The sequence below is a fragment of the Xenorhabdus sp. TH1 genome (assembly GCF_037260955.1).
In the GTDB taxonomy this organism is placed as follows: Bacteria; Pseudomonadota; Gammaproteobacteria; order Enterobacterales; family Enterobacteriaceae; genus Xenorhabdus; species Xenorhabdus griffiniae.
In genome coordinates, this window is the sequence record NZ_CP147734.1 from 443,700 (window position 1) to 674,385 (window position 230,686).

Annotated in this window: 189 protein-coding genes, 6 tRNA genes, 3 rRNA genes, 1 other RNA gene, 8 pseudogenes and 2 riboswitches (2 of these 209 only partly in view); of the genes and pseudogenes, 127 read left to right on the forward strand and 80 right to left on the reverse strand. The window is 43.8% G+C overall.

The window, feature by feature from the left end; all coding sequences use genetic code 11:
• The 3 genes from degS to zapG all read right to left on the reverse strand — a co-directional run.
• Positions 1–842 carry the 5' portion of an outer membrane-stress sensor serine endopeptidase DegS gene (gene degS, locus WDV74_RS01910; protein ID WP_338884243.1) on the reverse strand. The gene continues 220 nt to the left of window position 1, outside the view, so the window shows 842 of its 1,062 coding nt (coding positions 1–842); the start codon lies at positions 840–842; the stop codon falls past the left edge of the window.
• A 90-nt stretch (positions 843–932) separates the two neighbouring features.
• Positions 933–2,309: a Do family serine endopeptidase gene (locus tag WDV74_RS01915; protein WP_338884244.1), complete on the reverse strand. Its 1,377-nt coding sequence runs from the start codon at positions 2,307–2,309 to the stop codon at positions 933–935.
• A gap of 300 nt (positions 2,310–2,609) precedes the next feature.
• On the reverse strand, positions 2,610–3,008 hold the full coding sequence (zapG, locus tag WDV74_RS01920; RefSeq protein WP_338884245.1) for a Z-ring associated protein ZapG: 399 nt from the start codon (positions 3,006–3,008) through the stop codon (positions 2,610–2,612).
• Positions 3,009–3,549: 541 nt separating this feature from the next.
• Between zapG and zapE the strand changes: the two genes are divergently transcribed.
• From zapE to sspB, 5 genes are all read left to right on the forward strand, one after another.
• Positions 3,550–4,677: a cell division protein ZapE gene (zapE, locus tag WDV74_RS01925; RefSeq protein ID WP_338884246.1), complete on the forward strand. Its 1,128-nt coding sequence runs from the start codon at positions 3,550–3,552 to the stop codon at positions 4,675–4,677.
• A 237-nt stretch (positions 4,678–4,914) separates the two neighbouring features.
• Positions 4,915–5,343 (forward strand): 50S ribosomal protein L13, encoded by a 429-nt coding sequence (gene rplM, locus WDV74_RS01930; protein ID WP_011148147.1) that lies wholly within the window; start codon positions 4,915–4,917, stop codon positions 5,341–5,343.
• A gap of 15 nt (positions 5,344–5,358) precedes the next feature.
• Positions 5,359–5,751 carry a 30S ribosomal protein S9 gene (gene rpsI / locus WDV74_RS01935; protein WP_045959780.1) on the forward strand — a complete coding sequence of 131 codons (393 nt, stop codon included), beginning with the start codon at positions 5,359–5,361 and terminating at the stop codon, positions 5,749–5,751.
• A 428-nt stretch (positions 5,752–6,179) separates the two neighbouring features.
• Positions 6,180–6,821, forward strand: coding sequence for a stringent starvation protein SspA (gene sspA / locus WDV74_RS01940; RefSeq protein ID WP_338884247.1), 642 nt, complete (start codon positions 6,180–6,182; stop codon positions 6,819–6,821).
• 3 nt (positions 6,822–6,824) lie between these two features.
• The gene (sspB, locus tag WDV74_RS01945; protein ID WP_338884248.1) at positions 6,825–7,322 is read left to right on the forward strand and encodes a ClpXP protease specificity-enhancing factor; all 498 of its coding nucleotides are present in this window, start codon (positions 6,825–6,827) and stop codon (positions 7,320–7,322) included.
• Between the two features lie 131 nt (positions 7,323–7,453).
• Here sspB and WDV74_RS01950 read toward each other — a convergent pair whose 3' ends face one another.
• The 3 genes from WDV74_RS01950 to gltB all read right to left on the reverse strand — a co-directional run bounded on the left by WDV74_RS01950 (position 7,454) and on the right by gltB (position 14,160).
• Positions 7,454–7,960, reverse strand: coding sequence for a hypothetical protein (locus WDV74_RS01950; protein WP_338884249.1), 507 nt, complete (start codon positions 7,958–7,960; stop codon positions 7,454–7,456).
• A gap of 313 nt (positions 7,961–8,273) precedes the next feature.
• Complete coding sequence (locus WDV74_RS01955; protein ID WP_338884250.1) at positions 8,274–9,692, reverse strand: glutamate synthase small subunit; 1,419 nt, start codon at positions 9,690–9,692, stop codon at positions 8,274–8,276.
• 10 nt (positions 9,693–9,702) lie between these two features.
• Positions 9,703–14,160 (reverse strand): glutamate synthase large subunit, encoded by a 4,458-nt coding sequence (gene gltB, locus WDV74_RS01960; RefSeq protein ID WP_338884251.1) that lies wholly within the window; start codon positions 14,158–14,160, stop codon positions 9,703–9,705.
• Between the two features lie 665 nt (positions 14,161–14,825).
• On the opposite strand from gltB, the gene arcB reads away from it, so the two are divergent.
• The 3 genes from arcB (at position 14,826) to mtgA (ending at position 18,812) form a co-directional block, all read left to right on the forward strand.
• The gene (gene arcB, locus WDV74_RS01965) at positions 14,826–17,165 is read left to right on the forward strand and encodes an aerobic respiration two-component sensor histidine kinase ArcB (protein WP_338884252.1); all 2,340 of its coding nucleotides are present in this window, start codon (positions 14,826–14,828) and stop codon (positions 17,163–17,165) included.
• Between the two features lie 236 nt (positions 17,166–17,401).
• The gene (elbB, locus tag WDV74_RS01970) at positions 17,402–18,055 is read left to right on the forward strand and encodes an isoprenoid biosynthesis glyoxalase ElbB (RefSeq protein ID WP_338884254.1); all 654 of its coding nucleotides are present in this window, start codon (positions 17,402–17,404) and stop codon (positions 18,053–18,055) included.
• 4 nt (positions 18,056–18,059) lie between these two features.
• Positions 18,060–18,812, forward strand: coding sequence for a monofunctional biosynthetic peptidoglycan transglycosylase (gene mtgA, locus WDV74_RS01975; RefSeq protein WP_338884255.1), 753 nt, complete (start codon positions 18,060–18,062; stop codon positions 18,810–18,812).
• Between the two features lie 21 nt (positions 18,813–18,833).
• Here mtgA and dolP read toward each other — a convergent pair whose 3' ends face one another.
• The 4 genes from dolP to WDV74_RS01995 are packed head-to-tail and all read right to left on the reverse strand — an operon-like array spanning position 18,834 to position 22,271.
• Positions 18,834–19,409 (reverse strand): division/outer membrane stress-associated lipid-binding lipoprotein, encoded by a 576-nt coding sequence (gene dolP, locus WDV74_RS01980; protein ID WP_338884256.1) that lies wholly within the window; start codon positions 19,407–19,409, stop codon positions 18,834–18,836.
• An 11-nt stretch (positions 19,410–19,420) separates the two neighbouring features.
• Positions 19,421–20,011 carry a DnaA initiator-associating protein DiaA gene (diaA, locus tag WDV74_RS01985; RefSeq protein ID WP_338884257.1) on the reverse strand — a complete coding sequence of 197 codons (591 nt, stop codon included), beginning with the start codon at positions 20,009–20,011 and terminating at the stop codon, positions 19,421–19,423.
• Between the two features lie 47 nt (positions 20,012–20,058).
• Positions 20,059–20,442 (reverse strand): YraN family protein, encoded by a 384-nt coding sequence (locus WDV74_RS01990; RefSeq protein ID WP_338884258.1) that lies wholly within the window; start codon positions 20,440–20,442, stop codon positions 20,059–20,061.
• Positions 20,443–20,477: 35 nt separating this feature from the next.
• The gene (locus tag WDV74_RS01995) at positions 20,478–22,271 is read right to left on the reverse strand and encodes a penicillin-binding protein activator (RefSeq protein ID WP_338884259.1); all 1,794 of its coding nucleotides are present in this window, start codon (positions 22,269–22,271) and stop codon (positions 20,478–20,480) included.
• Positions 22,272–22,334: 63 nt separating this feature from the next.
• On the opposite strand from WDV74_RS01995, the gene rsmI reads away from it, so the two are divergent.
• Complete coding sequence (gene rsmI / locus WDV74_RS02000) at positions 22,335–23,225, forward strand: 16S rRNA (cytidine(1402)-2'-O)-methyltransferase (protein ID WP_338884261.1); 891 nt, start codon at positions 22,335–22,337, stop codon at positions 23,223–23,225.
• Positions 23,226–23,267: 42 nt separating this feature from the next.
• An RNA gene (rnpB, locus tag WDV74_RS02005) (RNase P RNA component class A) lies at positions 23,268–23,640 on the forward strand.
• A gap of 57 nt (positions 23,641–23,697) precedes the next feature.
• Here rnpB and WDV74_RS02010 read toward each other — a convergent pair.
• Positions 23,698–24,399 carry a pirin family protein gene (locus WDV74_RS02010; protein ID WP_338884262.1) on the reverse strand — a complete coding sequence of 234 codons (702 nt, stop codon included), beginning with the start codon at positions 24,397–24,399 and terminating at the stop codon, positions 23,698–23,700.
• 112 nt (positions 24,400–24,511) lie between these two features.
• On the opposite strand from WDV74_RS02010, the gene WDV74_RS02015 reads away from it, so the two are divergent.
• Entirely contained in the window at positions 24,512–25,408 is an 897-nt protein-coding gene (locus WDV74_RS02015; protein WP_338884263.1) for a LysR family transcriptional regulator, read from the forward strand.
• A gap of 89 nt (positions 25,409–25,497) precedes the next feature.
• On the opposite strand, the gene WDV74_RS02020 is transcribed toward WDV74_RS02015, so the two are convergent.
• The 5 genes from WDV74_RS02020 to WDV74_RS02040 form a co-directional block, all read right to left on the reverse strand.
• The gene (locus WDV74_RS02020) at positions 25,498–25,893 is read right to left on the reverse strand and encodes a DoxX family protein (RefSeq protein ID WP_338884265.1); all 396 of its coding nucleotides are present in this window, start codon (positions 25,891–25,893) and stop codon (positions 25,498–25,500) included.
• Between the two features lie 191 nt (positions 25,894–26,084).
• A complete protein-coding gene (locus WDV74_RS02025; RefSeq protein WP_338884266.1) occupies positions 26,085–26,378 on the reverse strand; it encodes a YqjK-like family protein in 294 nt (97 codons plus the stop codon).
• Complete coding sequence (locus WDV74_RS02030) at positions 26,371–26,772, reverse strand: phage holin family protein (RefSeq protein WP_338884268.1); 402 nt, start codon at positions 26,770–26,772, stop codon at positions 26,371–26,373. The genes WDV74_RS02025 and WDV74_RS02030 overlap by 8 nt, the downstream gene beginning before the upstream one ends.
• Position 26,773: 1 nt before the next feature.
• Complete coding sequence (locus tag WDV74_RS02035) at positions 26,774–27,079, reverse strand: YqjD family protein (protein ID WP_338884270.1); 306 nt, start codon at positions 27,077–27,079, stop codon at positions 26,774–26,776.
• A 181-nt stretch (positions 27,080–27,260) separates the two neighbouring features.
• Positions 27,261–27,929 (reverse strand): DedA family protein, encoded by a 669-nt coding sequence (locus WDV74_RS02040; protein WP_338884272.1) that lies wholly within the window; start codon positions 27,927–27,929, stop codon positions 27,261–27,263.
• Positions 27,930–28,565: 636 nt separating this feature from the next.
• Here WDV74_RS02040 and sstT point away from each other — a divergent pair.
• Positions 28,566–29,804 carry a serine/threonine transporter SstT gene (gene sstT / locus WDV74_RS02045; protein WP_338884274.1) on the forward strand — a complete coding sequence of 413 codons (1,239 nt, stop codon included), beginning with the start codon at positions 28,566–28,568 and terminating at the stop codon, positions 29,802–29,804.
• Positions 29,805–29,887: 83 nt separating this feature from the next.
• On the opposite strand, the gene WDV74_RS02050 is transcribed toward sstT, so the two are convergent.
• Both WDV74_RS02050 and tnpA (WDV74_RS02055) read right to left on the reverse strand, forming a co-directional pair.
• A complete protein-coding gene (locus WDV74_RS02050) occupies positions 29,888–31,909 on the reverse strand; it encodes an NADPH-dependent 2,4-dienoyl-CoA reductase (protein WP_338884276.1) in 2,022 nt (673 codons plus the stop codon).
• A gap of 232 nt (positions 31,910–32,141) precedes the next feature.
• Complete coding sequence (gene tnpA / locus WDV74_RS02055; RefSeq protein WP_338805343.1) at positions 32,142–32,558, reverse strand: IS200/IS605 family transposase; 417 nt, start codon at positions 32,556–32,558, stop codon at positions 32,142–32,144.
• A gap of 22 nt (positions 32,559–32,580) precedes the next feature.
• Between tnpA (WDV74_RS02055) and WDV74_RS02060 the strand changes: the two genes are divergently transcribed.
• Positions 32,581–33,789, forward strand: a complete 1,209-nt coding sequence (locus tag WDV74_RS02060; protein WP_338882992.1) for a transposase — start codon at positions 32,581–32,583, stop codon at positions 33,787–33,789.
• A 157-nt stretch (positions 33,790–33,946) separates the two neighbouring features.
• Positions 33,947–34,543: a GNAT family protein gene (locus WDV74_RS02065; protein WP_338884277.1), complete on the forward strand. Its 597-nt coding sequence runs from the start codon at positions 33,947–33,949 to the stop codon at positions 34,541–34,543.
• A gap of 28 nt (positions 34,544–34,571) precedes the next feature.
• Here the strand turns inward: WDV74_RS02065 and WDV74_RS02070 are convergent, their stop codons facing one another.
• From WDV74_RS02070 to WDV74_RS02080, 3 genes are all read right to left on the reverse strand, one after another.
• Positions 34,572–35,510, reverse strand: a complete 939-nt coding sequence (locus tag WDV74_RS02070; RefSeq protein ID WP_338884279.1) for a VirK/YbjX family protein — start codon at positions 35,508–35,510, stop codon at positions 34,572–34,574.
• Positions 35,511–35,887: 377 nt separating this feature from the next.
• Positions 35,888–36,322, reverse strand: coding sequence for an acetyltransferase (locus WDV74_RS02075; RefSeq protein ID WP_338884281.1), 435 nt, complete (start codon positions 36,320–36,322; stop codon positions 35,888–35,890).
• Between the two features lie 246 nt (positions 36,323–36,568).
• Positions 36,569–37,219 (reverse strand): TetR/AcrR family transcriptional regulator, encoded by a 651-nt coding sequence (locus WDV74_RS02080; protein ID WP_338884282.1) that lies wholly within the window; start codon positions 37,217–37,219, stop codon positions 36,569–36,571.
• Positions 37,220–37,381: 162 nt separating this feature from the next.
• Between WDV74_RS02080 and WDV74_RS02085 the strand changes: the two genes are divergently transcribed.
• On the forward strand, positions 37,382–37,540 hold the full coding sequence (locus WDV74_RS02085) for a hypothetical protein (protein WP_338884283.1): 159 nt from the start codon (positions 37,382–37,384) through the stop codon (positions 37,538–37,540).
• 63 nt (positions 37,541–37,603) lie between these two features.
• The gene (locus tag WDV74_RS02090; RefSeq protein ID WP_338884285.1) at positions 37,604–37,858 is read left to right on the forward strand and encodes a hypothetical protein; all 255 of its coding nucleotides are present in this window, start codon (positions 37,604–37,606) and stop codon (positions 37,856–37,858) included.
• Positions 37,859–38,127: 269 nt separating this feature from the next.
• Here the strand turns inward: WDV74_RS02090 and WDV74_RS02095 are convergent, their stop codons facing one another.
• A complete protein-coding gene (locus WDV74_RS02095) occupies positions 38,128–39,297 on the reverse strand; it encodes an MFS transporter (RefSeq protein ID WP_338884286.1) in 1,170 nt (389 codons plus the stop codon).
• A gap of 925 nt (positions 39,298–40,222) precedes the next feature.
• On the opposite strand from WDV74_RS02095, the pseudogene WDV74_RS02100 reads away from it, so the two are divergent.
• Positions 40,223–40,500, forward strand: a pseudogene (locus WDV74_RS02100) (helix-turn-helix domain-containing protein).
• A gap of 219 nt (positions 40,501–40,719) precedes the next feature.
• Here WDV74_RS02100 and WDV74_RS02105 read toward each other — a convergent pair.
• Positions 40,720–40,795 (reverse strand) — tRNA-Ile (locus WDV74_RS02105).
• Positions 40,796–41,079: 284 nt separating this feature from the next.
• Between WDV74_RS02105 and WDV74_RS02110 the strand changes: the two genes are divergently transcribed.
• On the forward strand, positions 41,080–41,859 hold the full coding sequence (locus WDV74_RS02110) for a GNAT family N-acetyltransferase (protein ID WP_338884288.1): 780 nt from the start codon (positions 41,080–41,082) through the stop codon (positions 41,857–41,859).
• A 55-nt stretch (positions 41,860–41,914) separates the two neighbouring features.
• Here WDV74_RS02110 and rpoD read toward each other — a convergent pair whose 3' ends face one another.
• The 3 genes from rpoD to rpsU form a co-directional block, all read right to left on the reverse strand.
• On the reverse strand, positions 41,915–43,765 hold the full coding sequence (gene rpoD / locus WDV74_RS02115) for an RNA polymerase sigma factor RpoD (RefSeq protein WP_338884289.1): 1,851 nt from the start codon (positions 43,763–43,765) through the stop codon (positions 41,915–41,917).
• A gap of 336 nt (positions 43,766–44,101) precedes the next feature.
• Positions 44,102–45,850 (reverse strand): DNA primase, encoded by a 1,749-nt coding sequence (gene dnaG / locus WDV74_RS02120; RefSeq protein WP_338884290.1) that lies wholly within the window; start codon positions 45,848–45,850, stop codon positions 44,102–44,104.
• Positions 45,851–45,965: 115 nt separating this feature from the next.
• On the reverse strand, positions 45,966–46,181 hold the full coding sequence (gene rpsU, locus WDV74_RS02125; RefSeq protein ID WP_001144069.1) for a 30S ribosomal protein S21: 216 nt from the start codon (positions 46,179–46,181) through the stop codon (positions 45,966–45,968).
• 405 nt (positions 46,182–46,586) lie between these two features.
• On the opposite strand from rpsU, the gene tsaD reads away from it, so the two are divergent.
• Positions 46,587–47,624, forward strand: a complete 1,038-nt coding sequence (tsaD, locus tag WDV74_RS02130; RefSeq protein ID WP_338884291.1) for a tRNA (adenosine(37)-N6)-threonylcarbamoyltransferase complex transferase subunit TsaD — start codon at positions 46,587–46,589, stop codon at positions 47,622–47,624.
• A gap of 227 nt (positions 47,625–47,851) precedes the next feature.
• Here the strand turns inward: tsaD and WDV74_RS02135 are convergent, their stop codons facing one another.
• From WDV74_RS02135 to plsY, 3 genes are all read right to left on the reverse strand, one after another.
• Positions 47,852–48,394, reverse strand: coding sequence for a DUF5384 family protein (locus WDV74_RS02135; protein WP_338884292.1), 543 nt, complete (start codon positions 48,392–48,394; stop codon positions 47,852–47,854).
• A 14-nt stretch (positions 48,395–48,408) separates the two neighbouring features.
• On the reverse strand, positions 48,409–48,924 hold the full coding sequence (locus tag WDV74_RS02140; protein ID WP_338884293.1) for a hypothetical protein: 516 nt from the start codon (positions 48,922–48,924) through the stop codon (positions 48,409–48,411).
• 448 nt (positions 48,925–49,372) lie between these two features.
• Positions 49,373–50,032, reverse strand: coding sequence for a glycerol-3-phosphate 1-O-acyltransferase PlsY (plsY, locus tag WDV74_RS02145; RefSeq protein WP_338884295.1), 660 nt, complete (start codon positions 50,030–50,032; stop codon positions 49,373–49,375).
• 109 nt (positions 50,033–50,141) lie between these two features.
• Between plsY and folB the strand changes: the two genes are divergently transcribed.
• Positions 50,142–50,495: a bifunctional dihydroneopterin aldolase/7,8-dihydroneopterin epimerase gene (folB, locus tag WDV74_RS02150; RefSeq protein WP_338885511.1), complete on the forward strand. Its 354-nt coding sequence runs from the start codon at positions 50,142–50,144 to the stop codon at positions 50,493–50,495.
• Between the two features lie 41 nt (positions 50,496–50,536).
• Here folB and WDV74_RS02155 read toward each other — a convergent pair whose 3' ends face one another.
• Together WDV74_RS02155 and WDV74_RS02160 are read right to left on the reverse strand one after the other, a co-directional pair.
• A complete protein-coding gene (locus WDV74_RS02155; RefSeq protein ID WP_338884296.1) occupies positions 50,537–51,712 on the reverse strand; it encodes a multifunctional CCA addition/repair protein in 1,176 nt (391 codons plus the stop codon).
• Between the two features lie 15 nt (positions 51,713–51,727).
• Positions 51,728–52,348, reverse strand: a complete 621-nt coding sequence (locus WDV74_RS02160; protein ID WP_338884297.1) for a TIGR04211 family SH3 domain-containing protein — start codon at positions 52,346–52,348, stop codon at positions 51,728–51,730.
• Between the two features lie 282 nt (positions 52,349–52,630).
• Here WDV74_RS02160 and WDV74_RS02165 point away from each other — a divergent pair, with 282 nt between their 5' ends.
• The 3 genes from WDV74_RS02165 to hldE all read left to right on the forward strand — a co-directional run bounded on the left by WDV74_RS02165 (position 52,631) and on the right by hldE (position 58,049).
• Entirely contained in the window at positions 52,631–53,602 is a 972-nt protein-coding gene (locus tag WDV74_RS02165; RefSeq protein ID WP_338884298.1) for a CYTH domain-containing protein, read from the forward strand.
• Between the two features lie 43 nt (positions 53,603–53,645).
• Complete coding sequence (gene glnE, locus WDV74_RS02170) at positions 53,646–56,498, forward strand: bifunctional [glutamate--ammonia ligase]-adenylyl-L-tyrosine phosphorylase/[glutamate--ammonia-ligase] adenylyltransferase (protein WP_338884300.1); 2,853 nt, start codon at positions 53,646–53,648, stop codon at positions 56,496–56,498.
• A gap of 126 nt (positions 56,499–56,624) precedes the next feature.
• The gene (gene hldE, locus WDV74_RS02175; protein WP_338884302.1) at positions 56,625–58,049 is read left to right on the forward strand and encodes a bifunctional D-glycero-beta-D-manno-heptose-7-phosphate kinase/D-glycero-beta-D-manno-heptose 1-phosphate adenylyltransferase HldE; all 1,425 of its coding nucleotides are present in this window, start codon (positions 56,625–56,627) and stop codon (positions 58,047–58,049) included.
• 87 nt (positions 58,050–58,136) lie between these two features.
• On the opposite strand, the gene WDV74_RS02180 is transcribed toward hldE, so the two are convergent.
• Entirely contained in the window at positions 58,137–58,412 is a 276-nt protein-coding gene (locus WDV74_RS02180; protein WP_338884303.1) for an accessory factor UbiK family protein, read from the reverse strand.
• A gap of 156 nt (positions 58,413–58,568) precedes the next feature.
• Positions 58,569–58,753, forward strand: a riboswitch (FMN riboswitch).
• A 118-nt stretch (positions 58,754–58,871) separates the two neighbouring features.
• Between WDV74_RS02180 and ribB the strand changes: the two genes are divergently transcribed.
• On the forward strand, positions 58,872–59,525 hold the full coding sequence (ribB, locus tag WDV74_RS02185; RefSeq protein WP_338884305.1) for a 3,4-dihydroxy-2-butanone-4-phosphate synthase: 654 nt from the start codon (positions 58,872–58,874) through the stop codon (positions 59,523–59,525).
• Positions 59,526–59,840: 315 nt separating this feature from the next.
• On the forward strand, positions 59,841–60,617 hold the full coding sequence (ygiD, locus tag WDV74_RS02190) for a 4,5-DOPA dioxygenase extradiol (RefSeq protein ID WP_338884306.1): 777 nt from the start codon (positions 59,841–59,843) through the stop codon (positions 60,615–60,617).
• A gap of 5 nt (positions 60,618–60,622) precedes the next feature.
• Here the strand turns inward: ygiD and WDV74_RS02195 are convergent, their stop codons facing one another.
• From WDV74_RS02195 to tolC, 3 genes are all read right to left on the reverse strand, one after another.
• The gene (locus WDV74_RS02195) at positions 60,623–61,783 is read right to left on the reverse strand and encodes a glutathionylspermidine synthase family protein (RefSeq protein WP_338884308.1); all 1,161 of its coding nucleotides are present in this window, start codon (positions 61,781–61,783) and stop codon (positions 60,623–60,625) included.
• 6 nt (positions 61,784–61,789) lie between these two features.
• Positions 61,790–62,464, reverse strand: a complete 675-nt coding sequence (locus tag WDV74_RS02200) for a DUF1190 family protein (protein ID WP_338885512.1) — start codon at positions 62,462–62,464, stop codon at positions 61,790–61,792.
• Between the two features lie 186 nt (positions 62,465–62,650).
• Complete coding sequence (gene tolC / locus WDV74_RS02205) at positions 62,651–64,021, reverse strand: outer membrane channel protein TolC (protein ID WP_338884309.1); 1,371 nt, start codon at positions 64,019–64,021, stop codon at positions 62,651–62,653.
• Between the two features lie 218 nt (positions 64,022–64,239).
• Here tolC and nudF point away from each other — a divergent pair, with 218 nt between their 5' ends.
• The 8 genes from nudF (at position 64,240) to folA (ending at position 73,978) form a co-directional block, all read left to right on the forward strand.
• Positions 64,240–64,881, forward strand: a complete 642-nt coding sequence (gene nudF, locus WDV74_RS02210) for an ADP-ribose diphosphatase (RefSeq protein ID WP_338884310.1) — start codon at positions 64,240–64,242, stop codon at positions 64,879–64,881.
• Positions 64,882–64,978: 97 nt separating this feature from the next.
• On the forward strand, positions 64,979–65,821 hold the full coding sequence (gene cpdA, locus WDV74_RS02215; RefSeq protein ID WP_338884312.1) for a 3',5'-cyclic-AMP phosphodiesterase: 843 nt from the start codon (positions 64,979–64,981) through the stop codon (positions 65,819–65,821).
• The gene (yqiA, locus tag WDV74_RS02220; protein ID WP_338884314.1) at positions 65,821–66,429 is read left to right on the forward strand and encodes an esterase YqiA; all 609 of its coding nucleotides are present in this window, start codon (positions 65,821–65,823) and stop codon (positions 66,427–66,429) included. Before cpdA ends, yqiA begins: the two co-directional genes overlap by 1 nt.
• A gap of 73 nt (positions 66,430–66,502) precedes the next feature.
• Positions 66,503–68,398, forward strand: coding sequence for a DNA topoisomerase IV subunit B (gene parE / locus WDV74_RS02225; protein WP_338884315.1), 1,896 nt, complete (start codon positions 66,503–66,505; stop codon positions 68,396–68,398).
• Between the two features lie 52 nt (positions 68,399–68,450).
• On the forward strand, positions 68,451–70,706 hold the full coding sequence (gene parC / locus WDV74_RS02230; protein ID WP_338884316.1) for a DNA topoisomerase IV subunit A: 2,256 nt from the start codon (positions 68,451–68,453) through the stop codon (positions 70,704–70,706).
• Positions 70,707–70,789: 83 nt separating this feature from the next.
• Positions 70,790–71,527: a 1-acylglycerol-3-phosphate O-acyltransferase gene (locus WDV74_RS02235; protein WP_338884317.1), complete on the forward strand. Its 738-nt coding sequence runs from the start codon at positions 70,790–70,792 to the stop codon at positions 71,525–71,527.
• Positions 71,528–71,824: 297 nt separating this feature from the next.
• The gene (gene ftsP, locus WDV74_RS02240) at positions 71,825–73,246 is read left to right on the forward strand and encodes a cell division protein FtsP (protein ID WP_338884319.1); all 1,422 of its coding nucleotides are present in this window, start codon (positions 71,825–71,827) and stop codon (positions 73,244–73,246) included.
• Positions 73,247–73,492: 246 nt separating this feature from the next.
• Positions 73,493–73,978, forward strand: coding sequence for a type 3 dihydrofolate reductase (gene folA / locus WDV74_RS02245; protein ID WP_338884320.1), 486 nt, complete (start codon positions 73,493–73,495; stop codon positions 73,976–73,978).
• 67 nt (positions 73,979–74,045) lie between these two features.
• On the opposite strand, the gene apaH is transcribed toward folA, so the two are convergent.
• The 6 genes from apaH to lptD form a co-directional block, all read right to left on the reverse strand.
• The gene (gene apaH / locus WDV74_RS02250) at positions 74,046–74,864 is read right to left on the reverse strand and encodes a bis(5'-nucleosyl)-tetraphosphatase (symmetrical) ApaH (RefSeq protein WP_338884321.1); all 819 of its coding nucleotides are present in this window, start codon (positions 74,862–74,864) and stop codon (positions 74,046–74,048) included.
• A 2-nt stretch (positions 74,865–74,866) separates the two neighbouring features.
• Positions 74,867–75,244, reverse strand: a complete 378-nt coding sequence (apaG, locus tag WDV74_RS02255; protein ID WP_338884323.1) for a Co2+/Mg2+ efflux protein ApaG — start codon at positions 75,242–75,244, stop codon at positions 74,867–74,869.
• 36 nt (positions 75,245–75,280) lie between these two features.
• Entirely contained in the window at positions 75,281–76,096 is an 816-nt protein-coding gene (gene rsmA / locus WDV74_RS02260) for a 16S rRNA (adenine(1518)-N(6)/adenine(1519)-N(6))-dimethyltransferase RsmA (RefSeq protein WP_338884324.1), read from the reverse strand.
• Positions 76,089–77,081, reverse strand: a complete 993-nt coding sequence (pdxA, locus tag WDV74_RS02265) for a 4-hydroxythreonine-4-phosphate dehydrogenase PdxA (RefSeq protein WP_338884325.1) — start codon at positions 77,079–77,081, stop codon at positions 76,089–76,091. The genes rsmA and pdxA overlap by 8 nt, the downstream gene beginning before the upstream one ends.
• Positions 77,071–78,372: a peptidylprolyl isomerase SurA gene (gene surA, locus WDV74_RS02270; RefSeq protein WP_338884327.1), complete on the reverse strand. Its 1,302-nt coding sequence runs from the start codon at positions 78,370–78,372 to the stop codon at positions 77,071–77,073. The genes pdxA and surA overlap by 11 nt, the downstream gene beginning before the upstream one ends.
• 64 nt (positions 78,373–78,436) lie before the next feature.
• Positions 78,437–80,797, reverse strand: a complete 2,361-nt coding sequence (gene lptD, locus WDV74_RS02275; protein WP_338884329.1) for an LPS assembly protein LptD — start codon at positions 80,795–80,797, stop codon at positions 78,437–78,439.
• A 179-nt stretch (positions 80,798–80,976) separates the two neighbouring features.
• On the opposite strand from lptD, the gene djlA reads away from it, so the two are divergent.
• On the forward strand, positions 80,977–81,786 hold the full coding sequence (djlA, locus tag WDV74_RS02280; RefSeq protein ID WP_338884330.1) for a co-chaperone DjlA: 810 nt from the start codon (positions 80,977–80,979) through the stop codon (positions 81,784–81,786).
• 6 nt (positions 81,787–81,792) lie between these two features.
• Here the strand turns inward: djlA and rluA are convergent, their stop codons facing one another.
• From rluA to WDV74_RS02295, 3 genes and pseudogenes are all read right to left on the reverse strand, one after another.
• Positions 81,793–82,446 (reverse strand): bifunctional tRNA pseudouridine(32) synthase/23S rRNA pseudouridine(746) synthase RluA, encoded by a 654-nt coding sequence (gene rluA / locus WDV74_RS02285; protein ID WP_338884332.1) that lies wholly within the window; start codon positions 82,444–82,446, stop codon positions 81,793–81,795.
• Between the two features lie 93 nt (positions 82,447–82,539).
• The gene (gene rapA, locus WDV74_RS02290; RefSeq protein WP_338884333.1) at positions 82,540–85,449 is read right to left on the reverse strand and encodes an RNA polymerase-associated protein RapA; all 2,910 of its coding nucleotides are present in this window, start codon (positions 85,447–85,449) and stop codon (positions 82,540–82,542) included.
• 217 nt (positions 85,450–85,666) lie between these two features.
• Positions 85,667–85,813 (reverse strand): annotated as a pseudogene (locus WDV74_RS02295) (DNA polymerase II); the annotation flags it as partial.
• A 162-nt stretch (positions 85,814–85,975) separates the two neighbouring features.
• Between WDV74_RS02295 and WDV74_RS02300 the strand changes: the two are divergent.
• Positions 85,976–86,413, forward strand: a pseudogene (locus tag WDV74_RS02300) (transposase); the annotation flags it as partial.
• A gap of 20 nt (positions 86,414–86,433) precedes the next feature.
• Here WDV74_RS02300 and WDV74_RS02305 read toward each other — a convergent pair.
• Entirely contained in the window at positions 86,434–87,300 is an 867-nt protein-coding gene (locus tag WDV74_RS02305; protein ID WP_338884335.1) for a helix-turn-helix transcriptional regulator, read from the reverse strand.
• Between the two features lie 154 nt (positions 87,301–87,454).
• Here WDV74_RS02305 and hemA point away from each other — a divergent pair, with 154 nt between their 5' ends.
• From hemA to WDV74_RS02340, 7 genes are all read left to right on the forward strand, one after another.
• Complete coding sequence (gene hemA / locus WDV74_RS02310) at positions 87,455–88,687, forward strand: 5-aminolevulinate synthase (RefSeq protein ID WP_338884337.1); 1,233 nt, start codon at positions 87,455–87,457, stop codon at positions 88,685–88,687.
• Between the two features lies 1 nt (position 88,688).
• Positions 88,689–89,186, forward strand: coding sequence for a GNAT family N-acetyltransferase (locus tag WDV74_RS02315; protein WP_338884339.1), 498 nt, complete (start codon positions 88,689–88,691; stop codon positions 89,184–89,186).
• Position 89,187: 1 nt separating this feature from the next.
• Entirely contained in the window at positions 89,188–90,267 is a 1,080-nt protein-coding gene (locus WDV74_RS02320; RefSeq protein ID WP_338884341.1) for a Gfo/Idh/MocA family oxidoreductase, read from the forward strand.
• A 24-nt stretch (positions 90,268–90,291) separates the two neighbouring features.
• Complete coding sequence (asnB, locus tag WDV74_RS02325) at positions 90,292–92,145, forward strand: asparagine synthase (glutamine-hydrolyzing) (protein ID WP_338884343.1); 1,854 nt, start codon at positions 90,292–90,294, stop codon at positions 92,143–92,145.
• Positions 92,146–92,217: 72 nt separating this feature from the next.
• Positions 92,218–93,390, forward strand: a complete 1,173-nt coding sequence (locus tag WDV74_RS02330; RefSeq protein WP_338884345.1) for an MFS transporter — start codon at positions 92,218–92,220, stop codon at positions 93,388–93,390.
• A gap of 228 nt (positions 93,391–93,618) precedes the next feature.
• Positions 93,619–94,379 (forward strand): IS5 family transposase gene (locus WDV74_RS02335; RefSeq protein ID WP_338884347.1). Its coding sequence is split into 2 segments (ribosomal slippage): positions 93,619–93,760 and positions 93,760–94,379, totalling 762 coding nucleotides; the frame shifts between segments, so codons are not numbered across the junction.
• A gap of 445 nt (positions 94,380–94,824) precedes the next feature.
• The gene (locus WDV74_RS02340) at positions 94,825–96,528 is read left to right on the forward strand and encodes a hypothetical protein (RefSeq protein WP_338884349.1); all 1,704 of its coding nucleotides are present in this window, start codon (positions 94,825–94,827) and stop codon (positions 96,526–96,528) included.
• A 148-nt stretch (positions 96,529–96,676) separates the two neighbouring features.
• Here WDV74_RS02340 and tnpA (WDV74_RS02345) read toward each other — a convergent pair whose 3' ends face one another.
• Positions 96,677–97,093 carry an IS200/IS605 family transposase gene (gene tnpA, locus WDV74_RS02345; protein WP_338885513.1) on the reverse strand — a complete coding sequence of 139 codons (417 nt, stop codon included), beginning with the start codon at positions 97,091–97,093 and terminating at the stop codon, positions 96,677–96,679.
• Between the two features lie 22 nt (positions 97,094–97,115).
• Here tnpA (WDV74_RS02345) and WDV74_RS02350 point away from each other — a divergent pair, with 22 nt between their 5' ends.
• The 3 genes from WDV74_RS02350 to WDV74_RS02360 all read left to right on the forward strand — a co-directional run bounded on the left by WDV74_RS02350 (position 97,116) and on the right by WDV74_RS02360 (position 99,705).
• Complete coding sequence (locus WDV74_RS02350; RefSeq protein ID WP_338884351.1) at positions 97,116–98,324, forward strand: transposase; 1,209 nt, start codon at positions 97,116–97,118, stop codon at positions 98,322–98,324.
• Positions 98,325–98,389: 65 nt separating this feature from the next.
• Entirely contained in the window at positions 98,390–99,424 is a 1,035-nt protein-coding gene (locus tag WDV74_RS02355; protein WP_338885514.1) for a DUF637 domain-containing protein, read from the forward strand.
• The gene (locus tag WDV74_RS02360) at positions 99,421–99,705 is read left to right on the forward strand and encodes an Imm53 family immunity protein (protein WP_338884353.1); all 285 of its coding nucleotides are present in this window, start codon (positions 99,421–99,423) and stop codon (positions 99,703–99,705) included. Before WDV74_RS02355 ends, WDV74_RS02360 begins: the two co-directional genes overlap by 4 nt.
• A gap of 56 nt (positions 99,706–99,761) precedes the next feature.
• Here WDV74_RS02360 and WDV74_RS02365 read toward each other — a convergent pair whose 3' ends face one another.
• Positions 99,762–99,959, reverse strand: coding sequence for a hypothetical protein (locus WDV74_RS02365; RefSeq protein ID WP_036774117.1), 198 nt, complete (start codon positions 99,957–99,959; stop codon positions 99,762–99,764).
• A gap of 123 nt (positions 99,960–100,082) precedes the next feature.
• Between WDV74_RS02365 and WDV74_RS02370 the strand changes: the two genes are divergently transcribed.
• The gene (locus WDV74_RS02370; RefSeq protein WP_338884357.1) at positions 100,083–100,319 is read left to right on the forward strand and encodes a hypothetical protein; all 237 of its coding nucleotides are present in this window, start codon (positions 100,083–100,085) and stop codon (positions 100,317–100,319) included.
• 299 nt (positions 100,320–100,618) lie between these two features.
• The gene (locus WDV74_RS02375) at positions 100,619–101,056 is read left to right on the forward strand and encodes a hypothetical protein (RefSeq protein ID WP_338884359.1); all 438 of its coding nucleotides are present in this window, start codon (positions 100,619–100,621) and stop codon (positions 101,054–101,056) included.
• 186 nt (positions 101,057–101,242) lie between these two features.
• On the opposite strand, the gene thiQ is transcribed toward WDV74_RS02375, so the two are convergent.
• Genes thiQ through thiB form a run of 3 tightly spaced genes read right to left on the reverse strand, consistent with a single transcriptional unit; the run spans position 101,243 to position 104,497 of the window.
• Positions 101,243–101,938 (reverse strand): thiamine ABC transporter ATP-binding protein ThiQ, encoded by a 696-nt coding sequence (gene thiQ / locus WDV74_RS02380; RefSeq protein WP_338884361.1) that lies wholly within the window; start codon positions 101,936–101,938, stop codon positions 101,243–101,245.
• On the reverse strand, positions 101,931–103,535 hold the full coding sequence (thiP, locus tag WDV74_RS02385) for a thiamine/thiamine pyrophosphate ABC transporter permease ThiP (RefSeq protein WP_338884363.1): 1,605 nt from the start codon (positions 103,533–103,535) through the stop codon (positions 101,931–101,933). The genes thiQ and thiP overlap by 8 nt, the downstream gene beginning before the upstream one ends.
• The gene (gene thiB / locus WDV74_RS02390; protein WP_338885515.1) at positions 103,511–104,497 is read right to left on the reverse strand and encodes a thiamine ABC transporter substrate binding subunit; all 987 of its coding nucleotides are present in this window, start codon (positions 104,495–104,497) and stop codon (positions 103,511–103,513) included. Before thiB ends, thiP begins: the two co-directional genes overlap by 25 nt.
• Before the next feature lie 225 nt (positions 104,498–104,722).
• A riboswitch (TPP riboswitch) is annotated at positions 104,723–104,827 on the reverse strand.
• A gap of 116 nt (positions 104,828–104,943) precedes the next feature.
• On the opposite strand from thiB, the gene rppH reads away from it, so the two are divergent.
• From rppH to WDV74_RS02450, 12 genes and pseudogenes are all read left to right on the forward strand, one after another.
• The gene (gene rppH, locus WDV74_RS02395) at positions 104,944–105,474 is read left to right on the forward strand and encodes an RNA pyrophosphohydrolase (RefSeq protein ID WP_189761004.1); all 531 of its coding nucleotides are present in this window, start codon (positions 104,944–104,946) and stop codon (positions 105,472–105,474) included.
• 9 nt (positions 105,475–105,483) lie between these two features.
• A complete protein-coding gene (gene ptsP / locus WDV74_RS02400; protein ID WP_338884365.1) occupies positions 105,484–107,730 on the forward strand; it encodes a phosphoenolpyruvate--protein phosphotransferase in 2,247 nt (748 codons plus the stop codon).
• A 29-nt stretch (positions 107,731–107,759) separates the two neighbouring features.
• Positions 107,760–107,882, forward strand: a pseudogene (locus WDV74_RS02405) (DUF1778 domain-containing protein); the annotation flags it as partial.
• 165 nt (positions 107,883–108,047) lie between these two features.
• Complete coding sequence (lgt, locus tag WDV74_RS02410; protein WP_338884367.1) at positions 108,048–108,938, forward strand: prolipoprotein diacylglyceryl transferase; 891 nt, start codon at positions 108,048–108,050, stop codon at positions 108,936–108,938.
• Positions 108,935–109,729, forward strand: coding sequence for a thymidylate synthase (thyA, locus tag WDV74_RS02415; protein ID WP_338884369.1), 795 nt, complete (start codon positions 108,935–108,937; stop codon positions 109,727–109,729). Before lgt ends, thyA begins: the two co-directional genes overlap by 4 nt.
• Before the next feature lie 169 nt (positions 109,730–109,898).
• Complete coding sequence (locus tag WDV74_RS02420) at positions 109,899–110,771, forward strand: hypothetical protein (protein ID WP_338884371.1); 873 nt, start codon at positions 109,899–109,901, stop codon at positions 110,769–110,771.
• Positions 110,772–110,777: 6 nt separating this feature from the next.
• Positions 110,778–111,419, forward strand: a complete 642-nt coding sequence (locus tag WDV74_RS02425; RefSeq protein WP_338884374.1) for a LysE family translocator — start codon at positions 110,778–110,780, stop codon at positions 111,417–111,419.
• A 112-nt stretch (positions 111,420–111,531) separates the two neighbouring features.
• Complete coding sequence (locus WDV74_RS02430) at positions 111,532–113,211, forward strand: TauD/TfdA family dioxygenase (protein WP_338884376.1); 1,680 nt, start codon at positions 111,532–111,534, stop codon at positions 113,209–113,211.
• A gap of 391 nt (positions 113,212–113,602) precedes the next feature.
• Complete coding sequence (locus WDV74_RS02435) at positions 113,603–114,118, forward strand: prepilin peptidase-dependent protein (protein WP_338884378.1); 516 nt, start codon at positions 113,603–113,605, stop codon at positions 114,116–114,118.
• Entirely contained in the window at positions 114,105–114,716 is a 612-nt protein-coding gene (locus WDV74_RS02440) for a prepilin peptidase-dependent protein (RefSeq protein WP_338884380.1), read from the forward strand. Before WDV74_RS02435 ends, WDV74_RS02440 begins: the two co-directional genes overlap by 14 nt.
• A gap of 88 nt (positions 114,717–114,804) precedes the next feature.
• The gene (locus WDV74_RS02445) at positions 114,805–115,182 is read left to right on the forward strand and encodes a YgdB family protein (protein WP_338885516.1); all 378 of its coding nucleotides are present in this window, start codon (positions 114,805–114,807) and stop codon (positions 115,180–115,182) included.
• Positions 115,179–115,553: a prepilin-type N-terminal cleavage/methylation domain-containing protein gene (locus tag WDV74_RS02450; RefSeq protein ID WP_338884382.1), complete on the forward strand. Its 375-nt coding sequence runs from the start codon at positions 115,179–115,181 to the stop codon at positions 115,551–115,553. Before WDV74_RS02445 ends, WDV74_RS02450 begins: the two co-directional genes overlap by 4 nt.
• Positions 115,554–116,046: 493 nt before the next feature.
• Here the strand turns inward: WDV74_RS02450 and WDV74_RS02455 are convergent, their stop codons facing one another.
• Positions 116,047–116,925 (reverse strand): LysR family transcriptional regulator, encoded by an 879-nt coding sequence (locus WDV74_RS02455; protein ID WP_338884384.1) that lies wholly within the window; start codon positions 116,923–116,925, stop codon positions 116,047–116,049.
• Between the two features lie 209 nt (positions 116,926–117,134).
• Here WDV74_RS02455 and WDV74_RS02460 point away from each other — a divergent pair, with 209 nt between their 5' ends.
• The 10 genes and pseudogenes from WDV74_RS02460 (at position 117,135) to recD (ending at position 133,952) form a co-directional block, all read left to right on the forward strand.
• Positions 117,135–117,497 (forward strand): hypothetical protein, encoded by a 363-nt coding sequence (locus tag WDV74_RS02460; protein ID WP_338884386.1) that lies wholly within the window; start codon positions 117,135–117,137, stop codon positions 117,495–117,497.
• An 82-nt stretch (positions 117,498–117,579) separates the two neighbouring features.
• Positions 117,580–118,620, forward strand: coding sequence for an IS630 family transposase (locus WDV74_RS02465; protein WP_338883023.1), 1,041 nt, complete (start codon positions 117,580–117,582; stop codon positions 118,618–118,620).
• A gap of 461 nt (positions 118,621–119,081) precedes the next feature.
• A complete protein-coding gene (locus WDV74_RS02470) occupies positions 119,082–120,257 on the forward strand; it encodes an MFS transporter (protein ID WP_338884388.1) in 1,176 nt (391 codons plus the stop codon).
• A 382-nt stretch (positions 120,258–120,639) separates the two neighbouring features.
• Positions 120,640–120,993: an alcohol dehydrogenase catalytic domain-containing protein gene (locus tag WDV74_RS02475; protein WP_338884390.1), complete on the forward strand. Its 354-nt coding sequence runs from the start codon at positions 120,640–120,642 to the stop codon at positions 120,991–120,993.
• Between the two features lie 36 nt (positions 120,994–121,029).
• Positions 121,030–121,320: a hypothetical protein gene (locus WDV74_RS02480; RefSeq protein WP_338884392.1), complete on the forward strand. Its 291-nt coding sequence runs from the start codon at positions 121,030–121,032 to the stop codon at positions 121,318–121,320.
• A 36-nt stretch (positions 121,321–121,356) separates the two neighbouring features.
• A pseudogene (locus tag WDV74_RS02485) lies at positions 121,357–121,898 on the forward strand (IS5 family transposase); the annotation flags it as partial.
• A gap of 166 nt (positions 121,899–122,064) precedes the next feature.
• A complete protein-coding gene (gene recC / locus WDV74_RS02490; protein WP_338884394.1) occupies positions 122,065–125,487 on the forward strand; it encodes an exodeoxyribonuclease V subunit gamma in 3,423 nt (1,140 codons plus the stop codon).
• 19 nt (positions 125,488–125,506) lie between these two features.
• A complete protein-coding gene (gene ptrA, locus WDV74_RS02495; RefSeq protein WP_338884396.1) occupies positions 125,507–128,392 on the forward strand; it encodes a pitrilysin in 2,886 nt (961 codons plus the stop codon).
• Positions 128,389–132,039, forward strand: coding sequence for an exodeoxyribonuclease V subunit beta (gene recB, locus WDV74_RS02500; protein WP_338884398.1), 3,651 nt, complete (start codon positions 128,389–128,391; stop codon positions 132,037–132,039). Before ptrA ends, recB begins: the two co-directional genes overlap by 4 nt.
• A gap of 5 nt (positions 132,040–132,044) precedes the next feature.
• A complete protein-coding gene (gene recD, locus WDV74_RS02505; protein ID WP_338885517.1) occupies positions 132,045–133,952 on the forward strand; it encodes an exodeoxyribonuclease V subunit alpha in 1,908 nt (635 codons plus the stop codon).
• Between the two features lie 38 nt (positions 133,953–133,990).
• On the opposite strand, the gene argA is transcribed toward recD, so the two are convergent.
• A complete protein-coding gene (gene argA, locus WDV74_RS02510; protein ID WP_338884400.1) occupies positions 133,991–135,325 on the reverse strand; it encodes an amino-acid N-acetyltransferase in 1,335 nt (444 codons plus the stop codon).
• A 239-nt stretch (positions 135,326–135,564) separates the two neighbouring features.
• On the opposite strand from argA, the gene amiC reads away from it, so the two are divergent.
• Positions 135,565–136,812: an N-acetylmuramoyl-L-alanine amidase AmiC gene (amiC, locus tag WDV74_RS02515; protein WP_338803819.1), complete on the forward strand. Its 1,248-nt coding sequence runs from the start codon at positions 135,565–135,567 to the stop codon at positions 136,810–136,812.
• Between the two features lie 257 nt (positions 136,813–137,069).
• Here the strand turns inward: amiC and WDV74_RS02520 are convergent.
• The 3 genes from WDV74_RS02520 to WDV74_RS02530 all read right to left on the reverse strand — a co-directional run bounded on the left by WDV74_RS02520 (position 137,070) and on the right by WDV74_RS02530 (position 137,500).
• Positions 137,070–137,146, reverse strand: a tRNA-Met gene (locus tag WDV74_RS02520).
• A 68-nt stretch (positions 137,147–137,214) separates the two neighbouring features.
• Positions 137,215–137,291: transfer RNA gene (locus WDV74_RS02525), tRNA-Met, on the reverse strand.
• A gap of 132 nt (positions 137,292–137,423) precedes the next feature.
• Positions 137,424–137,500, reverse strand: a tRNA-Met gene (locus WDV74_RS02530).
• 473 nt (positions 137,501–137,973) lie between these two features.
• Here WDV74_RS02530 and mltA point away from each other — a divergent pair.
• Together mltA and tcdA are read left to right on the forward strand one after the other, a co-directional pair.
• Entirely contained in the window at positions 137,974–139,071 is a 1,098-nt protein-coding gene (gene mltA, locus WDV74_RS02535; protein WP_338884403.1) for a murein transglycosylase A, read from the forward strand.
• A gap of 74 nt (positions 139,072–139,145) precedes the next feature.
• Positions 139,146–139,958: a tRNA cyclic N6-threonylcarbamoyladenosine(37) synthase TcdA gene (gene tcdA, locus WDV74_RS02540; protein ID WP_338884405.1), complete on the forward strand. Its 813-nt coding sequence runs from the start codon at positions 139,146–139,148 to the stop codon at positions 139,956–139,958.
• A gap of 6 nt (positions 139,959–139,964) precedes the next feature.
• Here the strand turns inward: tcdA and csdE are convergent, their stop codons facing one another.
• Positions 139,965–140,423: a cysteine desulfurase sulfur acceptor subunit CsdE gene (csdE, locus tag WDV74_RS02545; RefSeq protein WP_338884407.1), complete on the reverse strand. Its 459-nt coding sequence runs from the start codon at positions 140,421–140,423 to the stop codon at positions 139,965–139,967.
• Positions 140,424–141,257: 834 nt separating this feature from the next.
• Here csdE and WDV74_RS02550 point away from each other — a divergent pair.
• On the forward strand, positions 141,258–141,704 hold the full coding sequence (locus WDV74_RS02550; RefSeq protein ID WP_273571709.1) for a VapA/VapB family virulence-associated protein: 447 nt from the start codon (positions 141,258–141,260) through the stop codon (positions 141,702–141,704).
• A gap of 142 nt (positions 141,705–141,846) precedes the next feature.
• Here WDV74_RS02550 and WDV74_RS02555 read toward each other — a convergent pair whose 3' ends face one another.
• Both WDV74_RS02555 and csdA read right to left on the reverse strand, forming a co-directional pair.
• A complete protein-coding gene (locus tag WDV74_RS02555) occupies positions 141,847–142,887 on the reverse strand; it encodes an IS630 family transposase (protein ID WP_338883023.1) in 1,041 nt (346 codons plus the stop codon).
• Positions 142,888–143,169: 282 nt separating this feature from the next.
• Positions 143,170–144,378 carry a cysteine desulfurase CsdA gene (gene csdA / locus WDV74_RS02560; RefSeq protein WP_338884409.1) on the reverse strand — a complete coding sequence of 403 codons (1,209 nt, stop codon included), beginning with the start codon at positions 144,376–144,378 and terminating at the stop codon, positions 143,170–143,172.
• Between the two features lie 421 nt (positions 144,379–144,799).
• Here csdA and WDV74_RS02565 point away from each other — a divergent pair, with 421 nt between their 5' ends.
• The 8 genes from WDV74_RS02565 (at position 144,800) to WDV74_RS02600 (ending at position 154,215) form a co-directional block, all read left to right on the forward strand.
• Positions 144,800–145,723: a transcriptional regulator GcvA gene (locus WDV74_RS02565; RefSeq protein ID WP_338803814.1), complete on the forward strand. Its 924-nt coding sequence runs from the start codon at positions 144,800–144,802 to the stop codon at positions 145,721–145,723.
• Between the two features lie 29 nt (positions 145,724–145,752).
• Positions 145,753–146,148, forward strand: a complete 396-nt coding sequence (locus tag WDV74_RS02570) for a DUF423 domain-containing protein (protein ID WP_338884411.1) — start codon at positions 145,753–145,755, stop codon at positions 146,146–146,148.
• Complete coding sequence (rlmM, locus tag WDV74_RS02575) at positions 146,141–147,238, forward strand: 23S rRNA (cytidine(2498)-2'-O)-methyltransferase RlmM (protein ID WP_338884413.1); 1,098 nt, start codon at positions 146,141–146,143, stop codon at positions 147,236–147,238. The genes WDV74_RS02570 and rlmM overlap by 8 nt, the downstream gene beginning before the upstream one ends.
• A 463-nt stretch (positions 147,239–147,701) precedes the next feature.
• Positions 147,702–149,135, forward strand: a complete 1,434-nt coding sequence (locus WDV74_RS02580) for a serralysin family metalloprotease (protein WP_338884415.1) — start codon at positions 147,702–147,704, stop codon at positions 149,133–149,135.
• A 156-nt stretch (positions 149,136–149,291) separates the two neighbouring features.
• Positions 149,292–149,612 carry an AprI/Inh family metalloprotease inhibitor gene (locus WDV74_RS02585; protein WP_338884417.1) on the forward strand — a complete coding sequence of 107 codons (321 nt, stop codon included), beginning with the start codon at positions 149,292–149,294 and terminating at the stop codon, positions 149,610–149,612.
• A gap of 37 nt (positions 149,613–149,649) precedes the next feature.
• Positions 149,650–151,404, forward strand: a complete 1,755-nt coding sequence (locus WDV74_RS02590) for a type I secretion system permease/ATPase (protein WP_338884419.1) — start codon at positions 149,650–149,652, stop codon at positions 151,402–151,404.
• A 51-nt stretch (positions 151,405–151,455) separates the two neighbouring features.
• A complete protein-coding gene (locus WDV74_RS02595; RefSeq protein ID WP_338884421.1) occupies positions 151,456–152,793 on the forward strand; it encodes an HlyD family type I secretion periplasmic adaptor subunit in 1,338 nt (445 codons plus the stop codon).
• Positions 152,794–152,886: 93 nt separating this feature from the next.
• Positions 152,887–154,215: a TolC family outer membrane protein gene (locus tag WDV74_RS02600; RefSeq protein ID WP_338885518.1), complete on the forward strand. Its 1,329-nt coding sequence runs from the start codon at positions 152,887–152,889 to the stop codon at positions 154,213–154,215.
• A gap of 198 nt (positions 154,216–154,413) precedes the next feature.
• Here the strand turns inward: WDV74_RS02600 and WDV74_RS02605 are convergent, their stop codons facing one another.
• From WDV74_RS02605 to WDV74_RS02625, 5 genes are all read right to left on the reverse strand, one after another.
• Positions 154,414–154,707 (reverse strand): hypothetical protein, encoded by a 294-nt coding sequence (locus WDV74_RS02605; RefSeq protein ID WP_338884423.1) that lies wholly within the window; start codon positions 154,705–154,707, stop codon positions 154,414–154,416.
• A gap of 400 nt (positions 154,708–155,107) precedes the next feature.
• Positions 155,108–155,866 carry a flap endonuclease Xni gene (xni, locus tag WDV74_RS02610; RefSeq protein WP_338884425.1) on the reverse strand — a complete coding sequence of 253 codons (759 nt, stop codon included), beginning with the start codon at positions 155,864–155,866 and terminating at the stop codon, positions 155,108–155,110.
• A gap of 21 nt (positions 155,867–155,887) precedes the next feature.
• A complete protein-coding gene (gene ppnN, locus WDV74_RS02615) occupies positions 155,888–157,255 on the reverse strand; it encodes a nucleotide 5'-monophosphate nucleosidase PpnN (protein ID WP_338884427.1) in 1,368 nt (455 codons plus the stop codon).
• 113 nt (positions 157,256–157,368) lie between these two features.
• Positions 157,369–158,214: an NADPH-dependent 7-cyano-7-deazaguanine reductase QueF gene (gene queF, locus WDV74_RS02620; protein WP_338884430.1), complete on the reverse strand. Its 846-nt coding sequence runs from the start codon at positions 158,212–158,214 to the stop codon at positions 157,369–157,371.
• A 242-nt stretch (positions 158,215–158,456) separates the two neighbouring features.
• On the reverse strand, positions 158,457–160,148 hold the full coding sequence (locus tag WDV74_RS02625) for a cholesterol oxidase substrate-binding domain-containing protein (RefSeq protein WP_338884432.1): 1,692 nt from the start codon (positions 160,146–160,148) through the stop codon (positions 158,457–158,459).
• Positions 160,149–160,486: 338 nt separating this feature from the next.
• Between WDV74_RS02625 and syd the strand changes: the two genes are divergently transcribed.
• The 4 genes from syd to WDV74_RS02645 all read left to right on the forward strand — a co-directional run bounded on the left by syd (position 160,487) and on the right by WDV74_RS02645 (position 163,189).
• Entirely contained in the window at positions 160,487–161,038 is a 552-nt protein-coding gene (gene syd / locus WDV74_RS02630; RefSeq protein ID WP_338884434.1) for a SecY-interacting protein, read from the forward strand.
• Between the two features lie 588 nt (positions 161,039–161,626).
• Positions 161,627–161,953, forward strand: a complete 327-nt coding sequence (locus WDV74_RS02635) for a YqcC family protein (RefSeq protein ID WP_338884436.1) — start codon at positions 161,627–161,629, stop codon at positions 161,951–161,953.
• Position 161,954: 1 nt separating this feature from the next.
• Positions 161,955–162,707 carry a tRNA pseudouridine(65) synthase TruC gene (truC, locus tag WDV74_RS02640; protein ID WP_338884438.1) on the forward strand — a complete coding sequence of 251 codons (753 nt, stop codon included), beginning with the start codon at positions 161,955–161,957 and terminating at the stop codon, positions 162,705–162,707.
• A gap of 35 nt (positions 162,708–162,742) precedes the next feature.
• Positions 162,743–163,189 carry a flavodoxin gene (locus WDV74_RS02645; RefSeq protein WP_338884440.1) on the forward strand — a complete coding sequence of 149 codons (447 nt, stop codon included), beginning with the start codon at positions 162,743–162,745 and terminating at the stop codon, positions 163,187–163,189.
• 84 nt (positions 163,190–163,273) lie between these two features.
• Here WDV74_RS02645 and WDV74_RS02650 read toward each other — a convergent pair whose 3' ends face one another.
• A complete protein-coding gene (locus tag WDV74_RS02650; protein WP_047769036.1) occupies positions 163,274–163,660 on the reverse strand; it encodes a DUF3461 family protein in 387 nt (128 codons plus the stop codon).
• A 361-nt stretch (positions 163,661–164,021) separates the two neighbouring features.
• Here WDV74_RS02650 and WDV74_RS02655 point away from each other — a divergent pair, with 361 nt between their 5' ends.
• The gene (locus WDV74_RS02655; RefSeq protein ID WP_338884442.1) at positions 164,022–164,657 is read left to right on the forward strand and encodes a hypothetical protein; all 636 of its coding nucleotides are present in this window, start codon (positions 164,022–164,024) and stop codon (positions 164,655–164,657) included.
• 145 nt (positions 164,658–164,802) lie between these two features.
• Here the strand turns inward: WDV74_RS02655 and dapD are convergent, their stop codons facing one another.
• Positions 164,803–165,627, reverse strand: a complete 825-nt coding sequence (dapD, locus tag WDV74_RS02660; RefSeq protein WP_338884444.1) for a 2,3,4,5-tetrahydropyridine-2,6-dicarboxylate N-succinyltransferase — start codon at positions 165,625–165,627, stop codon at positions 164,803–164,805.
• A 37-nt stretch (positions 165,628–165,664) separates the two neighbouring features.
• The gene (gene glnD, locus WDV74_RS02665; RefSeq protein ID WP_338884446.1) at positions 165,665–168,319 is read right to left on the reverse strand and encodes a bifunctional uridylyltransferase/uridylyl-removing protein GlnD; all 2,655 of its coding nucleotides are present in this window, start codon (positions 168,317–168,319) and stop codon (positions 165,665–165,667) included.
• A gap of 493 nt (positions 168,320–168,812) precedes the next feature.
• Here glnD and WDV74_RS02670 point away from each other — a divergent pair, with 493 nt between their 5' ends.
• The 7 genes and pseudogenes from WDV74_RS02670 to WDV74_RS02700 all read left to right on the forward strand — a co-directional run bounded on the left by WDV74_RS02670 (position 168,813) and on the right by WDV74_RS02700 (position 177,691).
• A complete protein-coding gene (locus WDV74_RS02670; protein WP_338884448.1) occupies positions 168,813–170,510 on the forward strand; it encodes a ShlB/FhaC/HecB family hemolysin secretion/activation protein in 1,698 nt (565 codons plus the stop codon).
• Between the two features lie 30 nt (positions 170,511–170,540).
• Positions 170,541–175,613, forward strand: a complete 5,073-nt coding sequence (locus tag WDV74_RS02675; protein WP_338884450.1) for a DUF637 domain-containing protein — start codon at positions 170,541–170,543, stop codon at positions 175,611–175,613.
• Between the two features lie 6 nt (positions 175,614–175,619).
• A complete protein-coding gene (locus WDV74_RS02680) occupies positions 175,620–176,051 on the forward strand; it encodes a hypothetical protein (protein ID WP_338884452.1) in 432 nt (143 codons plus the stop codon).
• 217 nt (positions 176,052–176,268) lie between these two features.
• Positions 176,269–176,382, forward strand: a pseudogene (locus tag WDV74_RS02685) (recombinase family protein); the annotation flags it as partial.
• A gap of 42 nt (positions 176,383–176,424) precedes the next feature.
• The gene (locus WDV74_RS02690) at positions 176,425–176,808 is read left to right on the forward strand and encodes a hypothetical protein (RefSeq protein WP_338885519.1); all 384 of its coding nucleotides are present in this window, start codon (positions 176,425–176,427) and stop codon (positions 176,806–176,808) included.
• A complete protein-coding gene (locus WDV74_RS02695) occupies positions 176,805–177,317 on the forward strand; it encodes a contact-dependent growth inhibition system immunity protein (RefSeq protein ID WP_338884454.1) in 513 nt (170 codons plus the stop codon). Before WDV74_RS02690 ends, WDV74_RS02695 begins: the two co-directional genes overlap by 4 nt.
• Before the next feature lie 152 nt (positions 177,318–177,469).
• On the forward strand, positions 177,470–177,691 hold the full coding sequence (locus tag WDV74_RS02700; protein ID WP_338884456.1) for a hypothetical protein: 222 nt from the start codon (positions 177,470–177,472) through the stop codon (positions 177,689–177,691).
• Between the two features lie 13 nt (positions 177,692–177,704).
• Here WDV74_RS02700 and WDV74_RS02705 read toward each other — a convergent pair.
• Positions 177,705–177,881: pseudogene (locus WDV74_RS02705) on the reverse strand (IS5/IS1182 family transposase); the annotation flags it as partial.
• A gap of 77 nt (positions 177,882–177,958) precedes the next feature.
• On the reverse strand, positions 177,959–178,756 hold the full coding sequence (gene map, locus WDV74_RS02710) for a type I methionyl aminopeptidase (protein WP_189759668.1): 798 nt from the start codon (positions 178,754–178,756) through the stop codon (positions 177,959–177,961).
• Positions 178,757–179,157: 401 nt separating this feature from the next.
• Between map and rpsB the strand changes: the two genes are divergently transcribed.
• The 19 genes from rpsB to tilS all read left to right on the forward strand — a co-directional run bounded on the left by rpsB (position 179,158) and on the right by tilS (position 201,349).
• A complete protein-coding gene (gene rpsB / locus WDV74_RS02715; RefSeq protein ID WP_189759669.1) occupies positions 179,158–179,883 on the forward strand; it encodes a 30S ribosomal protein S2 in 726 nt (241 codons plus the stop codon).
• Between the two features lie 168 nt (positions 179,884–180,051).
• Positions 180,052–180,909: a translation elongation factor Ts gene (gene tsf, locus WDV74_RS02720; protein ID WP_189759670.1), complete on the forward strand. Its 858-nt coding sequence runs from the start codon at positions 180,052–180,054 to the stop codon at positions 180,907–180,909.
• 143 nt (positions 180,910–181,052) lie between these two features.
• Entirely contained in the window at positions 181,053–181,781 is a 729-nt protein-coding gene (gene pyrH, locus WDV74_RS02725; protein WP_338884458.1) for a UMP kinase, read from the forward strand.
• Positions 181,782–181,952: 171 nt separating this feature from the next.
• Positions 181,953–182,510: a ribosome recycling factor gene (frr, locus tag WDV74_RS02730; RefSeq protein WP_189759672.1), complete on the forward strand. Its 558-nt coding sequence runs from the start codon at positions 181,953–181,955 to the stop codon at positions 182,508–182,510.
• 184 nt (positions 182,511–182,694) lie between these two features.
• The gene (ispC, locus tag WDV74_RS02735; protein ID WP_338884460.1) at positions 182,695–183,891 is read left to right on the forward strand and encodes a 1-deoxy-D-xylulose-5-phosphate reductoisomerase; all 1,197 of its coding nucleotides are present in this window, start codon (positions 182,695–182,697) and stop codon (positions 183,889–183,891) included.
• 335 nt (positions 183,892–184,226) lie between these two features.
• Entirely contained in the window at positions 184,227–184,919 is a 693-nt protein-coding gene (gene uppS / locus WDV74_RS02740) for a polyprenyl diphosphate synthase (protein WP_338885520.1), read from the forward strand.
• A 9-nt stretch (positions 184,920–184,928) separates the two neighbouring features.
• On the forward strand, positions 184,929–185,792 hold the full coding sequence (gene cdsA / locus WDV74_RS02745; protein WP_338884462.1) for a phosphatidate cytidylyltransferase: 864 nt from the start codon (positions 184,929–184,931) through the stop codon (positions 185,790–185,792).
• Positions 185,793–185,801: 9 nt separating this feature from the next.
• The gene (rseP, locus tag WDV74_RS02750) at positions 185,802–187,154 is read left to right on the forward strand and encodes a sigma E protease regulator RseP (RefSeq protein ID WP_338884464.1); all 1,353 of its coding nucleotides are present in this window, start codon (positions 185,802–185,804) and stop codon (positions 187,152–187,154) included.
• Between the two features lie 34 nt (positions 187,155–187,188).
• Entirely contained in the window at positions 187,189–189,567 is a 2,379-nt protein-coding gene (gene bamA / locus WDV74_RS02755; RefSeq protein WP_338884466.1) for an outer membrane protein assembly factor BamA, read from the forward strand.
• Between the two features lie 73 nt (positions 189,568–189,640).
• The gene (gene skp, locus WDV74_RS02760) at positions 189,641–190,138 is read left to right on the forward strand and encodes a molecular chaperone Skp (RefSeq protein ID WP_273558570.1); all 498 of its coding nucleotides are present in this window, start codon (positions 189,641–189,643) and stop codon (positions 190,136–190,138) included.
• Positions 190,139–190,142: 4 nt separating this feature from the next.
• Positions 190,143–191,171, forward strand: a complete 1,029-nt coding sequence (gene lpxD / locus WDV74_RS02765) for a UDP-3-O-(3-hydroxymyristoyl)glucosamine N-acyltransferase (protein WP_338884468.1) — start codon at positions 190,143–190,145, stop codon at positions 191,169–191,171.
• A 162-nt stretch (positions 191,172–191,333) separates the two neighbouring features.
• A complete protein-coding gene (gene fabZ / locus WDV74_RS02770) occupies positions 191,334–191,786 on the forward strand; it encodes a 3-hydroxyacyl-ACP dehydratase FabZ (protein WP_273558566.1) in 453 nt (150 codons plus the stop codon).
• Between the two features lie 3 nt (positions 191,787–191,789).
• Positions 191,790–192,587 carry an acyl-ACP--UDP-N-acetylglucosamine O-acyltransferase gene (gene lpxA / locus WDV74_RS02775; RefSeq protein ID WP_189759679.1) on the forward strand — a complete coding sequence of 266 codons (798 nt, stop codon included), beginning with the start codon at positions 191,790–191,792 and terminating at the stop codon, positions 192,585–192,587.
• Between the two features lie 7 nt (positions 192,588–192,594).
• Positions 192,595–193,779: a lipid-A-disaccharide synthase gene (lpxB, locus tag WDV74_RS02780; RefSeq protein ID WP_338884470.1), complete on the forward strand. Its 1,185-nt coding sequence runs from the start codon at positions 192,595–192,597 to the stop codon at positions 193,777–193,779.
• Positions 193,776–194,369: a ribonuclease HII gene (gene rnhB / locus WDV74_RS02785; protein WP_273558680.1), complete on the forward strand. Its 594-nt coding sequence runs from the start codon at positions 193,776–193,778 to the stop codon at positions 194,367–194,369. The genes lpxB and rnhB overlap by 4 nt, the downstream gene beginning before the upstream one ends.
• 14 nt (positions 194,370–194,383) lie before the next feature.
• Complete coding sequence (dnaE, locus tag WDV74_RS02790) at positions 194,384–197,866, forward strand: DNA polymerase III subunit alpha (RefSeq protein ID WP_338884471.1); 3,483 nt, start codon at positions 194,384–194,386, stop codon at positions 197,864–197,866.
• A gap of 12 nt (positions 197,867–197,878) precedes the next feature.
• On the forward strand, positions 197,879–198,838 hold the full coding sequence (accA, locus tag WDV74_RS02795; protein ID WP_273558560.1) for an acetyl-CoA carboxylase carboxyl transferase subunit alpha: 960 nt from the start codon (positions 197,879–197,881) through the stop codon (positions 198,836–198,838).
• 215 nt (positions 198,839–199,053) lie between these two features.
• Complete coding sequence (locus WDV74_RS02800) at positions 199,054–199,971, forward strand: DMT family transporter (RefSeq protein ID WP_338884472.1); 918 nt, start codon at positions 199,054–199,056, stop codon at positions 199,969–199,971.
• A gap of 31 nt (positions 199,972–200,002) precedes the next feature.
• A complete protein-coding gene (gene tilS, locus WDV74_RS02805; RefSeq protein WP_338884473.1) occupies positions 200,003–201,349 on the forward strand; it encodes a tRNA lysidine(34) synthetase TilS in 1,347 nt (448 codons plus the stop codon).
• A gap of 129 nt (positions 201,350–201,478) precedes the next feature.
• Here the strand turns inward: tilS and rof are convergent, their stop codons facing one another.
• Together rof and tnpA (WDV74_RS02815) are read right to left on the reverse strand one after the other, a co-directional pair.
• The gene (rof, locus tag WDV74_RS02810; protein WP_193851781.1) at positions 201,479–201,742 is read right to left on the reverse strand and encodes a Rho-binding antiterminator; all 264 of its coding nucleotides are present in this window, start codon (positions 201,740–201,742) and stop codon (positions 201,479–201,481) included.
• Between the two features lie 263 nt (positions 201,743–202,005).
• Entirely contained in the window at positions 202,006–202,422 is a 417-nt protein-coding gene (gene tnpA / locus WDV74_RS02815) for an IS200/IS605 family transposase (protein WP_338885521.1), read from the reverse strand.
• A gap of 22 nt (positions 202,423–202,444) precedes the next feature.
• Here tnpA (WDV74_RS02815) and WDV74_RS02820 point away from each other — a divergent pair, with 22 nt between their 5' ends.
• Together WDV74_RS02820 and nlpE are read left to right on the forward strand one after the other, a co-directional pair.
• Positions 202,445–203,653: a transposase gene (locus tag WDV74_RS02820; RefSeq protein WP_338883137.1), complete on the forward strand. Its 1,209-nt coding sequence runs from the start codon at positions 202,445–202,447 to the stop codon at positions 203,651–203,653.
• Positions 203,654–203,760: 107 nt separating this feature from the next.
• Positions 203,761–204,444: an envelope stress response activation lipoprotein NlpE gene (nlpE, locus tag WDV74_RS02825; RefSeq protein WP_338884474.1), complete on the forward strand. Its 684-nt coding sequence runs from the start codon at positions 203,761–203,763 to the stop codon at positions 204,442–204,444.
• 81 nt (positions 204,445–204,525) lie between these two features.
• Here nlpE and proS read toward each other — a convergent pair whose 3' ends face one another.
• The 6 genes from proS to metN form a co-directional block, all read right to left on the reverse strand.
• Positions 204,526–206,247: a proline--tRNA ligase gene (gene proS, locus WDV74_RS02830; RefSeq protein ID WP_338884476.1), complete on the reverse strand. Its 1,722-nt coding sequence runs from the start codon at positions 206,245–206,247 to the stop codon at positions 204,526–204,528.
• A gap of 77 nt (positions 206,248–206,324) precedes the next feature.
• The gene (gene tsaA, locus WDV74_RS02835) at positions 206,325–207,032 is read right to left on the reverse strand and encodes a tRNA (N6-threonylcarbamoyladenosine(37)-N6)-methyltransferase TrmO (protein WP_338884477.1); all 708 of its coding nucleotides are present in this window, start codon (positions 207,030–207,032) and stop codon (positions 206,325–206,327) included.
• 22 nt (positions 207,033–207,054) lie between these two features.
• Positions 207,055–207,450 (reverse strand): Rcs stress response system protein RcsF, encoded by a 396-nt coding sequence (rcsF, locus tag WDV74_RS02840; protein WP_338884478.1) that lies wholly within the window; start codon positions 207,448–207,450, stop codon positions 207,055–207,057.
• A gap of 88 nt (positions 207,451–207,538) precedes the next feature.
• Positions 207,539–208,354, reverse strand: coding sequence for a MetQ/NlpA family lipoprotein (locus tag WDV74_RS02845; protein ID WP_273558546.1), 816 nt, complete (start codon positions 208,352–208,354; stop codon positions 207,539–207,541).
• Positions 208,355–208,520: 166 nt separating this feature from the next.
• Positions 208,521–209,174: a methionine ABC transporter permease MetI gene (locus WDV74_RS02850; protein WP_273558544.1), complete on the reverse strand. Its 654-nt coding sequence runs from the start codon at positions 209,172–209,174 to the stop codon at positions 208,521–208,523.
• A complete protein-coding gene (gene metN, locus WDV74_RS02855) occupies positions 209,167–210,198 on the reverse strand; it encodes a methionine ABC transporter ATP-binding protein MetN (protein WP_338884479.1) in 1,032 nt (343 codons plus the stop codon). The genes WDV74_RS02850 and metN overlap by 8 nt, the downstream gene beginning before the upstream one ends.
• Before the next feature lie 181 nt (positions 210,199–210,379).
• On the opposite strand from metN, the gene gmhB reads away from it, so the two are divergent.
• The 10 genes from gmhB (at position 210,380) to aceK (ending at position 222,913) form a co-directional block, all read left to right on the forward strand.
• Complete coding sequence (gene gmhB / locus WDV74_RS02860) at positions 210,380–210,946, forward strand: D-glycero-beta-D-manno-heptose 1,7-bisphosphate 7-phosphatase (protein ID WP_189759693.1); 567 nt, start codon at positions 210,380–210,382, stop codon at positions 210,944–210,946.
• A 366-nt stretch (positions 210,947–211,312) separates the two neighbouring features.
• Positions 211,313–212,854: ribosomal RNA gene (locus WDV74_RS02865) — 16S ribosomal RNA — on the forward strand.
• Positions 212,855–212,920: 66 nt separating this feature from the next.
• A tRNA-Ile gene (locus WDV74_RS02870) sits at positions 212,921–212,997 on the forward strand.
• A gap of 20 nt (positions 212,998–213,017) precedes the next feature.
• Positions 213,018–213,093: transfer RNA gene (locus WDV74_RS02875), tRNA-Ala, on the forward strand.
• Positions 213,094–213,264: 171 nt separating this feature from the next.
• Positions 213,265–216,176, forward strand: a 23S ribosomal RNA gene (locus WDV74_RS02880).
• A gap of 89 nt (positions 216,177–216,265) precedes the next feature.
• Positions 216,266–216,381, forward strand: a 5S ribosomal RNA gene (rrf, locus tag WDV74_RS02885).
• Together the 16S, 23S and 5S rRNA genes with 2 tRNA genes alongside form the textbook arrangement of a ribosomal RNA operon.
• A 442-nt stretch (positions 216,382–216,823) precedes the next feature.
• Positions 216,824–217,753: a homoserine O-succinyltransferase gene (gene metA / locus WDV74_RS02890; RefSeq protein ID WP_338884480.1), complete on the forward strand. Its 930-nt coding sequence runs from the start codon at positions 216,824–216,826 to the stop codon at positions 217,751–217,753.
• Positions 217,754–218,060: 307 nt separating this feature from the next.
• Positions 218,061–219,659, forward strand: coding sequence for a malate synthase A (gene aceB, locus WDV74_RS02895; protein WP_338885522.1), 1,599 nt, complete (start codon positions 218,061–218,063; stop codon positions 219,657–219,659).
• Positions 219,660–219,716: 57 nt separating this feature from the next.
• Positions 219,717–221,024, forward strand: coding sequence for an isocitrate lyase (aceA, locus tag WDV74_RS02900; RefSeq protein ID WP_338884482.1), 1,308 nt, complete (start codon positions 219,717–219,719; stop codon positions 221,022–221,024).
• Positions 221,025–221,110: 86 nt separating this feature from the next.
• The gene (gene aceK, locus WDV74_RS02905) at positions 221,111–222,913 is read left to right on the forward strand and encodes a bifunctional isocitrate dehydrogenase kinase/phosphatase (protein WP_338884483.1); all 1,803 of its coding nucleotides are present in this window, start codon (positions 221,111–221,113) and stop codon (positions 222,911–222,913) included.
• Here the strand turns inward: aceK and WDV74_RS02910 are convergent.
• From WDV74_RS02910 to lysC, 3 genes and pseudogenes are all read right to left on the reverse strand, one after another.
• Positions 222,820–223,239 (reverse strand): annotated as a pseudogene (locus WDV74_RS02910) (hypothetical protein). The gene aceK and the pseudogene WDV74_RS02910 sit on opposite strands and share 94 nt — an antisense overlap.
• A gap of 196 nt (positions 223,240–223,435) precedes the next feature.
• Complete coding sequence (iclR, locus tag WDV74_RS02915) at positions 223,436–224,266, reverse strand: glyoxylate bypass operon transcriptional repressor IclR (protein WP_338884485.1); 831 nt, start codon at positions 224,264–224,266, stop codon at positions 223,436–223,438.
• A 196-nt stretch (positions 224,267–224,462) separates the two neighbouring features.
• Positions 224,463–225,836, reverse strand: coding sequence for a lysine-sensitive aspartokinase 3 (lysC, locus tag WDV74_RS02920; protein WP_338884486.1), 1,374 nt, complete (start codon positions 225,834–225,836; stop codon positions 224,463–224,465).
• A 276-nt stretch (positions 225,837–226,112) separates the two neighbouring features.
• On the opposite strand from lysC, the gene pgi reads away from it, so the two are divergent.
• The 3 genes from pgi (at position 226,113) to ubiA (ending at position 229,430) form a co-directional block, all read left to right on the forward strand.
• Entirely contained in the window at positions 226,113–227,759 is a 1,647-nt protein-coding gene (gene pgi / locus WDV74_RS02925; RefSeq protein ID WP_338884488.1) for a glucose-6-phosphate isomerase, read from the forward strand.
• A gap of 262 nt (positions 227,760–228,021) precedes the next feature.
• On the forward strand, positions 228,022–228,528 hold the full coding sequence (gene ubiC, locus WDV74_RS02930; protein ID WP_338884490.1) for a chorismate lyase: 507 nt from the start codon (positions 228,022–228,024) through the stop codon (positions 228,526–228,528).
• 47 nt (positions 228,529–228,575) lie between these two features.
• Entirely contained in the window at positions 228,576–229,430 is an 855-nt protein-coding gene (gene ubiA, locus WDV74_RS02935) for a 4-hydroxybenzoate octaprenyltransferase (protein ID WP_338884492.1), read from the forward strand.
• A gap of 64 nt (positions 229,431–229,494) precedes the next feature.
• On the opposite strand, the gene plsB is transcribed toward ubiA, so the two are convergent.
• Positions 229,495–230,686 carry the 3' end of a glycerol-3-phosphate 1-O-acyltransferase PlsB gene (gene plsB / locus WDV74_RS02940; protein WP_338884494.1) on the reverse strand. It continues 1,277 nt past the right edge of the window, so the window shows 1,192 of its 2,469 coding nt (coding positions 1,278–2,469); the start codon falls outside the window, past its right edge; the stop codon is at positions 229,495–229,497.

A 230,686-nucleotide genomic window follows, 5' to 3' on the forward strand; every position in this document is an offset into this window, starting at 1 on the left:
AACCCCTGAATTTGATTGATATGACTGCCTGATGAGCGAATATAGGGTAATTCTCTGGCGGTGATGCCTATATATCCCCTGATAACCCGGCCATCGCGGATCAATTTCTGCATAATGGTTGTAGCCAGTTTTGTTGGAATGGCAAATCCCAACCCTTCCGGTGTTGAACCAAACTCAGACTTATCGAATGTCAACGTATTGATACCCACTAATTCTCCCAGCGTATTGACCAAAGCACCACCAGAGTTGCCTTGGTTAATTGATGCATCTGTTTGCAGGAAATTCTGACGACGCGTTGGACTGAGACCGACACGTCCGGTTGCACTGACAATGCCTTGTGTAATGGTTTGTCCCAAATTGTACGGATTGCCGATAGCTAATACGATATCGCCTACGTGGGCCACACGTTTAGGATTAATTGGGATCACAGGCAGGTTTGTGGCGTTGATTTTTAAAACGGCCAGATCGGTTGGACCATCTGAGCCGACGAGCAGGGCTTCATAAAAGTGTCCATCTTGTAAAGCGACAATAATGGAAGCTGCCTTATTGATAACATGCCGATTTGTGAGAATGTAGCCCTGTTCACTCATAATCACGCCGGAACCCAAGGGAAGGAGCTCCCGACTTTCATGGGAAAAACTGCCCATGCTGCTGCTGTAAATATTGACTACCGCAGGCGCAGCCCGACGGACTGCTTTGCTGAAACTGGATATTGTATCGTTGCTGTTGTTATCGCTCAGGAAATTTTTTAAGCCGCTGGGACGCAGGGACGGTATAGCGACCAGCAAAATAGCGGCAATCAATAAGCCTATGAGTATAGAGCGCAATAACTTGATCAGCATGACATTATTCAGCGTAGTAATTGATTGAAAGAAGAATAGCATAGAAGTGGACAGACGCAGCAATCATACTGCGTCTGTGGTGGATATAGATTAATTACGCAGTAAGAGATAAACATTATCGTCACCACGTAAGACGTTCAATGCGATAATGGCTGGCTTCTCTTCAGTGATTTTACGTAATTCGCTGATATTTCGTACACGTACATTGTTGGCACCAACAATTAAGTCATCCTTCTGCAAGCCTGATATTGCAGCAGGTGAGTTCGGCGTAATCGAATCCACTTTGATGCCTTGGGTGTTTTTGATGGCGGCATTACTCAGGGTTGCGCCTTGCAGGGCAATACTCAAGTTTTCTGCTTTCGTTGGCTCTCCATCACTGTCATCCAGTGTAACGGTGACTTCAAGTGGCTTCCCTTTGCGTAGCAGACCAATTGTGACTTCTTTACCTGGAACTGTTGTACCAACCTTCGCGCGTAGCTCAGCAAAGCTATTAATTTTCTTGCCATCAAAGGAGATTAGGACATCCCCTGGTTTGATACCTGCTTTAGCCGCCGCCGATTTAGGCAGAACTTCGCTGACAAATGTCCCTTGCTGTGCTTCAACATTGAGTGCTTTGGCGATGTCTGCTGTCATCTCGGTTCCTTTTATACCGAGTATGCCGCGTTTGACTTCACCGTGGGAAATAAGCTGAGCGGAAAGGACCTTAGCCATATTACTTGGGATAGCAAAACCGATACCGACGTTACCCCCGCTTGGTGCGAGGATAGCAGTGTTAATACCGATCAGTTCCCCTTTCAGATTAATCAATGCACCACCAGAGTTACCACGGTTAATCGGGGCATCGGTTTGGATAAAGTTTTCCAAACCTTCCAGATTCAGGCCGCTACGGCCAAGAGCGGAAATGATCCCAGATGTGACGGTTTGCCCCAAGCCAAATGGGTTACCGATGGCAATGGCATAATCTCCGACACGCAGTTGGTCGGAGTCGGCGAACTTGATGGCAGTCAGATTTTTGGCATCTTTCAATTGTAAAAGAGCGATGTCGGTTTGTGGATCACGTCCAAGGAGTTTTGCTGAGTATTCACGGCCATCATTTAATTGAACGCGTATTTTATTTGCGTTATTAATGACATGGCTATTGGTCAATACATAACCTTTATTGGCATCAATAATTACCCCTGAACCTAACCCCGTGAATGGACGTTTTCTTGGTTCTTGCGGGGGAAATGCTGGCCCGAAGAAGAACTGGAAATCGTCAGGTAATTGGAGTTGTTGGCTTTGTACTTCTGTACCTGAAACATGAACAGTGACAACAGAAGGCAGAACTTTTTCCAGCATGGGAGCGAGACTGGGTAATTCTTGAGCGGATACAGCAGGTAGAGCTGCATTACTTACCATTGGAACTGAAGCTAAAGATAATCCGATACTAATAGCGAGTGCGCTGAGTAATGTATTTTTTCTTTTCATGAATACGTTCTCTTAATACCTAAGCTAGAAAAGGAAATTGTGCTTAATAGACCTGTCCTGTCAAGGCGTTGATGCCTTAGAAATCACTTATTCCTGGGAGTTATATAGGCCTTAAGCATCATTGTTTCAATGCTGTTATGACTCTCAATTATTCAGCAAAGTTCACTAATAAAGTCGTTTCAATGCGTTTCTTTACAGGTATTTACGTGAATAAAAAATAAAAAACAAACATTTTTCCATTGAATGGCGGGGACGAAAGAGAGCCGTGGTAGCGATTATTACCACGGCAAAGTGCATTAATTACTTATCTTGAATTGGACGGAATAGGCCAGATGCACCCTCAGAATAATCCCGTGGTGGCGTGTCAGCAGTTACTTTGTTTTTCTCAGTTTCGGAGCCGCTTAGACGATAATTGAAAGGATTATCCTGCACAGGCATATTGGGCATCAGTTCATTGGAACTTTTCGCCATGTGTTGATACAACTGGCGGTAATCGTGTGCCATATTGTCAAGTAATTCAGCACTACGGGCGAAATGGCTGACCAGCTCTTTGCGGTACTCTTCCAATTCCGCCCGATTTTTCTCCAATTCAGCTTGTAGGGTATTTTGTTGGCGTAGCTTTGCGCTGCCAAAACGGACAGCCAGCGCGCCCCCGATAAAACCGATGATTAATCCGATCAGGGCATATTCCCAAGTCATGGCAACTCCTTTAGTAACATCGTTATTCCGCAAGATTGTTTCTGCAATGTTCTAGAGCTTTATCCCATTAGGCCGTTTTGTTTGCAAGGATATACAACTATTAGGATAGGCTCTTGGTTCATAATGACCACTATAACCGTTAATTTAGTCAGAGTGGAATATTGATTATTAATTAATTCACGTATCTGTAATCTAATAGATTAATTTTATACAGATTTCCCAAAGCAGGTAGGCAAAATCATATCCCTCAATTCACAGTAGTGGGCATTGGTATATACCAATCTCACTTCAAGATGAATGTAATTTCTCCCCGCGAAGCGGGGAGAAATCAGGTTTCATATCGTGTTGTAAATTGCAGCTTGAAGTTTAATGCGTATAGTTCTTATTGGTAAATTATTATACCAATCTAACTTCAAGATGCGTGTGGTTTCTCCCCGCGATGCGGGGGAAATCAGGTTTCATATCATGTTGTAAATTGCAACTTGAGGTTTAATGCGTATATACGTATTGAGAATAAAAAACGTTAAGGATTGTTATTTTCATGTCACCGATTACACCTTCATCTCTCTATCAATCAGCCTTGTCTGAGGGGCAGTATCAACCTGACGAAGTACAGCGCAAGGCGGTTGAACGCCTTGATCTTATTCATCGCGACCTTATCAATGCTCAACTACGCCATAATCCAAAAGCAAGTGGACTGAAAGGTATATTGGGCAAGTTATTTGGTCGGCAAACGTCTGTGCTATTCCGTCCCGTTCAGGGGCTTTATATGTGGGGCGGGGTCGGGCGTGGCAAAACGTGGCTGATGGATATGTTTTACCAAAGTTTACCCACTGAGCGAAAACTGCGTCTCCATTTCCACCGTTTTATGTTACGGGTACATGAAGAGTTAACAACATTACAAGGCCATGAAGATCCTTTGGAGATAATTGCTGATGGTTTCAAGGCACAGACGGATATACTCTGTTTTGATGAATTTTTTGTATCCGATATTACGGATGCCATGCTCCTTGGCACCTTGCTGGAGGCTTTATTTGCCCGAGGAATTGCCTTGGTAGCGACATCCAATATCCCGCCTGATGAGTTATACCGAAATGGATTGCAGCGCGCACGATTTCTACCCGCCATTGAACTGATCAAAAAATATTGTGACGTGATGAATGTTGATGCCGGTATCGACTATCGCCTACGGACATTAACACAGGCTCATCTCTATCTGACGCCGTTGTCAGAAGAGAATCGACAGGAGATGCGTCATATGTTTCAGCGTTTGGCTGGACGAGAAGGAGAGCTGAATCCTATATTGGAGATCAATCATCGTAATATGCCTGCCATCGGTAGTGTTGATGGGGTATTGGCAATCCATTTCAAAACATTGTGTGAAGATCCGCGCAGTCAACTGGACTATATTGCTTTGTCAAAACTTTATCATTCGGTTTTGTTGCACGATATGCCGATCATGACGGCATTAAATGAAAATGCCGCCCGACGTTTCATTGCCTTGGTGGATGAATTCTATGAGCGCCAGGTAAAACTTATCATTAATGCCGACGCGCCAATGGAACAGATTTATCAGGGTGAGTTGTTGGCGTTTGAATATCAACGTTGCCTGTCTCGCTTGCAGGAAATGCAAAGTGAGGAATACCTAAAACTTCCACATTTACCCTGATTCTTTTATCCTTTGGGATAATTATTGAATTTGGGGTCGATTTTTTATGATGAGTTCTCTATAATCTTGCGACCCCACGTTACAGCAGGATTTTTTATTTCCCAAAAAACTTGCATTAGTGCCGGCATAGGCTATTCGAAGGGGTAGGTTTGCTGGACATGAGTCGTGTGAACCTCAAAAACAGTTTCTGAACATCGAGTGTTCACCAACGTGTAACTTATAATTGGGTAAGCTTTAATGAAAACTTTTACAGCTAAACCAGAAACCGTAAAACGCGACTGGTATGTTGTTGACGCAGATGGCAAAACTTTGGGCCGTCTTGCAACTGAAGTAGCTCGTCGCCTGCGCGGCAAGCACAAAGCGGAATACACTCCGCACGTTGATACTGGTGATTACATCATTATTGTTAACGCAGAAAAAGTTGCTGTAACCGGCAACAAACGTTCTGACAAAATTTATTATCACCACACTGGCCACATCGGTGGTATCAAGCAAGCGACCTTTGAAGAGATGATTGCCCGCCGTCCTGAGCGTGTCATTGAAATCGCGGTTAAAGGCATGCTGCCAAAAGGGCCACTGGGTCGTGCAATGTACCGTAAACTGAAAGTTTACGCGGGCAGCGAGCACAACCACGCGGCACAGCAACCACAAGTTCTGGACATTTAATCGGGATTATAGGCAATGGCTGAAAATCAATACTACGGCACTGGTCGCCGCAAAAGCTCTTCCGCTCGTGTCTTCATTAAGCCAGGTAGCGGTAACATCGTAATCAACCAACGCAGCCTCGAAGTTTACTTCGGTCGTGAAACTGCACGCATGGTTGTTCGTCAACCACTTGAGCTGGTTGATATGCTGAACAAACTGGATCTGTACATCACCGTTAAAGGTGGTGGTATTTCTGGTCAGGCAGGCGCAATCCGTCACGGTATCACCCGTGCACTGATGGCTTATGACGAGACTCTGCGTTCTGAACTTCGCAAAGCTGGCTTCGTGACTCGCGATGCTCGTGAAGTTGAACGTAAAAAAGTGGGTCTGCGCAAAGCACGTCGTCGTCCACAGTTCTCCAAACGTTAATTTATTGCCGCAACTGTGGCAGTGGGTTAAAGTTAAAAACCCGCCATTTTTATGGCGGGTTTTTTATTCCTTCAGATTTTTCACTCTTCGATAATTCTCTATTTTTGGCAAAAAAATAGCATTTTTGGGAAATTAATTCCCAGACTCTAATATTTCATCATTAATTCTCAATGTACTTCCCCACAAAATGTGCAAAATCTGGTAGACTATTAACAATTTTTTGCCTTATCCATGAGTTTGCCCGATTTGGCAGAGGTAAAATATATCCCAAGATATTTTCTTGTTACAGCCAATAAAGCAGTTGCCAGAAGATAAAGAGGGATAACCTCGGATAATAAGTGCGAAACAGGATGAGAATATGAGCGAGAATAGCCGCTGTTCATTGAAGGGCTGTTCGTTCCTTTTTTTAGATAAACTTGGAGGTTTTCATGGCTGTCGCTGCCAACAAACGTTCGGTAATGACTCTGTTTTCCGGCCCGACCGACATTTTTAGCCATCAAGTGAGAATTGTATTGGCGGAAAAAGGGGTCAGCGTAGAGATTGAACACGTTGAATCGGGTAATTTGCCACAGGATTTGATTGATTTAAATCCTTACCAATCTGTTCCTACTCTCGTTGATCGTGAGCTGACCCTGTATGATTCTCGCATCATTATGGAATATCTGGATGAGCGTTTCCCGCATCCACCACTCATGCCTGTGTATCCTGTCGCACGAGGCTCTAGCCGTCTGATGATGCATAGAATTGAAAAAGATTGGTATTCCCTGATGTACAAAATTCAGGAAGGAAGTGTGCAGGAAGCGAATGCTGCACGTAAGCAACTTGCTGAAGAATTGCTGGCAATTGGGCCAATTTTCAGAGAAATGCCTTTCTTTATGAGTGAAGAGTTCAGCTTGGTGGATTGTTATTTATCTCCGCTGTTGTGGCGCTTGCCTGTCTTGGGGGTTGAGCTGTCAGGATCAGGTGCCAAAGATCTTCAAATCTATATGCAACGTGTGTTTGAACGTGACGCATTCTTGGCTTCATTGACGGAAGCAGAACGTGAAATGCGCTTACAAACACGGAGTTAATGTATGGAGATGACTCAAATGTCTCCACGCCGCCCTTATTTATTGCGGGCACATTATGAATGGCTGTTGGATAATGACATGACCCCGCATATTGTTGTAGATGTTAACTTTTATGGTGTTAACGTCCCGATGGAATATGCACAAAATGGGCAAATTATCTTGAATATCTCACCGAGAGCGGTTGGCAATCTGCAATTGACGAATGATGAAGTTAGATTTAATGCACGATTTGGTGGTGCTGCTCGTCAAGTGACTGTTCCAATGGAGGCTGTGATTGCGGTTTATGCCCGTGAAAATGGTGCGGGAATGATGTTTGAGCCAGAATTCGCCTATAATGCGGATAATACTGAATCAGAAGAAACGGATATGCCAGTAGCGGATAATCTGGTGCATATCCATAATAGTAAGCATGATAGAAAAGCTTCTCATGATGATGATTCGCCAGATGATGAACCTCCTCAACCGCCAAAAGGCCGTCCAACTTTGCGCGTCGTAAAATAATTATCCAATGCTCATCCCTGATAGATTTCAAGTTGCAATCAGCAAAGCCGCGACTTGGAAAGTGAAGGAGATCATGAGAGATGGAAATAAAGGAGACATTGTTCTCCTTTATTATTTTTAGAATGTTAGTGCTACATGTAATTGAGCGATTTCTCAAATTGCCATATACAATTTTCGATATTGTATTGGTTTTCTCCCCTACTAGATTTCTCCGCAGCTCTTAGGCTATCTATCATTTTCTTGACGAATGATCTCTGTTGGCTGCTTCCTCTGATCGTTGGAGGCATGTTGCAGATATTAGTGAATGAGAGGGTACGATGTGCGTTTGTCAGTGATAATACTTCCACAGGATTTTCAATTAAAGCAACTGATAAGGCATTAATGATTTGCCGGGAAAATTCTGGATGGATATTAGGTGATAGCTTAAAAGCAACTTGCAACCATTGTTTATCACCAGTCGTAATATTTTGGATAATTTTGTCCTGTTTATTTTCTGCGTTTATCTCTGCTACAACAGAATTTATCCCTCTTTCTTGCACTTGCTGCATAATTCCGGCAGGTGCAGAAAACCTGGCAAGAGAGGGTGAACTTGCTAAGGATATAAAAGAGAAGCAGAGTATCTGGGTGAGTAAGCGCATACATTTCTACCTGTTATTATCACTTTAATGATCTTTTATTTCATTTCCATTTAATTAATGACTCTAATGAATTTTTTTTGGTAAAAAGCCAACCTCATTGCCGTATTAAGGTATTGCATGATTGTTGCACTGCTATAACGAGCAGGGGATTAAATCGATATATTTGACTTTAGAATATAAGAATAGTCGCATAAATCCCAAAATTACAAGTAATCTGGTAGTAAAAGAAAATAAAAAAATGAGGGCATTTTTATTGTGAGGGAATTTCTCCGATTAAAAAATCGGAGAAATTATTAGAAAAAAGAATGGAATATTAGACTTTAAGATAGTCGAGGATACCGAAAGCGGCTTTTCGGCCTTCATCAATAGCGGTCACTACCAGGTCAGAACCTCGTACAGCGTCCCCGCCTGCAAATATTTTAGGATGACTGGTTTGGAAAGGTAGGTCACTGGATGCAGGCGCGATAATGCGGCCTTTTTGATCGAGTTTGACTTGATGTTCATCCAGCCAGTTCATAGCATGAGGCTTGAAACCAAATGCCATGATCACTGCATCGGCTTCTATCAAAAACTCAGAGCCTTGAATAATCTCAGCCTGACGACGGCCTTTTTCATCCTGGGCACTTAGTTGTGTTTTCACCACCTTGACACCACAAATCCGTCCTGCACCATTCACCTCAATGCCAATGGGTTGCAGGTTAAAACGAAATTCTGCACCTTCTTCTTTCGCATTTTTTACTTCACGACGGGAGCCAGGCATATTTTCCTCATCTCGCCGATAGGCGCAGATAACATGGGTCGCACCCTGGCGAATCGAAGTACGGACGCAGTCCATTGCTGTATCACCGCCGCCCAGCACCAGAACACGTTTACCCTTCATATCAACATAAGGCTGCTCAGGTAGAGATGAGTAACCCATCAAATGACGGGTATTAGCAATTAAAAAGGGTAAGGCGTCATAGACCCCGTCAGCATTTTCGTTCTCCAGTCCACCGCGGATGGATTGATAGGTACCCACCCCAAGAAATACGGCATCAAATTCTTTGGTGAGTTCAGACAGAGTGATATCTTGGCCTATTTCTGTGTTGAGACGGAATTCAATCCCCATCTCGGAAAATATTTTACGGCGGCGAATAATTACCTCTTTTTCCAGTTTAAAGGCGGGAATGCCAAATGTGAGCAAACCACCAATTTCAGGATGGCGATCATAAACCACCACTTGTACGCCATTACGTGTCAGGACATCTGCACAAGCTAATCCTGCTGGCCCAGCCCCAACCACGGCAACACGTTTACCTGTTGGGATGACATGCGACATATCCGGTTTCCAACCCATCGCGATAGCTGTGTCATTGATATAGCGTTCAATGTTGCCGATAGTGACAGCACCGAAGTCATCATTCAGGGTACAAGCGCCTTCACACAGGCGATCTTGTGGACAGACCCGACCACAGACTTCTGGCAAGCTGTTGGTCTGGTGTGATAATTCCGCTGCTTCGATGATGCGTCCTTCATTGGCAAGCTTCAGCCAATTTGGAATGTAGTTATGTACGGGACATTTCCATTCACAATATGGATTACCACAAGAGAGGCAGCGATCTGCTTGTGCCTGTGCCTGAATTTCAGAAAAGGGTTCATAAATCTCAACAAATTCTATTTTTCTGATTTTCAATAATTTCTTAGGTGGATCGACACGTTGTAAGTCGATAAATTGATAAACATTCTGACTCATTCTTAACTCCTTACTGTGCCTGAACTCGCAATTCGGCAGAAGAACGGCTACGGTGTCCCAACAACGCACTGACATCACTGGATTTAGGTTTAACCAAAGCAAACTTATTGACCCATTGAGACCAATTTTCCAATAGGCTTTCACCGTGTTGAGAGTTTGTCAGACGGACATGTTCGGTGATTAATCCCCGCAGATGTTCTTTATGAATGGCAAGGGTATCCATTGAGAGAACTTCTACCAGTTCTGGATTGACGCGTTTGCGGAAGTCATCAAATTCATCAAGGACGTAAGCAAATCCACCTGTCATACCTGCACCAAAATTTACGCCCGTGCTACCCAGGACACAGACGATCCCGCCAGTCATATATTCACAGCCATTGTCACCGATCCCCTCAATAACGGTGATGGCACCTGAATTACGTACTGCGAAGCGTTCACCGGCGCGTCCGGCAGCAAAAAGTTTCCCACCTGTTGCCCCATAAAGGCAGGTATTGCCGATAATAGTGGCTTCGTGACTTTTAAATGCGGAGCCGGCAGGAGGAAGGATGGTAATACAGCCGCCAGCCATACCCTTGCCAACATAATCATTGGCATCACCGATTAACGTCAGCTCGACACCGGCAGCATTCCAGACGCCAAAACTTTGCCCGGCTGTTCCATTGAAATGTAGCTTGATCGGATCGGCAGCGCGCCCTTGATCGCCATACCGAGCGGCAATCTCACCGGAGAGAGCGGCACCAACAGAGCGGTCGGTATTTTGGATATCAAAATAGAACGTCTTGCTTTGTGCGTTTTCTACATAAGGCATAGCCTGGGCGACGATCAATTTATTCAGCGTACCTTGGTCAAAAGGTGGATTCCCTTCTGTGCAATGCTGCGCTTTGCCGGTATGAGGTTCCACCGTTTCCAGCAATGGTTCGAGATTGAGCTTGCTTTGCTTGGCAGAAATTCCCTCAAGTATTTCCAGTAAATCTGTGCGTCCAATCAAATCGGTCAGTCTTTTCACCCCTAATTGCGCCATCAATTCACGCGTTTCTTGCGCAATAAAATGGAAATAGTGAATGACTCTTTCTGGCAAGCCGTGATAATGCGATTTGCGTAATTTTTCATCTTGTGTAGCGACACCCGTCGCACAGTTATTTAAGTGACAGATGCGCAAATACTTACAGCCAAGAGCAACCATTGGGCCAGTGCCGAAACCGAAACTTTCTGCGCCTAAAATCGCCGCTTTGATGATATCCATTCCTGTTTTTAACCCCCCATCAACTTGAAGGCGGATTTTATGGCGTAATCCATTGGCGACCAGCGCTTGTTGGGTTTCCACCAGCCCCAATTCCCACGGGCAACCCGCGTATTTGACCGAAGAGAGTGGGCTGGCACCTGTTCCGCCGTCATAACCGGCGATGGTGATCAGGTCGGCATAGGCCTTGGCGACACCGGTGGCAATGGTTCCTACACCAGGCTCTGAAACCAGTTTGACGGAGATCAGCGCTTGAGGATTCACCTGCTTAAGATCGAAAATCAATTGAGCCAGATCTTCGATTGAATAAATGTCGTGATGTGGAGGCGGAGAAATCAGGGTAACGCCCGGAACGGAGTAGCGCAATTTGGCAATATAAGGCGTGACCTTATCTCCTGGCAGTTGACCCCCTTCCCCGGGTTTTGCTCCTTGGGCGACTTTTATCTGGATCACATCGGCACTGGTTAAGTACGCGGGTGTAACGCCAAATCGACCGGAAGCAACTTGCTTGATGCGGGAAACTTTCTTGGTACGATAACGGGCGGGATCTTCGCCACCTTCGCCAGAGTTGGAAAAGCCGCCTAACGTATTCATTGCTTCTGCCAGCGCTTCATGGGCCTCTGGGCTGAGTGCACCAATTGACATGGCTGCGGTATCAAAACGTTTGAACAGTGCTTCTGCAGGTTCAACCTCTTCAATGCTGATAGGTTCATCTTTAGGCGCAAGGGCGAGCAGATCCCGCAAAGTGGTGATGGGGCGCCCATTGACCAGTTCGGAATATTTCAGGTAATCACTGTAGTTGCCACTGTGAACGGCAGTCTGCAATGTTTTGACAACATCGGGGTTATAAGCGTGATACTCCCCATTATGGACATATTTCAGCAGCCCCCCTTGATCGATAGGGTGGCGATGCAACCATGCCCGTTTGGCAAGATTACGCAGATCTTGTTCAAAATCGCTGAAATCCGCTCCCCCAATCCGGCTGACAACACCATTGAAGCAGATCGCTGTTACATCCTGGTGCAAACCAACGGCTTCGAACAACTTAGAGCAGCGATAAGAGGAAATGGTGGAGATGCCCATTTTGGACATAATCTTATACAGCCCTTTATTGATGCCATTGCGATAATTAAGCATCACGCGGGCATATGGCGCATTGATTGTGCCATCATCCACCATTTTGCCCAGTGATTCATAGGCCAGATAAGGGTAAACAGCGGTAGCGCCAAAACCCATCAATACCGCAAAATGATGCGGATCACGCGCACTGGCGGTTTCTACAATCAAGTTGGTATCACAGCGCAGGTTTTTCTCAACCAGGCAGTGTTGGATAGCACCGACAGCCATTGGTGCGGGGATGGGAATTCTTTCTGGTGCAATATTGCGATCGGATAGCACCAACAATACAGCACCATTGCGGGCGAGTCCCTCGGCTCTTTTACATAAAGTTAAGACCGCTTGTTTTAGGGAGATTTCCTGTGGATTGAAGGTCAAATCCAATGTATCAGCGCGATAATAGGGTTCCTGCCGTGTTGTTAGTTGTACGAAATCAGAATAGAGCAGGACGGGCGATTGAAAGCACAACCGATGAGCCTGCCCTTCCGCTTCACAAAAGACATTCATTTCTCGCCCGATGCGGGTAGCCAGAGACATCACATGGGCTTCACGTAATGGATCGATGGGAGGATTGGTCACCTGGGCAAATTGCTGGCGAAAATAGTCATAGATAATGCGCGGGCGGCTGGAAAGCACGGCAAACGGTGTATCATCGCCCATTGAACCCGTTGCTTCTTGGGCATTTTCACCGAGGGTACGGATAACTTGATCCAACTCCTCATTACTGTAGGCAAACTGCTTGTGATAAGTTGCCAACAGGCGGTCATCTAACCCGCGCTGTCCGACCTGTGTTTCTGGCAACTCTTCAAACGGAATCAAAGGCTTGACGTTCTTTTCTAGCCATTCTTTATAAGGGTGGCGGCTTTTTAGATCATTGTCAGTTTCCGCTGAGTGAAGAATACGCCCTTCATAGGTATCGATAACCATTAGCTCGCCTGGCCCGACACGGCCTTTCTCGACGACTTCATCGGGTTGGTAATCCCAAATACCCACTTCAGAAGCGCAGGTAATCAGCTTATCTTTGGTAATCACATAACGGGCAGGGCGTAAGCCATTGCGATCCAAATTACAGGCGGCATAACGTCCATCGGAAATCACAATGCCGGCTGGTCCATCCCAAGGTTCCATGTGCATGGAGTTAAAATCGAAGAATGCACGCAGATCATCATCCATATCAGGGTTATTCTGCCATGCCGGTGGAACGAGCAACCGCATTGCGCGGATTAAATCCATACCGCCATTGAGAAACAGTTCCAGCATGTTGTCCAGTGAACTGGAATCGGAGCCGGTTTCATTAACAAAAGGAGCCGCAGTATGTAAATCTGGGATCAGAGGCGTGCGGAATTTATAGGCCCTGGCTTTAGCCCATTCACGGTTTCCCGTAATGGTATTGATTTCTCCATTGTGAGCCAGATAGCGAAAGGGTTGTGCCAGCGGCCAACGGGGAATGGTATTGGTTGAAAAGCGCTGATGGAATAAACAGATGGCAGATTCCATGCGCAGGTCAGCCAAATCGGGATAGAAACGCGGTAAATCCGCAGCCATGCACAATCCTTTATAAATCGTGACCAAATTGGACAGGCTGCAAATATAAAAGTCATTATCGGTAATACGTTTTTCTATACGGCGTCGGGAAACGAACAGGCGGCGTTCCAGATCTTGCGCTCGCCATCCGGCGGGTGCGTTGATAAAAACTTGCTCAATACGAGGAAGGCTTGATAAGGCAATATCACCTAAGATATCGCGATTGATAGGAACTTTCCGCCAACCCACAATGGATAGGGTTTCGTGTTGTAATTCCTGTTCGATAATATCACGACATAATTGGGCAATTTTGGCATCCTGGCTTAGAAACAACATGCCGACTGCATAATTTTTAGCGAGCCGCCATGATTGTTCACTGGCGATCATTTGAAAGAAACGGTCAGGTTTTTGCATTAACAAACCACAGCCATCACCCGTTTTTCCATCTGCCAGAATTGCACCCCTGTGTTGCATCCGAGCCAGTGCGTGTATGGCCGTGCGCACCACCTTGTGGCTTGGCTCTCCTTCAATATGTGCGATTAATCCAAAGCCACAGTTATCTTTTTCCTGCAATTTGTCATACAACATTGTAAAGCTCCCCAAGTTCTGTCCGGCTCTCACATTACTCGCGAGAGGGTATCGATATATATTTTTCTACAGACGTCTAATTTGCGCCCTCGGTAAAACGCCACTTGTTTTATTGGAATTAACAAGCGGTGAATCAAAATGTTGTTCTGTTATCTATCACTGCATAAATATGAGCCAGAGGAGCCTCTGGCAGGTGATTTTCGGTGAATTCCCAACTTAACGGTAAAAACAGAGTTGGTCAAATCGTGTTAAATCACGTTTTTTGTTGATATTTTTTATCTATTTTGTTGATTTTTATGAGTAAAGTGCGGATTTTTGTATTTTGTGACGAAGATCATTCCTCTTAAATGATGTGAGTTATATCACTAAAATCACCGCATTATCTATTTTGGATATGCTTTTAAATACATTTATTTTGGTGTATTTCTCTGACTTTTTTAGATAGTTAAGATTTATATTGTGTATTTTTTAAATTGTAAGAGAAAGTGATTGGTTTCTTTTTAATCAAAAAGAGAGTGATAAGATTTTAATGCATAATTATTCTAATTATTTTCATTTTTATTCCATGTGGGGGTTTTGGATAATATCCAGTAAGGAAGTTGGTTTTTTTTACGTTATGATTCAATCTAGTAACCTTACTGGAAAAGATTTTACTGGGAGTTGTTATGAAGCTGATTCGAGGGCTTGCCCAATATTATGTAGATTTGATGATGAAGCTGGGGTTGGTGCGTTTTTCTATATTACTTGCATCAGCTTTAGTGGTTCTTGCGATGGCGATGCAGATGGCAGTGACATTTGTCCTGCATGGAGAAGTACAGGGTATTGATTTAATTCGCTCTATTTTTTTTGGTTTGTTAATTACCCCCTGGGCGGTTTATTTTCTCTCCATCGTAGTAGAACAACTCGAAGAATCCCGCCAGCGTTTATCAAGTCTGGTCGCAAAACTTGAAGAAATGCGTCAGCGTGATGCGAAATTAAACTTACAACTCAAAGCGAACATCGACCAATTAAACCAAGAGATCAGCGACAGGGAGAAGGCGGAAAAAGCCCATTTGGTTTTATTGGATAAACTCAAATTGGAAATGGAACAGCGTGAAAAAACCCAGATTGAGCTTGAGCAGCAATCGGTACTATTGCGTTCATTTCTGGATGCCTCCCCGGATCTGGTTTATTACCGCAATGAAGATAATGAATTTTCCGGTTGTAATCGAGCGATGGAATTACTAACGGGCAAAAGCGAAAAACAACTCATCGGCCTGACGCCGACAGATGTTTACGATAAAGAAATTGCCAGCAAGGTGATGGAAACCGATGAAAAAGTATTTCGCCACAATGTATCCCTGACCTATGAGCAATGGTTAGTTTACCCCGATGGACGCAAAGCCTGTTTTGAACTCAGGAAAGTGCCTTTTTATGATCGTGTTGGTAAGCGACATGGGTTAATGGGATTTGGGCGCGATATAACGGAGCGTAAACGCTATCAGGACGCATTAGAGAACGCCAGCAGGGATAAGACGACTTTTATCTCTACGATTAGCCATGAGCTTCGTACGCCTTTAAATGGCATTGTGGGCTTGAGTCGCATCCTGATGGATACCGACTTAACACCGGAGCAATGTAAGTACCTGGAAACAATTCATGTCAGCGCCATTACTTTGGGTAATATTTTCAATGATATTATCGAGTTAGATAAAATGGAACGCCGAAAAATTCAGCTTGATAACCAACAGATTGATTTCACTGGTTTCATGACAGATTTAGAGAACATTTCAGGTTTATTGGCGCAACCAAAGGGGATTAAATTTGTTTTGGAGCCAGAGTTGCCACTACCAGCAAAAGTGCTGACTGATGGAACCCGTTTGCGGCAAATTTTGTGGAATCTGATTAGTAATGCCGTGAAATTTACGCCTGAAGGGGAAATTAAAGTTCGCATCTGGCGTGAAGAAGAAGAGGAACGCCTATTCTTTGAGGTGACAGATTCCGGCATTGGTATTCCTTCGGACGAACTGGAAAAAATCTTCGCCATGTATTACCAAGTCAGGGACAGCGCTGGTGGGCGGCCTGCAACCGGCACGGGGATTGGTCTTGCTGTTTCGAAGCGCCTTGCCCAAAGTATGGGAGGGGACATTGTGGTAAAAAGTATGCCAGGCAAAGGTTCTTGCTTTACTTTGTCTGTTGTTGCGCCAGCCATTGATGAATGCCCGGAAGGGAAGGCTGAACAAGATACTATGCCATTACCGGCTCTTAACATCTTACTGGTAGAAGATATTGAATTGAACGTCATTGTAGCCCGTTCTGTTCTGGAGAAATTGGGGAACAGTGTGGATGTTGCTATGAATGGTCATGATGCACTAGCAATGTTTGATCCTGATGAATATGACTTGGTGTTACTGGATATCCAATTACCGGACATGACGGGGCTGGATATCGCCCGTCAATTGCACCAGCGTTACTCCTCCCAATCCTTGCCGCCTTTGATCGCGCTGACAGCTAATGTATTAAAGGATAAAAAAGAATACCTGGATGCAGGTATGGATGATGTGCTCAATAAACCGTTGTCTGTCAAGGCGTTGATTGCTGTGATAGAAAAATATTGGGGTCAGTCTGAATCTGACAACACCTTAGTTGAAGTTGATCGTGTGAATCTGGATGAAGAACGACTGGATACGGAGATGCTTAACCAATATATCGAATTGGTTGGGCCAAAAATGATCACTGACAACCTGGTTATTTTTGAAACCATGATGCCAAATTATCTTGCTTTGCTGGACTCCAATATGACCGCCAGAGATCAAAAAGGCATTACAGAAGAGGCACATAAAATCAAAGGTGCGGCGGGTTCAGTCGGATTACGCCATTTGCAGCAATTGGCTCAGCAGATCCAGTCACCGGATTTACCTGCGTGGTGGGATAATGTTCAGGAATGGGTGGATGAGTTAAAGGTGGAATGGAAGCGAGATATAGAAATATTAAGAAATTGGTTATCAAGCGTTACAAAAAAATAACCCCAACCTAAGTTGGGGTGCGCTAATACTGCGCCAACACCAGGGAAACTTGTTTACCCGCTTATCTAAGGTTTATTTTCGATGCGAGTAATTAAAGAATTCTTTCACACAGAATACAAGTACCAACATAGCAAAGATAAGATTTTTTGTTACAAGATTCATTAAAATCTGTGATGAAGATTGGTGTTTAACCCTCTAAGGGGTTAAGCATTAATCTACTACAAATGGAGAGGAATATGAAATCTGTTGCCGTTATATTAAGTGGATGTGGAGTGTACGATGGAAGTGAAATTCACGAATCAGTTCTTACTATGCTCTCTTTAAGCCGTCTTGGTGCTGAAGTGTCTTTTTTTTCGCCAGATGAGATGCAACATCATGTTATTAATCATCTTAACGGGGAGGAGAAACAAGAAGGCCGCCATATAATGGAAGAGTCCGCCCGCATAACACGGGGAAATATACAGCCTTTATCCAAAGTTAATATTGATGAGTTGAATGCATTAATTATTCCTGGTGGTTTTGGTGCAGCCAAGAATTTATGTAATTTCGCCTTCGAAGGGTCAGATTGCAAAATAAATAAAGAATTATTAAGAATAGTGCAAAATATGCACCGGCAAGGTAAACCGATGGGGTTCATGTGCATTGCCCCTGTTATGGTACCTAAAATATTAGGCAAACCGATAAAAGTCACCATTGGCAATGATCCAGAAACTGCGGCTCAAATAGAGAGGATGGGAGGGGTACATGTTGAGTGCTCAGTTGATGACATTGTCATTGATTTTGAAAATAAAATTGTAACAACGCCAGCTTATATGCTGGCTGAATCTTTGGCGCAAGCAGAAAAAGGAATTGATAAATTGGTTAGGAAAATATTGGAAATGATTGAGTAATCAGATGAAGGATCCTTTTTCAATATTGTGGCGCTGGCTGAAAAGAATTGTCGTGTCGATCACGGTTTTATGGTTTATTGCTGTAATTGCCTTTTCCTTTTTACCAGTGCCGTTTTCTATGATGATGATAGAGAGACAAATTGTTGCTTTAATATCAATTAATTTATCTTATGTTTCTCATTCTTCATGGGTGGATCAGAATCAAATTTCACCTTATATGACGTTAGCCGTGATTGCAGCGGAAGATCAAAAATTCCCAAAACATTGGGGATTTGATTTTGATGCTATCGAAATTGCTATGGCATATAACAAAAAAAATCAGAAGAGAATTCGAGGAGCGTCGACAATTTCCCAGCAAACAGCCAAAAATTTATTTTTATGGGAAGGGCGTAGTTGGGTAAGAAAGGGATTAGAAGCGGGGATGACTGCCGTATTGGAATTACTTTGGTCAAAGAAACGTATTTTAACGGTCTATCTCAATATTGCTGAATTTGGCAATGGCATTTTTGGTGTCGAGGAAGCGGCTCAACATTACTTTGGCAAGCCTGCCTGCAGATTGACAGCGACTGAATCTGCATTGCTTGCTGCTGTATTACCAAATCCTCATCGTTATAAAGTGAATGCACCTTCCAAATACGTATTGCAACGCCAGCAATGGATTTTGCGGCAAATGCAGTTAATGGGAGGAGTGAATTACCTAAAGCAAAATAAGTTGGGGTGGGAGTTGAATACCGGCTGTGAGGCTAGGCGGCATTGATTAATGCCGCCTTGATGGTTCTCAATTGAGGTAGGTAAATGCTGTTGTTACACGTTTTACGCCGCTAGTTTCGCTGGCGATTTTCGCAGCAGCAGTCCCCTCTTGTTGCGTAACGATGCCAAACAAAAAGACTTCACCATCCTCTGTCACTACTTTGATGCTGGATGATTTCACCGTATCACTGGTTAAAATTTGGGAGCGCACTTTGGTCGTCAACCAGGTATCAGTGGAGGCCGTCGCCAATGTTACGGGATTGGCTTGACGGATCTCGTTATATACCACGTTGGTGCCTTCAACCTTTGCCGCAATCTGTTTTGCCCGTTCAGCCAGGGCCATATTGGGGCTTTGTCCGGTTAAAAGAACCTTGCCTTGATACACAGTCACGGATACACGGGCTTGTGCCTTAATTTGTGGATCCTTGCTGATAGCATTGCTGACACGGGCTTCCAGCGTGGTATCGTCAACTTGTTGCCCAATGGTTCGTGGATCTGAGCCGGCTTTTGTGGCAATTGCAGCGGAACCTACGACGGCGGCACCAATACATCCTTGTAATAGCATTGCACAGAAACAGGCCAGTAATAGAGAAAATAGCCGCATGAGTTGGCTCCTTATTCATCCTGATGAGGGAATAACGTGTTGTCGATTAAGTCGCACAGACAGTTGATTGTCAACATATGAACTTCTTGGATCCTGATGCTGTGATGTGAGGGGATACGTATTTCAACATCCTGGGGACCCAGTAAGCCCGCCACTTCACCGCCATCGTAACCCGTCAGGGCAACGATGGTCATATCACGTGTGACAGCCGCTTCTACCGCTTTGATAATATCCCGACTGTTTCCATGTGTAGAAATAGCAAGCAGGACGTCTCCTGCTTGTCCCAGCGCCCTGACTTGTTTGGCGTAAATTTCGTCAGGCTGTTTACTGTTGGCGATAGCGGTGATCACCACATTATCAGTATTCAACGACAGGGCTGGCAGGCTTGGTCGATCCGTTTCAAAACGATTGATCATGCTGGCAGTAAAACGCTGTGCCGTTGCGGCTGATCCACCGTTACCACAGCAAAGAATTTTGTTGCCACTCAGCAGTGATTGAACCATCATCATCGCAGCGCGTGATATTGCGTCGGGTAATGCTTCTGCTGCTGCGATCTGAGTTTGAATACTTTCTGTAAAACAGACTTTAATTCTATCCAGCACGTTATGACCTATGTATATTGGAATTATTTAGCGAGAAAATTGAGAATCTATTGAAATAGGCTCTCATTCAGGGTAAAGGCATTTTTCAGCCATTCAAATTTCTGTCCTGTTATTGCACAAACATCGAAGCGGCATGATGCCGTTTCCAGACATTCATTGCGTTGGGACAGCCAGACAGCAGCCGTATACAAGAGCTTTCTGCGCTTACTTTGGGTAATTGTAGCAATGGCGCCACCATATTGTGCATTTCGGCGGAAACGAACTTCAACGAATATCCATGTATGCCTGTCACGCATGATGAGGTCGATTTCCCCGCCGCGAATTTTTACATTCTCAGCAACAAAGACAAGCCCTTGTTTTTGTAAAAACAGTTTAGCCTGATGTTCATAATGGCGCCCCAGCGCGTAGTGATTATTTGTTGGTTTTTTCATCCTGAAATGACCACGATACCTTTAATCACAGAAAATTATTCAATTCCGGGATGATCTCCCTGATCAGTGCTATCGGTGTTTTCTATGTTATGGGTATTTTCTGCATTATCGATACCTTCCGTGCTATTGGTATTTTCGGTGGTGTTGGTATTTTCAAGGATTATGCGACCATTATTGAATTGCATCCAAGGTAACTGACGCAAAATAGTGCAGTTATCCATCACGGAAAGTTCCCCTGAAGCACCACTCAGATGAAATCCCACCTCTTGCTGCATTTGCGTAAATTGGTTAGCCAGTGACCATGCATCAATGCCCATTGCATAAAGGCGCATCAGGGAATAATCATTGGTGAATTTCTTGGCTGCTTGCTGCATTAACGGCACATTTATACCTGTCAGCAGTGGGATGTCACTAAACTGCATGCCATCCATTTCCAGGCGGAAGTCAGGGCCTGAACCGGCTTTATTACTACGTGAGCTGGCATAAAGTGCTGGTTTTTTACGGGAGCTGATTGCCATATCGAGCATGGGCTTGATCATTGTCAGTTCGTTTGCTGTCGCAACGATATAAACGGCATCGACAGGATCTGTGGCCTGATTAGTGGAAATAACCGGCGTACCCGACAAACGAATGCCAATTCCACGGTTCATGGATTGCTTCATTTCTGCCGGCGTACCAAAAGATTGTTGTAATACCGTCTGACCTCCCAGTTTTTGCCACTCTTGTGCAAAGGCTTGTGCAACTCGCGTGCCTAAGTCAGTACGAGGTATCAACACCAAAGGGCTGCGCTTTTGCTGTTGCCAGATATGCATGGCGGCATTTTTCGCCTCATCTTCAGGAGAGAGTGAGAAATAACAAATATTCGGCCGTTTTTGTGGCATATCGAGTTCATTGAGCGCCAGAATATTCAGTGGCGTTTCAATTTGAGCTAATTGTTCCACATTGGGCTTCAGTAATGGCCCAACCACCAGAGTGACACCATCTTTTTTAGCCTGTTCCAGCAGTTCGGTAAGAGGCTGGCTGTTGGTATCATAGATTTTTACGGTCTGATCATTGGTAGGTATATCATTAATCGCCCCCATTTCTGATTCAATTGTGGTGGTATCAGCATTCCCTGAATTTGCCGTGTTGGCATTTTCAAGGTTGGTAGAAGGTTCTTCGGCGTTAATAATACCATTTGGATCGGTAGCATTTGTTGGCAATGGTGATTCTGGCAACGATGGCTTTGGCAAGCCTTTTTGAGCATCAAGGAAACCCTGACGGATGGCGTCACCAAATATTGTGGCCTGGCCGCTCAAAGGCAGAAATAACCCAATTGTGGCATGGCTGTTTTCAGTTTCTTGCAACATGTGTTGCAGGGGTGTGGGTAAACTGTGTGCAGCTGGGTTGTTTGGATAACGGATTTGCCAATCGTGAATAGCAAGCCGCAGTTTATCAGGATCCTGTTTGTTGGTCTGATAAGTACTGAGTAAATCAAGCCAGCCCTGCAATGTATACTCATTGGCATTAATGACCAATTCACTCATTTGCTGTGGGGAAAGTTGCGTCAATAATTGCCAGGTCTCATCAAGATTTTTCTGGCGGGCAGCTTCATCTGTTGCGTAAGATCCCAATGCAATGTAAGCACGGATAACGTCTAAAGATGGTTGATTGTGTGCTGCGTCAATAATGGCCTGGTAGCGATTAATCTCTGCGCTGATCTTATCTTGAGGCTTAGAAGTTGGTTGCCCTTGCCGTTCGGGCATGGTACATCCTGCAATAATCATAGTTGACAGCAATACTGTATAAATTAATCCAGTTTTTAAACGCACAAAAATTGAGGGAAGCATACTGTATCCAGCGATGTTTTTTTCAAAGATGCTCAATTTTAAATCGGTCATTCGGATGAAACAATGAATCAAACCAATCGAGCAGTGGTTACGACATCCACGCTATATGTTGTGCCAACCCCTATTGGAAATCTGGGGGATATTACTCAGCGTGCACTTGAAGTTCTTAAACATGTCGATCTGATTGCAGCCGAAGATACGCGACACACTGGCTTGTTGCTTCAACATTTTGCCATTAATGCGCGCATGTTCGCACTTCACGATCATAATGAACAGCAAAAAGCAGATCAATTGCTTACGAAACTCGAGCAAGGCGCGAGCATCGCATTGGTATCTGATGCGGGTACGCCGTTGATTAACGATCCGGGTTATCACCTGGTTCGCCGTTGTCGTGAAGCTGGTATCAATGTGGTTCCACTACCTGGTCCTTGTGCGGCTATTACAGCACTGTCTGCTGCTGGCTTGCCTTCAGATCGTTTTTGTTATGAAGGCTTCTTGCCGGCTAAAAGTAAGGGACGCCAAGATACTCTGCGTGAATTAGCGCAAGAGCCGCGTACGCTGATTTTCTACGAATCGACACATCGTTTGTTGGACAGTTTAGAAGATATTGTGAAAGTGTGGGGGGCCGATCGCTATATCGTGTTGGCACGAGAATTAACCAAAACGTGGGAATCGATTCAAGGAATGCCCGCAGGTGAGCTTCTGGCATGGGTCAAGGAAGATGAAACTCGTCGCCGCGGAGAAATGGTTCTAATTGTGGAAGGGTATCAGAAGCCCGCCGAGGATAGCCTACCACAGGAAGCCTTGCGGACACTGGCATTGTTGCAAAAAGAGCTGCCATTGAAAAAGGCGGCGGCATTGACGGCAGAGATCCACGGTGTGAAGAAAAATGCCTTGTATCGTTATTCGCTCGATCAAAACACGGCCTTGGGACAAATTGAAGAAGACGCGTGAAAACCCTATACATTGGGTATTAAACCTCTTATAATCCGCGCCGGAGTTGACCAGACAGTCGCTGCTTTACCGCTCTTTCGGGAGAAGTAAAGGGGAGGAAAGTCCGGGCTCCACAGGGCAGGGTGCCAGATAACGTCTGGGAGGCGAAAGCCTACGACTAGTGCAACAGAGAGCAAACCGCCGATGGCCCAGCTTTGTTTGGGATCAGGTAAGGGTGAAAGGGTGCGGTAAGAGCGCACCGCGCGACTGGCAACAGTTCGTGGCACGGTAAACTCCACCCGGAGCAAGACCAAATAGGGGTTCGCATGGTACGGCCCGTACCGAACCCGGGTAGGTTGCTTGAGCCAGTGCGCAAGTGCTGGCCTAGATGAATGGCTGTCCAAGACAGAACCCGGCTTATCGGTCAACTTCACAGATTTTGCCCTATAAAGCATCTGCTTTATAGGGCTTTTTCTTTATAAATAAGAAATGATCAGTCAGCCAAATCAATCAGCAGGCCGCGAAATGGCGTCTCCGCTTGTAACAGCACTTCCTGCTCTTCCTGAATAAAGACACCATCCCCACAGTTAATCTTTACCTCCCTGCTTTGGTTGCCATGAGTGATTGCATTGCCACTGATAGATTGCAGGTAAGCATGTTTGCCGCGTAAAGACAAAATTTGGCTGTCATGGGGCTTAAGCACGAGATAGCTTATCCATACTTGTTGGCGCAGATGCATACTGTGATTTTCCGACGTAGGAGAGGCCAGTAAGGTAAGCGGTTGGTTTGGCAGAGTGATATGCTGTAATGGCCGTGCTTCTTGCTGAGGACAGGCATTGAGCCAGAGTTGTAGCCGTGTCAATGGGCGCGTGTCACTGGTATTGTGCTCACTGTAACGGATCCCTCGACGCGCAGAAAATAGCAGACAATCTCCCTGGCGTGCATGAAAGTTATTGCCTTCACTGTCTCGATATTGGGCTTCTCCTTGCAGGATAATATTCAGGACATCAACATGTGGGTAAGATTTGGGTTGGAACTCGGCTTTCGGTGCCAAAACTTCCTGATTAAGAACGCGCAACGTCCTATAGTTCAAAAATTTTGGGTCAAAATAGTGACCAAATGAAAAAGTATAGCGAGCCTGTAACCAGCCATAATCGGCTTTTCCGCATTGATTTTCTGTTCTCATTGTTATCATGCTGTTATCTCTTCAACTATAGATCTATGACTGTCGATCTTAATTATCTGGACGTTGAAATGTTAGCCAGTTAATCTGGTGGCTATATTCAAAATTCCTGATTGAGAAAAATATGGGTAAAGAACGTGCGCTTACTTTGGAATCCTTACGGGTAATGGATGCGATAGACCGAAGGGGAAGTTTTGCTGCGGCAGCGGATGAGTTGGGTCGGGTCCCTTCTGCGCTGAGTTACACCATGCAGAAATTGGAAGAGGAATTGGACGTTGTGCTGTTTGATCGCTCTGGCCACCGCACAAAATTTACTAATGTTGGCCGGATGCTACTGGAACGAGGGCGGTTGCTACTTGAAGCGGCAGATAAATTGGCAGCAGATGCCGAAGCACTCGCCCGTGGTTGGGAAACCCACCTGACTATTGTGTGTGAAGCGTTGTTCCCAATGGCATCGTTGTTTCCTCTTGTGGATAAATTGGCGGCTAAATCGAATACGCAGCTCTCGTTAATGACAGAAGTATTAGCAGGCGCTTGGGAACGTCTGGAAACAGGATATGCTGATATTGTGATTGCACCTGATCTGCATTTCAGGGCGTCAGCCGAAGTGAATTCGCGGGCACTTTATTCTGTTAACAATGTCTATGTTGCCAGTGCAGATCACCCTATTCATCATGAACCCGAACCCTTGTCTGATGCTACACGGGTGAAATATCGTGGAATAGCTGTCGCGGATACGGCAAGAGAGCGTCCGGTGTTGACGGTTAAATTATTGGATAAACAGCCGCGTTTGACCGTGAGTTCACTGGAAGATAAACGTCGGGCGCTTTTGTCTGGATTAGGTGTGGCAACCATGCCATACCCTATGGTAGAGCAAGATATTGCTGAAGGTCGTTTGCGGGTTATTGGCTCGGAATACAGCCACGAAACCAACATTATCATGGCATGGCGGCGTGATAGTATGGGCGAAGCCAAATCCTGGTGCTTGCGTGAAATCCCTAAGTTATTTGCAAAGAAATAAAAAGAATGTAGCGAATATCATAGAACCCCTTGCTGCGAGTACACAGGAAGGGGCTATAAAAAAACGGGAAATGATCTGTTTTTCTTTGATTACCAATTTTTCTTCATTACATGGTCAATACTGAATCTTCCTGGTCCCATCATAGCCAGTAGCAGGTAGCCTGCGCTGATGGAGACGTTTTTCAGGAACATAGTCAGGTTCAGGTCATTTGAAAAATCGCTATGGAACAGGAGCGCGGTCAGGATACAGAAAATAAATGTAAATACCGCCGTGGTGCGGGTCAACAGGCCGAGCATCATAGCAAGCCCGCCCCCTAGTTCAAGTAAGATAGTCAGTGGTAATAGAATGCCTGGCACCTTCATGGCTTCCATAAATTCCTGCGTTCCTGCATAGGCATTACCTAGTTTTCCATATCCTGCGATAATGAAAAGAATGGATATTAAAATACGGGCAATCAACAGGCCACTATCTTCAAATTTTTTCATGATTGTCTCCACAAATACCGCAGATCGCGATAAATGAACTATCTGTTTAGCTTTTATGGTTAAAAAACGGACTGAATAGTACGATTTGTTAGTCATTATCTGATGGGAAGTATTCTACGGAGAGGTATTATTGGTTGATAGTAAGGAATACTAACTATTTCATGCAGTTTTTTTGAAAGAATTTGTTGGTATTAATTTTTGTATAGTGTGTTTCGTACGATTTTTATGATCCCGAAGATGTTGATTATACGACGTGACCAGTGATAAAGCTGCTTGGGATGGCGGAGTCCATAAAGCAGGGCAAGGCCAGATCCAATGGCGATATAAGGCTTGAAAGCCATGAGAGTTTGCCAGCCTTTATCATAGGGTTGTGTCACTTCAAGCCAGTTTTGGCTATAAGTCGCTAGTAACTGTCGTTGTTGCTGGATCTCTTTTAGTAGCTGCTGTTTTCGCAAACTCCGTTGGCGATACCTCGATTTATTCATGAGGATCATCCTCCAGCATTTTGCGATCAACATGCAATTGTGTTCGAGTTGCGTTAAGAAAGGTCAGTTTTCGCGCCTTTTTTAGCGTCCATATTGCACTAACTACGGCGAGGAGCAGTAATATTCCGGCAGTGATAGCTATTGCCGTTGTTCGGTAGGCTGGATCGATGGCCCAGAATATTAGTGCCAATAGGCACATCAGGCCAAAGCCCGTAAATAGTAATGTCAATCCTACCAGCAGTAGCAGTTGTACCAGTGTTGCCGTTCCCTCTTCCAGCTCAACAGCAACGAGTTGGATACGAGTTTCAATTATATGAACAGCAATGGCTGCTACTCGCCGTACAGTATCAAAGAGCCCTTTTCCTGGGCCTTTTGGGTGAGAGGATTGGGTCATATCAGCGCCTTGAAAGCAGAACTCCTAATACAACGCCAATTGCTGCACCTATACCGACACCGGCCCATGGATTCTCACGGACATAACTATCCGCATGACCTGCAATTTCTTTGGTTTGACCTACCAGTCTATCACTCGCTTCACTAAGCGTAGTACGCGCGTTTTTCAGCGTTCTTTCTGCCTTGCTGCGTAGTTTTTCCAGTTCCGCTTTTGAATTATCGCCGGAGCTATTGAGGACTTCTTCTAGCGTATCCGCAAGAGATTGTAATTCAGCACGTAGATCTTCAGAGCTTTTCTTTTGTGGCATTGCCTGTCTCCTTAAATATACGATGGATGAATTTCAAACATAGACGCTTTTATCAAGAGATGAAAGTATGAATAGATGAAAAATTATCACAATATATTGCAAATTAACCTTAAAGGAACGAAAAGGGCGATATCCTGTGGTATTTTCGCGGTCATACCACAGGGTCACTAGAGGGAAAAAGTTATGATAGAGATTTATTAGCACGCTTTTTGCGCCAAATGACAGTTAGGCTGCCAATTAAGCCAATGAGCAATAGACCTACAGGTAACAGTACCAAAAAATTCATCAGATATTCTTCATACTGGCGAAACAGAGGGCTTTTCCCAAGGGCATAACCCAGTGTTGTTAGAATAATGACCCACAAGAATCCGCTAAGCCAATTGAATATTTGAAATCGTCCACTTTTTAGCCCAGCAAGGCCTGCCAGTGTTGGCAGTAATGTCCTGATAAAAGCGAGAAAACGACCTACCAGTAAGGCAGATAAGCCATGACGATGGAATAAGTTATGTGCGCGTTGATGATAATGTGCAGGAAGATGTGACAGCCAGCCCTGAACTAATTTTGTATTGCCAAGCCACCTTCCCTGAAGATATCCGAGCCAGCAACCGAGGCTGGCGCCGGTGGTGAGAATGACTAAAGTTACAGGAAAACTCATGGCCTCTTTTGCAATTAAAACACCGACTAATATGAGTAGACTATCACCCGGTAAAAAAGCCGCAGGTAATATCCCATTTTCCAGAAACAGGATGGTAAATAGCAGTATGTAGATTGCCCATACCAACGACGGATTAGCCAATGTTTCGTAATCTTGGTGCCAGAGTGCATAAATAAGGTCTGTTACAATTTCCATCAAATGTTCCTAAAATACGGATTAAGGATTACATCTTACTTTTATGGTGCATTTATGGTTAATTTCTATCAAATACTTTGCAGTCAAAAGTAATTAATATCAGTTGTCATAAAATGATCTCGAAATCCCTTCAAGATGGTATAAAGATCGACTGGCACACTTTAACAAAATCAACAGTATCGAGACAGGAAATTTTGTTGCTCAATTGAACATTTACCTAAATGTGAAAATTAATTCATTTAGATATCTCAATTAATTAATCGATAGATGAAATTTTATAAAATATCATTAACGAGTCATTTTTCATGTGGATAGGCTAAATTTATATCTCTTGTCAGTTAATTTCACGCTTGCACTTTGATTAATAGTGGAAAGTAATCTCTCCATGCTATTCATTTTCGAGAAATAATCTGCGCTTATTATTGAAAGTGTTTTTTAGTAATTAGTTGAATTTATAGATTAATTTTTTATTTCTTGTCGTGTTATCTATTATATCATGAATACATTCAGAATGTATTGGATGAGAAAATTGCAGTTTAGATCACACAAATGTAACTGAATTGTTATCAATTATTGGGTTCTCTGTATATTGCAATGAGTTATTCTTTGTCGTTCTTGATGGATAATGGATAGGCTATGAAAAAACAACAAACACACTTTGTGCAATTTATTGCACAAGGAAGCTTGGTAAAACAAATCCTCGTTGGGTTAATACTGGGAATATTACTGGCATGGCTGGTGCCTTCCGCGGCTAAGTCAGTTGGATTGCTAGGAACGCTGTTTGTAGGGGCGTTGAAAGCGGTGGCTCCTGTCCTGGTGTGGGTATTGGTTATGTCTTCGATAGCCAACCATAAAATAGGCCAGAAAAGCAATATTCGCCCTATTTTGATCTTGTATCTGATAGGGACATTCTGCGCTGCTGTTGTGGCTGTCATTGGCAGTTTGTTGTTCCCATCAACGTTGGCTTTGGTGACGAATGATACTCATGTGTCACCTCCTTCAAATATCGTTGAAGTGTTAAGGGGGTTGCTGCTCAATATTGTCGCTAACCCGATTGATGCAATATTAAAAGGGAACTACGTTGGGATCCTGGCGTGGTCAATCGGTTTGGGGATTGCTTTACGTCATGCCAACGAATCAACTAAGGCATTGATTCAAGACCTGTCAGGCGCAGTGACACAGCTTGTGCGTGTTATTATCCGTCTGGCACCTATCGGTATTTTCGGCTTGGTTTCCTCAACGATTGCGACGACAGGTTTTGGAACCTTGCTCGGCTATGCTCATCTGTTAACCGTGTTGATTGGTTGCATGATTGTCGTTGCATTGGTTGTCAATCCATTGATTGTTTTCTGGAAAATCCGCCGCAACCCTTATCCTCTGGTATTTACTTGCTTGCGCGAAAGTGGCGTAATGGCGTTCTTTACTCGTAGTTCAGCCGCCAATATTCCGGTGAATATGGCAATGTGCCGCCGCATGAATCTTGATGAGGATACTTACTCCGTTTCCATTCCCTTGGGGGCTACCATTAATATGGCGGGCGCGGCAGTCACGATTACTGTATTGACACTGGCAGCGGCAAATACACTAGGCATGGTGGTGGACATTCCTAACGCGATATTGCTGAGTGTTGTTTCTGTTATTGCTGCATGTGGATCATCAGGGGTTGCTGGCGGCTCATTATTATTGATCCCTCTGGCGTGTAGTATGTTTGGTATTCCCAATGAAATAGCCATGCAGGTTGTTGCTGTGGGCTTTATTATTGGGGTGTTGCAGGATTCCGCTGAGACGGGCCTGAATTCTTCCACCGATGTGTTATTTACCGCCGCCGCTTGCCAGGCTGAAGAGTCTCGTATTGCGGCGAATCGGCTGGCGTAGCGTTAATTGTAAGAATAGCGGGAATAAAACGGTGATAATGGGTTTGGCATAAATTATCACCGTTATTGCTTTTAGGCCGTACGTTATACTTTAAGCGCCAATTGAACTCCTTGAGCGATTGCCCTGCGCGCATCTAATTCGGCGGCAATATCTGCTCCACCAATGATATGCACACTTTTTCCCATTGCTTGTAATGGTTGATGGAGTGCTTTTAAAGGTTCCTGTCCTGCGCAAATAATCACATTATCTACTTCCAGGCATTGTTGTTCATCGCCACGACGGATATGCAGCCCTTGATCATCAATCTTCAAGTATTGAACACTGTTTAACATGGTTACACCCCGCATTAACAGGCTGGTTTTATGCACCCAACCTGTGGTTTTTCCTAAGCCATCCCCGACCTTGGTATCCTTGCGTTGCAGCAGATAAATTTTACGCGGGGAATGTTCAACCTGCGCACCTTCTGGCCGTAATCCTCCCCTATGCGTAATTGTCCGATCAATTCCCCACTCATGGCTAAAAGCATAGTTGCTCAAACTGGTGCTTTGTCCGCTTTGACTCAGATACTCTGCGGTATCAAAACCAATGCCTCCCGCACCGATAATGGCGACACGTTTTCCGACTGGCCGTTTATGTTTCAATACATCAAGGTAAGTCAGTACCTTTTCATGTTCAATACCATCGATATTGGGGATGCGTGGCATGATCCCTGTCGCGATAATAACTTCATCAAATGATGAAAGTTGGTCGGTAGTTGCAGTATGGTTAAGGTGTACTTCGACACCGTTCAAGGCTAATTGGCGCTCGAAATAGCGTAAAGTTTCCTGGAATTCTTCTTTGCCAGGGATCTGTTTGGCGATATTAAACTGCCCGCCGATTTGGTTTTCTCGTTCAAACAGCGTGACATGGTGTCCTCGGTTGGCCGCTGTGACAGCAAAGGATAATCCCGCCGGTCCGGCACCGATAACAGCGATGGTTTTGGGGGCTATGACAGGAGTGGCAATAAATTCCGTTTCATGGCAGGCACGCGGATTGACCAGACAAGACGTCAGCTTGCCGACAAAGATCCTATCCAGACAGGCTTGGTTACAGCCTATGCAGGTATTGATTTCATCAGCACGATCCTGTTCGGTTTTCAATACAAATTCAGCATCAGCAAGAAACGGACGTGCCATCGAAACCATATCGGCACAGCCTTCACTGAGAACTTGTTCGGCAACTTGGGGATTGTTGATGCGATTGGTTGTAATTAAAGGAATGTTGACTTTCCCCATCAACTTTTGCGTAACCCAGCTAAAGCCGGCTCTGGGCACCATTGTGGCAATCGTTGGGATACGGGCTTCATGCCAGCCGATGCCGGTATTGATAATGGATGCTCCTGCTTTTTCAATTTCCTGTGCCAGTTGTTCGATCTCTTGCCAATTGGAGCCATCTTCGACTAAATCCAGCATAGAAAGGCGATAGATGATGATAAAACGCTCCCCCGTGATAGCGCGAACCGCTTTGACAATTTCTAGTGCGAAGCGCATGCGATTTTCGAAAGTTCCACCCCATTTATCCTGTCGATGATTGGTGCGTGTGACCAGAAACTGATTGATGAGATAACCTTCTGAACCCATGATTTCCACGCCATCATAGCCGGCTTGTTGTGCCAGTTGGGCACAGTAGGCAAAATCCTTGATTGTCTGCCAAATGTCATTCTCAGACATTTCTTTCGGCATAAAGGGGTTAATCGGGGCTTGAATGGCGGAAGGTGCAACGGAGTTTTTCTGATAGCTGTAGCGTCCGGCATGCAGGATTTGTAAAGCAATTTTTCCTCCTGCCTGATGTACCGCTTCTGTAATAATTTTGTGGTGAGGCAGGTGAGTTTCACTATTCAGGACACTTGCGCCTGCCGCAACAACGCCCTGTGGGTTTGGTGCGATACCGCCGGTTACAATCAGTGCGACGCCTCCCGCTGCCCGTTCTGCATAAAATTGGGCCAAACGTTGGGCACCGTTGGGATGTTCTTCAAGCCCTGTGTGCATTGACCCCATCAACACACGGTTTTTTAATGTGGTAAAGCCCAAATCCAGCGGTGTAAGCAGGTGAGGGTAATTGCTCATTGCATTCTCCATCAAATATTTGGTAGCTCAAGAAATATTATTGTTTTCTGTATGAAGCTAAACAGCTAAGTGGTCGGATGAGATGATGATTAAATGTAGACAGTTCCGGCATTATTGGAACCACTTTGTTAATTGATTGTGACAAATATCATGAAATAGAGCTTCAATCGTCCCTTAATGAAAATCTATTGAGGCGAGAAATTCCTCTTATTTATCAGGCGCGGTTTTCCGACTAACCTGGTGTTTTCTGCTGCTCGATGTATTGCCGGATGATCGAGATCGGCGCACCTCCGCAACTACTTGCAAAATAGCTCGGTGTCCACAGAACGCCTTTGTAGTAATAGCGTAGAGCAATATCTGGACGGTCACGCCGAAGCAGCCTGCTGGAAACGCCTTTAAGACTGTTGACCAGATTCGATACTGCGAGCTTTGGCGGGTAGTTGATCAGCAAATGCACGTGGTCGTATTCGCCGTCCATTTCAACCAGTTCAACACCAAAATCAGCACATACGCTGCTAAAGTAGCTGCGTAGCTTTTCGATGGCATCAAGATCGAATATCTTTCGTCGATACTTGGCGACGAATACCAAGTGGACGTGCATCAGGAAAACACCGTGTCTTCCGCGTCGACTATCAGTTTCTTTTGTCATAGACCAAAGTATAATGATAGTCATGAAACGACTTCAAGCCTTCAAATTCCAGTTAAGACCAAATGGTCAGCAGGAGCGCGATATGCGACGCTTCGCAGGGGCTTGTCGCTTCGTTTTTAACCGTGCACTGGCACTCCAGAATGAGAACCATGCAGCAGGGAATAAATATCTCCCTTACACCAAAATGGCTTCATGGCTGATTGAGTGGAAATCCGTACCTGAAACACAATGGCTGAAAGAATCTCCCTCGCAACCGTTGCAGCAGTCACTGAAAGATCTGGAGCGCGGCTACAAAAATTTCTTCCAGAAGCGGGCTGCATTCCCCCGCTTCAAAAAACGTGGTCAACATGACTCATTCCGCTACCCGCAGGGCGTGAAGCTCGATCAGCCCAACAGTCGAATCTCGTTGCCAAAGTTAGGGTGGATACGCTATCGCAACAGCCGTGAAGTCATTGGCGAAGTGAAAAACGTCACGGTCAGCCAGTCATGCGGCAAATGGTACGTCAGTATCCAGACTGAATACGAAGTGACTGACCCTGCTCACAATGCAGAATCAATGGTCGGACTGGATGCCGGAGTAACAAAACTTGCCACGCTTTCAGATGGCACGGTATATCAGCCAGTAAGCAGCTTCAAAGCAAACCAACGTAAGCTGGCAACACTCCAGCGGCAGTTGAGTCGCAAAGTAAAATTCAGCGCAAACTGGCAGAAACAAAAACGGAAAATCCAGTGCTTGCACTCGCACATTGCCAATATCCGGCGCGACTACCTTCACAAAGTCACCAGTGAAATCAGCAAAAACCACGCGATGATCGTCATTGAAGACTTGAAGGTCAGTAACATGTCGAAATCGGCAAAAGGCACGGCAGAGAAGCACGGAAGAAACGTCAGAGGCAAATCAGGCTTGAACCGCTCGATACGGGATCAAGGCTGGCATGAAATGCGCCGTCAGCTTGAGTACAAGCAGCTCTGGCGCGGTGGTCAGGTAGTGGCGATACCTCCGGCATACACCAGCCAGCGGTGTGCCTGCTGTGGTCATACGGCGAAAGAAAACCGTCAGACGCAAAGTCAATTCGTGTGTCAGGTATGCGGCTACACCGCGAACGCGGATGTAAACGCCGCACGTAATATTTTAGCGGCAGGACATGCCGTGCTTGCCTGTGGAGGGATGGTGCAGTCAGACCGCCCGTTGAAGCAGGAACCCACCGAGGTGAGTCAGGCTTCGGTCTGAACGCTGTAGGAATCCCCGTCCTTTAGGGCGGGGAGGATGTCAAGATTGTCACATGTTTTTAACGGTGCATACTGTGAATATATTCTTACGGAATGACGAATAATTAAGGCTTGCTAGGAAACAGAAGTAATAGAAATAAGTGGGGAGAAATGGAGTTATGGGAAAAATAACAGATTGGGTGACGTTAACCGGAAAAAGTGTGACTTTAATACCTTTATCACATGACAGGCATGATGAATTTGTTCGTGCTATTGAGGATGGACAGTTACATAAACTGTGGTATGCCAGTGTGCCTGATCCTGCAAATGTCCAGGCGGAAATTGAACGTCGTTTAACCCTGCATGGCAGGGGCAGTATGTTACCTTTTGCTGTCATCAATAACGCAACGGGGATGGCAGTTGGCATGACAACTTATATGAATATTGATGGGAATATTCCCAGATTGGAAATTGGTTCTACATGGTATGCACATTCTGTCCAACGCACAGCGATTAATACGGAAGCAAAGTTTTTACTGTTGCAGTATGCATTTGAGGAACTGGGATGTGTTGCAGTGGAACTCCGTACCCATTTTTTAAACCATCAAAGCCGTAAGGCGATTGAACGATTGGGCGCAAAATTGGACGGTATTTTGCGTCATCACCTGCGAGCCAAAGATGGTTCAATAAGGGATACTTGCGTTTATAGTATTCTGTTCAATGAATGGCCCGCCATTAAAACGCATCTTACATGGTTAATGACGAAGCCACGTTGAGTGTCTAATTGATATTTTTGGCAGAAAATCAGGTGACTTTTAGGGATGCCTTGATATTGTTTTCCAAATCACCCAGTAATTGATAACGCCGGCGATATTCGGCGCGTTTTTTACTGGGGATCTCATCCAAAGATTTTCTTTCTATATAGGAGGGTAAATGGAAATCATTATTTTCATTTCTGATGCCACTTAGCGATTCCCAGAAAGAATTGTAATCGGCCACCATTTTATTTTTCTTTTTATGCCAATAACGGATGCTACGGTAGATATGAGTCTCATTACTGGCCGCCAGGATCTGCTCACAATTCATATGATCGGCAAAACGACAAACAGCCTCAATCAACAGGCGCTTGGGGAATAATCCATAACACTCTTTAGTTGCATGGCGGATAATCTCCAGAGAATTATCCCCTTTAGTTGGCCCTTGTAGTGCACCAATAAAGAGTGTCTGTTTGCCATCAATTGTTAATAAAGTGAAAGCACACTTGGCCAAAATGATATTCTCCGCAGTAGTCATATAGAGAGAAAGTTCACCTTCTTTATTCAGGTTGTCCAGTGCGTCAATATATATTAGAAATGTTTCATTTTTCCCTTGAATGGTTGCCAGTAAATAAGCATGAACAGCAAAAATACGATTAATAACAGTAGATTCTAACTGTTTGAATAATATTTGATAATGATCGTTCAGAGCGCCGACAATCTGGTTGCGCTTAAAATTAATGCTTAAATATGGACGATGTAATTTACAAGGCCAACTGGGTTGTTTTTTCAGAATGTCCAAATAATGAGGCGTTCTGGTAATGCCATTCAACAGTTTTAATGTTGAAATGGGAGTCAGAAGACTGCGTAGTGCAAATTTGGTACGGGTACCGGAAGAATACCAGAGTTCCCCTGGGATAATACGTTTTCCGACAAGATCAGCAAATAGCTTTATTCCTGAAGACGTAGGTTGTTGTAAATAACTCATCAATACTTAAACTCAACAAAAAATATTTATACTTACTGAATTTCAAGTTGCAGCATAGTGGCAAGAAAACAAATCCCCAAGAGCATAATGAACTCTGTGGTTATAACTACGTAACTATGGGGGATAAACGTAGCCAGCAAAGTTGTAACTTGAAAGGTGATGGGGATAGACGGTTCTTATTATATCATTGATTTATCAAATTCTGCTCGAATGTTTACAAAATATACCATTATTTTAATTTTATTTATTTTTTATAGTAATAAGTATTATTTCAATAAAAGAATACTTATTTTTTGATAAATTATTCCTTAAATGATATTTATATTTTATATATTTATCTTATTTATGTATTGTTCTTCTTTAACGTTCTGAGGCTTTCAAACTAGTTTCATATGTAATAGAGGAAATGGGTTCCCTTGTCCATCAAGCTCTGAGCGAGAAAATACCTGAAATCCCATATATTGGTAGAAACCGACGCCTTGTGTATTTTGTTCGTTTACATCCAATTCGTTGATCCGTAATTTGTTAATGGCAAATTGCAGTAACATCTTACCGATCCCTGTTCCTCGCGCTTGTGGCGCAATAAACAACATTTCTACTCGATGTTGATCGGTACTAATAAATCCTACGATATTATCTTGTTCATCCACCGCCTTATAAACAGTGAGATTGGGTAAATAATCATTAAGAATTTGTGGGCGTAAAACTTCTATCATAGCTCTGGGCAAGAAATCATGAGTAGCAAGTACAGAGGCTTCCCAAATCTGAATTAGTGTCGAAAAATCAGTTTTGCTGGCTTGTTGTATTTTCATTTGATATCCCTAAATTTTTCTGTTGCTTTCGGTTTCAGGATGGGTGTTTTTTCGGCTATCTTAAAGTAAAAATAAGAAAATACAATTGAGTTAATACCGAGCGTTAGCTCACTATTTGTTGTGCCTTTTAAAGATTATTAACGCGTTAAATAACGATTAAACAGTGCTTTTATCGAGCAAAATGCGCCTGTATAAGCAACGGTTCTTTAAACTTTTTACGCAGCAACAGTGACCCCCGCTAGCCCATTAGCAAGAATGATTTTGAAGTGTGTCATCATCGACAATATCAACCATGCGTAGACAGTTGGCGATGACAGCATGGATAAAGACTTCTCGATTGGAGTGTGAGGACACGATGATATCATCGGTGGCGCCATGTACGCCTGCATAAATCAACAATGCAGTAATGTGTGGATGATCTACTTGCCATACCTTGGCTTGCGTCCCATTTTCGAGAATGGCCTGTAACTGTTTCAGAATGGTGTTCTTCTCTTGGTTATTTCGATCGTGATGGTGATGGTTGGCATAAACAATATCGTGTGTTCGGTACGTTTCGGCGTAAGTTTCAATGTTCACTCGAATCCACGTACAAAGCCGACCAAGCCAGTCGTTGGGTTTGCAGGTATCGATAGCCTCCTCAAGCCGCTTTAAGAACTGCGTAGTATAGCGCTCCTTCAACGCCTCAAGTAGCTCGTTCTTGGAGGCAAAATAATGGTAAAAGATCCCCTTAGCCACCTGGGTCAGTTTGACTATTTCATTAATCGTCGTTGCATCAACACCCTGTACCAGGAAGAGGTGTTCAGCTGCCGCCATCAATTCATCAAGGCGTACTTCAGCTGGCTTGGTGCGTGGGGTTTTTGGAATTTCCAATTCGTGCTGGTTTGTCTTGTGTCTCATTGTGCTATGTCAATTTTACGTGCTGAAAACAACTCCCCAGGTTTCGGCTGCATTCACAGAATCGTGCCACAAATACCTGGCTACGTAATGGAGTTACACTGGCATATGAGTGCCTCGAATCGGTCACGTTGACAACCTACTATTATAGTCGCTGGATATACTTTGTTAGCCTTGGCAAATATGGCTTCGTTTGTCTTAGGATTTACCGGCTACGCCAGCCTGTTTTTCTTGTCACTATTTTTACAGCAAGCACAGGCCGATTCACCGGCACTGGCTGGATGGCATCTCATGCCACAGTTTGTTACCACAACAGCTGTATAGCTACTCTTTGGGCGTTTGACAACACGCATTCCTCTCCAGCTCCTAATGGTTGGGGGCTATAGCATGGTTGGTTTGTCTATGTGCATGATGTTGGCTTTTGGTCCATACACGCCGTACATTGTTATTGGGGCTGATCTTGCGTTATTGGGGGTGGGAATGGGGCTGGCAATCCCGGCAACTGGTATGATGGTTATGGGATATGCACCTCCTGAACGGGCTGGTATTGCTTCAGCCACAATGAATGCCCTTCGGCAGCAAGTGATCTCGCCTGTCGTGCGGTCGTCAATCATGTTCTGCCTGCAAATCAAGATTGGCTGAATGATATTTACCGAGCTGCAATGGCAAGTGGATTTGGGTTGGCGATGCTGTGTGCTGGCTTGGTTGGCCTGTCAATGGCATGTCTTTTACTATTTTTCAGCACTGATCTCGCTACATCACATACAAGTTCTGTGAAAAAGTGGTGCGTAAAAGTTAAAAGCGGTGATTTCTAACTAGGTTTTTATAATAGTGAACCACTACAAATCGTAGGGGGTTTAATGCCTCGTAGTGCGAGGCATTAAGTTGTACCTATCATTTTGACAAACTATTTAGCTTGCCAGTACACGGTCTTTGCGATACAAGCTCGCCAGCAGCATATAAATCGCAGTAGCCAATAACACAATGAAAAAGAAACTCATCAATCCATTGTGTTGAACCTTAAAGTAGTGTTGTAGCATAAAATGCCCTGCTACCAGTGGCCCAACGGCGGAACCGACACTGTAACTTAACAACATGACCTGGCTTGCCGCTACAATATAGGATGCATCCAGCTTGTCACAAGCAAGGGTAATCGCAATGGGATACAGCGCAAAAGATGACATGCCCAAAAGAGCCAGTGACACTATCATGACAATATAATGTTCAAAGAGATAGGTCATTCCTACGGCAAATACACCCAGTAATGAAACCATTGCCAATAAAAAAGTTTTGCTCATGATGACGGACAGTTTACTGATAATGGGTTGTATGACCATTCCGCCTAGAATAATGGCTGCCATTAATACACCGACTTGATCGGCACTGAAATGACTTTGGCTGAGTGATAAAGGCATCAGACCATAGATAGTGCCCATAATAATGCCCGATGTCATGCAACCAACGATCGCAGGTTTACTGAATTCAGTCATTTTTCTTAACGATAGACTTTGGTGGTGGAGCGCTGGAGGCTGACCATGACGTACGAATAATGGAGGCAAAATTGCGACAAACAGCAGTGCCGAAATGACCATAAAGGGGATCATTCCCTGTGTGCCAATAGGCCCGATCAATAATTGTCCTAAAGTTGTTCCACCGTAAAGAGACGTCATATAAAAGCTCAGGCGTCTGGCTCGTTCTTTGGGGTTGTCACCGATCAATAACCAGGATTCGACCACGACAAAGATACCGGCAACGGCCACGCCGGCAATACATCGCACAACTAACCAAATTTCTTTATTTGGAAAAAAAGGCAAGAGGATAACAGTTGCTGATAAAAGCAACAAAAAAGCAATAAATGAAAGGCGGTGACCTATCTTGGCGATAACAGGCTCAATCATCATTGAGCCGATTAATAAACCGGCATAATAAGCACTGGCTAACCAACTGGCATAAACTGTATCAATGCTGAAACTTGCCATCGACAGCGGAATTAAGCTCATTAGGTAACCAGAAGCAATGGCAAAAACAGTCAAGCCGGCGACAGGTACAAATGCACTGTCATTCTTGCGCAGCAGTTTCACTACTGTCGTCTCCACATAAAAAAATCAGCCAAAAGCGCTGCTTCTCATCACGTTTTTGCCGAATAGCGGTCACGATATATGCCAAGGACTGGAATATATCTTGATGATTTAAGCAGTAGGTAAGTCACTCAATGACCTTGAGTGGTGCGGACTATAGACCTTTCTCACAAAGAGATACAACGAGAAAAACTGATACTTATGAATGAAAAGATTTATGGAGAAAATGGTTATGTAAATTCGAGGGCAAAGTACGTAAGAAGTGAACATCATAAAAATATGAAGCTGTTATTAGTCAAAAATAATTGTGAGTACCATAAAATGGTTGGTTTCCTTAAGGTTCTGTTGGATATAAAAAGATTCCATCCACGTGTGATAAAATAGCGTTATTTCACTCAATTAAATTTTTGTTGAAAATGTCTAGTTCTGCATCATGTTTTTAGTATGGAGGCAATAAAATGATACTTTCCTCTTAAGGAATATTGAATGTGTTTATGCGGCCGTTATTTTCTAAAACAAGGCTTGGTCAAAAATAGATTAATAAATAATTATAATGCATTAATGAACTGGCATCGGGGAAGTTTATAAGATTTCGTAATTAAAAGAAAAAACAATGTTTATTGTTATATTAAAACTGACTTAATTACTATACCAATCTAACTTCAAGATGCGTGTGATTTCTCCCCGTGAAATGAGGAGAAATCAGGTTTCATGTCGTGTTGTAAATTGCAACTTGAAGTTTAACTCGTATAGAAAAGGCTTCATTTGTGAATTGATAATCGTTGCCAAAACATAAATAAAAACCACTCCGTAATGAAGCTTGTCTCCCTATTTTAGCCTATTTAAGGCGAGCCATTTCTTCAATAGCGCGATATTTTCTGCCGTGTTTTCTCGGTAAATCTGGTAATCATCGGAAGAGGTAGCAGGAATGAATAACGTTAAAAATGACTGGCATCAAGCCGATATTATTGCTGCATTACGTAAGTGTGGACCAACCTTAGCGGCTGTCTCTCGTGAAGCAGAACTTACTACACTGGCAAATATTCTTAGCTGTCCATGTTCTAAAGGCGAATGGAGCTTCTCGAAATACATCCCTCAGAAATCTGGTCTAGCTGCTATTTTGATTCGTATGGCCGATTAATTGAACACCACGCTTGCCATAAACCACGGAATAATTATTCATCAGTTCTTGAGATCCGAACTTAGCCATTGTTAGAAATCATGGCGTTTTGCATTTCAAGTGGTGATTAGAAAAGGAGCAAGGTAAACGTCGAATATTCAGGGGATGTGATAAATATCACAGAGAGAAATATGATAACGGCTTATTACCGTAGCGATGTTAATCGATTATACCTCGCGTACTGCTAGAAGGTATCCTAGAAAAAACTAAGGGGTCGCACTTTTGATGCAACCCCTTGATAAATCTGGTGGCCCCTGCTGGACTTGAACCAGCGACCAAGCGATTATGAGTCGCCTGCTCTAACCACTGAGCTAAGGGGCCGTCGAATTGGGGGAGATTATACGGCACAGTTTGGTGTTAGGTCTAGCCCCCAAAATTCGTATGCGTATTTTATAGACAATAATCAGTATCTTTTAACGTATTTCAGCCTATTGGACGTAATCTGAACACTTTTTTAGTGATGTTGGTTGCTTTTATAATAAATATTTCTGATTATTTGTTGGTCTCTGATCATAATCTGGTCAAGAAAATCTTGTTAGTTCAGTTTTGTGTTTTTCCACCCTTCTTATGCTTTTACTTTTTATAAAAATTTTTGGTAAATAAATATGAAAAAAGATCAGCTATCGACTGCTATTTGGGGCCATCACCAAATAGAAGATTACTTTTTTTCGTCTATCAGCCAAATGTCCCAGCATTTCAGTGAAAGGATTCGAGTCTATGTGACAGGTGTTGAAACGGATTCATTGAATTTTTTGTTGGTGATCAATGTTAGTGAACAGACTGCTGGAGATTTACAAAGGGGAATTCGGTTACTGGAAGAGAAGACTTATGTCCCTTTTACAATTGTTGCTGTAGAGCCAGATAGTCAAATTTTAGCAGTGATTCAGCAGGCTGGATTTGTGTTGGATGCTGATAGCATAACTACAGCTATGCAGCTTGATTTGATGGATTGGCAGATGAACAATGTCTCGGTTATGGAATATGACATTCGGTGTGTTGACCACTGTTTAGATGATTGGGCAATCCCGATAGAGAGTGCATTTGTGACAGATGACGCTATTTCTGGGCAATACCAAAAATGCCATCAGGCAGCCTTGGATGCAGGAAAAAATTTGCAACATTATACCTTTTATATTGATGAGATGCCGGTTTGCTCTTTAACTCTATCAAGATTAAATAATTTTGTCCGTCTTGATGATATTAGTACGGTGGTGGAAAAGCAGCGAAGGGGATATGCTTTTGCCTTGATCAATTATGTACTGAATAAAGCTAAACAAGATGGTGCAACTGTATGTTATTTGGATGCTTCTCGCTATGGTAATGGGTTGTACCGGCGTATTGGGTTTAAGCCATTGTTTGAATATCAGGGATTTAGTCGCAAATAATAAAAAAGCGTCTGTCGAAACAGACGCTTTTCAGATTTATCACTAAATCCGTTGATTAGTCATCAAGAAAACTACGCAGTACTTCGGAACGGCTCGGATGGCGCAGTTTACGTAGTGCTTTTGCTTCGATCTGACGAATACGTTCGCGGGTTACATCAAATTGTTTACCCACTTCTTCCAAGGTATGGTCAGTGTTCATATCGATACCAAAACGCATACGCAGCACTTTCGCTTCACGTGCAGTCAAACCTGCCAGCACATCATGAGTTGCCGCGCGCAGGCTTTCTGACGTTGCTGAATCCAGCGGCAGTTCGAGAGTGGTATCTTCAATAAAATCGCCCAGATGTGAATCTTCATCATCACCCACCGGGGTTTCCATGGAGATTGGCTCTTTGGCAATTTTCAGTACCTTACGGATCTTATCTTCAGGCATCATCATACGTTCTGCCAGCTCTTCCGGTGAAGGCTCACGACCCATTTCCTGCAACATCTGGCGGGAAATACGATTGAGTTTGTTGATGGTCTCAATCATATGTACTGGGATACGGATGGTACGTGCCTGATCCGCAATAGAACGTGTGATAGCCTGACGGATCCACCATGTTGCGTAAGTTGAGAATTTGTAACCACGACGGTATTCAAATTTATCAACCGCTTTCATCAAACCGATATTACCTTCCTGGATCAAATCGAGGAATTGCAGGCCACGGTTGGTATATTTCTTCGCAATCGAAATAACCAGACGTAAGTTAGCCTCAACCATCTCTTTTTTCGCACGGCGGGCTTTCGCTTCACCGATTGACATTCGACGGTTGATGTCTTTGACCTGTTCAATGGTCAGGCCGGTTTCTTCTTCGATCTGGCGTAACTTTTGCAGGCTACGCATAATTTCTTCTTCAACTTCCAGCAATTTGTCAGACCATGGCTTATTCATTGCTTTTGCAGCGGTGAACCATGTATCAGTGGTTTCATTGCCAGAGAACAGCGTAATGAAGATTTTCTTCGGCATTTTGCATTGTTCAACACACATCTTCATGATCTGACGTTCTTGAAGACGTACGCGATCCATCATGGAACGCATGTTGTTGACCAAGTGATCAAACTGCTTTGGTACCAAGCGGAACTGTTTAAATACTTCAGATAAAGTTAATATTTCTGTTGCGGTATTAGGATGATTACGACCATAAGCCTTAATCGCCTGACGAGTCAGCTCATATTGTTCACGCAATTCTGAAAATTTCTGGCGAGCGACTTCTGGATCAATGCTGTTATCCTCTTCGCTGTCAGTATCATCATCACGATCTTCATCATCTTCGTCATCTTCGTCGTCAAGTTCTTCCTGCGGAAGTTCTGAACCAACGTGAGTGGCAGTTGGGGCAAGATCTTCTTCTGCATTAGGATCAACGAAACCCGTGATCAAATCGGATAGACGACTCTCGCCGGATTCAACACGGTCGTATTGTTCTAACAGGTAAGTAATTGCTTCTGGGTATTCAGCAACGGAGCACTGCACTTGGTTGATGCCATCTTCAATGCGCTTTGCAATGTCAATCTCACCTTCGCGAGTCAAGAGTTCAACCGTGCCCATTTCGCGCATGTACATACGAACCGGATCGGTGGTACGACCGATTTCTGACTCAACACTAGATAGCACTTGCGCAGCTGCTTCCACTGCGTCTTCATCTGTGTCATTTGTGTTTTCTGCCAACATGAGGTCATCGGCATCAGGTGCTTCTTCCATTACCTGGATGCCCATGTCATTGATCATTTGGATGATATCTTCTATCTGATCAGAATCGACGATATCTTCCGGCAGATGGTCATTGACCTCAGCATAGGTCAGATAGCCTTGCTCCTTACCTCGAGTGACAAGTAGCTTTAGCTGTGACTGCGGGTTTTGCTCCATAAGACGGTATCCACACTTCAGAGTATTGGTTGGGGTCGGTCGGCGAAACAAATATGCCAACAATAATATTTAGGGGCGTTTTCATTGTATTGCCGCTGCCCTCAATTGCGGCAATTGTAGGGTTACCTGCCCTACCTAATGCGGCATTTAAGCCGTGAATTCTGTATCTGTGATTTTAGGTTTTGGTTTAGAATCTGTTTCACCAAGCTATATTTTTATCAAGCGATAGTTTCAGCAAATCATATTAGGGATATAAACCTTATATAAATAAGCCAAATAGTATAACCAGCAAGTTAATGTAAACTTGAAGGAATATAGCCTTGCTGAAACAGATTCTTATTTCCTCGCACCAGATAGTGTAATTAACCGGACTTCTTCACGCTCTTCTGGTGTCAGGCCTTCAGTTCTCTCTTTAGCCATTAGAAAATTAAAACGTTCATCAAGTGCTGACGCAAAAAGATGGTTCAATGCATCGCTGAAAGTCTTTTCAGCAATCTCTTCTATCTGTATATCGTTCCATGCAGCGAGTTTTTCAAGCTGTTTAGCATACTTATTATCGCGATATTGCTCCAACAGTTGCCCAGTGGTTAAACCGGGTTGCGCAAGGCATGTGTCGACAAGCTCTATGAATAATGGCAGTCCTGCTATCTGAGTAGGAAACATTCCCTGTAACGGGGGAACCAATGTCGCTAAATGCGGATTCTGTACCAGTAATGCGATCAGTATGCGCATTGTTGTTGGTTTCAGTTTTAGCGCCTGATAAGTATTGGTATCTTTTTTGACAAGTTTTGCCAAAAATCGTTCCAATTGTGTTGTATCAGGCGTACCTAACAGGTTTCCAAGTTCTTGAAGCAGGTAAAGTCGCAGAGTTTCCCCTGGGATAAGACTTATCAGTGGCATGGCTAGCGAACTGAGTTTAGTCGCTCCTTCTGGGTTACTTAAATCAACCTGCGGCAAGAGTGATTCAAACAAAAATGTAGATAAGGTCAATGCCTTTTCCATTCTCTGCTCGAATGCTTCCCGTCCTTCTTTGCGAACCAATGAATCAGGATCTTCGTCATCAGGCAAGAACATAAAACGTAATTGCCGACCATCATTCAGATAAGGCAGCGCGGTTTCTAATGTACGCCATGCGGCATCACGACCTGCACGGTCACCATCGTAACAACAGATGACATTATCGGTTGTCCTGAAAAGTAACTGAACGTGTTCAGCTGTCGTGGATGTTCCCAGAGACGCCACGGCATAGTCAATGCCAAATTGGGCTAGCGCAACAACATCCATATAGCCTTCAACTACCAATAGCCTTGTCAGGGTATTGTGGCTTTGCTGTGCCTCATAAAGGCCATATAGCTGGCGGCCTTTATGAAAAATTTCTGTTTCCGGCGAGTTCAGGTACTTGGGAAGCTCATCTCCCAGCACCCGGCCGCCGAATGCAATCACGCGACCACGACGATCGCGAATGGGGAACATCACCCGCTCGCGGAAACGATCATAAGTTCGGCCATTGTCGTTCGTGACCAGCATTCCTACATTATTTAGCTGATTACGCTCTTCCGCATTATGGGCAAACCGTTTTAAGGTGTTATTCCATCCCGCAGGCGCAAAACCGATGGCGAAACGCTGGATGATCTCTTCACTGAGCCCACGTTGAGCCAAATATTGTCGGGCTGATTGGGCGCAGGGAGTCTCCAGTGAATGCTGATAGAAGCTATTGAGCTTCTCCATCAGTTGGTAAAGATTTTGCCTTTGGTGACGTTCGATTTGGCTACTGCCGGAACCTGTTTCGTAGGGGATTTCCAGCCCATGCATTGCTGCCAGTTCTTCAATGGATTCGACAAATTCCAACCTGTCATAGTTCATTAAAAAATCAATGGCATTGCCATGTGCCCCGCAACCGAAGCAATGGTAAAACTGCTTATCACCATTCACAGTGAATGAAGGGGTTTTTTCGTTATGAAAAGGACAGCACGCTTGATGGTTTTTGCCTTTCTTTTTCAAAGGCACCCTAACATCGATCAAATCAATGATATCGGTTCTTGCTAACAAGTCATTGATAAATGCGCGTGGAATTCGTCCAGCCATAAGCCCTTTTTCGCCTGTTGATGAACGAGAATAAGCCGCGCTTCCTTTGGGAAAGCACGGCCTTTAACTGCAGTAGTTTGTTAATACAACCACTAAGCGGACTGACCGCGTAGATTTAGTACAAACGAGTGCGGCGTGCGTTTTCGCGAGCTAGCTTCTTAGCATGACGCTTAACGGCAGAAGCTTTAGCGCGTTTACGCTCAGTCGTTGGTTTTTCATAGAACTCACGACGACGAACTTCTGCTAATACGCCTGCTTTCTCGCAAGAACGCTTGAAGCGACGCAGTGCTACGTCAAATGGCTCGTTTTCACGTACTTTAATTACTGGCATGTGCCTCTCACCTCAATAGAAATCGGGTTTGTCGCTGGCGTGATAGTGCCAGCCGTCTTTAAAATGGTGCGGAATTTTACTTCAATGAACACGGCCTTGTAAAGTGCCGAGGCAATTGAAACCGATAACGCCACGGGTTATAGGGTGCCTTTTTGTCTATAAAAAGAGCAGCCTGATACCGACGTTATTAACATTAACCACACAGGATATTCAAGTAGGGCATTGATTATAGACTAAACAGAAAAAATAGCCAGCATGTAATGGATTCAGTGGTGAGAATATTGATATGGAAGGTGTGTCGGCAGAGAATTCAACAATAGATAGTGTTACACTGTTGCGCGTTGAAAGGAATGCGAATGTATATGACCAGATAACAAGACACGAGACGACGAGACAAATAGTGCAATGCGAGTTTTAGGTATAGAAACGTCCTGCGATGAAACCGGAATCGCAATTTATGACGAAGAAACCGGTCTGCTAGCCAATCAATTATACAGCCAGGTCAAGCTACATGCTGATTATGGTGGTGTTGTGCCTGAACTGGCGTCCCGTGATCACATTCGTAAAACGGTTCCTTTGATTCAGGCGGCTTTGAAGGAAGCAGGGTTGACGAGTAAAGACATTGATGCAGTAGCTTATACTGCGGGACCGGGATTAGTTGGTGCGTTGCTGGTTGGGGCGACCATTGGGCGTTCACTGGCATTTGCCTGGGATGTACCGGCTATACCCGTGCATCATATGGAAGGCCATTTGCTGGCTCCGATGTTGGAAGAAAACAGCCCTGAGTTTCCTTTTGTTGCTTTGTTGGTTTCAGGTGGCCATACCCAGCTTATTAGTGTAACGGGTATCGGTGAATACAAACTGTTGGGTGAATCCATCGATGATGCCGCTGGCGAGGCTTTTGATAAAACAGCAAAACTGCTTGGTTTAGATTACCCAGGCGGGCCAGTGCTTTCCCGTATGGCGCAGCAGGGGAAGGCGGGACGTTTTATTTTCCCACGTCCGATGACCGATCGTCCGGGATTAGATTTCAGTTTCTCTGGCCTGAAAACGTTCGCAGCGAATACCATCCGCGATAACATTCATGGCCATAATATGGCTGAGGATGAGCAAACCAAGGCAGATATTGCCCGTGCATTTGAAGATGCAGTAGTGGATACACTGGCAATTAAGTGTAAACGCGCGTTGGAACAGACTGGTTTCAAACGTCTGGTGATGGCAGGCGGAGTGAGCGCAAACCGAACATTACGTACCAAAATGCAGCAAGTGATGGAAAAGCTGGGAGGAGAAGTCTTCTACGCTCGACCTGAGTTCTGTACTGATAATGGAGCAATGATCGCGCTGGCTGGTATGATCCGTTTGCAAGGCGGTACAGCCGGTGAATTAGGCGTAACGGTGAAAGCGCGTTGGCCGTTAGCGGATCTTCCTGCTTTGCACAAGTAATCACCAACATAGAGGTGATGTCTTCGCCTCAGTGATAAAATAGATAGTCTGTTTTATCTCCAAATTTAACCGTTGGTGCTTGACTCACATTACGGCGCGAGCAAGGCCTCCAAGGTACTATAAAAATTGCACCTTAATCAGTTAGTACCTAACTTTTGGGGTGCAGTTCAAAACGACTGAGATCTTGTTTTCAAAGTAAAATATTAAAGCAAGTCTGAAATCATATATTATTTGAACCAGCCGCTGGATTGTTTCTCGCGAGCCCGCCCCTCACTTTCTAACAGAGATTTTCCACCTGATGACAAATTACGATTAACATCAGCTTCTGACTGGATAACATCTGTTTCTGCTGCTTGAGCTTTTAGTTCTTGATCAATGAATTCGTTTTCTCGTTTTACTCTAGCTGAACGTTTCTCCAATTCGAGTTTTTTCATCTCTAATTCGAGTTTGCGTAGCTCATCTTCATAGGCTTGATCTCGTTTTTTATCTGCGGCCGTTTCAGCAAGTATTCTCTGTTTTTCAGCTGCTTGAATAGCTTCTTTTTTTCTGATTTTTTCTGCTCTGGCTGCCGCTTCTTTTTGTTTTCTTTCTCTTTCTGCTTTGGCTGCTCTTTCTAATTTAGCTTGTTGAGCATCGCGTTGTTTTTGTTCTTCCGCTTTACCTTCACTTTCAGCTTGAGCAATAGCAGAAAGCTGGCTTTGAAGAGGAGAAGCAAAAACAGGCATAGAGAGAGTGACTAATAAAGAGGAAATGAAAATTTCTTTAACCATGATTCACCTATTTATTATTTTTTATCTGGACAAGCGGCATTAGGCTGAATGCGGGTTTCATTTTGTTTAGTTGAAATAATGACAGCCAGCCCAGGCGTGAATTGGCATACACGACCAACTTGAGTGGAGGTATAAATTTTAGTTTTTTCTTTATATGTCAGGGAAACACCTTCAACCAATACCTTATCCTTGACTAATGAACCCGCGGCTGCACCAACAGCCCCACCACCTACTGCACCCGCTGCGGTACCCAGATTGGAACCAGAACCTACGTTATAACCAGCAATACCACCAGCTACTGCACCAAGAATGGCGCCAAATGTTTGAGCTGCCTGTTTATTGGATTTGTTTTCTACAGCAACTTTGGCAGGAAGCACAGAAATGATATTCACTGTCTTTGTTTCCTGTTTTGCATTTAATTGAGTTGTGTCATAAACATCTGCTGCAAATGAATCAGCATTGGATTGACATCCGCTAATGATAATAGAAGAAGCGGCGATTACTGAGATGCATAATGATTTAATTTTCATTCTTATTTCCTATCACAATAAAAAAAAGGATATAATAGTGCATTCTTTTGTGATAGAAAACAAGATCATATCCACCCGCTATAATTGTTTTTGGCTTGGCTGTAACTAAATTATGAAAGAGTATTGAGAATATTTTATTGTAATTAATTTATTGAAAAATAAGGTTTTTATTTTAATGAAAGTTAGGGGTGGATATTTATGATGGGAAAATATGCATATTCATTGCTGTGAAATTTTGACGTATTAGGCTGATGAAGGATTTGATCCTAACCATTGGGTAAGCAGATAAAGCAGTCTGTTATCTGTATGGGGGAATATGTACGGAATACAAATCTTATTCCCCAGAAGTTAGCCACCAATCTTTACATTACACATAAAACTGATATTTGCAATCACTACAGTTATCCCAAAAGGGGAAGGGTTTACACTTTTGTTTTACAGATAGTGGTCAGTCCTCGTGTTGCTTTTGTTCTTGAGTTGCCTGGGTTTTTTCTTTATCGGTCATTTCCTGTTTCTTTTTCAATTTCTGCCAGATACGGCTTTCTTGTCCTCGCCAGAGGCGTTGAATATTATCGTGATGACGCATAAGTACCAGACATGACAACATGGCAACGGGAAAAGTAAACTCAGGTTTGAACCACCAGACGTAGAAAGGTGCAATTAGTGCACTGACGATAGCACCTAATGAGGAATAGCCACTTAACAACACTGTTAGCAGCCATGTTCCTGTGATCAGACCCATTAGATCCCAACCGATGGCAGCAATGGCACCGAAAGCGGTTGCAACGCCTTTTCCTCCCTTGAAGTGGAAGAAGATGGGATAAATATGTCCCAGACAGGCAGCAATAGCGGTAATACCTAAATAAAATGGGGAAACGTTGAGTTTGTATGCCAGCCAAACCGGTATTAGCCCTTTTAGGACATCACAAACCAGTACTGCTAATGCAGCCCATTTACCACCGATGCGCAGTACATTTGTTGCCCCAGGGTTACCGGAGCCATGCTGGCGGGGATCGGGAAGTCTTGCCAAACGGCAGATCAATATCGCGCTAGATATAGAGCCACATAAGTACGCGAAGATGATCATGCTAAGCGCGATTGCACTCATAAGATATCTCCAATGAATAAGGGTCGTTTTCTTCAGTCTAACAATGGATAATACGCACATTTCGTCGGAAGTGGTATCTGGCGAACCGAAAAATGGGGAAAAGGTCGTGATGGATATCGTATTTATTGAAGAATTAACGGTGATTACCACTATTGGTGTTTATGACTGGGAACAAACAATTAAACAGAAATTAGTGTTCGATATCGAAATGGGATGGGACAACAGACGAGCCTCCTCCAGTGATAATGTTGAGCACTGTCTGGATTATGCCAAGGTGAGCGAGGCGATTATTAATCACGTGGCAGGCCAACGTTTTGCTCTGGTCGAACGAGCCGCAGAAGAAGTGGCAGGTATTTTGCTAAACCAATTTCATTCTCCTTGGGTCAAGGTTAAGGTCAGTAAACCCGGTGCGGTTGCACAGGCAAAAAGCGTCGGCGTAGTGATTGAGCGAAGTGCGGGCTAATTGAAAAAGCGTCCCAATTTATTAATGAATGGTTTGGGACGCTAAATGGATGGGGGAACTTCATCAATCGATTGTTGTTTCCAGTCTGCGATGGCAATGTGTCGCTGACGTTCCAATTCTGTGCGGATCTCGGCTCCCTGAAATCCACGGGCAATCACTTCCTGGACGCTGATTTGGCTGGCAATGGCGAACACGTTGCGTAAATACTCAGCTTGTGGGTAAGGTGAAGTTTCTGCTTCTGGGTATCCACGGTTGTCTGCTTCGCTACAGGTAATGAGTTGTTCAATACGTTGTGGTTTACGCCAGGCATCCACGGCATTAAACAAGCTCAGCAAGGTTTCTGGCGGTAATTGTTCTACGGTATGTACCCAATTGTGATATTGCGTCACAATCGTGGCTAGGTCGCGTGCCGAGTTGGGAATACGTAGTCGTTCGCACATTTGTTTCAGCGACGTTATTTCGATATGGCTACATAGTGAGGCGAAACGAATGTCTGTCTCTTCGCTCAATTGGGTGGATATCTGCAAAACGCTTAATGAATGAAGTCCAGCATCATGTTCAAGCAGAGGAACACCGAACAGGTTATCTATTTCAGGAAAGAGTACAGCCAATGCTCTGCAATCACGCAAAATCTGAAAATAGATTTGTGGTGATTGTGAAGTGAGCGCCTTTTCAGTTTCTCTCCAAACGCGCTCAGGAGTTAATGAGGATAATTCACCACTTGCGACCATGTATGTAATGAGCGCTTGGGTCTCAGGTGCAATTGAAAAGCCTAAATGGGCAAAACGGGCCGCAAAACGAGCCAAACGCAGCACTCGCAATGGATCTTCTGCAAATGAAGGGGAGACATGGCGCAAGATACGATTGCTGAGATCATTGGCACCATGATAAGGATCGATCAATTCACCTTCACGAGTTTGTGCAATAGCGTTAATCGTTAAATCACGGCGCAGCAGATCTTCTTCCAGCGTCACGTCGGGAGCGGCATAACAGCTAAAACCGGTATATCCCTGACCGGATTTTCTTTCAGTGCGTGCCAGAGCATATTCTTCATGAGTTTTGGGATGCAAGAAGACAGGAAAATCTTTACCAACTTGCTGATAGCCCTGAGACAGTAGTTCCTCTGGGTGACTGCCAACGACAACCCAGTCCCGTTCGGTGACAGGCAGGCCTAATAATTGATCGCGAACGGCGCCGCCAACCAAATAGACTTTCACGTTTATTTCCTTAAATCAGCTCATCCAACGATCTTTCTTTTTCCGACGAGGAATAATGTGTGGCAATATAAGCCCCAAAATCAGGCCAATTCCCGCAACCCCACCGCCATAGGCAAACCACTGCAAGATGATTTCTCTTTGTTTATCATCCAACTGCAAATTGGCCACTTCTACCTTTTTCTCAGCCACGGTTAATTTGCTCTGGAGCTGGGCATTCTCTTTTTTTAGATCACTGATGATCTTATCGCTGTTTGCCACTTTGTTCTGCAATTCAGCGGTACGCTTATTCCACTTATCGTCAATGGTGGCCAGATTCTCAGTCAGTGTTTTGATCTCTTGTTCCATTGCAGGAAGGCGCTCACGCAGGCTTGGAATGGTGCTGAGTTCATTTGCGAGTATCCAGCTTGTACGCCCTTTGCGATCCTGAATTTGCAGGAAACCATTATCTGATTTAGGGCTGACTAATATGACTTCTTCGCCGGCATTCAATGAGCCAATGATACGGTTTTTAATGCTGGGGCCGCTACGAATATAAGCTGATAATTCCTCGGAAACATAACGTTTTTCTTCAGCGTGTACGGATAATGGAAGAGAGAAACTCAATAACAAGATCAATAATCGATGTAGTTTTTGCATTCTGTGCTCAACTGTTCTTTGTGTGTGGATCAATCAAGTATGGACAATCGTAATTTAAACTACCCAAGGGATAGTAAAGAGTTAAGTTTGTGGGCGCAATCAGTAAACCAGAATGAATGCGAATCAACTGACCGAATACACGCTTTTTAAGTTTTTTTTGGCGAAGAGAAAGTGATGTTTGTTGAGATAATACCCTATTGTGGTTTATTTTTCTCTTCTGTGAAAGAAAGTGTAAACAGGATTAAGAACGAATTCTGTAATATCCATTGAGGAATAAAAAATATGAGTTCTGTAGAAATAGAATTGAAACTGTCCGTGAAGCCTGATGCAATACCGGCAGTTCGCCAGCAATTATTTCAGTTTCCTCATGATTACACTGCACCACAACACTTGACTAATATTTATTTTGAGACGCCAGATAATCAATTGCGACGTTGGGATATGGGGTTGCGTATCCGGGGTTTTGATGGGCAATATGAGATGACTATCAAAACGGCGGGTAAAGTAATAGGTGGGTTACACCAACGCCCTGAATTCAACATCCCGTTATCCCAGCCTAAATTAGACCTGACACTGTTTCCTGCACTTATCTGGCCTGAAAATACCGATCTCGCCCATTTACAGGCACAATTGACGGAATTATTCAGTACCGACTTTAGCCGTGAAAAATGGCTCGTGACCTATGGAGAAAGCGAAATTGAAGTGGTATTGGATCAAGGTACGATTTTTTCTGGCAATAAAGATTCATGCGATCAGACATCACCTATTTGTGAGTTTGAGCTGGAACTGAAAAACGGCAATATTATCGATATCCTGTCATTGGCAAACAAACTGGCATCACAGAATGGCCTGCGTTTAGCCAATAAAAGTAAAGCTGCCCGGGGATATGCGCTTGTCCATGGTTTGTCCCATAAGACATTGCCAAAATTACCAAACGAGTTGGAATGGCAGCAGCCATGGTCTGTGCTTCTACCTGAAATTTTGGCGCAATGGCAGGAGCAAGAAGAAGGATGGCTGGTGGGTTTACCAGAAGGTAAAACAGGACTAGCGCAGGTTTTGCAGTGGGTAATAAAGCTGGTTGAAAGAAAAACTGAACGTTTACCGATCTTGGACTTATTGCTGGAATTAAAGGCGGCTTTATCCATGAACAATGCGAGGGCTGAAATCTTGTCTTCTGAAACCTTGTGTTATAGCGCTTCTTGGTTGCAATGTAAGCTGGCATTAATGCAGTGGCTGCTGGCTCAGTCCCGATAATCCCTTTTACTTTTTAAAAAACGGTCATAAGGAAGAACCAGTTATGCGGCCACTTTCATCGCCTTTAGCCCGACAATTACAGCATATCATTACGAATCTTCCGCCATTAGGAGAGACAATCACACCCTTTTCACCTGATGAACAGGCGGTGCTGTCATTGAGTGAGTTTGTGGCAGAAAACGTGTTATCACATCCCGCATGGCTAGAGGATATTCGCCAAAATCCTCCCCAACCGGAAGAGTGGCAACATTATTCCCATTGGTTGGAACGAGTGCTGCTGGCGGTAAATGATGAACATGGTTTAATGCGGTGTTTACGACTTTTCCGCCATCGGATCTTAGTCAGGATTGCATGGTCGCAGGCATTGCAAAGCAGTACGACAGAACAGACATTGCAGCAATTAAGTATGTTGGCCGAAACCTTGATTATAGCCGCCCGTGATTGGCTTTATCTGCGTTGTTGTCAGGATTGGGGAACACCTGCCAATCGTGATGGAGTAGTACAGCCACTGCTGATTTTGGGCATGGGAAAATTGGGGGGTGGAGAGCTTAATTTTTCCTCTGACATTGACCTTATTTTTGCTTATCCAGAAAATGGCGTAACGCAGGGTGGGCGTCGGGGAATGGATAATTCCCAGTTTTTTACTCGATTGGGGCAGAAATTAATTAAGGCACTGGATCAAAAAACCGTAGACGGATTTGTTTATCGTGTCGATATGAGATTACGTCCATTTGGTGACAGTGGCCCTTTAGTGTTCAGTTTTCCGGCATTGGAAGATTATTATCAGGAACAAGGGCGTGACTGGGAGCGTTATGCTTTGGTGAAAGCGCGTATTTTGGGCAATGATGAGCAGGTTTATTGCCAGGAGTTGCGCCAGATGTTGCGGCCATTCGTTTTCCGTCGTTATATCGATTTCAGTGCAATTCAATCTTTGCGCAATATGAAAGGCATGATTGAACGGGAAGTCCGTCGTCGGGGATTAAAAGACAATATTAAATTAGGTGCGGGTGGAATTCGTGAAATTGAGTTTATCACCCAAGTTTTTCAGCTTATCCGTGGAGGAAGGGAGCCGAGCTTGCAATCTCGTTCTTTGTTGCCGACATTGCAGGCTATCGACGATTTGGCTTTATTGCCAACGGAACAATTAAAGCAGCTTGAGGAAAGTTACCTGTTTTTGCGGCGACTTGAAAACTTGCTGCAATCTATACGTGACCAACAAACGCAGACCTTACCGGATAATGAGTTGGATCGTGCTCGTCTCTCTTGGGGCATGAATTTTGCCAATTGGAATGACTTGATGGCAGAAACCGAACGTAAAATGAGTGCGGTGCGAAGTATTTTCCGACAATTGATTGGCGATGAAGTCGAAGAGCATAGTGAAGCGTCCGGCCATATCCCGTTCAAAAGTTTATGGCAGGAAGTTTTGAATACAGATGAACTTATCGCATTGATTCCTCATCTTGATAAAGAAAAAGCCCAGAAAATGCTTGATGTTATGGCGCTTTTTCGTCAGGACGTCAGTAAGCGCACCATTGGCCCACGGGGAAGGGATGTGCTTGACCAGTTAATGCCACGTTTGTTGGCAAAAATTGCAGCCAGGGAAGATGCTGATACCGTTTTGGCACGGATTACTTCTCTGTTGCTCAGTATCGTCAGCCGCACGACGTATCTGGAGTTGATACTGGAATCAGAACAGGTCATGATCCATGTTATCCGGCTCTGTGCTGCTTCTCCGATGATCGCCAGCCAGCTTGCTCGACATCCGTTGTTGCTAGATGAGCTACTCGATCCCAACTCACTGTATCAACCGTTGCCGATGGATGCTTATCGTGATGAGCTTTATCAATATTTATTGCGCCTTCCTGAAGACGACGAAGAGCAATTGCTGGAGGCTTTACGTCAATTTAAGCAGGCACAACTATTGCGGATTGCAGCAGAAGATATTGCGGGTGTCTTGCCTGTGATGAAAGTCAGTGATCACCTGACTTATCTTGCGGAAGCCATTATTGAGGCTGTTGTGCAGCTAGCGTGGAACCAAATGGTAAAACGCTATGGTGCACCTGCTCATTTATCCCAGCGGCAAGGGTTGGGTTTTGCCATTATTGGTTATGGCAAATTAGGCGGCTGGGAGCTGGGTTATGGTTCTGATTTGGATCTGGTGTTCTTGCTGGATTGCCCAATGGGGATGATGACAGACGGTGCCCGTTCCATTGAAGCTCGCCAGTTTTATTTGCGTCTTGCCCAACGTATCCTTCATCTGTTTAGTACCCGAACTGTATCGGGGGTATTGTATGACGTTGATGCCCGTTTGCGGCCATCCGGTGAATCGGGAATGTTGGTCAGTACCCTTGAAGCCTTTGATGATTACCAAAAAAATGAAGCATGGACCTGGGAGCATCAGGCGTTGGTTCGTGCACGCATGGTGTTCGGTGATGAGAAAATGCGGCGTGATTTTGAACGTATTCGCCGTGAAACCTTATGCCTTCCTCGCGATCCCGATTTTTTGCGTCAACAGGTGCGTGAGATGCGAGAAAAAATGCATCGGCACTTGGGCAGCCATCGACAAGATCAATTTGATATCAAAGCTGATCCAGGGGGGATCACGGATATTGAATTTATTGCTCAATATCAGGTTCTGCGTTATGCGCCAGAAAATGCCAGGTTGACCCGTTGGTCTGATAATGTTCGAATTTTCGAATTAATGGCGCAGCATAATATTATGGACGAGCAAGAAGCGATGGCGTTGACGCAAGCTTACATTACCATGCGTGATGAATTGCATCATTTAGCGTTGCAGGCGTTATCCAGCCAAGTTTCCGTTGGACATTTCAGCCAGCAGCAAGCATTGGTACATGATAGCTGGCAAAAATGGTTAGAGAACGACAAGATTGAATAAATAATCTTAGCGCATAAGGGATTAGGATAGCCGCTGACATAGTCGTTTTTCCTGATCGAGTTTGCTGGCACTAAGTCTGGTTATGGTAATATCCGCAACAGTTTATTTTGATATTTGGAGCATGGGATGAAAGTAACCCTCCCGGATTTTCACCGCGCAGGTGTTTTGGTTGTTGGCGATGTGATGTTAGATCGCTATTGGTATGGCCCAACTAGCCGCATTTCACCGGAAGCACCGGTTCCGGTGGTTAAGGTCGAAACTATAGAAGAGCGCCCTGGTGGTGCGGCTAACGTTGCCATGAATATTGCTTCCTTGGGGGCGAATTCACGTTTGGTCGGCTTGACGGGTATTGATGATGCAGCGCGGGCATTGAGTGAGAAGCTAAGCAGTGTGAAAGTACGTTGTGATTTTGTTTCTGTCCCAACTCATCCAACAATTACAAAACTGCGCGTCTTATCGCGTAATCAACAATTATTGCGTCTGGATTTTGAAGAAGGTTTCCAGAATATAGATGCCCAACCGATGCTGGAAAAAATTCAGCAATCCTTGCCACATATTGGCGCTTTGGTACTGTCGGATTACGCTAAAGGGGCGCTAAGCCAGATTCAGGCGATGATTAAGCTCGCCAATGAAGCGAATGTTCCTGTGCTTATCGATCCAAAAGGCAGTGATTTTAGCCGCTATCGGGGCGCCACATTGCTGACGCCAAATATGTCAGAGTTTGAGGCTGTTGTAGGGTACTGCCAGGATGATGATGATTTAGTCCAGAAAGGCACGAAGCTGGTGCAGGATTTGGAGCTAAAAGCACTGTTGATCACACGTTCTGAAAGAGGTATGAGTTTATTGCAAGTTGGGCAGCCGCCCCTGCACTTGCCAACTCAGGCACAAGAAGTTTTTGATGTTACCGGCGCAGGAGATACGGTGATAGGTGTATTGGCAACGGCATTAGCTGCGGGCAAGCCGCTAAACGAAGCCTGTTACCTTGCTAATGCAGCCGCCGGTGTGGTAGTTGGAAAATTGGGAACCTCCACTGTATCGCCGGTTGAACTGGAAAATGCGGTGCGTGGACGTGCAGAAACTGGATTTGGTGTAATGAGTGAAGCCAAACTGAAAGAAGCCGTCGCACAGGCGCGTCAGCGTGGTGAACGGATTGTCATGACGAATGGTTGTTTTGATATCCTCCATGCGGGACACGTTTCTTACCTATCCAACGCCCGTAAATTGGGGGATCGTTTGATCGTTGCCGTCAATAGTGATGCATCCACTAAGCGCCTGAAAGGGGAAACCCGCCCGGTGAATCCGCTGGAACAACGCATGACAGTGTTATCAGCGCTGGAATCTGTGGACTGGGTTGTGGCATTTGAGGAAGATACACCGCAGCGCTTAATTGCGGATATCCTGCCAGATATTTTGGTCAAAGGTGGTGATTATAAGCCTGAAGAGATCGCGGGTAGCGAAGAAGTTTGGGCGGCGGGTGGTGAAGTTAAGGTATTGAACTTCGAAGACGGTATTTCCACAACCAATATCATCAAGACCATTAAGAGCCAGTAAGTTTTGTATCATGTGCCGTTATGCTTTTTGCTGCATAGCGGCATCCTCCTTACACAATTTTCCTCACAACATTCTTTTTACACTACATTATTCAGCTTGCTGTGTTTTTTTGTCTGTTTCTTCGAGACGAGCTTCCAATTCATTCAGGCGTTGTTCCATTGCTGCTAATTTTTCACGGGTACGCAACAAAACTTGTGTCTGAACATCGAATTCTTCGCGATTAACAAGATCTAACTTACTTAACTGGGATTGCAGAACCGCACGAAATTTTTTTTCCATATCATCGCCAAATTCTTTGACACCTTTTGGCATGGAATTGTGGAGTTGGCGAGCAATTTGTTCAATTTTCTTTGGATCGAGCATGGTGATCATCCTTTATATACTGTAATAGTGTTTTATAACGTAACGGTATTGGCAACATTTTAATACCCTATGACGAAAGCATAAATGATTGAGAGCCAGGTTTCATATTTGATTTTGCTGATTGCTCCTGCCGATTATTAGCGTTATAGTGAAATCGTTTATCTCAGGGCAGGGTGAAAGTCCCTACCGGCGGTAACATAAAATATCGAATGATCATTTTATGCAGCCCGCGAGCGCTCTGTTTGTCATTATCCCTTTGTTTTATGGGGATAAAACAGAGGTCAGCAGATCCAGTGTGATTCTGGAGCCGACGGTGATAGTCCGGATGGGAGAGAATAACAGCATCAATCGAGTGCTTGCACTTGTCTGTTGTTTTTGTTGCCGTATTTTTGTGCAGCACGAACTCCTCAAAATTGCCCTGATTCTGGTAATTCATATATCAAAAAGAGGTTCTTTACCATGAATCAGACGCTACTTTCCTCATATGGGACGCCATTTGAACGTGTTGAACGTGCGCTTGCTGCTTTGCGTGCGAGTCAGGGGGTGATGGTACTGGATGACGAAAACCGTGAGAATGAAGGCGACATGATTTTCGCCGCCGAAACAATGACGGTAGAGCAAATGGCGTTAACTATCCGTCACGGCAGTGGAATTGTTTGCTTGTGTTTGACCGAAGAGCGCCGTCAGCAGTTAAAATTACCCATGATGGTGGAAAACAATTCGAGCCAATATCAAACCGCTTTCACGGTCTCAATTGAAGCTGCGCAAGGCGTGACAACAGGGGTATCTGCGGCAGATCGCATCACTACGATCCAGGCCGCTATTGCCGATGATGCACAACCCAGTGATCTGAACCAACCTGGACACGTTTTTCCTTTGCGTGCGCAACCAGGAGGAGTTTTGACCCGTCGCGGTCACACCGAAGCGACCATTGATTTGGTCAAAATGGCGGGGTTTAAACCAGCAGGTGTGCTATGCGAATTGACAAATGACGATGGATCAATGGCTCGAGCCCCTGAAGTGATTGAATTTGCAAAACAGCATAATATGCCGGTAGTCACTATTGAAGATTTGGTAGATTACCGTTTAAAAATGGCAAAGGCAGTCAGCTAACGGGTTTTAAAAGAATCCCTAATTAATCTTGTTTTTTAATTTGAATAGAGAGCAGATTAGGGCAGGAAATATCGGTTATACTCAACAGGTTTTGAGTTGCCATGCAGTAATAGGGTAACTTGAAAGATGGGGAGACATACGCATGTACTTTGGAAGGCTACAGTCCACACCCTGTAGCCTTTTAATATTTCTAAGGCACTCCATCATTTTTGATTGACGATATTCAAGGAAGGAATGTCTTAATCCTGTCATAATTTTTTTATCATAATCCGAATTCATTATTCGAATGTTTAATTTGTTGTATAAGGGGCGAAAATGAGTCTCCTGAGAATGCCTGCTCTATTCATTGGTCATGGCAGCCCAATGAATGCCATTGAAGATAACTGTTACTCACGAGCCTGGTTTAAACTGGGGAATAAATTACCCAGGCCAAGGGCGATTTTGGTGATTTCTGCGCACTGGTACACGAAGGGTACAGCCGTGACAACGATGGCACAGCCCAGAACTATCCACGATTTTGGTCACTTTCCCAGAGAATTGCATGAAAAACAGTATCCGGCTAAAGGTTTTCCTGAACTTGCTGTATTGGTACAGGATATTCTTGAACCGATTGAGGTCGAGACTGATTTTGGACAATGGGGATTGGATCATGGATCTTGGGGAATATTAGCAAAAATGTATCCTGATGCTGATATTCCGGTTGTCCAACTGAGTATGGATTGTAATCAACCAGCTTCTTTTCATTATGAAATAGGTAAAAAGTTAGTATTACTGCGAGATGAAGGTGTCTTAATCATAGGGAGTGGAAATATTGTACATAACTTGCCGGCCGCAAAACTGGGGGCAGAACCTTTTCCTTGGGCACTCTCTTTTGAGCAGTTTGTGCGTGAAAGTTTAACCAGCCTGGAAGAGCCTCATCCTTTGTTTAATGCCCTGGATAGGGAAGATGGTCAATTATCTAACCCAACACCAGAACATTTTTTGCCATTGCTGTATGTGATGGGGACATGGAATAAAAAAGAGCCGATTTCAACGCCAATTGAGGGGATTGAAGACGGCTCTTTAAGTATGTTATCGATTCAGGTCGGCTGATTGAATCAATCCAAAATAATATGCGGGTAGAAGCGTGACAAATCTTGAGTAATCAGCTCACGATCTTCACGGATACAGATACCCGCAGATTGATCATCCACTAACCAGCTACCGACCAGCGCATAGTTACCCTCAAATTTTGGCAATGCGTGGAACTGTTGGATAATCATGCCTTCTTCCCCATAAGGGCCATCCGCACTGGCGATTTCATGGCCATTTTCAATGATGCGAATATTGGCACCTTCACGGGAGAACAGTGGCTTAATGACATAGCTATTCATGTCGGAAGGGCGTTCATCAGCAAAATAGGCAGGCAACAAGTTTGGATGGTTTGGGAACATTTTCCACAGCATTGGCAGCAGTGCTTTATTGGAGATAATGCTTTTCCATGCGGGTTCTAGCCAACGGACGCCCGCATCAGCCAATTTGGTGGAAAACATCTCACGCAGCATAAATTCCCACGGGTATAGCTTAAACAGGTTACTGATCACTTGATCCTGTAAGTCAGTAAACTGTCCTTTCTCCCCTAAACCGATATCCTCAATAAACAGGAATTCGGTAGGAATACCGGCTTCCGCAGCACAATCCTGCAAATATTGGATGGTGCCACGATCTTCTTCAGTGTCCTGACAGCAGGCCATGTGCAACAGGCCAAACCCATGTTTTTCACGTAACTGTGCAAAACGCTCAATCAGCTTTTCTTGCAGGCTGTTGAACTGATCAGCATTTGACGGCAGGTTGCCTGCATTTATCTGGTCTTCCAGCCAGATCCACTGAAAGAAAGCCGATTCATACAGTGACGTTGGGGTATCGGCGTTGTTTTCCAGTAACTTGGGGGGATTTTTGCCATCATAAGCTAAATCCAGGCGGGAATAGAGCGAAGGTTGACTGGTGACCCATGAAGAGCGGATAAATTCCCAACAGTGTTTTGGGATCTGGAACTTAGTCAGCAACTCTTCACTATCGACCACTTTTTCCACGACCTGCAAACACATTTGGTGCAGTTCTGCCGTTACATCTTCAATTTCTTCAATTTGATCCAGGGTGAACTGGTAATAAGCGTCTTCACTCCAGTAAGGCTGACCATACATGGTGTGAAAATTAAAACCAAACTCTGCTGCTTTTTCGCGCCAATCCGGGCGTTCGGTAATACCAATGCGTTTCATCTTTGATTAACCACCCATAGAGCGGGAAGAACTGGAACTTGAGCTGGCAGATGAACGCTGCATGGCAGATTGTTTTGCCACGGATTCACCGAACCCACCACGGGTAATCGTGGTTGTGGTTGCTGGTTTTGGCGCCATCGCCGTTTTTGGCACGGTCATGCTGCGACCACCTGCGGTGGCTGGGCCATAGCTTTTACCTGTCGCATCAACAAACTTACCATTTGCTGGGCTGGAAGCTGATTGTGATGTGAACAACGGTTGTGATGGTGCAGAGCTACCGCCCATTAAGCGTCCCATCATATAACCTGCCATCAAAGGCATCCAGAAACTGCCGCTACTGTTTTGTGCCTGAGCCTGCTGACCGACACCCGCCTGAGCTGGGGTTTGCGTACATTGTTGTTCACCGAATTCAGCCACACACTCTTCGCGAGTCGCATATTTCGGTGCGGTTTTTTCCGCTTCTTTCAGGGCGTTGTTGTAGGCGGTCTTGCATTGTTCACTTTGAGAAGGATTCGCCTGGGAGCACTCATCGGCATTTGTATAGAGTGATACCGTTTCATCATTTTGTTCACAGGCAGAAAGCATGAAAACGGCACTGACAGCAAGCGCGACAGGTGTCAGACGATAGCTTTGCCAAATTTTACGGAAAGAATCGCGGTTTATCTCTTTTGTCCGTTTCATTGTCATAGGGGCATCCATCTTGAAGGTCTCTGGTTAAGATTAAGAGCCTTACCCCATTTTATTGTGTTCAATGGGAACGGCTCTCAGGGATGTGCTAAAAAGCAGCCCGATAAATCGTCGGCTGCTTTCTATTAGTATAGCGTTTTTAATATAACGTTTTTCAATTGAGAACGATAGTGCATTAATTCAGCGAACTGATGGTGTTTTCATCTCTTTAATGATATTGCTGGCAGAGGTTGAGATCTGTGCGCCTAGCATCTTATTCAACTCTAGCAAATCATTTTCATTCAGCGTACCACGTGTTTGCTGGATATGTAATTGGGCAAGCAGGTAATCATAACGGGCTTTGGATAAATTTTGCTTGGCTTGATACAACTTGGTGGTTGCTTCCAACACATCAACGATAGTACGGGTTCCCACTTGATAGCCCGCTTCCATTGAATCCAATGAGCTTTGCGCGGAGAGTACGGCCTGTTTATTGGCTTCGATGCTACTGATAGCGGCAGAAATATTATTGGAGGTGGAATGCACTTCTTGTATTACTTTACGATAGATGTTTTCCAAATCCTGACTGGCGCTGACAAAATTATATTTTGCTTGTTCAACTTGAGAATAGGTGCTCCCACCATTAAACAGCGGTAAATTTAAGGATAATCTAACTGAATTATTTCCGTCATATGTGTCTGATCTATCAATACCGCGTTTATGACTGTTACTGATCCCCGTATTTGCAGTTAAATTAACTGTCGGCATATAGCCGGTCTGCATTTCTTTGATCTGTTCGCGTCTTAAATCCTGGGTTAAGCGTGCAGATAATAAGCTCAAGTTACGGGTTTCGGCTTCTTTCAGTACGGTATTAGCTGATTCAGGTTGCTTAGTTTTAAACTGATCAATATTTAATGCTGCCAATTGTGGATAATAAGTCCCCGTAATCATGCGCAGTTTTTCTAACGCATTCTCCAGGTTGTTACGATCGGAAACTTCCATTGCCAGAATAGAATCATACTGGGCGCGAGCATTTTGGACGTCAGTAATGGCAACTAGACCGACATTAAAGCGTTGGGTTGTTTGATCCAACTGACGATACAGAGAGGTTTTTTGCGCTTCTGTATAGGTCAGGGTATCAATTTTATTCAGAACGTCAAAATAGGCCTGGGCGGTATCCAGAATTAATTTTTGTTGGGCTGTTTGGTAATTGACATCTGCAATACCGGCGTTTTTCTCAGATTGGTTCAGTTGGTTCCATTTTGCCATATCGAAGATGGTTTGGGTCAATTGTAAGCCTGCACTTGTACCGTGGGATTCTGTATTTCTCGCGACACGATTACGAAAGCCCTTGCCATAATTGACATCTGCACTCAACCCCAATTGGGGCAATAAAGAGCTACGAGCTTGATTAATCTTTTCAACTACTGAATTACGGTCGGCCTGTGCCTTAAGCAATTCAGGGTTTGTTTCTTTTGCCTGCTGATAAATCTGGAGTAAATCCGCAGCATAACTTGAAGTACTAAAACCTACCAGATTCATAGCGATAAAAAGAGAGAGCAATTTTTTCATTTGCGTTCCTTGTTGTGCAGCTATTTTGCTTAAGTTGCCTCTGCATAAAAACTAATACCACAGATTCTAGCAGAGAATGCCAGCAGGGTAGGGTGGCTGTTTGTGCCATATTGTCTCATTTTTCTGCTTGCTTGTATCATCAAAATGAATTTATTTAGATCAATATAAAAAAATACCTTTTAATAATAGGAAATTTTAAAAACTAATCAGGAGATTTTATGAGTAAAGATCTTGCCTCGCCATATACTTTTACTAAACAAGACGTCGAAGTTATTTCTCAAAAAACGCTTTATCGCGGTTTTTTTAAAATGACAGAATATCAATTCCAGCATCGTCTATTTCGTGGTGGTTGGAGTGAAACCATTAAACGTGAAGTTTTTGAGCGAGGTCATGCCGGCGTTTTGTTGCCTTATGATCCAGTGCGCGATGAAATTGTTTTGATTGAACAAATCCGTATTCCGGCGATTGAGACCAGTCATACGCCGTGGCTGCTGGAAGTGATTGCTGGCATGATCGAAGCGGGAGAAGATGCTGAACAGGTTGTCCGTCGCGAAGCTGTAGAAGAGGCAGGAATTGAGGTTAAACGCTGCCAGCCGGCATTAAGTTATCTTTCCAGTCCTGGCGGTACGACAGAGCGCATGCATATCTTTGTCGGTGAAGTCGATGCCACCACTGCCTCAGGGGTTCATGGTTTGGAAGGTGAGCATGAAGATATTCGCGTTCTGGTTGTGAGTCGCGAGCAAGCCTATCAGTGGGTAGAAGAGGGCATTATCGATAATGCGGCGTCAGTTATTGCAATACAGTGGCTGGCATTGCACCATGAAAAACTTAGGAAAAAGTGGTTGGGTAATCATTCCTAATTTATGTTGGAAAACGGGAAGTGTGCCCCAGCCAGCAGATCTTTTGCATAAAGACACGTTAAAATCATCCTTATGATCGACAGGAAAAGGAAACCTTTTGGAAAGCCTGCTTGAAGTACCTGTGGCAGAAGGCGCCACAGCCAGAATACTGCAAATTACCGACACGCACCTTTTTGCTAATCAGGGAGACTCATTGCTGGGAGTCAATACCTATCGCAGTTATCATGCGGTATTGGATATGATCTTGCAGCAAAATCTCGATATTGATTTGATCGTTGCGACAGGTGACTTGGTACAAGATCAGACCATCAATGCTTACCAGCATTTTGCTGATGGCATTGCGCGTTTACCTGCACCTTGTGTTTGGTTACCCGGTAATCATGATTATCAACCCGCGATGGTTGACACGTTGGCAGCAGCAGGCATTTTACCTTCCAAGCAGATATTTATCGGACAGCATTGGCAGTTGATAATGCTGGACAGTCAGGTGCAAGGTGTTCCTCATGGCGAATTGACGGATTATCAGCTTGAGTGGATGAAAAAATGTCTGGATGAACACAGTGATCGCCATGCGATAATTATGCTTCACCATCACCCGATTCCGTCTGGATGCACATGGTTGGATCAACACAGTTTGCGTAATGCTCCCGAATTATCAGAATGTTTGAAAGGCAAAACCCAAGTGAAAGCCATACTATGTGGGCATATCCATCAAGAAGTTGATGAAACTTGGAACGGTATTCGTGTTATGGCAACTCCATCAACCTGTGTGCAATTTAAGCCACATTGTACTAATTTTATGCTTGATACAGTGGCTCCGGGGTGGCGTTATCTCGAACTGTCTGTGACTGGCAATAATAAAGAAGCGAAATTGCAGACACAGGTTCACAGACTTAAGAGTAACGAATTTTGCCCGGATTTAGATTCGGACGGGTATTAATGTCGATATTACTCTACTTACATGGTTTCAATAGTTCCCCTCAATCAGCGAAAGCGAATACGCTGAAAGCGTGGCTACACCAGCAGCACCCTGAAATTGACATGCTGGTGCCACAATTGCCCCCCTATCCCGAAGATGCGGCTATCTTACTGGAAGAACTGGTGATGGCACATGCCGGTGAAAATATTGGGCTGGTAGGCTCTTCTCTGGGCGGTTATCTGGCTATCTGGCTTTCCCAGTGCTTTGGTTTGCCCGCCGTGGTTGTCAATCCTGCTGTACGTCCTTTCGACTTGCTTCAGAATTATCTTGGGGAAAACGTGAATCCTTATACCGAAGAGCGTTATACTCTCAAACCAAGCCACATACATGATCTCAAAGTGATGCACATTGACCCGCTGGAATCGCCGGATCTTATTTGGTTATTGCAGCAAACAGGGGATGAAGTGCTCGATTACCGTCAGGCTGTTACTTATCTGATGCAGTGCCGACAGACGGTTGAATCTGGTGGGAATCATGCTTTTATTGGTTTCGAATATTATTTCCCTCAAATCATTGACTTCTTAGGGCTAACCAGTGGCAATAGTAAAAAAATTGCCAAAAATAGGTAAGCGACTGGTATTATCAACAGTATATCAATACTGATTGGCCCTCTAATAACGAAGCAACCGACAGAATTACAACATGACTCAATCTAGTTACAACGCAGAGGCTATTGAAGTCCTCAGTGGCCTGGAGCCAGTACGTCGTCGTCCCGGAATGTATACTGATACAGCCCGTCCGAATCATCTGGCACAGGAAGTGATCGATAACAGTGTGGACGAAGCTCTGGCTGGTCACGCGAAGCATATTGAAGTAATCCTTCACAGCGATCAGTCTCTGGAAGTGATAGATGATGGCCGTGGTATGCCGGTTGATATCCATCCTGAAGAAAAAGTTTCTGCTGTTGAATTGATTTTGACCCGCTTGCATGCGGGCGGAAAATTTTCTAATAAAAATTACCAATTTTCTGGTGGCTTGCATGGGGTTGGGATCTCGGTAGTTAACGCCCTCTCCAAACGTGTGGAGGTGACTGTTCGTCGTAACAGTCAGGTACACCAAATCGCCTTTGAAAATGGTGAAAAAGTACAAGAATTGGAAGTTATTGGCAGTTGTGGCAAACGCAATACTGGAACAAGTGTCCATTTCTGGCCAGATGAAAACTATTTCGATACACCCCGTTTTTCTGCCACCCGTTTGACGCATTTGCTGAAAGCCAAGGCGGTACTGTGTCCGGGTGTTGAGATCGTTTTTAAAGACAAACTGAACGATACCGAACAGAAATGGTGTTATGCCGATGGGTTGACAGATTACCTGCTGGAAGCCGTCAACGGGCTGGTCACATTGCCACAAGCCCCTTTTGTCGGCACATTAAGTGGAGATACTGAAGCAGTTGATTGGGCAGTGCTCTGGCTACCGGAAGGTGGAGAATTATTGACGGAAAGCTACGTCAACTTGATCCCAACGGTACAAGGCGGCACCCATGTTAATGGCTTGCGTCAGGGGTTATTGGATGCCATGCGTGAATTCTGCGAATTCCGCAATATATTGCCACGTGGGGTTAAACTCTCTGCCGATGATATTTGGGAGCGCTGTGCTTATGTGCTATCGCTTAAAATGCAAGATCCGCAATTTGCCGGCCAAACCAAAGAGCGTCTCTCTTCTCGCCAGTCTGCGGCTTTCGTTTCTGGCGTGGTAAAAGATGCATTCAGCTTGTGGCTGAACCAGCATATTCAAGATGCGGAGCAACTCGCTGAAATGGCGATTGCCAGTGCGCAGCGTAGAATGCGGGCAGCGAAGAAAGTAGTACGTAAAAAGCTGACCAATGGCCCTGCCTTGCCGGGTAAATTGGCAGACTGTACTGCGCAAGATCTCAATGTTACTGAACTGTTTTTAGTGGAAGGGGATTCCGCGGGAGGCTCTGCGAAACAAGCTCGTGATCGTGAGTTTCAAGCGATCATGCCACTGCGCGGAAAAATCCTGAATACATGGGAAGTCTCCTCGGATGAAGTTCTGGCTTCGCAGGAAGTTCATGATATTTCTGTTGCGATTGGTATTGATCCGGATAGTGACGATCTAAGCCAACTACGCTACGGTAAAATTTGCATACTGGCGGACGCAGATTCTGATGGATTACACATTGCAACATTGCTGTGCGCCCTGTTTGTCCGTCATTTCCCGACATTGGTGAAACGTGGGCATGTCTACATGGCAATGCCACCGCTGTATCGCGTTGATCTCGGCAAAGAAGTGTATTATGCACTGGATGAAGGGGAAAAAAACGCTATTTTGGATCGTCTGAGCCGTAAGCGGGGTAAGCCGAACGTTCAGCGCTTTAAAGGATTGGGAGAAATGAATCCAATACAGTTGCGCGAAACCACGTTAGATCCTAACACTCGCCGTCTGGTGCAATTGACTATCGACGATGAAAATTACCAAGAAACTCTCTCTGTCATGGATATGCTTCTGGCAAAGAAACGTTCAGAAGATCGCCGTAATTGGCTGCAAGAGAAGGGCGATTCCATCGATATCGAAGTTTAGCGCATGAATTGAGCGCAAAGGTAGTCAATATAGATCCTGAGGAAATTAATACATGAGTGAGATAACTCACGATGGTGTGGAGCGTCAGCCGCTTCACACGTTCACTGAAAATGCCTATTTGAATTACTCCATGTACGTCATCATGGACAGGGCGTTGCCTTTTATCGGTGATGGCTTAAAGCCCGTTCAGCGTCGTATTGTCTATGCGATGTCAGAACTTGGGCTGAGTAGCAGTGCCAAATTTAAGAAATCTGCCCGTACCGTCGGTGATGTTCTCGGCAAATATCACCCGCATGGCGATGGAGCTTGTTATGAAGCTATGGTTTTGATGGCACAACCTTTCTCATACCGCTATCCGTTAGTCGATGGGCAAGGAAACTGGGGCGCACCGGATGATCCAAAATCCTTTGCGGCGATGCGTTATACCGAATCTCGCTTGTCTAAATATGCCGAATTGTTACTGTCTGAGTTGGGGCAAGGAACCGTAGATTGGGTGCCAAACTTTGATGGTACATTGCAGGAGCCTAAGTGTTTGCCTGCACGTCTGCCTAATATCTTACTCAATGGCACCACCGGCATTGCCGTGGGTATGGCAACAGACATTCCGCCACACAATGCGCGTGAGGTTGCGAATGCACTGATTGCCATGTTGGATAAACCTGATCTATCGCTTGATGAGGCGATGGAATATGTCAAAGGGCCGGACTATCCAACAGAAGCTGAGATCATCACGTCAAAAGAAGATATCCGCAAGATCTACAAAAATGGCCGAGGTTCGGTGCGGATGCGGGCGGTTTGGTCGAAAGAAGAAGGTAACGTAGTTATCACCGCCTTGCCTCACCAGGTATCTGGCGCAAAGATATTAGAGCAAATTGCCAGCCAAATGCGGGCGAAAAAATTGCCGATGGTGGATGATCTGCGTGACGAGTCTGATCATGAAAATCCAACCCGTTTAGTGATTGTTCCGCGTACTAACCGCGTGGATGTTGAGCAGGTAATGAACCACCTGTTTGCAACCACCGATCTGGAAAAAAGCTATCGCATCAATCTCAACATGATCGGTTTGGATAATCGTCCTGCGGTTAAGGGATTGGTTGAGATCCTTAGTGAATGGCTGATTTTCCGTCGTGAAACCGTGCGTAATCGCTTGAATTATCGCCTGGAAAAAGTGCTTAAGCGTTTGCATATCCTGGAAGGTTTACTGGCGGCCTATCTTAATATTGATGAAGTCATCCACATTATTCGCAATGAAGATGAGCCGAAATCAGTATTGATGCAGCGTTTTGACTTAACCGAAACGCAGGCAGAAGCCATTCTTGAACTGAAATTGCGTCATTTGGCGAAACTGGAAGAAGTCAAAATCCGTGGCGAGCAGGATGAGCTGGCGAAAGAACGTGATAAACTTCAGGCGATTTTGGGTTCTGAGCGTAAGTTAAATACGTTACTGAAAAAAGAGATTATTGCCGATGCAGAAAGCTACGGTGATGACCGTCGTTCGCCACTGAAAGAGCGCACGGAAGCGAAGGCCATGAGTGATCATGACATCCTGCCATCTGAGCCGATTACCGTCATTATGTCAGAAATGGGCTGGGTACGTAGTGCGAAAGGGCACGAGATTGATCCGGCTGGCTTAAATTACAAATCTGGTGACAGCTTCCGCAGTGCGGTACGTGGCAAGAGTAACCAGCCCGTGGTCTTTATTGATACTACAGGGCGCAGTTATTCCGTTGATCCGTTGGATTTACCTTCAGCCAGAGGGCAGGGAGAACCGTTGACGGGCAAACTGGCGTTGCCGGCTGGGGCATCGGTTGAGCATCTTTTGATGGCGAAAGAAGATCAGAAATTCTTGATGGCATCTGATGCGGGATATGGTTTTATCTGTACTTTTAATGACCTGATTGCCAAGAATCGAGCAGGCAAGGCGATGATTACTTTGCCTGAAAATGCCAAGGTGATGCCGCCGTTGGAGATTAACAACGAACAGGAAGACATGTTACTGGCGATTACCAAAGCGGGCCGTATGTTGATGTTTCCAGTGACTGATTTGCCACAGCTTTCAAAGGGCAAGGGCAATAAGATTGTTTCTATTCCGGCGGCACAGGCTGCATCAGGCGAAGATATGTTGGCTTGGTTACTGGTATTGCCACCACAATCTTCCATCACGCTTTACTTTGGCAAACGCAAGTTACTGCTACGTTCTGAAGATTTACAGAAATTCAGGGCAGAGAGAGGGCGCAAGGGAGCACCTCTGCCTCGCGGGTTACAGCGTGTTGAGCGCGTTGAAGTGGTTTGTAATACAAACAATTAAGCTGCAAATTGCAGAGTGAAAGGTATAAATCGTAATTTTAGGCCAGTGTAATGAATACACTGGCCTTTCAACAAGAGGCCACTATGCTAGCAATCATTCGGGGAATTATTGTTATTCTGTTTGGAATACTGCTCTTTATTTTTGGGGGTATCTACTGTTTATTCAGCCCACGCAACCCACGTCATGTTATGACTTTTGGACATGCATTTGGCAAATTGCATAAAGTACTTGGTATTAAGCTACTAGAACGTATTCCAGAGGGAGCACAGGAATATGGGCCTAGCATTTATATCGGCAATCACCAGAATAATTACGACATGGTTACGATGTCGAATGCGGTGCAGCCACGTACAGTCACCGTGGGCAAAAAAAGCCTGGTTTTTATTCCCTTCTTTGGCCAGCTTTATTGGCTGACAGGTAATATTTTGATTGACAGAGATAATCGGACAAAAGCACATGGCACGATTTCACAGGTTGTCGAACAGATCAGAAAAAATCGGGTTTCGGTTTGGATGTTTCCAGAAGGAACGCGCAGTCGTGGTCGTGGGTTGATGCCTTTTAAAACAGGTGCTTTTCATGCCGCGATTGCAGCAGGTGCACCTATTATACCGGTTTGTGCTTCTACAACACACGATAAAATAAAACTAAATCGTTGGGATAATGGCACCGTCATTGTTGAAATGTTGCCCCCGATTGATACCACGAAATATACTAAAGATCAGGTTCGTGAATTGGCAGAATACTGCCGACAATTGATGAAAACAAAAATTGAAGAATTGGATAAAGAAGTCGAGATGCTTAATCAGCGTAGATCTAAATGATGATCAATTAGCCGGAATTCTCAAATATGTTTTTCCACATGTTGGACGGATTATCACTATAAGTTTTAGATAATTTTAGGAATTTTTTCCTATTCGCGATATGATTGCGTTTAATAAATTAACGTTTTTATTAAACGCAATCGATAGAATAATAAATCCTGATAGCCAGAATATCAGTGTATTCATCCCAGTCATTATTTGAATTAAGCCATCATTGGGAATTGCTATTCTTGCTGTGAAAATTATTTCTATCGTAGAGAGACTATTCCTTCTGTGGAGATCTTCTGTGGAGAAAGTATGTCACTGAGTCGGCGCCAATTTATTCAGGCTTCTGGTTTGGCAATGTGTTTAGGGGCACTTCCTTTTGTCGTTCGAGCCAACAAAAATCAACAAACAAAATTGCCACTCCCTCCTTTATTGGAGTCTCGCAGAGGGCAACCCCTGTTTTTAGCTATACAAAAAGCCACCTGGTCGTTTAATGGTCATAATAAGGCTCAAGTCTGGGGCATCAACGGACATTATTTAGGGCCAACTATTCGGGTTCACCGAGGGGATGATGTCAAACTGATCTATAGCAATCGGCTGTCTGAACCGGTTTCAATGACAGTTGGGGGATTATTGGTGCCAGGAACCTTGATGGGAGGCTCAGCGCGTTTGATGGCACCGGGGGAAAGTTGGTCGCCGGTTATCCCTATAGATCAAGTTGCAGCAACCTGTTGGTATCATGCTAATACCCCAAATCGAATGGCTCGGCATGTTTATGCTGGCCTTGCTGGTATGTGGTTGGTGGAAGACGAAAGCAGCCGCAGACTGCCTTTACCCAGACATTATGGTGTCGATGATTTTCCCGTTATCTTGCAAGATAAGCGATTGGATAATTTTGGTGTACCGCAATATAACCCGCCGGCTAATCAAGGGTTCCTTGGTGATACTCTGATGGTTAATGGTGTCGAAAATCCTTTTGTGGAAGTTGCCAGAGGTTGGGTTAGGTTGCGTTTCCTGAATGCATCTAATGCCCGTCGATATCAATTGCAGCTCAGTGATGGTCGTCCTTTCTACATGATTGCCACTGATCAAGGCTTGCTGCCTGCTCCCGTGGCAGTTCAGCTATTGTCTCTTGCACCAGGAGAGCGTCGTGAAGTTTTGGTTGATATGTCGAAAGTGGAGAGTATTACCGTTACTGCGGGAGAATCCGCTGGCATAATCGATCGTTTAAAAGGCTTTTTTGAGTCTTCAAATAAACTGCTGTCGACCACAGTATTAACCCTGAAAGCCAGCGGATTGCTCCCTCTGGTGACAGATCAACTACCGACTCAGCTTATTGTTGATAATCCACAAATTAACTCTTCCATTCAAAGTCGTCAGATTGATTTGGGAGATTATTCTCAAGGGATTAATGGTTCACTGCTGAATGCGCATCGAATCGATATCACAAGCCAACAAGAAGCATGGGAACGTTGGATAGTCACAACGTCAGTACCCCAGCCTTTCCATATTGAAGGGGTCAGGTTTAAAGTCATTAGCTTGAATGGTAACCGTCCAGAGCCACAGGATTATGGTTGGAAAGATACCGTTTGGATTGATAACCGGGCAGAGTTGCTGGTTAATATGATGCAGCCGTCTTATGAACATTTTCCTTTCATGTATTACAGCCAGATATTAGAGATGGCAGATAGTGGGGTTGCCGGCCAGTTACTTGTTGATCCTGCTGGTTTTTAAATGAAATTTTTGCTTTGGCTTTACTCATTTTCGGCGCTGTTTTAGATAGATGTTCTGTAAAATTGAATAAAATTGTTATTTTTTTGCCTTATTGTTAAGTAATAAGCTGTTAAACAGCGGCTTGTTTAACAATTAGCGGGTAAACTAACTATTTGTTTGTAATAAATTGTTAATCATATCGACTGAGAGTAACCCTTTCCGTATAGTGTCCCAAATTTTCATACTACTTGGCTGTAAGGTGATTTAATGATTATCAGCTTGATTGCTGCGATGGCTATGGATCGAGTTATCGGTATGGAAAATGCCATGCCATGGACTTTGCCGGGTGATTTAGCCTGGTTTAAACGCAATACACTTGGAAAGCCGGTTGTAATGGGGCGAGTGACTTATGAGTCGATTGGCCGTCCTTTGCCAGGGCGCCTGAATATCGTGATCAGCAGTCAACCTGCAAATGATGATCGGGTTACTTGGGTTAACTCTATTGAAGCTGCTTTAGCTGCCGCTGGCGATGTTAAAGAAGTGATGGTGATGGGAGGAGGAAAAATTTATGAACAATTTATTCCTCTGGCTCATCGTATGTATCTGACTCACATTGATGCAGAAGTGATTGGTGACACGCATTTCCCTGATTATGAGCCTGATGAATGGAATTCAACGTTTACCGAATATCACGATGCAGATGAAAACAATTCCCATGGCTATTGTTTTGAAATTCTGGAACGCCGAGATTGAGTTAATCTTACGTGTGGAGTGCCTTGGGGCACTCCAGTGTCATAGGCAGGTTTATTATTTATCAGACTTATGATTTGAGTAATGACTTTTGGCTGAAATATTGCTTATCTTCCCAACGAAGCAGGGTCAATTTACCTCCCCAACAACACCCCGTATCTAAGGCATAGATACCAGCAGGTGTCCCCTGGCCTTCCAGGGCTGCCCAGTGACCAAAGGCGACGGAATAGTCTTCAGGAATGCGGCGTGGTAATTCGAACCAAGGTCTTAGCGGGGCAGGCGCATTTTCCGGTTTTGCTTTGCAACTCATATCTAATTGACCATGTGGAAAACAATAACGCATCCGGGTCAACGCATTGGTACTGTAACGTAATCGAGCAAGTCCGCTTAACTCTGGTGTCCAATTATTCGGCATATCCCCATACATTTCATTGAGAAACAAGGGATAACTGTCACTGCGAAGAATGGCTTCCACTTCACGGGCACATATTTTGGCTGTTTCCAGATCCCATTGTGGGGTAATCCCTGCATGTGCCATGACGAGTTTCAGCCCTTCATCAACTTGCAGCATTGGCTGTTTTCTCAACCAATTTATTAATTCATCAACATCTGGTGCTGTGAGTAATTCATCTAACAAGTCTTTCGGTTTATTGCGGCTGATTTTAGCGTAAACCGCCAACAGATGCAGATCGTGATTGCCCAACACCAGTTTAACCGCGGAGCCAAGTTGCTTAATGTAGCGAAGTACTGCCAATGAGTCAGGACCACGGGCGACTAAATCGCCTGTTAACCATAAGGTGTCGTCACTGGGATTAAAATTGACTTGTTCTAACAAGGAACGAAATTCACGATAACAACCGTGAATATCGCCAATAAGGTATGTAGACATAATTAATTTATCAGTGTTGGAATAGCCAATCGGAACACGGGAATGGTGACACGGAACGGGCGGCCATCATGATCAATCATTTGATAATGGCCTTCCATTGTCCCCAGAGGTGTTTCCAAAATAGCGCCGCTGCTATAGCGATATTCTGTTCCCGGTGGGATCAAAGGTTGTTTTCCCACAACCCCTTCACCCTGAACTTCGGTTAGGTGACCATCACTGTTGGTAATGCGCCAGTAACGGCTGATAAGTTGCACAGGGGAATGCCCAAGATTACGAATTGATACGGTATAAGCAAACACAAAACGTCGTTGTTCCGGCTGTGATTGACTTTCTACGTAAGTACTTTGTACTTGGATATGAATTCTTGGTTCATTGAGCATAGGTGCCTCCTGTTGCTGCAACGTCTGTTTATTTGTTTAGGCAGTTTTCGGTTGAGATGATAACCAGTTCGCCATCTTACAGTATTGCTCGACAGAGATGTTTTCAGCCCTGGTACTTGGATCAACGCCCAATTCGGTTAACTGTTCAACAGAAAAAATGTTCCCAAGGCTATTGCGGAGCGTTTTTCTCCGTTGGTTAAATGCCTGGGTTGTGATCTGGGCTAATATGCGAATGTCCTGAACAGGATAAGGTATGTTCTTGTGTGGGATCAAACGCACAATAGCAGAATCCACTTTTGGCGCTGGTGTAAATGCCGTTGGTGGTACTTCAAGAATAGGGATTACCTGACAGTAATATTGTGCCATCACACTTAAGCGTCCGTAGGCTTTAGTGCCGGGTCCCGCGACAAGACGATTCACGACTTCTTTCTGCAGCATAAAGTTCATATCAGCAATGGCATTAGTATAGCTGAAAAGATGGAACATTAACGGCGTAGAGATGTTATAAGGCAAGTTACCAAATACACGCAGAGATTGCCCATATTCTTTGGCAATCTGACCAAAATCAACGGTCATTGCATCTTGTTGGATGATTGTCAGCTTATCTTTCAGTTTGGGGTGGACGTGCAAACGAGCCGCTAAATCACGGTCAAGCTCGACGACAGTCATTTTATCCATGCGTTCACCAACGGGTTCAGTCAGTGCTCCTAGACCTGGGCCGATTTCCACGATGGCTTGGCCGACCAGTGGGTTCATCGCATTGACAATGCTATCAATGATAAACTGATCGGTTAAAAAGTTTTGCCCGAAACGTTTACGGGCATGGTGCCCTTGATGGACTTTGTTATTCATTACTGTTTTGTATCATTTTAATTGCTAGATTCAATGCGGTGATAAAACTACCCACATCAGCTTGACCTGTCCCCGCCAGCTCCAGTGCTGTGCCATGATCGACAGAAGTTCGGATAAATGGCAGACCCAACGTAATATTCATGGCCCTGCCAAAACCCTGGTATTTTAACACGGGTAACCCTTGATCGTGATACATTGAAAGTACGGCATCAGCATGATCTAAATATTTGGGTTGGAACAGGGTATCCGCAGGCAATGGACCTTCCAGCCATATCCCTTCTGCTCTTAAACTGTCTAAGGCGGGAATGATAACGTCTATTTCTTCATGCCCCATATGCCCTCCTTCACCGGCGTGAGGATTTAGGCCACACACATAGATATGGGGACGAGGGATACCGAATTTGGTTTTTAAATCATGATTAAGGATAGTAATCACTTCCCGGAGGGAATCAAACGTAATCGCTTTGGGAACATCCAGAATCGGCAGGTGCGTTGTTGCCAACGCGACCCGTAGCTCTTCTGTTGCCAACATCATAACAACCCTTGAACATTGGCTGTGGTCAGCAAAAAACTCAGTATGTCCGGTAAAAGGTACACCGGCATCATTAATGACACCTTTATGTACAGGTCCTGTTACTAATGCTGAGAACTCCCCATTTAGGCAACCATCACAAGCTCTTGCTAAGGTTTCCGTGACGTAAGTACCATTTTTCCGGTTTAACTCCCCTGCAATCGCCGGGGAGTGAAGATAAACAGGCAGGATGGTTAGGGTTCCGGCTGCTTGTGATGAAGCAATGTGTTCTGGATAATAAGTTTGCAGTTGCAGCGGTAAATTCAGTTGTTTAGCTCGGGAGAGCAACAGCTCTGGATCGGCACAGACAACCAGTTGGATAGGCCACTCTTTTTGCGCCAAAGCGATGACTAAATCAGGGCCAACCCCGGCAGGTTCGCCGGGGGTAATGACGATGGGTTTATTATTGTACATTGCTGCCATCTAAAATTTTCACATAAGCAGAGGCGCGTAACTCCTGTATCCAGCTTTGTGCCTCTTCATTGAATTTACGGTTGAACAGTAAACGGTAAGCGCGATCTTTCTGCGCGGCATCTGTTCTGTCAACTTTACGGCTATCCAGCAATTGGATTAAGTGCCAGCCGAAAGAGGAATGGACAGGCTGGCTGATCTCACCCTTTTGCAGCTTCATCAACGCATCACGGAAAGCGGGATCGTAAGCACTTGGCAAATTCCAACCCAATTCTCCACCATGCATGGCTGAACCGGGATCTTCAGAATGCGCTTTTGCTGCTTCTTCGAATGAAGTTTTGCCACTTAAGATCCCTTCTCTGAGTTTCAGCAACTCATTGCGTGCTTGCTCGTCATTCATAATAGGTGATGTTTTTAGCAGAATATGGCGGGCATTCACTTCAGTGACGGCAATTGGCATCTGGCCACCACGGATATCATTCACTTTCAGAATGTGGAAACCAACACCGGAACGAATTGGGCCAATAATCTGTCCTTTATGGGCAGACTGGAGCTGTGCAGCGAATAAGGATGGCAATTCTTGCAGTTTGCTCCAACCCATATTTCCCCCTTTCAGGGCTTGGGTATCGCCGGAATAGGAGAGGGCTAATTTGCCGAAATCTACGCCATTCTGGAGTTCAGATAAGATTTTTTTGATCGTTGTTTCCGCTTTTTCTACCTGCTCCTGGTTTGGGTTCTCTGGCAGAGGGATCAAGATCTGGCTGAGGTTTACCTCAGAGTCCTGACTGTTTTGGTTGCTGATTTGGTTAGCCAGTGAATCAACTTCCTGTGGCAGGATAGTGATACGGCGGCGTACTTCATTGTTACGTACTTCCGCAATCATCATTTCCTTGCGGATTTGGTTACGGTAAGTATCAAAACTTATACCATCTGCGGCCAGATTTTGTTTTAACTGGGCGATATTCAAGTGGTTTTGAGCCGCAATATTCGTGATCGCAGAATCCAGGGCTTGATCAGGGATGGTTATTTGCATCCGGTTTGCCATTTGCAGAACAATATCATCCATAATCAGGCGCTCAAGGATTTGGTGACGCAATGTTTTCTCATCCGGTAATTGCTGGTCTGCATGTTTTGCATTGAGTTTAACGGATTGTAAAAGGCTGTTAACGTCACTTTCCAGTACGACATCATTGTTAACAACGGCAGCTACCTTATTCAGCTCTTGTGGAGCAGCCATTGCGACGGAGTTTACTGAAAACATCAATCCGAAAATGAGCGATCTCCAGTTCTTCATACATTTCCCATCATATCAATCCCGCCTTGGCGGGGTTATTTTGTTTACATTGCGTTTATCGGTATCAGAATGCACGTTGGTATGGAAGAATACCTTGCTGTAACATTTTTTGACTACCTAAACTATGATTGTTACTTAAGCCACGAAGTTCAACATTAAATGACCATTTATTGTCATATTGACTACTGTCGAAGCGCCAGTCGGTGATCTTACGTTCATAACCCACACTGACTGCCCAGCAGCAGGTGTTGTATTGCAAACCTACCATTTGGTTTGCAGGCTGTTTCTCTTTGGTATCGTAGTAGTAAGCACCGACGAACGCCCAATGATCTGACAATGGCCAACTTGCCACCATACCAATCTGAGAAATTCCTTGCTGGTAAGCGGGTGCGCCTCCCTTGAGTGTGGCTTGAATATAATCGCGGTCAACAAAACGATAGCTGAGCTGTAATATGCGGTCAGCATCATGACGGTACTCCATTACGGCATTACCCATAGTGAAGCTGTCTAGACGATTGTCATATTGCAGCCCGCCTTTGATGCCCCAGGAGTCATTGATTCTCCAGTGTACATCTCCAGCCCAAGTTGTCGCCCCCGTTCCTTTTTTGTTTCCTATGATATTCTTACTACTTGAGACAGACTCAGTATCTTCGGTACGTGGACGCTCAAAATGATAAATTTGACCTACGGACAGGCTAAAACGTTCAACTAAATTTTCATCATAAATACGGGTAGTCACACCAGTGGTAAATTGATTGGCAGATGAAACACGGTCTAAGCCACTGTAGAAGCGATCTCGGAACAATCCGGTATAGTCCGATTGTAGCAAAGAAGAATCAAAGTTATTGATGTTGTTTTGATTCTTATAAGGCACATAGAGATATTGAACGCGCGGTTCCAGCGTCTGGGTGTAGTCTTGGTTAAAATACATGGTGCGTTCAAACACCATCTTCGCATCTGATTTAAACACCGGCATAATACGGTTGACCGATCTTTCCAATGCAGGTATCTCAGAGTTAGATTTAGTTGTTTCAGTAAGATCCTGTTGATAATGGGTTGCCATCAACTTAAATTCATTATTGATGCTCGCCCACCCATTGGAAAGTGGTAAGTTAATGGAAGGCTCCAGGTGCCAGCGCGTTCCATCTGGCCATTGGTTACCAACACTGGTAAATTTGGCCACCTGGGCATAAGTCCGAAAATCAAATGGTCCCAAATCATTTTTATAGTAGTTGAGATCCAACTGAGGCTCCGTTCGGTAAGATTTTCCTCTATCACTTGGGGTAAATATTTGGAACTGTTTGGTTGTGAGTGTGGCATTCCAGTTTTGCTGGGCATAGCCAATACTGAATTTCTGGGTGGCATAACCATCGGTACTGGAACCGTATTGTGAGCTGAAATCATTGAAATATTTAGGATCACTGACTTTGGTATAATCAGCACTGAAACGCCAAGCTTGATTCAGGACACCACTGTGTTTCCAGTAGAACAACCAGCGGCTGTTGCTATCTCTCTCAGGCCTGATATTGAGTCTTTTATCCTCTCTATACAGACGATCCTGGCCAATCCAATCCAGCGCAACTGTACCTGCACCCGCCTTGGTTAAGTAACGAAATTCATTATCCAGCTTCAAACCTCGCATCGTGATGAGATGCGGGGTAATCGTGGCATCATAGTTGGGTGCAATGTTCCAATAATAGGGTAGCAGGAATTGGATGCCTTCTTTATTGGAAAAACTGGCATTCGGGATTAAGAAACCAGACCGGCGTTTATCCCCAATGGGTAATTGTAAATAGGGAGTGTAAAATACCGGCACATTGGCAACGCGAAAACGGGCATTCCAGACTTCAGCGACTTCTTCTTCGCGGTCAAGGATGACCTCAGAACCCACGACACTCCAGCTATCATTACCGGGCAGACAAGAAGTGAATATGCCATTATTCATGATAGTATAGCGGTTTTTACCACGCATCATCATCTTGTCTGCGCTACCACGTCCTTGACGGCCAACCATCTGGTACTTGCCTTGTTCCACGTCGGTATCTTTATTGTTCAGATTTGCCCACGCGCGTGGTCCCTTCAAAATGATCTGGGGGTCATCATAGCTGACATTACCCACAGCGGTAACCGTGCGTATAGGTTCTTTATCTTGTGTCTGTTCGAGCCGGACTTTATCGGCTGTCAGTGTCTTGTTTCCCTGTTGGATACTAACATTACCAATGAACTCGACCATATTAGGATATTCACCGCGAGTATCATCGGATTGAATGTAAACTGGCAGTTCATTAGGATCGCCTGTGATAATTGGCTTATCGTAGACAGGTACACCCAACATACATTGTGCTGCAAGGTCAGCATGAGCTTGCTGACTATAAAGTGCTGCCCATACCATTGTGGCCAGCAGAGTAGGATAACATTTATTCATAGATGTTTATGCGGTTCCGTCATCAGTGGCATCATGCCAGCAAACGCTCAGAGACTAACGTAGTTGATAGATATGCACCAGAGTAATTAACTTTGCTAATCTTGTTGTTAGGCACAGAGCTTAATGGATAGTATGATAATGCAAAATTGCGCTCAGGGCATTGGGGAATTAAAGACTATATGCAGTATTGGGGAAAATTATTCGGATTGATATTTGGAATTGCATCTGGTGCTGGTTTTTGGGGGATAGTGATTGGCCTAGTGCTTGGTCACATCCTTGACAAAATCAGGATGCAAAAATTGGGGAAAACGACGAAAGGCCCAACCCGACAGGCACTGTTTTTCCGCAGTACTTTTCAAGTATTAGGGCATTTAACCAAAGCAAAAGGTCGGGTAACAGAAACGGATATCCAGCTCGCCACCCAATTGATGAACAGAATGCAACTGCATGGTGAGGCACGGCTTTCCGCGCAGCAGGCGTTTCGTGAAGGCAAACAACCTGAATTTCCTTTGCGTAAAACAATGCAACAATTACGCCGTGCTTGCTTTGGCCGTTCTGATCTGATCCGCATGTTTCTGGAAATTCAACTACAAGCAGCATTTGCGGATGGCGAACTGCATCCCAATGAAAGAAAAGTTCTGTTTGTCATTGCTGAAGAGTTAGGCATTTCCCATATTCAATTTGAACGATTCCTTGCCATGATGGAAGGTGGCCGCCATTTCAATGGACAGCACCAGCATTATGGGCGCTATCAAGGTCATGGACAGCAGCGCGCGACATTGGAAGATGCTTGTAAGGTATTAGGTGTCAATAAACAGGATGATGCGACCACCATTAAGCGGGCTTATCGAAAACTGATGAGCGAGCATCATCCCGATAAACTGGTGGCAAAAGGTTTACCACCAGAAATGATGGAACTGGCGAAACAAAAGACGCAGTCCATCCAGTCGGCTTACGATTTGATTAAAAAGGAGAGGGGCTTTAAATAGCGCTCGTTAAAATTCGGCTTTACACTCAAAATGCATGGGGGTGCCATAAGCCGGATGAGTAATAAAGAGTTCTTGGGCATGTAATTGTAGGCGAGGTGCCATTTCCCTTGCCTGCGTATGAGCATAGAACTTATCTCCCAGAATGGGATTACCCAGTGCCAGCATATGTACCCGAAGCTGATGAGAGCGTCCAGTGATTGGCGCGAGTCTGACGCGCGTTGCCTGGCTCTCATATTCCAGTACCTGATACTCAGTTTGTGCGGATTTGCCCGTTTCAAAACAGACTTTTTGTTTTGGGCGATTTGGCCAATCACAGATTAGGGGCAGATCTACCAAGCCTTTTTCCGGCTCCAGCTTTCCCCATACCCGCGCGATATAGATTTTTTTCGGTTCACGCTCACGAAACTGGCGTTTCAACTCACGCTCGGCGGCTTTCGTCAGCGCCACGACCATAATACCACTGGTGGCCATATCCAATCGATGGACTGATTCGGCGGTAGGAAATTCAGCTTGTATCCGCGTCATGATACTGTCCTTGTGCTCTTCCGCTTTACCCGGCACAGAGAGCAATCCACTGGGTTTGTTGACAACCATAATGTGCTCGTCCTGATACAGCACATATAACCAAGGATCTGTCGGGGGATTATAAGACTCCAGCATAGTGGCTCCAATGGGTCGGAAAAAATTGGCTTCCCAGGGGCATCTTGCGAAAACACCCCTGAGTTTACCGAATGACAGGTTATTGATGTCTGCTTATTGGTGAGAAATAACCACCAAACGAATCGCATCCAGACGCCAGTTGGCTTGATCAAGATTGAGCAGCAGATGCTTATGCTCGGAGCTAATCGCTTCCAGCTCATCATCACGGATATTCGGGTTAACCGCTTTCAGCGCTTCCAGACGTGACAACTCAGCCGACAGCGCTTCATCTGCTTCTTTCTTCGCTTTCTCAATTAACGCCCGTGCTTGCTCTTCGATCAGAGGCTCCGATTGTTGCAAGATAGCATGAACCTCTTTCTGTACCGCATTAACCAGCTTGCTGGCGTTATGGCGGTTAATCGCATTTAGCTGACGGTTGAAGCTTTCAAATTCAACCTGAGGTGCCAGATTAGTGCCTTTCAGATCCAACAAAAGGCGCACTGGCGTTGGTGGCAAGAAACGGGTCAATTGCAGGTGTTTTGGCGCCTGGGCTTCAACAACGTAAATCAACTCAACCAACAGCGTACCGACTGGCAACGCTTTGTTTTTCAGGATGGAAACGGCACAGCTTCCCGTATCTCCCGACAGGATTAAATCCAGGCCATTGCGAATGATTGGGTGTTCCCAGCTCAGGAACTGAGTATCTTCGCGGGAGAGGGCTTTTTCACGGTCAAACGTAATCGAGCAGCCATCCTTGGGTAATCCAGGGAAATCAGGTACCAGCATATGATCGGATGGATGCAGGGCAATAATATTGTCGCAGCGATCTTCCTGATTGATCCCAATGATATCAAACAAATTCAGGGCAAAATTCACCAGATCCGTGTCGTTATCTTGCGCCGCAATCTTTTCTGCCAGCTTCTGGCCTTGCTCGCCACCGTTGGAATTCATCTCCAGCAGACGGTCACGTCCTTGTTCCAATTGCTGTTTAAGCTTCTCATGATGCCCGCGACATTCGGTAATAAACTCACTGAAGCCAGTTTGTTCATTAGGTTTAGCCAGGAAATTGAGCAGGTTTTCATAATACTTGTCATAGATGGCGCGGCCTGTTGGACAAGTATGCTCAAAGGCATCCAGCCCTTCGTGATACCAGCGCAGGAGAATGGATTGCGCCGTATTTTCCAGATAAGGCACACTGATTTTGATATTACGGTTTTGTCCGATACGATCTAAACGACCGATACGCTGTTCCAGCAAATCAGGGTTGAATGGCAAATCAAACATGACAAGCTGGTTGGCAAACTGGAAGTTACGTCCTTCTGAGCCAATTTCAGAACAAAGCAGCACTTGTGCGCCTTCTTCCTCAGAAGCGAAGTAAGCGGCGGCACGGTCACGCTCCAGCAAAGACAAACCTTCGTGGAACACAGCACTGCGGATGCCTTCGCGTTCACGCAAAACTTGTTCCAGTTGCAGTGCCGTTTCTGCTTTGGCACAGATCACCAGCACTTTCTCATCGCGGTTTGCCATCAAGAAACCCATCAGCCATTCTACGCGGGGATCGAAATTCCACCATGTGGCATTTTCCCCTTCGAATTCCTGATAAATCCGTTCAGGATAGAGCATATCTTTGGCGCGAGACTCCACTGTCTTTTTGGCACCCATGATTTCAGAAACCTTGATTGCCGTCTGGTATTGGGACGGCAATGGTAACTTGATCTCGTGCAATTCACGATGCGGGAAGCCTTTCACACCACCACGGGTGTTACGGAAAAGCAGGCGGCTGGTGCCGTGACGATCCATCAACATAGTGATCAGTTCGCGGCGCGCATCTTCGCTCTCCCCATCCTGATTGCTGTTTGCGGCTTTCAGCAGAGGCTCGATATCCTGTTCGCTGATCAGTTCGACAATGGCATTTTGCTGGTCATTGTTCAGGGTGTCACCGGATAACAGCAACGTCACAGCATCTGCGACAGGACGGTATTGCTGTTGTTCATCAATAAAAGCCTGATAATCGTGGAAACGATTTGGATCCAGCAGGCGCAGGCGGGCAAAGTGACTTTCTTGCCCCAACTGCTCTGGTGTCGCCGTTAACAATAGGACGGACGGGATTTGTTCTGCCAATTGTTCGATAACTTGATATTCGCGGCTTGGCGATTTCTCACTCCACGCCAGATGGTGAGCTTCATCCACCACCATCAAATCCCAGCTTGCTTCCAGCAGAAGCTCAAAACGTTGCTTATTGCGGCGAACAAAATCTAAGGAACAGATAATCAACTGTTCGGTTTCGAATGGATTATCGCTGTCATGCAGTGCTTCGCTATAGCGGTCATCATCAAACAGCGAAAAACGCAAATTGAAACGGCGCAGCATTTCCACCAACCATTGGTGTTGCAGGCTATCTGGCACAATAACTAACACACGTTCAGCCCGTCCAGCCATTAATTGCTGGTGGATAATCATCCCGGCTTCAATGGTTTTCCCCAGGCCGACTTCATCCGCCAGTAACACACGTGGTGCGTGGCGTTTGCCTACTTCATTGGCGATGTGTAACTGGTGAGGGATCAAACTGGCACGGATGCCACGCAGCCCACTTTCTGCCAAACGGAACTGTTCGCTTTGGTGCTTACGGGCGCGAAAACGCAACGCAAAGCGATCCATGCGGTCAATTTGACCTGCAAACAAGCGATCCTGTGGTTTGTTAAACGTCAGCTTGCTATCCAGAAAAACTTCCCGCAAGCAGATATTTTCTTCTTCCGTATCCAGACGTGTACCAACATAGATCAGCAGGCCATTATCTTGTTGGACATCATTAATCTTGAGTTTCCAGCCTTCGTGACTGGTTACGGTATCGTCCACATTAAACATAACGCGGGTGATGGGGGAATCATTGCGTGCGTAAAGGCGGTTTTCTCCGCTGGCAGGGAAGAGTAACGTTACCATGCGCGCATCAAGCGCCACGACTGTTCCTAATCCAAGTTCGCTTTCTGTATCGCTTATCCAGCGTTGACCAAGAGTAAATGGCATAAATTTTGGCTCAGTTTTCTGTTAGACAATATTATTTATGGTTGCAGGATGGCTGCTTTTGTTGGATATCGATCATTATTGATTATCGATAGGGATAGTTTTCAATTGCATTTTACAACCCTGTTTTTTGATAAAAGGATCGTAAAAGTACAATGGCCCATTAGAGGGGCGATATGTTAATTGAAGCCGAGCAAGCCGTCACCTGCAAAAATATCCATTATTCGAAAGAGATGCTCATTTGCCCTGTCAGCAGAGGCATAAAGTCATCTTGAACAAATGGCAAGATAGCGTCAGCAATCGGCTTCAATTGCTTATTGAGATAGTGTTCATAATCGGGGGGAGAGGTTTGGTTCTCTAGTGGATCGTGATTCTCATGCTGCGGATACACAGAGGGACGTACCACCCAAAAGCAGCCAGAATCATAGAGATCCTGAAGTGAATGTCATGGGGGTACCTTATTGATAAAAGAAAACACGCTATGACAAAAGAGGGAACAGTCGGGTATTGGGGTTAATTAGTCGGTTACGTCGAAACCACCAGCAGTCGTACCCGTCTCAATATTCTGGGTGCCCTCAATTTATAACGAATTGAAAACACCGTGATTCGTGAATATCCGAGCATCAATGTTGAAAATATCGCGTATTTCTTCGGGGCGCTCCGGGAAATTTACCCGCTTTCGCAAAAAATCCATATCATTCTGGGTGAGGCGGGTTACCACCGAGCAGAGTTGGTGAAAGATATTGCATATGTCCTCAATATAGAATTGCATTACCAACCGCCTTACAGCCTAACCTCAATCCGATAGAGCGATTGTAGAAATATATGGATGAGCAAGTGCGTAACAATGTCTATTTTCCGAATGCGAAGACATTCCGTGAACCCCCCCGTCACTTTGCCAGAAAAAGCGCAAGAACTGACGACTCGACTGACTGACAATTTTCAGATTTTAAAACCGGCATCTTGAAGTTAGATTGATATAGATAATTATGAACCAATTTTTGAAGTCTTTTTATTGGTATCGGTGAGCCAATCGATGAATTCCTCATTTTTCAGTGATTCTTGAACTGCATAATAGACCATACGAATATGTCTTTGATCATCAACAATCAAAGAATAGTGTTCGAATTTTGTATGGCCTATTCCTTCAATATAAAAATCTCTTATTCCGTTGCACGGGCCATGAACATTATGATCTTGCCAAAGTTGACGAAAAAGGAGGGAGTCTTTTTCCAGACGATGAATCAAAGTGTTAATAGCATCATCATATGGTGCTTTGGCATAGTCACGTCGAAAACTATTTACCATCTGAATCAGCTGATCTGTAAAAGGCTGCATTAAATCTTTATATAGTTTATCGCTGAAAAGTAACCATAGAAAATTACGATCTTCTTCCTGGTGCTTGGAGAAGTGAAATACTGCCTCTGCTGCATTGTTCCATGCAAGAATATCCCAACGTAAGTTGAGAATATATGTAGGCCTATATGTCAGATCTTGTAGCAAGCGAACAATTAATGGTGACACTACAGTTGAGGTTTTTCCTAATTCAGCAGGTAGTCTCTGCTGAGCTAAAAGATATAAGTAATTTCTTTCTGTATTATCAAGTTTTAATACTCTGGACAGATTATCAAGGAATATTGTTGATACGTTGATATTCCTTCCTTGTTCAAGCCAAGTATACCAAACCACTCCGACACCTGCTAATGCCGCTACTTCTTCGCGTCGTAATCCTGGCGTTCGACGTCGCTTACTTGTTGTCAATCCTACTTCTTCAGGCGTAATAGCCGCTCTTTTCAGGCGAAGAAACTCCCCGAGCTTGGGGCGAGTACGCTGTGGGGTATTGCCAATCTCCATAATAATACCTTTAGTAATAGCATAACTGGTTAGATTGTATCACTTCTACTTATATATAAAATAGATTACGCAAACAAGATGTTGTTATTTTTTTTTGTTTGTTATTTGCAAAACAAATTATTAACTAAGAATATTAATTCAGGGATTAAAATTTATGTATCAAAGTAAATTGCTAGAAAAGCTAAATAAACTTAAGCTTGATGGTCAATATCGCACTTTCACTTACCTTAATCGCAGATGTGGAGATTACCCATTAGCAACGCTTGGTGATAATAATGAGAACAGTGTTGTTGTATGGTGCAGTAATGATTATCTTGGTATGTCAGAGAATATGTTTGTCCGGCAAGCGATGCATGATGCTATTGAGAGTCACGGTGCTGGCTCAGGAGGTTCACGTAATATCGGTGGTTCTCATGAAATATATCAACATCTGGAAGCAGAATTAGCTGGTTGGCATTATAAGGAGGCAGCTTTAGTTTTCCCTACTGGATTTGGATCTAACGATGCAACGATACAATGTCTATTGCGCTTATTCCCAGATTTGGTGGTGATTAGTGATGAGCTTAATCATGCCTCCATTGTCAATGGTATCCGAGCTACCAAAAACCAACGGGAAGTATTTAAGCATAATGATACAGAAGATCTCGAACATATCCTGCAACAATATCCTAATGAGCGTCCAAAACTCATTATTTTCGAATCAATTTACTCTATGGATGGTGATATAGCACCTTTAGAGGAAATTGTAGCTTTAGCAAAGAAATATAATGCTATGACATTTCTTGATGAAGTACATGCAATAGGTATGTATGGCCCAAAAGGAGCAGGTATTGCCGCTAAAAAAAATATCAGCCATAAAATTGACATTATTCAAGGAACTATGGCTAAAGCTATTGGAATTATTGGTGGATATATTGCAGCCAATTCAATTATTATTGATTCCATTCGCTCATTTGCGACAGGATTTATTTTCACTACATCTTTGCCTCCTTGTATTGCTGCTGGAAGCCTAGTCAGTATTAAATATATTAAAGAAAACGATATCCTACGAGAGCAACTGCATAGTAATACTCGTTTGATTAGAGAGTTGTTTGCAGAAAAAGGTATTCCAGTTATGCCTTGCTCGGAGACTCATATTTTACCTGTGTTAATTGGTGATGCAGTAAAATGTAAAGCCGCTGCTGAAAGGCTATTAAAATGTCACGGTATTTACATACAGCCAATTAATTATCCTTCTGTTCCTATTGGTACTGAACGCTTCCGAATCAACGCAACACCAAAACATACTAAAGAACACATCATTCAATTGGCTGATGCCATTACTGAAGTATTTAATTACTTATCACTTCCTCTCTTTAGTAAACATGAGAAAATGAAGGCAAGCTAATATGGAAAAAGAGGTTGTTAGGATCTGCAAAGCTACTCTGGCTGACATTGATAGCCTTATTAGGTTACGCAGTTATCTGCTGGATAATGCGATAGAAATATATGGAAGCAAAATACCTGAAGACCAGAAAAGGTGGAAAGAAGCTTATAAATCTTGGCTTACTGATTATCTTAATTCCGATTGTGATGTGGTTATTTTTGTTGCAGTCAGGGAAAAGGATAATCAGCTAGTTGGTTGTGTGACAGGTGTAATTGATAAGCGTGCGCCCACCATCGACTGTATTAATGGATTATGTGGCTGGATTCAATCAATGATTGTTCAGGAGGATATGAAGCAAAAAGGGGTTGCCACACGTTTAATGAACCGGCTGAATCAATGGTTCAGCGAGCATGGGGTAACAAAACTAACGTTGCAATCTACCTGTGATGCCGAGGTTTTTTATCAGAAGTTAGGTTTTCATCTTAGCAATGAAAAAACATTCTTTCTACTGAGTAAATGATATGAATATCCTTATTATCGGTCTGGGCTATGCAGGAAAAAGATATCAGAGAGCATTTGAATATTTAAGAAAAAATTATTCAGCCATTAATTTAAATATTTCTTATGTTGGTCGTGTAAAAAAGGATGTTGCATTACCTTACTATGCATCAATAGATGAAGCATTACACGATTTTAATCCTGATATAGTCGTTGTTAGTGTAAACGATAAGTATCATGCTAATGTTTTATACGCGCTAGAAGGTTATCAGGGGTTTGTTATTTGCGAAAAACCTCTAGTAACTCAATATGATGAAATAGAAAAAGCAATTGTTGGACTGAAAAACGTTAAAGGATTTGCTTTGGATCTTGTCGAACGTTATTCGGAAGCAACGCGTAAGCTTAGAGATTTTATCGTACAGAATAACTGTAATTTAGTAAGAGCACATTTTTACTGGGGAAAAGATAGGATCAACGATTATCGCCCTACTTGCGGTGTAATTAGTGAAATTATCCATGCATTCGATTTAGTGGAATGGATTTATTCGCAACAGGGCCAAATAATACTCTCTTCAATTTCTGGCATTAATTCAGACTTTTCCATTTCTGGTGACAGTGTCATGGATAGTGCTTTTATAACTGCTTCATTAGGCAACGGGATTGTTACTGGCTATAGCAGTTTTGTTAATATAGTACGCCAAAGAACCGTTGATTTTTCCTTTATTGATAAAAATGGGCGTTTACTACATGCCCGCATTACTTACGATACTCCTTATTGGGACTGCGACCATTTGCAAATTTGGACAAGGAATCATCTTGGTCGTCAGGAAATTATTGTTGATTACCGAACAGATCTAGAAGTATTTCCAGCAGGTTTGGAAACTATTTATAAATTAAGTGCGCTATGTGACGACGTATTGAATTTTTGTGCATTCAATACACTACCTGTTCACCCTTTTGCTGATATTGAAACTTCAAGAAGATTGCAGTTAAGGCTTAACGATATAGCCAGCCAATCTGATTATTGTCTAAACGCGAAATATTTCCATGGTGGCGAACGTATTTTTCAGTCGGAAGATAGCGAATTAGAAACTCTAGGTTAATATTTTATTATTAGGAGAATAAGTATGTGTGGTATTGCTGGCTGGTTGTCTTGGGAAAGAAATCTCATTGAATCACAATCTGTTTTGCAGAAAATGACTGATACCATGGCAAAGCGTGGCCCAGATGCAGAAGGATTATGGTTTGATGGTCCAATTGGCCTGGGTCATCGTCGCCTTGCAATTATTGATCTTGAGGGTGGGCTACAACCGATGGTTGCAGGACACAACAATGGTAGAGCGCGAGCCACTATCACTTATAGCGGTGAGGTTTATAACTTCAGTGAACTACGACAAGAATTGTTGCAACGAGGACATAATTTTGACACGCACAGTGATACGGAAGTTGTGTTGCACGCCTATTTGGAATGGGGGCTCAGTTTCGCTGATAAATTAAACGGTATTTATGCTTTTGCTATCTGGGATATTAATGAGCAATCCTTGACCCTGATCCGTGATAGAATGGGTGTGAAGCCTCTTTACTATTATCCGACGCAAGACGGCGTTATTTTTGGCTCTGAGCCAAAGGCGCTGTTGGCCAATCCACTGGTTCCTGCAAAAGTTTCTGCTGATGGCCTACGTGAAATTTTAGAAATGGTTAAAACACCAGGTCATGCGGTTTTTGATGGTATGTATGAAGTTTTGCCTGGTGAAGTGATCAAGTTTACCCGTACAGGTAGCAGCAAGCATCGTTACTGGCGGCTAGAAGCTCAGGAACACTCTGATTCTCTCGAGCAAACAATTCAGCATACACGTGACCTGCTTGAGGATATTGTTGAAAGACAGATTGTTGCAGATGTTCCCCTATGTAGTTTACTGTCAGGTGGTTTGGATTCATCTATAATTACTGCTTTGGCTTCAAAGAAACTACTAGAAGCTGGTAAAGAAAATATTCGTTCATTTTCGCTTGATTTTGCGGACCATGGTACGGGGTTTGTAGGTGATGCTGTTCGTGGCACACCGGATGCACCATTTGTGAAAGACTTGGTCAGCATGATTAAATCTTCACATGGAGAAATTATTCTTGATAGCAGGGAAATGGCTGATCCGGAACTACGTCACAAAGTTATCAGAGCACTGGATTTACCTCCTGCCTTTTGGGGAGACATGTGGCCTTCAATTTACCGCTTATTTGAGGAGATCAAAAAACACTCTACTGTGGCGTTATCTGGAGAATCTGCAGATGAGGTATTTGGCGGTTATCGCTGGTTTCATGACCCTGAAGCAATTAAAGCGGAAACCTACCCTTGGCTGACATCCGTGACAGGGAAATACTTTGATGGCAAGACGTTGTTTAACGATGCTTTTCTGTCTACCTTGAACATGGACGAATTTTTGAAAGATAGCTACTCACAAGCAATAGCTGAAACACCCACTTTGCCAGGTGAAAGCCCGCTTGATCAGCGTATGCGGCAGATGAGTTATGTCAATTTGACCCGTTTTGTGCAAACTTTGTTAGATCGTAAAGATAGAATGAGTATGGCTGTTGGTCTGGAAGTACGTGTACCCTTCTGTGATCACCGTCTGGTTCAATACGCTTTCAATATACCTTGGGAAATGAAATCGTTTGATGGCAGGGAAAAGAGCATCCTACGTGCTGCTACACGGGATCTACTTCCTGAATCTATTTCACTCCGCGTTAAAAGCCCCTATCCGTCCACTCAGGATCCGGACTACGAAAAAGCACTACGTAGCGCAGTTTCTAATATAATGGCAGATAAAGCATCACCTATCTTGCCACTATTAGATCATCGTCGCGTGTCGGACAAGCTGGCAATCTCATTGGGTTCCAATTCACCTATGTATGATCGTATGGGAATGGAGCTTGCTATAGGGCTGAATTCTTGGATGAAGGAATATAGTGTCGAACTGAATCTGTAATTCTGTAGGTGCCAGCACTTCTTCTGAGGTGCTGGTTGGCTAATCCATTCTCCTACTTGTTAAGAGATGTCTATGCAAAAGAATACTCAATTTCCAATTTATCTTATTGCAATAGGAGCCTTTGCGTTAGGCATGGCTTCCTATGTTACTGCTGGATTGATTCCAATGATTGAGTCGTCCTTTTCTGTCTCCATCAGTATGGCTGCTCAATTAGTGACTGCTTTTACACTTGCCTATGGTTTGGGATCACCTGTCTTTGTGGCTCTTATGCCTGCAGAAAAACAAAAAATGGGTTTACTAATTGCGTTGGGACTGTTTTTCTTGGCAAATGCTTGCAGTGCACTAGTTACTAACTTTACATGGCTGATCGTTTTTCGTGCCCTTGCCGGTATTGGTGCTGGTGTTTATCTGGCTATGGGCATTGCTGCTTCTGCATCCATTTCTGGTCCTGGTAATCAGGGACGCACCATTGCTGTCATTATGGGAGGTATGGCTAGTGGAGTAGTGCTGGGAGTACCGTTAGGCCTTTTACTTGCTCAACATTTTGGTTGGCAGTCTACGTTTTGGCTAATAAGCCTGCTAGGTGCGGTATCTTTTATTGGTTTAGCACTTAAGTTACCTACTTTGCCTGCTGGACAGGTTAGTTCTTTAGCTGAAAAAATAGCTATTCTGGGCGATACACATGTACTGACAATACTTATCGTATCGTTACTGGCTGCTATTTCCAGTCTGGGAATGTACACCTTTATTGCACCGTTAGTTACCTCCCCGGATTTTTCTATTAATATTAGCTTGACTTCTTATCTGTGGTCTTGGGGTATTGGCGGAGTAGTAGGCAGCTTTCTAATTGGGCCTATTGTTGACCGTATTAAAGGTTCGTGGCTGACGTTGTGTATCATGGTGCTACTTGCTGTCTCTCTGCTGTCTCTTCCTTGGCTAGCAAATATTAACCAATGGCTGCTAATAGTGCCGATTGTCTTATGGGGAGCGGTCGGTTGGGCTTTACAAGTACCGCAAAATAATGAATTGATCAGTGCTAGACAGAAAAAAGGTGACGGTAATTTGGCTGTTGCGTTAAATGAATCTGCCCTTTATTTAGGAAGTGCCATCGGGGCTGCAGCGGGAGGAATAATGCTGTCTTTTGAGTTTCCTATTTGGATGTTAGCCACTGTTGCTGGTTTAGTAGCAGTATTAGGCTGTATTGTCCAATTGTTGAATATTAATCGGGTGTCTCACAACGATTAATCAGGGGGCTGCTCACTAAACAGAAAAAATAAGACGTTAAGTAGGATTGCACAAACGATAGTTTGTGCAATTGCTCCTAGCCTCGACATCACACTGAAACAGTGTACAGCAGAATATTATAGTAGCATTGGCTTATTAGGGCGTGTTGACGTTTCGTGGAGGTAAGTTTGAACAGCATGATGATCTGGTATCATTGTCTTCGCGAAAAAACCATTACCCCAGCTCATCATGCCAAGAACAATGTTATTAAAATCTTTATGGAATACGCTAGCTGTATTAATGCAACAACATGGATGTATTTACCACAAAGACACGCATTACCTGACTTTCGAAGGGATCCTTTATCGAATGAGAACGGGATGTCCGTGGCGGATTTACCCGATGAATTTGGCAAATGGAATACGCTTTTTAAGCGCTTTAACGCCTGGTCAAAGAAAGGTGTTTTTGAATTATTATTCAAATTGTTATCTGAAAATACAGACACCGAATGGTTATTCATTGATGGGAGTATTGTCCGCGTTCATCAACATAGCTCAGGGGCCGCTTCAACAGAAGATGAAGCCATCGGGAAAAGTCGAGGTGGACGTTCGACTAAAATTCATTTGGCCGTAGACAGTTATGGTTTGCCTGTCCATTTTGAGCTGTCAGGGGGTCAAACGCACGACATTGTACATGCAGAAAGTTTGGTCACCCATTCACCCGCATCCGATTTTGTGATCGCGGATAAAGGTTACGATAGCGGTACTTTCAGAGATTTCGTTGAAAAACAAGGTTCAAAAACGGTCATTGCCTATCGAAAAAATAGCCGAAGACCCGATAAAAGTATTGATGAAGTTTTATACTGTTATCGGCATTTGGTCGAAAATGCGTTTGCCAGAATAAAACATTTTCGAGCTATTGCAACAAGATACGATAAATTGGCGCGAAATTACGCCAGTATGTTGGCACTGGCGTTTGTCATTATATGGTTACCGATGTGGGTTGAGTAAATGATGAACTCAAAACGTCAACAGCCCCTAATATATAGGCTTGCATCCACGCATTTTTAACGTCTTTTACAACCACGCCACTTCGTAGACCTTGGCTATTGTGAGAAAATTTTTCTTTATATTTTTTGGGCCCTGATTTGTTAGATTGCTGCCTGTTTTTTTCAGTTTTCTAACGGGTCGTTGGTCAGATAACCATCCAGTAAAACTTGCTCCAATCGATAATTCTATTGGGATAGCCCTATTATTTTATTGAGTAATAAATCCATAAAAATATTATTTATATTAAATTAATGTTTTCTATGTAAATATTAACATTATTATATAATAATAAATGTAAATTTTTTTCGTATTTCATTCACTTTTGTTGTTATTATTAATTGGGTAATATCTAATCTATTCTTTTTTACTGATAATATGAAACATTAATTGAATCTGGTAAATATTGATGAATAATCCCAATAAATTGACTCAAACAGATATCAAAGCCTTACTATTATTTATTGCTTTTACTCTGCTGTATTTGTTGCCGGGTGTTTATGGACATACACCCTGGAAACAAGATGAAAATTACAGTTTTGGCATTATTCATACCATGTATGAAACGGGAAATTGGTTGGTAACCATAAATGCCGGGCAACCTTTTATGGAAAAGCCTCCCTTATATTATTGGACAGCCACTTCATTTATGCATTTGTTATCCCATTGGCTTCCGATGCATGATGCAGCTAGAACCGCCTCTTTATTCTTTTCAGTGATCAATTTTTCCTTTTTTATTCTGTTGGCGCGTCGTGTATTTGATGTCAAAAATTTCACTGACAGTCGAATATGGATAGCTTTTGCTTTGTATGCAAGTGCACCTGGATTAGTTCGCCACAGCCACGATATGTTTACTGATACTTCATTAGTAACAGGAACAACTATCGGATTATATGGCTTACTGGGATTAATCAAAAATGAAAAAACAAATTACTCCTGTTTATGGTTGATTATCGGTACGGCTGTAACACTTTTATCAAAAGGAGTATTTATTCCGGGATTATTATGGATTTGTCTTGTTTTAGCTCCCGTGTTCCTTAAACATTGCCGAACCAGACAATATTGGCTAAGGGCTTTTTTGTCAGGCATCATTGCACTGGTTTTAATCTTGCCGTGGCCGATTATGTTGCTTATTGAACATCCTGATTTATTTAAGATCTGGATTTGGGATAACAATATTGGTCGCTTTTTAGGTTTTTCTGTTGAAGATCTTGGTGCAAGAGGGAATTTGACCATGATCCCTGAAGCGGTGCTGTTGTTTGCCTTGCCATCAGGAATATTGGCTTTTCTCTTTATATTAACCAATCCAATTAAGATTTTGTCGGATAAACATTATTTCTTGTGTGCTGCCTTTGTTGTATTAGGGGTTGTTCTATTACAAATATCAGCTTCTGGTCGAGCATTATATTTGCTGCCTTTTATTGCACCCATGGCGATCCTGGCTACAGGGATTTTTATTAAAATACCGCAAATAATCTATAAATATTTAACTCTATTTTCCTCCTTATTTTGGTCTGTCCTGATTATATTTTTATGGTCTTGTTATTTTTTATCCCTTTCCACTGATTACAAACATTGGTTAATGCCATTTAGCCGATGGCTGCCAATGAGTTATCAAATGCATTTTTCGGGATTTATCGTTGTTGCCGCTGCTTTGATCACTGCGATATGGATAGCTAAAAATAGGTTCCTCTCTAAATCACCAGACTTGCGTTCTGCCCAAAATTGGGTTTTAGGTATTGCTACGGTTTGGGGATTAGTATTTACATTATTTGTTGGCTGGATTGATTACACTAAGGGATATAAAGAGGCGTTTCTTGACCTAAAACAGAAGTTGACGGGGGTGTATAAAGATCATGATTGTATGGCGTCGTATTATATTGGAGAATCTGAAGCGCCAATGCTTTATTACTTTGCCCATGTTTTGCATCAACAACAGCGTAAATTTGAGACTCCTGAAAAATGTGATTGGTTGATTGTATTATCCGAAGAGATAGAACCGGCTCCCAAGGGAATGGCGCTATTTTGGCATGGTCATAGGCCAAATAGCGATAGAGAGAATTTAGTTGTTTATAAGAAAGTGGCGTTAGATGACATAAAAAATAATCAATAGCATATTAGATTAGTGGCTGTTTAAGCAGCCACTTCAGCTTATTGGTAAGCTCATAACGATATATACGCATTAAACTTTAAGTTGCAATTTATCAGGTGCGCCGTAAAACCCCGTCCTTCAGGGCGGGATATAAGGCGCGGTTTTCCGACTAACCTGGTGTTTTCTGCTGCTCGATGTATTGCCGGATGATCGAGATCGGCGCACCTCCGCAACTGCTTGCAAAATAGCTCGGTGTCCACAGAACGCCTTTGTAGTAATAGCGTAGAGCAATATCTGGACGGTCACGCCGAAGCAGCCTGCTGGAAACGCCTTTAAGACTGTTGACCAGATTCGATACTGCGAGCTTTGGCGGGTAGTTGATCAGCAAATGCACGTGGTCGTATTCGCCGTCCATTTCAACCAGTTCAACCCCAAAATCAGCACATACGCTGCTAAAGTAGCTGCGTAGCTTTTCGATGGCATCAAGATCGAATATCTTTCGTCGATACTTGGCGACGAATACCAAGTGGACGTGCATCAGGAAAACACCGTGTTTTCCGCGTCGACTATCAGTTTCTTTTGTCATAGACCAAAGTATAATGATAGTCATGAAACGACTTCAAGCCTTCAAATTCCAGTTAAGACCAAATGGTCAGCAGGAGCGCGATATGCGACGCTTCGCAGGGGCTTGTCGCTTCGTTTTTAACCGTGCACTGGCACTCCAGAATGAGAACCCTGCAGCAGGGAATAAATATCTCCCCTACACCAAAATGGCTTCATGGTTGATTGAGTGGAAATCCGTACCTGAAACACAATGGCTGAAAGAATCTCCCTCGCAACCGTTGCAGCAGTCACTGAAAGATCTGGAGCGCGGCTACAAAAATTTCTTCCAGAAGCGTGCTGCATTCCCCCGCTTCAAAAAACGTAGTCAACATGACTCATTCCGCTACCCGCAGGGCGTGAAGCTCGATCAGCCCAACAGTCGAATCTCGTTGCCAAAGTTAGGGTGGATACGCTATCGCAACAGCCGTGAAGTCATTGGCGAAGTGAAAAACGTCACGGTCAGCCAGTCATGCGGCAAATGGTACGTCAGTATCCAGACTGAATACGAAGTGACTGACCCTGCTCACAATGCAGAATCAATGGTCGGACTGGATGCCGGAGTAACAAAACTTGCCACGCTTTCAGATGGCACGGTATATCAGCCAGTAAGCAGCTTCAAAGCAAACCAACGTAAGCTGGCAACACTCCAGCGGCAGTTGAGTCGCAAAGTAAAATTCAGCGCAAACTGGCAGAAACAAAAACGGAAAATCCAGTGTTTGCACTCGCACATTGCCAATATCCGGCGCGACTACCTTCACAAAGTCACCAGTGAAATCAGCAAAAACCACGCGATGATCGTCATTGAAGACTTGAAGGTCAGTAACATGTCGAAATCGGCAAAAGGCACGGCAGAGAAGCACGGAAGAAACGTCAGAGGCAAATCAGGCTTGAACCGCTCGATACGGGATCAAGGCTGGCATGAAATGCGCCGTCAGCTTGAGTACAAGCAGCTCTGGCGCGGTGGTCAGGTAGTGGCGATACCTCCGGCATACACCAGCCAGCGGTGTGCCTGCTGTGGTCATACGGCGAAAGAAAACCGTCAGACGCAAAGTCAATTCGTGTGTCAGGTATGCGGCTACACCGCGAACGCGGATGTAAACGCCGCACGTAATATTTTAGCGGCAGGACATGCCGTGCTTGCCTGTGGAGGGATGGTGCAGTCAGACCGCCCGTTGAAGCAGGAACCCACCGAGGTGAGTCAGGCTTCGGTCTGAACGCTGTAGGAATCCCCGTCCTTTAGGGCGGGGAGGATGTCAATAGTTCCAGTCTAAATACCGCAATTAACGGTGGCAGCTTTAAAGATAATTTCGCTACAGCATTGCTTGCCAATGCCGGTAATCAAATTAATGCGGAAGGGGCAAACCTTGTCGGGAATAATGGACAAATATTAGGCGTTCCTGGGAAAGCGATTAGCCATGCAGCAGTATCCGCTCTTGCAGCAGAAATTGGCGGCGGAAATGCGAAAGGTGCTGCGGCTGGAGCCTTAGCAGCTTCTCTTGCCGCTATAGTTTTACAGGAAACATTTAGTGATTCAGCTAAAATTCAAGCTGGTGGTAAAATCATTGGTGGTATTGCTGGTGCGTTTGCTACAAATAATGCGAAAGGTGCTAATAGTGGAGCTAATTCTGGGGAAATTACGATTGTATATAACCAATTAGCCCATGCTTTATCAATGATGGAGAAAGAAGTACCAGGTACGATAAAAGCCCATGAAGAGAGTCGGAAAAGACTCTGTGCGCAGTCTCCTAATGTATGTAAAATGGCTGCAAATACACTGAGTTTCGGCGCAGATTTTCTTCCGGTTTTTGGCGTTATTAAGAGTTTTAAAGAAGCAGAAACAGCTATCGATTACCTGGCCGCAACTGCTGGTCTTCTTCCAGGAGCCGGTCCTGCTGCTGGTAAGATGATAAAATCAGCTAATACTGCATTAAAGCACGGTGATCTTGAGACTGCTAACAAGTTGATTCAGCAAACTAGGAATGAACTAGCTGTGCTACAAAAAAATGGAGTGACCTCTAGCACGTCTAAAAATGCTCAAGAAATGGCAGAGGAGTTAGCTAATCAACTTAATAAAAATACAGTGACATTCTCAACTCCAGCGACTATGGGGCATATAGATTTAAGAGGTAGAGCGCATTTTGATAAAATAACCCAAACGGATATACCAACTCCACATGTTCAAACTTCACCAATAAATATAGCTCCTAATGGAAAACGTTTTCCTTTGAAAAAGCAGGAAGTAGCCAGACCTGCTACTAAGCAAGATATACGTACAGCTAGAGAACTAGCTAAAAAACAAGGGATATTAAAATGAATGATAATATCATTGAACACCTTCAAAACTGGTATCAATCTAAATGCGATGGAATGTGGGAACATGAATATGGCTTTGATATCAGTACATTAGATAATCCTGGTTGGAAGGTTAATATATCAGGAGAAAATGGGAAAAACCCATTAAATATTATTGTAAATAACACTGATGCCGATTGGGTAAATATAAAGGCAAGTGAAAGAGAATTTAAAGGATATGGAGGTGTTGCAAATTTAGAGACAATACTGAAATATGCAGCACAATGGCTTGATAAAGTGTAGAAATATAATTAATTAAAGCCGGAAAGATCTTTCGAGATCTTCCGGCCTTCTGAGATCTACCGTGGCGCATACCCACGGTAAGCCAGAGCGGATTGGAGCTTAGCGATCGCATCCTTAATCTGATACGCCTCCTCGTCATTCACGGCACAGGCGCGTATCTCCGCCCAGTTCAGCCGCTTAACCAGTTGGGCTAAGGCCAGCGCTTCAATGTGAGTTAATTGAATATCCTGCAAATGTTCAATCACTATCGTCATCTCATGCTCTCCCCTTAACCCACAAAACCGGTTATCAACGCTCGCATCTGCTGCTTAATCTCCCGCAGTTGAGCCTGTTGCCGCTGGTATACGTGTTGCAGGGCAATCATTTTAGATTGCTAAATGACGATAAACTTTTTTTTATCAATGGCCATTCATCGAGAATTTTTAAATGATAGTGAAACAGTATCTAATGCAACAATGTATGTATTTAAAGAAAGTGGCAATATAACAATTCAAGAGAAAAAGATCGGACAACATTCTCTTCAAGAAAGAGAAAGTTTTACTGATGTAACTGGGAATTATGATAAATTCCCAGAATTTGGTAAGTATGAATCAATAATCCGTGTAGAAAGATAATAGAATATCCCAGCTTATAGTCCATAGGCTGGGATCCTCCTTTAACGACTTGCTCTTCTTTAACTAACCAAATAATCAATCAATTACGCGTGTTATCTAATTTCAACCACCTGCGAAATAGCCATTTTCCTGGCCACCAAAACAGTCGCTTCCATGGTGTTCCCACATTAACGCCAGACTTTCTGCCTTCGGTATAACAACGGGGTAATTTATTGGCGAAGAGCAATACGGCTTTTGCTCTTCCGCCAGTTTCAGTAGAAACTGAGCTAAAGAGAAAAAACACAAATAGGATATAAATTATGCTATCTGATAAAGTTAAAAAATATATTAACGATCAAGGGTGGTGGGATGATTCTATCCACCCAGAATATCTGAATGCTTTAATTGGGTTAAATGTCGATTTAGAGTCTGATTTTGCTCAGTTTTATCTACATGCTGAGGATGGCCCGACATTTTTTAGTAGATACCGTGAAATTTACCAAATCTGCTGGTTTATAATTAATTCTAATTATGAATTGAGTATCAAAAGTACGCATAAGGCTCTTCGTTTTCCAGAAGAATATATTCCTTTAGATAGTTTCGAAGGAGAATATGGATTTTTCTATAATAGAAAAACGGGAGAGGTGCTAAAAATAGGGTTAGGACAAGAGATGCTCGATTTTTACGAAGGAAAATTCAAACCTCAATGGAAAGATTTTAACTCCTTCATTGAATGGTATTTTGAACTAACTGATTAGTCATACCCATAATAAGGCAGACAGATTATCATGATCTTTTCGCCTTCATTAAATCAAGAATATTATACTATTAATCAATAGGATAATACGAAGATTGACTAAAAGAAGATCCCAGCCATTGTGCTGGGATTTTTTCTTTAACCATAAGCCATATTCATTATTTTTCGGAGGAGGATAGTTTATACATCAACCTATCCCCAAAACCACCGCCTCAGCAGCTTCTCCACTCACCAATTTCTCCGTCGCCCCATCGTAATGAATTTTGCCATCCACAATCAGCAAAGAACGTGGAGCGGTTTTGGCTGCATCATCAAGATTATGGGACACCATGAGTAAAGCCATTTGTCGTTCACTGCATATTTGATCCAGTAATTCCAGCATTTCATTGCGTAAAGCCGGATCAAGTGCCGAAAAGGGTTCATCCAGCAATAAAATCGGTTGATGGCGGACTAAACAACGTGCCAATGCTGCCCGCTGGCGTTGTCCGCCAGAAAGTTGAGCGGGCAGGCGCGATAAACACTCCTCCAGTGACACTTGAGAGGCAATCTGTTGCAGTATTTGCTTTTGTTCAGCACTTAACCGTAATCCCGGATGCAATCCCAAACCAATATTTTGCTCAATGGTTAAATGGGAAAACAGGTTATTTTCCTGAAACAACATCGAAACAGGCCGTCTGGAAGGTGAAGTGTTTGTATGGTTTTCGCCATCTAGCCAGATAGTCCCCTGTGCTGGAAACTGAAACCCCGCGATTAAACTTAACAGTGTACTTTTACCCGCCCCGCTAGGGCCAAGGATCGCAATGCGTTCCCCAGCTTTTACGCTCACATTAAAATGCATGGCAAAGTGTTCATAAGTATAAATGACATTTTCAAGTTTAATCATGGTGTCGGCTCGGTAAGCGTTCAATCACAGTGAATAAAACAAAACACAGTAGGAGCAACAGAAATGAGGTCACGGCACCATCCTGACTGCGATATGCCCCAATTTGTTGGGAAAGGTAATAAGGCAAAGTACGGAAATCTTCATTGCCGAATAAGGCAATCACACCAAAATCGCCAATGGATAATACACAGGCGAAAGCCAATGCTTGTGCCAATGGAATTTTTAATGCCTTAAGCTCGATCCAATACAGGCGGTGCATTCCCTGAATATTGAGGGAGCGGCATAGGGGATTGTAACGCTCTGCCAGATCGCGCATTGGGTTTTCCAATACTTTTAGCGCGTAGGGGATCGCCATCAATGCGTTGGTCAAGATAACCAATCCGTAAGGTGATTGAGGTATACCTATGGTTGTGTTCAGCAAGAGAAAAAAGCCCGTGGCGAGGACGATCCCCGGCATAGCAAGGATCAACAACCCGCTGGTTTCCATTGCCTGTCCCCAACGCGGGGAATGGCGTAAGCGTAATTCGCGGCTGCTCCATAGCAACATCATGGTGAAAATAACACACAGCAATCCTGCACCTACTGCAATAATGATGGATGTCTTAAGGGCTTGCCATAAAGCGGGCTGGCTTAAGACAGCAAAAATATCACGGTTCAGGCCATCCACGATGACTGCTAATAAAGGGGGAAGTAACAGCAGTAATGCGATGCTAATCAGTAAACCATCAGATAATCTTTGTAGCCATGAATCCTGTGGATTACGCCATTGTTGTTGATGTCCATAACCAATAGCAAGTGCGCCTTTCAATTTTTGGCTAAGGAGCACCAAACCGAGGCAACAAAAAAGTTGTATCAAGGCAAGCAGGGCGGCATGACCAAGATCGTAGTCGTAACTAAGCGCCTGATAAATGGCAAGTTCAATGGTCGTTGCGGCTGGGCCACCGCCGAGGGCAAGAACCGTTGCGAAGCTGGCAAAGCACAGCATGAAAATCAGCGCACCCGTCGGTAAAATTTGGCGGCGCAAATAAGGCCACTCAATAAAACGAAAATGTTGCCATTCATTCATACCGAGCTGGGCGGCAAGCTGGCGCTGTTCAATAGCAATACTCTCCAGAGATTGCAGCAATAACCGTGTTGCCATTGGCATATTAAAGAAAATATGTGCCAGCAAAATCCCTTGTAGTCCATATGGTGTAAAACGATATTCAACGCCTATCCATTGGGAAATATTAGCCAGCCAGCCGGTCTGACCATAAACGGTGAGAATGCCAAATAGAGCAACCAAAACAGGAAGAATCAATGTCATGGCGCATAAGCGCAGAAAGAGTGTTTTTCCGGGAAAACGGCGCCGATAAAGTGCCCGAGCCAGAAAAATAGCGGGGATTACCGATAAGACGGCAGAGAGAAATGCCTGCCAGAAGGTGAATCGAATGACATGCCAGAGATAACTGTCATGCAAGAATTCCTGCCAATGGCTTTCAGGTGCATTGAACCACAGCGTCCCGAATGCTGACAGGGCAACTATAATTAACAGGCCGGAGGCAATAACCCCCGGCAATAACCAACCCGCGATTAACGGCTGACTGCGCTTTGCCATGTACGTATCCATTTTGTACGGTGTTTTGCCACATCATCTGCGTTGAATAGCAGGGATTTCTCAGGAACAGGAAGTTGTTTGAAAACGTCGGGTAAAGGGATATCAATGACAGGATACATCCATTGGGTTGTTGGAATGACTTGTTGAAATGCCGGAGAGAGCATGAAATTCATAAACTTCTGTGCCAGTTCTGGTTGTTTGCTTGAGGCCAACTGAGCGGCCACTTCAATTTGCAAGTAGTGCCCCTCCTTGAAGATAGCGGCGGCGTAGTTATCTTTTTTCTCTGACATAATGTGATAGCCAGGTGATGTGGTATAGCTCAGCACCATATCACCTTCACCTTTCAGAAACAGGCCATAGGCTTCACTCCAGCCTTTAGTGACGGTGAGTGTCTTTTGGGCCACTTTTTGCCACTCCTGAGCGGCGTTGTCGCCATAGAGTTTCTGTATCCAGAGCAGTAACCCTAAACCTGGTGTGCTGGTACGTGGATCTTGGTAAATAATCTTCCAATTCTGGTGGCTATTGATTAATTCGTCCATACTTTTGGGGGGATGAGGCAGAGTATTTTTGTTGTAAATAAAGGCAAAATAACCGTAATCGTAAGGAATAAACGTCGTGTTGTGCCATGCAATGGGTAATTTCAGTTTTGAGGTATCGACGTGACTTGGTGTGAATAATCCGGTTTGCTGAGCGGCTTGGATCAGGTTGTTATCTAACCCCAATACAATATCTGCGGGTGTTTTTTTGCCTTCCATTCTCAAACGGTTCAGCAAGGAGACGCCATCTTCCAACGCAACCAGTTTCAGTTCACAGTCACATTCTGCCTCAAAGGCTTTTTTGATAGCAGGTCCTGGTCCCCATTCAGAGGCAAATGAATCATAAGTATAAACTGTCAGGGTAGGTTTTGCCTGGCCTGCCTGAGAAAAAACACTGGCAGAAACAGACAGCAGGCTGATAGCCATAAAGCGGGAAAATAATTTAGTAAACACTTTGCTCTCCTGTAGTTGCATATATCAATAGTTAAAAATATTGATAGTTGTATACCAATTGCCTTTCAAGATGCGTCTTTGATTTGCAAACTACAACTTGAAGTTGGATTGGTATATATATCAGTTACTTAATATTTGTTATTAGCAGACAGCAAAGGATCTGAGAAGGTGCTAAATGAAAATGACATCTATTATATCAATGAGTAGCGTCTCAAATCCCTACGACGGTACTAACCGGTTCAGGTTCGACGGGTTTGTTCTCAGCAACACTGTTTTGCGACAGCCGCACCCCGTTGAGATAGCGGTATTGTAGAGACTTCGGCTACGTCTGCAAAGTCTCATCATAGAGGTTTACCGCTTGAGATGAGTGTGAAACAATTAGCTATCTTTTTAAATTTGTTATATCGAGAGGTAGTCTGGTGATCGATGATGATGGCTACCGCCCGAATGTAGGAATTGTAATTTGTAATCGCCAAGGGCAGGTTCTGTGGGCCCGCCGTTATGGGCAGCATTCCTGGCAGTTTCCTCAAGGGGGTATCAATCCAGGGGAATCACCAGAGCAAGCGATGTATCGCGAGTTGTTCGAAGAAGTTGGTTTAAGTCGCAAAGATGTACGGGTTCTTGCCTCAACCCGGAGTTGGTTGCGTTACAAATTACCCAAGCGTTTGGTGCGTTGGGATACAAAGCCTGTTTGTATTGGGCAAAAGCAACGTTGGTTTTTATTGCAGTTATTGTGTAATGAAGCGGATATTAATGTGCAGCGCAGTAAAACTCCGGAGTTTGATGGTTGGCGTTGGGTGAGTTATTGGTATCCTGTCCGGCAGGTTGTTTCTTTTAAACGAGATGTCTATCGACGCGTGATGAAAGAATTCTCTTCTATTGTAATGTCAACGCAGGAGCCAGCTTCATTATTCCATTCACCTTATTTACATCGTCGTAGAAAAAGTTAGGTCATTGCCATGCTCATGCGCTTACGGGAAATTGTCGAAAAGGTTGCAATGGCCGTTAATTTATCTGAAGCGCTTGAGTTATTGGTCAATGAAACGTGCCTGGCAATGAACACGGATGTTTGTTCTATTTATTTGGTGGATCATCAGCGGCAATGTTATTACCTGATGGCAACCAAAGGGTTGAGAAAACCCAGGGGGCAAGCAATTAGTCTCTCCTTTGATGAAGGCGTTGTGGGGCAAGTTGGGCGTCTGTCCGAATTAATTAATCTCGCTGATGTCCGTGAACATCCCAGTTTTAAATATATTCCCCAAGTAAGAGAAGAAAGTTTGCGGGCTTTTTTAGGTGTACCGATTATTTATCGTCGCCAATTGCAGGGAATACTCGTTGTCCAGCAATATGAACGACGGTTATTTAATGAAAGTGAAGAATCTTTCATGGTGACACTGGCGATGCAGCTTGCTGCCGTTCTCGCTCAGGCGCAAACCAAAGGGCTATTCGGTCGATATCGACAAACTCGTATTAAGGCGCTTGCCATTTCTAACGGCATTGTGATGGCGCAGGGATGGCAAGATCGCTCCCAACCTCTGTTGGAACAAGTGACTGAAGCATTGACGCTGGATTGTCAGGCTGAACGTTCCAGGCTAACTTTGGCTCTTGAAGAAACAACCGCTGAATGTCGTCGTATCAGCAAACGCTTTACTGCCAATTCACAGAAAGAAAGCGCCGCTATTTTTGATCTCTATTCCCATCTATTAAATGATCCTCAGCTTAAGCGGGATCTGTTTTGTGCCGTTGATAACGGTTTTGTGGCGGAATGGGCAATTAAAACGGTGATTGAAAAATATGCTGAACAATTTGCCCGCTTGCAAGATCTTTATATGCGCGAGAGGGCATCTGATCTGCGCGCGCTCGGTCAGCGGGTGCTGTTTCATCTGATTGGTTCTTCCACTGAGAGCAGGCAGTGGCCGGAGCGCTTTATACTGGTTGCTGATGAGCTTAGTGCCAATTTGTTGGCTGAGTTGCCACAAGATCAATTGGTTGGTGTGATTGTACGAGATGGCGCGACTCATTCTCATTCTGCAATATTGGTTCGTGCGATGGGAATTCCCGCGATCATGGGGGCGGATATCCAGCCTGAGTTATTACACAATCGGACACTCATCCTGGATGGTTATCGTGGAGAAATTTTTATTGAGCCAGAGCCTCTGATTACCCAGGAATACCAACAAATCATCGAGGAGGAACAGGTTCTCAGCAAGCTGGCTGAATATGAACAGCAGAAGCAAGCGCGGTTAAAAAGCGGAGAACGGGTTCTGGTGCAGCTCAACGCGGGCTTGAGTTTGAAACATGAACGGCAGATAGAAGACAATATTGATGGCATCGGGCTGTACCGCACAGAAATTCCTTTTATGTTGCATAGTGGTTTTCCATCAGAAGATGAGCAGAAAAATCGCTATCAAGAGATACTGGAACTTTTTCCTGATAAGCCAGTGGTATTGAGAACACTGGATATTGGCGCTGATAAACAACTTCCCTATATGCCCATCAATGAAGAAAACCCTTGTCTGGGGTGGCGGGGAATTCGTATCACGCTGGATCAACCGGAAATATTCCTGATTCAGCTTCGTGCGATGCTAAAAGCCAATGCACAGACGGGCAATTTAAAAATACTCTTGCCGATGGTAACCAGTATTGAAGAGATTGATGAAGCCCGAAAACTGATTGAGAGAGCGAAAATTGAAGTAGAGCTGACGTTAGCTGAGACAATCACAATGCCTCAGATTGGTATTATGCTTGAAGTTCCTTCTACCCTTTTTTTGCTGCCCCAATTAAAGCAACGGATTGATTTTGTTTCCATTGGCACGAATGATTTAACCCAGTATTTACTTGCGGTGGATCGCAATAATACACACGTTGCTTCGCTATATGATAATTTGCATCCTGCGGTGATTAGGGCTTTGAAACTTGCCTTTGATGAATGTCAGCGTCTTAATCTCCCGATTAGCATATGCGGAGAAATGGCAGGCTTACCAATGGGGGCACTCATATTGCTTGGCTTAGGTTACCGTAGCCTGAGCATGAGTGGTCACAGTATTCCGCGTATTAAGTATTTATTGCGCCATTTGGATGCCAAAGAACTTGAGCGTTTTATTGGGTTGGCATTGCAAGTTGAAACCAGCCATGAAGTAAAAGCATTGTCAGCCGAATTTATGGAATCACGAGGTTTGGGGGGCTTGATTCGAGGAGGGATTTAGAGAAGTTATACAAAAAAAGGGACTTAATTATGCCTAAGATTCCAGTAGAAACTAATGATCGTATGTCTTTACGAATTTCTTCAGACGACAAATTGTTGTTGATGCGTGCGGCCGCCTTGCAACACATCAACTTAACCGGGTTTGTAGTCTCTACCAAGGTTCATAAGAAGTGCCACGACAATCACTTTTGGTCTAATGGTGGGAGCAAATCACTTGCCTGTGTTATTATCTGCGATTATTTGTCTTAACCCGTTCAAGTCATATAATTTATTCGCACAAGATCATTCATTCACACAACATATTTTTAGTGGGGAACGATGAGCACTAGCTATCTGGCATTTCCTAATATTGACCCAGTCATATTTTCAATCGGGCCTGTATCCCTCCACTGGTACGGTTTTATGTATCTGGTTGGCTTTGTTTTTGCCATGTGGCTGGCAAATCGCCGTGCGGCAAAGCCAAACAGTGGCTGGAACAAAACCGAAGTTGAGAACCTATTGTATGCAGGGTTTGTCGGGGTTTTCGTCGGTGGGCGCCTCGGTTATGTCCTGTTTTATAATCTCCCAATGTTCCTTGATAACCCGCTTTATCTGTTTAAAGTTTGGGATGGCGGAATGTCTTTCCACGGTGGATTGATAGGCGTTATCTGCGCCATGTGGTGGTTTGCGCGCCGCACTAAGCGTCACTTCTTGCAAGTCGCCGATTTCATTGCGCCATTAGTTCCCTTTGGTTTGGGAATGGGGCGCATCGGTAACTTTATCAATGGAGAATTGTGGGGGCGTGTTACGCTTGATACACCATGGGCGATGTTATTCCCAGGTTCTCGCAGTGAAGATATCGCAATGGCTACCACCAACCCTTCGCTATGGCCAATTCTGGAAAAATATGGTGTTTTGCCCCGCCATCCATCACAGCTTTATGAAATGGTGTTGGAAGGCATCGTATTATTTATCATCCTCAATTTATTTATCCGTAAACCGCGCCCAATGGGGAGTGTTTCAGGTTTATTCCTGATTGGTTACGGTGCATTTCGCATAATAGTCGAATTTTTCCGCCAGCCTGACGCACAGCTTGGGCTGTTTGAAGGGATAAGTATGGGGCAAATCCTTTCTGTCCCCATGATTTTCGCGGGAATACTTTTGATGATATGGGCGTATAAATGCCCTGGCAATAAAACTCGTAATAACAAGGTACAAGAGGCAAAATGAAACAGTATCTGGATTTAATGAAAAAAGTACTGGAAGAGGGCACGGCAAAAGACGACCGCACGGGGACGGGAACCCTGTCTATCTTTGGTCATCAGATGCGTTTCAATTTGCAAGACGGTTTTCCGTTGGTAACAACCAAGCGTTGCCACATTCGTTCTATTATCCATGAGTTGCTGTGGTTCTTGAATGGCGACACCAATATTAAATACCTGCATGATAACGGTGTGTCTATTTGGGATGAATGGGCTGACGAAAATGGTGATTTGGGGCCTGTTTATGGTAAACAATGGCGAGCCTGGGGTTCTGCGGATGGTCGTCAAATCGATCAATTAACCCAGGTTATTGAGCAGTTGAAAAGTGATCCTGATTCACGTCGGATCATCGTTTCTGCATGGAACGTTGGGGAGTTGGATAAAATGGCGTTGGCGCCATGCCATGCTTTTTTCCAGTTCTACGTGGCGGACGGTAAACTTTCCTGCCAGCTTTACCAGCGCTCTTGTGACGTGTTCTTAGGGTTGCCATTCAACATCGCCAGCTATGCTTTATTGGTACATATGATGGCTCAACAATGTGATCTTGAAGTTGGTGATTTTGTTTGGACGGGGGGAGATACTCACCTTTACAGCAACCATTTGGAACAGACCAAACTGCAATTAAGCCGTGAGCCACGTGCGTTACCCAAATTAGTTATTAAGCGCAAGCCAGACTCATTGTTTGATTATCAATTCGAAGACTTTGAAATTGTAGATTACGATCCGCATCCCGGTATTAAAGCCCCCGTTGCCATTTAATCCTCTTTTTCCATCCTCAAGTCTGGGGATGGAAAACTTATTTACCAACATCAATTATTCATTCGATTAATCATATTTCGAACTGCGAATTCATATCATAGAAACCTTGACATTTTTTGATCAATTAGTAGATTGATTGTTTATAACATCAACAATAGGCGAAATTGATATGTTAAATAATGAAGTAATTGAATCATCCTTTATGACTGGGCAATTAAGTTTGAATGCAATTGTCATAGACGTATTTAAATATGATGATGGATATATCGTTATTACAAATAATAGCCCTTTTTATCCTCAAAATTATAAGTGGGGTGACCAAAAGAGTGATATCGGGGTTATCGCCTTTAATAACCATACATTAAATATTGTAAAGACTTATACCGCGGTTATCATTGACGGTAAGATTTGTATTGGTCATGATATCCCTGATAAATTAAATTCAGAAGATAAACTTATTCCAGCACACTATTTAGAGTCGCTAAACGGCCTAGAATGTCAATCTATGGTAGGTGAAAAAGTTAAATTATCGGTTGATGCTGAAGCCAGATATAAAATTAGTGCAGCACATAGCATGACTCATTTTATGTCTTTAGCCTTAAATAAGGTGGCTAATAAATATTGGAATAAAGATTATGATACGGATAGTCTGGGTAACTACAATTTAGATAAAGCAGCAATATTTAAGTCATCAATTTCTGAATTAAAATCCGTAGATACATATCGGTTTGGTAAGTCGTTAAAGAAAAAGGGGTTTGATAAAGCATCATTTTTGGCAAATATTGTGAGTATCAATGAAGAAATGAATTTAATCCTAAAAAATTGGCTTTCAACAGGGAGTGAAATACAGGTTGAATATACATCAAAAAATATTGAAGATTTTCGCTTATGGAAAAGTACGGTAGAAAATCGTCCGGTTGTTATTCCATGTGGTGGAACTCATATAAAAAACACAGAAGAAATACAAGATGTTAAGGTAGAGATAAAGCCAGAAGAAAATGATGAATATATTGTGATTACGACACACTGTAAATTGAGATAATAAAATATGATCAGCTTTGAATTGTTATCTATATTTATTCTATTGGCATTACTCTCTTATTTGACCCCTGGACCTGATTGGGCTGTTATCAGTAAAGGGGTATTTAAGGGGAAGAGAGAAGGAATGATCACTGCATTTGGTGTACAGTCGGGGCTATTTTTTCATCTTGTGTTAGGATCATTAGGCGCTACAGTTATTCTGGCAACATCGAAAACGGCATTCAATATATTACAAATAATCGGTGCCGTTTATCTTGTTTATCTCGGAAGTTCGGGATTAAGAGAAATTTATCGCAATAAAAAACAACAACAGTCGATGACTGATTCACAAGAAATCATTCGGCAGAAAAGAAATCCTTTTTTAATCGGGTTATTGGCTAATGTATTTAACCCTAAAGTAGCCATATTTTTTATCAGTATTCTACCTCAATTTATTAATCCGGCACTACCTCCTCTTAGGCAGGTTATCATACTTGGGATGATTGATATTGTCATTGGGATCTTATGGTGGGTAATATTTGTCCATGCACTTTCTTATATTCAGAATGTATTTTTGAAAGGAAATTCCCAGGTTATTATAGAATCTGTAACTAATATTTTTTTGCTGTTGTTTGGGTTTATTATGTTAGTCGGTGCCATTTTTATGTAATTGATTTATTACCGTAGAGTGTTATTTTGTCCGAATTTATCTATAGCGTCATAGGTGCATCAATGTAAGATGAATTGATGCCATTATTATTTTAAATATATGAGGTTAGGTAATGAAAGATAGAAGACTTTGTGTTGTTTATGATGATTCTTTTTATAATAAATTAGGTGTAAATAATATTGCAAAAAATGCATTTTTTAATGTGGTTTGTTTTTTTAAATATTATAATTTTGATGTCTATAACATGCATGATTATATATCAAAAGAAAATAGTTTAAGTAATGTTGATATCTTGCTTACAACTTATGATGTTTCGCAATCTAATTTAGAAAATCAACCCAGATTATCCATTATATTTTCTTTGTCAGATATATACTCTCATGCTGAAAATAATACTTTTAATAAAGGTGTTGTTACCAAGGTCATAGAGTTTAAACATAAAAAACATAATTATTTAAGTCAACTCGATGGAGAAATGAAAATAATTTATGAAGGGGATGAATTTCATTTGCATGGTAATTATGTCAGGCATTTTATTGATTATGATGGATGGCAAGATTTTATAAGTTATAACGATTTTGTCATTGGAGTGAAAAAAGAGATAAATAACAAAAAGTTCTATTGCTTGGGGTTGTTGAATACTTACTCTTCTTTCTATTTTGCAAGATGTGAAAATGAGATTTTTTTAAAGAAAATGATTTTTGACATTATCGATGACGATCAAAAAGAGTTTTATTTTCAATCGGGGATAAGTTTTTCGAATAGTATTATTGAATATAGAGAGCCAGATGCTACTCGTAATTTATCTGAAATTAGAGGTGACCATATTATTTATATAGATAATCATGAATTACTTAGAAAAGGATTCTATGGTGATGAGTTACATAGCCCTTATAACAACTTAGATAAATTTCTTTCTGAAAGCTTTAAACGTATAATTTTCCTTAACCAAGAAATCATAGAAAGTTTATATAATTTTAAAAATTATGGTAATGATTATGGTGTATTATTATTAAAGGGTTTAAACTTTGATGATGTTTTGCCACCCACTCCATTACATGCATTGCATTATCCCGATAGAAGTAATTTTTATGGTGAATTGTGGTTAGCCATGATTTCAGAATTTCTTGGTTATGCTGTTGGGTATTCACAGGAAAAAAATGGTAATATATTCCAAAATTTGGTTCCTGATGTAAAAAAAGAGTTTCTATTATCATCAGAAAGTTCAAAAAAGGAACTTGATTTTCATACGGAAATTGCTTTTCATCCATTAATGTGTGATTACGTTCTGCTTTATTGTTTACGTCAAGATCATGAAAAAAGTGCCAGGACCTTTATAGCAAGCGCCAAGATGATGCTCCGTGACTTATCTTTTAGGGAAATTCGAATATTGTTTGAGCCACTTTTTATAACCGGAATAGATTACTCTTATGGTAGTCCTAATGGTGTAAAAGGTAATGGCCCGACAACTTCAATTCTTTATGGAAATCCTAATGACCCTTATATGATCTACGATTTAGATTTAATGCAAGGAATTAATGCTGAGGCAGAATTCGTTCTCGATAAACTCAAAAAGATTGCTAACAAACATAAATATTGGGTTGCTCTTGAAGCAGGAGACTTACTTATCATTGATAATAATCGATGCGTGCATGGCCGTTCTGAATTTATACCGCGTTATGATGGCTGTGATAGATGGTTATTGCGTACCTGCGTATTAACTAATATTAAACAGGCAATTCCTGATGTACTTGAAGAATCCAGAATTATTAATACACGTTTTTTTATTTAAGTTCTTCTTTGATAATAAATTTCTATTTGTAAAATAATATTTTAATGATTTTATTTGTTACTATTTGGATTTTTGTTAAATATACCAGAAAAAATAGCATGATATTAATTTATTTTGAATTGAAAGGGGGGTTGGATTGAACAAATAAAGGTAGTGAATTAATTAAAATAGAATAATTAAAGAGTGGATTTTATTCTGCTCTTTTTTATTTTCACGGTGAAGATATTGATTTAACTTTGTGAACCATCACGCAATAAAAATGTAAAAAAATAAAATTTCCATTTTCTCTTCAAATCTCTTCGCAGAATTAAACAGTGGTACTGTTCATTTAGCTTCTAATAGTCGATATTTCCCTTGACCAGATTGAACCGAAGATCAACGTCAGAAAATAATGGAATATAAATACATTAACAATCATAATGGGTTTACTTTATTGGAGTTAATGATAGCAATGCTCATCATTTCGATGAGTTTGTCCTGGGGATTATATCATTGGGGGAAATATCAAAGCCGCCAGAATTTGCAATCAGCAGTGCATAATGTGTTGTCTTTTATGGAAAGGCAGCAAGCTTTAGCCAATTATTCAAATAAAGATCGTATCTTATGGTTAGTGACAGGGCAGCCTTGGTGTTTGATATCGTCTGTCACCAAAATAGCTGATTGTGATGAAGGTGATGGGGAGCGCGTTGATTCTCCTCATGAAGATGTGTTTTTATCATTTTCCACAACTGATCGCATTGATTTTTATGGGATCAGAAATACAGCAATGCCTGCCAGTTTCACTCTGGAAAACTCAGCAGGTAAAATTAGGGTTATCGTTTCTGGACGTGGGAGAATTAGAACATGCAGCAATACAATTAACTCATTTCCCAATTGTGAGGGAATAAAACCCCATGATTCTGACTAACTTTTGCCACAAAAAAACACAAGCAGGATTTTCTTTATTAGAAATAATGGTAGCTCTGCTAATCAGTAGCGTAATTTTTGTTGCCATGACAAAAACGTATCCGGTTTTAACCGGCCAAATTTTCGATCTCTATCGTAAATATAGATTACATTATTTGGTGAACAGAACAGCTTATTTGATTGAGAAAGATATTCGGCGGGCAGGGTATTGTCGGGATAGAGAGCAGTGCAAAGGTGATCCATTGATAATTAACAGTAAAAATACGGAAACCGCCAATTCCTGTCTTATTGTTGCTTTTGATCTCAATTTAAATAATCAATGGGAAAAAGCAGGTCATAGAGAGTCTGAATTTTTTGGTTATCGTTTAAATAATCGCGCTCTTGAGTGGGAGAGAGGAGTAGACGATTGTCAGGAAAGTGGTTGGGAAAGGTTATTTGATCCAAAAGAGATTGTCATTGATACCTTTCATCTTGAGAAATCACAAGCAAAAAGTGGGGAAATTTTTGTCACTTTGTCTATTGATGCCCATTGGTTGCAATCCCCGTCCATTGTGTACCGCCACCAAGCCACAATCCGGCTGCGTAATATCCGAAAATAAAGATATTGGGAAAATAAAATAGATGGCAGATAAACAACAGGGAAATATTCTGCTGATATCGATAATGATGCTTCTGGCGCTGAGTTTGATGATGTTGAAAGCGCTCCATTACCAACAGGAAAATGCGATGCTTATGATGATGGATGAACAAAATTATTTGCAGGCTTTTTGGCGTGCTGAATCATCATTGATATGGGGAAAGGCGCAATCATGGCAGATCAATCAGCCAGAAACGAGCGCTTGGGTTTGTCTACAACATACTGAATTTCATTTGCAAAGTTGTCTGAAACACTATTCAAACAATCTTTTTTTATTAAAAGGGGTTGCTCAATTTGCATCAGGAGAAAAGCTCGAACTTTATCAATGGATGAAACAGGTGAAACCGTTAAATCAAGAGACACTTATTCCTATTGAAAGCGGTTGGTTGGATTTTTGCCCTGTTGCTCAAGCTGAGTTTTGTTTATGAAAACCAAACGACAAGAGGGGATGAGTTTACCGGAAGTCATGATTGCGTCAGCCGTATTTGCGATCTCTTTATTGGGTTTAGTGCGTTACCATCAAGTACTGTCAACCAACTTTCAGCAATATTGGGGGCAGCTTAAGGCAGTACGATATGCCCATAATCAATTGGAACAGTATGAACGTTTGTCAGGCCAGATTGATTTGCAGAAAGAAGAGGAGACAGCTATACAGCGGGGATGGAAAGTGGAAGTTCAGCGAGAATTTCGTTCTTGGGGGTGCTATCAGGTAACGATTAAGCTGACAGTACATTACAATAAACTAAGTAAATTGGAACGCTGGTTTTGTGCAAGTGGGAGGCATAAGATTGAAATCTAATATGGTCTACTAAGGTAAATTATTTATATGCATTAAACTTCAAGTTGCAATTTACAACACGATATGAAACCTGATTTCTCCCCGCTTTGCGGGGAGAAATCACATGCATCTTGAAGTTAGATTGGTATAAATAAAAATTAATTATATTGTTTTAATTTTATTGTGGTCTACTGCTGTCTTTCTGAATATCTGCAATTTATTGTATAAAATTTCCCTACATAACTTACCTATACAAGGTTAGTGATTTATGAATCTGACAGATTTGGCAATCAAGTGAGACAAACGATAATTGGCGTTAGCCCCAGTGAATTGCGTAACGTTGAATGGTCAGAAATTGATTTTGATAAAGTCCAATAGTAAATACCAACAGAAAAAAATAAAAATGTACTATCCTCATAAGCTCTCCACTTGACCAGACTAATACATTAACCCGATCAAGCGGAGAAGATAAGCGTAACTCATCAGTATTGTACTACGTGTTACTCTCTTATATTTATAACTTTAATTTCTTAAGATAATCTATTAATAGTCGTTGGCGTAGGGAATAACGATGAGCATAAGGCCATATCACATAAATAGGTGTGCTTGCATCAATAATATATTCATCAAGTACAGTACAAAGTTCTCCTGAGTCAATATAATTTTTAATTGACACGTGAGGTAAGTATGCTATCCCAACTCCACTTAGAACTAATTTTATTCGTGTGTCAATATCATTGCATATAATCGTTTTAGGTAGGTGTAAAGATTTTATGTTTTGCAAAGGCCATTGCTGAATTATTCCTGTATTTTTTGATCGGTAATGAATTAATGAGTGAGATAAAAGATCTTCTACTTTTTTGGGATGACCGTAACTCTTTAAATAGTTAGGGCTTGCTACAATAATACTATCAATATCTCCTATGTAGTGAGAACGTAAATTACCATCGGGATCATTACCAACTCGCAACGCGGCATCATAATTTCCCCCAACTAAATCAACAAATTGTTCTGTGAAGTCAAATTCAATTTCAATTTCTCTATGTTCCTTCAAAAAATCATTGAATTTTTCACTAAAAAGATTAGGGATTGGAGCTATACTAATTTTTAGTTTTCCAACTGGATTTTCAGTGGAAGAAAGTATTTCTTTTTGAATGTTATCTACTTCTTCAAGTATGTATACTGCATGATTCAAAAAGAGTTCCCCTTCATATGTAAGAGAAATCCTACGAGTATTTCGCTGCAAGAGTCGTGCTCCTACGCTGTTTTCTAGGCTAGTTACACGTTTACCGACTGCAGATGCACTAAGTCCCAAAGCACGTCCTGCAGAAACAAAGCTTCTTACCTGCGCCACCTTGACAAATACAGAAATTGCAGAGAGCGAATCTATCATGTCTTACCCTTCAGATTATGGATTGCCGCCGAATCTGGCAGCATAGTCTGGAATGAATACTGGGTTATTCTATATCATAAATTGTTGTAAAGTTATTGGTGTGCTAAAAAGTGTTACTTCTAAGGGTATAACTAATAGATTTAATCAGTTATCTCACTAGTTATACGGATTACATAAACAATAGTTAGATACATATAAAAGGGAAAAGTATGAGTTTTTCTTATTCATTATCGAGCTTGCCTTATTATCGTTCACCTTTAGCTAAAAACACAGTTCTAACTTGGAATATGCATGCGACTCAAGATATTGATTATCATGTATCTGTAGTTAAAGATATACTTAACTCCAATAATCCGGCTTTGGCTCGTACATGTACATCTGCGAGGAGAACTAACATATCCAATGCGGCTACCGTGAGTTTATTAACCAGTAGTGGGGAGATTGCTGTTTTGGATACTCTTGCCGAATTAAGTAGGAGAAATATTGCTCTTGATGCGTTAGTGCTAGAGAACGACTATCGCGATGGTATATTAGAGCGTGCTCAGTACGATATAAATAAGCTTTCAAAATAGTAGATCACTTGAAGGGAACTCAGTCCAATTTTTGCGATCTGATTAATCGCCAAATCAAAAAAATCCCAAAATGGACTGAGTGATGCGAATCATAGCACCAATACCCCGAAATGAACGACGTCAGATGAAAAAATTTATTCATAAAACCCGGGATAAAGATTACGCCCGCCGACTCATGGCACTCTTGATGTTACATGAAGGTCAGACCGTTTCTTACATCGCCAGAACCCTTCATTGTTCACGTTCTTCCGTCCATCGTTGGATAAATTGGTTAACGTTATATGGGCTGGAAGGATTAAAAAGCTTACCGAGAGGAAGGCCTACTCGATGGAATTTAGCCCCGATTTTTAGCTTGTTGTCGTTCTTATTATCACACTCCCCGCAGGATTTTGACTGTTTGCGTTCACGCTGGAGTATTGAACTTATCACTCAGATAATCAATGAATTATTAGGGGTATCACTGTCGAAAAGTACGCTTTATCGTTACTTTTGTCAGGTGGGTATTGTCTGGCGAAGAGCGGCGCCTACTGTCAAAAAGCCTGATCCGGAGTATGACGAAAAAATGGCAAAAATCACCGAAGCCTTAGCCAACGCATCAGAGCAACATCTTGTTTTTTATGAAGATGAAGTCGATATCGATCTGAATCCTAAAATCGGGGCAGACTGGTGTCTAAAAGGACAACAAAAACGCGTGATGACACCGGGGAAAAACCAAAAGCACTACCTTGCAGGCTGCCTTGATGTCCGAACAGGTCAAGTGACTTATGTCGGTGGTATAAAGAAAAACGCTGATTTATTTATCAATATGTTAGAGAAAATTAATCGTCAGTATCGTCAAGCCAAAAGTATCACGTTGATTTTGGATAATTATGGTATTCACAAAAGCCATAAGGTCAGGGAATGGCTAAAACAAAATCCTCAATTTAACCTGTTATTTTTACCGGTCTATTCGCCATGGCTAAATAAGATTGAACGCTTGTGGCAATCCTTGCATGAAACCGTCACCCGAAATCATTGCTGTCAGTATATGTGGCAACTCTTAGCGTGCGTTGAAGAATTTATGATTGCATTTTCATTCGGGCAACAACCGGGAATGAAAAAAATGAGTGTATCGTTATTATGAAAGTTTATTTATATTGGCTAAGAAACTATATTTCTAATCTAGAAATGATACCTATTTGACAGACGATTAAATAAAATCAGAATTTATATTTTTTAGTAAAGTATTTGAGGGTATACATTTTTATTATACCAAGAATAAATAAAGGAAGTATATATACTCAATAATGATGATTAATTGCGAAAGTTGTTTTTGCCAATTGGCGATTGCGAAATCTACTAAACCTGTTTTTATTCTTATATATGAAGAATAAATCCACTGATTTTAGTTGGTGATTGTTGAGTGTTCAGTAATCGTTTTAATTCGTTAAATAACGTGATACTTAATTAATTTTAAGTTACCAGTAGTTCCGTTCAGCATTTGCTGGTTCGCACTACAGGAGTGTAGAAGAAAATATTACATTTGATATATCACGTGTATAAATTTATTCAACTCAACATACTTACTGTATTAAGGAATTCCTTATGCCCATAATTCTTTTCGCACTAATGTTAGGTGTTTTTTGTCTGGGAACAGCAGAAATTATCATTTCTGGACTATTGCCGATTGTAGCATCAGATCTCTCCGTCTCGCTACCAGATGCAGGTCTATTGGTTACTGGATATGCTCTGGGTGTAACAATTATTGGACCGTTCGTTACCCTGCTGACCACGCGCGTACCACGCAAAACTCTGGTTCTGGGACTGATGCTTCCGTTCATTTTAGGCAATGTTTGGGCTGTATTAGCCTCTGATTATCAAATGCTAATGGTTGCGCGAATTTTAACATCGATCAGCCATGGAACATTCGTTGCTGTAGCATTCAGTCTTGCAGTAACTTTATCTCCAGTTAACAAGCAAGGTTCCGCAATGGCTAAAATCGCCTTAGGTTTTAATTTAGCTAATGCATTAGGTAGTCCACTTGGAACGTTTATTGGGCAGAACTTTGGATGGCGAGCAACATTTGTGGTGATTGTCATCATTGCAATCATTTCTGTAGTGTTGATGGCAGCATTTATGCCTTCAAATTTGCCTCAAGCTGAACAATCAAAACCCGGAGCTATGCGTCGGGAATTAAGTGCTTTAAATAACCCCTCGCTTGTTTTTGCGGTAATCACTACGGTGCTAGCACAAGGTGCGGTATTTACAGCTTCAACCTATGTAGTACCCCTGCTAATGGATATAAGTCACTTCGGTCCCTCTGCAATTTCTGCTCTTCTAGTAGTTTTTGGCATTGGAGCTATCATTGGCAACTTCGTAGGTGGTCGCTTAGCGGATAAACATGTCTTGCGTGGAGTCACTACGGTATTAAGTAGTTTAGTCATTGTACTTATTGTGTTCTGGATGACAAGCCCTGTACCTATTCTCTCAGCTATTACGTTGTTTATATTTGGCGCCATTGGGTTTTCAATCATTCCGTCGCTTCAGGCCCGGATTCAATCGTTAGCAATGGCCGCTCCTACGTTGGCACTGTCAGTTAACGTGTCTGCATTTAACCTAGGAAATGGTCTAGGCGCTTGGATGGGAGGTACAGTGCTTGGGCTAGGATTTGGAATACGTGCTGTACCATTGGCGGGAGCAGTACTGGCTGCTATCAGTTTGGTTATAACCATTATGGCTTGGTATCTTAGTCGTCAAAAAACGGCTCAGGTTTTGGAATAAAAAAGATAAATACCTCATTGATGCCTATTCCAGTAAGCGTTATTCCCGTGACTATTAAACCATCGAAACAATATGGGATTGATGCAGTTTCGGTGGGTATTTAATAAATAAAATAACTTTTATGAATAGGCTCTTATGGCTCTCCGGTTATAGCTTTAACCATTTGTTTATAGGTAAGATTTATTATACTTAAAATACTAGCATATAGGCCTAGGCTGGATGAATCAATAAATTGAAATTTAAGGAACTAGTATATCGTATTTGCCATCTATACCAATCGCCTTTCAAGATGCGTCTTATATGTCCCCGCGTAGCGGGGAGATATAAACAATCACATTGACTTGCAAGCTACAATTTGAAGTTGGATTGGTATATTTATAAAATGGTTGAGCTCTCAAATGGTACAGTTAAATGCATCACAAAAAATTTTCCTCGACAAATTCTCAGTGATGATACTCTCGTGATTAGGCTTGATTATATGGGAGTTTGCCGTATCTTTATTAAAGAAATTATTGGTTCCCGGGATATTCTAATAGATCGTGGTTCTCTTTTTGGCCATGAATTTGTAGGAATTATGTTTTTTGCAGGCATTAGTACTGGATATCAGGAGGGTGAGCCAGTAACTTTTAATCCTAATATTACTCCTAATCGAACTGCTGGTTTCGTTGAGTATGTTTTCGTTCACGGGTTGGAGGATGTGCTAGAGCAAGCCATCATCCGAGTAACCGAAATATAACATTCTGCACAGAATTTGGATGCCAGAACCAATGGCTTGTCTTGGTCATGCTACGAAAAAGTTAATGGAACTTGCAGAATTACCCAATTTGGAGGGAAAAAAGTAGGAATTATTGGTGCAGTCTGTTCAGGTATTATGTTCTCGATGTATGCGAAACATCTATTAGCAGAAGTGCATATATTTAACCGTGGTGAAATGCGGCGTAATTTCGTATTAGACAGGAAGTTATTGGAAGAATATGAAGTTAGCGCTCTTACTGAAGTGGAAAATTATCGAAATATTTTTGAGATCGTAATGCTAGTTGTATTGAAGCAACAAAGTGAATGAATTGACCACAAAGAAGTGCATTACCTGACTTTCTAAGGGAACCTTTATTGAATGAGAACGGGATGCCCGTTGTGGGATTTACCTGATGAATTTAAAAAATGGAATATCCTCTTTAAACGTTTTAATGAATGGTTAAAGAAAAGGTATTTTGAAATTATTATTCAAATTATTATCTGAAAATACGGATGCTGAGTGGTTATTCAGTGATAGCAGTATTGTCCGTACTCATCAACACAGTTCAGGCGCGATTTCTACAGAAGATGAATCTATCGGTAAGAGCCGAGGCAGATGCTCGACTAAACTTCATTTAGCCGCCAACAGTTACGGTTTGCTTGTATATTTTGAGTTATCTGGCGGTTAAACGAATGATATTGTGCATGTGGAAGGTTTGGTCAAATATTCACCGGCATCAGACTATGTGATTGCTGATAAAGGTTATGATAGCGGCGATTTTAGAAGTTTCGTTGAAAAAAGGTGAGAAAACGGTTATTCCTTTATCGAAAAAATAGCCGAAAATCAGATAAGAATATTAATAGTTTTTTATACCGTTATCGACATTTGTCGAAAATGCGTTTGCCATTATATGGCTACCGATGTGGGTTGAGTGAATGATGAACAATAAACGTTAACACGCCCTAGCAGCAATTTTATTTGTATAGAATCCTGTATACATTTTATAATGATATTAAATAAATTATTTAATATCAATACGTTAAGTGATTTTTATATTCCGGTGGAGCATTGATGTTTAGCGTTTATCATTCGAATCAGCTCGATATTCTCAAGGAATTGATGGCGATATTGATTGGGGAAGATCCCCTTTCTGACCCATTTGGCAAAGAAGTGATTTTGGTTCAAAGCCCAGGAATGTCACAGTGGTTGCAAATTCAGCTGGCAGAAAAACTGGGTATTGCTGCGAACATGGAGTTCCCACTGCCTGCAACCTTTATCTGGCAGATGTTTACCCGAGTGTTGCCTGATATTCCCAAAGACAGTCATTTCAGTAAGGATGCTATGAAGTGGAAATTGATGACTTTACTGCCCGATTTGTTGACAGAGCCAGAATTTTCAGCGCTCAGGCATTATCTTGATCAAGATATTGATAAACGTAAAATTCACCAGTTGGCTGGCAGAATTGCCGATCTGTTTGACCAATATTTGGTTTATCGTCCACATTGGTTAGAAAGCTGGGAAGAGGGTCAATTAATTGACGGCTTGGGTAGTAACCAGTTATGGCAAAAAAGGCTATGGTTTGAACTGACAGCATATACCCGCCAGTTACAACAACCTTTGTGGCACCGCGCCAATTTATATCAACGATTTATATCGACATTGGAGGAAGGGAGCTTTCCATTAGGGGCTCTTCCCTCGCGTATTTTTATCTGCGGTATATCTGTATTGCCTCCCGCTTACCTGCAAGTATTGAAGGCATTGGGTAAACATATTGATATTCATCTTATGTTCACGAATCCATGCCAATATTATTGGGGTGATATCCAGAGTTATGCTTTTCTTGCCAGATTAAATAGCCGTAAGCCAAAACATTATAAGAGCAGGCAATTGCTGGAAAGATTCAAAAATCCCGAAGAGGCGCCATCGCTGTTTAATGCTGAAGGGGAACAGGAGTTGAATAATCCATTGCTGGCATCTTGGGGAAAATTGGGAAGGGATAACCTCTACCTGTTGTCACAATTGGAGCCAGATTCCGATATTCATGCCTTTGTTGAATCAAAACCAGATTCTGTCTTGCACCAAATTCAACAAGATATCCTTAATCTTGAAGATCATGCCCAGATTGGTTCTACCGAAAATTCCTTCAAAAACAGCCTGAAAAAGCGCCCATTTAATGGTACTGATCGCTCATTGACTTTTCATTCATGCCATAGCCCACAGAGGGAAGTCGAAGTATTGCAGGATCAAATCCTGCATTTATTGGATGATGACCCTTCACTGACACCGAGGGACATCATTGTGATGATGGCGGATATCGATAGCTATACTCCCTATATTCAAGCTGTTTTTGGCAATGCGCCTGATGATCGTTATATCCCTTTTGCTATCTCTGATCGTAAAGCTCGTCAGGCACATCCTGTCTTGCAGGCATTCATTACTCTGTTGGATCTGCCGCAGAGTCGGTTTACGGCAGAACAGGTGTTGGCATTATTGGAAGTTCCTGCTTTAGCTAATAAATTCGCGATTCAGGAGGAAGGATTGCGTTTATTGCGACGCTGGGTAAAAGAATCGGGAATTTGCTGGGGGTTGGATGATGACAATATTGAAGCATTATCGTTGCCTGCCACAGGGCAGAATACCTGGCACTTTGGCCTGACGCGTATGCTATTGGGTTATGCGATGGATAGCCATGCCGGGCCGTGGAACGATGTTTTGCCTTATGATGAATCCAGTGGGCTTGCTGCTGAACTGGCAGGGCAATTAGCTGAGTTTTTAATGGCATTGAATCGCTGGCGTAAAATTTTGGGTGAAGCACAGCGATTGACGGATTGGTTGGTTATATGCCCGCAACTGCTGGAAACTTTTTTCGAGATGGATGATGAAATTGAACTGGTTCTGGCACTTATTACTCAGCAATGGCAAAAAGTGATTGATGATGGCCTGAATGCCCATTACGAAGGACGTATTCCTTTGGTGTTGTTGCGTGATGAGTTGGCGCTTCGTTTTGATGATGAAAAGATCAGCCAGCGTTTCCTCGCCGGAGCACTCAATTTTTGCACTCTGATGCCTATGCGCTCCATTCCTTTTAAAGTGGTTTGCTTGTTGGGAATGAACGATGGCGTTTATCCACGTACTATCCCGCCACTTGGGTTTGATCTGATGGCAGAAAAGACTCAGCGAGGAGATAGGAAACGGCGCGACGATGACCGTTATCTCTTTCTGGAAGCGTTGGTTTCGGCGGAACAATTTCTCTACATTAGCTATATTGGTAAATCGATTCGCGATGATACTGAGTGCAATCCCTCCGTATTGGTCAACGAATTATTGGATTATATTTGTCAGAGTTTTTGCTTAGCCGGCGATGAAATGTTGAATGTTGATGACAGCGCCAGAAATGTCAGAAAACATCTGCTATCACAGCATACCCGTGTGCCTTTTGCGAAAGAGAATTTCTTACCTGACCATCACTTACAAAGTTATGCTACAGAATGGTTGCCAGCTGCGACACAACAGGGGGTTTCAGCAACTGATTTTTGTCAGCCGATTGCTTTTGATCGCAGTGGGGTAAAAGAAATTGCATTAGATGAGTTGATCCGCTTTTATCGACACCCTGTCCGGGCATTCTTTCAGCGACGACTGAAGGTACATTTTGTCATTGAAGAGATGGAGTTACCCGAAGAAGAACCTTTTGTGCTGGATAACCTGCAACGTTACCAATTTAACCAACTACTGCTAAGCATCTTGATTGAACAGGGGGCACCTGAATCTCTGTTTTACCACCTCCGTGCGTCGGGAGGGTTGCCCTATGGTTCCTTTGGTGAAGTTTATTGGATGGAGCAACTGGAATCCATGCAGCCTTTGGCCGCCAGGGTGCGTGAAGAGAGAACGACCTCTTCTTCTATTGACCTATATGAGCCATTAGACACGGTGGTATTGACTGGCAGCATCAGTCAGGTACAGCCTGATGGAATTTTACGTTGGCGACCAGCGAACTTAACGGCCAATGATGGTATCCAATTATGGATTGAACACCTTGCCTATTGTCTTTCAGGTGGAAGTAGTGAAAGCCGCATATATGGAACAGGTAAAAAGGGCAAAAAAGAGAAGGAAGATAAGAAGGTGTCAGAATATCGATTCTTAGCGTTAAAACCGGAGGAGGCGAAGCACTATTTGAACCAGATGATAGAGGGGTATTTTCAAGGTATGTCTGAACCTCTTCCTTTGTTTTGCCGAAGCGGCTGGGCATGGTTAGTTGACTGTTTTGATAAGGAAACGGGTGAAATTGATTTTCGCGAAGAAGTTCAACAAAGCGCTGAAAATAAATTAATGGAACACTGGTTAGGAACACATGACAGGAAAGGAGAAAGCGCTGATCACTACGTACAACGGGCTTTCCGGCAAGTTGATCAATCACTTTTGGAGCGAATGAAGCGTGAAACTAAGCACTATTTACTGCCGATGGCACGCTATTCCAATGGATCATTATTTAAATAATTAGGGAGAATATTAGGTTATGCCTAAATGTCTTATCCGCATCATGACGGTGCTCTTTCTGCTATTTTTTGGGGTTACTGTATATGCACAATCGCCCTGGCAGCCATTGCCAGATACGATCCACAAAAGTGATCGCGATCCTCGTCAATATAAAGCGATTAAATTGCAAAATGGCATGACCGTTTTGCTGGTTTCTGATGAAAACGCGATTAAATCATTGGCTGCCGTCTCTCTTCCGGTTGGCCATATGGAAAACCCAGATAATCAGCTTGGTCTGGCTCATTATCTTGAGCATATGGTATTGATGGGTTCCAAGCGTTACCCACAACCCGGCGGATTTGCTGAATTCTTGCAAAAACATGGAGGAAGCCGTAACGCCAGTACCAATGCCAACCGTACGGCATTCTACCTGGAAGTTGAAAATGGCGCCTTAACAGGAGCGGTTGATCGCCTGGCGGATGCGCTGGCTGAACCTTTGCTGGAGCCAGTCAATGCGGATCGTGAACGCCATGCCGTTGATAATGAAATGACCATCGCTCGTGCGGGTGAAGGGCATCGCTTATGGCAAATTCGTTCCGAAACCCTCAATCCAGCTCACCCTAACGCTCGCTTTGCGGGTGGAAATCTAGAAACACTGAAAGATAAACCTGACAGCAAATTACAGACGGCCCTGATTGATTTTTACCAACGCTATTACTCCGCTAATCTGATGAAAGGGGTTATGTATGGCAATCAATCCATCGATAAATTGGCTCAGATTGCGGCAGAAACCTTTGGCCGTATTCCGAACCGACATGCTTCGGTGCCTGCCATTACTGTACCGGCAATGACAGATAAAGAAAAAGGCATCATTATCCATTATGTGCCCGCACAACCTTACAAAGCGTTGAGACTGGAGTTCAGCATTGCTGACAACAGTGCAGATTTTCGTAGTAAGACTGACGCTTATGTCGGGTATTTGATTGGCAATCGCAGCCAAAATACCTTGTCTGATTGGTTACAAAAGCAGGGGTTAATCGAAAGTATCGATGCCGGGGCACATCCCAAAACTGATGGTAATTCCGGGACGTTTAATATTTATGTTTCACTCACGGATAAGGGGCTTGAACAGCGTGATCAAGTTATCGCAGCCATCTTTTCCTACATTAATCTGCTAAAACAGCAGGGGATCAACAAGAGTTATTTCGATGAAATGGCTAAGGTCCTGAATTTGTCGTTCCAGTATGCGTCAATTGTACGCAATATGAACTACATTGAATGGCTGTCCGATGCCATGCTGGTATTGCCTATATCCCATGTGCTGGATGCGAGTTATGTTACAGATGAGTTTAATCCAAAAGCAATAGCGAGCCGCCTGGACGAATTAACGCCGGAAAATGCACGTATCTGGTTTATCAGCCCAACAGAGCCACATAATAAAGAAGCCTACTTTGTGCAGGCCCCGTATCAAGTCAATAAAATGACGTCAAGCCAGTTGGCGGAATGGAAAAAACTCGAACAAGAAGACTTATTTTCTTTGCCTGAGTTGAATCCTTATATTCCTGATGATTTGCCTTTGATAAAAACATCGGGTAGCCAAGAACATCCTAAAATGATTTTGGAAAAACCCAATGTCCGTTTGCTGTATATGCCGAGCCAATATTTTGCCGATGAACCTAAAGGCAGTATTGCACTGGAGATGCGTAATCCAAATGGATTACAAAACATCAAAGATCAGGTTTCAGATACCTTATTAAACTATTTGTCTGGGCTTGCACTTGATCAACTGAGTTATCAGGCATCGGTTGGGGGAATGGGCGTTAATACCGGTTATGTTGATGGTTTGAAAATCAGCGTCAATGGTTATACACAGCATTTACCAGCGTTGTTAACTTCCGTAATTGATCAATATATTTCGTTTACACCGACTCAAGAAGAACTGGATCAGGCGAAATCGTGGTATCGGGAACAAATGGAAGTCGCCAATAATGGCAAGGCTTTTCAAATGGCGCAGCAACCTATTTCCCGCCTCTCTGGTGTGCCTTATTTTGAACAGGCTGAAAAATTGAAAGTGTTGGATACCATCACGGTTGACGATATTGTCAACTACCGTCGAAGCATGATCCAACACTCGGCATTACAGGCTTTGGTTTTCGGTAATTTCACTGAACAGCAGAGTATTAACATCGTTCAGTCAGCACAGAAGCAGCTCGCTAACCAGGGAACGGTATGGTGGACTGGCAAGAGCATTGTGATTGATCGTAATTATGCGGTTAATTTCAATGGAACGGCAAATAGCACGGATAATGCTCTGGAAGAGATCTTTATTCCAACGGGGTATGACCGTATCCAGGGATCGGTTTATTCCAATTTGCTGAGTAGCATTTTGTCGCCATGGTTCTATGATCAATTGAGAACGAAAGAACAGCTTGGTTATGCCGTTTTTGCTTTCAACGAAAATATAGGTAAACAGTGGGGATTGGGTTTCTTGCTGCAAAGTAACAGTAAGCAACCGGATTACCTGCATCAACGCTATCAGAGCTTTTATCAACAGGCTGATAAAAAACTGAAAGCGATGTCTGATGCTGAGTTCGAACAGTATAAAAAATCGCTGCTAACAGAGATGCGTGAGCCGCCACAGACTTTCTATTTAGAAGTGGCTCGCTTTGATGCAGATTTTGGGCGCAATAATTTCAAATTTGATACCCGTGAGAAAATCATTGCAACGATGGAAAAAGCCACCAAAGCGCAGATGATTGCGTTTTATGAAAAAGCCGTGCTTAAACGTCAGGGATTGGCACTGGTTTCCCAAATTACCGGGAAAAAAGGTACGGCTCATCAATATGCCGAATTGAAAGGCTGGAAAACTTACGACTATGTGTCAGATTTCCAGAAACAATTACCGGTTAAGGTGAATGCTCAGTGAGCAAAGAAATACCCTCTCATAAGCTTAACCCGTTAACACTGCCGCTGTATGGTCAGCGGCTGATCGAAGCGTCAGCAGGAACGGGAAAGACTTACACGATAGGCTTGTTGTATCTCCGGCTGTTACTCGGATTAGGCGGCTCTGCCGCCTTTTCCCGTCCGCTGAATGTCGAAGAGATCCTGGTTGTGACCTTTACGCAAGCGGCGACGGATGAATTGCGTGGACGTATCCGTGAAAATATCCATCAGCTCCGTTTGGCTTGTATACGGCAAGAAACAGCGGCCAGCGATCCAGTCTATCAGCAATTACTGGCTGAAATTCCTGATAGGGAAAGTGCGGCCAGCTGGTTATTAGCCGCTGAACGCCAGATGGATGAGGCGGCGATTTATACCATCCACGGCTTTTGCCAGCGTATGTTAGTCCACAATGCGTTTGAGTCTGGTGTTCTGTTTGATCAAACCTTAATTCAGGATGAAAACCAGCTACGTAAACAAGGCTGCGCTGATTTTTGGCGCCGTCACTGTTATCCCCTGCCATTGCCAATCGCTGCGGAAGTCAGCCGGATATGGAGTGGGCCGGAAGCATTATTGAAAGATATTTCAGACTACTTGCACGGAGATATGCCGTATATCGTCAATGCCCCTGAGGGTGATGAAACGTTGTTTAGCCGTCATCAGAAAATCATTGAACAGATTGAGGCGATAAAGCAGCAGTGGAATAGCGCCGCTTCTGGGTTAGAGGAGCTGATTACTCATTCAGGTGTTGATAAGCGCAGTTACAGCAAAAAACATTTACCTAACTGGTTAAATAGTGTTTCTGAGTGGGCTAAATCACCTACCGAAGATTACCTGTTGCCCAAAGAGTTGGATAAATTTTGTCAGTCACGCTTGTTAGAAAAAACGAAAAAAGGGGAAGCTCCGCAACATGCGTTGTTTGCAGCAATTGATGGTTTATATCAGCACCCATTGACGTTGAAAGATATCCTCCTTTCTAAAGCAATTGTTGAAGTTCGCCAATCGGTTAATCAGGAGAAACTTAACCGTGGTTACATGGGATTTGATGATTTGCTGACCCGTCTGGACAGTGCCTTGCAACGTGCAGGAGGAGAACAGCTTGCAGCAACCATTCGGCAGCGTTATCCCGTTGCAATGATTGATGAATTTCAGGATACCGATCCACAACAATATCGCATTTTTCAGGCTATATATTGTCATCAATCAGAGAATGAACGGGCTGAAAACGAAACGGGTTTATTGTTTATTGGCGACCCCAAACAAGCGATTTATGCGTTTCGTGGGGCAGATATTTTTACCTACATTCGTGCGCGTTCTCACGTTAAGGCCCATTACACACTGGAAACGAATTGGCGTTCTTCCACACCAATGGTGCAGGCTGTCAATACACTGTTTTCCCGCCCAGAGCGCCCATTTTTGTTTGCACAAATCCCTTTTATTGACGTTAATGCCGCAGAGAAAAATCAGGGTTTGAGGTTTTCCTTGTATGGTGAAGATCAAACCGCTTTGCGCTTTTGGTTACAGTCGGGTGATGGTGTTTCCAAAGGGGAATATGAGCAAACCATGGCTCGACAATGTGCTGCCCAAATACGGGATTGGTTGCAGGCTGGTCAAGAAGGGAAAGCGCTTTTATATCGGGCAAAAAATCAACCAACAGAAACAAGCCGTCCGGTGATGGCAGCGGATATTACGGTGTTGGTGCGTGATCGCCGAGAAGCAGCATTGATCCGTAATGAATTGAACGCGCTAAAGATACCGTCGGTTTATCTTTCCAACCGAGAAAGTGTGTTTGATACGCCAGAAGCGAAAGATTTGCTGTGGTTGTTACAGGCAGTATTAGCACCGGAAAAAGCGCGCGAATTACGAAGTGCATTAGCCAGCAGTCTATTTGGCTTAAGTGCACAACAAATTGACCAGTTAAATAACGATGAAAGGGCGTGGGATCGTCTGGTTGATGAATTTGATGGCTATGCCCGTTTATGGCGTACTCGTGGCGTATTACCCATGTTGCGGGCAGTAATGGTGAAATACCGGATAGCCGAAAATCTGCTGGCAGGTGATGACGGTGAACGCCGGCTTACCGATATTATGCACATTGGTGAGCTGTTGCAGGAGGAATCTCAACAGCTAGATAGCGAACATGCCGTTGCCCGCTGGCTGGCACAACAGATCTCACGGCCTAATCCGCAATCAGAAAACCAGCAACTGAGACTGGAGAGTGATCGGCATCTGGTGCAGATCTGTACCATACATAAATCTAAGGGCTTGGAATATCCGTTGGTTTGCTTGCCTTTTGTTTGTGGTTACAGAAAGCAGAAGCAGGCGGTTTATCATGATCGCCATAACTTTGAGACTCATCTCAATATTTCTCATGATGATGAAGCGTTGAAAGAAGCGTTGGAGCTGGCTGATGAAGAACGCCTGGCTGAGGATCTACGCTTGCTCTACGTTGCATTAACACGTTCGGTTTATCACTGTAGCGTCGGGGTAGCCCCGTTGATTAAAGGAAATAGAGGCAAAGCAGGCGATACTGATCTGCATTTATCTGCCCTTGGGTACTTGCTGCAAAAGGGACAAAAAGGTGATGCAGAACTCTTGATTAATAGTTTGAATGAACTTCGTGATAACGGCATTGAGATAAGGCAAGTGGGAAATACCACTGACTTGCCGTGGTATCCACAAAGTGAAAATACTCTGTTGCTGGAAGCCAAAAAATTGCAACGTGCCGTTCGGGACGATTGGCGGGTAACAAGTTATTCGGGGTTACAATATTCTGCTTCCCATGCCATCTCTCCCACTTATGCGGGGGCACTTGGGGAATCAGTTGATGTGATTGTGCAATCCATTTCGCCTAAGCTGGATATTGAAGCGAGTGGTGAAAAGCAGGGAGAACAGTCGTTACAGATGACTCCGCATACTTTTCCACGTGGAGCGTCTGCGGGCACATTCCTGCACAGTATTTTAGAAGATCTGGATTTCGGCAATCCTCCGGATCAGGTGTGGTTGGTGGAAAAACTGACAGCATCAGGATTTGATGAAAATTGGGCACCGGTATTGCAACAGTGGATAGAGGATATTCTGGGCGCAGAACTGAATGAGCAGGGAATGAAACTTGCTGATGTACCTCGTCATCACCAACAAAGTGAAATGCAGTTTTACCTGCCAGTGGATAAGTTATTATATTCAAAGGAGATTAATGCATTGATTCGTCGTTATGATCCGCTGTCTGCGCAATGTGCTCCGTTATCCTTTCATCAAGTCAAAGGCATGTTAAAAGGTTTTATTGATTTGGTTTTTTGCTGGCAAGACAAGTTTTACGTTGTGGATTACAAATCAAACTGGTTAGGTGAGAACAGCCCGTCGTATACGCAAGAAGCAATGGCAAATGCCATGATAGAGCACCGTTACGATTTTCAGTATCAGCTTTATACCTTAGCGCTGCACCGTTATTTGCGTCATCGGTTAGCTCATTATGATTATCGCCGCCATTTTGGTGGCGTGATTTATCTGTTTTTGCGCGGTATTGATAAGGATAACCCAGGGCATGGTATTTACTCCTATCTGCCTCCCTTTGAATTTATTGACGAACTGGATACGCTTTTTAGTGCTGTCGGTGAGGAAAAAAGCGGATGAATTCCATGATGTCACTCTTGCAACAGGCGGTGAGCCAGAAGCTGCTGCGTCCTTTGGATGTGCAGTTTGCTTATGCGGTGATTGAGGCTGAAAATCCACTACTACTGTTGATTACGGCTCTGTTAAGTGCCGAATCAGGTGCGGGGCATGTCTGTTTGCCACTGGAGCGAATTTCGCCAAAATATTTTTTTGAAGGCAGGCAGCCGGAGTTAGCTGCATCGCTTTGGTCTTTGGCCGGAGAACCCGATCAACAGCAAATCCTGGCTGTTTTGCAGGCATGTCCGGCGGTCAGTATGGGGGAAACGCCGGCACCGATGATCCTTTCCTGTCAAAAAGAGCGTGATTATCGCCTGTATTTACAACGTATGTGGCAAAGTGAACGGCGGGTTGCGGATTTTTTTGCTGCTGTGGAGTTGACCGACACTTTTGCTCAACCTTCCCATGATCAAACGGCGCTTGATGAACTCCAGTTACGTCGCATTTTGGATGCGCTTTTTGGTGTCACTGCTGAAGGAGACATTGATAGGCAAAAAGTTGCCGCTGCCGTGGCGGTAACGAGCCGCATTTCGGTGATCTCTGGTGGGCCAGGAACCGGCAAAACCACGACAGTGGCTAAGTTGCTGGCCGCCTTGATCAAGTTGCATGAAGGGAAAAAATTAAGCATCCAATTGGCTGCACCAACCGGCAAGGCAGCGGCCAGATTAACTGAATCACTGAGGGAAGCGGTCGAAAAACTCGATTTGACGCCAGAACAGTGGCATAGCGTTCCAGAACAGGCACAAACTCTCCATCGTTTACTGGGGGCACAACCCGATAGCCAAAAACTGCGTTATAGGCGTGATAATCCGCTGACCCTTGATATTTTGATCGTTGATGAGGCTTCAATGGTGGATTTACCGATGATGGCTCACTTGGTCGATGCTTTGCCGCCGCGGGCGAAAGTGATTTTCTTGGGGGATAAAGACCAGCTTGCATCGGTTGAAGCCGGAGCGGTATTGGGAGATATTTGCCGTTTTGCTGAACAAGGTTATAGCGCCAAACGTACTGAGCAATTGGCGCGCTTGACGGGATGTCAGTTAACCTCTTATTCCACCTTACATTCCGATAAAAATATGCCTGCCGTGCGGGATAGCCTGTGTTTGCTGCGCAAAAGTTATCGCTTCAACTCGGCTTCCGGCATTGGGCGATTAGCATCAGCTGTGAATCAAGGGGATCGCAGAGGCGTCGCGGCAGTGCTGGATCAATCTTTTCCCGATGTTGATTTTTACCCGCTTGCAGCGGATGAAGATTATCAGCGTCTGTTGACGGAAACCGCGGCGGGTTATTCTCAATATTTAGCCATGGCAAATGAACGGATGGCGGAAGAAGCTATTTTGGCGACGTTTAATCGTTTTCGATTATTGTGCGCGTTAAGGGAAGGTCCTTTTGGTGTGACAGGGCTGAACCAACGAGTGGAACAACTACTGCACAGGAAAGGCGTCATTACCCTCCCCAAAAATGTGGAGAGCCGTGGTTATGTCGGGCGTCCTATCATGATATTGCGTAATGACAGCACGCTTGGGCTGTTTAACGGAGATATCGGCATTATGCTCAAAAATCAGGATAATGAGCTGAAAGCCTATTTCCAGCTATCTGATGGACAGATTAAAGGATTTCAGCCAAGCCGGTTGCCCCAACATGAAACGGCTTATGTGATGACAGTGCATAAATCTCAAGGATCTGAATTTGAGCATACGGCTTTGGTGTTGCCGACCCAACACTCACCCATAGTCAGTCGGGAATTAGTGTATACCGCCCTGACGCGGGCGAGGGAAAAATTGACGATTTATGCCAATAAGCCCGTTTTGGATAGAGCGGTGGCTACAGCAACACAGCGGCGGAGCGGGTTGGTAGATTGGTTCAACCCGCAATAAAAAGCGCTATGGTTAAGGATCATTGGGTTAGTCTGACGTCAGCAAGCCTGTAAATCCAGCAGCAAAATTTTGGAACGGCGCTGATAGTTATACAGCGCTTGTTTTTCCACAGGCAACATATCTATTTCTGCGGGCTTAAAGCCTTTCTCCTGAAACCAGTGAATACTGCGGGTTGTGAGTACGAAAAGTTTTTCCAACCCTTTTTGTTTCGCCTGACTGGAAATGGCGTCTAGCAGAATTTCACCTCTGGAAGAGTTTCGATAGTCTGGATGTACGGCAACACAGGCCATTTCCCCAATTTTTTCATTGGGATAAGAATATAGGGCAGCGCAGGCGATAGTGATATTATCGAGTTCAATTAAGGTGAAGTTATCAATTTCCATTTCCAGTTGTTCACGTGAACGGCGTACCAAAATACCTTGTTGCTCCAATGGGCGAATAAGCTCGAGAATGCCACCAATATCATTAATATTGGCGCGGCGTATCTGTTCGGAACGTTCCATAACAATTTGAGTGCCGATACCTTCGCGGGAAAATAGTTCCTGAACCAATGAGCCATTTTCTTGGTAACTGATCAAATGGCTGCGGCGAACACCACGGCGGCAAGCCTTAATCGCTCCCCTTAAGAAACGCACGGTGCCTGAATGATAGTCACCCGCGTTTTCCAGTTTGTGCAGGTGAATTTCTCCTTCATTAAGAAACATTTCTGATACAGTGTGGCCGTTAGCGTCAAGTGCGCCCTGGGATGAGCAAAATCCAATTAATTTTTCTGCTTTTAATTTGATCGCCAGTTGGGTTGCAATTTCTTCGGAAGTGAGGTTAAAACTTTCTCCTGTAACGGAAACGGCAACTGGCCCAATCAGCACAATAGCACCGTTATCCAGTTGCTGGTTAATTGCTTTCTCATCAATACGACGAACCCTACCACTATGGCAATAATCGACGCCGTCATCGATTCCTAGCGGTTGGGCGATAACGAAGTTTCCGCTGACGACACTAATATTAGCGCCTTGTAATGGGGTATTATTTAATCCCATGGAAAGACGTGCTGTGATTTCTAGCTGTAATAAGCCTGCTGCCTGTTTGACCAAATCCAGTGTTTTGGCATCGGTTACTCTGGTGTGTTTGTGGTAAACCGATTGGCAATGGTGTTCGGCAATGTTTTGTTCGATTTGTGGACGGGCGCCATAAACAACGATTAAACGAATGCCCAGATTATGCAGTAATCCAATATCGTTGACGATATTAGAAAAATTCTCATGGGCGATGGCTTCACCTCCCAGCATAATGACAAAGGTTTTACCTCGATGTGCATTGATATACGGAACTGAGTGACGTAAGACTTCAACCAATTCGGTACTGCGTTCGTTCATGAAACCCTCTCTGATTGAATTTTTATTCGTATTTTTTGTATTTTTATTCCTTTTGAAGGGAAATGGCAAGCGGAAATATGGATAAAAATAACGTTATTATTTATATTGGTATAAATAAATGAGAGGATCAGAAAATACGTTTTTTGATGACAGACGTTTGCTAATTAATTAGAGTTTCTGCCTAACTATTATGTTTGGTAAAGATTACTGCGTTTGGTTGTTTTTAAGCGGAATAAATAATGAGTCATTCAGACCATAATACTTCACGTCGTCGCCTGCTGAAAGGCGCAGCCGCTGTATGGTTATTAAGCATCAGCCCAATAGGTTATGCAGCGACTTCAAAAGTTATTGCTGTGCGTATTTGGCCTGCATCAAGTTATACCAGAGTAACGCTGGAGTCTAATATTCCACTTAAGTATCGCCAATTTTCGCTTACAAACCCTAATCGTATTGTTATTGATTTGCAGGGTATTCAACTTAATAGCATTTTGAGCAGCATGGGGGCACAGGTTCAGCGGCGTGATCCTTACTTAAAATTAGTGCGAGCAGGGCAATTTAATCCTAAAACGGTGCGTTTAGTCTTTGAAATCAAACAACCCGTCTCCCCGCATATTTTCACATTGCCACCAATTGCAAAGTTTAAACATCGTCTGGTGCTCGATCTGTATCCCAAAAAGGCGGTTGATGTGGCTAATGATCCTTTACTGGCCCTGCTTGAAGAGTACAACAGTGGGAACCTGGAACAGAATTTGCCTGCACAAACACGCAAACCTGGCAAAGCCGGCAAAGACAGACCGGTTGTGATTATGCTCGATCCTGGTCATGGTGGTGAAGATTCTGGGGCGATTGGGAAATATAAAACCCGTGAAAAAGATGTCGTGTTGCAAATTGCCCGTCGTTTACGGGCGCTCATCAAACGTGAGCCGGGCATGAAAGTTTATATGACGCGAAATGAAGATGTGTTTATTCCCTTGACGGTGAGGGTGGCAAAAGCCCGTAAGATGCGGGCGGATCTCTTTGTTTCTATTCATGCAGACGCCTTTACAAGTCGCTCTGCACGGGGATCATCCGTGTTTGCGTTGTCAACTAAGGGCGCTACCAGCAATACGGCGCGTTTTCTCGCCCAAACTCAGAACGAAGCAGACTTAATTGGTGGCGTCAGTAAAAGTGGCGATAAATATTTGGATCATACCATGTTGGATTTGGTGCAAACCGCGACTATCAATGATAGCTTGAAATTTGGTAATGAAGTGCTCAAGCGGATGGGAAAAATCAACAAGCTACATAAAAATAGTGTCGATCAGGCGGGATTTGCGGTATTGAAAGCGCCAGATATCCCTTCCATTTTAGTAGAAACTGCCTTTATCAGTAATCTGGAAGAAGAACGTAAACTTAAGACAGCAAAATTCCAACAACAAGTGGCAGAATCTATTTTTGCTGGCATTAAGGCGTATTTCAAGAATGGGGCTGAATTGGCACGGCGGTGAAATATCCGCTTAAAGCCTATGATGCCAAGGATGGTTATTTACTTTATGTTTATACCAATCTAACTTCAAGATGCTTTTGATTTATCTCTGCTAAACGGGGATAAATCAGGTTTCATAGCGTGTTGTAAATTGCAACTTGAAGTTTAATGCGTATTTAAATCGGATTTAAATATTCATTTTAAAATTAGTGGATATTAGGTGATCGAACCGTAATAAGGATCAGATGAAAATTGGAGGAAAAAATGAAAAGGAATATTTGGTTGCGGGGGCCGGATTTGAACCGACGACCTTCGGGTTATGAGCCCGACGAGCTACCAGGCTGCTCCACCCCGCGTCCGTCTGTCTGCAAATCTTGATGAGTAACCATGAATGCAAACACTGAGTAATGACATCATGTAGCGTTGGTTGCGGGGGCCGGATTTGAACCGACGACCTTCGGGTTATGAGCCCGACGAGCTACCAGGCTGCTCCACCCCGCGTCCGTCTATCTGCAAATCTTGATGAGTAACCACGAATGCAAATACTAAATGATGACATTTTTTACTGCCAAATTGTCTTTGCTACCAGAGCAAATCGACGCAACATCATACCGATATGATATGCAATCGAATTGGTTGCGGGGGCCGGATTTGAACCGACGACCTTCGGGTTATGAGCCCGACGAGCTACCAAGCTGCTCCACCCCGCGTCCGATGTCGGCACACTATACTCTGGAACGACACGGTTGCAAGTTTTTTTATTGATTTTTATTAAATTTGTTTGTTTTTTGCTTTAAAAGTAGCCTAATTGTTTTGTTTTTGCTCGATTGATTTGGCTAAAACGGTAAGCTGTTTTATCTAACTAACCCGAATTCTGGAACAGGTTTCTATCTGGAACACCTTTGGAAATATCACCACAACGATTTTCCCATCTTGTTCCAACCTTCTGTACCACCAAGGACAAAACAATGAGGCAAGCTATTCGCGATCTCGTCCTACCGTTTTAGACGGTTTGATTGCTTGCCACCTTAATGGAAAAAACCATCATTGAAAGTTTTCTATTTAGAAGACAATCTTCCCGTGATGGTTTAAACAGAATTTGGGTTAACTCCATTTCATTATTTATTACTGTTTGATATCGTTCGTGATCTGAATAAGTGATGGCTAGAGATAAGGCAGTAATATGAGAATTTGGGGCAAATATCTTTTATTTGGATTTTTCATTTCGTTATTATCGGGATGCCATTTTCGACCCACTGATCAGGCGCAGCAGTATAAAGATGGGCGAATTACCCGAAACCTTCAGTTGGTTAATATCCCTAATGCCGAAGGTTCTCCGGTTAATGCCAAGGATTTTGTTACCCAAGTTGAATATATCAGCAAATCTTCTCCTCGTCTGTATGACAATAACCGTGAATTATTTAATGCAATTGAGCACTGGATGCTGTCTGGTGGTGATACTCGTGATTTAAATGAATTTGGTTTACTGGCTTATCAGATGGAAGGTGAAGATAAATACGGCAACGTGAAGTTTACCGGCTATTACACACCTGTTTTACAAGCACGACATACTCAGCAAGGCGAGTTTAAATATCCACTATATCGTATGCCTGCTTACTCACGTTCCCGCTTGCCAAGTCGCGCTGAGATATACAGGGGGGTACTGAGCAAGAAATTTATTATCGGGTACAGTAACTCCCTGATGGATAATTTTATGATGGAAGTTCAGGGGAGTGGCTATGTCGATTTTGGCGATGGGCGTCCGTTGACCTTTTTTGGCTATGGGGGAAAGAATGGACATCCCTATCGCAGTATTGGCAAGGTGCTGATCGACCGTGGAGAAGTACCGAGCGAAAAAATGTCGATGAAAGCTATCCGGCAATGGGGAGAACAGCACAGTGAAGCCGAAGTGAGAGAAGTGTTGGAGCAGAATCCTTCATTCGTTTTCTTTAAGCCTGAATCCTATACACTTGTGAGGGGAGCCAGTGCCGTGCCTCTTATTGCAAAAGCGTCGGTAGCATCTGATAAATCATTAATCCCTCCCGGAACAGCTTTGCTGGCGGAAGTGCCTGTGCTGGATGAAAAGGGCAAATTTACCGGCCAGTATCGGATGCGCCTGATGGTAGCGTTGGATGTTGGTGGTGCCATCAAAGGAAATCATTTCGATATTTATCACGGTGTTGGGGAAAAAGCGGGTGAAATGGCGGGTTTTTATAATCACTATGGCCGTGTTTGGGTATTGAAGAAAGCATCATCTGGTTTTTTAGCTGCAAACCAGTAAGATCTCCCCAGTTTAAACGATCAATCGACAACCTACCTCAATAGAGATGGGTTTTATGCAGGATTTATTTAGCAATGCAAGTTTCTCTCTCTGATGCTTATCTTCAGCGTTTCGCTGGTACGGCGCGGTTATATGGCCAGAAAGCGCTTTCATTATTTGCCCGTTCCCATGTCTGTGTTGTCGGAATCGGTGGGGTGGGTTCATGGGCGGCAGAAGCGCTGGCGCGTACCGGTATTGGTGCAATTACGTTGATTGATATGGATGACGTCTGCATCACTAATACCAACCGTCAGTTGCACACGTTGGTACAGAATGTGGGCTTACCAAAAACGGAAGTCATCGCACAGCGGATACAAGCGATTAATCCTGAATGTCGGGTGACTTGCATTGATGATTTTGTCACCCCTGATAATATGGCTGAATTGATATCCACAGAGTTTAGTTATGTTATTGATGCCATTGATAGCGTACGGCCGAAAGCGGCGTTACTGGCCTATTGTCGCCGCTATAAGATCCCACTTGTGACAACGGGTGGAGCGGGTGGGCAACTTGATCCTACCCAGATCCAGGTGGTGGATTTAGCAAAAACGGTACAAGATCCATTAGCGGCGAAATTGAAGGAGCGCTTGAAGTCGGATTACCGCGTAGTGAAAAACGGCAAAGGTAAATTAGGTATTGACTGCGTTTTTTCAACGGAACAGTTAGTTTATCCGCAATCTGACGGTACAGTTTGCGCTGCCAAAAGCACTGCGGAGGGTTCCAAGCGAATGGATTGCGCTTCTGGTTTTGGTGCCGCAACGATGGTTACGGCGACTTTTGGCTTTGTTGCGGTATCCCACGCATTGAAAAAGATGGTGGCGAAAGCTGAACGGGAAAATAGGCTTTAAGCGAACCTAATGAATGTAAGTGCTTGCTATTTCCTGAACGGTATTTATCAGGGATTTCACGCCATTGAGTCTTGAGCCACTGAGTTGTTGTTCCAGGCCGAGTTGTTGGAATAGCTCGGCCAAAGGGATTTGTACAACCTGCTCTGGGGTTTTGCCTTCCACGGCAGTTAGCAGGATTGCCAATAACCCTTTGACGATACGGCCTTCGCTATCGCCATAAAAATGCAATCGGCCGTCTGCAAGTTGTTGATACCCCAACCAGACGCGATTTTCACAGCCGGATCTTTCGATATTTTGCTGTTTTAGTTCATCCGCTAAAGGAGGCAGTTTTTTAGCCAGGCCGATGAGCTGCCGGTAACGATCTTCCCACAATTTGCATTGCTGAAAGTTTTCAATAAGTTGCTGTTGCGTAATTTCTGTTCCGAATGGATGCGGAGCCAAGATGGTATCTGAGAGTTGTGTCATGGGTTATTTATCTTTACTTTTGGGAAAGAAAAAATGTGAATAAAATTAAATTACATCAATATTATATGAAGCGTTTTATCCTTCATTTAGTCTTTCATAGGCTGATGATACAGTTTTATATATCTAACCGATGATGGATATGCAAGTTTTGATATAAATTGGATTAAGAAATTTTGTAAATATTCAGCCCTTATGCTTTCTTCTATTTAGCGAAATCCTCCGTAAGCTCTTGTATCTTGAAATGCGACTTACTATAAGAAATGATTAAATTTGGTACGGTATATGCCGCCCGTTACCTCATAAAAAATATCGCTTAAGACAGTAGCTTGACAGGATGAGGGACAATCACATTTTTAATATACCAATCTAACTTCAAGATGTATGTGATTTCTCCCCGCGAAGCAGGGAGAAATCAGGTTGCATATCGTGTTGTAAATTACAACTTGAAGTTTAATGCGTATAGATATTATTCATTGATATTTATGAATATTTCCCAATGGAAATATTTGTCTATTATCATTATGTATAAGAATATTGTAAATATAATAAAATATTATTTGGTCTATTATAAATAATTCCCATATTATCTAACTGTATAGATGTATTATTTCATCATATACCAATCTAACTTCAAGATGCATGTGATTTCTCCCCGCTTCACGGGGAGAAATCAGGTTTCATAGCGTATTGTAAATTGCAACTTGAAGTTTAATGCGTATAAATAACGCTAACATATAGGCAGGTCTATTGTGATGAGTTATTAAATTAAATAATAAAATCATATATTTTATCTATTTTTTCTCCATTTCATGGAATATAAAAGAGGATAATGTTATGAACGAAATAGAACACAATGAAATAAAACTTAAAATCATTGAAGATTTTAAACGAGATGCAAAGGGTAAATTGGAGCCAGATATTATCGGTGAGGCCGTAAAAAAAATAGCTTCTCCAAAGAGCGAGAAATATTACGCTACAGGTGATGCACAAAGTTTCATCTTTTTCATCATGTTTAGCCTGGAAACAGATATTGATAAAAAGTCTTTTAGTGGGAAGGCTGGTGGGCTGACTTCTGCCGGTTTTGCTTGGATGGAAGGCTATATTTATACAGACGATTTGGGTAAACTTTATTCTGATACGGTAAGTTTCGAGTTTAATTCAACATTTGCATACCTTAGTTTACTTTTCTTTGACTCACACAGTCATCTGCTTGGTCACTTCCAAAGCGCCGCTATTTCCACTATATCAGGTATTGGTGGTGGATCAGGTTCATGGAGTTAATTCTTTACCATACATAATTTCAGTTAAGTCTAATGATTAGTGAAATGTTATGTCCTTGCTGTGTAATACCTTATACAGCAAGGACTATTATTATGGATTATTTAAAGGAGTAGCGATTTTTACTTTATTTCTAAATAAACTTTCATAATAACGATACACTCATTTTTTTCATTCCCGGTTGTTGCCCGAATGAAAATGCAATCATAAATTCTTCAACGCACGCTAAGAGTTGCCACATATACTGACAGCAATGATTTCGGGTGACGGTTTCATGCAAGGATTGCCACAAGCGTTCAATCTTATTTAGCCATGGCGAATAGACCGGTAAAAATAACAGGTTAAATTGAGGATTTTGTTTTAGCCATTCCCTGACCTTATGGCTTTTGTGAATACCATAATTATCCAAAATCAACGTGATACTTTTGGCTTGACGATACTGACGATTAATTTTCTCTAACATATTGATAAATAAATCAGCGTTTTTCTTTATACCACCGACATAAGTCACTTGACCTGTTCGGACATCAAGGCAGCCTGCAAGGTAGTGCTTTTGGTTTTTCCCCGGTGTCATCACGCGTTTTTGTTGTCCTTTTAGACACCAGTCTGCCCCGATTTTAGGATTCAGATCGATATCGACTTCATCTTCATAAAAAACAAGATGTTGCTCTGATGCGTTGGCTAAGGCTTCGGTGATTTTTGCCATTTTTTCGTCATACTCCGGATCAGGCTTTTTGACAGTAGGCGCCGCTCTTCGCCAGACAATACCCACCTGACAAAAGTAACGATAAAGCGTACTTTTCGACAGTGATACCCCTAATAATTCATTGATTATCTGAGTGATAAGTTCAATACTCCAGCGTGAACGCAAACAGTCAAAATCCTGCGGGGAGTGTGATAATAAGAACGACAACAAGCTAAAAATCGGGGCTAAATTCCATCGAGTAGGCCTTCCTCTCGGTAAGCTTTTTAATCCTTCCAGCCCATATAACGTTAACCAATTTATCCAACGATGGACGGAAGAACGTGAACAATGAAGGGTTCTGGCGATGTAAGAAACGGTCTGACCTTCATGTAACATCAAGAGTGCCATGAGTCGGCGGGCGTAATCTTTATCCCGGGTTTTATGAATAAATTTTTTCATCTGACGTCGTTCATTTCGGGGTATTGGTGCTATGATTCGCATCACTCAGTCCATTTTGGGATTTTTTTGATTTGGCGATTAATCAGATCGCAAAAATTGGACTGAGTTCCCTTCAAGTGATCTACTATTTTGAAAGCTTATTTAGATTAGTGATGGCGTATTTATTTGTATTAATCAGATTTATAAGATTAAAATAATTTAATTAAATATTGATCAGAAAAAAGGGGGTTTTAAAGTTTGATAGTGATCCGCCATTAAGCTGAAAACCTACCAAAATATATTTGATAGGCTTTTATACGAGGTATAACTAATAACAAGACAATATCAATCATCCATCAGCAACGCTAGCGCAAACTTTACGGCATTTATCAATCTATCCGCATCTTGCTGGTTATTATAAGGCATGAACGAAGCGCGCAGACAGCCGCTGATCCCAAAGGCATCCAGCAAGGGTTGGGCACAGTGTTGGCCTGAACGCAGAGAGATATTTTGTTCGGCAATCAGCGTTGCTAAATCATTGTGGTGTATTCCGGCGATATTGAACGCCAGTAAGCTGGAACCCGCTGCACGGTAACTGTTAAATCCTGCCAGCATACTCAGTTGCTGTTCGGTGTAATCCGTCAGGGCAATCGCATGGGATTCTGCGAGCTGGATATCAAGCGTTTTCAACCATTCCAGCGTCGTTGCAAACCCGACCACACCGGCAACATTGGGTGTCCCCGCTTCAAAACGATAAGGCACGGCTTCCGGTGTGAAACCATCGAACGAGACTTGAGTTAGCATTTTTCCGCCACCGTGCCACGGTGACATCGCATTCAACCATTCATTTTTGCCATACAACACACCCAATCCATTTGGGCCATACAGTTTATGTGCAGAGAAGGCATAAAAGTCGATATCCAGTTGTTGTACATTGATCGGTGCGTGAACGATACCCTGAGCACCATCGACCAGAACACGGCAATCATATTGATGGGCGAGTGCGGTGACTTGTGCCAAATCTACTGCGGCGCCGGTAACGTTAGACATCTGGCTGATGGCAACTAAGCGGCTTTTTTCATTCAAGAGTGCTGCCAGGGTATCGATTTCTGGTTGGCGTCGATTGCCAATCGGCCATTTAACGATTTTGGCACCGGTTTGTTCTGCCAGAATCAGCCACGGTAACAGGTTAGCATGGTGTTCCTGCTCGCTGACAATGATTTCATCACCCACATTCAGACGAGGGCGAAAGTAACTTTGGGCAACCAGATTGATGGACTCAGTAGTCCCTTTTGTCCAGATAATATTTTCAGGCAATGGCGCATTGATCAATTCCGCCACCAGTGAGCGAGCCTGCTCATAACGAGCAGTCATGGCCTGCGCAGTGGCATGTTGACTGCGGTGTACTGTTGCACTGTGGTTTTGGTAATAGTGCTCGGTCGCCTCAATCATACACGCCGGTTTTAATGCCGTGGCGGCACTGTCCAGAAATGTGGTGGATTGTTGCAGGGCAGGGAACTGCTGGCGGAATTTTTCTGAGTCAAAGGCTTTCATAAACGCTGCTAATTTAATCGTTGTGTGATAAAGAATAAGTTTTTCTTTAATCAAGGGACAGGGAATTTTACAGGAGAAAGCAGGGAAAAAAAGCACCGCAACTGCGGTGCAATAAAAAATCACTATGGACAGACAGGGTAAATGTACAGGAAGTGAAAAAAAACAGTAGCTTATGCTACAAAGCCTGGTTTCCCAGACAACTTGCAAACACAACATCACAACCACAAAGCCAAAAGTTTCAATGTATCGCGACAAAGAGACTTTTCGTTCCGGCTTAGGAAGTGCGCACACTATAGGGATTTGCTGGTATATCATCAATGGACAAATTATAATGCTTCGGATTACAAAAACTAATAACTGAATGAAAAGAGTTACCGGTATCGTCACCCCTATACAGGAAAAGAACATATAAGAAACGAACATGTCTAAACGTTTACCTCCACTCAATGCGTTACGCGTTTTTGATGCCGCGGCCCGTCATTTAAGTTTTACTAAAGCGGCAGAAGAATTATTTGTGACTCAGGCCGCTGTTAGCCATCAAATGAAAAGTCTGGAAGATTTCCTGGGATTAAAGCTCTTTCGTCGCCGCAATCGTTCGTTATTGTTGACGGAAGAGGGGCAGAGTTACTATCTCGATATCAAGGAGATTTTTACTGCTATCAATGACGCGACTCGCAAACTTCAGGCACGCAGTGCCAAGGGCGCGTTAACGGTTAGTTTATCCCCCAGTTTTGCGATTCAGTGGTTAGTACCTCGGCTTTCCGGTTTTAATCAGAGTTTTCCGGGGATTGATGTTCGCATTCAGGCAGTGGATCGGGAAGAAGATAAACTGGCTGATGATGTTGATGTCGCGATCTTTTATGGCAGAGGCAACTGGCCAGGGTTGCGCACCGATCGCCTTTATCCCGAATATCTGCTGCCTGTCTGTTCTCCTGCGCTGCTGACGGGGGATCGTCCATTGAAAACGCCCGCCGATCTTGCCAAGCATACGCTGTTGCATGATTCATCCCGCCGGGATTGGCAAGCCTATATTCGCCAGCTTGATATGCAGCAACAGATTAATGTCCAGCAAGGGCCAATATTCAGCCATAGTGCGATGGTGATCCAGGCGGCGGTGCATGGTCAAGGTGTTGCGCTAGCCAATAATGTGATGGCACAAAATGAAATTGATGCAGGGCGCCTTGTCTGCCCATTTAATGATGTTTTGGTCAGTAAGAATGCATTTTATTTGGTTTGCCACGATAATCAGGCAGAATTGGGCAAGATTGCGGCTTTCCGCAAATGGATACTAACCCAGGCAGCAACTGAGCAAGAAAGGTTAGGATTTATTACCCAATACACCTAATAACTGACAAACAGAGACAGGAGCCTGTGATGAGCAGTCGAACGATGCTTATTTTTGTTGGGATCAGTGGTTTTTTCTACGTGGCATTGGGCGCGATGGGCGCACATATGTTAGCGCCTATCCTGACACCACGTCAGATGGAATGGATCCATACCGGCCTGCAATATCAAGGATTACATACACTCGCCATGATGGTTCTGGCTGCTTTGTTGATGCGCCAGCCTGTAGCGCTGTTTGGTTGGAGTGGGATTTTTTTTACGGCGGGAATTGTGCTGTTTAGTGGCAGCCTTTATTGTCTGGCCTTTTTACCGCTAAAATTTCTGGTTTATTTGACACCAATCGGTGGGTTCAGTTTTCTCATTGGTTGGTTATGTGTATTAATTGGCGCTCTGCGTCTAAGGAAATCGGCGCTTAGCCATGAATAAAGTTGCTTTATATTGCCGCCCTGGTTTTGAAAAAGAGTGTGCGGCAGAGATTACCGATCAGGCGGGTAAAAGAGAAATTTACGGTTTTGCCCGTGTGAAAGAGAACAGTGGATATGTGCTGTTTGAGTGTTATCAGCCCGATGATGCGGATCGCCTGATCCGTGAAATACCGTTTGGTGAATTGGTTTTTGCTCGTCAAATGTTGGTTGTGGGCGAATTACTGAAAGATTTGCCGCAGGAAGATCGCATTACCCCGATTATTGGCATGTTGAGCGGTGTCATTGAGAGGGCGGGCGAGCTGCGTGTTGAGGTGCCGGATACCAATGAAGGCAAAGAGTTGATGAAGTTTTGCCGTAAGTTTACTGTTCCGTTGCGTAATGCGATGCGTCAGGAAAAACTTCTGTTGGTAAAGGAAAATTATAGTCGTCCTGTTATTCATGTCTTTTTCATCGCTTCGGGCTGCTGCTATGTCGGGTATTCCTATAGCAATAATAATTCCCGTTTTTATATGGGTATTCCTCGTCTTAAATTCCCTTCGGATGCACCAAGCCGTTCAACGCTGAAACTGGAAGAAGCCTTTCATATATTCATTCCTTATGACGAATGGGAAGAGCGCCTGGGTAGCGGCCTTCATGCCGTCGATCTCGGTGCTTGTCCGGGAGGATGGACTTACCAACTCGTCAAACGCAGTATGATAGTTCACGCGGTAGATAATGGGTCGATGGCTGATAGCTTAATGGAAACAGGCCAGGTAAAGCATCATCGTGTGGATGGTTTTAAATTTGAACCATCAGTGAAAAACATTTACTGGCTGGTTTGTGACATGGTTGAAAAACCTGCCAAAGTTGCCCAATTGATGACGGATTGGCTGGTAAAAAGCTGGTGCCGCGAGGCGATATTCAATCTTAAGTTGCCGATGAAAAAGCGTTATGAGGAAGTCGCTCATCTATTGCAAAAAATAGAACAGCAATTGAAAGAGAATGGTGTGAATGCGCAGATTCAGGCGAAGCACCTGTATCACGATCGTGAAGAGATCACTGTACACATCCGTCGTATTTGGTCTGTGTATGCCACTAATCGAGATTATTAATACAATTCTTTATTATAAATCAATGTGTGGTTTATATCTCCCCCGCGAAGCGGGGGAGATATAAGACGCATCTTGAAATTAGATTGGTATAGAATTAATTTCAGGTTGAATAAAAAACAACCAACGATTAAAAAGGCAGGGAAAAAACAGATAAAGAGATAATTCTTTCTTAATATCAATTTTCAGCAGATAAAAACAACATAATTTATGACTAAATTATGTTGTTTTTTTATTATCAAAAAAATTTCAGTGAGAAATTAATAATTAATTACATAAACTAAATTTGTTCAATATGTATTCTAAAAAAGTATATTAATTATTTTTACACAGACAGTAACTAACGCTATTTTATTCTAGAGTTTTATTTCTAAGTGGGGCTTAGAAAGAATTTAAAACTCTTACCTCCGTTATTATCAAAATTTCGGGTTTTTAGGATATTTGTCTTTTTTTACAGGAGATTGATATGGCCTCAAAGAAAAAGTATACCTATACGGGGTTATCTGATTCCAATTCCGTCCAGGAAGTTAATTCATTTCTTAAAGCCTATGTTCCAAATTACGACGCCTCTATTCGGGTTGCGCATGATCCATTAGGAGACAATGCACCTGATCAGCTTCTGCGTGGCCACTATAAGTGGTCCAATAAGTATGTTAATTCTTCTGGCACTTTGGAATTATCGTACCATTTTATGGAATCGACGCCGGCTATCATGCCGTTGTTTGAAATTTCTAGTTTCAGTGCTTTTAATGAAGAACAAAAAGAAGCAGCGAAACTTTCTTTACAATCCTGGTCTGATGTTGCCAATATTAAATTTACCGAAGTAGGTAGTGCTAGAAAAGCGAATATCACTTTTGGTTTCTTTGATTATAGTGACAACGATGATTATGCGTTTGCCACTCTGCCACAAGGACAAAGAACCGCTTTTACATGGTATGACGCTACAAGCCATACTTTTACAGACAATGATATTGATGTGAATGGTTATGCTCGCCAGACTTTCACCCATGAAATTGGCCATGCACTAGGATTGGAGCACCCTGCCGATTACGATGCTTCTGATAAAGTGCGTCCAGGTTATATCACTAAAGCCGAATATTTCGAAGATTCTCGTGCCTATACGGTCATGAGTTATTTCAGTGAAAAATATACAGGCCAAGATTTTAAATATGAATATTCATCGGCGCCTCTGTTGAATGATATCTCTGCCATTCAGGCGCTGTATGGTGCGAATATGGAAACCCGGACGGGAGACACCATATATGGTTTCAATTCCAATACTGACCGCGACTTCCTGACCGCAACTGATGCGAACAGCAAACTGGTGTTCAGTGTCTGGGATGCGGATGGTGAAGATACTTTTGATTTTTCGGGTTTTACTCAAAATCAGCGTATCAACCTGAATGAAGGTGCTTTCTCTGATGTTGGCGGCCTGAAAGGCAACGTTTCTATCGCCCGTGGTGTCGTTATTGAGAATGCGATTGGTGGCAGCGGCGACGATATTCTGGTCGGTAACAGCGCAGACAACATCCTGAAAGGTGGCGCAGGCGATGACATTATTTATGGCGGCCTGGGCGGTGATCATCTGTGGGGCGGTGAAGGTAACGATACCTTTGTTTACCTGGATGGCAAAGAATCTCTGAAAGACAATCCAGACTGGATCCACGATTTCGTCTCGGGTGAAGACAAAATCGATCTGTCTGAATTCAATTTCGGAGGTACTGGCGATATCAAATTTGTCGATTCGTTCTCAGGTAAGGCGGGCGAAGTGTTGTTCACTTATGACGAAGTGGATGAGGTCACTAATCTGGAAATCAGCCTGGGTGGTGATCTGGCTGGCAATGATTTTCTGGTGAAAGTTGTCGGTCAACCGTTAACTGAAGCGGATTTCATCGTCTAATTAATAAAATATTGCCGTATTCCCCACAGGATACGGCAGTATTATGGACATGATGGAAAGGTGGAAATGGTGAACTTCTTGTTTTGTGGCGGTCGGTTTTATAGATCGAAATTGCTCTTATCGATAATTTTCTCTCTCTTTTTGGCAGGAGGATGTATGGCGAGTAGTTTGAGGCTTCAAACCGCGGGTGAGTTGAAAGGATTATGGCAACTCTCCGATGGAAATAAGCTGTGCAATATTGAACTGACTGATACCCGTTTACCCGAAAGTTCGCTTTGGGCTTTGAAAGGGAATGCGTGTGTCACTGAGTTGATTGGGCAGCCTGTTGCAGGATGGTATCCATCTCCAGATGGCATCACATTGACCGATAATGATGGCAATAGTTTGGCCTTTTTCAGTCCTGAGTCAGAACAGTGGATTGCTTATTTTGTTGATGGCAGGGAACTGGTCATGACATTCAGTGGTGCATATAAATAACGATTTGTTTTGCTCCGTTAACGATGAAGGGATCGCAGTGAAATTACGTTTTCCGAAGGATGAAATCACGGAGGTTATCCGTGCACGCAGCAAGGTCTTCTGGACTATTGGACTATTTACGGCATTCATCAACTTGCTGATGCTGGTTCCCTCCATTTATATGCTTCAAGTCTATGATCGAGTATTGCCATCCAGTAATGAAATGACCTTGCTGATGCTGACGTTGATCACACTGGGCATGTTCGCCATGATGGGTGGACTAGAATATATCCGCAGTCAGGTAGTGATCCGTATCGGCAGTCAGTTTGATATGTGCCTGAATCAGCGGGTTTATACCGCTTCCTATGAATCTAACCTGAAAAATGGTTCCACCGATGCCGGGCAAATGCTGAATGATCTGGCGACCATCCGCCAGTTTCTGACCGGTAATGCCCTGTTTGCCTTTTTTGATGCACCTTGGTTCCCTGTCTATCTTGGCGTTATCTTTTTGTTCAGCCCCTATTTGGGATTGTTGGCGCTACTTGGGGCGATCATATTGATCATGCTGGCGGTATTGAACCAGTGGTTATCTCAAGCGCCATTGGCGGAAGCCAGTCATCTTTCTTTACGCTCAGCCAATTTAGCCAGCACCAACTTACGCAATGCCGAAGTGATCGAAGCGCTCGGTATGTTGCCCGCATTGCGCCGTCGTTGGTTTAGCTTGCATCAGCGTTTTCTCAATTTTCAGCGTATTGCCAGTGAACGTTCAGCCGCTATCACGGCACTGACTAAAACAGTACGTATGGCCTTGCAGTCGTTGATTCTTGGTTTGGGTGGCTGGTTGGCGATTGAAGGCAATATCACACCCGGGATGATGATTGCCGGTTCCATTTTGATGGGAAGAGCGTTGTCGCCGATTGAACAGTTGATACAGGCCTGGAAGAGCTGGAGTGCTGCCCGCTTGTCCTGGCAACGGCTGGACAAGTTACTGAAAGCACAACCGGAACGTAAAAGTGGTATGTCATTACCGCAGCCTAAAGGCGTGTTGCTAATGGAAAAAGTATCAGCAATGCCACCGCGTAAAACACGGGTACTTCAGGCTTCGCAAAACGGATCATCATTCAATAACCAATATGTTTTGCAGGATATCAATTTAGCCTTGAATGCCGGTGAAGTGCTGGGTGTGATTGGCCCCAGTGCATCGGGGAAATCGACATTAGCCCGTCTGCTGGTAGGGATATGGCCAGCGCAAGAAGGCGTTGTACGGCTTGATGATGCGGATATCTACCAATGGAATAAAGATGAGTTAGGGGCATCCATTGGTTATCTACCGCAGGATATTGAACTGTTTGGCGGCACGATTGCGGAGAATATCGCACGTTTTAATGACGTTGAACCGGAAAAAGTTATCGAAGCGGCGAAAAAAGCCGGTATCCATGAATTGGTACTCAATCTTGAGCAGGGTTATGACACGGTCATTGGCGCAGGTGGCATGGGGTTATCCGGTGGACAGAAACAACGAATAGGCTTGGCTCGTGCCTTGTATGGTAACCCATCGCTGGTGGTGTTGGATGAACCTAACTCGAATCTGGATGATATTGGCGAAAAAGCCTTAAGCCAGGCGATCGCCCAATTACGGGAACAAGGGAAAACGGTGGTCGTTATCACTCACCGGCCTTCATTGCTCTCGCAAACAACCAAAATTTTGCTGTTGGTACAAGGGAAAATGAAAATGTTTGGCCCTTCCCAACAAGTGATGGCGGCGCTGTCTCAATCTTCGTCACAGTTAAAAGCGGTCGAACGTGCCTCATAACATGATTCAGCCATATTTTAATCCTTGGGATATTTCGATCTGGGAGTAAAGATGTCTTATCAGACTAACGCAAAGGATGCCCAAAATGAGGTGTCGGAATTATTGCCGCTGGATGCAAATCGTTACCTGCGAATAGGTTGGTTGATTATTGGGCTTGGTATTGTGGGATTTTTTATCTGGTCAGCATTTGCGCCACTCGATAAGGGGGTGGCTTCTTCTGGTACTGTCGTCGTTGATGGTAATCGCAAAACGATACAGTCTCCGTTTAATGGCATTATCAGCCAAATTCAGGTGAAAGAGGGGGAACACGTAAAGGCTGGGCAGGTTTTGGTTCAGCTCAGTCAGGTGCAGGTTAATGCACAAATTGACTCCCTGAAGCAGCAGTTTTATACCACACTGGCAACAGAAGCCCGACTTTTGGCCGAGCAGCAAGGACAGGACGCTATTATTTTTCCGCCGATGTTATTGGATCAGCCGTCGGAGCCACGCATTAACGAGACTCTGGCCTTGCAAAGACAGCTTTTTTTATCACGTCGTGAAATGTTGCGCAGTGATTTGGCGGGAATGCAGCAAGCCGAAGAGGGACTGAATTTTCAAATCAAGGGGTTACGGGAAGCTTTGGTGAGTAAACAGCAGCAGCAAGTTTCGCTTAAGGAACAGGTGACGAATTTGCGGCCCTTGACGGAAGAGGGTTATTTCCCCCGCAACCGTTATCTGGAATTACTGCGTAGCCAAAGTGAATTAAGTGGCAGTATCGCGGAAATGACAGGAAAAGTTGGTCAGCTTGAAAAGCAGCGGCAGGAAACGCAGCAGCGGATTATCCAGCGTCAGGCAGATTATCAACGTGAAGTGCGCAGCCAATTGGCCGATGTACAGGTTCTGGCGAATGAGCTGGGAAATAAGCTGGAAACGGCACAATTTGATCGGTCACATACTTCTATTATTGCGCCAGTGGATGGTTCAGTGGTTGGGTTAACCGTGTTTACCCAAGGTGGCGTCGTGGCGGCGGGTGAGAAATTAATGGAGATCTTGCCAACTCAGCGTGCGCTGGAAGTTGAGGCGCGTTTGATGGTGAACCTGATTGATAAAGTGACCGTGGGGCAAGATGTTGATTTGATGTTTACTGCGTTTAACCAGAACCGGACACCGAAAGTCACGGGCAAGGTGATGGTGGTTTCGGCTGACCGTTTGGTGGATGAGCGGACAAGAGAGCCTTACTATCAGATGCGATTGAAAGTCAGTCCTGAAGGCATGGAGAAACTGGCAGGATTGAATATCAAACCGGGGATGCCGGTTGAAGTATTCGTCAAAACAGGTTCGCGTTCGTTGTTGAGTTATCTGTTCAAACCATTAATGGACAGGGCGTCTACCTCACTGATTGAGGAGTAATAGGGAATGTTGATGTATCACAGTTTTACCAATAGACGGACTTCTTTATCCCCCCTATTTTTCAGGAAATTCTTGCCAGCATCAGTGTTGCTGATGTCGATATTGATATTTCCCCGTTTTGCCAGCGCGCTTTCCTTAACGGAGGCTTATGCGCTGGCATTGCAGCATGATCCAACGTTTCAGGCTGCGATTAAAGAGCAGGAAGCGGGACAGGAGGAGAAAAATCTTGGGCTGGCGGAATTGTTGCCCAAGTTATCTTTTAGTTACCAGAATGCGCCCAAAAATTGGCAGAGGATGGATTCGCAATCTTTAGACCAGCGGGGAAGAAGCATCAAAGAGAGCCGTGATCGACAGTATGACAGCTATAGTGGTGCGATTATTTTGACCCAACCTGTGATCGATTTCGAGGTATGGGCGCGTTATCGAACCCGTCAGGCTTATGCTTTGATGAGTGATAGTCGCTTTCGGGCGGATAGCCAGCAATTGGCGGTCAGGGTAGTGAACAGTTATGTGGCCGTAGCTTATACGCAGGATCGATTGGCACAGGTTGTGCAACAGCGGGCGGCTTATGAGGAGCAACTGGAACGCAACCAGAAATTGTTTGCTTCCGGTGAAGGCACCCGTACCGATGTAGCGGAAACCCAGGCGCGTTACAGTCAGGTCTTGGCTGATGAATTAGCGGTGCAAGATGAACTGGATGCTGCTATTCGTGGCTTGCAGTTATTAGTTGGTGTACCGTTGCCCGCAGATGTACCGGTTAAGCGTTTATCTAATTCCCCACGGTTTAAAACCATTAAATTGGATTTAGAACACTACGCTGATTGGGAACAACGGGCATTACGTCAGAATCCACAACTGGCTGCTGCCCGCCAGAAAGTAGATGTGGCGTACCATGATATTGAGCGTAACCGGGCGGGATATCTGCCGAAACTGGAACTCTATGCTTCCCATAGTGAAAATAAATCCAGTAGCGATAACAGTATCGACCAAAAATACCGGACGGATTCCATTGGCTTACGACTGTCCATGAATCTCTATAATGGCGGAGGCACTGCGGCAGCGGTGCGCCAATCAGCCGCAAATTATGGCAAGACTAAATTCGAAATGGATGCGCAGACGGGGGAAACCCTGAATGCACTGCGGCGCAACTATAACGCTTGTGTGAATGGTGAAAAACGGATACGCGCCTATGAAACGGCGGTGGAAGCGGCTGCATTACAAGTAAAAGCGACGCAAAAAAGTGTGGCGTTGGGGCAGCGGGTAAATGTCGATATATTGAATGCCGAGCAACAGCTTTATACCGCCCGTCGTGAACTCTCTCAGGCAAAATATGACTATATGAAAGCGTGGATTGGGTTATTAGATGAATCCGGCCAATTACAGGGTGAACATATTCAGTTAATTTCTGATTATTTTGGTTGAGTTATTTCATGTAAGACATCGTTATTAAATAACGCCGTGATAATTTGCTATTAAGTTATAGGGAAGAATAATCAGCATATCCTATTAGCGGGTTATGCTGGTTTTTTATATTTAAAATTTAATAACTAAAATTAATATTTTTGATGGTTCTGTCGTATTAACAGAGAAAATCTGAGTCAATGTGGGGTTGGTTGTATTTTATACCTCATCAGTTCCACCCTCACCATCTCCACCATCTCCACCATCTCCACCATTGCCTCCATTTACACCATTGCCACCATCTCCACCTCTTCCATTATTTTTACCAGTTACACCATTGCCGCCGTTACCTCCATTTTTACAATCAGGAGTACCATTCTTACCATTTTCACCTTTTTCCCCGTCAAGGACAGAGCAGTTAACAGTTTCATTTATTTGTGCTGAATAGCTTGATGTAGAAAATAGTAGAGGCATAGTTAAGCTAAACAAAAAAAACAAATTTTTATTAATCATGTAATTACCCTAAATTACTTTATATTAACAATCAGTTACTTAGTATCACTACTAGCCCCATTACCACCATTTGAACTATACAGTTTCATATCAAAATTTAAACTTGTCGTGGGCTGTAATGAAAGATATGGAAAAAAATCTAAATAATCGTTCACCTGTTGACTTTTGGCTGGATGAAAACTAATAAACTGGGTGCCTTTAATAAAAATATAGACTGAGTTTTGGTAGTATACGGTGTACTCTGCTCGGAGAGTTATCTAGCTTCGAAAAAAACATTTGTTGAGTATATTGTTAATCGAGCATTTTAAAAGAATATAGATTATAAGAACCTATTTATATCCCCAATCCCATAATGTATTCGTGATTGGGGGGTTATCTATTTATTGTATTAAGAATTCACCTATCTGGTATCAGTCAGTCTCAGTTGCTGCAAATTCCCCTGTAGAGACAAATCTGTTCTTAACGAAGCAATTTGGCGGCAGAGATAAGCCATTTCTTTATGAGACGCTAATTTTTTTCGCCATTTATCCGGCAGGGCATCCAGATTTTGGAATAGATTATCCAGCGAATCCGCTTGTTGCAGCAGTGTGGCGGCCGTTTTGGGGCCAATTCCCTGAATGCCAGGAATTTTACTGCTACTGATACCTGCAAGCCCCCAGTAATCGGGAAGTTGGCCAGGTTCAACGCCAAACTCGTGCAAGACAAAAGGCAGATCCAGCCAACGTTTTTGGAAATAATCACGAATTTGGATATTGGGTGAAAGGAGCTGGCAATAGCCTTTATCCGTTGAAACGATAGTGACATTATGCCCGCTATTGGCGACTTTGGTTGCCAGTGTTGCGGCTAAATCATCCGCTTCATGCCCTTCTGCGTGCCAGCAAGTTACCCCTAGCGCATTGAATGCCTGCTTAATTAAGGGCAATTCTTGCTGCAAGTTGTCCGGCATGGCAGGGCGACCTGCTTTGTAATCAGGGAAAAGATGGTGACGCCAGCTATGGTTGCGGCCATCTTCATCAAATACCGCAACCGCGTGGGTAGGTGATGCGTGGACGATTAACTGCTTTAACGCGTGTTCACAGGCAGGAACACAAGGGCTTCCTTGCACTGCATGGATGCGTCGAATCAGGTTTAAGGCGTCCACAATTAAAAGATGTATCATTTGAGAAAAAGTACCCGTGATTTATTTGATTATCTCATAACAGGGTTCATAAGCAGCGCCTCCGGGAAGTTTCATGCGATCTTGCTCGACAAAATCTTGCAGGAGGTTATCCATGCGATGCATGATATCTGCATCGCCGTGGATCTTGAATACCCCATGTTTCTCTATAGCGTGGATACCCACTTCTTTGACATTACCCGCCACAATACCAGAAAATGCGCGCCGTAGCGCTGAGGCAAGTTTTTCCGCTGGTTGGTTTGGGTATAAATTCAAGTCAGCCATGTTTTCATGGGTTGGTATGAATGGCGATTGTAGATCAGAGCTGATTTTCAGTGACCAGTTGAAGCTATAGGCATCTCCGGTTGCGCGGCGCTTTTCTTTGACTTTCGGCATGGCTTTTTTCATTATACGTGCGACTTCTGAAGGGGCATCGACAATAATGCGATAGTGATGGCGAGCCTGCTCCCCCAGGGTATTAACGATAAATTCATCCAGCACCTGGAAGTAATTGGCGCTCTCTTTGGGGCCAGTCAGAACCAGCGGCAGAACTTGATCTTTGTTTTCAGGATGCATCAGGATAGACAACAAATACAGCAATTCTTCTGCCGTTCCCACTCCGCCAGGGAAGATAATGATGCCATGGGCAATACGGACAAAGGCCTCCAGACGTTTTTCAATATCAGGCATGATAATGAGTTCATTCACCAGCGGATTAGGGGGTTCTGCCGCAATAATTGAAGGTTCTGTGATGCCGATAAAACGACTTTTTTTGTAATTCTGTTGGGCATGTCCCACTGCGGCGCCTTTCATCGGTGCTTCCATTGCACCAGGACCACAACCCGTACAGATATTCAGTTCACGTAATCCAAGCTCATTGCCCACCTTGCGTCCATACAAGTACTCTTTCTCATTAATGGAATGGCCGCCCCAACAAACAATCATATTAGGATCTTCTGAGATATGCAGTGCCTTGGCGTTGCGTAGGATGGAGAAAATGGTATTGGTAATGTGCATACCATTTCCCATGTCCAAATGATGTCTTTTTTGTGCATCGGTAATTTGCGCGTGGACAAACAAAATATCGCGCAGTACTGCAAAAAGATTGGCTTGCAGGGAACGGATGATTTTACCATCGACAAAGGCTTCTTCGGGGGGATTAATCAGTTTCAGTTTTACGCCACGCTCTCTGCGCAGTACGTTGATATCAAAATTTTGATATTTTGAGAGTAATTCCTTACTGTTATCTGTTTGACTACCTGAATTAAGAACCGCCAGTGAACAATTACGGAAAAGGCGGTATAAATCACTGCTTGCGGTACGCTTGAGCATATCTACTTCAAGCTGAGAGAGTAAATCCATTGATCCTAATGGATTGACATGTGTAATCAAGAATGACTCCTTTTACCCCTTGTGGGGATTCCTCAGTAATGATTTATACCCTATTGGGTATAACTGACTTTATCCACAGTTTAGCTAGCGGTCACTCATCCAAGTTATTTCGATTACTGACGGGCTAACCTTTCTCTTGCAGGAATAAACGCTTCGTTACTGCGCCACGGATTGATATCCAACCCTCCCCGACGGGTATAGCGTGCATAAACAGTGAGTTTTTCAGGTGCACATAATGTCATTAAGTCATTGAAAATACGCTCAACACATTGTTCGTGAAATTCATTGTGATGCCGGAAAGAAACTAAGTAGCGCAATAACTTTTCCTGATCGATTTTTGGGCCTTGATAGCGGATCATAACCGATCCCCAATCGGGTTGGTTGGTGATCAGGCAATTTGATTTTAGCAAATGGCTAACCAGGGTTTCTTCAACGACAGGGCCAGTGGCTGCGTTGTTAAGATAATCGCGACTGAATTGATAATCATCAATTTCAATGTCCTGATTATCGATGCAGTTTCCGGCAAATTCGGCAATTGGCTGTTGGCTGAAATCGTGCAGGGGATGCAGAACCACTTCAATATTGCCATTGGCGCAAGCAGATAAATCTTGTTGCAACGTTTTTTGTACCGTTTCCCAATCAGCAAAACGGGTTTGGTTAAAGCTGTTGAGATAAAGTTTAAAGCTTTTTGATTCGATAAGGTTTTCACTGGCCGCATCCAAGTTGACGTGACCGATGGCAACTTGAGGAACGCCACGTGCGTTGAGCCAGGAGAGTTCGTACATTGTCCAGATATCTGCACCATGAAAAGGGAGATTATCAGGAAACAGCCCAAGTGGTTCCCGGTTCATACTGCGGGGAACCGCTTGTAATAAAGTCGGATCGTAGTTATCGCGGTAAGGGGTTGGTTTACCCAATGTGAGTTGGGAAAGTGCATGATTATCTTGATATAAAGACATTAGAATTCCTTAAGGCTGAAAAATTTTATGATCGAGATGGTCTTTACAACAAAGAGCGTCTTGATGACTAAAATCATCTGTAGTGTATCAAGGAATCCAAATGGTTCGTATTTTTTTCCCCCAGAGTTATCGAACTAACATTATTGTTGATGTGATTAGCGTGATGGCTAGGCAAGCTGAATTAAATAGTAGATATATTGCTATATCTACTATTTATTAGGGGGCTATTAACCAGAAAGCAATTAATCGGACAGCAATGTATCCAATAATGGTGATCTAAATAAATGATGTGGATCGTACTTTTGTAATGCTGAAACTGCCGAAGCCCAGTTGTTATCAGCAGGCAAGCCATCAGTTAATGAAGTTGGGATTGTTTTGGTTAATATCTCTTTATCTTCCCATGCAGTTTTAGAACCATAAGCCCAGCCTTTACTCCATTCAACACGAGCAGAGGCATAAGAACCGTCAAATTCGTTGAATAGCCATTGTTCAAGTTGGCGAAAAAATTCAATAGCATCGGGGGTTTTTGGAAAAGTCAAAACGTCAATCCAAACAGCCACATCCCATTCTGGATGATCTAAACGGGGACGAATGGCGGATAAACTGGGAACCGTTGCTCCTGTTACCATGACTTCAGCAGGATCATCTAATCCCGTTACCCTCACTTCAAGAGGACTATTGATGGGATATTTTAGTTGTTCTTCATATTGTTGTATGAGTGCCCCCCATTGGGTATAAAATTTGTTCATTACAAGCTGGATGTGAGTACGTTGTGTCAATATCGCATAACCATTTGCTGTAACACGCAATGTGGTTGGCTTGACATATAACAACAGGTTCTTACTCCAACCCCAGATATCTTTTCCCCTATTTTGCAAAGAATCATGGACATGCTGATATTGTATTTGATTTATTAAAGGCGTTATAAATGGGAATGCAGTAACCGCATCCTCCACGATATCTGATAAAGTTAATGAAATATTGTCGGAAAATGGATAGTTATAAGGCGTTGTTACCTCGATGCTGGTGGCTGGTTTGGTTGGTGCCACACTCCAGACTTTTAGCCACGGCTTCTTGGTAAAGGGAAATAAAATGATTTCAGCCCGACCACTTTGATCCAGAAAATAACTAAACGTCCGTTTTTCTTTCGCGTTTTCTGGCAGGGAAAATAACTCATCTGCAGGGATATCGGTAAAACTTTGACACCGAAGGCGTTGATTTTTACCCGCCTGAAATTGCACTTCTAAAATTAGGGCGCAGCCAATATGCGTGAGTAGCGGTGCACAATCAGGTTCATTGCGTTCAAAACGTTTAACCGTATATTGCTGACTTTCTTTATCCCATACAACAGCAGACAGGGATAATATCGTGTTACTCAGAGAACCAAATGTGTGTCCAGGAAGTGGGATTTCGTCAACAGCTTTAATGGCAGTTCCATGCCCGTTTATTGCGAGAACCGCGCCGAGTGTTAAATCACCAGGAGCAGGTGTGGCAGTAAAGCCCAGGCCCTGTTCTTCCATTTGGGTCATCAACGTTTCCATCAGGATGCCCGTTTGTGCGGTCACCAGGCAAAATTGGGAGCGATGCTCGATATTGACATGGGTGAAATGAGCAGAAAGATCCATTAACATAATATTATCTTTGGGACTTTTTCCTGATCCCAATATGAGTGGAGACCAATTATGTGATTGCCCAATAGGCCTTAATTTATAATTTTCTTTCCATGCCCAATTGGCAACGGAAATGACTTCTTCAACCGTTTTTGGTATGCAGCATGGCATATTATTGGCACTAATTTCTCCAGACCAATTCTTAAAATTAATAGTTTTCCAGGTTACCTCTTTGGGAAAGTTGTATAAATTAAATTCTATTTCATTAATTATTGGTTTTTGTAAGTCAATATCTTCTTGTTTAATTGGTTCTTTGGATGACATATTCTATTTCCTTATTTTTCAATTTCTAGGAGATGATGTTTGAATATGAATTCAACGGTCAACCTACTTGTTATTAATTTTTTTTAAAGAAAATTATCATTTTAATAGCTAGTGGCTATTATGTATCAGTGGATGTGAAAATATGTCTGATATTTAATATATTATGGTTTTTATTTTTAGATGGATCTTATTTGTTATAGAATATAAAGCTATGATGAATCCAATAATTGATTGGAATATATTTAAGACTCTTGAAAAGAATTAGGCTATATCAACATTTTTTCATTAAGATGGTAACATCACTTTTATAAGCCTGAAAATAGGGATGATATAATAATATGACCTTTAATGTGACAGAGGCACTCTCTGACTTTACCCGACGTTATGTTGAATTATGGCAAGAGAAAACAGGGTTTCCGCCAGCCAGCAGTGAGTTGTATGGCATACCTTCACCTTGTATCGAGCGTACGGGAGATGGTGTGGTGTATTGGCTTCCACGGTCGTTTTCTGCCCAAGAAAAACTTAGTAAGGTAGAAACTGCACTGGAGATCCGTTTGCAGGATGCTATCCATGATTACTATGTGATGCAGTTTGCGGGTGATATGACTGCCAGTTTTGCCGGGCAAAATTTCAGCCTAATTCAGGTATGGAGTGAAGATGATTTCATTCGCTTGCAGGAAAATCTGATTGGTCATCTTGTGACACAGAAGCGGTTAAAGCTCTCACCTACCGTCTTTATTGGGACGACTGATTCCGATATGGGATTGATTTCTTTGTGTAATTTGACAGGGCAAGTGATTCTTGAACGGTTTGGCAGCCAGGAGCGGAAAGTTTTATCCGCAGATTTGACAAGTTTCCTTTCGGTTATCAATCCCGTTGTGTGCAATTGATTGCAGATATTGATTGGCTTTTTTGTAAGAGATATCTCACATTTTACGTGAGATATTTCTTCTAATCATGACGTGAATATTATTCATTGAAATTATTTTTATTCTATATCAATAACATGTGTAATTTTATCTCAATGTGAATTTTTCATATTGCTTACGATTCTGATTCAGTGGCTTGTTTCAAGAGGCTGGATCGTAGATCCTTTCACTGTTCCGCAAGGAACCATTGTAAAACAATAACCAGGGAATAAATCCATCGGGAAGATGGTGCAAGGATGATTAGGTACAAGCAGGAACGCTAAAAACCATTAGTATAATGATTGAATAAAGGATAACTGACAAGGATGTATTTTGTCAGGGAAATTAGCAGGAAGCACCCCATGTAGCAGGATTGCTATGACAGCCACTCAAGAGGAGAGAGAAAATCTCTCCTCTTAACTCCATTCTAACTATTTACTTTTAACTATTGCCGCCATTTTTCCTGTCGTAATTTTTCCGCTGAAATCGTATCAATGATACTCTTATGTCCCAATGACACGGTGGCAGTTTTTGTCATCTGAGCAATAGACAAGCATCAGACGAAACATCATGAGTATCGAGAAACAAATTCTACATAAATTGCAATTAATTGAAGCTACCATGAAAACGGTAGGCATATGGCAAAATTATCCGCCTAAGCCAGAAGCCTTTGAAAGTATCGAACCTTTTTCCATTGATACCATGTCAGCAGAAGAGTGGCTCCAGTGGGTATTAATTCCAAGGATGCGCGCCTTGATAGAACAAAAAGCCTGTTTACCAACGGCATTTACCATCGCCCCATATTTTGAAGAAGTGTATAAAGAAGAAGTAGAGCGTTTTTTCCCTTTACTTGAACACTTACGGGCATTGGACAACCTGTTTACGCAGGATGCCTGATATGCTGGAGATTATTTATCAGGATAAACATATTGTTGCAGTCAATAAGCCTGCCGGATGGTTGGTTCACCGGAGTTGGTTGGCGCGCCATGAAACTGTTTTTGTGATGCAAACATTGCGCGATCAAATTGGACAGCATGTTTTCCCTGTTCATCGTCTGGATCGGCCAACATCGGGTGTTTTATTGATGGCGCTTTCAAGCGAAGTAGCCAGGACACTTGCACAACAATTTGAATTCCATACTATACAAAAAACATATCACGCAGTTGTGCGGGGTTATGTTGAAGGTGATGATATTATCGACTATGCCCTAATGGAAGAGTTGGATAAAATTGCGGATAAATTTGCTGATACAGATAGAGCAGCACAACCCGCCGTTACTTATTATCGTTCGTTGGCAAAAGTAGAGTGTCCGGTTGAGATAGGGCGTTATCCAACATCTCGTTTCAGTCTGTTGGAGCTGATGCCAAAAACGGGACGTAAGCATCAATTGCGGCGGCATATGGCACATATTCGACACCCGATCATTGGGGATACCACGCACGGCGATTTGCGACAAAATCGAGGAGTTGCTAAATATTATCAGACTGGCAGGTTAATGCTGCATGCCAGCCACCTTCAACTCAAGCATCCCGTGACAGGAGAGAACCTTCTCCTCACTGCGCGTTGGGATCAATCATGGCAATATTTGCTTGAACAATTTGGTTGGCGGGGTATTGTGCCTGATCTGGAATGTTTCACTATTCATGAATGAACGCAGTATCAAACTGATTAAAGGGATCAATATCTATGGCAAAGATTGGTATTTTCGTTGGTACAGTTTATGGCAATGCGTTAGCGGTTGCAGAAGAAGCACAGCAGATACTTGAGCAGCAGGGGCATAAGGTTGTGGTTTTTGAAGATGCAACCTTAGAACAATGGCAAGAGTATTTGCAACACGTTGTCTTAGTGGTGACTTCGACAACAGGACAAGGTGATCTGCCTGATAATATCCAGCCACTCTATACAGAATTAAATGATAAGTTGGGCTATCAGCCCGATCTGAGTTACGGCGTGATTGCGTTAGGTGACAGCAGTTACGACACTTTCTGTGGTGGTGGCCGTACTTTTGATGAACTGTTACAGGAACAGGGAGCCAAACGAATCGGCGAGGTACTGTTGATTGATGCAATTGAGGTTGTTGAACCTGAAGTCTTTGCTCAGAACTGGATTGAAGAGTGGGGGGCTTTGTTGTAAGGAAATGAACGACTACACCGCTTATACCTTTATTGGGTTCGAGAATTGGGGAAAATAAGCGGTGTATAAGCAAGCTGACATAATTTATTTACGGGCCAGCTTTTCTAAATCTGCTTCAATTTCTGCAATCTTATTCGCAACGACATGTTCGAGATGGCGTAAGTCGTCGAGGATTTTGCGTTGCAAATCCACTTCTATTTGATCACGTTTGCAGATCTGATCCAACTCTTCAATGACATAACGTAGGTTGGTGTTTATCTCTTTGACTTCTTTATAACCCTGGCTAGAGTGGGCGTCAGAGATGGTCTTTAACTGGCGTGGATACTTAAATTTAACGCTTTTGGCGAAAAATTCGCCTTTGTCTTTGCGGAAATAAATCTTCAGAATGTCGTTATTCGCTTCCTGACGGAGGCTATAGCGATCAATATCTTCAGGATGTGTGATCCCCAAACTTTTCAAGTTATCGTACATAACGCGCCACCTAGTCATCTAAATGAAATGGAAAGGCTAAAAATAGTGGATTTATTATCCATTTCATAATCGTTAAAAGTCAAATGGTTAATGGGGATTGAGGAAATACTAATCGAAACAGGTTAGTTTTCAGTAGAAAAGTAGAACAACAAGAGGACAATAAAGTAACATGTTTTCTTATTGAACTTAAGATCTAATCAAACTAATATCATGTCAAGAGATATTTATCAATTTGGTAACTATACGCATTAAACTTCAAGTTGCAATTTACAACATGATATGAAATCACACGCATCTTGAAGTTAGATTGGTATATATTGTCTATATTGTCCATTTAGATAAGTAGAGCTGAGAGGAAGACATGCCAAAAAAATTGGTGGATCCTGAAAAGATTAATGCAGTCTTTGCTCATTTGAACGAAGGCTCAGATAATCATGCCCTCTATATTTCATTAATGGGCGGAACAGATATTACAAATCAGATAAGAGGGTTAGTATTTTCTCCTGGCTATCGTATGGTTCGTGTCGACGGCCGATTGGGGGAGTGGATTAGTCAGTCTCATTTTGAGCTAGCCTTGATTAATGATGTCTCTAAAGAAGTTGTTTATTATAACAGGGTAGTTATACAGCCGGATGTTGTATTAAATTGCCGCCCTGTAACACAAATTCTTGTGTGGCGAATTAGGACACCTCAACATCGAGCTGTCCTACGTGACTTAGCCGGTAAGGTATTCTTTGATTATTTAATTGAACGGTATGATGTCATTGTATCAGATATGAACCAGACAACTGACGGTATGGCTTTTTGGCAGGATCGGATGTATGACGCACTGGCATATAGTATGCATGTTTATTCTTATGACATGATTTCTGGTGAGTTGCACAAAATTCTGACCCAAAATGATGTTAGCAGTCAAGAAATTTGGTTATGGGGAGATCCTGAACACTACCAAAATAGATTGGCAATCATTTCTAAAAACGAGTTACCTATTCAATAGAATTGTTTCAGTAAGTTATCTTCTATAGACGAAAAATTGTTTTCTCCGGATCGATAGTGAAGCGGCTATACATTTATATAATATATAGCCGCTCGGTAATTCTGTGAACTTATTAACTTATTTATGAAATAGAAAGTTTATATCGTTAGTCAATATTTCTCAGCAGTTCATTAATACCCACTTTGCCACGGGTTTTGGCATCAACCTTTTTCACAATAACAGCACAATACAGGCTGTAACTGCCATCTTTTGATGGAAGATTACCGGATACAACGACAGAACCCGCTGGTACGCGGCCATAATGGATTTCGCCGGTTTCGCGATCATAGATTTTGGTGCTTTGGCCGATGTAAACACCCATTGAGATCACGGAGCCTTCTTCTACGATAACGCCTTCTACAATCTCAGAACGTGCACCGATAAAGCAGTTGTCTTCAATGATGGTTGGGTTGGCCTGTAATGGCTCCAGGACACCGCCAATGCCCACTCCGCCGGATAAGTGAACATTTTTACCGATCTGTGCACAGGAACCGACTGTTGCCCAGGTATCTACCATTGTGCCTTCATCCACGTAAGCACCGAGGTTGACGTAAGATGGCATCAGTACGGTATTGCGTGCAATATAAGCCCCTTGGCGGACAGCTGCAGGAGGTACGACACGGAATCCTTCTTTTTCGAAACGAGCCTGATCATAGTCAGCGAATTTCATCGGCACTTTGTCGAAATAGCGACTTTCAGCACCTTCCATCACCTGATTGTCATTAATGCGGAAGGAAAGCAATACCGCTTTTTTCAGCCATTGATGAGTGACCCACTCGCCGTCGATTTTTTCAGCGACACGCAGTTTGCCACTGTCCAGCATTTGAATAACCTGATTAATGGCATCGCGGGTTGTGCCATCAACGGTAGTTGGGGTGATATTAACGCGATCTTCAAATGCATTTTCGATAGTTGTTTGTAATTGCTGCATAAGTATGCGGTTCCTAATTTCTGTTAAGAGAATCTTGTTATAGTTTATCTCGTGTGTTGAGAGCCTCTGTCAACCTTTCTGATAGTTCATCCCTGATTTTTTTATGTAATGCGTTTTGATCTTTATCCGCTAATACAAAAAAGTCTTCCACACGTTCACCAATAGTCGTAATGCGGGCGCCATGTAAGGAAACACCCAATTCGGCGAAAATATTGCCTACCCGTGCCAATAATCCAGGCTGATCCAATGCAACTAATTCCATATAAGTACGGCGAGCATTTTTTGTTGGTAAAAAGTTAACTTTGGTTGGGACATTAAAATGGCGTAACTTGGCAGGCAAATTGCGTGCCTTTGGGACTTTAGGATGTGGATCGTTCATGACTTTCAATAAGGCACGGCGGATAGGTTCGTGACGATCAAACGCCAGTGGATGACCATTAGGATCTAAAACAACAAATGTATCCATCGCCATTTCATCACGATTAGTGAAGATTTGAGCATCATGGACACTTAAATTACGTTTGTCCAATTCCCCAACAACGGCCGCAAAAAGCGAAGGCCGGTCCTGGCACCAAATAAAAATTTCTGTACCACCGTGAGAAAAGGCGGTACTGATCAAAACCATGGGTTCCAAAGGGGAGTGATGGATTAAATGGCTAGCATGCCACGCTAATTGGTCGGGAGTATGGCGCAGGAAATAATCTGCATGGCAACGGCTCCAGATATTGTGTAAGCGCTGTTCGTCGATATTTTCCTGGCGTAGAAGGGCTAATGCTTGTAAGCGATTGTGACGGATTCGTTCCCGTAAATCAGGGGTATTTTGAATTCCCTGGCGCAATTGCGTTGCAGTGGCGAAATAGAGTTCACGTATCAGGCTTTGTTTCCAGCTGTTCCAGAGTTTAGCGTTGGTAGCACAAATATCAGCAACGGTCAGGCAGACTAAGTAATTAAGGCGGTTTTGGTTTTTAACCTGGCTGGCAAATTGCTGAATGATTTCTGGATCTTGAATATCCCGACGTTGTGCAGTCACTGACATCAGCAGATGATCGCGAACCAGCCATTCCACTAATCCAGCTTCGTGGTTTGTCAAACCATGCTGTCGCGCAAATGTGAAGGCATCTTTAGCGCCAAGCTCAGAATGATCGCCATTGCGTCCTTTAGCAATATCATGGAAAAAAGCGGCCAGCCGTAATAGCTCTGGTTGAGGAAGATGTGGGTAAAGTTCAACACACAGAGGGTGGATCACACGGTTATTTTCATCAGCAAAACTTTCCAGTTTTTGCAGTACGCGGATGGTGTGTTCGTCAACGGTATAAGCATGAAAAAGGTCAAATTGCATCTGGCCGACAATATTGCTCCAAAAAGGCATATAAGCCCCTAAGACACTATGAAGGTGCATTGGGAGTAATGCCCCTGTAACTGCATGGGGATGGCGCAGAATATCCATGAAAATTTTTCGTGCTTTAGGATATTCACACAACGGAGCGGTCAGATTTCTACGGGCATAACGCAGTTGGCGCAATGTGGTGGAATAGATCCCCTCAATTTCACGATGTTCAGCCATGTGATAAAACATTCTCAAGATTGAAGTAGGATCACGGCTAAATAGCGTTTCATCAATGAGATCGATAAGGTTTCCCCGCAATTGAAACTCAGTGTTCAGGAAACGTGGTTTTTCATTGGGCTGCAAGGCCAAAATGGCTTCATTAAACAGTTGCAGCAGCATGTTATTTAGCTCACTGACACGGCGAGTCATGCGATAGAAATCTTTCATCATTTGCTCGACCGGCTGATTTCTTTTCCCTTCATAGCCGAGCAGCTGGGCGACACTAAATTGGTGTTCGAACAGCAACCGGTTATCGTAACGGGTAACAACCAAATGGAGCGCAAAACGGATACGCCAGAGAAAATTCTGACACTCGTTCAATTCATTGCGTTCTTCCTGGGTCAGGAAACCAAAATTGACCATTTCATCTAAGGAGGTGGCACCAAAATGGCGATGAGCGACCCAAAGTAATGTGTGAATATCGCGTAGTCCACCTGGGCTGCTTTTGATATCAGGCTCCAGATTGTAACTGGTGCTGTGATAGCGTCGGTGACGTTTTCTTTGTTCAGTAATTTTAGCTGCAAAAAATTGAGTGGATGGCCAGAAATCATCGCTGAAAATATATCTCTGCATGCGCAGAAAGAGAGATAAATCTCCACAAATCAAACGGGATTCAATGAGGTTAGTCGCGATAGTGGGGTCGGAAAGCCCTTTTTGCTGGCATTCTTCGAATGTCCTGACACTGTGGCCGACTTCAAGACGAATATCCCAAAGCAGGGCAATTAACTGCCCAAGGCGAGTTGATTGCGTTTCAGTCAATGGCGATTGGCTCAAAATCAATAGATCAATGTCAGAGAGAGGATGTAATTCGCGGCGACCATAACCACCGACCGCAATCAAGGAAAAGGAATTGATCTGATCAAATCCCTGTTCCTGCCATAATCGTTTTAAAAGTTGATCAATATAGTCACTGCGGGTGTAAATCAGTGCATCCGCTGAGATCCCTGCCTTGAATGCGTGCTCAAGCCAGAGCTGGAATTCATCAATATGCTGTTTAAGCGCGGGGAATTGCAGGTCATCGTGGGAAAACTCCACAGGAGAAAGAGGCGGAACGGGGGCTTGCGTTAAGGAGATATCAACCGGCATATGCAGAAACCTATCGTGAGAAAACTCATGATGATCAGATTACTGAGAAAATAATAGGATGAACAGGGGTTATTGTCCTGTTTTGTCCCCATTCCCTCAGACAGTGTTTTCCAATCAGTTTCTGCTAAAGCGTCGATAATACCTTCCACAATAACCTATACCAATCGTCTTTCAAGATGCGTCTTATATCTCCCCGCTACGCGGGGAGATATAAACAATCACATTGATTTGCAAGCTGCAACTTGAAGTTGGATTGGCATATAAAGATAATTTTCATTAATTCTATATTAATCTATGAGGTAGTGGAATTGGCTTTATTTTAGAATCAATAAGTTTAAAGGATGGTGAATATTTTATTTCCAATATATTTTTGGTTTTATAATCCATAAATATTTCTTTGTGATTTAGGCCATATTGAAAATCAGCTAATAAATATAAAAATAGACCGTGTCACCTTTTATAAATAATTATTAACTGATTAATTAATTTAACTATGGCAATAAAAATATTCAACCAAATAAAAGTGGGGCTACTGGGCTGGGCGATGTTTGTCATACACATCGCACAAGCCGATGAACTTCCCTTTAATCATCAAGCGCAAGAACCGCATCTGGCATCCCCGCCAGCGATACTGGACAGTCAGCGTCAACAGCAAAAAATATTGCTGGATGATGCCCAGCAACAACGGGAAGATTTGCGGAAAAAATCGGTTATTCCCGAACAAATAATGGAGAGTGCGCCGACCATTGATACACAGTGCGTCAACATTAACGAAATCCTATTTCAAGGCGCAGAGTCCTTATCTACATCTATACAGTACACAGTGACCCAACCTTATGTGCATCGTTGCGTGACACTGACTGAGCTTAAGCAATTGGTGCGAGCAGTCACTAACGCCTATATCACAGAGGGCTATATCACTTCGCAAGCCTACCTGCCTGAACAAAGTCTCTCTGATGGCAAACTCCACATTACGGTAATAGAAGGCCGGGTTGATGCCATTGAAATTGACGGAAAACCGCCCCGTATGGCAAAGATGCTGTTTCCGGGGATAGTGGGAAAGATCCTAAATTTGCGCGATATTGAACAGGGACTGGAGCACCTTAATCGTCTGGCTTCGTCCCGTTTCACCATTGAGATCAAACCAGGTACACAACCCGGGTACTCTACAGTGCATATTCGGCAGCAAGCCCGTCGCTTTCCGGGCAGGGGATTGATCAGCGTCGATAACAGCGGTCAAAAAGGGATAGGCGAATATCAGGCAAGTGCCGGGTTGGTATTGGATGCCCCTTTGGGATTGGGTGAACAGTGGTCGTTCTCCTGGCTACAGGATACGGATTTTAGGCCGGCGGGACATAGCCGTAGTCTGGCGCTGTCAATGAGTGTTCCCTATGGCTATTGGACCGCACGTTACCACTATTTTTACCATACCTCGCGGCAAGAACTGGCTATCATGGGGGAAAATTATCCCTATGACAGTGAAAACCAGACACACCAGCTTGATATCACCCGCACACTTTATCGGGATGGAAAGCAAAAATTAGGTTTACAAGCCGGTGGACGTCATAAGGCAGTGAAAAACGCGATTGCCGATCAAAAACTCTTTTTAAGCAGTCCGGTGATAAAAACAGCCTATATCGGCGCCCAGTACAGTACCCTATTGGGAGGCGGTTATTTTACCTTCAGACCCGCCTTTGAGTATGGAAACGCGGTCACATCCCCTCCTCTCGCAACCCGAAATACTTTCCGTAAATTCAACTTAAGCAGCAGTTATTATTACCCTTTCTCCCCCAATACCGCGTATTTAACCTCATTTTATGGGCAATTGACTCCCGATGATTTGCCCTCCCCTGAACGGCTGTCTCTGGGGGGATTGTACTCGATACGGGGATATAAAACCCAATACCTGAGTGGTAACCAAGGGTTCTACTGGAGACAGGAGGTCACCCATCAACTTGACGTCGGTCAGATTGGTGTACTGACGTTTATGGGGGCATTGGATTATGGCCATCGGGTTGGACAGTCTCGCTATGGCGTGGCAAAGGCCCATTTATTAGGCAGTGCCCTTGGTGTCACGCTGACACAACAGGTGATGTCATCCCAGCTCATGATTGGTAAGCCACTGTATTACCCGCACACGCTAAAGCCTGATGCGTGGTCGTTTTATGCCAGCGTTTCACTCGAATTTTAAGTTAACCCTGATAAGAAAAGGTAACCCATGATGTCTCAACAAAACTCATCAAAAATGAAGTGCCTGATTTATCTGATTACTTATCTGACAGCGGTGTATCCACTGCATCCCGCGATAGGGCAAACCAATCCTGACGCTCGCAGGCTACAGGAAGGGGATGTTGAGAAGTACTATTACGAGGATCCGGTAACCGGCAGCCAAATGTATTCTCATGTTATGAATATCCCCAAACCGAATACGGCAGGTGTGAGCCATATTTATTACGGCAATTTTGGGGTGCATGGGGGCATGGGATTGATATTAAATAACGCGAACACGGACACACAAACCGAACTGGCCGGGAGAATTCGGGCAAATCCGAACCTGATTAACGGTAAAGGCGCAGACCTGATTATTAATGAGGTGATGGGTTCCGACCCTTCTAAGCTGGCAGGCCCTTTGGAAGTGGCGGGGCAAAAAGCCCGGGTTGTCATTGCTAACTGGAATGGTATTACCTGTGATGGTTGTCGTTTTATCAATACTGCCGGGGTGACATTAACGACCGGGGAGCCGATGGTTGATAAAAATGGGGCACTGGCGGCCATCGGCGTGAGACAAGGACACATTACTATTGGCGGGCGTGGATTGGATGCACAGTCAGCAGATTATGTTGATATTATCAGCCGTGCGACGACCCTTAACGGTGTAATAAAAGCCAAAAACTTGTCGTTGGTACAAGGGGCTAACCTGTTTGACTTTGAACATGGAAATTTTCCCGTTAAAGGCACAGGAACAGTCCCCAAGCTTGCCATTGATACACGGGCGATGGGGGGGATGTATGCCAATAAAATCAGCCTGGTGGGAACGGAAACCGGCGTTGGCGTTAACCTTGCCAATTTGACCACTCAGCAAGATGGTATCCGTTTGACGGTGGATGGCAAAATCACCCTTGGGAATGTCAACGCCAAAACCGATATTAATGTGAGTAGTAAAGACATTGACATAGTTAAAAACAGTCAGGTCAAAGCAGGGAAAGATATCACATTAGCGGCTAATACCCTGAGCAATGCAGGTAAGGTGCTTTCAGCCGGGGATATGCGTTTATTTGTTGATCGTTTGGATAATCAAGGGGGAGAGGTTAGCCTGATTCAGGCCAATCGCAACCTGTGGTTGCAAAAAGACTGGGTGGGCAATCCAGCGAGTAAGGTTAACAACAATAGAGGAACGCTGCAAACCCAATATGGCGATATCGTCATGCGTACAAAAGAATTCAGTAATATTGAGGGTGGCCTTCTCGCTTCAGGGGCGAATGCTTATATCAATGCCTCTAATCTCACCAACAAAAACACCAGTCAGTTAAGTGCACGTAATAATCTTATTCTAACGGGTAACAACTTTTTCACGGGTAACCATCGTGACTGGACGGAATACAAACAACTCACCTCACTCCAGGGCCATAATATTGTTGCCGATTTTAAAAACAGGGTCGATTTGTTATCGGGCATGACATCAATCATCGGGAGAAATATCCTGCTTCATGCCGGTGAAATAACAGGTCCCGGTTACCTTAAAGTGAAAGCGGACAATGAACTGTCAGTCATCGCTGACCGTAACATGGCTATTTCCCAGGGAATGATGCATGCGGATAATAATCTGGTATTGGTTGCCGGCGATAATATCAAGATGGACTCCTCAACACTGACAGGGAAGAACGATGTTGAACTTGTTGCGCGCGCTGGAAACATCACGGTGAAAAATGGTGTGACCGTGGCTGATAACAATTTACAGATATCAGCGGGTCACAATATCGAGGTCATTGGGCTTCGGTCAAATCAGGCAAATAATATTACGTTAAATGCGGGAATAGCCATTGAGGCACAAGACACCAAATGGGAAGCAAAGAACGATCTGACATTAATTACCGGTCAATACCTCAACACTAAAAACGTGGTATTGAAAGGGAACAATGTTGAATATGTCGTGCATGAAGGCGATATTACAATAGGCAACGGTGATGGCTCCTCCATTTCAGCCACTAACAATTTACGGGTGTCGGCGGGTAAAGATTTGTACTTCTACACGGCAACTCAGCCCAATGCGTCCTATGACCTGACATTAAGCGCCGGCCATAACTTGGATGTTAGCCCCACACTTCAGAATTGGAATGTGGGTCCATTGAGGACGACGGGCAGTATTAATTTGTTTGCGGGCAATGATATTAAGTTACTCAGAAGAGAGATCGACGCCGGACAACACATCACATTGGGCGCAGGGCGTGATATTGATATGCATGCACATGATGCCGAAGATGTGCCTTTAAATGAAGCCAGCGCCAGAATTTTGGCGGGTAGCGCCCGTATTACTGCCGGCGATCACCTGAAACTAAGTGCAAGCCGGGATATCGTTGGCCGGTTTGCTACATTAACCTCGAGCAGAGGGGATATCTCCGTTAATGCGGGGCAAGACATGGTCTTCCTGGCACAAAAATATTCGCCTGACCACACTGCAGATTATAAATCCTACGCTGCTGGCATTAGCACCCTTAATGCAGCCCAGAATCTTACCCTCTCTGCGGCAGGGAATTTATTAACCTATGGCTCAAGCCTGACATCCGGTCGTGATATGACGCTCTCCACGGGCGGAAATATCCGCTTCGAGTCGGTACAGGAACATATCGAAGACGGCAACAGTGAACGCTTCACACAACGTGTTAGCCAGCTTAAGAGTGGCGGTACATTAACGATGCATGCCCAGGGCAGTATTTTATTTCAGGCAACCGCGTTGATGGCTAAAGGGGCCATGGATATTGCTGCCAAAGGGGGCGTTCTCTATGCGCAAGCGATGGAAGAGTCATATAAATGGGAAGATAATGAAAGGAAATGTGGCGGTTTTTTCATCTTCAGGAGCTGTAAGGAAGCAACCCGGATAAAACATAACTCAACGAGCAAACCGGCTGAGTTTATTGCGGGGGGTGATATTACCCTGATGGCAAAAGACGATGTGACATTGGAAGCGAGCCGGATCGACACCAACGAAAACGCGAAAATTACCAGCCAAACAGGAAAAGTAAACTTCAGGGCGATGCCAAATACTGCGTTTGAACGAACTGTCTCCGTGTCAGAAGGTTTTTTTGTTACACACCGTGATAAAGGCAGTAGTGAGAAGGTATGGTCCATACCGTCAGTGCGTGTTGGTGGGACATTGACGGTGGAGTCAGGGCAAGGTGTCAGTGCGGATGTAAAAGTCAAAGAGGGGCAGTTACTTGAAGACGCGTTGGTGAGACTCGGCAATACCCCGGGGACGGAATGGCTGAAAGATCTGCGCAATCGTCATGACGTTCAGTGGAGTTTGGTTAAGGATGCTTACAGTAGTTGGGACAAGAAAAGCCAGAGCCTGAATCCGGTTGTGGGGGCTGTGATTGCGATTGCCGTCGCGGCGGTAACCGCAGGCTCTGGTATGGCTGCCTGGGCGGGAGAAGCTGCGGTGGGAGCGACCGGGGCAACAGGTGTTACGGCGAGTGCAGTTTATGGGGCGGCTTATAGTGGCATGATAGGGTTGACTTCGCAGGCAGCGGTTGCCTTAGTTGAAAATCAAGGCAATCTCTCCAAGACACTGACCGCTCTGGCAAAGCGTGATTCTGTAAAATCTCTCGTAACAAAAATGGCAATGGGGGGGACATTGGCTGGCCTGGATCACTCAATGGGATGGGGAAACATCGCAGGAGAGACCGGGGTTGTTGATCCTGCCAAAGCCCAGCTTCCTTTGGTGAATAGTGACTGGATTAAGGTAGCCCAGCGTGTTGCCGCGCATTCTGTTGTGAGTTCAACACTGGGGACGGCCATCAATGGCGGCAGTTTTACGGACAATTTGAAGACGGCATTTTTGAGCAATATTGGGGATCAAATTCAGGCGCAAGGGGCCAAACTGGTTGGTGATAACGGGGAAATTTTAGGGCATGCGGGCAAGACGCTCAGTCATGCTGTTGTCTCAGGGATCAGTGCGGAAATTGCAGGCGGGGATGCTAAAGGGGCTGTCGTCGGTGCTTTGGCGGCTGAATTTGCTGCAATCACAATGGAAAACAGGTTATTTGAACCTGAATTCAAAAATGAATCAACCCGTCAACTTAGTAAAATTCAGGATGCACTTATAGGAAATAAAATAAAACTTAATACGGCCAAATTTATTGCGGCATTGTCAGGGGCATTAATTAGCCGTACTCCTGAAGGAACTTATCAGGCAGCTAACACCTCAGAACTGGTTTATCGTAATAATTGGACTGAGCATATGTGGTCTTGGCTGGCGCTTGAAAACCAAAAGGACATGCTAGCGGCAGCAAAAGGGGATAAAGCCGCTGCTGAGCGCATCACAGCCCGACAAGATGCTGCGATTGCTGTGACGGCAGCGGCAGCGGGTGGCTATGCTGCCACTTTTGGCGGTACTCTACTGGTTGCTAGCTCTTCGCGAATGGTACAGGCAGGGATTGCAGCTCTTGAAGGCTGTAAACTAGGTTTGGCTTTGTGTTTGAATAAGGTAGGAATTTTTGTTGCAGATACTGTGGCGCCAGAAGCTGCTATAGGAACAGGCACGTTGACTGGCGTAAAAATATTAGGTAGTTCCCAAGACAGTGCGAAAAATCTGGCCGAAGGATTAGCTCATGCCTCAAAATCACTACTGAAAAAGGAAAAACCGAATACCAACTCCCTAACTAACTTGATAGAAAAAGAAAAGCAATATATTGAGGTACGTCCAAGTCATAAGCAGTCGGAAATTGACGTAGGAAAGGACTTGGGAAGCGGTTGGCGTGGTCAAGTGTCTTTCAAAGGTGGTAAAGAAGTCCCTTATGGTACTAAGGGCAGTGTACGCCCTGATTGGTGTTATAACAATGTTTGTAGTATCGAAGTGAAAAACTATAATATTAACGCAAACACAAATAATCTGATTAATAATGTTGTACAACAGGCCGTTGAAAGACAAAAAAATCTCCCGGCAGGTATGAAACAATGGATTGTTATTGATGTCCGAGGACAGGTTGTCTCTGCGGAAAAAGAACGTGAAATTGTTAACACAATTATTCAAAAATCAAACGGCGTTCTTGGAGGAGTCTCCATTAAATTTAAACGGTGATAATATATGAAACATATAGGATTTTATGGCGGTAGTTCTATAGTAGAACTTGGCTCAAGCGCTGATATGGCTGAATTTTTCAATTTGTTGAATCAATGTGTTGAGGATATAGAAGGGAAAAAACTATTATCTCAGTTTTATCTTCGTTATCTTCCTTTTGAAGATTTAAATAATATGCTGTCATTAATAAAAGATCAGGATAATTTTTCTGGAAATTTATTACAAAAGTTTCAAAAGTATTTTGAAGGGCTTGAGCATTGCATAATATCAGCTAAGGGGTTTTATGAAGATTTTGGCACTTATAGTCCAGTTAAGGTGATTGTGACAGATATTCCATATTGTATCACCGAGATAGACAGATCGCTTGAGGAATATGATTCTTTAGGGGAAAATGAACTCCCATTCTGGTTACGTTATGAAAATAAATCAGCCATATAAAGAGGGGAAATCATAGCAATTAACCTTTGTTGACTAAAAATTAGGTTATTCGCAACAAGATTCCCTATGTAATGTAAACAAAAGGCGTCAGTTTAGGGGGCTGACGCTCAGTGGAACGAAAACTCACGTTAAGCATTGTTTTCTTTCTCCGAGGCTTCTTTTAATGGCCTCAGATGCCCTTTGGTCACTAGTTCTGTCAGCGTGAAGGAATAATGGCCGAGCATAGCGATCAGGCGATACGCTGGTCGTGTGGAAACTTGACCGACTCGGGCGCGATTTGCGTTACTTAATCAATACAGTACACGATCTAAACGGTCGCGGTGTTGGTCTCACGGACGGTAACTACAGACAAGGCTACCCATATGAAGATTTTGTGGGGAAAGAGTTATTAAAATGGCCAGAAAGTGCCCGATTACCTTATGGTTCTGAGACATTTGATTATTTTAACCGAGCAACAGGGCAAGCAATTAGTGTAAAAACGTTAAATACGACGACCACTTCCAGACTACAAAAGCCTGAGCAAATAAGCCGTCAACTAAACGGATATATCAATGAGATGGCTAAATTTGAAAGAACAACTAAAGGGGCAGACGAATTAAGAATAACCAATAATATGATTCAGCAAAAAACGATGTATCTGTCCGTTCCTGATAGAACCACATCTACGCAATGGGCTGAAATCAACAAATCCATTAGTTATGCTGTCGATAAAAACATTGATATCAAAGTCACTGTTGTAAGGGGAGATGTTCCATGATTGATGACTTCGGACAAGGTTTAAATGCAGGTATCAGTTTTAATGAGGATTTTTATTATGTGAGAACATTGTCAGGTTATCGATTGTTGGTGGCAGACCACGAGGCAGACACTCTTTACTTGGCTAAAGACGTCTCTGATAAAGACTTAGGTTTTACTGTTCGACAGGCATTATCTAAAAGTCGATTGGTTAATCCTGAAGATGATGATTTTTTTCATCGTGATATGATTGAAGCGCGCTCTAAAAAATGGATTGCAGAGGTAATGGAAAAATGGGGATACAAGACTAAACGAGCACTGTTTAAGAAGATGAACAAGTGCTTTGTAAAGCAGTTAGAGGGTAAACTAACAATTACGCCAGAAGCTCATGAAAAACTTGATACGTGGGGAGCAAAAGGTATGTCTGCTGATTCTAATATCATTCTCCCGGATAATGTCACTGATGAAGAACTGGGCAAAGCAATAAAAAAAGCCTTTACCCGCTGTAAAAGTTTTGTTTATTTACCATAAGACATATAAATTTAATAAAGTGGTGCGGAAATTCACCACCTTTTTTATTTGTTATGTGAATGAATATTTAATTCAAAGGTCTGAAAAATACGGAAAGCCTGGTCAGTATCAAGGATGTCGTTCGTATTGAAAAAGACGGCAGTAAAACCCAGATGTCATGGACAGAAGGAAATTATAAACAAGGCTACCCATATGAAGATTTCGTGGGGAAAGAATTGTTAAAACTGCCAGAAAGTGCCCGCTTACCTTATGGTTTTGAAACATTCGATTATTTTTCACCAGCGAAGGAAGCGATCAGTGTAAAAACATTAAATACCATGACAAAATCAAGGATAGAAAATCCTAAGCAGATCAGTAACCAATTAAACGGTTAGCATTGGTGAATCCCATCTCCTGATTGTCGCCTTTTGTGCCTGCCATATCGGGGTGAATTTTAATATGGCTGGCATCAATCATTAACCACTGGAAATCGGGGTCATTAACTCATTGTTCGATCAGCTTTTCCCGTATCTCTTTATCTCTCCAGCGACAAAAACGACGGTGCGTATTTTTCCAGTCGCCATGATCTAGTGATTATTGAAAGAGATTAACGCTCCCTGTGGGTTGAGATAAGGGAGCGTATTGATGGCGTTAACGAGCAATTATGCGTTCACTAATACTGCTGAGATATGTGCTTCTTCTTCTTGGCGCCATGTCATGATTTCACAACCATTATCGGTAACGACAATAGTGTGTTCGTACTGTGCAGACCAACCGCGATCTTTGGTTTTAACTGTCCAGCCATCTTTCATGGAGCGAATACGAAAATCACCCGCGTTGACCATTGGCTCAATGGTGAATGCCATGCCTTTTTGCAATACCACGCCACCATCATCAGCATCATAATGCAGAACATGCGGTTCTTCGTGGAAGCCTCTGCCGATACCGTGACCGCAGTATTCGCGGACAACAGAATAATCGTGACTTTCGACAAACTGCTGAATTGCCTTGCCGATGGTACGCAGACGGATGCCGGGTTTAACCATTTTCAGGGCAAGGTACAAGCTTTCCTGCGTTACACGACACAGGCGCTCACCTTGAATGGTGGGCTTGCCGACAATAAACATTTTAGACGTATCACCGTGGAACTCATCTTTGATGACTGTCACGTCAATATTGACGATATCACCTTCTTTCAGTGTCTTATCATCGCTTGGAATGCCGTGGCAAACCACGTCATTGACGGAGATGCACACGGATTTAGGAAAGCCGTGGTAACCCAGACAAGCCGAGATGGCCTGTTGTTTTTCGGTAATGTGCTGGTGGCAGATACGATCAAGTTCACCTGTAGTGACGCCAGCCTTAACGTAAGGCTCAATCATTTCCAGAACTTCGGCAGCCAGGCGTCCGGCAACCCGCATTTTCTGAATGTCTTCTTCTGTTTTGATAGAAATAGCCATGAAATGGATCCATTTAAGTCGGAAAATTACCGACTACTTGATATTAATTAAGGAAAGTATTGTCGGTAATGGTATCAGCCCACCGAATGGATGCCAATATGACCCGCATTAGTCGCCGTAATAAACATAGCTGTAACAAACGTATTTGTAACAAATGTTGGAGTCTGGTGGTGGTTTATGGTATAAAGCGCGCCGGTATTCTGTGTAATTGTTTCTGATGTGATGCAATTTGTCGTGGATACTAAATAAACTCATTATGTGTAAATAACACACACGGATCGGCACATACACCGGGGTGCTCTTATGCGGTTAACTCATTGATATGAATCACCCGCAGTTAAGGAGTCGGTGTCATGGGATCTGTGGAGGCATAACCCCAATTAACTTTATAGAGGTCTAAAATGGCAACTGTTTCCATGCGCGATATGCTGCAAGCGGGCGTTCACTTCGGTCACCAGACTCGTTACTGGAACCCAAAAATGAAACCTTTCATCTTTGGTGCTCGTAACAAAGTTCATATCATCAACCTGGAAAAAACTGTTCCAATGTTCAACAATGCTTTGGCAGAGCTGAACAAAATCGCTTCCCGTAAAGGTAAAATTCTGTTTGTTGGCACCAAGCGTGCTGCCAGCGAAGCAGTAAAAGAAGCAGCACTGAGCTGTGACCAATACTTCGTTAACCACCGCTGGTTGGGTGGTATGCTGACTAACTGGAAAACTGTTCGTCAGTCAATCAAGCGTTTGAAAGATCTGGAAGTTCAGTCTCAGGACGGTACTTTTGACAAGCTGACTAAAAAAGAAGCGCTGATGCGTTCTCGTGAGCTTGGCAAACTGGAAAACAGCCTGGGTGGTATCAAAGACATGGGCGGCCTGCCTGATGCGCTGTTTGTTATCGACGCTGAACACGAACACATTGCTATCAAAGAAGCAAACAACCTGGGTATCCCTGTATTCGCTATCGTTGATACCAACTCTGATCCAGATGGCGTTGACTTCATCATCCCTGGTAACGACGACGCAATCCGTGCAGTTAAACTGTACCTGACTGCGGCTGCTACCGCTGTTCGTGAAGGTCGTTCTCAAGATCTGGCTGTTCAGGCTGAAGAAGGTCTTGTAGACGCTGAATAATAAGGCCTGCTCATTTTGTTTGAGCCCTTATTGACCAGGTATTGAAATATATTGGTTAGGGGGCCTGTTATGGCCCCCTTTACCTATCTGATATAGAACTATTATCTGATATAGAACTTTCCACGCGGAATATTATCTTCCCGCGAGACACATCGAGGAATAAAACAAATGGCTGACATTACCGCTGCTCTGGTAAAAGAACTGCGTGAGCGTACTGGCGCAGGCATGATGGAATGTAAAAAAGCACTGGTTGAAGCAAATGGTGATATCGAACTGGCGATCGATAACATGCGTAAATCAGGTCAGGCAAAAGCGGCTAAGAAAGCAGGCCGTGTTGCTGCTGAAGGTGTTATTCTGGTTGAAGTTGCGGCTGATGCTAAATTCGCAGCTATCGTTGAACTGAACTGTGAAACTGACTTCGTTGCTAAAGACTCTGGCTTCCTGGCATTCGGTAAAGAAGTTATCACTTCTGTTATGGCAGACAAAAACGCTGACATCGATGCACTGAAAGCGAAGTTCGAAGAACAGCGTACTGGCCTGGTTGCGAAAATTGGTGAAAACATCAACATTCGTCGCGTTGCTATTCTGGAAGGTGAAGCGGTAGGTTCTTACCTGCACGGTTCCCGTATCGGTGTTCTGGTGGCTGCGGAAGGCGCCAACGAAGAGCTGATCAAACACATCGCAATGCACGTTGCGGCAAGCAAGCCAGAATACGTGAACCCAACTGATGTTCCTGCTGACGTTGTTGAGCGTGAGCACCAGATCCAGTTGGAAATCGCAATGCAGTCTGGTAAGCCTCGCGAAATCGCAGAGAAAATGGTTTCTGGCCGTATGAACAAATTCACCGGCGAAATCTCTCTGACTGGCCAGAACTTCGTGATGGACCCAAGCAAATCTGTTGGCGATCTGCTGAAAGAAAACAATGCTAAGGTTATCAACTTCATCCGCTTCGAAGTTGGTGAAGGTATTGAGAAAGTTGAAGCTGATTTCGCAGCAGAAGTTGCTGCAATGAGCAAACAGTCTTAATTTTCTTGAACGGAGCCGCCGATTGGCGGTTCTGTTTTATCTTATGATGAATTTTTACATCTGGGCTTTATCGCGCGGATGTGTAGTAGTTGAGTAAATCTTAATAGATCCCCAATATCCTTATCTGCTTAGGACTGAACACCATGGCAACCAATGCAAAACCCGTATATCAGAAAATCCTGCTTAAGCTCAGTGGAGAAGCCCTGCAAGGCGCAGAAGGTTTTGGCATCGACGCCAGTGTCTTAGACCGTATGGCTCAGGAAATCAAAGAACTGGTTGAGCTGGGTATTCAGGTCGGTGTCGTTATTGGAGGCGGTAACCTGTTTCGTGGTGCCGGTTTGGCAGAGGCAGGAATGAACCGTGTAGTCGGTGACCACATGGGCATGTTGGCGACTGTGATGAATGGTCTGGCAATGCGTGATGCCTTGCACCGCGCCTATGTGAACGCTCGTCTGATGTCTGCCGTCCCACTGAATGGCGTATGTGATAATTATAGCTGGGCTGAAGCGATAAGCTTACTGCGTCACGGTCGTGTTGTTATTTTCTCTGCGGGTACTGGCAACCCGTTCTTTACAACAGATTCCGCTGCATGTCTGCGTGGCATTGAAATCGAAGCGGATGTTGTGTTAAAAGCAACCAAAGTTGATGGCGTTTATTCTGCTGATCCTGCAAAAGATCCTGAAGCCGTTCTCTACAATCAGCTCACTTATCAGGAAGTATTGGAGCGCGAATTGAAAGTGATGGATCTGGCAGCCTTTACGCTGGCTCGTGACCATAACCTGCCAATTCGTGTTTTTAATATGAACAAACCAGGCGCACTTCGTCGTGTTGTGATGGGAGAAAGTGAAGGTACGTTGATTTCTCACGGCTGATTTTTCACAGTTCGTGCTCAGAGACATTGGTGAAATTTGACGGTATGATCAGCGTCCTGATGCGCCAAATTTAATGACACAGGGTCACATATGTCGTAGCGTATTCGGTTCACTTATCTATAATTTACGCAGTGTGGCCTAAAAAATAACCATCTCCCAAGGGTTTGTAACGTGATTAATGAAATCAAGAAAGACGCACAAGACCGCATGGAAAAAAGCGTCGAAGCACTGAAAAATCAAATTAGCAAGGTTCGTACTGGCCGTGCTTCTCCTAGCCTGTTGGATGGCATCAGCGTTGAATATTATGGCGCTGCGACTCCACTGCGTCAGATTGCAAACGTTGTTGCAGAAGATGCCCGCACTTTGGCTATCACGGTATTTGATCGCTCTATGACCGCGGCAGTTGAAAAAGCCATTATGGCTTCTGATCTGGGTCTGAACCCCTCTTCTGCCGGAACCATTATTCGTGTTCCATTGCCACCATTGACAGAAGAGCGCCGTAAGGATCTCATCAAAGTTGTTCGTGGAGAAGCGGAACAAGGCCGTGTCTCCATTCGTAACATTCGCCGTGATGCGAACGATAAGGTCAAAACACTGCTGAAAGACAAAGAAATCAGTGAAGATGAAGAGCGTCGTTCACAAGATGAAATTCAGAAACTGACTGACAGCTTCATTAAGAAAATTGATGAAGCGCTGGCAAATAAAGAAACTGAGTTGATGGATTTCTAATTGCCGTTTCACGCATACAACGCCGCAGCTCTTGCGGCGTTGTTCTTATCCTGGATATTACACTTCATATCACATTTCTTTCTCAAGCGATGGACATAGCGATCTGCACCGCTCAAACTATGACAATTTTCTGTTGCGATTTTCCATTGCAATTTTATATCAGTAGCATACTTAGAGTATTAAAATGAAACGGTTAACTATTCTTGGCTCAACGGGTTCGATTGGGAAAAGTACGCTTTCTGTTGTCCGCAATAACCCGGATAAATTCAGTGTCATTGCACTGGTGGCTGGGAAAAATATTGAAGTCATGGCACAGCAATGTTTGGAATTCCACCCCCAATATGCAGCAATGGCAGATGAGCCGTCAGCAAAAGCTCTGCGTCAGTTATTACAGGCGCAGGGAAGCCAAACCGAAGTGCTGTTTGGTAAAGACGCGATTTGTGATTTAGCGGCATTGGAAGACGTCGATCAAGTCATGTCAGCTATTGTTGGCGTTGCAGGTTTATTGCCGACTTTGGCCGCTATCCGCAAGGGAAAACAAGTGCTACTGGCTAACAAAGAATCTTTGATTACCAGTGGCCGTCTGTTTATGGATGCGGTTGTCCAATACAAAGCGCAATTGCTGCCAATTGATAGCGAACATAATGCTATTTTCCAAAGTCTGCCGGAAGGGGTTCAGCATAATCTTGGCAAGGCAAATCTAAAAGAGTACGGTATTTCCAGCATTATCCTGACGGGATCGGGCGGGCCGTTCCGTAAAACGCCTTTGGGGAATTTGCCCACCGTGACTCCTGATGAAGCGTGTGCTCATCCTATCTGGTCAATGGGACGTAAAATTTCGGTGGATTCTGCTACCATGATGAACAAGGGCTTGGAATATATCGAAGCGCGTTACCTGTTCAATGCATCCGCAGATGAAATGGAAGTATTATTGCACCCCCAATCGGTTATTCATTCGATGGTTCGTTATCAGGATGGCAGCATTATCGCACAATTAGGAACACAGGACATGTGTACCCCTATTGCTTATGCGATGGCTTATCCTAATCGTATTCCATCTGGGGCAAAGCCATTGGATTTTACCGAATTGAGCATGCTCACTTTTGAATCCCTGGATTATCAACGTTATCCTTGTTTGAAACTGGCGATTGAGGCTTGTCATCAGGGGCAGGCGGCAACAACAGCGTTGAATGCTGCAAATGAAGAAACCGTTGATGTTTTTTTGCAAGGTGGGATCCGTTTCACCGATATTGCGACAATCAATCGGTTGGTCGTTGAAAAAGTAAATTTATCTGAACCCCAAAGTATCGAAGAGGTCTTAGAAATCGATAATATAGCCAGGGTCTTAGCGAGAGAAGCGATAAGCACCTTCGCCAAATAGCAAGTTTTATTAATAAGTATAGGTTTGCTTTTTGGCAAATGATATAGTTCGCGGGTAAATTACAGTTGCTATAATAATGGGTTCAATGATCTTATGCTTGCGTTTTAATCATAGCTGAGCGTAGGTATATCAGAGCCAAAGGCTTTTTCAGATTGTGCCAAAAATAGCCGTGGTATCCGTGGTAATTGTTGACACGTGACACGGCTTTTTTATGTTTGTAATTGATTGAGTTTACCAAAAAGTCAGCTTAGTTATTTAATTAAGGATTATTTTGAGTGATATCTCCCAGTGATAGTGACTCATTGCCAACGTTACCCAGACATGTCGCCATCATTATGGATGGTAATGGTCGCTGGGCAAAAAAACGGGGCAAATTAAGAGTCTTTGGCCATCGTGCGGGAATTAAAGCCGTACGAAATGCCGTGAGTTTTTCAGTGAAACATAATATTAATTCACTGACGCTATATGCTTTTAGCAGCGAAAACTGGAATCGCCCACAGCAGGAAGTCAGTTCATTGATGGAGTTGTTTGTCTTTGCTCTCGATAATGAAGTAAAGAGCTTGCATAAACACAATGTGAAATTGTCTGTGATTGGCGATATCAGCCGTTTTAGCTCGCGGTTGCAGGAACGTATCCGCCGTTCTGTTGAATTAACAGCGGGCAATACTGGATTGCAACTGAATATTGCTGCTAACTATGGCGGTCGTTGGGATCTGATTCAGAGTTTTAAACAAATTGCTGAAAAGATTAAAGCCAATGAATTATCTCCCGAAGAGATTACTGAAACTACAGTTAATAACTTCATCAATCTAAGTCAGCAGCCCGAAGTCGATCTGGTGATTAGGACGGGAGGCGAACATCGTATCAGTAACTTCTTGCTATGGCAGATCGCTTATGCAGAATTGTATTTTACCGATATACTTTGGCCTGATTTTGATGAAACTGTTTTTGAAGGTGCGATTAATGCCTTTGCCAAACGAGAACGCCGATTTGGCGGAACAACAGACGATGCCGAAGTGGGATCATAGGAGGAGAACTTGCTGAAGTACCGTCTTTTAACTACGTTAATATTGATTCCACTTGTTATTATAGCGCTGTTTTTTCTCCCCCCGGCAGGATTTGGGCTGGTTGTCATTGCTGTTTCAGCACTTGCTGCATGGGAATGGGGGCAATTTGCAGGTCTCTTCACTCAAGTTAAACGTATTACGCTAGCTGTGTTATTTGCTATAGGGCTATTGGCCTTGCAGTACTCTTTGTCGGATTTTTCTCGCCTTATTGAAAAACCACAAATTGAATACCTATTGTGGGCTGGTATGCTTTGGTGGGTGGCCGCCATTTTATTGGTGGTGAGTTATCCGGCTTCTGCTGTCATCTGGAAATCGTCGGTTGCCTTGCGCCTGATATTCGGGGTTATGACTATCGTGCCATTTTATTGTGGGATGATGGTACTGCGTACTCAGGGCTATGAAAATAATTCCTATGATGGTGCATGGTGGTTGCTGTACGTCATGCTATTGGTATGGGCTGCCGATTCAGGCGCTTATATTTTTGGCCGTACAATGGGTAAACATAAAATGGCCCCAAAAGTATCCCCGGGCAAAACGCTTGAGGGGTTGTTTGGTGGGTTATTAACGGCTGCACTGATTTCGTGGTTGTTCGGTAAATTTGCCCCTGTCCCCGCGATGCCAGAACATTTGTTGCTGATTTCTGCGGTGGTGGTCATTGCCTCGGTCTTTGGTGATTTGACAGAAAGTATGTTCAAGCGGGAATCTGGGATCAAAGACAGTAGTCAATTGATTCCGGGGCATGGCGGTGTCATGGATAGGGTTGATAGTCTAACTGCGGCAGTTCCAGTGTTTGCTGGGCTGGTTATGTTGATTTCTTCTGGATTTACTCTCTGAAGGTACGTAATGGATATTCTCTGGAATCTGGCTGCATTTATTGTTGCTTTGGGTATTCTCATCACAGTACATGAGTTTGGTCATTTTTGGGTTGCCAGACGATGCGGTATCTATGTTGAACGCTTTTCCATCGGATTTGGCAAGGTGCTTTGGCGTCGTACAGATAAACAGGGAACCGAATACGTTATCGCTCTTATCCCCCTTGGTGGATATGTCAAAATGCTCGACGAGCGGGTAGGAGAAGTTGCTGCCGAACGTCGTCATATGGCATTCAATAACAAAACTATTGGCCAGCGTGCGGCAGTTGTCAGCGCTGGGCCAATCGCAAACTTCATTCTGGCGGTGATCGCTTATTGGCTGGTCTTTGTGATTGGCGTACCATCTGTACGCCCGGTAGTGTTGGATGTTAAGCCAAACTCGATTGCTGCACAGGCAAATATTTTGCCTGGAATGGAACTAAAAGCCATTAATGGTATCGAAACTCCTGATTGGAATTCAGTACGTCTTGCCATGATAGGTAAAGTAGGGGCGACATCGGTCACTATGGATGTTTTGCCTATGAATGCGCTTGATAGTGTGCAAAAAACACTGGATTTGAGTAAATGGGTCTTTGATCCGTCCAAGCAGGATGTTTTGCTGTCTTTGGGTATTATGCCTGTTGTACCGCGGGTGAGTTCGCAAGTGGAAAAAGTTTATCCTGATTCAGCCGCTGAAAAAGCGGGTTTACAAAGTGGGGATAGGATCGTTAAAGTCAACGATCAAGATGTCGATGTATGGCACACTTTTTCATCTTTTGTCAGGAAGAATCCTAATATTCCTCTAAAATTGGACGTTGCGAGAGCTGGGGGAATGATCTCTTTGTCCCTGACTCCTGAAGCCAGAAAATTATCTAACGGCCGTGAGGAGGGGTTTGCTGGCGCCGAACTGAAAATCATTCCGTTGGCGGATGAATATAAGGTTAATCAGCAATATGGACCTTTTTCTGCCATTTATGAGGCAGGAGACAAAACTTGGCAATTAATGAAGCTGACAGTCAATATGATCGGCAAATTGATTGTGGGTGACTTGAAATTGAATAACCTGAGTGGCCCGATTTCTATTGCCAAAGGTGCCGGAGTATCGGCTGATTCTGGCTTGGTGTATTATTTAATGTTTTTGGCGCTGATTAGCGTCAATCTTGGGATCATTAATTTGTTCCCATTACCTGTACTAGATGGTGGACACTTGCTTTTCCTTGCTATCGAAAAGATTAAGGGAGGGCCAGTTTCCGAGCGTGTACAAGACTTCAGTTATCGCATTGGTGCTATGTTACTGGTGTTATTAATGGGGCTTGCACTTTTCAATGATTTCTCCCGCTTTTAAGGTGGGAGACCGGTTAGGAAAACGCATAACAACGATGGCGATGAAAAAGTTGCTCATAGCGTCGCTGCTGTTCGGCAGCGCCACTGCATACGGTTCAGACGGATTCGTGGTTCGGGACATTCACTTTGAGGGTCTTCAACGCGTCACCGTTGGTGCAGCATTACTGAACATGCCAGTTCGAGTGGGTGATTCGGTTAGTGATGAAGATATTAGCCGCACGATTCATTCATTGTTCGCAACTGGAAACTTTGAAGATGTTCGTGTCTTACGTGATGGCAATTCACTTGTTGTTCAGGTAAAAGAACGGCCAACCATCGCCAGCATTACTTTCACCGGCAACAAATCGGTGAAAGATGATATGCTCAAGCAAAATCTTGAGGCCTCTCGTGTTCGTGTTGGTGAAGCGCTCGACCGCACTATGCTGTCCAATATTGAGAAGGGGTTGGAGGATTTCTATTACAGTGTGGGTAAATACAACGCGACAGTAAAAGCCGTTGTCACGCCACTGCCCCGCAACCGTGTTGATTTGAAGCTCATTTTCTCTGAAGGGGTTTCTGCCAAGATCCAACAAATTAATATTGTTGGCAATAAGGCTTTCTCAACCGATGTGCTGCTTAACCAGTTTCAACTGAGGGATGATGTTCCCTGGTGGAACATGACAGCTGATCAGAAATACCAGAAACAAAAATTGGCAGGTGACCTTGAAACCTTGCGCAGTTTTTATCTTGATCGAGGCTATGCGCGTTTCAATATTGATTCGACTCAAGTTAACCTGACGCCAGATAAGAAAGGTATTTATATCACGGTCAATATCACCGAAGGCGATCAGTACAAAATTTCAGGTGTTGATTTGAATGGTAATTTAGCTAGTTACCAGTCCCAAATCGAAGAGCTGACTAAAATCGAACCAGGATCGTTGTATAACGGTGCAGAAGTGACCAAAATGGAAACCGCCATCAAAAACCTGCTTGGTCGTCACGGTTATGCCTATCCTCGCGTAATGACACAACCTGAAATCAACGACACTGATAAGACGGTTAAGTTGAATGTGAATGTTGATGCTGGCAATCGCTTCTATGTGCGTAAAATCCATTTTTCAGGTAACGATGTAAGTAAAGATTCCGTATTACGCCGTGAAATGCGTCAAATGGAAGGCTCATGGTTGGGCAGCGATTTGGTTGAACAGGGTAAAGAGCGCCTAAATCGATTAGGGTATTTTGATTCTGTTGATGTAGAAACGGAACGGGTGCCGGGTAGCCCAGATCAGGTTGACGTGGTTTACAAAGTCAAAGAACGTAATACGGGTTCTATGAACTTTGGTGTGAGTTTTGGTACAGAAAGTGGCGTGGGTTTCCAGGTTGGCCTCCAACAAGCCAACTGGTTGGGAACGGGGAACGCTGTGGGCATCAACGCCAGTAAAAATGATTATTCAACTTCGGCTGATTTATCAATGACTAACCCTTACTTCACTGTCGATGGTGTCAGTTTGGGGGGGCGTGTGTTCTATAACGATTTCCGCGCTGATGATGCTGATCTTTCGAATTATACCAATAAAGCATACGGTACTGAGGGAACGCTCGGTTTCCCATTGAATGAAAATAACGGCCTGTCGTTTAGATTGGGTTATATTCATAACTCTCTGTCTAATATGCGACCACAGCTCGCGATGTGGCGTTATTGGAATAAAATGGGTAAGCATCCAAATCTTAAAGACAAGGCGAACTTTGATACCAATGACTTCACCATCACAGTGGGATGGGTTTACAACAATCTTGATCGTGGTTTCTTCCCAACATCTGGCCTGAAATCCTCTCTGGATACGAAAGTGACAACTCCTGGCTCAGATAACCAGTTCTATAAAGTCACTTGGAACTTATCGGGTTATTACCCTCTGGATGATGATCGTTCATGGATACTGATGGGACGTACACGTCTGGGATATGGCGGCGGTTTTGGTGGCAAGGAAATGCCATTCTATGAAAACTTCTATGCCGGTGGTTCCAAAAATGTTCGTGGTTTCCGCTCGAATACTGTTGGTCCGAAAGCGGTTTATTTAGATGAAAAAAGTGGTAAACCAAATAGCCCATCTCGTGATGCCGTGGGTGGTAATGCGACCGCGGTTGCGAGTTTCGAATTGATTACCCCGACACCATTCCTGGATGCGAAATATGCCAACTCTCTGCGAACGTCGCTATTTGTAGATGCGGGAACGGTGTGGGATACCAACTGGGATAAGACTTACGCTGGGGTGCCAGACTACAGCAAGCCAAATAATATCCGCGTTTCAGCCGGTATTGCTCTGCAATGGATGTCACCATTAGGGCCATTGAGCTTCTCTTATGCGCAGCCAATTAAGAAGTACGCAGGTGATAGAGCAGAACAGTTCCAGTTCGATATTGGCGGGGTTTGGTAATTATTAATTATTTTTGGTAAAAATCGCCCTATTATTAATAGGTAGAAAATAGCGTAGGTCAAAGGAGTTTATAGTGAAGAAAATATTGTGTGCAGCAGGCTTGGGGATCGCATTAGCGTTTTCTGCGGGTGCGCAGGCGGCAGATAAAATTGCTTTAGTGAACATTGCTGAAGTTTTTCAACAGTTACCTGCCCGTGAAGCGGTGGCAAAACAGCTGGAAAACGAATTTAAAGGCCGAGCCACCGAATTACAGAATATGGAATCTGAGCTGCAAACTAAAATCCAAAAATTACAGCGTGATGGCTCAACCATGAAGGCCAGTGAACGCGAAAAATTAGAAAAAGAAGTGATGGCGAAACGTGATGACTTTGCTCAGAAAGCGCAAAGTTTTGAAAACGACAACCGCCGTCGTAATATGGAAGAACGCGGTAAGATTCTGAACCGTATTCAAGATGCAGTTAAAGTGGTTGCAGGCAAAGAAGGTTATGATCTGGTTCTGGATGCGAATACCGTGGTGTATTCTACCTCTGGTAAAGATATCACTGCAGAAGTACTGAAACAGGTTAAGTAAGTAGATGGTTTCAATTCGATTGGCTGATCTTGCTCAGCAGTTGAATGCGCAATTGCACGGTGATGGCGACATCGTCATCACCGGTATTGCGCCGATGTATTCAGCAAATAACGAGCAAATTACATTTTTATCCGACAGTCGTTATACTGACAAACTTGTTACCTGTCAGGCTGCGGCTGTTGTGCTACGTGAAGCAGACCTCCCTCACTGTAAGGTTGCCGCGTTGGTGGTTAATGATCCTTACCTTGCCTATGCACGCATGGCGCAAATTATGGATACGACACCGAAACCTGCACAGGATATCCACTCATCAGCCGTTATCTCCTCTGAGGCGGTACTGGGTAAAAATGTGGCGGTTGGTGCAAATGCGGTTATCGAATCCGGCGTTATGCTTGGTGATAATGTTATCGTTGGTGCAGGTTGTTTTATTGGAAAAAATGCGCGGATTGGCGCAGGAACCCGTCTTTGGGCCAATGTATCGATATACCATAATGTTGAAATTGGTGAGTCGTGTTTGATCCAGTCGGGAGCTGTCATCGGTTCTGATGGTTTTGGCTATGCTAATGATCGTGGAAATTGGGTTAAAATTCCGCAGTTAGGTACAGTGATCATTGGAGATCGCGTTGAAATCGGCGCTTGCACGACAATTGATCGCGGTGCATTGGATAACACTGTCATCGGTAATGGTGTTATCATAGACAATCAATGTCAGATTGCCCACAATGTGACGATTGGAGACAACACCGCAGTAGCGGGTGGCGTCATTATGGCGGGTAGTTTGAAAATTGGCCGTTACTGTATGATTGGTGGAGCCAGTGTCATCAATGGGCACATGGAAATCTGTGATAAAGTGACCGTGACGGGCATGAGCATGGTGATACGTCCAATTACAGAGCCTGGCGTATACTCGTCAGGATTCCCGTTACAACCGAACAAAGTTTGGCGTAAGACTGCCGCCTTAATCATGAACATTAATGAGATGAATAAGCGCTTGAAGTCAGTTGAACGCCAACTGGAAGGTGAAAACGAGTAATCATACCCGCATTTTGGATAGACATTTTTGATTAAACGTTTTTAATTAGCATTTTTGGTTGTGCTTTTGATTTTTGCGGCCTGCCTGATAACTCTGAATTTGGAGTTAACGCAGGCCGTGTCGTTAATATTATGATTCTTATATGACAGGAAGAGTATTTAGATGAGTGATAATCATACTCTGCAAATTGAAGAAATTTTAGATTTACTGCCTCACCGCTACCCATTTTTGTTGGTAGATCGTGTCTTAGATTTTGAGGAAGGTAAATTTCTGCGCGCAGTCAAGAATGTATCATTTAATGAACCATTCTTTCAGGGACATTTCCCTGGTAAACCGATTTTTCCTGGTGTCTTGATCCTTGAAGCAATGGCCCAGGCTACCGGCATTCTAGCGTTCAAAAGTATGGGATCATTGGAACCGGGAGAATTGTATTACTTTGCAGCGATTGATGGCGCGCGTTTCAAGCGTCCGGTTCTGCCAGGTGATCAAATGGTCATGGAAGTAGAATTTATTAAAGAACGTCGCGGTGTTGCGCGTTTCAGGGGCGTAGCGAAAGTCGATGGAGAAGTGGCTTGCGAAGCTGAAATGATGTGTGCTCGCCGTCGTGAGGCTTAATCCATGATTGATCAAACCGCTGTTATCCATCCCTCTTCCATTATTGAAGAGGGTGCTGTTATTGGTGCCAATGTTCGCATTGGCCCATTTTGTTATATCGGTGCCCAAGTTGAGATTGGTGAAGGGACTGAATTGAAATCCCATGTTGTGGTTAATGGGATAACTAAGATTGGTCGTGATAACCAGATTTATCAGTTTGCTTCTATCGGTGAAGTCAATCAGGATCTCAAATATCAGGGTGAACCAACCCGTGTTGAAATTGGTGACCGTAACCGCATCCGTGAAAGTGTTTCTATCCACAGAGGCACTGTGCAGGGTGGGGGCGTGACTAAAGTTGGCAGTGACAATCTGTTGATGATCAACGCCCATATCGCCCATGACTGTATCATTGGTGATCGTTGTATCATCGCGAACAATGGGACATTGGGCGGACATGTTATTCTGGGCGATTACGTCATTATTGGTGGAATGACGGCCGTGCATCAATTCTGTCAAATTGGTTCCCACGTGATGGTTGGTGGTTGTTCCGGCGTTGCTCAGGATATTCCTCCTTACATCATTGCACAGGGAAACCATGCAACCCCTTTCGGGTTGAATATCGAAGGTCTGAAACGCCGTGGGTTTGACAAAGAATCTCTGCATGCAATTCGTCATGCCTATAAGACGCTTTATCGCAGCGGAAAAACATTGGAAGAAGCTAGACAAGAGATTGATCTTCAGGCGGAAAACAATCCGCATGTGAAAGTATTCAGTGATTTTCTGGAACATTCCGCAAAATCCAGCCGTGGCATCATTCGTTAATAAGTAGATGAAGGATACTCCTTTGACTACCTTTTCTTCTGTTGATAATCAGCGCCCACTGATAATTGGTTTGGTCGCCGGAGAAACTTCCGGTGATATTCTTGGGGCAGGGCTGATTCGTGCATTGAAAGCAAAAATTCCACACGCCCACTTTGTGGGTGTTGCTGGCCCTCTTATGCAGGCAGAAGGTTGTGAAGCCTGGTATGAGATGGAAGAGCTGGCCGTGATGGGGATCGTTGAAGTTCTGGGACGTTTACCCCGGTTGCTGAAAATACGTAAAGACTTAACCGCACGTTTTACCGCGTTGCGGCCTGATGTGTTTATTGGCATTGATGCGCCTGACTTTAACCTTACTTTGGAAGGCAGGCTTAAACAGCAGGGAATTAAAACGATCCATTACGTTAGCCCATCGGTATGGGCATGGCGTCAGAAACGTGTGTTTAAAATTGGTCGGTCAACGGATTTGGTATTGGCGTTTTTACCTTTTGAAAAAGCCTTCTACGATCGATTTAACGTTCCATGTCGATTTATTGGGCACACAATGGCAGATGCGATGCCTTTGCAACCTGATAAAGCCGCCGCCAGAGAAATTCTGGGTATTCCATTGGCTGCGCACTGTTTGGCGATATTGCCTGGCAGTCGTCATGCTGAAGTAGAGATGCTCAGTGCTGACTTCTTAAAAACCGCACAATTATTGCGGGATAAATTTCCCGACTTGCATGTATTGGTTCCTTTAGTTAATGCCAAACGGCGTGAGCAGTTTCAGCGCATTAAAAATGAGATAGCACCGGATTTGTTGCTACATTTATTGGATGGTAAAGCGCGTGAAGCCATGATTGCCAGTGATGCGACTTTACTTGCATCCGGTACGGCAGCACTGGAATGCATGCTAGCCAAATGCCCAATGGTGGTGGGCTATAGAATGAAACCTTTTACATTCTGGCTGGCACAACGTCTAGTGAAGACGCCGTATGTTTCCTTGCCTAATCTGTTGGCAGGCAAACAATTAGTCAAAGAATTACTACAGGATGAATGCGAACCACATGCGTTGTCAGAGGCATTGTTACCTCTTGTGCAAGGTGGTGCAGATGTGGAAGCGTTGAAACAAACCTTCTTGCATTTGCATGAAAGCATTCGCTGTGATGCCGATGAACAGGCTGCGCAAGCCGTTCTGGAATTAGCGAGAAGATAATGGATTTTGTTTATCCACAGGCGAATTTGATTGCCGGTGTTGATGAAGTTGGGCGTGGCCCATTAGTAGGTGCTGTAGTAACTGCGGCGGTTATTCTTGATCCGGCTAAGCCCATTGCAGGCTTGATGGATTCGAAAAAACTGACGGAAAAACGCCGTGAAGCACTGTATTGGGAAATAAAAGAAAAGGCCTTATGTTGGAGCCTTGGCCGCGCAGAGCCGGAAGAGATCGATCAGCTTAATATCCTCCACGCCACCATGCTGGCTATGCAAAGAGCCGTTGAGGGGTTGGTACTCATACCGGATTATGTTCTGATTGATGGCAATCGCTGTCCGGCATTAGCCATGCCAGCTCAAGCCATCGTGAAGGGCGATAGCTTGGTTGCAGAAATTAGCGCCGCCTCTATTCTTGCCAAAGTAACACGTGACAGGGAAATGGCAGCGCTGGATAAGCAGTTCCCTGGTTACGGTTTTGCGAAACATAAAGGTTATCCAACCGCCCTGCATCTGGAAAAATTGGCTTCTTTGGGCGCTACGGAGCATCATCGTAAGAGTTTTGCGCCTGTTAAACGAGCGCTAGGTCTTAGATAAAATCTGGGCAGATTATGACAGAACCACGTTTTATACACTTACGTGTTCACAGTGATTATTCAATGATTGATGGCTTGGCTAAGATCGGCCCATTGGTGAAAAAAATCGCCAAATTGGGAATGCCAGCTTTTGCGATCACGGATTTTACCAACTTATGTGGATTGGTGAAATTCTATGGCAGCGCCCACGGTGCCGGCATCAAGCCAATTATTGGTGCAGATTTTTATGTGGAAAGTGATTTGTTGGGAGATGAATATGCTCACCTGACGATCCTTGCCCGCGATAATGAAGGTTACAAAAATCTGACTTTGCTGATCTCTCAAGCGTACCAAAAAGGTTATGGCGCGATTGGCCCGACTATCCAGCGGGAATGGCTGGTGAAATACAAAACAGGGTTGATTCTGCTATCGGGTGGGCGCATGGGGGATGTGGGTAAATTCCTGCTGCGTGGCAATCGTGCGATGGCGGAGCAATGCCTCGATTTTTATCAGGAACATTTTCCTGACAGCTATTACCTTGAGTTGATCCGTACCGGACGTCAGGATGAAGAAAGCTATCTTCATGCGGCTGTGGCACTAGCGTCAGAAAAAAATCTTCCTGTTGTGGCAACCAATGACGTTTGTTTTCTTGAAAGCGAAGACTTTGAAGCCCACGAGATTCGGGTTGCTATCCACGATGGGTATACGCTGTCTGATCCGAAACGTCCTAAAAATTACAGCCCTCAGCAATATCTACGCAGTGAACAGGAGATGTGTGAGCTTTTCTCAGACATTCCTGAAGCGCTACAAAATAGCGTAGAAATTGCTAAACGCTGTAATGTCACGATCCGTCTTGGTGAGTATTTCCTGCCGCAATTTCCGACGGGAGAAATGAGCACTGAAGATTTCCTCATTGAAAAATCCAGGCAAGGGTTGGAAGAGCGTCTGGAATTTCTCTACCCCGATCCGGAAGTCAGGGCGCAAAAACGGCCAGAATATGATGAACGTTTGGCTATTGAACTGAACGTTATCAACCAAATGGGATTCCCAGGTTACTTCCTGATCGTAATGGAATTTATCCAGTGGTCGAAAGACAACGGTGTTCCCGTTGGGCCAGGGCGAGGTTCTGGTGCCGGCTCCCTTGTGGCTTATGCGTTGAAAATTACCGACCTCGATCCGCTGGAATTCGATCTGCTGTTTGAACGTTTCCTCAACCCTGAACGTATTTCCATGCCAGATTTTGACATCGATTTCTGTATGGAAAAACGCGATCAGGTTATCGATCACGTTGCAGATATGTACGGACGAGATGCGGTATCGCAGATCATCACTTTTGGTACGATGGCGGCGAAAGCGGTTATCCGCGATGTTGGGCGTGTACTTGGACACCCTTATGGATTTGTGGATCGAATCTCGAAACTGGTGCCTTCTGATCCGGGGATGACGCTGGAAAAAGCGTTTGCCGCCGAGCCACAGCTACCTGAAATTTACGAAGCAGATGAAGAGGTTAAAGCGCTGATAGACATGGCGCGCAAACTGGAAGGTGTCACTCGTAACGCAGGTAAACATGCCGGTGGTGTTGTTATTGCACCAACTAAAATTACTGATTTTGCGCCGATTTACTGTGATCCAGAAGGGCAAAACCCGGTTACCCAGTTTGACAAAAACGATGTGGAATACGCAGGCCTGGTTAAGTTTGACTTCCTGGGCTTGAGAACCCTGACCATCATCAACTGGGCACTTGAGATGGTGAATGCTCGTCGTGCCAGGAAAGGGCTGGAGCCGATTGATATCGCAGCTATTCCGCTGGATGATCAGAAAAGTTTCGATATGCTGCAACGCTCTGAAACCACGGCCGTGTTCCAGCTTGAATCGCGCGGAATGAAGGACTTAATCAAACGCCTGCGCCCTGACTGTTTTGAAGACATGATCGCATTGGTGGCACTGTTCCGTCCCGGGCCGTTGCAATCAGGCATGGTAGATAACTTTATCGACCGTAAACATGGTCGGGAAGAGCTATCCTATCCTGATGTTGAATGGCAGCACGAATCCTTAAAACCTGTACTGGAACCAACTTACGGTATCATTCTGTATCAGGAACAGGTGATGCAGATTGCACAGGTTTTGGCCGGTTATACCTTGGGCGGCGCAGATATGTTGCGCCGTGCAATGGGTAAGAAAAAACCAGAGGAGATGGCTAAACAGCGGTCGGTATTTGAAGAGGGAGCGGTAAAACAGGGCGTTGATGGTACGCTCGCGATGAAAATCTTCGATTTGGTGGAGAAATTCGCGGGTTATGGCTTTAACAAATCTCACTCCGCAGCTTATGCACTGGTTTCTTACCAAACGTTGTGGTTGAAAGCGCACTATCCGGCAGAATTTATGGCTGCCGTGATGACAGCAGATATGGATAACACCGAAAAAGTCGTTGGGCTGGTGGACGAGTGCTGGCGTATGGGGTTGAAAGTTCTTCCTCCTGATATTAATAGCGGTTTGTATCATTTCCATGTCAATGATGATGGAGAAATTGTTTACGGCATTGGTGCGATTAAAGGTGTGGGTGAAGGACCGATTGAAGCGATGCTCGAAGCCCGACAGAAAGAAGGACATTTCAAAGAGCTATTTGACCTGTGCGCACGTGTTGATACCAAAAAAATAAACCGTCGGGTGATGGAAAAACTGATCATGTCCGGTGCGTTTGATCGGTTGGGACCACATCGTGCGGCATTGATGTCTTCCTTGGAAGGGGCACTGAAAGCAGCGGATCAACATGCCAAAGCCGAAGCCACGGGGCAAACCGATATGTTTGGCGTGTTGGCTGAAGAACCAGAACAAGTTGAGCGTTCCTATGCCAGTACCCCAAAATGGCCAGATCAGGTGGTATTGGATGGTGAGCGGGAAACGCTGGGACTGTACTTAACGGGACACCCAATTACAGGTTATTTGAAAGAGATTGAACGATATACCAATGGATTACGTCTAAAAGATGTGAACCCGACACCCCGTGGCCAAGTAACAACTGTGGTAGGTTTGGTATTAGTTTCCAAAATAGTGACGACCAAACGGGGAAACCGGATTGGTATCAGTACATTGGATGATCGTTCAGGACGTCTGGAGATCATGCTATTTTCTGATGCATTGGAAAGGTATCAGCATTTATTAGAGCAAGACAAGATTTTGATTGCCACCGGACAAGTCAGCTTTGATGACTTCAGCGGTGGGCTTAAAATGACCGTTCGTGAATTAATGGATATCAGTGAGGCACGTGAAAAATTTGCACGTGGGCTTGCTATCTCGTTATCGGACAGGCAAATTGATGAACAATTATTGAGCCGTCTTCGTGGGGTATTGGAACCACACCGTTCAGGTACGATACCGGTTCATCTTTATTACCAGCGGGTGGATGCCCGCGCCCGTTTACGATTCGGGGCGACATGGCGGGTAACGCCAACAGACACCCTTTTGACAGATCTGCGAACTCTGCTGGGTAATGAGCAGGTAGAATTAGAATTTGACTAGAATAGGAACATTATGAGTCTGAATTTTCTGGATTTTGAACAGCCGATTGCCGAGCTGGAAGCGAAAATTGATTCGCTTACCGCAGTTAGCCGTCAAGATGAAAAGCTAGATATCAATCTGGATGAAGAAATCCAGCGTTTGCGGGAAAAAAGCCTGGAGCTGACTCGCAAAATTTTCGCTGATTTAGGGGCATGGCAAATTTCCCAGCTGTCACGTCATCCACTGCGTCCTTATACACTGGATTATATTCAGCGCATCTTTACTGATTTTGAAGAGCTGGCGGGCGATCGTGCCTATGCGGATGATAAGGCCATTGTGGGCGGATTAGCGCGTATTGATGGCCGTCCTGTCATGGTAATAGGCCACCAGAAAGGGCGTGAAACCAAAGAGAAGATCCGCCGTAATTTTGGTATGCCATCACCGGAAGGTTATCGCAAGGCGTTGAGATTAATGGAGATGGCAGAGCGTTTCAAATTGCCAATTATTACTTTCATTGATACACCTGGTGCCTATCCTGGGGTCGGTGCAGAAGAGCGTGGTCAGTCAGAAGCCATTGCCCGTAACCTGCGTGAAATGTCCCATCTTTCTGTTCCTATCATCTGCACCGTGATTGGCGAAGGTGGCTCTGGTGGCGCATTGGCGCTTAGTGTTGGTGATAAAATCAACATGTTGCAATATAGCACCTTCTCTACCATCTCTCCTGAAGGTTGTGCATCCATTTTGTGGAAAAGCGCTGAAAAAGCACCATTGGCGGCGGAAGCCATGGGGAATACGGCTCCACGTCTGAAAGAACTGAATCTGATTGATACTGTGATTCCTGAGCCATTGGGTGGTGCGCACCGTAACTATGAAGAAATCGCTGAAACATTGAAAGCCCAATTGTTAGCTGATCTTTCTGAGTTGAGCGAACTGGACAGTGAAGAATTAGTTAACCGCCGTTATGAGCACTTAATGCAGTACGGTTATTGCTAAGGTCTAAAGTTTTTTACTCGCTAATATACCAATCTAACTTCAAGATGCGTGTGATTTCTCCCCGCTACGCGGGGAGAAACAATGAGTTATGTTGTCTTATAATGAGCAACTTAAAAGGTAACGCATATATAATCTAATATTATCATGCCTGATGGCATTGGGATGGAATAGGCGCCTCGTAGGCTGGGCTTTAAAATAATAAGTTGAGTTTTTCTATGGCCAAATATAAATATATTATTTATGCGTTTTCTTGTGTGTTTATCTGGAGTTTTATTCCTTCTATATCACGTTTTGGTCAGAAAGAGATGGATCACTTCCAATACTTATTCTGGTCAAATATTTTGTCTGTTTTGGCCGTATTTATCGTTGCCCTCATGATGGGCAGAAGTTGGAAGACGCTTTTATTTATCCCTTTGCCCGTTATGCTTAAGGTATTGATCTTAGGTGCTTTGGACTGTTTCTTTTATTTACTGCTTTACTATGGTTATTCCATTGAAAATGGTGTTGCTGTCTTGGTGATCCAATATAGCTGGCCGTTAATGATTATTGGATTGTCATTTTTCTTGTTTAAAGAAACATTGACGATCAAGCAGATGATTGGCATTGCAATGGGCTTTATGGCTGTTATGATCACTTTCACGAAAGGAAATATCACCGAGATTGCGGTGGAACATCCGCAGGCATTGTTGCTGGTATTTAGCGGATCGTTTTGTTTTGCATTAATGTCAGTATTATCGAGGCAGTATGCTATTGATCCCTATATTAGTACATTCTGGGTATTCCTCTGTTCTACCTTAGTTTCCGCGGTATTTATGTTTGCTTTTAGCCGAATTAACTTGCCTGTCGGTGATTCACTGATGCCAACATTACTTAACGGCATCATACTGAATGGAATCTCTTATATTATTTGGTTTAAGGCCATGAATGGCCCTGATTCCCATAAGGTTGCCTCAATTTTATTTTTATCCCCTGTCTTGTCGATGATGTGGATTATTTTGTTTTTTGGTGATGCGTTTGTCCCTGCCTATGTGATTGGGTTAGCGCTGGTTATCATTTCTGGATTACTCTGCATCAGTGCTAAGAGAAAAAATGCCAAACAAAATGAATTGATGGATGATCTGATTGAGGATTGAGCAGGAAAATGAAGAAAGGTTTGGTTCCATAATGGCAAATATGCATGATCTTTTGCTTATGACGTTGGCAGACCAAATTGGCCAGCATAAAAAGATTTTGGTTGGATTTAGCGGTGGATTGGACTCCAGCGTATTGTTGCATCTGCTTGTTCGTTTGCGAACCCAATCTCATCAATGGAGTAGCGAACCAATGGCGTTAAGGGCAATCCATATTCACCATGGCTTAAACTTAAAGGCGGATTTATGGGTCGAACATTGTCGCCAAGTTTGTGCCGATTGGCAGGTGGATTTCCGAACCGAAAAAGTCCAACTTGATACTCGCCTGAATGGGATTGAAGCTGCGGCTCGCAATGCGCGTTATCACGCTTTCCAACGTGAGTTACAGCAGGATGAAATTTTAATCACAGCACAACATCTTGATGATCAGGCAGAAACGTTCTTATTAGCATTGAAACGGGGCAGTGGTCCGGCAGGATTATCTTCCATGCCTGCCAGAATGCCATTTGCAGGAACGACATTAATTCGTCCATTGCTAAATGTAAGCCGTGCAGAATTGGAAGAATATGCACAGACACAAAAATTACAATGGGTAGAGGATGACAGTAATCAAGATGATCGTTATGACCGTAATTTCCTGCGCCTGAATATCATGCCATTACTCAATCAGCGTTGGCCTCATTTTTCCCAGGCAGTTTCCCGTAGTGCCAGTTTGTGTGGTGAGCAAGAACAATTACTGGATGAATTGCTGCAAGAATCTTTGGATTCATTGATTACTGCGGAAGGGGCGATATCCATTCCTCCTTTGGAAGGCAGTTCTGAAGCAAAACGAAATGCATTGTTGCGGCGATGGCTCAGTCAGTGTGGGGTAAAAATGCCGGCACGAGAGCAGCTTCAACGCATTTGGTCAGAAGTGGCACTCGCCAGACAAGATGCAGAACCGCGTTTTAGGTTAGGATCCTATGACATTCGTCGTTATCGGCAGCAACTTTGGCTACTTCCGCAATATCAAAATCTGGCGGGAACTATTCTTGCGTGGGATTTACAGCAGGCATTGACGTTACCAGATGGGTTGGGAATGCTGCTCTGCGCTAAAGAAAATGGCATGACAGTGAGAAAGCCAACCGGTAATGAGCAAGTGACAATTCGTTTTGGTGTTCAGGGGAATATTAGTATTGTGGGACGACAACATTCCCGCCACAGTAAAAAACTGTGGCAAGAATTTGGGGTTGCGCCTTGGCTCAGAGAGAGAACACCTTTGCTCTATTACAACGAAAAACTGATAGCCGCGTTGGGGGTTTTTATCACTAAAGAAGGGCAGAATTTGCCTGATGACGAAGGAATTTCAGTTCAGTGGAAGAAAATTACCCACCATATTTAATGGCAGGGTGAGTGACATAGCGTGGGCTATAGCGGATTACTCATTGATTTATAGATTTTTTTACATAAAAAGTCCTTATTAAGATAAGGACTTTTGGCAAAAGGTGCTAATCGTTATTCGCGATCAGATTTAAGAATGCTCGATAACAATCGTTCCAATTTCTGGATTGCTGAAACTAATAATGTAATCTAACCTTAATTCACGGGTTCCTTCATTTGAATCGACGAGAAGATATTCAATTTTTTTTCTTAAAATCAACTTATTAGCTTTTCCTTCAAGTGTTTCACCATCTCGCAATTGGAGATGCAAATGTAGCTGGCGTTGGCATGCTAGCTCAAGGTTATCGTAATCATCACAGTTAATTGGTTGATATTCTTCGTTATCTATAGACATATTTGCTCACCACTATGTTAGTGGCGGTTATCGTGCCGCCCGTGATTGACCAAAATCAAATGCAAAATGCTACTTACGACTATAGCACAGTAAGCTTCCCGTTATTACGAATAAGTCGGTGAGACTTTCGTGTAAACAAAAAGCAGATAAAACCGGTATCTTACCATTATGCAATAAAATAAAGTCATGCTATTCGATTGCTCTCTCCGTGCATTTTGGAACCCAGTAGAGTAATGTCAATTTTATCAGGCGCGGTTTTCCGACTAACCTGGTGTTTTCTGCTGCTCGATGTATTGCCGGATGATCGAGATCGGCGCACCTCCGCAACTGCTTGCAAAATAGCTCGGTGTCCACAGAACGCCTTTGTAGTAATAGCGTAGAGCAATATCTGGACGGTCACGCCGAAGCAGCCTGCTGGAAACGCCTTTAAGACTGTTGACCAGATTCGATACTGCGAGCTTTGGCGGGGAGTTGATCAGCAAATGCACGTGGTCGTATTCGCCGTCCATTTCAACCAGTTCAACCCCAAAATCAGCACATACGCTGCTAAAGTAGCTGCGTAGCTTTTCGATGGCATCAAGATCGAATATCTTTCGTCGATACTTGGCGACGAATACCAAGTGGACTTGCATCAGGAAAACACCGTGTCTTCCGCGTCGAATATCAGTTTCTTTTGTCATAGACCAAAGTATAATGATAGTCATGATACGACTTCAAGCCTTCAAATTCCAGTTAAGACCAAATGGTCAGCAGGAGCGCGATATGCGACGCTTCGCAGGGGCTTGTCGCTTCGTTTTTAACCGTGCACTGGCACTCCAGAATGAGAACCCTGCAGCAGGGAATAAATATCTCCCCTACACCAAAATGGCTTCATGGCTGATTGAGTGGAAATCCGTACCTGAAACACAATGGCTGAAAGAATCTCCCTCGCAACCGTTGCAGCAGTCACTGAAAGATCTGGAGCGCGGCTACAAAAATTTCTTCCAGAAGCGGGCTGCATTCCCCCGCTTCAAAAAACGTGGTCAACATGACTCATTCCGCTACCCGCAGGGCGTGAAGCTCGATCAGCCCAACAGTCGAATCTCGTTGCCAAAGTTAGGGTGGATACGCTATCGCAACAGCCGTGAAGTCATTGGCGAAGTGAAAAACGTCACGGTCAGCCAGTCATGCGGCAAATGGTACGTCAGTATCCAGACTGAATACGAAGTGACTGACCCTGCTCACAATGCAGAATCAATGGTCGGACTGGATGCCGGAGTAACAAAACTTGCCACGCTTTCAGATGGCACGGTATATCAGCCAGTAAGCAGCTTCAAAGCAAACCAACGTAAGCTGGCAACACTCCAGCGGCAGTTGAGTCGCAAAGTAAAATTCAGCGCAAACTGGCAGAAACAAAAACGGAAAATCCAGGGTTTGCACTCGCACATTGCCAATATCCGGCGCGACTACCTTCACAAAGTCACCAGTGAAATCAGCAAAAACCACGCGATGATCGTCATTGAAGACTTGAAGGTCAGTAACATGTCGAAATCGGCAAAAGGCACGGCAGAGAAGCACGGAAGAAACGTCAGAGGCAAATCAGGCTTGAACCGCTCGATACGGGATCAAGGCTGGCATGAAATGCGCCGTCAGCTTGAGTACAAGCAGCTCTGGCGCGGTGGTCAGGTAGTGGCGATACCTCCGGCATACACCAGCCAGCGGTGTGCCTGCTGTGGTCATACGGCGAAAGAAAACCGTCAGACGCAAAGTCAATTCGTGTGTCAGGTATGCGGCTACACCGCGAACGCGGATGTAAACGCCGCACGTAATATTTTAGCGGCAGGACATGCCGTGCTTGCCTGTGGAGGGATGGTGCAGTCAGACCGCCCGTTGAAGCAGGAACCCACCGAGGTGAGTCAGGCTTCGGTCTGAACGCTGTAGGAATCCCCGTCCTTTAGGGCGGGGAGGATGTCAATAGGTAAAGTTTATGCTTTGCTTGGAGGTCAGTAATTATCTTTTTGAATTTATTGGATCAAATGATGAATAAAAAAATATTGCTTGCATTGTTGGTTGCTGGTGTATTCACCGCTACAGGATGCCAGAATACCTCCGTAACCCAGGATAGCCCTGTATCTGAGGAAAAGTCTCCGCCAACCGAAAACGTGTTTAGTGGTGTTGTACCTTGTGCGGATTGTGCAGGTATCGAAACCACCTTACAACTTGCTAAAGATGGGACATATATATTGGGGCGAACCTATCTGGAAGCTAAACACGGGGAAAATACATTCTTTGAAACCGGTCATTGGGTGATGGATGGTAAAAAGATTGTCTTAAGTCAGCAAGATGGCCAAAAATCTTATTATCAGATGAAAGGCGAAAACCTGGTTATGCTGGATATCGACGGCGAGCCAATTCAATCAGATTTTAATTATGAATTAGATAAAGTCAAACCGAAAAAACTGGCCGGAGAGTACAGCTATTTTGCTGATTCCGCGCTCTTTACGGAATGTGGTACAGGAAGGCGTTATGATGCGGCGGAAAATATCGATTTAGAACGTGGCTATAGCGCCACGGGAGTCGAAGGTGGAACCCCTGTTTATGTAGAAATAGAGGGCTATTATACGGTTCGCCCTTCAATGGAAGATGGTTTGTTTGATAATGCCGTGGTCCAAACAGGTAAAATTCGTTTTGATAAGGCTTCTTCCTGCCATACTAAGAAATAACGTATAACAGCGACGCATAATCTTTTGAAAAACCTGCGTAATGAATACGCAGGTTCTCTTAATTAAAGCTGACAAACAAAATTAAGCTGGTTGAATATGGCCTTTCAGGTAATCAACGATATTTTCCAGTTTCAGCATCTGCTTATCACCAGTACGGCGGTATTTATATTCGATCTCACCGTTATCTAAATTACGATCACCGATAACCAGAGTATGTGGTACACCGATCAGTTCCATATCCGCAAACATAACACCAGGGCGTTCTTTACGATCATCGAAAATGACATCAATGCCGTTGGCACGTAAGTCGGCATATAATTTTTCAGCGACTTCTTTCACGCGGTAAGATTTGTGCATGTTCATTGGCAGGATGGCTACCTGGAATGGGGCAATAGCATCTGGCCAGATAATGCCACGATCATCGTGGTTCTGTTCAATGGCTGCTGCAACGATACGGGTGATACCAATCCCATAGCATCCCATAGTGATAACTTGATTGTGCCCATCTTCATTTTGTACAGTGGCTTTCAAAGCGTCAGAGTATTTGGTGCCTAATTGGAAGATGTGACCAACTTCAATACCACGCTTGATTAACAGCGTTCCTTTACCGTCTGGGCTGGTGTCACCTTCAACGACATTACGGATATCAGCCACTTCTGGTAATGCTAAATCACGCTCCCAGTTAATGCCGAAATAGTGTTTGTCATCAATATTGGCGCCAGCACCAAAATCACTCATGACAGATACGCTGCGGTCAATAATGACAGGCATCGGCAGGTTGACTGGTCCTAAAGAGCCTGGGCCAGCTTTCACGATGGCGCGGATTTCTTCTTCAGTCGCGAAAGTCAGTGGGCTGGCGACCAAAGACAGTTTTTCTGCCTTGATCTCATTCAGCTCATGATCACCGCGTACCAGCAAGGCAACTAATTTATGCCCGCTTTCTTCTGTAGCATGAACGAGCAGTGTCTTAACGGTTTTTTCAATTGGCAGATTAAATTGTTCTACCAGTTCAGCAATCGTTTTGGCGTTTGGTGTATCAACCAGGCGAATTTCTTCAGACGGAGCCGCACGCTCTTGAGAGGGCATCACTGCTTCAGCCAATTCAATATTAGCTGCATAGTTAGACTCGGTAGAGAAAACGATATCATCTTCACCACTGTCTGCCAGAACCTGGAATTCATGGGAAGCACTGCCACCGATTGAACCTGTATCAGCCAGAACTGCACGGAAATCTAAGCCGATGCGGGTAAAGATCTTGCTGTAGGCATCGTACATCTTATCGTAAGTTTCTTGCAGGGACTCTTGGCTGGTGTGGAAAGAGTATGCATCTTTCATGATAAATTCACGTGAACGCATAACACCAAAACGTGGACGAACTTCATCACGGAATTTGGTCTGGATCTGGAACAGGTTCAGTGGAAGCTGCTTATAGGAAGTGACTTCGTTACGAACCAGATCAGTGATAACTTCTTCATGGGTTGGTCCCAAAACGAAAGGGCGTTCACCGCGATCAACAAAACGCAGTAATTCTGGGCCATATTGTTCCCAACGGCCACTTTCCTGCCACAAATCTGCTGGCTGAACTACTGGCATGGAAACTTCAACCGCTCCTGCATTGTTCATCTCTTCGCGAACAATGTTTTCAACTTTTCTCAACGTGCGGACACCTGTCGGCATCCAGTTGTACAGCCCTGAAGCGAGTTTACGGATCATTCCAGCACGAAGCATCAGTTTATGACTGACGACTTCTGCATCAGCAGGTGTCTCTTTTAACGTAGAGAGCAGATATTGGCTAGTACGCATAGTAAGTTTCCATTGGATAGCGAAAAATAAAGACAAATCGCTAGTCTACCAGTGAGCTTGCGATGTCAAAAGGAGTTTTAGCGGTGTTCGATAGAAACCACTTCTGTTATGGCATTAAAAACGCGCCAGCGGACGTTAAAATCCAAGAGATGAACAGCGTATATGCGGTCTTCCTGCGTGTTTTTACGGTAGGCAGGACGAGGATCTTGCGCTAATACTTGGCTGATAAAGCGCTTCAAATGAGGATAATGGGCTTTGTGGGATAAAAGTTGGTATTCCGCCTCTGGTGAGAAATTCACTGCCATATCTGCCTCTGGTGCTGCCTGGGCAAAACCCGCCTTGGCTTCTGGTCGCGATTCGGCAAAAGGCAGGTAGGGCTTGATGTCGATAACCGGTGTCCCATCCACCAAATCCAAACTACCCAGTTCCAGAATGACGCGGTTGTTCTTGCACTGAATATCTCTCAATTCCACCAGTGACATGCCAATTGGGTTGGGGCGGAAGGTGGAACGGGTGGCAAAAACACCCATTTTGGCATTTCCGCCTAAACGGGGTGGGCGCACTAATGGATTCCAGCCACCCGCCATGGTTTGATGGAAGACAAAAATAATCCACAAATGACTGAACTGCTCCAACCCGCGTACTGCATCAACCTGATTGTAAGGCGCAAGTAACTCTAGCTGCCCTGTACCATCTTCGACCAAACCCGGCTGGCGGGGAATGGCAAATTTCTCTTTGTAAGGAGAATGAATGGTCCCTATTTGCGTAAACTGAAAATCTGCCATAAGCGCTTTTTATTAATCACAATTATTTATTGGTTGTCAGTAAGGCAGTGCCTTCACAGATGGCAATTTGGTAACAACCCTGACCCGGTAAAATTGCACATTGATGAAGTAAAACTGCATTTGCGTTTAGATAAGATGCCCTTGTCAGCATATTTTGTCGTGCGGTTGCAATACTGGCGGGAGAGTCTTGCAACGTATTACGGCAGGATTCTCCGGCTACAATACCTAACTCTTTAAATGGAACACCTAAAAGCTCATCCGGCTTGGTATAGAGACGGACATAAGAGGGTGCCTTGCTTTTTTTGACTGACTGATGTTTCAACTTCGGATCTGACATACCAGATTTATTGAACTGGGTTGACGGTGAAGTACACCCAGCGATAAAGAGCGCCATGAAACAGACAGGTAACACACGCATCGAGTTGGATCCTCATTAAAATTAAAAATGGGTGGATATAAAAATATCCACCCAATGATTTTAATCTTGATTAACTGAATAGGAAAGGTTACCAGCCTTTTATTGCTCCACCCTTGAAGGCTTCATTGGCTTCTTTTGCTACTTCTGGAGATTGGTACGCTTTTACAAATTTTTGCACGTTCTCAGCGTCCTTATTGTCTTCGCGACTGACAATGAGATTTACGTAAGGTGAATCTTTATCTTCAACAAAGATGCCATCTTGCTCTGGTGTTAAACCAATTTGCCCTGCATAAGTGTTATTGATAATAGCGAAAACAATCTTTTGGTCGTCCAGTGAGCGTGGCAATTGTGGACCTTCCAACTGTACAATATCCAGGTGCTTAGGATTGCTGGTGATGTCCAAAATAGTTGGCAGCAGCCCCACACCCTCTTTCAGAGTGATAAGACCTTGTTTTTGTAATAACAGCAGAGCGCGGCCTTGGTTCGTTGGATCGTTAGGGATGGCAATTTGAGAACCCTCTTGCAATTCATCCAGTGACTTAATTTTTTTAGAGTATGCCGCCATTGGGAAAATGAAAGAGTTACCAACAATTGCTAATTTATAGTTACGTTCTTTCACTTGCTGATCTAAAAAAGGCTTATGCTGGAAAACATTCACATCAATATCGCCCTTGCTCAATGATTCATTTGGCAGAACGTAATCATTGAATGTTGTCAGTTCGACATCAAGGCCATATTTATCTTTAGCCACTTGTTTAGCCACTTCAGCAACTTTAAGTTCAGGTCCTGCAATAACGCCAACCTTGATATGGTTTGGATCACGTTGTTCCTGTCCGCAACCCGCAAGAATTAATGTACCTAATAATGCACTGATTGCTGCAATAGATTTCAATTTTACTGACATATTTTCACCCCTATTGAATACTGATTTATAACCTGTCTTATCAAGTTACTGCGTACTACTATATTGAGGCTCTTATTCCCTTCATCTTCCAAGTTGCTGCTTTGTCTGCGGCAACTTGAAATTTGTTGGGTATAGGTATAAGCCTTGCCACTTTGTTGAAAACAATTTATTTACGATTGACGGTTTTTGCTAAACGATCACCGCTGATCTGAATCAAGAACACTAAAACAACTAATAATGCTAATACGGTATTCATTATTGTTGCATCGTAGCCGATATAACCATATTGATAACCAATCTGGCCTAAACCACCGGCACCAACAGCGCCACCCATTGCGGAATAACCAACCAATGTAATTAAAGTTATGGTTGCGGCATTAATCAAACTTGGTAAGGCTTCCGGCAATAAAATCTTTTTGACAATCTGAAACGGCGTTGCTCCCATTGCACGTGCCGCTTCAATTAAGCCAGTCGGAATTTCTAACAATGCATTTTCCACCATGCGGGCAATAAACGGTGCAGCACCCACAGTCAGCGGAACAATGGCTGCCTGCAAACCGATTGATGTTCCTACAATCAGACGGGTAAATGGGATCATCCATACCAATAAAATAATAAAAGGTATTGAACGCGTAATATTTACCAATGCAGAAAGTATGCGATAAAGCGTACCATTTTCAATTATCTGCCCAGGACGGGTAACATATAGAAGTACACCCGCTGGCAATCCAATAACAAAGCCAAAGAAACCAGAGACGAAAGTCATAACGAGGGTTTCCCAGACTCCTTTAGCTAATAATAAAATCATTCCTTCAGACATAACCGAGAACCTCTACTTTCACATGATGCTCTTCTAAAAATGCAATTGTTGATTTAATGCTATCGCTTTCCCCATCTAATTCAGCCAGCATGACCCCAAATTTCACCCCGCCGGCGTAGTCAATTTGGGAACTTAATATGCTGATGTCGATATTAAAGCGGCGCACGGCTATCGAGATTACAGGTGCATCAACGGATTTACCTGTGAACTCCAGCTTCAATAATGGACTGCGATCAGGCGCGTATTCCGGTTGCAATTTCTGCAAGTAATCTTCTGGAATATCCAAATGCAACGTAGATTTGATAAATTCCTGAGCAACCGGCGTTTTGGGATGCGAAAATATCTCGCTCACAACATCTTGTTCGATCAATTGTCCACCACTGATGACAGCAACTTGATCACAAATACGTTTAACGACATCCATTTCATGGGTAATAAGAAGAATGGTCAAACCCAGTCGACGGTTAATGTCTTTTAATAATTCCAGAATAGAACGTGTTGTTGCTGGATCCAGCGCGCTGGTGGCTTCGTCGCACAAAAGCACTTTGGGCGAGTTTGCCAGGGCTCGTGCAATAGCAACACGCTGCTTTTGACCACCTGATAAATTGGCAGGATAAGAATCATGTTTTTCAGCAAGGCCAACTAACTCTAGCAATTCGTTAACTTTAGCCTTTATTTCGGCTTTAGGTGTGTTATTAAGTTCCAAAGGTAACGCAACATTGCCAAACACGGTTCTGGATGACAACAAATTAAAGTGCTGGAAAATCATGCCAATATGGCGACGCGCATGCGTTAGCTCACGTTCTGAAAGGGAAGTAAGATCCTGCCCTGCCACTAATACCTGACCAGAAGTCGGCCGTTCAAGCATATTTACACAGCGAATTAAGGTACTTTTGCCCGCACCGGAAGAACCAATAACGCCATATATTTGTCCCTGTGGGACATGTAGGTTGATATCTGAAAGCGCTTTTATCGTGCGCGTCCCTTGTTGAAATATCTTATTTATCTGAGTCAGTCTTATCATTTTTTTCTTATTAGATGTAAAAAAGATGAATGACTTGAGAACATTTCAACAAGTCATGAATTAAAGTGGATGTTAAGGCGTCTAGACGTCTAAGTCAACTAGGAATAAATTAAATGCTGCATTCTCAATCAGTAATAAATCATGCGATACTGTCCACTTGATACATTCTTGGAGTAATCAGGTGACTCAAGGTATTCCCGCCGTATTTTTAGATCGTGACGGCACAATTAACATCGATCATGGTTATGTACATGAGATAGATAATTTTCAATTTATTGATGGTGCTATTGAAGCCATGCTTGAATTGAAAAAAATGGGCTATGCTCTGGTTTTAGTGACCAATCAGTCAGGTATTGCACGTAAGATTTTTACTGAAGATCAGTTTATGCAATTAACAGAATGGATGGATTGGTCATTGGCGGATAGAGGTGTTGATCTTGATGGTATCTATTATTGTCCGCATCATCCAGAAGCAGAAGATGAAGGATATAAGAAGAACTGCGACTGTCGTAAACCACAACCAGGTATGTTGTTAGATGCGCAGAAAACATTACATATCGATATGTCCTCTTCTTATATGGTAGGGGATAAAATAGAAGATATGTTGGCAGCTAAGGCGGCAAAAGTTGGAACCAGAGTTCTCGTTCGTACAGGAAAACCGATAACAGAAGAAGCAGAACAAACTGCGGATTTGGTCGTTAATAGCTTGTCAGATTTACCAAATGTAATAAAAAATAGGCAAAAATGACCTTTTGGGCTAAATTGTGAACGTTTAAATAAAAAATCACAAAAAAGACTTGCCTAAATTAGAAGGCTCCCTATAATGCGCTTCCGTTGTCACGACAAACATACAAACCGGTCGGGATGACAACGTGAAAAGCCCTGGGAAATAAGGCTTGACACGGTAAGAGGAAAGCGTAAGATACGCAGCCTCGCAACCCGGAAGACGCTTCCGGTTGCCAACGCTCTTTAACAAGTTAATCAGACAATCTGTGTGGGCACTCGCAAGAGACTATCGAATTGCCGCAAGGCAAAAAAGATTAAAGTCTTAAAGAGTGACTAAGCAGTTAATTCATTATGAACTAACAGTGAAATTCTTTGAGCATCAAACTTTTAATTGAAGAGTTTGATCATGGCTCAGATTGAACGCTGGCGGCAGGCCTAACACATGCAAGTCGAGCGGCAGCGGGGGAGAGCTTGCTTTCCTGCCGGCGAGCGGCGGACGGGTGAGTAATGTCTGGGGATCTGCCCGAGGGCGGGGGATAACCACTGGAAACGGTGGCTAATACCGCATAATCTCTAAGGAGCAAAGTGGGGGACCTTCGGGCCTCACGCCTTCGGATGAACCCAGATGGGATTAGCTAGTAGGTGGGGTAATGGCCCACCTAGGCGACGATCCCTAGCTGGTCTGAGAGGATGACCAGCCACACTGGGACTGAGACACGGCCCAGACTCCTACGGGAGGCAGCAGTGGGGAATATTGCACAATGGGCGCAAGCCTGATGCAGCCATGCCGCGTGTATGAAGAAGGCCTTCGGGTTGTAAAGTACTTTCAGTGGGGAGGAAGGCACAGGGTCGAATACACCTTGTGATTGACGTTACCCACAGAAGAAGCACCGGCTAACTCCGTGCCAGCAGCCGCGGTAATACGGAGGGTGCAAGCGTTAATCGGAATTACTGGGCGTAAAGCGCACGCAGGCGGCCAATTAAGTTAGATGTGAAATCCCCGGGCTTAACCTGGGAATGGCATCTAAGACTGGTTGGCTAGAGTCTCGTAGAGGGGGGTAGAATTCCACGTGTAGCGGTGAAATGCGTAGAGATGTGGAGGAATACCGGTGGCGAAGGCGGCCCCCTGGACGAAGACTGACGCTCAGGTGCGAAAGCGTGGGGAGCAAACAGGATTAGATACCCTGGTAGTCCACGCTGTAAACGATGTCGATTTGGAGGTTGTGGCCTTGAGCTGTGGCTTCCGGAGCTAACGCGTTAAATCGACCGCCTGGGGAGTACGGTCGCAAGATTAAAACTCAAATGAATTGACGGGGGCCCGCACAAGCGGTGGAGCATGTGGTTTAATTCGATGCAACGCGAAGAACCTTACCTACTCTTGACATCCACGGAATTCTGCAGAGATGCGGGAGTGCCTTCGGGCACCGTGAGACAGGTGCTGCATGGCTGTCGTCAGCTCGTGTTGTGAAATGTTGGGTTAAGTCCCGCAACGAGCGCAACCCTTATCCTTTGTTGCCAGCACTTCGGGTGGGAACTCAAGGGAGACTGCCGGTGATAAACCGGAGGAAGGTGGGGATGACGTCAAGTCATCATGGCCCTTACGAGTAGGGCTACACACGTGCTACAATGGCAGATACAAAGAGAAGCGACCTCGCGAGAGCAAGCGGACCTCATAAAGTCTGTCGTAGTCCGGATTGGAGTCTGCAACTCGACTCCATGAAGTCGGAATCGCTAGTAATCGCAGATCAGCATGCTGCGGTGAATACGTTCCCGGGCCTTGTACACACCGCCCGTCACACCATGGGAGTGGGTTGCAAAAGAAGCAGGTAGCTTAACCTTTTGGAGGGCGCTTGCCACTTTGTGATTCATGACTGGGGTGAAGTCGTAACAAGGTAACCGTAGGGGAACCTGCGGTTGGATCACCTCCTTACCAAACGATAGTGATTGTGCAGTGCCCACACAGATTGTCTGATAAAAGAAGAGACGGAAACGAAATAGGCTTGTAGCTCAGGTGGTTAGAGCGCACCCCTGATAAGGGTGAGGTCGGTGGTTCAAGTCCACTCAGGCCTACCAATTTTGCTGTCCGGTGACATGGGGCTATAGCTCAGCTGGGAGAGCGCCTGCCTTGCACGCAGGAGGTCAGCGGTTCGATCCCGCTTAGCTCCACCATGACTCTTCTTCATTTTAATGATTTCAGAACGCATCAAACGCGGTGTGTTGTGAAATCATTGCTCTTTAACAATCTGGAACAAGCTGAAAATTTGAAACCGTCAGTGTTATGGAATGATAACATTGGTGAAACTCTCAACACTCCGACCGGAAGACTTCTTCGGGTTGTGAGGTTAAGCGACTAAGCGTACACGGTGGATGCCTAGGCAGTCAGAGGCGATGAAGGACGTGCTAATCTGCGAAAAGCGCCGGTGAGCTGATATGAAGCGCTATCAGCCGGCGATGTCCGAATGGGGAAACCCGGTGCAATCCGTTGCACCATCATTAACTGAATCCATAGGTTAATGAGGCGAACCGGGGGAACTGAAACATCTCAGTACCCCGAGGAAAAGAAATCAACCGAGATTCCCCCAGTAGCGGCGAGCGAACGGGGAGGAGCCCAGAACCAGCATCAGTGTGTGTGTCAGTGGAAGCGCCTGGAAAGGCGCACAGTAAAGGGTGATAGTCCCGTACACGAAGAGACACAGGCTGTGAGTTCGATGAGTAGGGCGGGACACGTGTTATCCTGTCTGAATATGGGGGGACCATCCTCCAAGGCTAAATACTCCTGACTGACCGATAGTGAACCAGTACCGTGAGGGAAAGGCGAAAAGAACCCCGGCGAGGGGAGTGAAAAAGAACCTGAAACCGTGTACGTACAAGCAGTGGGAGCCTTGATTTATCAGGGTGACTGCGTACCTTTTGTATAATGGGTCAGCGACTTATATTCTGTAGCAAGGTTAACCGCATAGGGGAGCCGCAGGGAAACCGAGTCTTAACGGGGCGTTAAGTTGCAGGGTATAGACCCGAAACCCGGTGATCTAGCCATGGGCAGGTTGAAGGTTGGGTAACACTAACTGGAGGACCGAACCGACTAATGTTGAAAAATTAGCGGATGACTTGTGGCTGGGGGTGAAAGGCCAATCAAACCGGGAGATAGCTGGTTCTCCCCGAAAGCTATTTAGGTAGCGCCTCGTGAATTCATCTTCGGGGGTAGAGCACTGTTTCGGCTAGGGGGTCATCCCGACTTACCAACCCGATGCAAACTGCGAATACCGAAGAATGTTATCACGGGAGACACACGGCGGGTGCTAACGTCCGTCGTGAAGAGGGAAACAACCCAGACCGCCAGCTAAGGTCCCCAAGTCATGGTTAAGTGGGAAACGAAGTGGGAAGGCTCAGACAGCCAGGATGTTGGCTTAGAAGCAGCCATCATTTAAAGAAAGCGTAATAGCTCACTGGTCGAGTCGGCCTGCGCGGAAGATGTAACGGGGCTAAACCATGCACCGAAGCTGCGGCAGCGACATGTAAGTGTCGTTGGGTAGGGGAGCGTTCTGTAAGCCGTTGAAGGTCCACTGTGAGGTGGGCTGGAGGTATCAGAAGTGCGAATGCTGACATAAGTAACGATAAAGCGGGTGAAAAACCCGCTCGCCGGAAGACCAAGGGTTCCTGTCCAACGTTAATCGGGGCAGGGTGAGTCGACCCCTAAGGCGAGGCTGAAAAGCGTAGTCGATGGGAAACAGGTTAATATTCCTGTACGGGCCCGAATTGCGATGGGGGGACGGAGAAGGCTAGGCAAGCCGGGCGACGGTCGTCCCGGTTTAAGTGTGTAGGTGGGCTAACTTGGCAAATCCGGTTAGCCACAACACTGAGGCACGATGACGAGGCACCACGGTGCTGAAGTTGCTGATGCCCCGCTTCCAGGAAAAGCCCCTAAGCTCCAGATTCGGGTCCATCGTACCCCAAACCGACACAGGTGGTCAGGTAGAGAATACTCAGGCGCTTGAGAGAACTCGGGTGAAGGAACTAGGCAAAATGGTGCCGTAACTTCGGGAGAAGGCACGCTGGCGTTAGGTGAAGGAACCTGCTTCCGGAGCCGAGGCCAGTCGCAGATACCAGCTGGCTGCAACTGTTTAATAAAAACACAGCACTGTGCAAACACGAAAGTGGACGTATACGGTGTGACGCCTGCCCGGTGCTGGAAGGTTAATTGATGGGGTTATCGCCTCGGCGAGAAGCTCTTGATCGAAGCCCCAGTAAACGGCGGCCGTAACTATAACGGTCCTAAGGTAGCGAAATTCCTTGTCGGGTAAGTTCCGACCTGCACGAATGGCGTAATGATGGCCAGGCTGTCTCCACCCGAGACTCAGTGAAATTGAACTCGCTGTGAAGATGCAGTGTACCCGCGGCAAGACGGAAAGACCCCGTGAACCTTTACTATAGCTTGACACTGAACATGGAGCCTTGATGTGTAGGATAGGTGGGAGGCTTGGAAGTGTGGACGCCAGTCTGCATGGAGCCATCCTTGAAATACCACCCTTGAATGTTTGATGTTCTAACGCCGGCCCGTTATCCGGGTTGCGGACAGTGTCTGGTGGGTAGTTTGACTGGGGCGGTCTCCTCCCAAAGTGTAACGGAGGAGCACGAAGGTTAGCTAATCACGGTCGGACATCGTGAGGTTAGTGCAAAGGCATAAGCTAGCTTGACTGCGAGAGTGACGGCTCGAGCAGGTACGAAAGTAGGTCTTAGTGATCCGGTGGTTCTGCATGGAAGGGCCATCGCTCAACGGATAAAAGGTACTCCGGGGATAACAGGCTGATACCGCCCAAGAGTTCATATCGACGGCGGTGTTTGGCACCTCGATGTCGGCTCATCACATCCTGGGGCTGAAGTAGGTCCCAAGGGTATGGCTGTTCGCCATTTAAAGTGGTACGCGAGCTGGGTTTAGAACGTCGTGAGACAGTTCGGTCCCTATCTGCCGTGGGCGTTGGAAGATTGCAAGGGGCTGCTCCTAGTACGAGAGGACCGGAGTGGACGCACCACTGGTGTTCGGGTTGTCATGCCAATGGCACTGCCCGGTAGCTAAGTGCGGAAGAGATAACCGCTGAAAGCATCTAAGCGGGAAACTTGCCTTAAGATGAGTCTTCCCTTACCCCTAGAGGGTACTGAAGGAACGTTCGAGACGAGGACGTGGATAGGCCGGGTGTGTAAGCGTTGCGAGACGTTGAGCTAACCGGTACTAATGAACCGTGCGGCTTAACCTGACAACACCGAAGGGGTTTTCGGGAGTGGAAAGAGAGAGACGGGTTTCAGCGTAGAAAAGCAGCTTGTTCGGGATTGAAAACAGGATTTGTCTGGCGGCAATAGCGCGGTGGTCCCACCTGACCCCATGCCGAACTCAGCAGTGAAACGCCGTAGCGCCGATGGTAGTGTGGGGTCTCCCCATGTGAGAGTAGGGCACTGCCAGACATCAATTAGCCAGAGAAGCCATCCGTCATCGGATGGCTTTTTTGCGTTTGGGTGTTTGGAAAAATCAATTTTGACCTCATCAATGAACTCTATAACACGGCTTTTCCTTTACATGAGCAGAGAAGTCATCAGGGCCGTTTGTCTTAAGCTACCCTGAGCAGCTAAGCAAACAGAGTTATCAGGCGTTTAAAGATTGTTTGAACCTCCAAGTTATGAACTCTGCCTATCTTTAATTTTATTAATGAAAGGTTGATATTGGTTACATCGTATTATGACTAATATCACCTTAACTTTTCTCCCTTATTCTGATAACTATTTTCCATATAATAAAATGAAATAATTTCAATTTGAGTACAATAACTCGACATTTTCCTTCCGTTTGGGGTAAATTTGGCTATCTAGAAGTCTAAAGGTAAAAACTAAATAGTCGAGGTTTTAAGCAATGCCAATTCGTGTACCAGATGAATTACCTGCGGTGAATGCTCTTCGCAATGAAAACATCTTTGTTATGACGTCAACACGGGCCAATATTCAGAATATTCGTCCATTGAAGGTATTGCTGCTCAACTTAATGCCAAAGAAGATAGAAACAGAAAACCAGTTTATTCGCTTATTGTCTAACACACCGCTTCAAATCGATATTCAATTGCTGCGCATTGATAGTCGTCAATGTAAGAATACCCCTGCTGAACACCTGGATACTTTTTATTGTGATTTTGATTCAATAAAAGATCAAAATTTTGATGGATTGATTGTCACAGGCGCCCCGTTAGGACTTATTGAATTTGAAGATGTGGTGTATTGGAGTGAAGTTGAAAAAATAGTGACTTGGGCAAAAGAACATGTTACTTCGACACTTTTTGTTTGTTGGGCGGTTCAAGCTGCATTAAAAGTTCTTTATCAACTTCCCAAGCATACCCGAAAAACTAAACTCTCTGGTGTTTATTCTCATTCAACTTTAAATCCTCTGGCATTGTTAACCCGTGGATTTGACGAAACATTTTTTGCTCCTCACTCGCGTTTTGCTGATTTTCCTGAATCTCTTATTCGTGAACATACGGATTTAGATATTTTAGCCCGTTCAGAAGAGGCTGGAGCCTATTTATTTGCCAGTAAAGATAAGAGATTAGTATTTGTAACAGGGCATCCTGAATATGATGTAGGGACATTAGCTGCGGAATATTGGCGTGATCGTAATGCAGGTTTGGAACCAAAGTTGCCGGTCAATTACTTCCCGGATAACGATCCTGCAAATAAACCTGTTGCATCTTGGCGTAGTCACGGCCATTTACTATTTTTAAATTGGTTGAATTACTATGTCTACCAAATTACGCCATACGATCTTGCTTTTATGAACCCTACCTTAGATTAAACCCAATTTAAATTTTAAATAAAAATGAGGGGTTGCTGAAGCGAGACACTTCTCATTTTGTTAATTTTCCTTCCGTTGCTGTCGTTCAATCATCAACCGTGATTTTTCATGCATAACAAAAACTTAACATTGTTGAGTGGAATTTTTCGGAATTTATTTCCTTACTTTTTTTATCTTTAACTTGTCTTAATTTATTGATTATATTTAATTAATTTTAATTATTAAAAATAATGGAAACTGTTTTTGATTTATTTTTTTAATTGATTATTCTTAAGCAGATGAGTGCTTAAATGTGAGAAGTGGGGAAATTATGCAGCAGGCATTAGCAACAAAATTAACCTTTATTAAACCTTTTGGAGAGGCGGAGAAACAGGTGTTATCACCTGAATCTATTCGCTTTTTAGAAGAATTAATTATCGAATTTTCTGACAGACGTACAAAATTATTGAATGAACGTGTACGTTGGCAGGAAAATATAGATAATGGTTCATTACCTGACTTTATTTCGGAAACAGCTTCCATTAGAAATGGGAATTGGAAAATTCAGGGAATACCCGATGATCTCAAAGATCGTCGAGTTGAAATAACCGGTCCTGTAGAGCGCAAGATGGTCATCAATGCCTTAAATGCCAATGTAAAAGTATTTATGGCCGATTTTGAGGATTCATTGGCACCTGAATGGGATAAGGTTATCAATGGACAGATTAACTTAAGGGATGCTGTCAATGGGACTATCTCATATACCAATGAGCAGGGTAAGCGTTATGAGTTGAAAGCAGATCCTGCAGTATTGATTGCCCGGGTTAGGGGATTACATCTATCAGAAAAACATATCCTCTACAAGAACGAACCGATTTCTGGTGGGTTGTTTGATTTTGCTCTCTATTTCTACTTGAATCATAAGAAATTACTGCAAAAAGGCAGTGGTCCTTATTTTTATCTACCTAAAATACAGAGCTACCATGAAGCACAATGGTGGAGTGATGTTTTCAGTTTTACAGAATCACGTTTCAATTTGCCAATAGGTACGATTAAGGCAACGGTTTTGATTGAAACCTTGCCAGCCGTATTCCAGATGGATGAAATTTTGTATCACTTGCGTCATCACATCGTTGGCCTGAATTGTGGGCGCTGGGATTATATTTTCAGTTATATCAAGACACTGAAAAATCATGCTGACCGCGTTTTGCCGGATCGTCAATCCGTGACGATGACACAACCTTTCTTGAGTGCTTACTCTCGCTTGCTGATTAAAACCTGTCATAAACGTGGCGCATTTGCAATGGGCGGGATGTCGGCATTTATTCCTAGTAAAGATCCTGTGCAAAATCAGCAGGTTTTGGACAAAGTCAGAGCGGATAAAGAGCTGGAAGCCAATAACGGTCATGATGGTACATGGGTGGCGCATCCAGGGCTTGCAGATATTGTCATGGAGGTTTTTGACACAAAGCTGGGAGAACGTCACAACCAATTAACCGTTTTACGTGAAGAAGATGAGGCGATTACGGCTGAACAATTACTTGCGCCTTGTTTGGGAGAAAGAACAGAAGAGGGAATGCGCGCAAATATTCGAGTTGCCGTTCAGTACATAGAAGCCTGGATTTCGGGGAATGGCTGTGTACCGATTTACGGTTTAATGGAAGATGCTGCTACAGCAGAGATTTCCCGAACTTCGATTTGGCAATGGATCCGCCATGAAAAATCACTCTCTAACGGTAAAAAAGTGACAAAGGAACTGTTCAGAGAAATGTTAAAAGAAGAACTCGATGTTATTAAACAGGAAGTTGGGGAGCTGCGTTTTAATCAAGGACGGTTTATGGAAGCTTCTGATTTAATGGAAAGAATTACCACTCAGGACAACTTAATTGATTTCCTAACATTACCTGGTTATCAGTTATTAGACTAGCTTAAAGACAATAATGGCAAAAATATCCGATTAATTAAAAATAGGAAGTAGAACATCATGACCATATCCCGGAAACAACAAATCGCTCAGTTGGAACAAGAGTGGCAACAACCGCGTTGGAAAGGTGTCACTCGACCATATAGTGCTGAAGACGTCGTCAAATTGCGTGGTTCGATTAATCCTGAACATACTTTAGCGCAAATGGGGGCGAAAAAATTATGGAACTTGTTGAATGGTAAAGCAAAAAAAGGCTATGTGAATGCGCTTGGGGCGCTGACAGGCGGCCAGGCACTTCAACAAGCTAAAGCAGGTATTGAGGCGGTTTATCTTTCCGGCTGGCAAGTGGCGGCAGATGCGAACACCGCAGCGAGCATGTATCCTGATCAATCATTGTATCCTGTTGATTCTGTTCCTAATGTAATCAAACGTATTAATAATAGCTTCCGTCGTGCAGATCAGATCCAATGGTCAAGTGGTATCGAGCCAGATAGTCAAGAGTATATTGACTATTTCCTGCCGATTGTCGCTGATGCAGAAGCGGGGTTTGGTGGGGTATTGAACGCATTTGAACTGATGAAAGCGATGATCGAGGCTGGTGCCGCGGCAGTGCATTTTGAAGATCAACTGGCGGCAGTGAAAAAATGTGGACACATGGGTGGGAAAGTCTTGGTTCCGACTCAAGAGGCTATTCAGAAGTTGGTCGCTGCACGATTAGCGGCTGATGTCTCTGGTGTACCCACCTTGCTAATCGCTCGCACTGACGCAGATGCAGCAGATTTACTGACTTCAGATTGTGATCCTTATGACAAAACGTTCATTACTGGCAAACGAACCTGTGAAGGTTTCTATTGCACCCGTGCTGGTATTGAACAAGCTATCAGTCGTGGATTGGCTTATGCGCCTTACGCCGATGTTGTCTGGTGCGAAACCTCGACACCGGATATTGAAGCTGCTCGTTGTTTTGCTGAAGCCATCCATGCTAAATATCCTGGCAAGTTGTTAGCTTATAACTGTTCGCCTTCTTTCAACTGGAAAAAGCATCTGGATGATAAAACGATCTCCAGTTTCCAGGATCAGTTATTTGCGATGGGATATAAATTCCAGTTCATCACACTCGCGGGTATACATAGCATGTGGTTCAACATGTTTGATTTGGCCTACGATTACGCACGTGGTGAAGGAATGAAACATTATGTTGAAAAAGTTCAGGAACAAGAATTTGCTGCCCTTGACCATGGTTATACATTCTCCTCACATCAGCAGGAAGTTGGTACGGGATATTTTGATAAGGTGACCACGATTATTCAGGGAGAGGGTTCTTCTGTGACTGCATTAACCGGATCAACTGAAGAACAGCAATTCTAAGTTCATTATCCTGATTGAGGTAGCAAATTGTGGGGGAATTCCAATAAAGGGATACCCCTTTACGTGTCGGGTAAAGGTGGCTAAATATGGAAATAGATCTCGCACATTTAATTGCACAAACCATTTTACAGGGATTTGATGCGCAATATGGTCGGTTTCTGGAAGTCACTTCTGGGGCGCAGCAACGTTTTGAACAGGCTGACTGGCCGGCTGTACAACAGGCGATGAAAAAGCGGATTAACTTGTATGATCATCATGTTGGATTGGTGGTGGAGCAATTGAAACGCATTCACACTCCGTTACAATATGATGAAGATTACATTGCCGAAGTTAAAGCGGTTTATACCTGTTTACTGCCTGATTATCCGCGTTTTGAAATTGCAGAAAGTTTTTTTAATTCAGTTTACTGTCGATTTTTCAAACATCGTAACTTGAAACCAGAAAACCTCTATATCTTTTCTTCTCAACCTTCTTCCCGTTTTCGCCATATTTCTCGCCCATTATCACGGGATTTTTTCCCTGATGGGGATCTTGCATCAATGCTGCGAACCATTTTAAATGATTTGCCATTACGCCTTAAATGGGAGGATTTAGATCGAGATATTGGTTATATCACGCAATATTTACAGAATACATTCTCCCAATGTGATTTATTACACTCCACATTCCAAATTGCTAATGAACTATTTTACCGTAATAAGGCAGCCTGGTTAGTAGGAAAAATTAGAATGGGGGCGATTGTGTATCCCTTTTTGTTACCGATTCATCACAATGAATCGGGGGGAATTTTTGTCGATACCTGTCTGACCAATTACGATGATGCCAGCATTGTTTTTGGTTTTGCCCGTTCCTATTTTATGGTTTACGCGCCCTTGCCCGCAGCGTTAGTTGAGTGGTTGCGTGAAATTCTTCCTACGAAATCCACGGCAGAGCTATACATGGCGATAGGCTGTCAGAAACACGGTAAAACAGAATACTACCGTGAATACCTGACATTCCTTAATGCCACTCAGGAACAGTTTACAATTGCACCAGGTGTGAAGGGCATGGTCATGCTGGTTTTCACTTTCCCGTCATTTGATCGTGTATTTAAAGTGATTAAAGACAAATTTGCACCACAGAAAGAGGTTTCTCAAGAACGTGTTCAGGAGTGCTATCGACTGGTAAAAGAGCATGATCGTGTTGGAAGAATGGCAGATACTCAGGAATTCGAAAACTTTGTGATTGATAAACGCCATATTAGTCCTGAGTTAATGGATGAATTGCAAAAAGAGATACCCGAAAAGTTAGAAGATTTTGGAGATAAACTTTTGATAAAGCATCTTTATATGGAACGTAAAATGATACCGTTAAATATTTATATGGAACAGATCAATGAGGTGCAATTAAAGGATGTGATTGAAGAATACGGAAACGCCATTAAACAACTGGCTGCTGCAAATATTTTCCCTGGTGATATGTTGTTTAAAAACTTTGGTGTGACACGTCATGGGAGGGTGATTTTCTACGATTATGATGAAATTTGTTACATGACCGAAGTGAACTTTCGGGATATTCCTCCACCACGTTATCCTGAAGATGAATTGGCGAGTGAACCTTGGTATAGCGTTGCTGCTAACGATGTTTTTCCAGAAGAGTTTCGGCATTTTTTATGCACTGACAAACGTATTCGGTGTTATTTTGAAGAAAGTCACAGTGATCTATTTAAGGCAGATTATTGGCGGACTTTGCAAGAGCGGATTAAAAAAGGATATATAGAAGATGTTTTTGCTTATCGCCGTAGACAGCGGTTCAGTCAGCGTACTGAAATCAACCAAATAAAACGTATCATCAGTGGTATTACCATGTCCACATATAAAGATAATGAATTATTACATGATAAAGAATAGCGTAATGCCTTAACACCGCCATCCTTTTCTTCTGGGAAGAATTTAAAACAGTTCAGGCCATAACTCATCCCCAGCATTAATTCAGAAACAGTGTGGCAGAGGGATTGAGTCTGTATTTGCGGCTTTTAACAGTTCATCAGTCAATCCTGGGCTAATGGCAAATTGAACACCGCGGCAGACAATTATTCAGGATTAATGACAGAGCCTGCACTGATAATAGCTTGAGGCACTTCTTTGGCGATAAAACGAATGGTTTCCAGTGCACATTCAGTTCCTAATGTCACTTCCAGAGTACGAATTCTACCGGCAACCAATGCCCTCGCCAAAGGAATAGCATGTTCAATTTCATTGATAACAATGACAGGGCTATCGGTCAGGATATTTTCTGCGGTTGTTTTCCAAAGCCGTTTCTCCCGTTGATTAAAAGTAATGCAATATGTGCAATTCCGGCATTACAGTAGCTTGTGGGCATTGATAATGGACAACGACAGCACAGTCACGATTTAGCTTGCCAGTCTAAAATTACTTAATTCCACCATATTCTCGGCTAATTGCTTTTGCAGCCCGCATAACAAGAGCGCCAAGCTCAGTCACTCGATCATCAGAAATGCGTGATACTGGGCCGGAGATGGAAATAGCGGCAAAAGCCTCATGATGCTCATCATAGATACAGGCAGCAATACAGCGTAATCCTAATGCATGTTCTTCATCATCAAATGAAAAACCTTGTTTGCGGATCTGCTCGAGATTTTCTGTTAATGCTGCGGCGGTGGTACAGGTATGTTGGGTATAAGCGTGCATCCCTTTTTTATGCAGCAATTGGAGGCGTTTTTGTTCAGATAGGGTAGACAGCAGGGCTTTTCCAGCACCGGAAGCGTGCATTGGTAGTTTACCACCAATGGGGGCGGACATTCTCATCAGCGCGTTACATTGCACTTGATCGACAATCACGGCTTCATATTCATCCAGATTAAGGATGGCAAGGTTGACGGTTTCACCGGAATCTTCCATTAACTGACGCAATATCGGGTGAACCAGCACCATCAGATTACGGCTTTGTAGAAAACTACTGCCAACGACAAAAGCATGGGAAGCGATCACCCACAATCCTAGATCACCTATCTGGCGAACAAAACCATGCTGTTGCAAGGTGGTTAAAAGGCGGTGGGTAGTGGAGTTGGGCAAACCAGCTTGTATCGCCAGATCAGTCAGGGCGACACCAATAGATGAATCGGAAATATATTCCAAAAGTGTTAGCCCTCGACTTAAAGATTGAACCTGACCGCTTGCAGCGGCACTGTTTGTCATCGTTTTCGTTTTTTTTGTGCGTTTGCTGGCAATGGCTGTGCTCATAAGATTCCCTCTGAATAATCGTCTGCTTGCAGCAACGATAGCTGCGATGGACACAAAATGGAATTTATTTTCGTTTTCTTATTATGGATGATAACGAGGGGAAAAACACATCCGATGTGTTGTGGTTTTTTCTTTGCAAGATCAAAAAACCCGCTTTTTATGCGGGTTTTCTGGCAAGATATTTGACTTTATTTTTTCAGCCTTCAAACAAACTCTGATGCAATGTCTGAATGACCTGTTCCGCATCGTTACCAGGAACAAGCAGACAGACATTATGGCTGCTTGCACCACAGCTAATCATGCGAATATTAAATGGCTCCAACACACCAAAAATTCCTTTTCCCAATCCTTTTGCCTGTGAAAGTTCATTACCGATAATCGCCACTAATGCCATATCTTCTTCGACTTCCACACGGCACAATTTAGAAAGTTCAGTTAACAATGCATTGGTTAGCAGGTTGCCATTAGTGCTGGTGGAACCTTTGGTATCCAGCGTCAGGGCGATGCTGACTTCTGATGTAGTAATCAAATCTACCGAAATATTATGGCGTGACAGTAAGGTAAAAACTTCAGCCAAAAAGCCCCTGGCATGTAGCATTTTCAGGCTATGTAATGTCAGTAAAGTTTGTTTACGGCGCAAGGCCAATGCACGAAACAGCGGAGGATTTTCTGTTTTATCACAAACCACCGTACCGCCTGCTTGTGGATCTTTGCTGGAGCCGACAAATACCGGAATGCCACAGCGAACAGCGGGTAGCAGAGTAGCAGGATGGAGGATTTTGGCACCAAATGTTGCCATTTCTGCCGCTTCATCAAAGGCAATTTTATTGATGCGTTTAGCTGTAGGAACAATACGGGGATCGGTAGTGTAGATGCCTGGAACATCTGTCCAGATATCAACACGCTGTAAACCAAGCGCTTCACCCAGTAAGGCGGCGGTATAATCACTGCCACCTCGCCCCAGCGTAGTTGTACGCCCTTTTTCTTCTCTGCCAATAAACCCTTGAGTAATGACGATGGTATCGTTCAGGCGAGGATGAAGAGATTCCATTGCCAAAGTATGGAGCTGGAGTATATCTGGCTCTGCCTGCCCAAAGTTATCATTGGTTCGCATGATCCGCCGGATATCAAACCATTCGGCATCCATATTGCGTTGACGCAGCAACTCTACAAACAATAAGGTGGACATAACTTCACCGTGGCTAACCAATTCATCTATCAATGCTTCTGAAGTAGCAAGCGATGCTGCTTCTGACAGCATTTCAATATTTTCCAGCAGACGATTTATTTCCTCACGGATCACACCAGCGTCATTCAATCGGTCAATAATGGCGTATTGAATGTCACGGATCTGTTTCAGGTAGTTCTCCCGTTTGTCACTCTCGCAGCCAGCGGCTAATGCAACCAGCAAATTGGTTACGCCAGCGGAAGCTGACAGAACGATCACACGGATATTGGTGTCCGCCAAGATAATGTCGGCGCAATGATTCATGGCATCAAAGTCTGCCACACTAGTACCACCAAATTTTGCTACTACATACTGTGAGTTAGGAGATGAAACAGCACACATGAATGATAACCTTTTGTTCGGAGGATAGTTCAGAGAGTAGGCTTTTAGAAATATCGGGTTAGGCGTATGGAGTCAATATTTGATGATGAAGCATAAATAATTTTCATGATGGAAAAGCAATTATCGTTTTTGCCTATCTCAACAATTAAGACTGGAAATCATGGGCTATTTTGACCAATATCAGTGATTACAAGGAAAAGGAGATTAATCACAGAATTAAACCGTTACAATCTGTGCATTCCTATTGTTATTGACAGTTGATAGAGAGCATTATTCATGAAAAGCATCAACCCTAGCCAGACCGAAGCCTGGAAAGCATTGCAGCAGCATTTTGAGCAAATGAAAAATGTGCATTTGCGGGATCTGTTTGAACAGGATAAAAAACGATTTACGACATTTTCTGCGACGTTTGATCAGCAGATTCTGGTGGATTACGCTAAAAACCGTATCACCGCGGAAACACTGGAGAAATTACAAGCATTGGCGCAAGAAACCGATTTAGCCAGCGCAATTCGCAGCATGTTCTCTGGTGAGAAAATCAATCGTACTGAAGATCGTGCGGTGCTGCATATTGCCCTACGTAACCGTAGTAATACTCCGATTATGGTGGATGGCGAAGATGTGATGCCGCAAGTCAATGCGGTGTTGGCGAAAATGAAATCATTCAGTGAGCGCATCATTAGTGGCGAGTGGAAAGGCTATACAGGCAAAGCTATTACAGATGTCGTCAATATTGGCATTGGTGGCTCTGATCTTGGTCCTTATATGGTGACTGAAGCACTGAAAGCGTATAAAAATCACCTGAATATGCATTTTGTTTCCAATGTTGATGGAACCCACATTGTCGAAACACTAAAAAACTTAGATCCAGAAACCACTTTATTTTTGGTTGCCTCCAAGACGTTTACCACGCAAGAAACGATGACCAATGCACATTCTGCCCGCCATTGGTTCCTGCAAAGTGCTGTTGATGAAACGTATATTGCGAAACATTTTGCGGCATTATCCACCAATGAACAAGAAGTGAGAAAATTCGGCATCGATCCCCAAAACATGTTTGAGTTCTGGGATTGGGTAGGGGGACGCTATTCGCTTTGGTCTGCAATTGGTTTATCTATTGCGCTTTCCATTGGTTATGAAAATTTCGAACAGCTGCTAAGTGGCGCCCATGCCATGGATAAACACTTTGAGCAAACGGCCTTCGAGCAGAACATTCCTGTTTTGCTGGCACTGATCGGCATCTGGTACAACAATTTCTTTGGTGCGGAAACTGAAGCGATTCTGCCTTACGATCAATACTTGCACCGTTTTGCTGCCTATTTCCAACAAGGCAATATGGAATCAAATGGTAAGTATGTCGATCGTAATGGCAATCCGGTGAATTACCAGACAGGGCCGATTATCTGGGGCGAGCCTGGCACTAATGGTCAACATGCGTTCTATCAGCTTATCCACCAGGGAACTAAATTGATCCCGTGTGATTTTATTGCGCCAGCAATCAGCCATAATCCAGTGAGTGATCACCACAGTAAACTGCTCTCTAACTTCTTTGCACAAACTGAAGCATTGGCATTTGGTAAAACACAGGCTCAGGTGGAAGCTGAATTTGCGCAAGCAGGAAAAAATGCTGAAGACGTGGCAAATGTTGTGCCATTCAAAGTGTTTGAAGGTAACCGTCCGACCAACTCTATTTTATTACGTGAAATTACCCCATTCAGTTTGGGCGCATTGATTGCTATGTATGAACATAAGATCTTTGTTCAAGGTGCCATTCTGAATATCTTCTCATTTGACCAATGGGGCGTAGAATTGGGCAAACAATTGGCGAACCGTATTTTGCCTGAGCTGCACGATGCAGAAGCTGTAACTAGCCATGACAGCTCTACAAATGGGCTGATTAACCAATTCAAAACATGGCGTTAATCTGAACTGCCGTATTATCTATACGCATTAAATTTCAAGTTGCAATTTACAACACGATGAAACCTGATTTCTCCCCGCGAAGCGGGGAGAAGTTAGATTGGTAAATCTCTTCTCACCTTAATAACGGTTATTAAGGTGAGTTTTTTTGTGAATTACATAATTTGTTATCAACTTTTAATTTTATTGGTTTGCAACATGATATCCTCACTCCCCATCGTTGTGCTGTCGGGGAAATGGCTATTCCCCGCAATGGGAAAATAACATGGTAGATGACACAATATTAACTTCACCCTCCATTCACTGGTTATCGTCAGATAAGACTGACTATATTCCTGAATCTGTTTTCGATTGGCTGATGGAAGCCGGCTCAATGACACGTCGTTTTGAACAACATTGTCAGAATGTATCGGTGATGCCTTTCCGGGAGGGCTTTATCACTCCGGAAGCGTTAAGTAGTGAAAGTGAGCACTTACCTGTAAGTGAAAAATACTGGTTGCGTGAAACGGTCTTGTATGGGGATAACATCCCGTGGCTTTTAGGACGTACTATTATTCCAGTGGAAACACTCACAGGCCCAGATAAGAAATTGGTTGATATCGGAACTGTGCCACTTGGACGTTATCTTTTTAGTGGTAATAATCTAACACGGGATTATATTCAAATAGGCCAGCAGGGGGATCATTGGGTACGCCGTTCCTTATTGAGGCTGTCAGGCAAACCGCTGTTGCTCACAGAGACTTTTTTACCGAATTCACCTGTATATAAATAGAATTAAGATCAACAGAACTGAAGGGGAGAAATAGATTGAAGGTCAGTATGACGCGAGATAAATGGCGTGCTTATTGCCGTTTAATGCGTATTGATAAACCTATTGGCGCATTATTACTATTATGGCCAACCTATTGGGCATTGTGGATCGCCGCAAAAGGCATACCAGATTGGCACATAGGATTAGTATTTACTCTTGGTGTGTTTTTTATGCGTGCGGCGGGATGTTGCATTAATGACTTCGCAGACAGAAAATTTGATGGGTATGTAGAACGGACAAAATCTCGTCCTCTCCCTAGTGGCGCTATTACCGAAAAAGAAAGCAAAATCTTGTTTGCCACACTGGTACTCATTTCTTTCGCACTGGTTTTGACACTGAATAAAATGACGATTGCATTGTCGGTCGTTGGTCTGGCATTGGCGTGTGTTTACCCTTTTGTCAAGCGTGTTAGTCACTTGCCACAAGTTGTGTTAGGTGCGGCTTACGGCTGGTCAATTCCGATGGCCTTTGCCGCAGTTAGTGAATCCTTACCCTTGGAATGCTGGCTGTTATTTTTAGCTAATATCATTTGGTCTGTAATTTACGATACGCAGTATGCCATGGTTGATCGTGACGATGACCTGAAAATCGGCGTGAAATCGACCGCCGTACTTTTCGGACGCTTTGATAAACTGATCATTGGCATTCTGCAATTCATCATGCTGGGCATTTTGGTCTTCGTTGGCGGGATGGTGAATCTGGGCGGGATCTATTATTGGACGGTATTGCTGGTAACAGCATTATTCATTTATCAGCAAAAATTGATCACAAATCGGGAAAGGTCTGCCTGTTTTCACGCTTTTATGAACAATAACTACGTTGGTTTAGTTCTGTTCCTCGGCATCTTTTTTAGCTATGTCTAATAGGGTGTAGCGTTTAGATAACGGGCGGATTACCACCCGTTATCTTCTGACCAGCGTGGTGTCGTTATTGCTGATCTTGTGTTACCTGTAAAGGTTCATTTTGTTCTGGTGGCATACTGACACTTTCAATCGTCAAACGAATTTCAGGTGACATCAGCTCACTCAATACATGATAGAGTTCCTGGGCACTGGTGGTAATCATATCGCCGCTGTCTTGAATATAACCTTCTTCACGTAACGTATTGACCGAGGAAACAAAAACGGCCTTGTCAAAGAACTCCGGCGCATTGATGCCATGCAGCACTGACAGACGTTGTGCCAGCATCCGGCTCTCTTTTTCCAGTACACCACGGCTGATTTCAGGTGTGGCATTCAACAAAGAGAGCGTAATGGCATAACGTTGCAGCGTTTCCCTGATGCCGGCTGCCAGCAATTGCAGCGGGCGAATACGCGCAGGATTTAGCACCAGCATTCCTTGCTCTTTGTTGCAGACAAGGCATTGGCGTGCCAGCTCATCAATCAAGGTATTGACAACCTCCGGGAGCGTTTCCTTGCTGTAACGCATGAAAAGTTCCTGCTTGATCAGCGGATAAATCAGCGCTACTTGTCTGAGCAATTCACTGCGACTAATGCGGCGGTGATGCATAATAATACTGGTAATCAGGGATGGTAGGATCAATAAGTGCTGGATATTATTACGATAATAAGTCATCAATACCGCGCTTTCACGTGGCAGGATAATAATATCTCCCAGACTATCTTTCTCGACCTCAAACTTATCCATCATAAGAGCGTGATCTAGCAACTCTTCTGCGGTTTGGTTTGGCACCGTGATATTGTCAGTGTAAGGCACATTACGCAGTAATTGCAGATAGCAATCCAACTGCTCAATAAGCTGTTCACGGGTCAGTGCTCGCTGGCGTGATGACAATAATGCCGTAGTGCATAAATTAATAGCATTGGCAGCGGCAGCATTATTGATATTGACCATAATATTGTTAGCCAGTTTACTGACTGTTGGCGTCAGCCATGTTGGACGTTGCGATTCGATTGGATCAATGGAATCACGCCACTCTGGGACATGTTGATTCAGGTATTGTGTCAACGGGATAGGTTCACCAAAATTCACGTAACCTTGTCCCAGATTACGTAATTTACGCAACCCGCGCACCATCTGGAAAAAGCTCTCTTTTTCCTTGGTTGCACCGCGCAGCTCTTTGGCATACGTTGCCACTTCCATCACATGCTCATAACCG

Coding starts and splice junctions, on each gene's coding strand:
- dolP (WP_338884256.1), bottom strand. CDS start 19,409: ATGCGGCTATTTTCTCTATTACTGGCCTGTTTCTGTGCAATGCTATTA.
- rplM (WP_011148147.1), top strand. CDS start 4,915: ATGAAAACTTTTACAGCTAAACCAGAAACCGTAAAACGCGACTGGTAT.
- syd (WP_338884434.1), top strand. CDS start 160,487: ATGACCTTTAATGTGACAGAGGCACTCTCTGACTTTACCCGACGTTAT.
- WDV74_RS02020 (WP_338884265.1), bottom strand. CDS start 25,893: ATGAAAAAATTTGAAGATAGTGGCCTGTTGATTGCCCGTATTTTAATA.
- aceK (WP_338884483.1), top strand. CDS start 221,111: ATGGAAATAGATCTCGCACATTTAATTGCACAAACCATTTTACAGGGA.
- WDV74_RS02585 (WP_338884417.1), top strand. CDS start 149,292: ATGGCGAGTAGTTTGAGGCTTCAAACCGCGGGTGAGTTGAAAGGATTA.
- metN (WP_338884479.1), bottom strand. CDS start 210,198: ATGATAAGACTGACTCAGATAAATAAGATATTTCAACAAGGGACGCGC.
- WDV74_RS02700 (WP_338884456.1), top strand. CDS start 177,470: ATGTCATGGACAGAAGGAAATTATAAACAAGGCTACCCATATGAAGAT.
- hldE (WP_338884302.1), top strand. CDS start 56,625: ATGAAAGTAACCCTCCCGGATTTTCACCGCGCAGGTGTTTTGGTTGTT.
- WDV74_RS02110 (WP_338884288.1), top strand. CDS start 41,080: ATGAAAAAAGATCAGCTATCGACTGCTATTTGGGGCCATCACCAAATA.
- lpxA (WP_189759679.1), top strand. CDS start 191,790: ATGATTGATCAAACCGCTGTTATCCATCCCTCTTCCATTATTGAAGAG.
- recC (WP_338884394.1), top strand. CDS start 122,065: ATGTTTAGCGTTTATCATTCGAATCAGCTCGATATTCTCAAGGAATTG.
- tolC (WP_338884309.1), bottom strand. CDS start 64,021: ATGAAAAAATTGCTCTCTCTTTTTATCGCTATGAATCTGGTAGGTTTT.
- zapE (WP_338884246.1), top strand. CDS start 3,550: ATGTCACCGATTACACCTTCATCTCTCTATCAATCAGCCTTGTCTGAG.
- WDV74_RS02075 (WP_338884281.1), bottom strand. CDS start 36,322: ATGAAAATACAACAAGCCAGCAAAACTGATTTTTCGACACTAATTCAG.
- WDV74_RS02650 (WP_047769036.1), bottom strand. CDS start 163,660: ATGTACGATAACTTGAAAAGTTTGGGGATCACACATCCTGAAGATATT.
- ptsP (WP_338884365.1), top strand. CDS start 105,484: ATGCTCATGCGCTTACGGGAAATTGTCGAAAAGGTTGCAATGGCCGTT.
- sspB (WP_338884248.1), top strand. CDS start 6,825: ATGGAGATGACTCAAATGTCTCCACGCCGCCCTTATTTATTGCGGGCA.
- rpsB (WP_189759669.1), top strand. CDS start 179,158: ATGGCAACTGTTTCCATGCGCGATATGCTGCAAGCGGGCGTTCACTTC.
- folA (WP_338884320.1), top strand. CDS start 73,493: ATGATTATCAGCTTGATTGCTGCGATGGCTATGGATCGAGTTATCGGT.
- WDV74_RS02315 (WP_338884339.1), top strand. CDS start 88,689: ATGGAAAAAGAGGTTGTTAGGATCTGCAAAGCTACTCTGGCTGACATT.
- WDV74_RS02070 (WP_338884279.1), bottom strand. CDS start 35,510: ATGAGTTATTTACAACAACCTACGTCTTCAGGAATAAAGCTATTTGCT.
- truC (WP_338884438.1), top strand. CDS start 161,955: ATGCTGGAGATTATTTATCAGGATAAACATATTGTTGCAGTCAATAAG.
- accA (WP_273558560.1), top strand. CDS start 197,879: ATGAGTCTGAATTTTCTGGATTTTGAACAGCCGATTGCCGAGCTGGAA.
- WDV74_RS02460 (WP_338884386.1), top strand. CDS start 117,135: ATGAGTTTTTCTTATTCATTATCGAGCTTGCCTTATTATCGTTCACCT.
- rof (WP_193851781.1), bottom strand. CDS start 201,742: ATGTCTATAGATAACGAAGAATATCAACCAATTAACTGTGATGATTAC.
- WDV74_RS02160 (WP_338884297.1), bottom strand. CDS start 52,348: ATGCAAAAACTACATCGATTATTGATCTTGTTATTGAGTTTCTCTCTT.
- metA (WP_338884480.1), top strand. CDS start 216,824: ATGCCAATTCGTGTACCAGATGAATTACCTGCGGTGAATGCTCTTCGC.
- tsaA (WP_338884477.1), bottom strand. CDS start 207,032: ATGGCAGATTTTCAGTTTACGCAAATAGGGACCATTCATTCTCCTTAC.
- WDV74_RS02140 (WP_338884293.1), bottom strand. CDS start 48,924: ATGAAAATTAAATCATTATGCATCTCAGTAATCGCCGCTTCTTCTATT.
- iclR (WP_338884485.1), bottom strand. CDS start 224,266: ATGAGCACAGCCATTGCCAGCAAACGCACAAAAAAAACGAAAACGATG.
- WDV74_RS02450 (WP_338884382.1), top strand. CDS start 115,179: ATGAAAACCAAACGACAAGAGGGGATGAGTTTACCGGAAGTCATGATT.
- WDV74_RS02435 (WP_338884378.1), top strand. CDS start 113,603: ATGGAATATAAATACATTAACAATCATAATGGGTTTACTTTATTGGAG.
- WDV74_RS02365 (WP_036774117.1), bottom strand. CDS start 99,959: ATGACGATAGTGATTGAACATTTGCAGGATATTCAATTAACTCACATT.
- pdxA (WP_338884325.1), bottom strand. CDS start 77,081: ATGTACAATAATAAACCCATCGTCATTACCCCCGGCGAACCTGCCGGG.
- WDV74_RS02015 (WP_338884263.1), top strand. CDS start 24,512: ATGGGTAAAGAACGTGCGCTTACTTTGGAATCCTTACGGGTAATGGAT.
- ubiC (WP_338884490.1), top strand. CDS start 228,022: ATGGTAGATGACACAATATTAACTTCACCCTCCATTCACTGGTTATCG.
- WDV74_RS02645 (WP_338884440.1), top strand. CDS start 162,743: ATGGCAAAGATTGGTATTTTCGTTGGTACAGTTTATGGCAATGCGTTA.
- WDV74_RS02035 (WP_338884270.1), bottom strand. CDS start 27,079: ATGCCACAAAAGAAAAGCTCTGAAGATCTACGTGCTGAATTACAATCT.
- pgi (WP_338884488.1), top strand. CDS start 226,113: ATGAAAAGCATCAACCCTAGCCAGACCGAAGCCTGGAAAGCATTGCAG.
- WDV74_RS02670 (WP_338884448.1), top strand. CDS start 168,813: ATGGCAATAAAAATATTCAACCAAATAAAAGTGGGGCTACTGGGCTGG.
- dapD (WP_338884444.1), bottom strand. CDS start 165,627: ATGCAGCAATTACAAACAACTATCGAAAATGCATTTGAAGATCGCGTT.
- WDV74_RS02040 (WP_338884272.1), bottom strand. CDS start 27,929: ATGGAAATTGTAACAGACCTTATTTATGCACTCTGGCACCAAGATTAC.
- WDV74_RS02455 (WP_338884384.1), bottom strand. CDS start 116,925: ATGATAGATTCGCTCTCTGCAATTTCTGTATTTGTCAAGGTGGCGCAG.
- tnpA (WP_338885513.1), bottom strand. CDS start 97,093: ATGACAAAAGAAACTGATAGTCGACGCGGAAAACACGGTGTTTTCCTG.
- WDV74_RS01995 (WP_338884259.1), bottom strand. CDS start 22,271: ATGCTTCCCTCAATTTTTGTGCGTTTAAAAACTGGATTAATTTATACA.
- elbB (WP_338884254.1), top strand. CDS start 17,402: ATGAAATCTGTTGCCGTTATATTAAGTGGATGTGGAGTGTACGATGGA.
- rluA (WP_338884332.1), bottom strand. CDS start 82,446: ATGCTGGAGTCTTATAATCCCCCGACAGATCCTTGGTTATATGTGCTG.
- thyA (WP_338884369.1), top strand. CDS start 108,935: ATGAAACAGTATCTGGATTTAATGAAAAAAGTACTGGAAGAGGGCACG.
- xni (WP_338884425.1), bottom strand. CDS start 155,866: ATGATACATCTTTTAATTGTGGACGCCTTAAACCTGATTCGACGCATC.
- mtgA (WP_338884255.1), top strand. CDS start 18,060: ATGAAGGATCCTTTTTCAATATTGTGGCGCTGGCTGAAAAGAATTGTC.
- WDV74_RS02030 (WP_338884268.1), bottom strand. CDS start 26,772: ATGACCCAATCCTCTCACCCAAAAGGCCCAGGAAAAGGGCTCTTTGAT.
- sspA (WP_338884247.1), top strand. CDS start 6,180: ATGGCTGTCGCTGCCAACAAACGTTCGGTAATGACTCTGTTTTCCGGC.
- glnE (WP_338884300.1), top strand. CDS start 53,646: ATGCGGCCACTTTCATCGCCTTTAGCCCGACAATTACAGCATATCATT.
- rpsU (WP_001144069.1), bottom strand. CDS start 46,181: ATGCCAGTAATTAAAGTACGTGAAAACGAGCCATTTGACGTAGCACTG.
- WDV74_RS02340 (WP_338884349.1), top strand. CDS start 94,825: ATGAATAATCCCAATAAATTGACTCAAACAGATATCAAAGCCTTACTA.
- apaH (WP_338884321.1), bottom strand. CDS start 74,864: ATGTCTACATACCTTATTGGCGATATTCACGGTTGTTATCGTGAATTT.
- djlA (WP_338884330.1), top strand. CDS start 80,977: ATGCAGTATTGGGGAAAATTATTCGGATTGATATTTGGAATTGCATCT.
- ribB (WP_338884305.1), top strand. CDS start 58,872: ATGAATCAGACGCTACTTTCCTCATATGGGACGCCATTTGAACGTGTT.
- gltB (WP_338884251.1), bottom strand. CDS start 14,160: ATGTTGTATGACAAATTGCAGGAAAAAGATAACTGTGGCTTTGGATTA.
- WDV74_RS02550 (WP_273571709.1), top strand. CDS start 141,258: ATGAACGAAATAGAACACAATGAAATAAAACTTAAAATCATTGAAGAT.
- ubiA (WP_338884492.1), top strand. CDS start 228,576: ATGACGCGAGATAAATGGCGTGCTTATTGCCGTTTAATGCGTATTGAT.
- WDV74_RS02605 (WP_338884423.1), bottom strand. CDS start 154,707: ATGATTAATAAAAATTTGTTTTTTTTGTTTAGCTTAACTATGCCTCTA.
- WDV74_RS02555 (WP_338883023.1), bottom strand. CDS start 142,887: ATGCGAATCATAGCACCAATACCCCGAAATGAACGACGTCAGATGAAA.
- bamA (WP_338884466.1), top strand. CDS start 187,189: ATGGCGATGAAAAAGTTGCTCATAGCGTCGCTGCTGTTCGGCAGCGCC.
- ispC (WP_338884460.1), top strand. CDS start 182,695: ATGAAACGGTTAACTATTCTTGGCTCAACGGGTTCGATTGGGAAAAGT.
- WDV74_RS01915 (WP_338884244.1), bottom strand. CDS start 2,309: ATGAAAAGAAAAAATACATTACTCAGCGCACTCGCTATTAGTATCGGA.
- csdE (WP_338884407.1), bottom strand. CDS start 140,423: ATGACACAACTCTCAGATACCATCTTGGCTCCGCATCCATTCGGAACA.
- WDV74_RS02570 (WP_338884411.1), top strand. CDS start 145,753: ATGAGCAGTCGAACGATGCTTATTTTTGTTGGGATCAGTGGTTTTTTC.
- WDV74_RS02330 (WP_338884345.1), top strand. CDS start 92,218: ATGCAAAAGAATACTCAATTTCCAATTTATCTTATTGCAATAGGAGCC.
- WDV74_RS02420 (WP_338884371.1), top strand. CDS start 109,899: ATGTTAAATAATGAAGTAATTGAATCATCCTTTATGACTGGGCAATTA.
- lysC (WP_338884486.1), bottom strand. CDS start 225,836: ATGTGTGCTGTTTCATCTCCTAACTCACAGTATGTAGTAGCAAAATTT.
- nlpE (WP_338884474.1), top strand. CDS start 203,761: ATGAATAAAAAAATATTGCTTGCATTGTTGGTTGCTGGTGTATTCACC.
- WDV74_RS01990 (WP_338884258.1), bottom strand. CDS start 20,442: ATGAAAAAACCAACAAATAATCACTACGCGCTGGGGCGCCATTATGAA.
- mltA (WP_338884403.1), top strand. CDS start 137,974: ATGAGAATTTGGGGCAAATATCTTTTATTTGGATTTTTCATTTCGTTA.
- rsmA (WP_338884324.1), bottom strand. CDS start 76,096: ATGAATAACAAAGTCCATCAAGGGCACCATGCCCGTAAACGTTTCGGG.
- tnpA (WP_338885521.1), bottom strand. CDS start 202,422: ATGACAAAAGAAACTGATATTCGACGCGGAAGACACGGTGTTTTCCTG.
- thiQ (WP_338884361.1), bottom strand. CDS start 101,938: ATGATTAAACTTGAAAATGTCATTTATACTTATGAACACTTTGCCATG.
- tsaD (WP_338884291.1), top strand. CDS start 46,587: ATGCGAGTTTTAGGTATAGAAACGTCCTGCGATGAAACCGGAATCGCA.
- WDV74_RS02850 (WP_273558544.1), bottom strand. CDS start 209,174: ATGTCTGAAGGAATGATTTTATTATTAGCTAAAGGAGTCTGGGAAACC.
- WDV74_RS02235 (WP_338884317.1), top strand. CDS start 70,790: ATGCTAGCAATCATTCGGGGAATTATTGTTATTCTGTTTGGAATACTG.
- WDV74_RS02375 (WP_338884359.1), top strand. CDS start 100,619: ATGCTATCTGATAAAGTTAAAAAATATATTAACGATCAAGGGTGGTGG.
- map (WP_189759668.1), bottom strand. CDS start 178,756: ATGGCTATTTCTATCAAAACAGAAGAAGACATTCAGAAAATGCGGGTT.
- WDV74_RS02050 (WP_338884276.1), bottom strand. CDS start 31,909: ATGAGCAATTACCCTCACCTGCTTACACCGCTGGATTTGGGCTTTACC.
- ptrA (WP_338884396.1), top strand. CDS start 125,507: ATGCCTAAATGTCTTATCCGCATCATGACGGTGCTCTTTCTGCTATTT.
- WDV74_RS02165 (WP_338884298.1), top strand. CDS start 52,631: ATGAGTTCTGTAGAAATAGAATTGAAACTGTCCGTGAAGCCTGATGCA.
- WDV74_RS02800 (WP_338884472.1), top strand. CDS start 199,054: ATGGCCAAATATAAATATATTATTTATGCGTTTTCTTGTGTGTTTATC.
- WDV74_RS02445 (WP_338885516.1), top strand. CDS start 114,805: ATGATGTTGAAAGCGCTCCATTACCAACAGGAAAATGCGATGCTTATG.
- queF (WP_338884430.1), bottom strand. CDS start 158,214: ATGTCTTTATATCAAGATAATCATGCACTTTCCCAACTCACATTGGGT.
- WDV74_RS02465 (WP_338883023.1), top strand. CDS start 117,580: ATGCGAATCATAGCACCAATACCCCGAAATGAACGACGTCAGATGAAA.
- glnD (WP_338884446.1), bottom strand. CDS start 168,319: ATGCCGGTTGATATCTCCTTAACGCAAGCCCCCGTTCCGCCTCTTTCT.
- WDV74_RS02060 (WP_338882992.1), top strand. CDS start 32,581: ATGAAACGACTTCAAGCCTTCAAATTCCAGTTAAGACCAAATGGTCAG.
- WDV74_RS02600 (WP_338885518.1), top strand. CDS start 152,887: ATGTCGATATTGATATTTCCCCGTTTTGCCAGCGCGCTTTCCTTAACG.
- WDV74_RS02090 (WP_338884285.1), top strand. CDS start 37,604: ATGGTTGGTTTGTCTATGTGCATGATGTTGGCTTTTGGTCCATACACG.
- parC (WP_338884316.1), top strand. CDS start 68,451: ATGAGTGAGATAACTCACGATGGTGTGGAGCGTCAGCCGCTTCACACG.
- WDV74_RS02180 (WP_338884303.1), bottom strand. CDS start 58,412: ATGCTCGATCCAAAGAAAATTGAACAAATTGCTCGCCAACTCCACAAT.
- rapA (WP_338884333.1), bottom strand. CDS start 85,449: ATGCCATTTACTCTTGGTCAACGCTGGATAAGCGATACAGAAAGCGAA.
- WDV74_RS02350 (WP_338884351.1), top strand. CDS start 97,116: ATGAAACGACTTCAAGCCTTCAAATTCCAGTTAAGACCAAATGGTCAG.
- folB (WP_338885511.1), top strand. CDS start 50,142: ATGGATATCGTATTTATTGAAGAATTAACGGTGATTACCACTATTGGT.
- WDV74_RS02595 (WP_338884421.1), top strand. CDS start 151,456: ATGTCTTATCAGACTAACGCAAAGGATGCCCAAAATGAGGTGTCGGAA.
- WDV74_RS02475 (WP_338884390.1), top strand. CDS start 120,640: ATGGTTGAGCTCTCAAATGGTACAGTTAAATGCATCACAAAAAATTTT.
- tsf (WP_189759670.1), top strand. CDS start 180,052: ATGGCTGACATTACCGCTGCTCTGGTAAAAGAACTGCGTGAGCGTACT.
- zapG (WP_338884245.1), bottom strand. CDS start 3,008: ATGACTTGGGAATATGCCCTGATCGGATTAATCATCGGTTTTATCGGG.
- WDV74_RS02565 (WP_338803814.1), top strand. CDS start 144,800: ATGTCTAAACGTTTACCTCCACTCAATGCGTTACGCGTTTTTGATGCC.
- WDV74_RS02010 (WP_338884262.1), bottom strand. CDS start 24,399: ATGATAACAATGAGAACAGAAAATCAATGCGGAAAAGCCGATTATGGC.
- WDV74_RS02580 (WP_338884415.1), top strand. CDS start 147,702: ATGGCCTCAAAGAAAAAGTATACCTATACGGGGTTATCTGATTCCAAT.
- lptD (WP_338884329.1), bottom strand. CDS start 80,797: ATGAATAAATGTTATCCTACTCTGCTGGCCACAATGGTATGGGCAGCA.
- tcdA (WP_338884405.1), top strand. CDS start 139,146: ATGCAAGTTTCTCTCTCTGATGCTTATCTTCAGCGTTTCGCTGGTACG.
- WDV74_RS02370 (WP_338884357.1), top strand. CDS start 100,083: ATGACGATAAACTTTTTTTTATCAATGGCCATTCATCGAGAATTTTTA.
- nudF (WP_338884310.1), top strand. CDS start 64,240: ATGAGTAAAGATCTTGCCTCGCCATATACTTTTACTAAACAAGACGTC.
- yqiA (WP_338884314.1), top strand. CDS start 65,821: ATGTCGATATTACTCTACTTACATGGTTTCAATAGTTCCCCTCAATCA.
- rseP (WP_338884464.1), top strand. CDS start 185,802: ATGGATATTCTCTGGAATCTGGCTGCATTTATTGTTGCTTTGGGTATT.
- rcsF (WP_338884478.1), bottom strand. CDS start 207,450: ATGCGTGTGTTACCTGTCTGTTTCATGGCGCTCTTTATCGCTGGGTGT.
- WDV74_RS02440 (WP_338884380.1), top strand. CDS start 114,105: ATGATTCTGACTAACTTTTGCCACAAAAAAACACAAGCAGGATTTTCT.
- WDV74_RS02135 (WP_338884292.1), bottom strand. CDS start 48,394: ATGGTTAAAGAAATTTTCATTTCCTCTTTATTAGTCACTCTCTCTATG.
- arcB (WP_338884252.1), top strand. CDS start 14,826: ATGAAGCTGATTCGAGGGCTTGCCCAATATTATGTAGATTTGATGATG.
- dnaE (WP_338884471.1), top strand. CDS start 194,384: ATGACAGAACCACGTTTTATACACTTACGTGTTCACAGTGATTATTCA.
- argA (WP_338884400.1), bottom strand. CDS start 135,325: ATGAACGAACGCAGTACCGAATTGGTTGAAGTCTTACGTCACTCAGTT.
- WDV74_RS02470 (WP_338884388.1), top strand. CDS start 119,082: ATGCCCATAATTCTTTTCGCACTAATGTTAGGTGTTTTTTGTCTGGGA.
- WDV74_RS02675 (WP_338884450.1), top strand. CDS start 170,541: ATGTCTCAACAAAACTCATCAAAAATGAAGTGCCTGATTTATCTGATT.
- WDV74_RS02360 (WP_338884353.1), top strand. CDS start 99,421: ATGAATGATAATATCATTGAACACCTTCAAAACTGGTATCAATCTAAA.
- WDV74_RS02655 (WP_338884442.1), top strand. CDS start 164,022: ATGCCAAAAAAATTGGTGGATCCTGAAAAGATTAATGCAGTCTTTGCT.
- WDV74_RS02680 (WP_338884452.1), top strand. CDS start 175,620: ATGAAACATATAGGATTTTATGGCGGTAGTTCTATAGTAGAACTTGGC.
- rpoD (WP_338884289.1), bottom strand. CDS start 43,765: ATGGAGCAAAACCCGCAGTCACAGCTAAAGCTACTTGTCACTCGAGGT.
- thiP (WP_338884363.1), bottom strand. CDS start 103,535: ATGGCAAAGCGCAGTCAGCCGTTAATCGCGGGTTGGTTATTGCCGGGG.
- aceA (WP_338884482.1), top strand. CDS start 219,717: ATGACCATATCCCGGAAACAACAAATCGCTCAGTTGGAACAAGAGTGG.
- WDV74_RS02305 (WP_338884335.1), bottom strand. CDS start 87,300: ATGGAGATTGGCAATACCCCACAGCGTACTCGCCCCAAGCTCGGGGAG.
- surA (WP_338884327.1), bottom strand. CDS start 78,372: ATGAAGAACTGGAGATCGCTCATTTTCGGATTGATGTTTTCAGTAAAC.
- lpxD (WP_338884468.1), top strand. CDS start 190,143: ATGGTTTCAATTCGATTGGCTGATCTTGCTCAGCAGTTGAATGCGCAA.
- apaG (WP_338884323.1), bottom strand. CDS start 75,244: ATGCTCAATGAACCAAGAATTCATATCCAAGTACAAAGTACTTACGTA.
- asnB (WP_338884343.1), top strand. CDS start 90,292: ATGTGTGGTATTGCTGGCTGGTTGTCTTGGGAAAGAAATCTCATTGAA.
- hemA (WP_338884337.1), top strand. CDS start 87,455: ATGTATCAAAGTAAATTGCTAGAAAAGCTAAATAAACTTAAGCTTGAT.
- ftsP (WP_338884319.1), top strand. CDS start 71,825: ATGTCACTGAGTCGGCGCCAATTTATTCAGGCTTCTGGTTTGGCAATG.
- rpsI (WP_045959780.1), top strand. CDS start 5,359: ATGGCTGAAAATCAATACTACGGCACTGGTCGCCGCAAAAGCTCTTCC.
- WDV74_RS02635 (WP_338884436.1), top strand. CDS start 161,627: ATGAGTATCGAGAAACAAATTCTACATAAATTGCAATTAATTGAAGCT.
- WDV74_RS02430 (WP_338884376.1), top strand. CDS start 111,532: ATGAAAGATAGAAGACTTTGTGTTGTTTATGATGATTCTTTTTATAAT.
- WDV74_RS02195 (WP_338884308.1), bottom strand. CDS start 61,783: ATGAAACGCATTGGTATTACCGAACGCCCGGATTGGCGCGAAAAAGCA.
- thiB (WP_338885515.1), bottom strand. CDS start 104,497: ATGGCTATCAGCCTGCTGTCTGTTTCTGCCAGTGTTTTTTCTCAGGCA.
- csdA (WP_338884409.1), bottom strand. CDS start 144,378: ATGAAAGCCTTTGACTCAGAAAAATTCCGCCAGCAGTTCCCTGCCCTG.
- tnpA (WP_338805343.1), bottom strand. CDS start 32,558: ATGACAAAAGAAACTGATAGTCGACGCGGAAGACACGGTGTTTTCCTG.
- tilS (WP_338884473.1), top strand. CDS start 200,003: ATGGCAAATATGCATGATCTTTTGCTTATGACGTTGGCAGACCAAATT.
- WDV74_RS02425 (WP_338884374.1), top strand. CDS start 110,778: ATGATCAGCTTTGAATTGTTATCTATATTTATTCTATTGGCATTACTC.
- WDV74_RS02200 (WP_338885512.1), bottom strand. CDS start 62,464: ATGAAACGGACAAAAGAGATAAACCGCGATTCTTTCCGTAAAATTTGG.
- WDV74_RS01955 (WP_338884250.1), bottom strand. CDS start 9,692: ATGAGTCAGAATGTTTATCAATTTATCGACTTACAACGTGTCGATCCA.
- WDV74_RS02695 (WP_338884454.1), top strand. CDS start 176,805: ATGATTGATGACTTCGGACAAGGTTTAAATGCAGGTATCAGTTTTAAT.
- uppS (WP_338885520.1), top strand. CDS start 184,227: ATGGATGGTAATGGTCGCTGGGCAAAAAAACGGGGCAAATTAAGAGTC.
- fabZ (WP_273558566.1), top strand. CDS start 191,334: ATGAGTGATAATCATACTCTGCAAATTGAAGAAATTTTAGATTTACTG.
- WDV74_RS02080 (WP_338884282.1), bottom strand. CDS start 37,219: ATGAGACACAAGACAAACCAGCACGAATTGGAAATTCCAAAAACCCCA.
- pyrH (WP_338884458.1), top strand. CDS start 181,053: ATGGCAACCAATGCAAAACCCGTATATCAGAAAATCCTGCTTAAGCTC.
- WDV74_RS02320 (WP_338884341.1), top strand. CDS start 89,188: ATGAATATCCTTATTATCGGTCTGGGCTATGCAGGAAAAAGATATCAG.
- WDV74_RS02065 (WP_338884277.1), top strand. CDS start 33,947: ATGGGAAAAATAACAGATTGGGTGACGTTAACCGGAAAAAGTGTGACT.
- plsY (WP_338884295.1), bottom strand. CDS start 50,032: ATGAGTGCAATCGCGCTTAGCATGATCATCTTCGCGTACTTATGTGGC.
- WDV74_RS02820 (WP_338883137.1), top strand. CDS start 202,445: ATGATACGACTTCAAGCCTTCAAATTCCAGTTAAGACCAAATGGTCAG.
- rsmI (WP_338884261.1), top strand. CDS start 22,335: ATGAATCAAACCAATCGAGCAGTGGTTACGACATCCACGCTATATGTT.
- rlmM (WP_338884413.1), top strand. CDS start 146,141: ATGAATAAAGTTGCTTTATATTGCCGCCCTGGTTTTGAAAAAGAGTGT.
- dnaG (WP_338884290.1), bottom strand. CDS start 45,850: ATGGCTGGACGAATTCCACGCGCATTTATCAATGACTTGTTAGCAAGA.
- WDV74_RS02025 (WP_338884266.1), bottom strand. CDS start 26,378: ATGAATAAATCGAGGTATCGCCAACGGAGTTTGCGAAAACAGCAGCTA.
- lgt (WP_338884367.1), top strand. CDS start 108,048: ATGAGCACTAGCTATCTGGCATTTCCTAATATTGACCCAGTCATATTT.
- lpxB (WP_338884470.1), top strand. CDS start 192,595: ATGAAGGATACTCCTTTGACTACCTTTTCTTCTGTTGATAATCAGCGC.
- proS (WP_338884476.1), bottom strand. CDS start 206,247: ATGCGTACTAGCCAATATCTGCTCTCTACGTTAAAAGAGACACCTGCT.
- amiC (WP_338803819.1), top strand. CDS start 135,565: ATGAGTCATTCAGACCATAATACTTCACGTCGTCGCCTGCTGAAAGGC.
- WDV74_RS01950 (WP_338884249.1), bottom strand. CDS start 7,960: ATGCGCTTACTCACCCAGATACTCTGCTTCTCTTTTATATCCTTAGCA.
- recD (WP_338885517.1), top strand. CDS start 132,045: ATGATGTCACTCTTGCAACAGGCGGTGAGCCAGAAGCTGCTGCGTCCT.
- WDV74_RS02625 (WP_338884432.1), bottom strand. CDS start 160,148: ATGTCATCCAAAGAACCAATTAAACAAGAAGATATTGACTTACAAAAA.
- ygiD (WP_338884306.1), top strand. CDS start 59,841: ATGAGTCTCCTGAGAATGCCTGCTCTATTCATTGGTCATGGCAGCCCA.
- parE (WP_338884315.1), top strand. CDS start 66,503: ATGACTCAATCTAGTTACAACGCAGAGGCTATTGAAGTCCTCAGTGGC.
- WDV74_RS02845 (WP_273558546.1), bottom strand. CDS start 208,354: ATGTCAGTAAAATTGAAATCTATTGCAGCAATCAGTGCATTATTAGGT.
- sstT (WP_338884274.1), top strand. CDS start 28,566: ATGAAAAAACAACAAACACACTTTGTGCAATTTATTGCACAAGGAAGC.